Genomic DNA, 230,686 nt, shown 5'->3' with positions numbered 1-230,686 from the left:
TTGCGCCAAGGTACTTACCTGTTCCTGTCGCGTCATTTCAATGGTCTGTCGTTGCGAAATGGCTGAATGCAACTTCTTTCTCAAAGCCTCAAGCTGTTCCGACACGCACTGCTATCCTTTTTCGTTCTTATATTGTCCAGTGTACAACATAATTATCGTAAATACTGATTAAGTATCAGTATTTTGTCGAAAATTTGTGGGCGATTGGTTTTGTTTTTAATCGTTTTTGTGATTAACAGTGGCATTGTATCCATAAAGTTCGGACTCACAGTACGATGGGATCTGGTCGTTGACCGCAAAGGTTTGAGATGATGCCCGGTGCTTTGCTAGGCTGCCCGCAAAGTAATAAGACTTCAGGTGTGCAGTGAAAAAAATCCTAGTTGCCGCAGCCTTGCTGCTCGTCACCACAGTGGCAAAGGCCACCACATATTATCAACTTTCCATCGACCAGGGGGCTCATCACCTCGGTGATGTCAGCGTTAGCTTCGATAAGACTGGGCAAAGTTATATCGATGCCAAGTTCCCGGCCTGGCGAACCGGCCGTTATGACATTCTCAACCTGGCCAACGGGGTACGTTATTTTAAGGCCACCGATGCTCAAGGGGAGGCCCTCAAATGGCAAAAAATCGATAAAAGCACCTGGCGTATTTTTTTGCATGAGCCCACCAATGTAACCTTGAGCTACCAGGTTTATGCTAATGAACTGGGTCTGCGTGCCCGTCATATCGATGACACCCATGCCTTTATTGATGCCTCCGGCTTTTTTATGTATAGCGAGGCGGCTCGTAATGAACCGGTAAGCGTGCAGCTTGAGGTGCCAAAAGGCTGGCGTTCGGTTTCCGGGATGAACAAGGGCAAGAATCCACACCAGTTTGTGGCCCCTAATTATGATGTGTTAGTGGACTCACCGATTGAGACGGGTATTAACGAATTACACAGTTTTACGGTTGATAACCGCGACTATGAGCTGGTTATTTGGGGGGAAGGCAACTACGACAGCGAAAAGATGGTGGCCGACCTTAAAACCCTGGTGCAAACCGGCCATGTGGTCTGGGACGAGTATCCTTACGAGCGCTACGTGTTTATGGTGCATGCCACTTCGGGAGCACGGGGCGCCACCGAGCATCTAAATTCAACTATTATTCAGCGCCATCGAGATAAGTTTGCCAAGCGCGAAGACTATCTGGGCTTTATTGCCACCGCCGCTCATGAGTTTATCCATACCTGGAATGTTAAAGCTTATCGTCCCGAGGGCATGGTGCCTTACGACTATATAGCGCCAAATTACACGCGCTTACTGTGGTTGGCGGAAGGCTCCACCAGTTACTTGGAAGATCACCTGCTTTTGCGCTCGGGGTTAATGACCAACAAAGGTTCTTTAAAGACCTGGCTAAGCGTATTAACCGTCACCTATTGACGCCGGGCCGTGAGGTACAAAGCGCCGCCCATACCAGCTTTGACAAGTGGATCAATCAAGGTGGCGATCATGGCCGTAACTTCAGCACCAACATCTATTCGGAGGGCTCTTTGCTTTCCATGGCCTTGGATCTGAAGCTGCTTAGTGATTCTAACGGCCAGGTGAGCTATCGCGATGTGCACCGCCAGCTCTATAACAAGCATAAACTACCCAAAGGCTTTAATGAGCAGGACGTGATCGCCATCCTTAACGAACTGAGCGGTCAGGATTACGCTGCCTGGTGGGCTGAAAATGTGGAAGCGCCCATGAATTTGGACTTTGATGCCCTGTTAAATCAGGTCGGTCTAGAGCGCGTGTATCCCGAAGATGCCAAGCAGATTGCCTCGCTGGATGTAAGCACAAGCATGGAGAAAGGCTTGCTTAAACTTGACCATGTTCGTCGTGGCGGCGCAAGTTGGCAAGCAGGGCTGACCGCCGGCGATTTGATAGTCGCCATTGATGGTCGCCGAATCAGCACCGACTTGGCCACAACCCTAAGTGCCTATAGCGCCGGCGATAAGGTTTCGGTGAGTTTCTTTCGCCGCGATCGTCTCCAACAAGTGACGCTCACCCTAGGACAGACATATGACAAGGATGCCAAAGTTCAGCCCGTTCCAGCACCAACACCTGAGCAACAAGCCCTGTTCAAAGCCTGGATGGGAGTAGAGCTAAGCGACTAACCTTAGTCGCCTTGTCCTTGCAACCACAATCAGGTGTTGGTTGCAGGGATAGGGTACGTACTGTGGTTATGTTCTTTAAGGGCGGCGATCAGGTGGCGCCGAGCCGTAAAGGCTGACCTCCAGTTGCAGAGGGCCAGCCACTGTTTTTGCAGTGGATAGGCCTTGGGCTTTTGGCGCCCTTTACTGGCTATATCACTATCGAAATAGTTGTCTTGGGCAATAGGGTAGGGATGCAGGGCGCCAACATGCACTCCGGTCTCCCAGGTATGCTGAATATCCGTATCCACCGGACGATAAATCTTACTGGCATGGGCCAGCATACATTTTGCGCCGGAGCGACTGATCACATAGGCACAACAGCCGCTTAACGGCTTATCATGGATCACCAAATGATGATTCGCATCCAGCTCACGGCTGAACTTATTGGCACGTTCGCGGCCCTGATAGTTGCAAAGCTTGATAATGTCTACGGGTAATGGCTGATTTAATACCGACGCCAGACTGGACTTGAGGTTCCCCACCAGCGAGAAATCATCCTCAAGCACCAAGGCATACTCATTTTGGCTATCAAGCAGAGTTTGCCAACACTTCTTGTGACTCAGATAACAGCCGATTTCGCCATCACTCAAAGGGCGGTAAAACTTAGTCCGATTGGCTTTAGTATCAAGTATTGCGTTTTTTTGTGCTGCAGATAATTGCCGTCCGTTCACCGCGTCAATGCGTTCAAAAGCTAATCCTTGGCCTGTTAGTTGTTGCGCCGCTCGTTGTAACCTGTTGTCGCTGCCTTTGAGGTTAATCACATAGATGGGGATCATTACGCTCTCCGCTGATTGATTTGATGCCAGTATGAGATGGGAATAAGACACAGGGATGTAATTGGGATGACAGGTGGATTACCGGCCGGATTACCGAGCAGATTAGGTTTGCTTAGCTGCGTGGGGAGATATTATGAGCCTGCTAAGGATATAAATAGAAAATTTGTGATCTGGATAAAAAGTAGCCACGTATTGACCCCTGTAGTAAATGTGAATCTCCCTTTACCACCTAAGTTTAAGGACACAGACCATGACTATTTTAAGCCGTACCTTTAATACAGCACTCGTTGCTACTGCGCTTTGCGCTGCCTTGTCGGCGCCGGCTAAGGCTGAGAGCCCCAAATGGGCCAACAAATCTCAAGCGAGCATCGTTGAATTTGCCCTGGGTGCTTCGGGCGAGCCATTTGACTTTGACGATAATGGCAATGACTTCGATATTTTGGTCGCGGCGCTTATAGATACCAGCGCCATCAGTTTATTTGATGGCAGTGACTTCACGGTATTTGCTCCGAACGACCAAGCGTTTTATAACCTGACCAACACGGACAACGACGCCGATGCGTATAACGCGGTGGTCGGGCTATTAGGCGTTGAGGGGGTTGGTGGAGTGCTGGCTTATCATGTAACCGATGGGGTGCGTAATTCTCGCTCTGTGGTGCGAGCGAAACAGTTAACCATGCTTGACGGCAACACCATCATGTTTGACAGTGGCTTGATCATTGCCAATGGCTCTGAAGCGGCCTTATTGAATATAGATAACCGCGTGGCGGACGGCATGGTGCATATTATTGATACCGTACTCATTCCTTAGTGGTGTTAACCACTGACCTCAGGCAAAGCGCTCCCTTTTCAGGGGGCGCTTTTTTTAGTGCTGTTTACAACCCCATCTTATAAATGCCAAGGAGTTTCCTGATGACGGGCATTAAATGGGTATTTGCGCCTGATTTCACGGCGCTTGCCTGTGGACGATAATGGTGTAAATAGCGGCCGCAGACATAGGTAACAATCAAGGTGGCGACTATCAACTCTAGCTGTGCAACCGATGTCACCCAGTTTATTTCCCTTACTTGCCAACCATTAATCGTCATCCAATCCGCAAGTTTAAACAGGGCGGTGGCACCTATCACCAAGGGAAAGGTAAAGGCGGCATAGCCGGGGCTAAAGGGCAGGCGTAAAAGTCGAAAAAAAGCCAGATACACCACAGATGTCATTAACACGGCCAGGGTGAGCAGAATGCCTATCACCAGTGGCGAAGGGTTTTGAACCAAGGTCAGATAACCGGCCAGTGACAAACTCGCGGGCGCCGCCAGTACGGCCAAGGTAGGCCTGGCGTTGTCCGGTAGCTGGTCAACAAAAAGTAAGCGATAGAGCATCAGAGGCAACATTAACGCATACATGGCGATGCCAAAAATGAGTAGTGATTCGGCCAGCGGACGCAGCGCTTCCCCGGGAAAGGTGACGTCAGCCACAATAATACCTATGGGCGGTATAAACCAGCTTGGTGCCATGTGTTGTAGTTTGAAGTCGGCAAGGCGGTGATAAACAAATAGCGCGAAAAACCCGCTGTGCAAGAGTATGGCCAGTAGCCATAGGCCTTTGGCGAGCAGTGGCGTTATGACACTCAAAGCGCTTGATACAACCATGGTGGCCATGGCAAAGGTGGGCACCACACTGCCCGTAATCGGATGGCGTAAATCCTCCACTAAGGTGCGCGGGTGAGTAATAAATTTGGCCAGTACTAACAGCAATAACGCAGTTGCTATTAAGGCCCCCGTTGCTTGCGCCACGCCGTTCATACCAGCGATGTTTTCCCAGCACCAGCCTAGTGAGGCAATCCCGAGGGCTAATCCTGCTAAGGGAGTCGGCACCTTGGTTAATCGTGATTCTTGTTTACTCATGGTCATGGCTACACCCTTGTGGTTTAGTTCGCGCCGATTCGCGGCTCGGTTTTCGGTGTAGTGTAGAGCCAAAAAAACGTTTAATATATTTTAAAATATTGATTGTATATTTAAGTAAAATTGAACGGAGGCGTAATGAATATTGCCTTGCGACAACTACGGGTATTTGTGGCCGTGGCTCAGGAGCTCAGCATCACAACCGCCGCCAATAAATTATGCTTATCTAAGCCGGCCATCAGCATGGCGTTGAGCGAGCTGGAAAAACAACTGGGGCAGCAGCTTTTTGATCGCCACAATAACAGGTTACTGATCAATGAGCAGGGGCGTCGCTTGTTACCGCTCGCCGATGAACTACTGGCAAGGACTCGGGACATTGAGCACTTGTTTAATCAGCAGGGCGCCATCACCGGCAAGTTAAATATTGGCGCCAGCGACACCCTAGGCAATCAGGTTGCGCCGTTTTTATTGCGAGATTTTCGCGACACATCCGGCCATCGAGAGCAGGCCTTGTACATCTCTAATACCGCAAAGATATGCCAGAAATTGTGTGAATTTGAGCTCGATATCGGCATGGTTGAGGGCAGGGTTCAACATGATGAGCTCCACAGCATTCCCTGGCTTGGAGATGAGATGGTGGTGGCCTGCCATCCGCAGCATCCGCTGGCGCAGTTGTCGGCGCCCACGCTAGCGGATCTGGAGCAGCAGCACTGGCTGTTACGCGAGCCGGGCTCAGGTACCCGGGAATACTTTCTAAATCACCTTGGCGCCCGGTTAAGCCAGTGGCAACTGGCCTTTGAGCTCAATAGTACCTCGGCCATTATTAACAGCACCGCCGCCGGGCTCGGCATTACTTGTTTGTCACGCCGCGCCTTGAGCCAGGCCGAACAATTAGAGCGGGTGAGCATATTGGACTTGCCAATCACATTTACACGGGATTATTGGCTGTTATACCATAAAGAAAAATATCAAAGCCCGTTGCTTAAGCAGTTTATAGGCTTTTGCGAGAATTGGTCCGGTCAGTAAAAAACGGTTAAGTCGATAGCGAGCTAATCTGAGGCAAGCAAGCGGGTGAAATTATAACAACAGGAAACACCATGGATTATTTGCAAATCAATAAGGCCACCTGGGATAAAAGAACTCAGGTGCATGTAGCGTCTGAATTTTACGGCGTTGACGCCTTTAAAAATGGCCGCTGTTCCCTTAATCCCATTGAACGTGAACAGGTAGGCGATGTGACCGGTAAGTCCCTGCTTCACCTGCAATGTCACTTTGGTCAGGATACCTTGTCCTGGGCACGCCTAGGGGCAAAGGTGACCGGGGTCGATTTATCCTCGCAAGCCATTGCCCAGGCAAACGCCTTGAAACATGCCTTAGGGCTGGACGCTCAGTTTATCGAAGCGGATATCTATCGCTTTGGTCAGGAAAATACGCAGCAGTACGATCTGGTGTTTACCTCCTACGGCACTATCTGCTGGTTACCGGATTTAACTCGGTGGGCCCAGATCATAGCCGGTGCCTTGAAAGTAGGCGGGGAGTTTCACCTGATAGAGTTTCACCCCGTTAACGATGTGCTTAGCGGCTACGCCTATTTTCCCAGTGAGGAGCCCGATGTGGAGGAAGAAGGCACCTACACGGAAAATTGTGATGGCACTACCTCAACGACCGTATGCTGGTCGCATTCGCTCAGCGAGGTGCTGAGCGCATTAGTAGATGCGGGCCTATGCATCGAAGCCTTTAACGAATATCCCTACAGTCCCTACAATTGTTTTGAGGGGTTAGAGCCGGTGCCCGGTCTTGGTTATCAGAAATTACATAACGGCCAGCAAGTGCCTTTGGTGTATGGGGTCAAGGCTCGTAAAATCGCGGAATAAAACCTGGAGCACCTTAGTTGCTGGTGAACTTCAACAAAAAAGCCGAAGACTGACTTCGGCTTTTTATGCTTTGATTGTAATGGTTATTTCTTTACCTTGCCGATATCGTACGACGTCATCCAAGGGGTTTTGCGCGACAGCGATTTGCCGGTATGGATGGACACAGAGGGAGTCTCATCGTCCTTTACAAAGGTGGTGCGCAGCGAGTTTTCAGACTCTTTTTGTTGCTCATACCAGCCTTCGCCCAAGCATTGGCGAGTAAAATCCGATGCCTTTTGGTGGATTGCCAGGGCACCGTCTTTATCCGCATAGGTTTGCTGACAGCTATAGGCATAGGTGCGCTCGTGCAGGGCGCTGATCTGGCAGCTGTCGCCGACCAAGTGATAACGGGCCTGCCAGCTGTCGATAAATTTGGACTGGGTGCGTGCCATTTTCAAACCATCAAACTGATTGTCATAGGCCGACATCAAGGCTTGGATTTTGTCGCAGGATGAAAGGTTATCGACATAGGTTTGTTGCTGTTTTTGCGCTGGGCTGGCGCAGCCGGCGAGGAGAATAACGGCCGCTAATGCTGGGTAAATTGCTTTCATGGCAAACAGGTCCTTATTTGTAGTAGGAGAGGGTCTGTTTATCTTTGTGGTTTACTTTATGTTCAATCTAAACGCATTCTGATCGCGACGCGAGCTATGCGGCATAGTTATTCTATGCAAATAGTGAGCAACAAAGAGCTGAAGGCGTTTAGATGAACCCATAGGGCAGCGCTTGATGCGCATTTCTACGGTGTTATCGCATCCTTATGTAGAATAACTACATTGCGCATGCTCTGCCTTGTATAAATACCCAGCAAGCCGCTGCAGAAACAAACAACAAAGGTCAACAGACCCTAAGCATACAAAATCTCTGGGCGGTGTGGCAATGTAAAACACCCAGAGAGTGAATAATTGCCCACCTAAACAGCTATTTACTTACAAGTGCGGCCTTTTTGGGGCGCTGACCCGGCTAATGCCGAGACTGCAACCGCGCTACCACATCCCCTAAGGATAAGCCCTGGCGTTGCAGCAGCACAATCAAATGATACAGCAGATCGGCGGCCTCATCGGTCAGCTCGTTATTGTCGTTTTTCATCGCTGCCAATGCGACCTCCACCCCTTCTTCGCCAACCTTCTGGCAACTACGGCTGAGCTCCTTGGCAAACAGCGATGCTGTGTAGCTGCTGTGTGGATCCGCATCCTTTCGGTCGATGATGATCTGCTCCAGCTCGGCTAAAAAGCCCAAACTTGGTTTGGCGTCACCAAAGCAACTTTGGGTGCCCAGGTGGCAGGTGGGGCCTTGTGGGTAGGCCATGATCAGAATCGAGTCCTGATCGCAGTCGGTGTAGACGGCTTCAACCTGTAAAAAGTGACCGGAGCTTTCGCCCTTGGTCCACAGGCGCTGTTTTGAACGGGAGTAAAAGGTGACTTTCTTTTGCTCCAGGGTGTGGGTGAGTGCCGCCTGATCCATAAATCCCTGCATGAGAATTTGCCCGGTAATAAAGTCCTGTACCAGGGCTGGGATCAACGGGCACTTGGCAAAATTCACATCGCTTACATTGCTAATATCTATTCGCATAATCGAGTCGCTATCATGTTATCGGCTAGGTGTTGTTTTAATTCGTTAATATTTATCAGGTTCTTATGAAATACGCTGGCGGCGAGGGCGCCATCTACCTGGGCCTTTTTAAATACCTCACTGAAGTCGCTGATTTTTCCGGCGCCACCGGAGGCGATTAAGGGCACGTGGCAGATTTCCCGTACTTTAGCCAATTGTTCAATGTCATAGCCCTTGCGTACGCCGTCTTGGTTCATACAGTTTAGTACGATTTCACCGGCGCCGAGGGCCTGCACCTGCTCAACCCATTCCAGGGTATTGTAGCGGGTGCGCGACGAGCTGTTGGGATCGCCGGTAAGCTGATAGACCAGATACTCGCCTGTTTGGGCATCAAAAAAGCTGTCGATACCCACCACCACGCATTGTTTACCAAATTCGTCGTGTAACTCGCGAATAAGCTCGGGACGGGCAATGGCCGGGCTATTGATACTGATTTTATCGGCGCCACTTTCAAGCACCCGCGCCGCATCGGCGACGGACTTGATGCCACCGGCAACGCAAAACGGAATATCGATATGACGAGCTATGTGTTCGACCCAATTCACATCAAGCAGGCGTTTTTCCACGCTGGCGCTGATTTCATAAAACACCAGCTCATCGGCGCCGGCATCGCTGTAGGCCTTGGCCAACTCAAGAATATCGCCGACGATTTCATGGCCTTTAAACTGGACGCCTTTAACGACCTGGCCGTCTTTCACATCTAAACAGGGGATTATGCGCTTTGATAACATGCTAATGCCTCCTCAACCGTAAAGGCGCCATCAAGCAGGGATTTACCCAAGATCACTCCTTGGGTGCCAATTTCTTTTAAGCGACGAATATCCGCTAATGAGCTGACGCCACCGGAGGCCTGAATGCGCAGACTGGGGTTATGCGCCTGCAGTTGCTCGTACAAAGCAAAGGAAGGGCCGCTCATGGTGCCGTCCTTGCTGATGTCGGTGCATAAAAAGTCTTGCACCCCAATTTCGGTGTAAAAGTCGATAAGCTCAAACAAGGAGACATCACCACTTTCCAACCAGCCATGGGTGGCGGGCATCCAGCCCTTTTCGGTGTTATTCACATCCAGGGCAATGACAAATTTCGGAGCACCGTATTGGTTTATCCAGCTAGCCACTTGCTCTTGGTTGTTGACCGCTTTTGAGCCAATCACCACCTGTGCGGCGCCGGCTGTGAGCCACTGCTCGACATCCTTGCTGGTACGAATACCGCCACCGACCTGATAGCCGACGTTGAGCGCCTTGGTGGCTGCCTGAATTTGTCGCCATTGCTTTTTGCTTGGATCTCGCGCCCCTTCTAAATCAACCAGGTGCAGCTTTTGTGCGCCTTGTTGCTGGTATTCCATGAGCCGTTCGGCCAAGTCAAAGGGATAGAACTGGGCGGTGTCGTATTTGCCCTGAAATAAACGCACGATTTGTTGTTGTAATACATCTAATGCTGGAATAATCATAATGCGTCCTCAAAGCCGCCAGTCAATAAAGTTTTGCAGTAAGCGCGCGCCCACTTTGGCGCTGCGCTCCGGGTGAAATTGCATCCCGGCGTAGTTGTCCTGAGCGACCATGGCCGAAAACGTTTGGCCGTATTCGCTGGTGGCCAGGGTTGCCTGGTTACAGCCATGGGCGAAGCTGTGTACAAAGTACACCTGATCGTCATCCTTAACACCCTTGGTCAGTGGGTGCGTTTTGGTGATCTTTAGGGTATTCCAGCCCATGTGCGGGGCACTTAAATTCCCCACCTCAAGCTGGTCGACGGCGCCGGGAATGATGCCTAAACAGGGGGTGTCGCCCTCGGCCGTGTGCTCGCACTGCAACTGCATGCCCAAACAAATGCCCAGCAATGGCTTTTGGTATTCCTTAATGGCTTCTTGCCAGCCGCCGTTAATCAGGCGCGCCATGGCAACCTTGGCATGGCCCACTCCCGGTAATACAGCTCGTTCATAGCCCCTTAGTTGCTCGGCGTCGGTGATCACATCAACCTGAGTATGCAAACGCTCAAAGGCAAAGCGCACCGAATTGATATTGGCGCAGCCGGTGTTGATTATGGCTATCATAAAACCCCCTTGGAGCTGGCCATTTGTTGCGAGCTGTCTTTGCTGATGGCCATGCGCAGCGCCCTGGCGAAGGCCTTAAACAGGCCCTCAACCTGGTGGTGACAATTCCCGGGCGTGACACTTAAAATCAGCGACAGGGCGGCGTTATCGCTAAGGCTTTTGAAAAAGTGTTCGACCATTTGTACATCCATATCGCCGACTTTTTCACGGCTAAAATCGGCATTTAACACAAACGAAGCGCGTCCGGATAAGTCGATTTGCGCTTCGGCCTTGCATTCGTCCATCGGCAGGGCAAAGCCGTAGCGGGCAATTTGCGACTTGGTGCCAAGAGCCTGGCGTAGCGCCTGACCCAAGGCGATGCCGACATCTTCGACCAGGTGGTGCTCGTCTATGTGTAGATCGCCACTGGCCTTAATATCCAGGTAAATATTGGCGTGGGTGCGGATCTGATCCAGCATATGGTCGAAAAAGCCCAGCCCAGTGCTGATTTCGCCACTTTTATTGGCATCCAGGTTTAGCGCTACGGCAATTTGCGTTTCCTTGGTGTCGCGGCTGACGGCGCCTTGGCGGTCGGCGGTAGTCAAGCGAGTGACTATTTGCGCCCAGTTATCCTGATACAAGATGCCCTGCATACAGAGGTTTTCGGCCAATTGAATATCGGTCTGTCGGTCACCAATGACATAAGAATTGGCGATATCCACCTTGCCTGAGCGCATTAAGTCGACCAGCAAACCGGTTTTTGGTTTACGGCATTGGCAGTTGTCGCCATCGAAGTGCGGGCAGATCAGCACGTCTTCAAAGTGAATGCCTTGGGAGGTAAATAGCTCCATCATTTTGTTGTGCGGCGCGTCGAAGTCCGCCTGCGGGAAACTGTCCGTGCCCAGGCCATCTTGGTTAGACACCATCACCAGGCGATAGCCGGCCGCTTGCAGGGCGAGCATCGCTGGGATAACACCGGGTAACAAGGCTAATTTCTCTAGGCTGTCGACTTGCTTATCGCTGATAGGCTCTTCAATCAGGGTGCCGTCGCGGTCAATAAATAAATAGGGGTTGCTCATATTAGTTCCTAAAAAGTGCCTTGTTATTGGAGCCGGTTAGGGAGTCAAGCCAGGCTTTAACTTCCTTGAGCTCCTGCTCATTGCCGATGGAAATACGCAGCCAATCGTCCTCGCCATAAAGGGTAAAGGGGCGCATGACCAGGCCCTGCTGATAGGCAATGGCAATGGCGTTTTTGTCTTTTAGCTGCAAGGTGACAAAGTTGCCTTCCCCTGCGAGTACCCGAGTGACTGCATCGCTTTGCTCCAACCATTGTTGCAGGCGTGATTTAAGGGCGTTTAAAGTATCCACCTGGCGGCGCATTGAGGCTATGTTTGCGGTGCTCAGCGCTTGTGCGGCGATGTCGGCCACCACGGTGGATACCGGGTAGGGCGCCAACACCTTGCGAAGCGGTGCTAAGATGCTCTCGTTTGCCAGGGTAAAACCGGTGCGCAGACCCGCCAGGGCAAAGGCTTTGGACAGGGTGCGTAGCACCACTATATTGGCGTAGTCAGCCAGTAATGACACCGCGCTTTGCTCAGGGCAAAACTCGATGTAGGCTTCATCAACCACCACCAGGGCGCTGCCTGTTAGGCGCGCTGCAATGGCGGCGATTTTATCTTGGCCTACCAGGGCGCCGGTGGGGTTATTGGGGTTGCAGATAAACACCAGCTTGGCATCGCCAACCTGGGTGCAAATCTGATCCACCTCGCCTTGGAGCAATAACTCCTGGCTCAGGGTATTGAGCGCGACATTATGGGTGTCGGCGGTGACCTTATACATGCCATATGTGGGTGCAAAAATGGCTATGCTGTCCTTTGCGCTCTGGCAGAAGGTGCGTACCAGCAGCTCTATGCCTTCATCGGCGCCTCGGGTCATCACCACCTGCTCAGGCTTTACCCCAACATAATTGCTGTAGGCCTGGATCACCTGCTGCGGCTGTGGGTCCGGATAGCGGTTGAGAGCCTGACCACTGAGTTGATATTCGCGGTTATAAGGGCTTTCGTTGGCGTTCAGCCAGGTTGAGCCGCTGAGTTTTTCACTCTTTGCCGAACTGTAGGCGCTGAGGTTGGCAATATTTTTCGGTAACAAGTTTTGCGCTAACCCGTCTTGTGGTGAACCCAGCTGTTGTTGTGTTTTTACGTCGGTGCTCACTGTGTTTCTCCTAAACGGATGCGAACGGCATTGGCGTGAGCATCGAGCCCTTCTGCTGCAGCCATGGGAATAATTGCTTTTGCCAAATCGGCCAAACCACTTTTGGTAACGGTCTGCACCGTATAGGTGCGATAAAAATCGAGCAGGCTGAGGCTTGAATACACCTTTGAATACCCGTATGTGGGCAACACGTGATTGGTGCCCGAGGCATAATCACCGGCTGACTCCGGGGTGTAATCGCCCACAAAAATAGAGCCTACATTCTTTATCTTAGGCAAGTATTCGGCACTTTCACCAAGTTGCAGAATCAAGTGCTCTGGTCCGTACAGATTTGAGACCTCAACGGCCTGGGTGATGCTTTGCACCTTGATCAGCGCCGAGTTTTCAAGGGCTGCCTTGGCAATCTCGGCGCGTGGCAGGGTTTTTAATTGCTCTATGAGTGCCTTTTGCGTTGCCGCTATCACCTCATCGCTGTCGCTTAGCAGAATGACTTGCGAGTCCGGGCCGTGCTCGGCCTGAGAAAGCAGATCCGCGGCAATAAATTCACCGTTCGCTCTGCCATCGGCAATCACCAAAACCTCCGAAGGCCCGGCGGGCATATCAATGGCTAAACCGGGGACCTGCTGGGCGCATAATTGCTTGGCCATGGTCACATAGGCATTGCCCGGACCAAAAATTTTATTGACCTTGGGCACGGTGTCCGTGCCATAGGCCATGGCGGCAATGGCCGGGGCACCACCGACTTGCAGCACCTGTTTAATACCACAAAGGCGTGCAGCGTATAGGATAGCAGGAGCAACGGCGGCATCCCCCTTGACCGGGGTGGCCAACACTACAGTCTGCGCACCGCTAATTTGCGCCAGCACGCCTTGCATCAATACCGAAGAAGGCAGAGGGGCGCTGCCGCCGGGAACATAAATGCCTATGGCGTCGATGGCCTGGTAGCGCAGCTCACAGGCTACCCCGGGCTGCGTGCTTAAGCTGATGTTTTTAGGCACCTGAGCAAGGTGAAAACGGCGAATATTATTGTACGCCTGTTTTATCGCGTCCTTTAGCTCGGTATCGAGCAGCTGTTCGGCGTCGGCAAAGTCGTTATCGCTGCAAAGCAGTGGCGCCTTGATTGCTCGGCCGTCCAAACGGTTGGCGTAGTCGCGAAGTGCCTCATCGCCTTCGCTTTGCATGCGACCGAGTATCTCCTCACACACTGGGCGAACATTGTCGGCGGCGCTCACCGCCGGACGTTGCAACAGCATTTGCTGCTCTGTGGGGCTAAGAGTATTCCAATCAATCACGGTCCGTTACTCCATCATTTTCTCAATGGGCATCACCAGAATGGAATTGGCGCCGAGTGCTTTTAGCGACTCCATGGTTTCCCAAAACAGAGTTTCGCTGCTGACCATGTGTAAGGCCACATACTCTTCGCTGCCGGCTAAGGCCAGCAGGGTAGGTTGACCGGTGCCGGGTAACAGGGCACAGACCTCATCAAGCTTGGCCTTGGGGGCGTGCATCATGATGTACTTGCTTTCTTTTGCTTGTTTTACACCGCGCAGGCGGGGCATCAGCTTATCGATGAGCGCCAGTTTTTCGCTATCCTGGAGTGCTTCATTTTGGATTAGGCAAGCGTTGGACTCTAAAATGGTGTCGCCCTGCATCAGACCATTGGCCTCCAGGGTGGCGCCAGTAGAAACCAGATCGCAAATGGCATCGGCGAGACCGGCGCGCGGGGCGACTTCGACCGAGCCGGTCAACATCACCACGCTGGCATCAATGTTTTCACGCTCCAGGTACTTACTGAGGATCTCAGGGTAAGTGGTGGCAATGCGTTTACCGGCGAACCAGGATTTATCTTGTTGACCCAGCTCCTGGGGCCAGGCCAGGGCCAGACGGCAGTAACCAAAATCGAGCTTAGCCAGTTTTTTCACCGTGCCTTCGTTGCCACTACGGGCGCGTTCAGCCTGGACTTCTTCAAGGACGTTTTCGCCGACGATGCCCAAGTCACAGACACCATCCAGAACCAGTCCGGGAATATCGTCATCGCGCACGCGCAGTACATCGATAGGCATATTGGTGGCGTGGGCGATAAGACGTTGTTCGCGTAGGTTTAATTTAACGCCTAGTTGCTTAAGCAGGTTTTGGCAGTCTTTGGACAAGCGCCCTGATTTTTGGATTGCGATACGTAAACGGTTGGTGTTGCTCATAATTCATTTCCTAAGTTAAAAAACTAAAAACCCCGAGGGATCCTCGGGGCGAAAATGAATCTGGTTTTTTAGTCGCGCCGGAGGTTCCTTTTAGGAATAACCCCCCAGCGAAATACCTGACAGGCTATTCGTGGATGTGATGATGATGATGAATAGTTGTCAGTGTATAAGTCATGTTTGCGCTCGTGTTGTTGCTAAACTGAAATAAGATGATTAAGTTCGTTTATAGATAAACACAGAGTTTGCATTCATTGCAACCATTTTTTTTATTGCGTTAAAGTCTAGCCTATAACCGCCGATAATATAGTTATGAATTAAGGTGTCGCAGCGGATAATGAGGAGTGTGAATGTGGATATTATGATCCCCTTTATGGGTCGCATTACCCGTCTAGAGGTGCAACACAAGGGCGCCTTTCACGTTGCCGGGGTCAAGGATGATCAGATTGCCAAGGTGCGCAATGAGCGCAAACGACTCGGTACTAAGAGGGGCCAAGAAACCTTTGTAGATGATGGCGTTACGGGAGCGGAGCAAGGCAAGGACAGTCCTCCTCGCCTTGATGTATGGGCTTAGCTGGCGCCTAGAAGTACAGGTGCTCCTTGATTTCACCGGCCACTTTAATTTCACATTTGTCGCCAGATTTTTGCTGTGAGGCTTGGATCATGCCGGCTATCATACCAAACTTGCCGCCACGCTCTTGTAATACAGAGCCAAAGTAGCAATAGCTGCTGATATCTTCACCTTGATAATCCGTACTTAGGTTTAGCGTCGGAGTATAGGGAGCGAAGCGACCTTTCATTACCGGCTCACCATTAATGCTCAGTTCGAAATGATTTTTATCGACGTTGTAGATGCCGCCAAAGGTCATGTCGGTGCCGTTGATGGTGACGACTTTTTCTTGCGCTACACGCGGGGGCGTACTGCCACAACCGGCTAAAGTCATCACGGCCGCAAGGGTGCAGGTTAAGGTAACTTTGTTCATAGATAAATCCTTTTAGTTCATGCTTTTAGTTCTTAAAGAGAACGCGCGATAGACTACACAAAAATAGGTACAAAGCCAAGGCTTGATGTGCAAGTTGGAGTCGCTTTAATTTTCGGCTATGATCGGCGCCTATTTCCTGTCTTCTTTGGCGCCGTGATCCTAATCCTACTATGAGCATAGAGCAGCTTTTTTCACCCACCGGCCCGTTGGCATTGGCCTTTAAAGGCTATCGCCCCCGCCAAGCGCAAATTGATATGGCCAAGGTGTGCGACTTGGCCCTCAAAAATGCCGAGCAGGTCGTGGTGGAAGCCGAAACCGGCACCGGAAAAACCTTTGCTTATTTGTTGCCAGCGCTCACTAATAAGGGTAAGTACATTATTTCCACGGGCTCGAAGGCGCTGCAAGAGCAGTTGTATCACCGCGATTTACCCACTGTGTATAAGGCTCTCGGCAGTGCCAAGAAAAAAGCCCTGCTCAAGGGACGCAGCAACTATGTGTGTCACTATCGTCTTAACCAGCACGTGGCCCACGTACCCAGTGATGACACGGATATCATGCATCAACTGGCCATGGTGGCTAAATTCGCCGGCGAAACCCGCAGTGGCGATATTGCCGACTGCCCGGGAATAGAAGACGATGCCAAGGTGCTGCCCTACGTGACGTCCACGGCGGATAATTGCCTGGGTAAAGAATGCCCGGATTTTGATGCCTGTTTTATTCGCAAAGCCCGTTTACGTGCCGCCGAGGCCGATATTGTGGTAATTAACCACCACCTGTTTTTCGCCGATATGGCGGTGAAAGAAAGTGGCTTTGCCGAGTTGTTGCCCGGCGCCGATGGCTATATTTTTGACGAGGCGCATCAGTTGGCGGATATCGCCAGCGATTATTTTGGCGAGAGCGTCTCAAGTAAAAAGGTGTTTGCTTTTATCACCGACGCCCGCATGCTTTATCGCACCGAACTGCGCGATATGCTGCAACTGGGTAAAACCCTTGATAAGCTTGAAGCGGCGACCATGGATTTGCGCCTGCAACTGCCACATGAAGGCGGTCGCGGTGACTGGCGTCAGGCGCTGAGCAGCAAGCCCCTATGCGACGCCGTACATAGAGTTAGTAAAGATCTGCAGTTTTTAAACCAGGTACTTAAGCTCGGCTTGGAACGCAGCGAGCTGGTGGAGCCGCTGTTAGAGAGGCTGATGAGCCTAATAGCACAATTCGAGCGGGTGTTCGATGTTGCCCCGAGCGGCTATAGCTATTGGTATGAGGCCAGCCGCCGCCATGTCAGTATTCATATTACGCCTTTGAATATTGCCGCCAAGTTTAAAGCAATGCTGGCCGAACGTGAGGCCGGTTTTGTGTTTACTTCAGCAACGCTGTCGGTTAACAACAGCCTGTCGCACTTTAGCGATGCCTTGGGATTGTCCCCGGCGCGTCAGTTGATGCTGGCCAGCCCTTTCGACTATCAGCAACAGGCGCTATTTTGTTTACCGCGCTATCTACCGCCTGCGAATTCCCCGGAAATGCCACGGGCCTTGGTGGGGATTTGTCAGCAGGTTATTAAAGCGGCCCAGGGCCGTTGCTTCTTGCTTTTTACCTCGTATCGAGTGATGTACATGGTGGCCGAGGTGCTATGCCAGCAAATGGAGTATCCGGTGTTTGTTCAGGGGCAGATGTCGAAGCGTTTGTTGCTGGAGCGTTTTACCCGTCATGGCAATGCGGTATTAATGGGGACCGCCTCTTTTTGGGAGGGGGTGGACGTGCGCGGCAGTGCGTTGAGCTGTGTGGTGATAGACAAGCTGCCCTTTGTCGCGCCGGATGATCCACTGTTACAAGCGCGAATGCAAGAGTGCGAACATGGCGGCGGCGATCCCTTTGCACAGATCCAATTGCCGCGGGCGGTGATCGCCTTAAAACAAGGGGTTGGCCGCTTGATCCGTGATAGCCAAGATCGCGGTGTTTTAGTATTATGTGACAACCGCGTCGTGACCCGAGACTATGGTCAGGTGTTTTTGCAAAGCCTGCCCAATATGCGTCGTTGTCGCGACATGAACCAAGTGACCGCCTTTTTACAGACAATAGAGTAACTATGAGCCAAACCATCCTAGCCCTTGACGCCTCAACCGAAGCCTTATCGCTTGCCTTAATGCATCAGGATAAACTCTATCACTTTTTTGATGTCTGCCCGCAGCAGCACAGTCAGCGCATTCTCGATGAAATCGATGCGTTATTAACGCAGGCAAATTGCGATATTCAAGATGTGGATGTGATTGGTTATTGTCAGGGACCCGGCAGTTTTACCGGGGTTCGTATTAGCGTTTCCGTTGCTCAGGGCCTGGCTTTTGCCACTAACACTCCGGTGATTGGCGTTTCCTCTTTGGCCATGATGGCACAGCAGGCTATTAGCGAGCGCGGTGCCAGCACTGTCTTGGCCGCCATCGATGCGCGTATGGGTGAGGTGTATCTGGGTGCCTATGAGGCAAAGGAAGGTTTAGCTCAGTTAGTTGGCGAGCAGCAGGTGCTTGAACCTAGCGCCGTTACCAGCCCGTTTGGCGCCGCGGTGGCCGTGGGCACGGGGTGGCAAACCTACCCTGAGATGGCCGACGGGCTGAGCCAGGTTCAGGTGGATAAGGAGATTACCTTGCCGGACAGTCGCTACATGCTGCCGCTGTTGGCACGCGAATTTGCCCGGGGCAATGTGGCCGATGCGGCCTCGGCGCAGCCAGTGTATGTGCGCGATACGGTAACCTGGAAAAAACTACCGGGTCGGGAATAAACATTGCGCTTAGCGGTGCTTTGTATCACACTAAAACAGTGTCTTTTGTCATTAGCTAACCTATGTCTATTCGTCTAATTAGCCAAGCTCCAGCCGGTGCGCCTCAGGTTCATGCCCAGGCGCGCAGCGACAAGGTGGTGCGTGAAACCAGCGCCGAGCCTCGCGGCGGCAAGGTTAATCACTCGGAGCACGGACGCGAGCTCGCCGAGGCGCTGTATCGGCAAACCATCTATGACCAGCCAAGAGACAGTCGCACCAGTGCAGCCATTGCCACCTATCGAGAATATGCCTTCTTGCAACGCCGCGAAGAAGTTCAGGCCATGTTACATATAAGCCTGTACGCTTAATACCTAGACCCGAGACTCTCCGCCCACCTTTAAAGCTGCCAATAAGAAAGGTAGGCACTGGGCAAACTATTTATCTTCTGTTGACCAGGATGAACCACCCGCAGCCCGCCTTTTATGAATGTACCCCAATGACAGAATACGTTGTTAAAATGTGGACAATTTTGCCATTAAGCGATACTTTATGAATTAATAAAAATAATAATAAGTTATTAATATCGTGCATCATCGCGTTTTTGCAGTGTTTACCCGCGGAGCTGCCAAACTAGCCGCCAATACGGTAATTTTATCGTTGCGAGAGGGGTATATAGCCCTGATCCCGTTTTTTGTAATGGCTGCCTTGGTAACCTTGGTTACACACTGGTTGAATTATGAAAAGTTGGTCGCGTCCTATGCATTTTTGAGCTCGTTCAATGTGCTGGTCTGGACCTTGTTTCCGCTGACCACCTTGCTGTCCTTTAGCTATTACCTGGCCAAAAATCTTAAACTTAATACCATAGCAGTACCTATTTTGGTTCTTACCTGCTTTAGTGTCGCCTCAGGTTATATTTATGTGCTTGACGATGGCAGCATAGGTGTTAACAGCCGCGCCGGCGTGCTCTACACCATTTTAATCCCCATTTTCTGTTGCTATATGATGCGCGCCATTTTACGTGCCCGCTGGTTACGGATTATGCCCGTTGGCAACATCAGCTTATTTTTGGTCAAACACCTGAATTTGATATTGCCGTATATGTTGGTGGTGTCAGCCACCTTTACGCTATTTCCCCTCGTTGATTGGTTACTGGGTCAAGCATTGGCGGTATTTAATGAGCAGCATGCGCTTTTGAGCAGCGGCGAGAAGCTCACCATACAGCTCCTGGGCTCGCATCTATTATGGTTGTTCGGCATTCATGGCGATAATGCCTATCAAATTATAGCGACACCACAGATGAGCAACTTTCTATTGGGCTTTGGTATGGACAGCGAAAGTTATATCAATAGCTTTGTGCTGCTTGGTGGCTCCGGATGTATCTGGGGCTTAGTGATCGCCTGTCTACTGCAAGGGAAGGGCACCCATGAAGCCAGTATTGCCCGGCTTAGTTCGCCGCTGGCGCTGTTTAATCTCAGCGAGATCATGGTTTACGCCCTACCCATAGTGTTTAATCCTTATTTGCTGGTGCCCTTTATTATCACCCCTTTAATTAATGCCTTGCTTAGTAACCTTGTTATAAGTCAGGGCTGGATAAGTGTGGTCGCAGGGGCGGATATTCCCTGGTTTACTCCGGTGTTTATTAGTGGTTATGTGGCCACCGATAGTCTTATCGGTGTACTCTGGCAGGCGCTGCTTATCGGCCTAAGTACCCTGATGTATCTGCCCTTTGTAAAGGCCAACAGAGAACATAATATCAGTGGTCGCCAACTGGATATGCTGGTCAAACGGGTGAGTGCCGGACGCCAGTTAGAACGACAGGCAGAAGCGCAATTTGCCAAGCGAGACAGTCAAAAAATAGCGGAGCAAAAGCGCCTGAACGAGGTGATTGAAACCCTAAAAGAGGGCGCCTTATGCCTGTACTATCAACCCAAGGTTTGTAAAAAAACCAAGCGTATTCTCGGTTTTGAGGCGCTGCTACGTCATAAGCGCAGTGATGGTACCATTGTCAGCCCCTGGTTTATTGATGTATTGGAGCGGTTTCAAATGATGGATGTGGTCGATAGCTTTGTTATTGATCAGTTGGAGCTCGACCTGCAGCAATTTCATCGTCATCAACTGGTGCCGAAAATCAGTTTTAACATTTCTCCGCGTAATCTCATTAACCGCCGCTATAAGCGTGTGATCCGCGCTTTCAGTAAGTTTCCGGATCAGGTTGAAGTAGAGATTCTGGAGTCCTCATATGCCGACGATTTTAGCCGCACCCAGGAGATAGTTGCTAAGTTACGAAGTGAAGGGATCCGCTGTGCGGTGGATGATTTCGGTACCGGCTATTCCTGCTTGAGCCTTCTTAGTAAGCTTAACGTCGACACCATCAAATTCGATCGCAGCCTGTTACCCAGTGATGAACATGATCCGGCAACCATCTTGTATCAAAGCCTGACGCAAATGTGCCATCAGTTGGGTTTTGAGGTGGTGGCAGAAGGCATTGAGTCGGACTTTCATGCCGACTTTATTACGCCCTTACCGATTTCCCAGTTACAGGGCTATTACTTTGATCATCCTTTGACTCTTGAGCAGGCAATCCGTAAGTTTGCCGATCAGGGCCTAGATACCATAGTACAGATAAATCGGGATTTACCTGTTGCCAACAGTAAAAAAGCCGCTCAATGAGCGGCTTTTGAGTCTTCAGTTTTCAGTAGGGTTGTTAAACTATGTTAACAAGCAGGTTCAACAGTAACCCAATATTGCTGAGATATCAACTTTGTTATTGTTTGTTAATAAAAGATATTAACTTTGTGGCGATATCGACGTTATTTTGTGAGCCGATAAACTGCTCATGACCCATACCATGGGCAAACACCTGCACGTCTATGGCGGTGTGGCCGGAGGTTGTCCAGCCGGTGAAGCTGGCTTCATTGATGAGCTTTTTAACCGCTAAAACCAGGGCCTCTTCATCCACTTGTTTTGCCTGTGTAAGTAACACTTCACGCTCCTTGGTATAGGCCAGGCCGCTATTGCTTTGCCATTGCTCTTGCATGTTGTCACTGGCCATAAGACGCTCGGCAATCACTTCGGCGGTTGCCTGCACACCCTTAACCACATCCGCCTGCCATTTATACTGGCCTTGGGCGCCTATGGTTAAACCACCCGTGGAGTGATCCGCGGTGACCACGAGTAACGTGTCGGGATGCTTGGCGATAAAGTCCTTAGCGATCTTGATGGCCTCGGCAAAGTCATGCATCTCAGCCATAGCGCAGGCGATATCATTGGCGTGGCCACACCAGTCGATCTGGCTGCCTTCGATCATCACGAAAAATGGTTTTTCATTCTGCTCTAACAAAGAAAGTGCCTTGCGGGTCATCTTGGTCAGGCGTTCGGGATCGCTATCCAGGGCGAAGGGCAGGCCCTTGGCAGCGTATAAGCCAATGGCCGGAACCTGTTCAATTTGTTCAAGTTGGGCCAAGCTGTCACTGTACTGATAACCGGCGGCGATAAACTCGTTGACTAAGTTTCTATCTTCGCGGATAAAGTATTGGGTGCCGCCACCGAGCATAAGATCAACGGGTAGTTTGCCATTGATTTTATTATCGATATAGTCGTTGGCTATGTCGTCGTAGTTGCCGCGCGCTTCGTTATGGGCAGCAAAGCTTGCCGGAGTCGCATGGTTGATTTGCGAGGAGGCCACCAGGGCTGTGGTCATGCCCTTTTCTTTAGCGATCTCAAGCATGGTTTTTAATTTTTGTTTTTCGCCATCGACGGCAATGGCGCCGTTATAGCTTTTGGTCGCTGTCGCTAAGGCGGTGGCACCAGCGGCGGAGTCGGTAACTATGGTGTCATCATCCGGGTAGGTATGAGCCATGCCGGTGAGCATAGAATCAAAGACGGTGCTTTCAACTACGGCGGTGTTTGGATCGTCTTGGTAATAGCGATATGCAGAGGTATAGGCAGGTCCCATGCCATCGCCAATCATGTATATTATATTTTTGGGTGTTGGCGCATTCGCACTGGCAAAAAAGCTGGCGAAGGAGAGAGTAGCCAAAGTGAATGTACGTTTCATGTCAAAGTCCTGTTGTCAGTTGCCGCCATTCTATACCTTAGATTATGAAAATAAACCGCCTTGCGGTGAAATGGAGTTGCTTTGCATACATTTTCGATAAATAACCGTGCCTTAACTTTGTGTGGCCTAAGCAATAGTGAGCAGGCCATAAGTTTGCATCAAGACGATGTGGTGATCGCCTGTCATGGCTGGCAGGATAATAGCGCTAGTTTTGCCCCCCTGATGCGGGAATTATCACCCCAGTTGCCATTATATGCCTTTGACTGGCCGGGGCATGGCTTATCCCAATGGCGCCATCCTCAGGCGCACTATTACTTTATCGATTATGTAGATGATTTGCATCAGGTGATCACTCAGTGTCAGGCACAGCGTGTGCATCTTGTCGGCCATTCATTAGGGGCCATGGTGGCGTCCTTATATGTAGCCTGCTTTCCCGAGCACATTGCCAGTCTCACTCTGATCGAAGGCATAGGTTTGGTTTGTGCCGAGCCGGAAGAAGCCAAAGCCTTGTTGATGCGCGCATTGGCGCAACGGGCCCGGGGCGAAAAGATCCGCGAGTACCCTAGTAGCGATGACCTGGTTGCTCGGCGATTGGCGATCAGCGACTTTGATGAGCCGGTGGGTAAGGAACTGATGGCCCGCAATATTGAGCCCGGACCCGAGGGAGGAGTGCGACTGCGTACCGACCCGCGTATCAAGCATTATTCCGCTTTTCGCTACAGTGAGGCTCAGGCTCATGCCTTACTCGATACCATAGATGTGCCGACCCTGCTTATCAAAGGCACCGAAGGTTATTCCATGGTGCACCAAAATGAACATAAATTTGCTCATCATTACAGTCAGTTAAGTGCTAAAGTAGTAGCAGGCGGCCACCATTGTCATATGCAAAGCGCCTTAGAATGTGCGCAACTTATTGGTGCACATTTGCATCAAAGTGGCGCAAGATAATTGTAACTTTGCCGTAAATATGGGAATATCGCTGAAATTAGAGCTTTTGCTCAATTGTTAAAAATATCAACTTAGATTAAGGTTAGTAGTGCGATAAACCGGCCGCCCAGCAGCGAGCCATACGCACATTAGTTTGGCGTCGTGCCCTGATTACGCCGTGACTCATGACTTCTAAGATAAACCATTATAAGAACAAATTAATAGGAGCCTAGTGTGGAGAAAATCTGGCTTAAGCGTTATCCGAAGGGTTGCCCAGAAACCATCGATCCCGCTCATTACGACTCTTTACTGACACTGTTTGAAAAAAGTTTTAGTGATTTTGCACACCTGCCTGCATTTAAAAATATGGGTGTGACGCTGAGTTATCAGCAGCTTGACGAAGCCACCAAAAAGGTCGCGTCTTACATTAACAATGACCTTGGTCTTAAGCCCGGCTCTAAAGTCGCGGTGATGATGCCTAATCTTCTGCAAACGCCGGTAAGTATTTTAGGCGTATTACGTGCCGGCTGTGTGGTGGTTAACGTAAACCCCTTATACACGGCGCGTGAGCTCGAGCATCAATTGAATGACTCCGAGGCGGATGCCATCTTTATTCTCGCTAATTTTGCCCATACTCTGGAAAAAGCCATTGCCCATACTCAGGTTAAGCATGTGATCGTCACCGAAGTGGGCGATATGGTTGGCGGCCTGAAGAAGCATCTGGTCAACTTTGTGGTGAAATATATCAAGAAAATGGTGCCGGCCTATCAGCTAAAAAACACCATTCCCTTCACCGAGGTGATGAAAAAGGGCAATGTGGCCACCTATCAACGTCCCCAGGTAACCTTAGATGATCTGGCCTTTTTACAATATACAGGCGGTACTACCGGGGTGTCGAAAGGGGCCATGCTGACTCACGGCAACATGGTGGGCAACCTGGAGCAGGTGTCCGGCTGTTTGGATAATATTCTTGAGCGTGGCAAAGAAATCGTGGTGACGGCCTTGCCGCTTTATCATATCTTTGCATTGACCGCGAACTGTCTGACCTTCATGAAGTACGGCGGTATGAACCTGCTGATCACCAACCCCCGTGATATGAAGGGCTTTGTCAAAGAGCTTAAAAGCAACAAGTTCACCGTGGTCACTGGGGTGAACACCCTGTTTAACGGTTTATTGAATACCGACGGCTTCGCCGATATCGACTTTTCTAATTTGAAAATGTCACTCGGTGGCGGCATGGCGGTGCAACGCCCGGTGGCGGAGCGCTGGCAAAAGGTCACTGGTACGCGCCTGGTAGAAGGCTACGGTTTAACCGAGTGTTCTCCGCTGGTAACCGTCAGCCCTTACGATCTTGACGGTTACAATGGCTCAATCGGCCTGCCAGCACCGAGCACCGACATCAAGCTGATGCTGGATAATGGGGAAGAAGCGCCTAAGGGCGAGCCGGGTGAGCTGTGGGTGAAAGGCCCGCAGGTAATGAAAGGCTATTATAACCGCCCCGATGCCACTGCCGAATGCTTAAAAGATGGCTGGTTTGCCACCGGTGATATCGCCACCTACGATGACGAAGGCTTCTTCTATATTGTTGACCGTAAGAAAGACATGATCCTGGTTTCCGGTTTTAATGTCTTCCCTAATGAAATTGAAGAAGTGATTGCCGACCATGAAGGGGTGTTAGAAGTTGCCGCCATTGGCGTGCCCCACGAGATCAGCGGCGAGCAAGTAAAAGTATTTGTTGTTAAAAAGGACCCGTCTTTAACGGAAAAGGATATAATAAAGCATTGTCGTGATAACCTGACGAATTATAAGGTTCCTAAGTTGGTGGAATTTCGTGATGAATTGCCAAAAACCAACGTCGGGAAAATACTGCGACGTGCATTAAAAGACGAACAAAAATAGCGATGAACAGACCGGCAATAGCCGGTTTGTTTTTAAGGAGTACAAGTGGAATATCAGTTAATCACTGAGCAAGGGGCGTTGGATACATTTGTCGACGCGATCAGCAATGCAAAGGTGCTCGCCATCGACACCGAGTTTATGCGCCGCCGAACACTTTATCCAGAAATTGCCTTATTACAGGTTTTTGACGGCCAGCACCTGGCACTGATCGATCCGCTGGCAGAGTTAGATTTAGGCGCCCTTTGGGCATTATTGCAAAAGCCCGAGGTGTTAAAGGTATTACACTCGCCCTCGGAAGACATCGAAGTATTTCAAAACTTTGCCGGCTTTGTCCCGGCGCCACTGTTCGATACCCAGTTCGCCCTGCAGCTGTTAGGCTCGGGTAACTGCGTCGGTTTCGCCGCCATGGTGAATATGCGCTTGGGTATTGAGATCGACAAAAGCGAGTCACGTACCAACTGGCTGCAAAGACCACTGCGTGATAGCCAGCTTACCTATGCCGCTGCTGATGTTGCCCATTTACTGCCTTGTTTCGAGCAAATTGTGGAAGAAATCAATGCCAAGGGTTGGTTCGATATCGTTATTGCCGAGTCACAATTAATTTCTCAAAAGCGTGCATTTACTACCCCGGATGAGCTTTTATACCGAGATGTGAAAGGGGCCTGGCAACTTAACCCGAGGGACTTGGCGGCACTGCGTGAGTTGGCCATGTGGCGACGAGAAAAGGCACAACGTAAAAATCTGGCACTGAATTTTATCGTCAAAGAAGCAAACATGGTGGAAATCGCCAAACGTCGCCCAAGCTCTTTGAACAGCATGCGCAACATTCCCGGTGTTGATGCCATGGAGGTTAATCGCTCGGGTCGCGAAATGCTCGCCTGTATTGAGCGCGCCAGGGAGTTAAGCGAGGAACAGTTACCGGCTCGGGTCATGCGTTTGATGGATTATCGCGGTTACAAGCAGGCCGCCAAGGACATCAAGCAAAAGATCACCGCGGTGAGCAAAGACAGCGGTATCCCGGCTGATGTGTTTGCGAGTAAAAAGCAAATAAATCAGTTGATCAGTTGGAACTGGAAGTTAACCGATGAAGAGCGTCAAATACTTATGGCGCCGGATATTTTACAGCCATGGCGCAGTGGCTACCTTGTCGAGGTATTGAACAAGTGGGTGCCGGGCGCGCAGGAGTAGGGTGCAGAGTAAATGAAGTACCAAGGAAAAATCGAGCAATGGAATGATGAAAAAGGGTTTGGCTTTGTGCAACCCAATGGTGGGGGCGAGCGCTTATTTGTGCATATCAAGGCCTTTAAGAAAAGGACGCGCCGCCCTCAAAACGGTGATTTAATCGTTTATCAAGGTGCCCGAGACAAGCAAGGGCGTGCACAAGCGGTGGATATCAGTTTTGCGGCCGATCATAAACGCCGGGCAAAAAAAAGACCGGGACAGACAAGGACGCTAGGTAATCTCACCGTAGCAGCAGGTTGCCTTTTTATTGTCGCTGCGATTTTAGTTGGCAAGTTGCCACTGTGGTTTGTGCCGCTTTATTTATTGTTAAGCCTTATCACCTTTATTGCTTACGGGCGTGATAAAGCGAAGGCCCAGAACAACCAGTGGCGCACACCGGAAAGCACGCTGCAGGTGTTGGCTTTACTCGGTGGTTGGCCCGGTGCCTTTATGGCACAAAATAAATTTAGACATAAATCTAAGAAGGGCTCTTTTTTGTTCGTCTTTTGGCTCTGCGTATTGGTCAACCTGGCGGCCGTGGCCTGGTTGTGTGGCAGTGACGGTCAAGTCTTACTCGACAAGATTAGCGCTAGCTTGTACTAGCGCTTTTGCCGTCATTGGCAATTAAAAATGATATGAGTAACTCATTACTATACTCTCCGAGCCCGGATTGGTTTCGCCAAACCCGGCATTGGAAATATGGCCTATTTCCGCGCGAACTCGGTGCTCCTTGGTGAGTTTGTATTTAGTGAATAGATAACTATAGAATTCAAGGTCGTAGCCCAATGAGTCCAGGTTATGGGCATAACCCACATGACTGGCTATGCCCCAGCTCCAATCATCATTGATGGTAAAGGCTTTAGCCGCACCTAGGCCGTAATATTTTTGGTCATGCTCGGCAATTATCACCAGCATTCGTGGTTGCAGTCCCCACAAGTCCTGCACCGGCTTAAGTTCATAGTCGGCATGAAGGGCAAATTCATCGAATTCATCAAATATGGCCCAACCGGCAACACCAACACTCACCGACAAGCTTTCATCGGCGGCGTTCACGGGTAAGGTAAATAAAGCGAGTACTGCAACACAAGGAATAGTTCGTTTCATCAAAGCGGCATCCGTAAAATTTATTAGGTTCTAACTAATTGTCCTTTTGTCCGTGCGTTCCATACTGGCTAACACCGCCTTAGCCAGATTCGTCCCTTAATTTAGTGTTGTCGCAATCGGCGAACTTGTCCAGCGCGATAGCAAAGACCATTTTCTTGTTTGCTAATGCGTTGTCGATTTAATACTCGACTAGGTAATCCCGAATCTGTATGTTAAAACATCAAAAATTATAAATAACAGGGATATCAGATGATTAGGTTGTTGGTGTTGAGCATGTCACTATGTGTAGTGGTGAAAAGTTGGGCTTTGGATGTTGCTACCTTGACCCCTATCGAGAAAGTCAGTGTCGCGTATGCAGGCTTTAAAGAGCCGATGGACTTTAACGTTACCTTACCGGCCAGCTATGCTAATGAGCCCGATAAGCGTTATCTGGTGTTGTTTGATCCACACCCGCGTAGCCAACCTCACCTCAGTGGTTTACAGGATTGGCTCAGTCACAATGGCGAATGGCCCTGGCTGGAAACCCTGGTAGTAACGCCTGCTTCCTATCACAGCGAATATGCTGCTTTGTTTAATAAGACGGCGGAGAATCCAAGTGATGCCGAGTTGCTGACATTTCTTGAGACTCAGGTGTTGGCGCAAATAGACAAAAAGTACCGCACCCACGACTTTAGAATTTTTAGCGGCTTTATGGGTAATGGGGCGTTTGGTCTCTATGCCTTACTTAATCGTCCACAGTTATTCGACGCCTATATTATTGCCTCGCCTTCATTGGCCGATGACTTTTTGGCGATAAGTTCAAACGCCAAAACTCAGTTGCCTAAACTTAACGATAAAATGCGCTTTGTGTATTTGGCCATGGGTGAGCATAGGTATGAACAGGGTAACCGAGAAGACACAATGGCCTTTGCCGATGCGCTTGCGGAATATGCACCCGCAGAGCTCGAATGGCATACACATCTTAATGATAAGCGCCATTATATGAGTCGCCCCGTCTTGGCGGTCGTTGAGGCAATAGAATTGCTATTTGCAGATTATCATACCCCGCTGGCACCAGACTCGGCCATTTCACAACAGGGCGTTGACGCCATTATTGCGCATTATCAAGACTTGTCTACACGTAAATACGGCTTTGAGGTCTCGGCGCAAGGCTCCCTTAAAGCCCTGGCTAAATCTAAGCTTGATAGCAATCCTGATGAAGCGCTGGCCATCTACGAAAAGGTGATTGCCCTGTACCCAGATTCCGCTTATGCCTATGCGGATCTGGCCGCAGCCTACGAAGGGCTTGGGCAAATCGACAAGGCCATTGCGCTGCAAACAACGGCGGTTGAGAAATCCAAGAACATGGTGCCGTGGCATCAGAACAATCTGCAACAGCATCTTGCAGCCTATAAGTCGAAATTAGCCACTGAACGCTCGGAATAAGTCGACTTATGGCAAGCATGTGAAACTTGGCACAATAAAAAAGGAAGCACCTTGGCTTCCTTTTTTTGCACCCAAAAAAACGATTATCTTTCTTCGTCGGGTAGCGTTACGTTTAGCTCTAATACCGCTAAATCGTCTTCATTTTGTTCCAGCTGCACCTGCACGGCATCGGCATCGATGGCGACGTACTTGCGGATCACATCAAGAATATCTTGCTTAAGTTGCGGCAAGTAATCGGGTGTACCGCGCTGTGACCTTTCGTGAGCGACTATGATCTGCAGTCGCTCCTTGGCCATTGAGGCGCTGGTTTTCTTTTCTGAACGAAAATAATCGAGTAAAGACACATTATCCTCCAAAAATCCGTTTGAATAGGCCGCGTTTCTCTACATCCAAAAAGCGGAACTCAATTTGTTCACCAAGCAGGCGGTTAATGGCATCTAGATAAGCTTGGCCGGCATCCGACTCGTTGTCCAATACCACGGGCTGGCCCTGGTTCGATGCGTTGAGTACCGCTTGCGACTCTGGAATAACGCCTAGTAGGTCGATGGCAAGAATATCGTTAACGTCTTCTACCGACAGCATTTCTCCGCGCTGTACACGCTCTGGGTTATAACGGGTCAGGAGCAGGTGCTCTTTTACCGGCTCCAGGCCTTCTTCGGCGCGGCGTGATTTGCTCTGCAAAATGCCGAGGATGCGATCCGAGTCGCGAACCGATGACACTTCCGGGTTAGTGGTAACAATGGCTTCATCGGCGAAGTACAGGGCCATCATGGCACCGGCTTCAATACCGGCCGGTGAGTCACAAACGATAAAGTCAAAATCGTTCTTTAACTCGTTAAGGACCTTTTCAACGCCTTCTTTGGTTAGCGCGTCTTTGTCACGCGTTTGCGATGCCGGTAGGATATAGAGCTTATCGACGCGCTTATCCTTGATCAGTGCCTGGTTAAGATTGGCTTCGCCATTGATAACGTTGACGAAGTCATAAACCACACGGCGCTCACAGCCCATGATCAAATCCAGGTTACGCAGGCCAATATCGAAATCGATAATCGCCGTTTTAAAGCCCTTAAGAGCAAGGCCAGTACCAATTGCAGCGCTAGAGGTTGTTTTGCCTACGCCGCCTTTACCAGAAGTAACGACAATAATTTTTGCCATGAGTTTTATCCTTTAACCAAAGCTGATATATGAAGTGAGTCTTGGCGTTGGCGAATGCAGGCGGCTTGCCCCCATAGTTCACCTTGCAGTGAGTCACTGATCCAATAACTGCCGTTCACTGAAACCAATTCGGCCTCGAGTTTTTGACAGAAGATTGTGGCGTTTTTATCACCCTGCGCGCCGGCAATGGCACGACCACGCAAGGTGCCGTAAATATGAATATGGCCATCGGCGATCACCTCGGCGCCGTGACTGACCGCGCCAAGCACTATCAGATCCCGACCTTTGGCATACACCTGTTGCCCAGAGCGCACCGTGCCTTCCACAACCATGGTTGGTTCTGGCTCGGCTGTAACTGCGGGTGCAACTGCGGGTGCAACTGCGGGTGCAACTGCGGGTTTAGAAGGCGTCTTGACTGGTGCTTTGGCCTGCTGATTATCTTTGGCGTAGTTGAGCACAGAAAAACCGGCCGTTTTAGCCTGCTGATGTTGTTCATCCGAACCACTGCAGACGCCCACGGGATTAAAGGCTAAACGTTTTAGCAGTGCGTGCAGTTGAGAAAAGTCGAGTTCGGCGCCATCGAGCGCTTCAAGATTGACAACAATAGGGGCACCGGCGAAGAATTTAGGTGCTTGGGAAATTTTGGCATCAAGCTGTTCGCTCAATGCGCTCAAATCAGATGTTAGCAGGCGTAACACCGACAGCGTGAAGAGGTTCCCTTTTAATTCGAATAATTGTTCCGACATAAGCGCTCGTACTTGTGTGGCCTGTTATTAATTATCACCAAGAAAAGTCGGTACAAACTTGCAATGGGGCTGACTTTGGTTAGGCCTTGGTGTTGAGCTTTGGCCACTAAACTTACCACATGATTTAGCTCTCATGGTATAGTGTCAAGGTGTGTTTCGCAACAACTTAAAGGCCCTAACCATGCTGTGCGCAGTATATAAGAGTAAGAAAAAAGCAGATACCTACCTTTACTTGCCAAAAAGAGATGATTTTTCCGATGTTCCACAACCGCTTATGGACATGTTTGGCACACCGCAATTTGTTATGTTGATTAATCTGGCAACAAAAACACAGCTAGCCTTGGCGGATCTTGCTAAGGTTAAGGAACAATTAAGTGAGCAGGGGTTTTATTTACAGTTACCCCCGCCAACCGAAAACATGTTGGACGAATTTAGAAAGCAAAATGGAGTAGAGCGTGATTAAAAAAATCAGCAAGTATTTAGCCAGCGCCTTTAAACCCGCAACCCTGTCTAGCCTAAGCCTGGCAGTGGCGGCGACGCTATCCTATCCCACTCTGGCAAACTCGCAGATAAAAAGTGTTGAAGAGCAACAAGTCGCCTTTGACGCTTATGTTACCAAGCTAAAAGATGAAGCCTTGGAAAAGGGCTATAGTCAGGAGCTGCTTGATACCGCGTTTGCCACCATCAAGTTTAAGCCTAAGGTGATCAGCGCCGATAAAAACCAGCCCGAGGTAAAAGAAACCCTCGAGACCTATTTACCTAAGCGTGTACCCCAGTGGAAGATTGACAAGGCCCGTGAGCTGTATAAAAAGCACCAGGGGACCTTGGAAAAAATAGCCACAGAGTACGGCGTTCAGGCACGCTTTATCGTTGCCTTGTGGGGCTTAGAAAGTAACTTCGGGCGTATTCAGGGCGGTCATCCTGTTATTTCCAGTTTGGTGACTTTAGCCTATGACGGCCGCCGCGAGGCCTTGTATAAGCGCCAGCTCTGGGCCGCACTCGATATCCTTAAAGAAGGGCATATCGATCTGGAGCACTTTAAAGGTTCATGGGCCGGTGCCATGGGGCAGACGCAGTTTATGCCAACCTCCTTTAACGCCTATGCGGTGGACTATAACGGCGACGGTCGCAAGGATATCTGGACAACAGAAGAAGATGCGTTTGCCTCTATCGCTAATTACTTAAAGAGTGTGGGCTGGAATGACGAGCTAACCTGGGGCCGCCAGGTAAAACTCCCTGCAGATTTCGACACTCAGGCGATCTTGCAGCGTGGCACCCGCACCCACAAGCAATGGCTGGAGCACTGGTCTGATTCGGAGCGCTCCCTAAGTCAGTGGCAGGAACTGGGCCTTAGACGCATGGATGGCACGGATTTACCGCAGCGCGAAATCACCGCCGCCTTAGTGATGCCCGATGACATCAAGGGTCGCATGTACCTGGCCTATGATAATTACAAGGCGCTGATGAACTGGAACCGTTCATACTACTTTGCAACCAGTGTCGGTTATTTATCGGATCGCATCGCCTATCCGGCCATTAACTAAGGCTCTAGGTTTTGTTATACTACGCCCCGATTAATTGGGGCGTTTTTTATGGTAGATGATAAATTTTGGCAGACTAAAACCTTGGCGCAAATGAGCGATCAGGAATGGGAAGCCATTTGTGATGGTTGTGGCAAGTGTTGTCTGAACACCTTTATCGACAGTGAGGATGAAGATGACTTTAGTCCCACGGATCAGCTGCGTCCCGGCGAAGAGCTGATATTTACCAATATCGTATGCCAATATTTGGATAATAAAAGCTGCAGCTGTACGCAGTATGAGAAGCGTCAAACCCTAGTGCCCTCGTGCGTTAAGCTGACCAAGGACAATATTGCCGATATCTTTTTTATGCCTAAAAGCTGTAGTTACCGACGGTTACAAGAGGGGCGGGGACTGGCTAGTTGGCATCCGCTGTTAAATAAAGGCAAAAAGTCAAAAATGCATGCGGCGGGGATCAGCGTACGCAATAAAACGGTAAAAGACTCGGATGTTCCTCTTGAAGAGTTTGAAGACCATATTGCCGAATGGCCAACCTATGATTGCGATTAAGGTATCCCGGTAGCGTTTAAAGGGGCCTGCCCAAGGCAGGCCTTAGCTTAAGGGTTACTTCATAATGACTTCACGCATGCGGTATTGACCGGTCAGCGTTCTGATCTTGGGGTATTCTTTGGAAATTTTGCGGGAGTTCTCTTGGTTTTCCTCGCCCCACTTTTTCATAAAGGCCTGGTACTTTTCCTTGTTTGGTTCAAGGTCGGCGGCATTTTCAAACCACACCACTAACACTAAATTGAAATCGCCACTGATGGGTAAATCACTGGCATAGATTTTCCAATCTTTAATGTATCCAAGCTCTTTCTGCATTTTTACTGCTTTGACCCAGGTGTCACGCAGTCCTTCTAAGTAAACATCACCCATATTGGGATCAACTTTGACTGTGGTGACCTCAAGAATCGATGTGCCCAGATCGTAATCTTTATAGACTTCGAGTTCAGCATGTACATTGCTAGCGGCAAAGGTCAGCACTGCACTGAGTAACAAGGCATACCTGTTCATATCATGTCTCCTGTATTGTTTGTTGCACCGGTGCAAACAAACGCCTTTAGTATAGGGTGTTTGGCTATGGCTGCTTGTTTTTTATTCGATCGTACCTTCCGCATTGGCGATACTCGGGGTTAACCAAGGTGCAAGTATTGAACTATATAGCTGGAACGTTCCAGTTATTTTTTTGTGACCTTGTTAAATTGCTGTGTAGAATCAAAATCAACAAGTAGACGGAGAATGATTCGTGAGTGAGATAAACAACAATCAGGCCTACGTTGCAGCGACAGAAAAAAACAGTAACTACACTTTGCCGCTTGCAGCCATGACCACCCTGTTTTTTCTATGGGGTTTTATTACAGTTCTAAATGACCTTCTTATCCCGCGCCTTAAAGCGGTATTCGATCTCAGCTATACGGAAGCCATGCTGATCCAGTTTTGCTTCTTTGGCGCTTATTTTATTATGTCCTTGCCGGCCGGTTACCTGGTAAACGGTTCGGCTATAAAAATGGCGTGGTCAGCGGTTTGTTGATCGCTTCAACCGGCTGTTTATTGTTTTACCCTGCGGTAGCGGTACATGAATACTGGTTGTTCTTAACCGCCTTATTTGTTCTGGCGTCCGGTGTGACCATCTTGCAGGTGTCGGCAAACCCTTATGTTGCCGCACTTGGCCCCGCGAAAACCGCACCCAGTCGTTTAAACCTGGCACAAGCATTGAACTCGCTTGGTACCACGGTCGGCCCTATCGTTGGTAAGTTTTTACTCTTTGGTGGCAGTGCCGCACTGGCAGCCGAAGCCGCCACCGCCGACAGTGTGAAGGTGCCCTATCTAATGTTGGCAGCGGCACTGCTCACCATCGCCGTGGTGTTCGCCATTTTGAAATTGCCGGTCATTGAATCCCACAGTGAAGAGTATGATTGCAAAGCAAAAAACCACTCTTTGACCGAAGCGCCACACCTGGTGTTTGGGGTATTGGCTATCTTTTGTTATGTCGGTGGCGAGGTTGCCATAGGCAGCTTTTTGGTGAACTATTTCGGTGAGGCGCACATTGCCGGACTGCAAGAGCATGAAGCAGCGCACCTGATTGCCTATTACTGGGGCGGTGCCATGGTCGGGCGCTTTATCGGCTCGGCGGTATTGCAAAAAGTGGCGGCGAACAAGGCGCTGCTATTTAACGCCTGTGCCACCATATTATTATTGGTGATCAGTATTAACAGCAGCGGTAAGTTGGCCATGTGGTCTGTGCTGGCGATTGGTTTGTTTAATTCCATCATGTTCCCGACCATCTTTACCCTGGCTATCGACTCACTGAGCTCGTTAACCAGCCGTGGCTCGGGTTGGTTGTGTCTGGCCATAGTCGGTGGGGCACTGGTGCCCTTACTGCAAGGTTATATGGCCGATAGCATTGGTCTGCAAACCAGCTTCTACGTACCCCTGGTATGTTACGTATTTATCGCCTGGTACGCCATGAGCCTGCCGAAGCTACTCGGTCAGTGGCGTAAAAAACTAGATAACTAATTACTTTCGTTACGCCCGGCGTACTTGAATGCACGCCGCGGTGTTATCTAGGGCCGACAAGTTTTAACGCTTGTCGGCTTTTTTGTGCCCGCTTGTGAATACGTATTCATAAGCCGATGGGGCAACATTGACTTGGAACGTTCCGATTTTTGGGGTTGACGATACGCGGTAAGTCCGAATTAAAATGCCGACACTTTGGTATCGGCATGAGCATGTCATAGCAGCACTTTAAAGTTGCGCTCTAGGTAAATCGTATTATTGGCTAGCACCAACACACAGGGCATAGGTCGTCAGTGTGCGCTTGCCAGCGGAATTAAAGTCCCCGGTGATACGCCATCCGCCGTCGCTGATTGGGTAGCTAGCTAGCACGCTGCCTTGTCCTCCTGCCAATAAATGTCCGCCGCCGACAACACGGTCACCGCTAAGGCAATATCTATCGTCGGTTACACTGCGGAGATTGTTACTGGTCTCGATGACACCGCTACTGCGGTAGGTGTTCAAGGCCGTAACGCCAGCTGCATTGGTGGGTTCACAGGTTACATCGCCGTTTTCGAAGATCTCACGTATTGAGGAGCCTGGCTCGCAAATGCCTGTGACCCGAGCCTGTTTTGTTTGCAGCTCGGCACTAACTATAAGCAATTGTTGCTCTAATTCACTGGCGCGCTGCTGTAGCGCGGAGATATCCGTATCATTAGCATCGATACGGGCATTGATGGTGACTATCTCTCCTTGGATGGCCGTGATCAGCGCCTGCATGGCCGCATCCGCAAGGACCAAGGCGGCGATATCGTTTTCATTTTGCGCTACGCGTATTTCTAATGCCGTCAGATCTGTTCTCAGGGCATCGATCAACTGACCCTGCAAATCTTGAATCGCCGTTAAGGTGGCAATATGATTTTCATTGGTGGTTACGCGCATTTCCAATGCGGTCAGTGCGGTCATTAGAAAATCGATTCGTGCGTTCTGTTCCAACTGCTCCTGCTCTATGAGGTCGAGGCGGTTGTTAATAAGGGCGATGGCATCGCCTAACTCCATTTCAAGAATATCGATGCGCTCGTTGATGGTTTGAAAGGGTTGTCCATTGGTGCTACCTTGCTCACCGCCTCCAGGAGCGGCGTAGACTGAAGTTCCCATTGCGAGACAGAGCGCGGCACTCACCATAGTTAATTTATTCATTGCATGTCCTTTAGAAATTGTTTCTTTAACAACGAACAAAGGCGCAACAGCTAAAATGCTGCTCATAAAGAAATACGTCGATTATGTGTATACGTCTTAAGATGATTCAGCACTAGGGCTGAGTTAAGCCTCAGAGAATATAGTGGCAAGGGCAGCAGGGTGCAAATTACGGTGATGATATTAAATTAGAACTTAACCAGTTATTCTTTATAATTCATATCCTTGTAAAATAATGATATAAATTTGATTGTGATTATAAATGAAGAGAGACGATGAATATTAATTTAGTGCCGTTATTTGGTGGGGTTGTCTTTGCAGCTGTTGGTGCGTATATCCTTTTCGACTATTACCGTTTTAATAAAAGTGCTCTTAAAACACAGGGCAAAATAATTGCCTATGATGAGTATCTCAGCAAGAACTCGGATGGACACCAACGCATGCAATATCGGCCGCATTTTGAGTATTCGGTCAATGGCCAGCGTTTTGTGGTTATCTCAAAAACGTCCTTTAACAGCAAAGTGGTCCCCGTAGGGCGTACGGCCGAGGTGTTATACCAGCGTGGTGACGAAGCCAATGGCCGCCTGGCCAAGGGCAATGGCTATGTGCTGGGCCTTATCTTTGTTGGCCTTTCGGCTCCCGCCTTGTACTTTGGACTCGGTGGCTAAGCACAGCCGCCGTCTTATTAAAGCACCTTAATCCACTTCTGCCGCTCAGTGCCTGACTGCGGCAGTAACTCTGCCAAAGTCGTCCCCATACGGAAATAACCTGTCCTTTTGTCTGAGTAAATCCATATAAGACATTTGTATGACATTTGTAACTAAAGTGTATTATTTGCGCAACACGGCTGTCACTTTCGTTCTCTAGACTTTCGCTCATCTTACATTCGTGCCGGAAATCCGGTACAGCATTAAGCTCAAAATAAGGTGTATGCGATGAAAGGCGTTAAACCCCTGATATTGGCTTCACTGGTGGCTGCTAGCAGCTCACAGTTAATGGCCAATGAACTTCAGACAGTTAAACAAAAAAGTGGTGAGATCAACCAATTAGCCACGCAATCTCAAACAAAAATAGACACGATTGCCGACAACATGCAAACCCGTTTGCAAAAGTTTAAGGCACTCAATAAAGAGATCGATGGCCTTAGCGTGTACAACGCTCAGCTAACCAAGCAAGTGGCCAACCAGGTCGAAGAAATGGCCAATATCAATGCCTCTATGGATCAGGTATCGGTGATTGAGCGTCAAATCACGCCGCTGATGCTGCGTATGATCGAAGGCCTTGAGCAGTTTGTTGCCCTGGACGTGCCTTTCCTTACACAAGAGCGTAACGAGCGCATTGCCAAGCTGAGTGAAATGATGGACCGCGCCGATGTCACATCGAGCGAAAAATTCCGTCGTGTCCTGGAAGCCTACCAGGTGGAAGTGGACTATGGCCGCACGATCGAAGCCTACACCAGTTTACTGGATGTCAATGGCACCGAGCGCGAGGTGGACTTCCTACGCATCGGACGTCTTGAGCTTATTTACCTTACCCGCGATGGCAAGCAAGCCGGTGCCTGGGACAAAGAGCAAAAAGCCTTTGTTAGCCTGCCGGACTCAAGCATTAGCCAAATCAGCAAAGGCTTACGCATTGCCCGTAAGCAGTTAGCCCCAGACATGTTAACCCTGCCTGTTCAAGCTGCGGAATAAGAAGGTATTGACGATGAAATTAGTGAAAAAATTTACCCAAAGCGCCGCATTAGTGGCCACTCTGGCAATGTCGCACGCGGCGATGGCCAATGACGCCATGGACCTGGACGCGCTATTAAAGACCCTACAGCAGGGCAAGATTGCTCAGTCTCAAGAAAACCAGGAGCGTGAAAAGGCCTTCCTAGCCCGTCAAAGTGAACAACTACAAATGTTGCGCAGCGCCGAGCAAACACGTAACGCCAAGCTGCAAGAGTCTGAGCGTTTAGAAACCGCGTTTGAAGACAATGAAGTAAAGCTGGCACAGCTAAGCGACACCCTGCAAAACCGCATGGGTACGTTAAAAGAGCTATTCGGTGTGCTGCAACAGGTAGCCGGCGACAGCTCAAACAAGTTTGCCACTTCAGTGGTGTCTGCCGAGCTGCAAGGTCGTGATGTGTTTATGGACGAGCTGGCGCAGCAAATGGGCTCAACCTCTAAACTTGCTTCTATCGAAGACATCGAGCAGGTGTGGTTCGAACTACAGCGCGAAATGACAGAGCAGGGCAAGGTATCACGCTTTAACACTGAAGTGATCGTCGCCGGTGGCGCCAAAGAGAACAAAGAAGTATTGCGTGTCGGTGCCTTTAACCTGGTTGCCGATGGCAAATACCTTGAATACAACAATGTAACCAATACCTTGTCTGAGCTGACGCGTCAGCCGGTTGCCCGTTACACCTCAAGTGCCGCCGAGCTACAACAGTCAAAAGACGGTTTTGTGCAGTTCGCCCTGGACCCAACAGGTGGTTCTATCCTAGGCCTATTGGTACAAGCCCCTGATACCGAAGAGCGTGTACACCAAGGTGGCACGGTAGGTTATGTGATCCTTGCGGTAGGTGCCTTGGCACTGATCATCGCCCTTGAGCGCTTTATCTCACTTATGCTTATCGGCGGCAAAATCCGTCGTCAGCTTAAAGACAGCGTAGCTCGTGATGACAACCCGCTTGGCCGTGTGATGAAGGTTAAAGATCAGTATCCCGATGTAGCCCACGACACATTAGAGCTGAAGCTATCGGAAGCCATCCTGCGTGAAATGCCGAAGATCACCCGTAACCTGACGCTGATCAAGATCATCTCTGTGGTAGCCCCACTGCTGGGTCTACTGGGTACGGTAACCGGTATGATCAACACCTTCCAGGCCATCACCTTGTTTGGTACCGGTGACCCTAAACTCATGGCCGGCGGTATCTCGCAAGCTCTGGTAACTACGGTATTGGGTCTGGTTGTGGCCATCCCAACGGTATTCCTATACACGCTACTGAATACGCGCTCTAAGAACCTGCTGTTGATTCTACAAGAGCAAAGTGCCGGCCTGATTGCTGAGCGCAGCGAAAAAGGAGCGTAAATCATGGTGCTATTGATTGATTGGATCAATGCAATTCGTGATTTTCTCGACACAGGTGGCCAGGTTCTCCTGGTCATCGGCATCCTCATCTTCGCCATGTGGTTGCTAATACTTGAGCGCTTTATGTACTTCTTCGGTGGTTATGTGAAGTACAAAAAATCGGTGCGGTCCGATTGGTACAACCGTCCGGAGCGCAATAGCTGGAATGCCGAGCAAATTCGCCAAGCGATGATCTCAAGAGCTGGGATGAAACTAAACACCAACCTGGCTTTGATCAACGTGATGGTGGCTTTGTGTCCACTGCTTGGTTTGTTAGGTACGGTTACCGGCATGATCGAGGTATTCGATGTCATGGCGGTTACTGGCACCGGCAGTGCTCGCTCTATGGCCTCGGGGGTGTCCAAAGCGACCATCCCCACCATGGCTGGCATGGTTGGCGCGCTATCCGGGGTATTTGCCTCGACCTTTTTACAGCGCCGCGCCAAACGAGAAGTCGAATTGTTAGAAGACAAGATGGTCCTGGACCACTAAGTTGCGATGATTATCTGCCTGCGCTTTGGCGCAGGCAAGGAGAGTAAAATGAGAGCCCCATTAGGTAAATTTTTTCAAGAAGAAGAAGCCGAAGAAATCAACATGACGCCCATGCTCGACGTGGTCTTCATCATGCTTATCTTCTTTATCGTTACCGCCTCGTTCGTTAAAGAAGCGGGTATCGATGTAAACCGCCCTGAAGCCGCCACCGCGGTGAAAAAGGAACGTGCCAGCATATTGGTGGCCATTTCCGATGAAGGCGAGATTTGGATCAACAAGCGTCAGGTAGACGTACGTGCGGTACAGGCCAATATCGAGCGCCTAAAAGCGGAAAACCCACAGGGTAGTGTGGTGATCCAGGCCGATAAGAAGGCCACCACGGACACCTTGATCAAGGTAATGGACGCCGCCCGCGCCGCCGGTGTGTTTGATGTATCCATCGCCGCGCAAGAAGCCTAAGGAGCGATAGATGCGTTATTTAATCGCTTTAATTATCGCCGCGGTCGTGACCTTTATGCTGTTTTTGGGCATGCAGGCGCTGATCAACGGCGGTGAAGGTGCGATGACCGAACCGGCCAAAGGCAACGTGCTTGACTTCGTGCGCTTAAAGCAAGAAGAAACGGTGGAGAAGAAAGAGCGTAAGCCGCAAAAGCCACCGACACCCAAAGAGCCACCGCCGCCGTTGGAGTCACCGCAAACACAAAGCAGCGATGCCAATGCCAGCAATGCCAACTTCGACTTTAGCGCCGATATCAGCGCCGATGTTGACCTGGGTAATGGTTTGGCACTGGAAAGCAGCGACGGCGAATACCTGCCGATCGTTAAGGTGTCGCCCGTGTATCCGCGTCGCGCCTTATCCCGTGGTATCGAAGGCTATGTGATCGTTGAATTTACCGTGACCAAGCAAGGCACGGTGCGCGATCCCAAGGTGCTCAAGGCCGAGCCCGAGTCAATCTTTGACCGTGCCGCCATGGATGCCGCGCTGAAGTTTAAATATAAGCCGCGCATCGTCAATGGCGAAGCGGTGGAAGTAGGCGGCGTACAAAACCGCATCAGCTTCGAGATTAATGGTTAATAAACTGTGCCCTGCGGGGCACAGGTTGCGATTTTAGAGGTTTACTATGAACAAGTTGAACTCACTGTTTCTTTTTGCCGGCTTAACATCGGCAACCTTAGTGCTGCCGAGCATGGCCAGCATGATCCCGGGTGTGGCCCTGGCCTCTGCCCATGCCGAGCAAGGCGAGCAAAAGACCAAGCGCGTACCGGCGCTGCGCGATAAGGTGTACAGCCAACTGGCGCGGGCGCAAAAAATGGCCGATGACGGCGATGTGGCCGGCGGTCTGGCGGCATTGGATTCGGTGAAAGAGCGCTCATCAAGCATGAACGCCTATGAAAAAGCCATGATGTATAACTTCTACGGCTTTATCTATTACAACGAAAACCGTTTGCCCGAAGCCATTAAGGCGTTTGAGCAGGTGGTTGCCGAAGACGCCATTCCCGAGTCGTTGCAGTTGAGCACCTTGTTCTCGTTGGCGCAGTTGTCGATGGCCAATGAAGACTACCAGGGCTCGGTTGCCTATCTAAATAGATGGGATAAGGTCAATACCAAGCCCAAGCCGGACAGCTATTATGTGCTTAAGTCTCAGGCCTTCTATCAAATGAACAAGTATGATGACGCCCTAGGTGCCATCAACACGGCCATTACCCTGGCGGAAAAAGACGGCAAAACCCCGAAAGAAAACTGGCTGGTCTTGCAACGTGCCCTGTATTACTCGCTGCAGCAGCCGAAAATGGTGGTCAGCGTGCTGGAGAAGATGATTGCCTTATACAATAAACCGGAATACTGGGTACAGCTCAGCGGTATGTACGGCGAAGTAGGGCGTGAAAAGGATCAGTTGGACACCATAGAAGCCGCATACCAGCAGGGTTATCTCAAAACCAGAGGGGACCTTCGCAACCTGGCGCAAATCTATATGTTTAACGGCTTGCCTTATAAGGCTGCCAAGGTAATGAAACAAGCCCAGGCCAAGGGCATCATCGAAGACAATGTCAAAAACAATGCCTTTATCGCCGAAGCCTATGTGCAGGCTAAGGAAGAGCGTAAGGCCATCGGCTTCTTTGAAAAAGCCGCAGCGGCTGAGCAATCTGGCATTTATGATCAGCGCCTGGCCGAGGTGTATATCAACCTTGAGCAGTTCTCCGAGGCAGCCGATGCCGCCCGTGAGGCGCTGGATAAGGGTGGACTGGACTTTGAGTCGAACGCCTATGTGGCCCTGGGTATGGCGCAATTTAACCTGCAAAACTTCGATGCCTCTATTTTGGCATTCGAGCAGGCTGAAAAGCACAAGCGCTCGGAGCGTTTAGCCCAACAATGGATCAAATACGTGAAAAACGAGAAGTTACACGCAGAGACATTAAAACAAGCACTTTTATAATCTATAAATTGATTTTTATATTTTATTATTATTTCTTAATTTTAGAATAAAAATAAATTGTTCTTGAAATATAATCGCAACACCAAAGCCGCCTTAGGGTGGCTTTTTTCTTTTTTACAATAACTTATGAAATATTTACTTTGTCACCTTTTCTTTAAATTTATGTCACCCGAGTGTCATAAACCTTCCGTATCTTAACCGTCAGCTAAATAACTGCGCTAACAATATAAAATTTTTGAACTACGGAGTTTATGATGAAACTTTCAGACTTTTTCAAAGTCAGCCTTGTGGCTTCTGCTGTAACACTTGCTGCCTGTGGTGGCGATGTGAATATTACCCCTACTAACATAGATAACAGTGTGGACAATTCGGTAGACAATTCTGGTAATGGCGGTACTGGTGAAACGCTAAACTGTGCCAGCTATACCCTGGACGGTGCTGAATTCACCGGTGAAGCAGAAGGTGCAAACTGTCTGTACAGCCAGGCGTTCGCTAGCAACGCTAAAGAAATCACAAGCTCATTTGTTATTCCTGCTCTAGACAATAACGGTGCTCACATTTTTGAAGGCGCACTATTTATCGGTGATGATGTTGATACATCAACGGGTGCTGTTATCGATGGTGACGGCCCAACGCTAACGATTGAAGCGGGTGCAACCATTGCCTTCACCAAGCCTGAAAGCTTTATTCGTATCGCTCGTGGCGCAAACATCGAAGCAATTGGTGAAATAGACAAGCCAATCATCTTCACCAGTATTAAAGAAGTAGACGGTGATGACACCACTACGGCTCAAATCGGTGACTGGGGTGGTGTACAGATCAATGGTCGTGGCCATTCTATCCGTTGTTCTGCGGACGCTGCGGCGCAAGACATGTGTAACCACTCAGCTGAAGGTATCGTTTCATACTATGGCGGTAACGATCCAGCGGATAACAGCGGTGTCCTTAAGCACATCGTTATCAAATACGCAGGTTTCGGTGTTGAAGGTGACGAGCTAAACGGCCTAACACTTAACGCGGTAGGTTCTGGTACAACAATCGACTACGTACACGTACACAATGGTTTTGACGATGGTATCGAACTATTCGGTGGTAGCGTTGATCTTAAGCACATCGTTGTTACAGAAACTGGCGATGACGGTATCGACTGGGATGAAGGCTGGAAAGGTAACGGTCAGTTTATCCTAGTACGTTCTAACCAATACGGTAACCACGGTTTTGAAACAGATGGCGCTAAAGTTGACCCGCTATCAACAGACGGTCAAAACCTGGTAACAACCGTTTCTAACCCAATCATTTCTAACGCTACCGTGGTTACTACGGGTGACCAGGGTGCCGAAGGTCGTCGTACTGGCGCCGGTATGGAAATGAAAGAATGGGGTAAAGCGCAACTGGCTAACATGCTGTTCGTTAACTCTTCTTCTGTAGATGGCGCTGGCTGTTTTGACCTGTACAACGAAAAAGACCTATCAGGTGCAGCGGGCGTACACGCCAATGCAAACAATGGCGATATTGCTTTCATGAGCTCGGTATTTGCCTGTGGCAAGAACTTTGAAACTGTGAACACTGCGCTAACAGGTGACCTGGCGGGCTTTGATGCTCAGACATGGTTCACGTCTGGCGAAAACAACCAGCTTATCGGCTTTGCTGATTTTGCGAACGTAGTTGGTGCCGACGGCGTATCTACTAAAACGTCAATGACTGATGCCGATGGCAACGTAGTAGCCGTGACTGCAAAAGACATGAGTGCGGTAAATCCTTTCTTCACTAACGCTGGTTATGTTGGTGCGCTTCAAGAAGGCGAAACTAGCGAGTGGGCTCAGTTCGTAGCTGCATCACTTGCTCGTGCTGATAACTAATCTAGACCAGTTCTGATGTAAAAAAAGGCGCTTCGGCGCCTTTGTTCAAGGAATTTTCGGTTTAGAGGATGAAATTATGAAACATTATAAGCAGTTTAAAGCGAACTTAATTACTTTATCCATGCTCTCGCTTTTCTCTTCTTTTTCCTCTTACGCAGCTGATGCAGAAGATGTGATTAATGAAGATGCCATCGAGGAAGTTGTGGCCACTGGGACACGCTTGAAAGGGAGCGCCAGTGCGGTAATTGAGGAGCGTAAAAATCAGGCATTCGTTGCCGATATCATGGGCTCAGAGCAAATCTCCCGTACCGGCGACAGCGATGCGGCATCGGCGCTACGCCGTGTAACCGGCCTGTCTCTGGTAAATGATAAGTTTATTTACGTACGTGGTCTGGGTGAGCGTTATTCAAGTGTACGCTTAAATGGCGCGACGGTACCAAGTCCAGACTTGACCCGTAACGTTATCCCTTTGGATATCTTCCCATCGAGCATTATCGAATCACTGGCAGTGCAAAAGGCCTATTCACCGAATATGCCCGCCGCCTTTGGTGGTGGTGACGTAAATATCCGCACCAAGAGTATTCCCAGCGATATGGTGTTTAAATTCGAAATTGGTGCAGCCTATAAGGACACCAACGATGAGGGCTACACCTACAGCGGCGGTGATGATGATTGGTTAGGTACCGATGACGGTACACGTGCCATGCCGATCTCGGTTAAAGATGCGCTTAATACCTATGTGAACGGTTTGTCGGATATCTCAATTCGTAATATTCGCGAAATCGAGTCACAACGTCTGGGTTCCGATATTGGCCAGGACGCTGCCATTGCAATCAATAAGCAATTAACTAAAGCCCTGCCTCGTGATTTTGGCCTGGAAGAAGAAAGCCTGGATCCGGACTTCGATGTGAAGGCCGTCTATGGCGACCGCTTCGATGACCTGTTCGGCTTGGGCGGTTCATTCGGGTTTTTAACCTCGGTTGCTTACGAAAACGAATGGTCTAACTCAGAGCAATTCAGTGCGGTACTGTCTTCTGTCGATGCGTCAGAATTTACATGTTCACAAGACGATTTCACTTGTTACTCGGCCTCGGATAAAAAAGTATCAACCAAGCATAATGTTAAGTTGAATACCTCGGTGAACCTTGGTTATAAGCTTGACGGTCACGATCTTACCGCGACCTACATGAAGCTACGCGATAGCGAAGACGAAGCCTCGGTATCACTGTACCAGGAGCCGTCTAAGTCTTTGAGTATTGCCGATGGTCAGCTGCAGCGTAGCCATCTCACCTCGTTTGAAGAGCGTGAACTCGATATTCTTCAACTGCGCGGAATGCATAACCTGGATTGGGGCTTTTTATCGGGTATTGGCATTGATTGGCAATACACCGACTCAGAAGCAACCACGGAAATCCCAGGTGAGCTGGAAGTGACGGTTCGTGATGAGTATGAAAATGGCCAGTACAAGCGTACCTTCTATAACGGCAGTCTGGGTGGTAACCCTTATCTGTATCGCTTTGTCGATTTAGAAGACAAGGTTGAGAACTGGGGTGTGAATGTTAATAGGGCATTCTACTTTGAAGGCGGCAACCTTGAGTTGGCTGGTGGCGGTTACTTCATTGAGAAAACCCGTGATTATCGTACCGACTTCTTTAACTACCGTTTTGGTCAAACGCAGTCGTTAGAGTTGGCGCAATCGGAAGAAGAAGCACTGTCTATTGGTAGCTTTTTCAAGGATGACAGCGTAGTTGACAACACCGAAGTCGAGTTGTTGTTCCAAGAGCCAACTGCAGACGATTACCTCGCGGCGCAGATGATTGATGCTTACTATGGCTCATTCGATCTAACGTTCGCCGAAGACTGGCGTTTAAGTGGCGGTGTACGCTATGAAGACTTCCGTCAAGTGGCGTTGGCGTTCTCACGCTCGGCGTTTGACCCAGCCCTACTTGAAGACAAGCTAAGTGCTGAAGCCATTGAGCAGGCAACCGTGATGGAAGACGAGTACTTCTCGTCACTGTCTATGACTTACAGTCAAGAGGGTTACCAACTGCGCTTTGGTTATGGTCGTACTGTAGTTCGTCCAGACTTGCGTGAACTGAGTCCGGTACAGTTCCAGGACCCATTAACCGATTATCGTACATTGGGTAATCCGTTCTTGAAGTCGAGCCACCTGGACAACTTCGATGCCCGTGTTGAATTCTACATGGACAACGGCGATAACTACTCTGTGGGTGCCTTCTATAAGGATATAGATAAGCCGATTGAAGCCTTGTTGACCGAAAGCGATGGCCGCTTCACACTGCAATTTGATAACGCCGATAACGCCTATGTCTATGGTATTGAGGCGGAGTGGTTAACCGAATTGCACAGTGATTTGCTCGGTGGTGCCTTCTTCACCTCGGGTAACCTGACGGTGAGTGATTCAGAAGTAGAAATCTTGGAATCACAACGTGGCGACTTGACTAATCTTAAGCGCCGCATGACAGGTCACTCTGAGTATGTTGCTAACTTGCAGTTAAACTATGACTCGCACAACGGCATGCATCAAGCATCACTGATTTACAACGTATTCGGTGACCGTATTCTCGCCGCGGGCGTGAACAACTTTGATGATGCTTACGAGCAGCCAATGCACTCCCTCGATTTGGTATACAGCTACTACCCAACGTTTAACACCACGGTGACGTTCAAAGCCAAGAACATGCTTGGACAAGACTTTGAAGTGGAACAAAACGATGTGCTGATCCGCGAAAGTGAAAAGCCGATGGAGTTTAGCTTAGACTTCGCTTACGAATTCTAACCCTTAGCACCAAAATTAAAAACCCAGCAGTTGCTGGGTTTTTTTATGCCCGAAGCCTTGTCACAGGCGTAAAAACCCGCCCAATATATGAAATAAATTTAAGTTGTAGTCCTGCCACTAGAGTAAAGCGCCAAGCAGTGTTATTGTCAGCCCATACCTAGGTATACACTTAGGGGACTCACGCAATATGTTGAACTTATTTTTCAAAAGGAAAAAGTAATGAAAAAAGTAGGCCTAGTCGGCTGGCGCGGTATGGTTGGCTCCGTACTGCTTGAGCGCATGCAACAAGAGCAGGACTTTGCGCATATTGACGTGACCTTTTTTACCACCTCGCAAACCGGCCAGTTGGGCCCGGACATTGCTGGTACCCCTAAGCCGTTGCAAAGTGCCTATGATCTTGAGGCGCTGGCACAAATGGACATCATATTGACCTGTCAGGGTGGCGATTACACCCATGAAGTTTACCAAAGCCTGCGTGATAAGGGTTGGCAGGGCTATTGGATCGATGCCGCCTCGGCACTGCGCATGAGCGATGAAAGCATTATTGTGCTCGATCCGGTAAATAAGGACGTGATCGAGCAAGGCCTGGAGCAGGGCGTAAAAACCTTTGTCGGCGGTAACTGTACCGTTTCCTTAATGTTATTAGCCCTGGGCGGATTGTTTGAACGCGATTTGATCGAATGGGTCAGCCCCATGACCTACCAGGCGGCTTCCGGTGCCGGTGCCCGCAACATGAAAGAGCTGCTCGTGCAAATGGGGCAACTCCATGATGTGGTGGCCGACCAGGTGCAAGACCCAAGTGCCGCTATTCTCGATATAGATAAAAAGGTGGCGACTAAAATGCAAGATGGCTCCTTGGCCTGCGACCAGTTCGGTGTGCCGCTGGCTGGCAGCTTGATCCCCTGGATTGATGTACCCATGCCGTCGGGTCAGAGTAAGGAAGAATGGAAAGCCGAGGTTGAAGCCAATAAAATTCTGGGCTCCAGTAAACAGCCTATTCCCGTTGATGGTCTGTGTGTGCGCGTCGGCATGATGCGTTGTCATGCCCAAGCCTTAACCATCAAGTTACGCGAAGATATCAGCGTCAGCGAGATTGAAGAGATCCTTGGTGCCCATAACGACTGGGTTGAGGTGATCGCCAATGACAGAGAGGCTTCGAGCAAGGAGCTCACGCCGGTGAATGTGGCGGGAACCCTGCGTATCCCTGTTGGCCGTATTCGTAAATTGAGCATGGGGCCGAAGTACATCAGCGCCTTTACCGTGGGCGACCAACTCTTGTGGGGCGCCGCCGAGCCGCTGCGCCGCATGTTGCGGATCATCTGCGGATAAACCAATGAATCCTGAAAAGCGGCCTAAGCGCCGCTTTTTTTGTGCCTTATAATGCCCGATGGCGGTGGACAATCGCCCCATTCTCGCCTAGCATAAATCTAGGTAAGGGTCTGATAATTGGGGATATACTTTGTGCATGACCGGCACATTAACTCCCATTGTCGGTGGCAATCAGGAAAGGGTGACTAGGGTGTTGAGAGCGCTATTTTTGTGGTTAGTCTTACTGGGTACTGCTACCTGCTATGCCCATGAACTCAAGGGTGCCTACCCGGATCATTTTCCTCCCTTTAGCATCGCCGCTGAACCCATGCAGGGCATTATTCCAGATATGCTCAGGGCACTGAACCGCACCAGTGATCATGCCTATGTTGCCGCTCCCTATGCCCGCCAATCCATAAAACTCCTTGCCGAGGGGCAACTGGATTTTCTATTTGATTCGCAAAACTGGTGTAAAGACGAAGACAACTACTATTGGAGTCAGCCCATCGCCTACATCCATGATGTTTTAATACTGCGTGAGGACGCTGACCATCCATTTTCGAGCCTTGAAGAGCTTGTCGCCTTCTCGCAAGCCAAAGAGCGGCCGCTGGTGGTTGCGGGGCGCTATGAATATGTGTATCCGAGTCTCGATCCCCTGTTTGCCCAAGCGCAGCTGACCCGGAAAAACTTTTACAGCGACTTAAATATGATAAAAGCGCTGCAAGACGCTGAGCATGGTGGTGTTGAGGCTGTGGTGATGGCCGAGCGGGTATTTGATTATTTGGCTGCCAAGAATCCGCACATAGCAAAGAATTTAGTCAAGTCCAGTTTCAAGGTACACAGCACCCCTTATCAGTTTCGCTTTCCGCGCACCGATAGCGGCAAGATTAATATGATGTACACCAATCGGCTGCTTAGTCAGTTGCAAACGAGCGGCTCACTTGAGGATATTATCGACAAATACAGCGGCGCTGAGGATCCCGATAAAAAACCGTAAAATACCCAAGTAAGGCTCAGTAGGCTCTGATTTTACAGTAAAAATTGAAATATGTATTAAGCTTTACCTAGCACATTATAAACTGCGCGGAATGCTTAACCTCATGGACGTTATACCAAAAAGAACACGCTTTACCATACGTGTCACCCTGATCACCTCTTTTGTCGTGGCCTGCGCCTTTACCGCCTTGGTGGCCATTAGCCTGCAGTTTGTATTCAGTAATAACCTCGCTAAAAGCAGCGCCCAGGATAAGTTTCATGCCATTGCCGCAAGCAGCAGTGAGCAGGCGTTGCTACAAGAGCGTAGCGCCATTAGTCTCGCCCGAACACTTAAGCACAGTTTCGGCGATCGCCAGCTTAGCGCCGAGGTACCGTCAAAACAGCAATTGCTGGCATTGAGTTCTCTATTAGAGGGCAATCCCAAGGTGTTTTCCTTGTTTATCGGCTTTGCTAATGGTGATTATCTTGAGCTGTCCAATTTAGAGTCTGCACTGGGTCTGCGTCAGGTGTGGGGAGCGGCCCCAAGTGATCGCTGGGTGTTGTTACGGGTGACAGACGCCACCGCAGGGCGCGAGCAAACCATTAGCTATCTTAACAGCGACCTGAGTATCCGTCACAGTGAGGTTCAGAGCACCCAATATAATGCCACGGCTCGGCCTTGGTTTAAGGAGGCGGGCAGCGAATCTGTGCATAAAATGCCACCCTACATGTTTAGCTTTGTCGGTCAGCCCGGCAGCAGTTACTCGATTAAAAGTGAGCAAGGGGATGTATTTGGCACCACCATTATTTTATCCTCGTTGGCTCAATATATGGCCGTTGACGGTTACCAACAGGGCGCGCAGGCCTATATGTTCGATGGCAACGGGGTACTGCGAGCGCAACGTCTTGGCAGCGAAGAGCCGGTTATTGCCCCGAGTGAAAAAATCCCTCTGTCGGTCGACGAGCTGGCTGTAATGGATAGCATAGGCACGCTCAGAGTGGGGGTGATGGACGACTACCCGCCGTTTGAATATAACCTGTCAGGGCAACCGCGCGGATATGGTCTGGAACATATGCAGCTGATCGCCGCCATGCTCGGTCTTGAGCTGCAACTGATCAACGGCTATAGCTTTCCTGAGCTAATTACACAGCTACAGCAGGGACAAATTGATATGTTGCTGGGGCTGATGAAGACCGAACAGCGCCAGCAGTTTGGTGCCTTTGCCGGGCCTTATTATGCACCCGAAGTGGTGTTTGCCACCGATGATCCTAGCTTGGCAGCGACGCCGAAACTCTCGGCCTTGGCAAGCAAGCGCATTGCCGCGCAAAAAGGTTATGCTATTACTCGTTTTTTGCGCCAGCAACTGCCGCAGGCGGAGTTTATCGAATACGATGATACCCTCGCGGCCATGCGTGCCTTGGAGCGGGGAGAGGTTGATGTGGTGTTCGACCTCAAGGTGGTGCTGCAATACATAGAAAAGTACTTTTTTATCGATACCTTGCACCGCAGCGCCGAGGTAGAAGACTTCAAGGGACGAACCGAGTTTGGCCTACATCATTTTGTGCGCAAGGAGATAGCACCGCTTATTCCTCTAATCGATCGCGCCCAAAATGCACTCGAACCGCAACTGCTGAATACTTTAGAGCGTAAGTGGCTGCGTTTCGAAGGGCAGGGCGTGCGGGGCTCTAAAGCGCTCACTCAGGTGCCGTCACCCAAGATTTTAGCCTTAGCCAAAGATGGCAACAGTCATAACAGGTTACACAGCATCGCCATCGACGGTGAAGACTATCTTATTTATGTAACCGCCATCGCTGGCCTTATCAACGAGGACAGTCGCGAGTATTTGGCGTTTTTGGTCAGTGAGCAGGAGGCCTTTGCCCAGCTTAATAAATATGTACGTGATGCCATTGTGGTGACTTTGGCGGTACTGGCCCTGGTACTTTTGCTAATCACCCAATTGGCGCGCTCTATGGCCAGCCCCATCCAGCGTTTGATTGAAGAAAACCAAAAGATCAGCCACCGCAACTATAACGAGGTGCATTACGTGTCCTCACATATTGAGGAAATCCATCAGCTTTCAAAATCCCTGGTCAACATGTCTGAGTCCATTTGTGAATTTGAAGCGGGACAAAAAGAGCTGCTCGATTCCTTTATTCAGCTAATAGCGCAAGCCATAGATGAAAAATCACCTTACACCGGCGGTCACTGTGCCCGGGTGCCGGAGCTTGCCTTGATGCTGGCCCGACATGCCCATGATAGTCAAACCGAGGTCTTTGCCGATTTTCGTTTTCGCTCCGAGGAGCAATGGCGTGAATTTGAGGTGGCGGCCTGGCTACATGATTGCGGTAAGATAACCACCCCTGAGCATATCGTAGATAAAGGCTCCAAGCTGGAGTGCATCTATAACCGCATTCATGAATTACGAATGCGCTTTGAGGTGCTGTTGCGTGATGCCGAAATTGAATACCTTGAGGCGGTGCAGACATGCCCAGAGGACAAAGATAAACTGGCCGCCAGGTGGCAGCAGCAGCGCCAAGAGCTTATCGACGACTTCGAGTTTATCGCTCATTGCAACATTGGCGGTGAAGCCATGTCAGATGAAGACATTGACCGCTTGCACCGCATTAGCAAGCGTACCTGGTATCGTAATCTTAGCGATAGAGTGGGGTTGTCGCCGGCGGAGCAGCGCCATATGGAAGACTTTGACCCTTTTACACCGGGCTATGAGGCGGTGCTGTGTGATAAACCGGAACATATTTATAAACGACAACGTGATATTGCCGCCCGAGATAAGGGCTTTGGCTTTAATATGAAGGTGCCTGAGAACAAGCAAAACCTGGGTGAACTCACCAATTTAAGTATTACTCGCGGTACCTTGACCGATGAGGACAGGTACATTATTAATGAGCATATCACCACCACCATACGCATGCTCGAGACTTTGCCGTTACCCCAGGATCTGGCTCGGGTGCCGGAGTATGCCGGTGGTCATCATGAGAAACTCGATGGCAAGGGGTACCCAAGAGGATTAAGCGCTGAACAAATGTCATTGCCGGCAAAAATCATGGCTATTGCCGATATTTTCGAGGCGCTTACCGCCAACGACAGGCCCTACAAAGAGGCTAAGACGCTGTCACAGGCATTGCGGATCATGAAGTTTATGGTCGATGATGAGCACATCGATCGGGACTTGTTTAATTTATTTTTAACCGAGGGCGTGTATCTCGCCTACGCCAAGCAATTTCTTTTGGCCGAGCAAATCGACGACATAGATATTAACGATTACCTTTGTTGACTAGCGTAATGAACGCTGAGCATGGTGTTGGCTGTGAAAACCACCTAAATGCAATTTCCAGTTGCGTAGTTCGCCAATATTACCCGGTGCCTTGTCGATAATACGAAGTTTCCAGGCGCCATAGGCATTTTCGCCTTTAAAGGTCTCGATTTGGTAACGCTGATTAATGTCGCTGCCCGAGCCGCCGTCGCGGTTATGCAAGGTATGCACATTGCCACTGGGAGACACCAGCTGGATGGATAGGTCGCTGCGCCAGCTATGGCGAATAGCAAGGTCCACCTCCAAAGAGAAGGTGCTTAAATGATGGGGAACAAAAATCTCACTTTCCTGGGCCGTGGCACCATTGTCGGCGATGATCATCTCATCGTCATTGTTGAAACTATAGGTTTGTACACCCGGAGGCAGAATCTTCAGCGTCACCGACTGTTGTTTTAGTTGGCTATCCTTGTGGGCGGTGAGGGTAAAGACATAGTCACCCCATTGGGTTTTGTTTTTGGTCTGCACTTCAAGGGTAAAAGGCATACCCGCATTAATCTCGCGGTGTGATAGTTTAGCCCCAGGTAACGAAGAGGCTAAAGAAAGTCTAAGCGTGCCGTTAAAGCCATCAATGATGCGGCTATTACAGTTGAACTTGGCGGTATCGCCGGCGTTGATGGTGAGCACTGCACTGGCGCAATGCAAATTGAATTGGGGGTTTAACTTAACTTCTTTTTTGCTTGAGGTCGGTGACCCACCCGAGATGCTTTCACCAACCAGGGCATCGATACTTTTCGCAGCATAAGGGAGTTGGGTGCGAGAGGACGCACGTAACGGGTTGTTTGAAAAAAGTGGGTTGCTAAGTTGCCATTGTGAGCCGATTGACGCGCCTGTGGTGTGCAGTGCATAGCTGTCATTCATATCCATATTGTGTGCTGCATTTACACGGGCATCACTCACTAGCATGCAGACGAGCGCCGCGCTTGCCATCAGCGGATAGCGGATAAGAGTTGAAAGATTAGCCACAATAAAGCTCCCAAGTTTCTGTCAATAATATTAAAAAGCCCTTATTCACTTGCCGCATTTTGCCCAACTAATTGAGCGCGTTTGGTGCGAATTGGCAAGGAACTGAGGGCCCTTTGCAGGGCCCTCACGGGTTACTACTTACTTGCGTTTACCTTTTGTCTTTGGAGAAGCCACTATGGTTTCCTCGTAAGAACAATTGGATGTACCAGTTTCACATACCTGATAAGTGAAGCTTGTTGCGGTAGAGTTAAAGCGTTCGGAGTAGCTCTCTTTTCTCACACCACTGCTTACCAGGGCGCCATCGCGATAGACATCAACCGTCACCTTAGTCGGTGAAGTCCAAGTCAGACTGGCGACTACACGGTTACCATCGGTAGAGGCACTACCTTGGAGCACGATAGTCGGTTCTGTAACTGCTTCGGTCACTGTCACATCTTTAGTGATCGAGTGCTCGGCACCGTCATCATCGCTTACCGTTAGGGTTACAGCATAGGTACCCGCTGCTGCGTAGCTATGTGCTGGGTTTGGTAGAGTGGACGTACTAGCATCACCAAAATTCCATGACCATGTGCTAATGGCACCGTCGCTGTCGCTACTTAGGTCCGAGAACTGCACAGCCAGGTTAGACGTTGCGAAGCTGAAGTCTGCCATTGGTAGCTCGTTAGGCTCAGTAATGGTTATTACCTGACTGACACTGTGGCTTTGACCTTCGGCATCGGTCACGGTGAGCGTCGCGCTGTATACGCCAGCAATGCTATAGCTATGGCTAGGGTTTTGTACGCTCGAGGTATTGCCGTCACCAAAGTCCCAGTTCCAGCTAACAATGTTGTTGTCGCCGTCGCTTGAGGTATCGGTAAAACTTACGTCAAGGTCGCTGACCGCAAAGCTGAAACCGGCTACAGGAGCAGGACCTGGCTGAGGTGTCGAACCGCCGCCGTTGTCCAGGCCGGTGATGTCCATTGACCAGCTCTGCAATGTGCCCGTGTCATAGCCTGCGTTATCGGAAACGCTCAGCACCCAGTCACCCTGAGCAAGCTCGCCGTTAAAGGTACTTAGGGTGTACGTTTGGTTTATGTTGACCCCTGAGCCGCCTGCGCGGTTGTGCAGTATATGCTCTGTGCCCGACGGTGAGGTTAATGTCACCAGCAGGTCACTGATCCAGGTGTGGTTGATAGCAACAGTTACATTCATGTCAAAGGTGGTAAGGTCATCTGACACGTTGATAACGCTTTGTACGCCCACGGGATCATTATCTGGTACTGCAATCGCAGTGGTGTTTGCATAGGTGTAGTTGTTCAAGCCGCTAGGCTGGAGTTCCAGATTCGCCGCTTGCTGCTGAACCAGTTCGCCGTTGTCGGCGGTGCCGGTTACTGTGAATACATAATCACCCCACTGGGTTTCTGTGGTGGTCGGTACCGTCAAAGTGAAGGTGTCGCCCGGCATAATGGTGCTTGCAGACAGGCTGGCGCCGGGAAGTGATGATTCCAGGCTAAGGCTGATTTCACCCTGCCAGCCGCGAGTCGCTACGCTTGAGAAGGTGTAAGTTGCCGTGCCGCCCACGGTCATGCTTTGAGTGACTGGGTCAACCGACAGGTCGAAGCCGGGCAATGTTTCCATCAGCGCGCGGTGGATGTTAAGACGCTTACCGGATACGGTTTTACCAACCAGGGCTGGGATGGTGTCGCCCGAGTTTATCAGGAGGTCTTTAATTTCCGCCATGCTCAGGTTCGGGTTACGAGCTGCAATCAGGGCAGCAGCACCGGTGACATGAGGAGTCGCCATTGAGGTACCAGAAAAGCTCTCGTACTGGTTATTCAGCACGGTCGAGACTATATCTGAACCCGGTGCGCCCAGGTCAACGCTTTGCTGACCCCATTGTGAGAAGGTCGACATGGTGTCGTTGCGCGTGGTACTGGCCACGGCGATAACGTTTGGAACGTCATAGCTTGCTGGATAGCTAGGTTGGACATCGTTGTCTCGGCTGGAATTACCGGCCGCGGCAACGAAAAGAATATTTTCATTACTTAGCGCCTGGATACCATCTTTCATGATCTGCTGGAAGCCACCACCGCCCCAGCTGTTGTTAGTGGCAACGATATTGACGCCACGTTGCTTAAGGTCGATCATGTAATCGAAACACTGCAGCGCATCTTCGGTCAGGCCGCCATTTTCATTAATAAAGGCACAGCCGATCATTTTTACATTGGCGTTCACACCAGCAACACCTTGGGTGTTGTGCTCTGCACCTATGGTACCGGCTACGTGTGTACCGTGACCATGCCAGTCCGTTAGGGCACCGAGGTCGTGATAGGCATTAATACCATGCATATCATCGCGGTAGCCGTTGCCGTCGTTGTCTATGTTATCGCCCGGGATCTCGCCTGGGTTAGTCCATACGTTTGCCGCCAGGTCATTGTGGGGATGCCACATACCGGTGTCGATAATACCGATCACGACTTCGTCGCTGCCGGTGGTGATATCCCAGGCTTCATTGGCGCTGATATCGGCGCCAGCAACACCGCCTTGCTGACCGGTGTTGTGCATGCCCCATAGATCACCAAACATAGAGTCTGAGGGTAGGGCCGCAGGCTGGAATACCTGGTTGTATTCGACATAGTCGACGGAAGGGTGTTTGCTAAGCGCCTTGATTGCGGCGTCGGCTTTGATCTTGTCTAGTTTAACAGATGCCACTCGGCCATTAAGAATATGGCGGAAACGGCGGTCTTGTCCTTTTTCATTAAGGTGGTCGTTTTTACCACCGATAAGAGCGCGAGCAGAAGCACGTTGTGCTGCAGTAGCGCCTTCTTTATAGACAACCAATACTGAGTTGTCGTCGTACTTGCGTTCCTTGGCGTTGAACTCAATGGATGCTTGAGCCAGTACCGGCAGCATGGCCAAACTGAGTAGGGATAATTTTGTTTTCATTGTTTTTGCCTCAAAGTGTGAGCCTGACAAGTATTTGTTTACTGCGGGGAACGCGTTAAAAAATGTTTGCAGGATGTGAAATGAAAAAGGAAGGCTCTAGTGAGAGCCTTCCCAGGGGTTACAGCTTACTTACGTTTACCGCTGCCTTTTGACTTAGGAGAAGCCGCGATGGTTTCTTCTAAAGAACAGTTGGCAGTGCCAGTTTCACATACTTGGTAAGTGAAGCTAGTCGCAGTAGAGTTAAAGCGGTCTGTGTAGTCTGTTTTTCTCACAGCTGAGGCAACTAGCGCTCCGTCACGGTATACATCAAACTCAGTTGCAGCTTGTGCAGTCCAAGATAGATCCGTTGTTACTCGGTTACCGTCAGTTTCAGCAGTACCTTGTACAAAGATAGTTGGCTCTGGAACCGGCTCAGTCACAGTTACGTCTTTAGTGATTGAGTGCTGGGCACCGTCGTCATCGCTTACAGTCAGGGTTACAGTGTAAGTACCCGCAGCTGTGTAGCTGTGTGAAGGGTTAGCTAGAGTTGAGCCAGCGCCGTCACCGAAGTCCCAAGAGTGAGTTGTTACCGCACCGTCAGTGTCACCAGATAGGTCAGTGAACTGTACATCCAGGTCAGTAGCGGCGAACGTGAAGTCAGCTACAGGTGCTACGTTTGCTGGCGCGTCTACGATAGTGAAGCTTACTTGTGCCTGGTCGAACGCGTCTTGTGAGTCAGTCGCAATAGCAGTCACGATGTGGTCACCAGCGCCTAGTGTGTTGATGCTGAATAGAGCACCAGTACCGATTAGGCCGTTGAAGTTATCGTACCAGCTGATACCTGCGCTTAGGTCACCGTCTTCAGCGTCAGTTGCAGTACCGTCGAAGGTGATGCTGTCGCCTAGGTTGAAGCTAGTGCCGCCCGTAGGTGCATTGATAGTCATCACTGGGGCTTGGTTTTCAGCCGGAGGCGGAAGTACCGCGTTGCCGTTTGATACCGAGATGCTCCAGTTGTTCAGTACGCCGTTCATGGTGTAGCTTGACGTATCTTCTACGAACAGACGCCATGTACCCATGCTCGACTCGCCTGCGAACTCAACCGGTGTAAAGGTGTGTACCAGGTCTGCGTTCCAGAATTGACGCCAAGTTACCAGTTTAACCATGGTGCCAGACGGAGATTGCAGCCATGCGTTCAGGTATTGAACCGAGTTGAACGAGATATCAACGCTTACTTCGATTGCATCGATAGCAACACCGGTAGGCAGGTCGATTTCAGTGAAGACCTTGCCGCCCCACTCAGGCATAGCGATTGCTGTGTTGTTTGCACCGCTTACCGTGGTGTTGGCGTTAGCAACAGACAGTTCAACTGTTTCTGTGCTGGTTTGGCCCGCTGAGTCTGTAGAAGACGCAGTGATTACGTGGTCGCCTACCGACAGGTCAGACTTAGTGAATGAAGTGCCGTTACCGATTACACCGTCGATGCTTGACGTCCAAACGATGCCGGCAGTCAGGTCGCCGTCTTCGGTGTCGTTAGAGCTTGCGCTGAAGCTGATAGTTTCACCGTTCAAGAATGCGCCCTGGTTAGCAGGAGTCGCGATCTGTACGTTTGGCGCAAAGTCTGTGCCAGCTGAAGGTGCGCCAGTCAGTTTTAGTGACCAGCTGTTGATAGCACCCGTGTCGCCTGCAACTTCGTCAACGACTTTCAGTTTCCACTCACCAAATGCATTGTCCAACTCGTATTCGGTAGGAATAAAGTTACCAACAAGACCTGTGCCGTTGCCACCCGCACGATCGTGCAGAACTACTTCTTCGCCGGCTGGTGAAATGACAGACACTACCATGTCTGATGCCCAAGTGTGTGTGATGTCAACAAACACTTCAACCTGAGTTAGCGTCATGTCGTAAGGAACATTGATGCTGCTGGTCGCTGGGTTTGAAGGATCGTCATCGCTGATAGGCACGATTTCGTTGTTGGTCAGCATAGTAGAAACTGTACCTTGAGGCCATACTTTAAGCTCCAGGTTGATGTTCTTAGAAACGCTGCCATCAGTGGCGTTGACAGTCAAGTTGTACGTACCAGGCGCAGTTTGCGCTGTCGTATTGATAGTCATGGTGTTAGTGGTGTCGCCCGCAACCGGGTTTTGTGCGAATACCACGTCAGCGTTAAGCGCAGGAATGCTGGTCAGGCTCATAGTCGCTGTGCCGTTGAAACCACCGGCTGCAACTAGGTCGATTGAGTAAGCCTGGCTGTCGCCTTGGTTGATGGTTGATTTAGTTGGCGTTGCTTCCATGAAGAAAGAAGGACCCGCGCCGCCTGAATCGACCAGTGCATTGGCAACGTTCAAACGCTTACCAGAGATGGTTTTACCTGCCAAAGCCGCCAGCGTATCACCAGTGTTCATTAGTACACTTTTTAGCTGTGATGTAGTCAGGTTCGGGTTGCCCGCAAGGAGCAGGGCTGCAGCGCCGACTACGTGAGGTGTGGCCATTGACGTACCGCTGAACGTGTCATAGCTGCTGTTAGGCGTAGTTGACAGGATAAATGAACCAGGTGCAGCCAGGTGAACCAGCTGGTCACCGTAGTTTGAGAAACCAGACAGGTTGTCGGCGCTGTCGGTAGAGGCTACCGCTACTACGTTTGGTACATCGTAACCCGCAGGGTAGAAACCGCCGTTGTCGATGTCGGCTGAGTCGTTACCCGCTGCCGCTACGAATAGCATATCGGCGTTGTTCGCTGATGTGATTGCATCTTTAAGCGTTTGCGTGAAACCACCGCCACCCCAGCTGTTGTTTAGAACGCGAACGTTGTTACCGGCATTTTTAAGACCGATCATATAGTCGATACACTGTACGCCGTCGGCTAGAGTACCGCCGCCTGAGCCAAGGAAGCTACAACCAACCATGCTGGTTTGCCAGTTAACACCGACAACACCCAGGTTGTTGTTACCTTTGGCGCCGATAGTACCGGCTACGTGAGTACCGTGAGCACCTGTGTCAGACGGGTTACCATTGTCTAGGATGGCTGAGATACCATGGATGTCATCGATATAACCGTTACCGTCATCATCGATACCGTTGCCCGCGATTTCATTCGGGTTGGTCCAGATGTTGTCAGCCAAGTCTGGGTGGTTGAAATCGAAACCTGTATCGATAACACCAACAACAACAGAAGAATCACCGATTACATAGTCCCAGGCAGTTTCAGCTTGAATCTTCTGCATGCCGTAAAGGCTTGCATATGAAGTATCATTTGGAACTGCAGTAGTGTGTACGATGTAGTTAGGCTCTGCGTATTCTACAAGTGGGTGGTTTTGAAGGCTTGCAAGTACCGCATCAACTTTACGGCCTTGACCAAGCTCTAGCACCGCTAGACGACCGTTGGCAATGTTGCGTAAACGGTCATCAACACCGTCGTTGTTTTTATCTTTGAAAGATACGCCTAGATTACGAGTAAGCTCTTTACGATCTTTCTTATCTACTTTTTGTTTGAACTTAACGATAACTGATTGTTGATCGTAGTCAGGTGTTGCTTTGAACGGTGCTTTAGCAACCGCTAGGGCTACAGGGCTGATACCTGCTAGTAGTGTTGTACCTACTAGGGCGTTTATTAATTTGGAAGATGACTTCTTGGGCGTTTTCATCATCTGATCTCCTGTTGTGTGTAAATTTAACTTATGGTTGTTTTATTTGTACGCACCCACTTCATTTTCATTCTCCCTGTAAGTCGTCGCACGATCGCACTTATTGTATCCATATGTGTATAGTTATATGCCTTTATTTGTATCTTATCAATAAATAATACACAAAAAATTCACATTTATTTATAAATGGTGTGAAATGACATACTTTCGTATGATTTAAAAGGGGTTTTTATTACGGGGTGATGGCAAAATAATTTCAATTTTTGGAAGGTTTTCTTGTTTCTTATTTATTGATGTGCAATTTGCAATGGACTTGATGTCAGGTTAAATTATCGATAAAACCGATACTTATGCATGTTTGTGTGTTATTTATGCACTGATACCTGGGTGTCTTTCTTCGCTTTAGGAATGCCACTAAGAAGCTTAATTGTATATAGGTTATGTACGGGTAGCCCGAGTGTCGGCGGCCACACTACAAAGCTGTATACAAAGTATGTCGATAAAGTCAGCCCAGTGAGGGGAAAGCTATCCTTCTTCGTAGAGATTCACCATAACCGGCCGTTATGACTGGCTCTGACTTGCTCCCGATGTCAATATAAGGCATGTTAATCAGGATGTTATCGGTGCATCTGCCGTTTGCCTTGGGCGCACAGACCTTGAGTGCTGAGAACTGATATATAATCAAGGAACATATCACCACCATTGGCATGCTTAAAACCTTGCCCTTGCCCGGGCATTGAAGATCATCAAGAGTAGGGTGGCCGACGAACATATCCACTGAGATCTGTTTAACTTATTCCTGAGCGAACATCTTTACCTGGTCTATGCCGAGCAGCCTTACGGCCCGAGCAAATCGATGAGAGTGATATTAACGATTACCTAGCGCAGTGAGCGCTGGGCATGTTGGCGGTTGCTAAACCCACCTAGGTGCATTGACCACTGGCGCAGTTCGCCAATATTGCCCGGCGCCTTATCGATTATACGAAGCTTCCAGGGCCCGTAGGCGTTTTCGCCGTTAAAGGTCTCAATTTGGTAGTGCTGATTAATGTCATTACCCGAGCCACCATCGCGGTTATGCAGGGTGTGTACATTGCCACTGGGCGACACCAATTGGATGGAAAGATCGCTGCGCCAGCTATGGCGAACGGCCAGCTCCACCTCTAAAGAGAAGGTGCTTAGATGATGCGGCACAAAAATCTCGCTCTCTTGAGCGGTGGCACCATTATCGACTATGGTCATCTCGCTCGCATTGTTAAAGCTGTAGGTTTGTACGCCCGGGGGCAGAATCTTTAAGGTTACGGCCTGCTGTTTAAGCTGGCTATCCTTGTTGGCGGTGAGGGTAAAGACATAATCACCCCACTGAGTTTTGTTTTTGGTTGGCACTTCCAGGGTAAAAGGCATGCCGGCATTGATTTCGCGATGCGATAGTTTGGCCCCGGGTAACGAAGACGCGAGTGAGAGTCGCAATATGCCGCTAAAACCATCGACGATACGGCTGTTACAGTTGAAGGTGGCGGTCTCGCCGGCGTTGATGGTGAGTACCGAGCTGGCGCAATGCAAATTGAATTGTGGGTCTAATTTAGGTTCTTTGTTGGCTGGTGTCGGTGTACCACCTGAAATGCTCTCGCCAACCAAGGTATCTATGCTTTTGGCCGCATAAGGCAGTTGGGTACGAGATGCCAGGCGCAACGGGTTGTTCGGAAAAAGTGGGTTGCTGAGTTGCCATTGTGAGCCGATTGACGAGCCTGTGGTGTGTAGCGCATAGCTGTCATTCATATCCATATTGTGTGCCGCATTGACGTGAGCGTCGCTTGCTAGCATGCAGGCTAGGGTTGCCGTTGCTATCAGTGGATAGCGGATTAGGGTTGAAAGATTAGCCACAATAAAGCTCCCAGGTTTTCGAACATTAATAACAATCCCTATTTTCTCTTTTTGATTTACGCTCTTGTGTTAAACGTAAATTAAGAAGAAAAAGGAAGGCTCTAGTGAGCCTTCCCAGGGTTTACAACTTACTTACGTTTACCGTTGCCTTTTGACTTAGGAGAAGCCGCAATGGTCTCTTCTAAAGAACAGTTGGCAGTGCCAGTTTCACAAATTTGGTAAGTGAAGCTAGTAGCGGTTGAGTTAAAGCGGTCTGTATAGCTCGTTTTAGTCACACCAGTGTCTACTAGGGCACCGTCGCGGTATACATCAAACTCTGTTGCAGTTTGTGCAGTCCAAGACAGGCTGGCTACGATACGGCCGTTAGAGGCTTCAGCAGTACCTTGTAGTGTGATAGTAGGCTCTACTACAGGCTCAGTCACAGTTACGTCTTTAGTGATTGAGTGCTGGGCACCGTCATCATCGCTTACAGTTAGGGTTACAGTGTAAGTACCCGCAGCTGCATAGCTGTGTGAAGGGTTAGCTAGAGTTGAGCTAGCGCCGTCACCGAAGTCCCAAGACCAAGTGCTTACCGCACCGTCAGTGTCACCTGACATGTCAGTGAACTGTACGTTCAGGTCAGTAGCGGCGAAGCTGAAGTCAGCTACAGGTGCTACGTTAGCCGGAGCGTCTACCACAGTGAAGCTTACTTGTGCCTGGTCGAACGCGTCTTGCGAGTCAGTAGCCACTGCAGTCACGATGTGGTCACCAGCGCCAAGCGTGTCGATGCTGAATAGTGCACCAGTACCGATTAGGCCGTTGAAGTTATCGTACCACTTGATACCTGCGCTTAGGTCGCCATCTTCTGCGTCAATTGCAGTACCGTCGAAGGTGATGCTGTCGCCTAGGTTGAAGCTAGTGCCACCCATAGGTGCATTGATAGTCATTTCAGGCGCTTGGTTTTCAGCCGGTGGTGGTAGTACCGCGTCACCGTTAGATGCTGAGATGCTCCAGCTGTTAAGTACGCCGTTCATGGTGTAGCTTGACGTATCTTCTGCGTATAGACGCCATTTACCCTTGCTTGACTCACCTGCGAATTCTACTGGAGTAAAGGTATGGATAAGGTCTTTATTCCAGAAGTCACGCCAAGTTACTAGCTTCACTAGAGTACCAGCAGGAGACTGTAACCAAACGTTCAAGTATTGAACTGAATCGTAAGAGATGTTTACAGACACTTCTAGCGCATCGATAGCAACACCGGTAGGTAGGTCGATTTCAGTGTATACACGGCCGCCCCACTCAGGAAGTGCAATGGCTGTGTTGTTAGAACCGCTTACCGTAGTGTTGGCAGCTGCTACAGAGAACTCGATGCTCTGGTTAGTTGTTTGACCCGCAGAGTCGGTAACAGAAGCCGTTACTACGTGGTCGCCTACAGATAGGTCTGACTTAGTGAAGCTTGCACCGTTGCCGATAACACCATCAACATTTGACGTCCATACTACAGTTGAAGTTAGGTCGCCGTCTTCAGTGTCGCTTGCATTTGCAGAGAAACTTACTGTTTCGCCAACAAGGAAGGCACTGTTGTTTTCAGGAGTTGCGATAGACACGTTAGGAGCGAAGTCAGTAGCACTTAGAGGCGCGCCGCTTAGCTTCAATGTCCAGTCGTTAAGAATACCTGAGGCGTTGTTGCTGTGGTCTTCTACTCGTAGCGTCCAGTTACCTAGGGCGTTATCCAGCTCATTATCATAGCTAACAAAGTCCATCTCAAGACGGTTGGTGCCTTGGCCTTCGAATTCTCGAAGTACAGACTCTTTACCGTTAGGTGCTACTAGCTTGATCACTAGGTCAGCGATGTTGTCGTGAGTGATGTCAACGTGACCTGCAACCTCAGTGATGATCATCTCATGAGGTACGTTAATTACGCTCTCAGCTGGAGACTCAGGTGCATCGTCCTCAATCAATACCGCTTCGTTGTTGCTGAAGCTGGTAGACGTGCTGCCTTCAGGCCATACACGTAGCGTTAGAGGTAATGTCTTAGTGATATCACCGTCTACCGCAGTCACCGTCATTTGGTAAGTACCAGGAGCAGTTGCAGTTGTAGTGTTGATAGTCATAGTTGTGGCTGTGTCAGCAGCAACTGGGTTTTGACTAAATAGCACTTGTGCATCTAAAGCTGGAACAGTAGACAGGCTTAGAGTCGCATCGCCTGTGAAACCACCGGCAGCGGTCAGGTCGATAACGAAGTCTTGGCTTTCGTTTTGGTTAACCGTTGCAGACGAAGGCGTGGCATTCATAAAGAATGAAGGACCTGTACCGCCTGAATCAGCCAAGGCATTGAACACGTTCATGCGCTTGCCGTTGATGGTTTTGCCTTGTAATGCGGCTACGTCATCACCCGTGCTCATTAGGATGTTTTTAAGCTGCGCAGTAGTTAGATTTGGGTTACCAGATAATACAAGCGCTGCAGCACCGGCTACGTGAGGTGTGGCCATTGAAGTGCCGCTAAGCGAGTCATATGCACCGCCAGGTACAGTAGATACAATGAATGAACCCGGAGCGGCAATGTGTACCAGCTCGTCACCGAAGTTAGAGAAACCAGATAGGTTGTCTTGACTGTCGGTAGAGGCAACGGCCATTACGTTTGGTACATCATAACCTGCAGGGTAGAAACCACCGGCATCGATATCAGAAGCATCGTTACCTGCCGCCGCTACGAATAGCATATCGGCGTTGTTGGCTGCTGCGATTGCGTCTTTAAGCGTTTGCGTGAAACCACCGCCACCCCAGCTGTTGTTAAGAACGCGAACGTTGTTACCGGCATTTTTAAGACCGATCATATAGTCGATACACTGAACACCGTCGGCAAGGGTACCACCACCTGAACCCAGGAAGCTACAACCTACCATGCTGGTACGCCAGTTCACACCAACAACACCCAGGTTGTTGTCACCTTGAGCACCGATAGTACCGGCTACGTGAGTACCGTGAAGGCCAGTGTCTTGAGGGTTACCATTGTCTAGGATGGCTGAGATACCGTGGATGTCATCGATATAACCGTTACCGTCGTCATCGATACCGTTTCCAGGGATCTCGTTAGGGTTGCGCCAGATGTTATTTACAAGATCAGGGTGTTGGAAATCGAAACCTGTGTCGATAACACCCACGATTACTGATGCATCACCGATGGTGTAATCCCATGCCGCTTCGGCAGAGATTTTTTGCATGCCGTAAAGGTTTGCATAGCTAGGGTCGTTTGGAACAGCTTGGTGCTTAACGATGAAGTTAGGCTCAGCGTACTCTACAAGTGGGTGGTTTTTAAGGCTAGCCAATACAGCATCTACTGAACGGCCCTTACCAAGATCTAGTACCGCAAGACGACCGTTAGCAATGTTGCGTAGGCGGTCATCAACACCGTCGTTGTTTTTATCTTTGAAAGATACGCCAAGGTTACGAGAAAGCTCTTTACGCTCTTTCTTAGCTACTCTTTCTTTAAACTTAACGATAACAGTTTGTTGATCGTATTCTGGTGCTGCTTTGTGTGGCGCTTGCGCTACTGCTAAAGCAACAGGACTGATACCAGCTAGTAGTGTAGTACCTACTAGTGTTTTGATTAGTTTGGAAGATGACTTCTTGGGCGTTTTCATCATCTGATCTCCTGTTGTTTGTAAATTTAACTTATGGTTGGTTCATTTGTACGTACCCACTTCATTCTCCCTGTAAGTCGCACGCTCGCACTTCTTGTATGCGAATGTATATAGTTATATACCTTCGTTTGTATATGATCAATAAAAATGACGTAAAAAATTCACATTTATTTATAAAAAATGTATAGAAAGTATGCAGTGTTATGATTTGAAAGGGGTTTTTATTACAGGAAAATGACAAATTATTTTTTATTCATCGGAAGAATTTCGTGTTTTTGTCTATTGATGTGCAAATTGCAATAGAATTGTTAGCAGGACAAATGTCCTATAAAACCAGTATTTATGCAGTGTTGCGCGTTATTTATGCACGGGTGACAGAGAGCTTTGCTAGGTCTGAGAGGTGCCTGGAAATTGCTCAATTGTATATAAACTTGTATTTCAGCCTAATGCACTTAGAGCCAACCAAAGAAGATGTATACGCTGTATACAAAAAACTGAGTCTGGGCGACAGGCGCTCTGTCTTGCCTTAGGGACAATGAGACAGGGGATCGATGTGCTCAAAGCCCAGTCGCTCACTGTGGCAGCTGATGGGGCTGTAATTAAGGGCGGTATGACATTATAGACATGAGTCGTAGTATGCCCGCGCTGGCTTGCACTTTATTGCCGCGCCTGGAGTATCGCACTGAACTTGTGTGGCCCTTGGCCTGGGCGGGCCTTGTATGTATGGGGGCGTTAAATGGGAAAATAGTGGGGGCTAAAAAGAAAAAAGCAGCGGCTCAATGGGGATGAGCACACTGCTTTGGTTAAGGTCCAACTAGAAAAGGGTTTCTGCTTAGAAAGAGATTACTTGCTCAGCAGTACAGTCTGTGGTGTTTTGGTCACAGGCTTTATAGGTGAATGTGCCGCTTACCTTACGAGAGAAGGCATCGTTGTACTGTGTGCCATTAGCAACAGTAGCAATTTTGGCACCATCACGGTAGATATCGGCACTACCCGAAGACGCACCCAAGGCAACAAGCTCTACCTGATTTTTGCCTTTGGCAAATACATGCGTGGCACTAAGTGATAGCTCACCCGGAGTCGGCGTGTTACCACAACCATTTTGTGTTAGGTAATCGTGAGCGGCCTTGGCCTTAACGATACCGTAACCAAAGTAGACATCGTGGCCAGCTGCGCCTTGGTCTTCGGCGGTCATCTTCAATGCGTCACGGATTTGCTCACCACTACACCGGTGTGGTTTGACCAAACCAGTGCGGCAACGCCGGCTACCGCAGGTGAAGCCATAGAGGTACCGCTCATGTAACCGTAAGCAGAAGGAGTGACGCTTACTGAGATTGAGGCTGCATTCAAAAATGCATCACGGTCAGCAAGGTCTGCACCAATTGCAGGAATAGATGTGCTGTTCATATCACCCAGGGTGCCATACAGTACACCGTCTACGTTGTTAACGATAACCGCACCAACGCCGCCAGAGGCTTCACAGTTTGCTACTTTATCGTGGAAGCTGATGTTACCGCGGTCGATAACACAGATGCGGCCTTGTGCACCGGCATCTACGGCTTCAGCAGTGCCCATGAAATAGCCCGCAGCCGTCGCTTCACCGTCGTTTTCCATGCCTGCAGAAGCATAGAAAGTACCGTCTGCGCTTAGCGACGCAATATCCGCCATGCCCGCTGGGTAGGTAGAAAGCGTTTGAACACCGCCGGCCGTTGCTTCAACACAGATGGTTTCATCGAAGGTGGCACGTTTGCCGCGTCCGCTTGAACAGCTTGGAAACTGAGAAAAGGGTGCAATGTTGTTATCGGCATCGTTGGCGCCAACCATCATAACTGCAGGGTAGGCTGCAGGATATGAAGCAGCTGAGTTACCATCGTTACCCGCAGCGGCAACGATCAGACCACCATTGGCACTGAATTCGGCAAAGGCGTTGGCTTCAACGTTGTTGCTACCGCCGCCACCTAAGCTCATGTTGATGATATTGGCACCGGCTTGGCTACATAGGTTAGTAGCGTGGGCAAGATCTGATGAGTAAGCCCAACCGCGCTCGGTGAATACCTTGATAATGTGCATTTCAACGCCTGGGGCCATGCCGACTACGCCGAATTCGTTATCGCTGGCGCCAATGGTACCGGCTACGTGGGTGCCGTGTGGGCCACCGTTTACATTCCAATCGCCTGTACCTGGGTCATAATCACCCGTGATACCGGCCCAGTTAAAGTCAGGGTTTGATCTATCAAGACCTGAGTCGATAACACATACTTTCATGCCTGCGCCGGCAATAAAGGGTACCTGGTTAGCTTGTGACTGGTATACGGCGTAAGGCGTAAGCTGGCTGGTCATAGGATTACCAGCATCGTCGTTGTATAACGCGAATGGCTTACGGATTTGGTCTTTTTCGATTAGTTTTACATGTGGGTTATTAAGAACACCCTTAACCTGAGAAAGGTCCATGCCCGGGAAGCTGGCGGCAAAGAAACCTTCGCCATCAACCTTGATTTCGGCGCCAGACTGAACGGCTAATGCTTTGACAACACCTTTACTGTTGTTATCAACCTGGATTACGAAACGAGAATCGTCTGCTTGTGCGCATGCTGCTGCGCTAAGTGTTAATGCCGCTAAGGCGCTCGCTATTTTTGTTACTTTCATAACTTTGCTCCAATTTGTGTAGGGGTTGGCGTTACCTTGGTGTTGTCCGTACACCGCGAAAACGCGTGCTGCCTACAAGTTGGTGTTCAATGCTATTTATCTTTGCGGCTTCTGGTGCTCAGGCATAAATATTTGAACTTGCTAAAAAAACATAACGTGATCCCTTGCCTCGAAAGGTTTTGGGAATCAATTTCAATGACTCAACATATACATTTATATACATATAGACACTAAAGATCAAATAAATTTAACTTTTTGTACACAGTAATGACAAAAAACTGACTAAAATCTCCTGAAAATGGATGATAAGTTACCGAAAATAAAGAAAATTATTCGATAAGTTGCAGCGATAAAATTAACAAGTAAAAAACGGTTAACTTGTATACCAAAGAAAGCGTTGAGTTAAGAAAGTGGTTAATTGGGCCAGGGCGACTGACTTTTTTGTCGCCATGAAGGCGCCATGTATATGCTGCTCAGCAGAGGGCACTGTGTTAAAGAGCTAAAGCCGGCGCCAAAATGCGCCTAGCTGTTACTGGTTGGTGGCGGCTTTTTCGGACAGCGAATGGTGAGTTTGGCACCACCTAGGGTAGAAGACCCAACTATGAGTTTGCCACCATGAGCTTCACTTATTTTTTTCGCCAGTGCCAGACCCAGGCCGACACCGCCGGAATCGCGACAGCGACTGAGGTCGAGGCGAACAAAGGGCTCAATAACCCGCTGTCGTTCGGCAACGGGAATACCCGGGCCGTCGTCTTCAATACAGATCTCATAATGTTGCGACAGGTTATTTAAGGTAACCTGCACCTGTGTCTCGGCAAAGCGGGCGGCATTGCGAACGATATTGGAAACGGCGCGGTTTAGTTGGTGACTATCGGCCTGAACCACACAAGGCTGTGGCCCTTTCTCGGTCAATTCGAAATGAATATCGGGATACAGATCGACATGAGATTCAAGTAAGCGCGACAGCATGTTGCCAATTTTAAGCTCGCTGGTGTGCAGTGCCCGGGACTTATTTTCCAGCTGGATAAAGTCCAAGGCTTCTTTGATCAGCTTTTCCAGTTCGGTCAGGCCATCATTAATCTTAGTGCTCAGCAGCTTAGTGTTATCGGCAACCAGAGAGTCTTCCAACATATCGAAGGCCAATTGCACCCGTGCCAATGGCGCCCTGAATTCATGGGCAACCGCTTGAATTAATTCCCGTTGCGATTTGATGTTTTCATTCAACGAGCGGTTTATCTTGTTTTGATGCATGCGGTTAACAAACAACAGAATAAAGGCGAAGCTGGCACACAAGGAAGCAATCCAGACATTACGGGTGTATCTCTGCTGTTCAATCTCTTTGCGCTTTAGGCTTTGATCCGCCTGTAACAGTTTAATTTGCTGTTCTCGTTTTTCCGCTTCGAAGTGGCTTAGCAAGAAGGCAACCCGTTGATCGCTCTCGGAGTTAAACATCTCATCATTGACCTGTTTAAACAATTCCAGGTAATAAAGGGCTTGAGCCAGATCGCCCCTGTCCTTATAAATTTGATAAAGATACTGATAGGCATCGCGCACCATGCGCTTATCTTCAACATCCGTAGCCACCTCTATAGAGCGATTGGTTAAATGGATCGCTTGGGTGGTCTCACCTTTAAGCTTGGCTATTTTCGCACTGACCAATAACGCATTCGCCTGCAGGGGGATAATTTTTAGATTGATAATTTTTTGCAGTGCCGGCTCGGCGTACTCCTGAGCCAAATCCGCATCGCCTAACTCTATATAGGCGCTGGCGATATCAATTTTGATCCGTGACATCATGGCGACATCATCCAATTCCTGGGCAAGTGCCAGGGCGGATTGATATTGATGCAGTGCGGCATCGAATTGATGTTTACGTTGGTGCACGGCCCCCAAGTTAGTGAGCATTTCGGCAATGCCAAGCTTGTCCTGCAAGGTTTCGTAATAACCCAGTGCCCGCTGTAGGTAAGACAGCGCCATATCATAGTCTTCGAGATAGAAGTAGGTGAGGCCAATGTTGCCGAGCACTTGAGCGAGACCGGGAACATCGTTAATACGCTCGCGAATGGTCAGTGATTTTAATTGGTAATCAAGGGCTAAACTATAGTTACCACTGGTACCGTGAATATTGGCGAGGTTATTGAGAGACACGGCGATGCTTTTCTCTTCGCCTATTTGTTGCTGCATCTCAAAGGCACTTTGAAAATACTCGAGTGCTTTTTTTGGCTCGCCCAGGGTTTGGTGAATGATGGCGATATAATTAGTGGTATTGGCGATACCCCGGGTATCTTGCTGTTCCTTGGCTATTTCGAGGGCTTGTTCAAAGTTTTTCAATGCCGATTGGTAATCGGCGGTGCGCCAATAGATGATCCCCTGCATGGTAACAGACACATAAAGACCGCGTTTATAATCGACTTCTTTTGACAGGGCCTGGCTTTGATTGGTGCGAGCCTGTGCCTGTTCGTACTGCCCCAGGGTAATATGAGCCCAGGCCATATTATTGAGGACCGTTATATGGCGCTTTTCATCCGGGTACTTGGCAAAACTCGACAAGGCCTGCTGTGCATATTCCAAGCTAAGCGGAGGATTGTTATCCCGGTAGGCTTCCACCAGCTCGGTTAAAATCTCGCCTTTTTCTCTGCCCTTGGCCTGAGGCAGTTGCGCTTCGAGTTGGGCAACGCTGCTTTGTTCTTCGTTATCACTACCCTGCACCGAGGTACTAAGCCAAAGCCCGGTACCTAGAAGCAAACAGAGTAGTAATAACAGTTTAAAGCGCATCGTATTATCTATCTCCTACGAAGAGATAACCCTTACCGTGGATAGTTCTAATTCTAGTCGAAGGATTGTTGTCGTCGCCAAGCTTTTTGCGGATCCGTGACACGCGCAAGTCTATGGTTCTATTAGAGCTTTCATAACCTAGTTTGGCAAAATGCTCGGAAATAAACTCCCGGTCGCAGATCACTCCGGGGTTGCTGGCTAATAAGGCTAGCAATTCAAACTCCGCGGTGGTCAAATCCACGACCTTGCCGTCTTTTTCCGCGCTTTGATATTTTTTATCTATCACCAGATCATCGAATTTGATCAAGGCTTCGTCTTCTGTTTTTTCTTCCGGCTGTTGTTCTGTCCTTGGAAGCGATGCGGGTGCTTCATGGGGATTGCGGCGCAGCAGGGCTCGTACTCGTGCCAGCAGTACCCGCGAGCGCACCGGTTTTGCTAAATAATCGTCGGCACCGGTTTCCAGGCCTGCCACTTCATCAATGTCGTTGTCGAGGGCGGTAAGCATAAGAATAGGACCGTCGTAGGTGCCTTCCAAACCCGGGTAACCGTAGCGCGCCTGACGGCAAACCGACAAGCCGTCCATATCCGGTAGCATGACATCGAGCACGACCAATGCCGGCTGCTCGGTAATTATGGTTTGCACAGCTTTTAAGCCGTTGTTTTCAATTTTGGTTTTATAGCCGTTGGTTTCAAGAAAACCCGCCACCAGTTGCGCTAACTCGGTGTCGTCATCCACCACTAGGATCCAGTTATTATCTTTTCCGTTCATCATCTTGGCCTGGACAGTAACATTTAATTCATAACTTCGTAATCATACATGAGTTTGTATTGAGTTGTATATCGATGTTTTTTACTCGGGAACACCAGTCGCATATCCGCTCAATACCTGCAAAAACAGGCCGTTAATTGAAATTACGACAGACTTGCCTGGCAAGCACTTCGTTGTGCTGGCTTGGCTCTTGCTTATAAATAAGATAATACTTTTCACAGTGACTGCCCCTGGTGGCGATAAAATCAGGGCTTAGAATGTCGGAATTACCGAGCATCTGTGTCTGTGATGCAGGGAGTTGGGTCTCCGTGACAGCACTTGAACTCATAGGGCCTAGCTCGGCAGAAGGCTCGGCTGGAGGCTCGGCTGAAGGCTCGGCCGATGGCTCAGTATTGACGAGCAGCTTAATGAGCAAGAGCGCGATAGCGATAATAAGCAAGATGGCCGGAGCTAGGTATGCTTTATTGTTGTTTGACGACAGGATACCCAAGAACATATTTACGCCCTGTTTTTAAACATTTTTTTAATTGTTATGAGTATAGCCTATCGGGGCGCTCTGTATGCGACTGGGGCTAAAATGGTAGGCACGCCGCAGCGTGCCATGGGTTGAAGGGCTTAGGAGTGGGCTTCCTGCTTGAGTGTAACCACTCGCTGAGGAAAGGGGATTTCTATGTGTGCCTGTTTCAAGGCGCGGAATATCGCCTTATTGATTTCAAGTCGGGTGGCCACCTTGGCCTTGGTTGGTGCCCAATAGCGATATAAGAGCACAACGCTGCTGTCGGCAAATTCGTTGATCCCTACCTGTGGCTTTGGCGTTTGCGCAACATCGCTCTGCGACGCCAACACCTCGATGATGAGTGCTTCTGCCTGCTCATAATCGGCATCGTAGGCAATGCCAATGGTCCCTTCTTCAAGAGAGTAATCGAATGAATTATGAATGATTTCGCCAACAATGTGCTTGTTGGGAATGGTGATCTCCACCTCATCTTCGTCGCGTAAATGGGTCATACCGAGCTCAATGGCGCTTACCTGACCTGTGACGCCCTTTACCGTAATGGTGTCACCGACCACAAAGGGACGGGTTGCAATGATCGCAAGGCCGGCGCCATAGTTTGACAGCATGCCTTGCAATGCCAGGCCAGCACCTAGTGATGCGGCACCAATGGCGGCAACAAAGGGAGTCACACTTATTCCCACCTTGCCCAGGGCAATGACCACAAAGGTGACGATAAGTAGCACCCGCACCAGGTTACTGGTAAAGGTGGACAAGGTAATGTCGATTTTGTGGCTCTGCATCAGGGCAAAGATCCAGCGGCTAATGCGTTGTGCCAGCCACAGACCAAACACCAGTAATACCAAAGCCAGTACCAACTGTGCACTGTAGGCAACGAGGAAGTCTATGGCCATTTGGTAGTAACGTTCTACTTGGGCTATTTCTTGTTCGATCATCTAACGTTTTTACTCGAATAATGTGTTTGCTAAATAGTAACGACTTAGAACGGCTAATTCGAGAGAGAATTGGCAATTGAATCTATAATTATCAGAGTTTCGCTAAGTACAAGCGCCTGGGTTTGACCCTAGGCTTGAACCCTAGGCTTGAACCCGAGGCTTAAACCCGAGGCTTAAATCCATACCCTATACCCGGACGCCGGGCTGAAAATCAGATGTTGGAATTATGAAATACTGGACACTCATTACTGGCTTATTATTTTCATCTACCTTGTTTGCGGCCACCGAAGCAGGTGACGGCACCTTGGAACAAATGAGGCTGGACGCGCTCTCGCGAATTGATGTCCTCGCGTGCCTTGAAAAGGGCGGGGTGATCAAAAGTGTGTGTATGAATGCCATCCCTGCCTGTATCTACACCTACCCGGATGCGGGCAAGCAGTGTACCACGGGCTCAGATTGTCAGGGCCATTGCCTTGTCGTCGGTGACTTTGTGGCAGAAGGCAGCGTGGTGGTAGGGCAATGCAGTGTCGATAACGACCCCTGCGGCTGTTATCAACGAATTCGAGATGGTGTGGCCGAATACGCCATGTGCACGGATTAGTAAGGTTAGGCAGTTTAATTCACTGATCTGTACGTTCACGCTCAATAATGATTTGGGGACTGATATGTCAGCCAAGCCGGGCGATAAAGCCGCTCATAAAAGCATGTCGACACGTCAGTGGGTTGACCTGCTCCTGTTGTATCTTACTTTCCCCCTGATTCTATTTGTGTGCAGTTTTGACCTTCATTGGTGGCAGGCCTGGGTCTATTCGGCGGAGGTGTTCGCCTTTGGCGTCGGCGGCCATGTGCTAACAGAGCAAAGGAATCCCGGATTAATCGCCGAAAGACAAAATATCGACAGCATTAAAAAAGCCAAACCCTGGGATAAGGTACTTGCTCCTTTAATGGCGATAAGCATCGGCTTTCCCATGATCATAGTGGCCGGGCTTGACCACAGGTATCAGTGGTCCAGCGAATTTCCCCTGTGGCTAAATTGGCTGGGGTTTATTTTGGTTGCCCTCGGCTATGGCATTGCTACCTGGGCCCTGGTAGAAAACCGGTTTTTTATCAGTGTAGTGCGCATCCAAACCGAGCGCGGCCATGTGGTCTGTGATACCGGCCCCTATCTCTTTATTCGTCATCCCGGTTATGCCGGCAGTGTATTGGCCTTGTTTGGCATTGTCCTGGCGCTTGATTCGCTGTGGACCTTACTGCCCACGGCATTCGCCACTGTGATAACCCTGATACGAACCCAATTAGAAGATACAACTTTGCACAAGGAGTTACCGGGGTACAGGGATTATGCCCGACGGGTTAAATATCGCTTGCTTCCCGGGGTATTCTAATTAGCCCTGTGCGGATAGCGACGCATTGCCACCTTGCAGGTGAAACAGGCCATCAAGCTGAGTAAAAAAGGCGTTAAACTTTTTAATTTATTAAGTAACAAATCATCAAAGGCTATGGCAGAATAAGCAAACAACAATAAAGTGTGGCCACAGCGCCGCCGGTAAAAATAACTCCCTATGATAAAAAAACTTGTTCACCTGGGTTTTATAAACATAGGCACGGACCGCCTTGAACACGTTGAAGCAACTAAGGTACAAACCACCAACCTGGTGACCGTTGTGACCTGTGTGGTTGCCTTGTTGTACGCACTGTACTTTCTTCTGTCTTTAAACCAGACCGCCGTGGCCGCTATTAACTTGGCCTTTGTTGTCTGTTATGGCTTTGGTTTGTTGTTTTCCCATAAGCGCTACTACCGAGGGGCCAAGGTGTGGTTTTTTACCGTGCTGATGGCGCACGTTTACCTCTTTAGTGTTCACACTTTTGGGGTTGGTGCTGGTTTTCATTTTTATTATTTAATAATTACCCCTGGGGTTTTTCTGCTCTTTAACGAAAACGACCGAGTTGAAAAATTTGTCTTTAGTTTAGCCGGCGGCATTCTTTTTTATGTATGTTCCGAGGCGGCGGACACGGCGCCTATTATCTCCCTCGATGCCCAATCCGAACGCCTGCTGTTTTATTCGGTGATCTACGTGACCATGATTGAAACCTATTTCATCATGGCTTTACTCAGCCATAACATAGATCTCTACCAAAAAGAGTTAAAGGCCATCGCCGCAACCGATGCGCTGACGGGGATCAATAACCGCCGCATGTTTATGATGATAGGCGAAGAGCTGTTCGAAAATGCCAAGCGCTATGAGCACCCCTTGTCGTTGCTGCTGTTGGATATCGATTACTTTAAAAAGATTAATGATGTGTATGGTCACCTGGTTGGCGATGAAGCGTTAAAGCAAGTGGCCGCAACGCTAAAAGCGAACCTGAGAGCCAGCGACTCTCTGGCGCGCTATGGTGGTGAGGAATTTGTTGTGGTGCTGCCGGAAACCGATATTACCAGTGCCCTGGCGGTGGCGGAAAACCTGCGCCACGCCGTTAGTAAGATTCAAATCGAGCTCCCTGAGGAAGCGCCGCTGACCTTTACCGTGAGTATAGGCGCCGCGGAAAAAACAGCGGAGACACCCTGTCTGATGGGGTTGCTCACGTGCGCTGATAACGCTCTGTATCGCGCCAAAGAAACAGGGCGCAATAGGGTGATAAACCATGGGCAGGCTAAAGAAGAAGGGCTAGCGTTTAGCTAGCCCTATTCGACACTGCACTCACTGCCATCAAGTTTCAAGCACCAGCCGCTTGGTTCAAGCATGGGCTGGCCGTTCTTATCATGGCGGTAACGGGATACGCCGTTATACACCGCTTTGCGTAACCGGTTGATCCCACCGACCGGTTCCAGTTCTTTTACCGCATGCCAAGGGGTAAAGGACAGGTTTTCACAAAACTGGTTTTGTTCCTGGGTATCAAATTGCTGCTCGGGTATCTCAATGCGCGCGACTTTAATAAAAGGGGAGTCCTCGGGTTGCCATTTGACCGTGGTGTCTTCCACCGGCATGTACTTATCCGGGTTTTGTAGCTGGACCATAAAGTCAAAACAGGCGCCGGTTTGGCTTAGATTAGCGCTAAGCTCCTGGCGTAAAAAGTTGGCATTATCATGGCTTACCGCGACAGCCGTGTTGCTCGAACAGGCCTTGGCGCTGTATTTCATAAACTGCTCTGCACCCAGACGATATGCAGACAGGCTGTGGTATTGCTCGGTAAGCAGGCTGTCCGGTGCTGGTTTTAGGGTTTTGGCGCCAAGGTAGAGTGACCTCAGGTGCCACTTGAATATGTTCCAGTTAAAGTCATTGAAAAAATAACCAAATTTGCTGCCTTGTGCCTGGTATTGCATAAACTTAGCGTATTCGGCGACATCTTTTATAAAAAAGACGTCGCTGTTGATCATCACAAAGTCCTGGGTTTGCGCATCCTGCTCCAGCGGCAGCAGCTTTTTGCCGTCAACGCCCATGACCTTGATAGCCATGCCCCTGGCATCTTTGACGCCATCCGCTTGCGGCCGGGTATCGCCGCTGGAAAAGCGAACCCAGGCCTGATACTGACTGGGCTCGGCAAATATTCCGTGCCTTAAGCGCGCGTCACTGAGCGCCGGCACGCTAAAAGTAGCCTTAACACAGCCATGGGCCTTGGCATGGACATCCCGGCGATAAGGAGAGGGAGCCGTGGCCGCCTGGCTGCGATCCACCATTTGCACCGCCGATGAAATAATATCGGCGATGTGGGTTTGTTCATCGGCTGGAATGACAATCCCCAGGCTGCTTTGTTTTTTGTCCTGGTTAATGACAAATAACACCGCGACCAAAGCGAGCAAGCCGATGGTACAAAAGACAATGAGTTTTTTCATCTTGTTCCCTTATAGGCCATCGCACTGAGTTGATGGGTTTGCTGCTGACGTGCTTGGGTGCTCGGCATCAGGGGAGTCTTTATGTATTTTTAAATACTCGATAATGGCCAGGCGCTGTGCCGGCGTTAAGGCCGGGCCGATGACACCATATTGGGGCGGATTACTCGGCTGGTAGGGAATATAGCCATCCCTGAATTCATGTCCGATATTTTTATTGCCGTCTTTTTGGGTATCAAACAAGAAGGCATGGCCCGCTTCTTTTTCGGTCACATAACCCAGATGCACGGGATCGTACTCCCTTTGCCCAACCCAAAACTGGCTGTCGCGCTCTGACACAGGCGAGAGCAGCTGGTAGATATTGGGTACCGAACCATTATGTAAAAACGGCGGTGTGGCCCAAATGCCTTCTAAGGGTCTGGCCTTGTAGATCATTTTTTGTTGCGGCAAATCCAAGGCGCCAAAGCCGTCCATACAGGCTTGCTTTTCCGGCGAGAAGTTTTTGTCTTGATAGTACTTCTCTCTTAAATAGATGCCGGTAATGTTGAGTGCTTCACCCAGACTGAGCGTGTCCACACTGAGCTTGGCTAACGCATCGTCCAAGGAGCGCAGTTGTTGCTGGATAAGGGCGGTTTTGATGTCTTGCTGAACATCATTATCGCCTTGCTCGCGAATGAGCTTATCCAGATCCGCTAATTTGGCGTATTTGTTTTGCCAGTTGTTAAAGCGTTGCTCTATATCCTGGTATTGCTGCGGATGGTCGCTTATCCAGTTGGTAGTTAAGGTTAACGCCTCGGCTTGTGGCTGAGGTTGTTGCAAAAACTGCTCAAGGCGCGGCGATTTAAGAAGCACTTTGGCCAGTCGTTGTAACTGCCTGATATTCATTGCCCGGACTTTCTGCGCTATGTCGCTGTTAGTTAGGCCTGTTTTGCTCAGGTTAAAGCGGTAGTTTAGAAAGTTATAGGCGGCGTTGGGATCCGTGCCCACATCATTGACGGCCAGTTCGCTCATTATCCAAAGCGGTTGGTCTTTGCCTTTTAACGGCGTTTCGATTTGTTTAACCAAGTCGCTGGCAGGGTGTGGACCATGACAGCCGGCGCAATGGCGCTGAAACAGCTGTTGTCCCTCGGCCGCTTTTACTCTATCGACCGGGCCAAAAATATCTTCCGGCCACTGCGGTGGCGTGAGCTTTTGCAGGGTCGATTCTATGGTAAAGATTTGTTCGGGCAACACGGAGGAATCGAAGCGCTGCTCCGGGGGCAGCGGATTGCCATAGCTGTCGGTCAGTGCAATGTGCGCGCCGACACCCAGCGCTTCACCCATGTTACGCGCCATGGGCTGTTTTACCGAGGCGCCATATTGCACCCAGTTAAATTTCCAGATATTCCAAAGCGGCGGGTAGTTAACCGGGCCGGTGGCCTTATGATAATTCTCTGCCGACAGATTATCGCCAAAAACGGTATTTCCGATGCGCGCCAGGGCATCGGTGCGGCCAAAGCCCTCGGTCACCGGATACAGGCCTTTGCTGGCATCGTTAAAGCCCTGATTTAAAAAGCGCATTAACACCTTGCCGAATTTTTTCTTGAGGATGGCTTTATTGTGGTCGTTATATTGCTCGCCCAGTACCTGGGTAGCAAAGCGATCAAATTTAAGCGGGTTCAAGTAGGTACTGGTCATAGAAGCTACCAAGGTTGGCACAAAATGACCCAGTTTCATGGTGGTAAAGGCATGCATGGCCTGACCACCGTCGATGCGCAGCGCGTAGTGTTTGCCGTCCTTTTTATAGTTGAGCTGACCGTTATGACAGGCAGCGCAGCTCAAATCCAACAGTTCACTGCCCGATGCCTGGTCGAAGTGCTTGGTAAAGCCCAAGGGGTATTGATAGGGATTTTGAGGGCTTGGGTTGTCATCGACGATAAAGCCGTAGGCCTTTAAATGTCTTGGATCGGCAAATCGCGTCTCGCCCCAGGGCATTTCCAGGTGCGCCAGCCAGTCGTATTCCATGCCCTTTAAGCTGGTGCCCTGTGGTGTGTAGTAGTAGGTTTGACGCTCGGGCGAATGCGCTTCGAGCCCCCAGCCCTGATCCAGGTAGCGTGTTTTTTCTGTCGGCTCATAGTCTGGGATCTGCGAGGCGGGATAGTGCACCAAGGCAAATAGGCTAAGGCCTGCCAGTACTAATAAAGCCGTTACACAGACCAGGATCCGTTTTGTTATTTTAATTAATGTCATTGTATTAACCAAGGTTAAGAGGAAGAGGGGAGAGCCCCTCCACCGAGTTATTCCCGAACTAGCCGTTAAACGCCAATGTTAAGCCGGCATTTTTCATTTTTGCTTTTACCAGCATGCCGCTGGCACCTAAGGTGATATAGGCGGTTTTATTGTCTTCGCCACCAAAGCAGATATTAGAAGGCAAGGGGGCATACAAATCCTCGCCCAGATTGATCTCGATATACTCCAATATCTCTCCTTCGGGAGACACCACGGTAATTCCGCCATTGCTAAAGGGGTTGTTGCCCTGCGGTAGCATGGTGGCCAAATAGAGGTTACCCAGCTCATCGACTGCCATGGAGTCATATATGGCCTGGCCTTCAAAGCCTGTTAGCAGGTAGGTGCCGTCCAGTGACTGGGGGTTTGGGGCAATTTCACCGGGGGCCGACAGCTCCCAGTACAACAGTCGTCGTGTATAGGTTTCTATGCTGTACAGGCGCTTGCCATCGGGCGACAGGGCGATACCGTTTGGCGCATTGAGCGGGAAGACCATTTGCTTGATGCTGGTGCCGTCCGGTGCAGCATAATAAATCCCCGTAATATCCCGGGTACGGCCATCGTCTTTGCCCCAGTCGGTAAACCACATGCCGCCTTGGCTATCAAAAACCAGATCGTCCGGTCCGCGCAGCGCAAAGGCGGGCGACAGGGCTTGGTTCTGCCACTGCATGTTGGCCATATCCAATCGGCGGCCGGTGTCGCAATGGGTATACAGGGTTTCAACCGCGGAGGTGGATAAATTTACCTTATCTATGCTGCCGCCTTTATACTCAGCCGATTGGCCGGTGCCGATAAAGAGCGTTTGCTTTGGCAGGGGCACTGGTAGCCATTGAAAGCCGCCACTGTTACAGATATAGACCTGGCCATCCGGTCCTATGGCCGCACCGTTAGGGCCTCCGGGTATTTTGGCGACCACGGCTTTGTTACCCTTTGCTGAAACTCGGGTTAGTTGCTGATTTTTGATCTCTACCAGCAGCACACTGCCATCTTGCATATAGACGGGACCTTCGGGATAGCCGAGTTGATCACATACGATTTCAAAGTTTGAACATAAAAAGCTCGTCATTATTGCTCTCCGCTGGTGGCCGTGGTCGCTAAGTCGATGGACTTTAGCATTTGGTGGGCAAGTTGGAAGCCCAGTTCCCGGTAGGCTTCAAACTGCATTTCATCGAAAAATTGATTATTGGTGCTCTGATGCGGGAAATCCGGGTTCATTCTTTTATAACTTTTCAGGTCTTCGTTTAAGTGTTCGATCATGCAGGCCTTAATATAGATAAAGCGTCCATAGCTGCCGTCGTCATAGGATATTTTCCCCTCGGTCCAAGCTATATCTGAGGTCGCCTCCTGCTGGTTAATCTCGCTGACATCGATGGCGAGTTTGGCGCCAAAATCAACGCGCGCCAGCTCAATGAGCTTGGCCAGGTCCTTGTATTGGTATTTGGGATCGGCACCGGCATCACAACAGACAATGAGCTTGCACTTACGGCGTATCAATTCATAGCAGGCCAGGTTTTCAAAGTGGCCGCCATCGGAGAGGTGAATATAGGATTGTTGCTCGTTCAATCCCTGACCGAACATGTCCCTAAACATATATAGGTACCACCAAGGCTTATTGAAAAAGCTAGCCGGTTTGGCTGGCTTATTCGGGTTTTTCAGCCAACAGCCGAGCCTTAGATTCAACAGTGACATAATAAAATTCAGCTGCTTAGAACGGGTCATCGGGGTATTGGTGGCAATCGCCGCGCCCGAGATCGCACAGGCACTGGCAAGGTCCAACTTGCCGGCCATGTAATCCTTGGTCGCTCTGTATCCCGTGCTGTCGGAGCCCGAATATAAGGGGGTCAGGGTGAAACAGTCGCCGCCGCGATTCTTATATTTGGCCCTGCTTGAGCCCAGCAATTCAATATTGCAATTAATGATGGGAAAGGGCGCGTCCGTGGCTTTGAGCTCGCCAAGTAATAGTTGCTTATCATAGCTGGTCGTTTGTTCGCACTGCTCGTCATTAGTTTCCAGTTTGGATAAATGACAAGGCATAAAGGCATCTCTTAGCCTGTCTCTGTAATAGCCATGCATAGACACTGAGTTGATGTTACAGCCCAATACCAGGAACACCGACAAAAACAGCAAGGGATAAAAAATGGTGGGTAGCAGCTCCCATTGCACGGCAAAGTGATAGCTGATCATCACAAAACCGAAACAGGTCAGCAGCAGACCTAAGTCTATCAATAGACTGGTGAGCGAATATTTAATATCGGCGTTGCCATTCCTTCTCGCCGCATAACGGGTAATAGTGATACCTATTAAGGAGATACTGAAGCTGGTGTGCACCACCCACTCGGCAAAGTGTTCAAAAGACTTGTGTAAGACGGGAATATAGCCAACGGCCAGTAACGCAAGGCCAAGGGGAAACAGGTTACTGAGGTAATACCTGAGCGTTTCTGTACGGTGGTTTGCTCGCGCAGAATCAAAGCCGGTACTGATGGCGGTCAGCAACATAACACCGAAGCTGGCAATTAAGGTGAGAAACCCCACGCCCCGTAACAATGAAAAACCGTTAAAGGGAGCATGGATGGCAATAGCGGAAAGATCCGCAGAAAACTCATAGCTCAGTAAAAATAACAACAACAGCAATAAAGGCACCATGATCAACATATTAATCAGGGTGCCCGTTAAGATTGCCGTTAACAGCGAGCTTTTATCAACGCCAAACCCCGGCGTTAAAAAACTGCTGTGTGCCCTTAGCCAAGCGAGCGTGTCACTCGCATGCTTATCCCGACGACTGGTGCCAAAGGGGAAGCGACCGGGAAATCTGGATTTAAACCAGGTAAAGGAGGTGGCAATGTAACTGCCGCCAGACACCGATGACAGATAGTCAAACTGCGTGAGTTGATCATTTTTGGCTAATGCCTGCAACACCCCGAGATTAAAGGTGGCCGAGCGGATACCGCCGCCGGAAAAGGCCAGCGCTTTGGTGTCTTTGCTGCTATCACCACTTAGGTCGCAGGCGGCTCTGCGATCGCTCAGCCATTGCTGTTCTTGATTTTCAATATCCCGATTAAATGTTTCTTGGAAGGAACTCATTGTTAAGTTGTTGTTATTATTTTTGTTATATTATCTATGTTTCTACAATTAACTCAAACGATACCTGCGTTTATTGCTGTTACCCGTGCGGGAAAGGGCTGGAGTCGGAAAGGCCGACCCGGCAACTTAGCCACCAGGACTTAGGACGCTGGTGGCTATTTACTGATGATTCGGTCGTATGTGAGCAGTTAAAAGGCTTAATCTACCGCATTAACAGCAGATCAATACAACCTAGCTAGTCCATACAAGCGTCGATGGAAAGACCGAGTTCATCGGCGACGAATTGGCCCAAGGCTTCCATGGTGTCATCATCGATAATTCCGGCTTCATAGAGTAGCCGCGCCAAATTACGCAAACCCATTCTGGGTGTGGGTTGCTCACTGCTATGCTCACCCATAGCCCCGGTTTGTGCAAAGACCTTGGTTGCCTGTCCCCAGCACGCCTGTTGCGGGTTTTTTGCCTCCGCAGCGACAGCAAACGACGACGCTAAAAGTACTGCTGATACCATGGTGTAAGAAATTATCTTCATTGAATTGATCCTTATGATGGGGGAAGTATCTGTACGTACTGCGCGTGTACGAATAAAAGAATAGACCATCAGAGGAAGTCTGTTTAACCTGTAGAGTAGGCCGGGTGCTTGTGAGGTAAGTGTTTTTCGATTACTTTATGATTTAGTCAGATTTTTATTTAATAGCGCGTCTATATGGCCTTTTCTGCTCTGAAGGTTTGCTTGGCTTAGCTTCACAAATAAGCATATTAAATGCTTTAGGCGGTTTTTATAAATGAAGACATTTTATTATATTTTTTTGCCATATTAGTCGCGACGGTTCTTTCTCACGCTTACCTTTCGAGTGAATATGCTAGAAGTCAAGATATTGAAGAATATGAAGTAATTACTGGCACCCTCCATAAAAAAGGTGAAAAAGACACAACAAAGCACGATAGGGCGTTCTACGTGAAAATCCGCAACGCAAATGGTGACTATACCTTGGTCCTTCCAAAGTCGCGTGCAGATTGTGATTTCCTTAGGAAAGTTCGTTTTTCAGAAAATGCAGAAGCCCGCGTCCTTCGCACATTTAAAGGAATACATTTAATTGAGCTTAAGATAGATGGACGTTATGTGCTAAGGCAATCAAGCAATTAGCATTATTTTAAAGTTGCTTGAAATGCCGGCAACGTATTTTACTCTTTTTCCTGCTCTATCAATTTGTTGCGTACCAAAGTAACTTATTGATTATATACTTTGACTTGTTTCCGATTTTTAAGGTGAGGGTAGAAGGATCGTACTTGGGACTTCGCAGTAGTCTGGTTGGAGTGAAAAGCGGTCACTCAATACATAGTTCGGTGGACATCACCTTCTAAGATATCAGAATCGCTAACTATAATACGTCCTTTACTTACGTCATAACTTGAAAAGTTACTCAATGGTAATTTCCAGCTCTCAGATTTTCTATTAATTGGCACGACATAAAGGTATTCAGTATCGTTTTCAGCATTAACGTAATACAAGTTATTTGAATCGACCTTTACATGATAAAAATCAGTTGGTAAGGATATTTGTGTATTAATAAAACTTAATTTTTCCGTAGAAGTTTTGTCACCAAGAGATGAATAGCTTGCTTGGTACAAGACGTTACTGTGTTGTTCAATAAAATAAACAAGTTCAGGCTGTTCGCTATCTTTCAACCCATAAGCCCACGTTCCATCAAATTTAACCTTTTTATTGTTAGAAAGCTGGACTACTACCAATTCAGGGGTTCCATTAATAACGTGTGTAATAGCCGCACTCTGGCTTGTAAGCCAATCCAAAGAAATGATTGGATTTTTACTTTCATAGATCAAAAGTTCTTCTTTAAATGCAGTCAAAGGTTTATTCGGGTCTAGTTCACTTATGGGAACTAGATAAACTTTGTTATCAACATTTAATAAAACATTTTTATCTTCCTCTGAAATTGAAACGTATTTAAGCCAATGAGAGTTGGGTAAATTGGTGACTACTTTGGCCTGATTATATTGGTTGTTTACTAAATACAATTGCATGCGGCCACTTCGTTTTGAAACGAATAAATACTTATCGCTTTTGTGAAATAGCGCAGGATAAACATCAAACACTGATGAATTATCAATAGTCTCATTGTTGTTCAAAGGCATTAGCCAGCGATTGTTGTAGTTTTTGTTCTCTGTACTAAATAGTATGTTTTTACCATCCGCTATCCTTGACAGCTTTGGCAATATCTCTTCAGATATATTGATAACTTCAGTAGAGGTTTCGCCATTTATGTCACTTCTAATGATTCGCTGGGCAGGTGGAGGGGCAAAGTAATACACTTGCTCTGAGTCATGATGCCATATTGCTTCATACACAGGCTTTTCAAACTTCATACCCTTTGTAATTTTGTTATCTGACAGATTAAGAGAGAGTAATTGAGTCTTGTAATCACTATCTGTGCTCATTATTAAAAGTTTTTTTCCATTTGGGGATATATCGAGATTATGATGCCCCCAACCCTTCGGTTGCGATTGAGTAACAATCTTATGTTCACCAGTTTCAACATCAAAAGCATAAATTTGATTCGGCCAATGATTTTTAGGTTGAGCAGCATAATAAAATGCATTTTGTCCATCATGATAATCTATATCTTTGACTCTCTTATCACTGCAATCAAATAACTTTTTTTGTGCTGTACTTATCTGATTTAGCTCTTCTGGCGCTGACAAGAATTCTTGATAAAGCCCGCACTTATTTGTCGCCATGTCAAGATAAAACATGATAGTTTGATTCGCATTTAGGTCTTCAACAAGCGAAATAATTTTACTGATACTGCCTTTTACTTTTGCTTTTTTAGTAACGGAGGTGTTAATGTTTTTTATCCAAAGTTCACGACTTTCATGGTCATCATTTTCTTTCAAATAATATAAGTGTTTATTGTTTGGGTGCATTATAGGAGAAAGCTCAGCACCCTCGTCACGTGTCAATGCTACCGAGTAACTAATATTTGAAGAGTTGTTATTACTAGATTTGAATATCATTAAAGCGCTTAAAACAATGACCAAAATAACAATGAAATAAATCATTATATAAGCTTTTAATTTTTCACCCCAAAAACTAACTGGGGCTATTTCAGAGGGGGGGTCGTTAATTAAGTTTGAATCAGTTGGATTTGAAGCTTTGCTCCCTAGTGCTTCAACGCTACAAACTAGGCGGTATCCTTTCTTGGGGACAGTTTGAATGTAATTAGGCTTTTTGGCATCATCACCCAGTAACTTTCGAAGGTTACCTATTAATTTATTGATTGCATTGTCGGTAACAACAGAACCCGCCCACAATTCTTCAAGTATATCTTGCCTTGAGATAACAGCATTTGGACGCTCAATGAATAGCAGAAGTAACTCAAATAATTTAGGCTCTATAAGTATTTCAGAGTTATCGCTCGCATTCAGCAAACATGAATGTTCTGAATCGAGTATATAATCGCCAAATTTAATCATAACCTACAGTAACAAAGCCCAAATTAATTAATCCTCATTCAAACGATATCACACCGAAAGTTTTATTGGAAAATGAATTAGCCCTAAGCCTCTAATATACCTAATAATTTTTGGAATTCACCTTTTCATCACTTTTTTTCCCCACAACTTCATTACTTTTCTAAAGTTTAACGTCACATTAACTCTCTAATTTTAATAGAGTAATGGAAGTTTTTATGTTTAAAAAAATAGTAATTTTGCTTTTAGCATTTTTCCTTAGTTCTGAGGAAGTAAACGCCAATGTACGAGGCACTTCAATAACTGATAGCTTGTATTCAACCGTTTTGTCAGAGCAAAGAGACTTGTTGGTACACTTACCTAATAACTATAAAGAAAATAAAACACTTAATTATCCTGTTCTATATTTATTAGACGGACAAAGAAACTTTGCTCATACCATAGGTACTTTAGATTTACTGAATCAATCTAGCTTGGCGCAAGAGATGATTATCATCGCCATAAAGAATACACATCGTACAAGGGACTTTACTCCTACCTATGATCAAAGCTACAACGAATGGGGTATCTCAGGTGGTGCAGATGACTTTCTCGATTTTATTGAGAAGGAGCTTATTCCATACGTTAATAAAAAGTACCGTGCAAACAATTTCAAAATAGTATCAGGTCATTCTTTAGGAGGCTTGCTTTCTATCTATGCATTGCAATCGAGGCCAGAGCTATTTCAAGCGCATTTTGCATTTAGCCCTAGTCTATGGTGGCATAAACAGGTCATATTCAAAGAGGCAGAAAGCTTTTTAAATAATTCAAGTAAGTTAAATACGTATTTGTATGTAAATATGGGGAGTGAAGGTGGTCATATGTTAAGTTCATATGAGCGATATACAAAACTACTTAATTCTCATAACCGAAAAGGGTTCAAATTTAATTCAGATTTAGATACCTCTGAAACACACAACACAACAGCGCTTGCTGGACATTCATTAGCTTTCCAAAAGCTATATGCTTCTTTGCGTCCGGGTCATGAGACTATTGCCAAAGGCATTCCGGCAATCAAAGAGTTCTACAAAAAACAATCAGAAATCTACGGCTATGAAATAAAGCCAAGTTACGGGTCTATTAACAGAGTTGCTTATAACGCCCTTGAGGAAAAAGATTTTGCTACGGCAATCTCTATTTTTAAGGAGAATGCTAAGAATTACCCCTATAAAGCTGACGCTTATGATAGTTTGGCTGATGGATATGAGGCTAATGGAGAGCTAGAGAAAGCACTAGAAATGAGAAACTTAGTCATTAAAAAAAGTATTATTGAAAACATTGAAAACAACGCCTACAAAACTCGTCTAATTAATTTAAACAAATTGATTAAGGCTAACAACCCATAGCAAAAACCTTTTTATCCTTATGCGGACATGCCCAAAGTCCGCTTTTGGCATTGAGATGACTATCATGCAAACCATCAATTACCGTATCAGTATGAGACATCCATCGGAAATCAAAGTTATGGCGTTAATTTAAGGGGGGAAGGTCAGAACTAGTAGGGCAAACCTTATTTATGGCATTGCAGATAATAAAACAGTTATTCGTTGGTTTTATGAAGACATGCAGGTTGTTAAAAGAAGGGTAACGAACCTCCTGGGGAAAAGCGATGTGCTGTAATGAATGTTTGGTTGGGAGAAATGCATCCTTAATTCTGTGAGATAAAAGATAATTAGGAAGGATGAATTTCCCTTCATTTGGGTTTAGATAGAGGTAAGGCTAATTCTAAAAAGGAGAATCTCATTAAGCCCAAAAGTCTCAACCTGAGTGACCATGAGCACAACCAGCAGAAGCTTCAGTTTAATCAAAATATCCTATAAATTAGATTAGGTTTGTAACGGGGTTTTCGATGTGAAAGCCCCGTTTTTGTATGTACTTTTGTCTCAAAAAAAGGTTAATTATTAGTACATACCGAAATCATAAAATATTTCAAGATAACTTTATTATGAAGAATAAAATTATAAAAACGCAACATAATCTCTCATGGAAGAAGTCATTGAAGTTTTGCTCTGAGCAGTTCTTAATTTTTCCTGTGGTTGCTCACACAGATATGCTATCTGATCATGCAATAGAACATAATGACGAGGTGTTTGGAGATCTATATTCAGAACTTTTACAGGAAATTGGTGTAACAAAAACTCTTACAAAGCGTGAAAAGTTAGTGCTAGCAGTACAATGCGTTGTTTATCTAGATAAGTTAGGGTTCGTAAAGGGAGTCTATAAGAATAAAGGGGAGATTCTAGAGGATGTAGATGCTATAAAAATAGAAAGATTTGTTGGATACGAGTTAACAAAAGATGGGGTTGAAGCAATATTTAAGTTGAATCAACACGAAGAAACTTTAGATATACAGAAAATAATGAAAGCAAACAGCAGCAAGGCTTTATGCTTATCAGGAGCCGCTTTAGTGACAGCAATAACAATAGCCGGAACTAATATTTATCAGGTTTATGAAAGAGAAAATAGGATAAAACAAAATTGTTTTGAAAAAGTTGATGTAAACGCGGTTATAAAATCCATTCCTAATAAAAGCATTCAAAAATACGTATTCAATAGTTTAGAAAAAAAATGCTACGAAAAAAAATAGGCCTGAGATAGGCCTGGAAGATCTAATCATCTGTACCTGTTCGTCTTGCAATATCACCAACAAGTTTTACTAATTGTTCATTTAGAGATTGCATAAACTCGCGTTGGGTGTCGGTTTCTCTTTTCAAGTTGTCATACATGCGCTTGTGCTCAGTAGCAGACCATTTATAGCGGGGGTAAAAACAAAGCTGGCCTGCACTGATGGTGTACCAAGGGGTAACAAGCTCATGGGTTTGTGGGTCAATATAGCAATCTTTCCAACCACCAGTGTCGGGGAGGTAACCACGAGCCTTGATATTGAGTAGAATTTTGATGGGCTTTGGGGCATTGCCCTTTTTGAGATATTTATGAATGGTTACCTCGTGAACGCCAAGCTCTTTTGATGCTTTACGAGCTTGGTAGCCATACACCTTCCTAAAATTTTGCACAAATTGATGATCAAACATGTTTTTTCACTCCTTAAAAACATTTAATGTTGTTATCGGGGTGAAAGTCAAAAGAAAGTAAAATAGTCATTAAAAACAATGCGTTATAATTTGTTAGTGTTCACTAACGCTCAAATGTGACCGGGTATCAAAATTAAAAACGTGTCAAATTAGACATAAGTGTATGATTTAAATGTGAAAGTAAAGGTTTTCAAGGTGAGTGCGGTGTCTCAAAATGAGACAAAAGTGCAGTATTACTAAACCTTTTTGCCCTGTCGGGTAAGTCTAAGTCCGTGCACAGGGCTTTGTCATCCACTCCTAGAAAATCAATAAAAATAGCGGAACCCCCTACGGGCTTCCCCCGCGATTTTTTTTGACTGTCTATCCGTTCCTGACTTGGTGTTGGCATCACCAATATGCGGGCAACCCTCGCTAAAGCGAGGCCCACATATCGTTGATTTTTAAAAGCCCTTAGGGCGTCACCAGTGACAACAGTCAGAAATGGAGATTAAGAAATGAGCAGAAACAGTGAATACGAAGCAAGAAAACGCAATATGGGTTTTAAGAAAATTACAGTTTGGGTGCCAGTTGAAGCAGAGGATGATTTTAAACTTATGGCACAGTTTACATGCGAACACCCAGACCATACTCCAATGATGGTTAGGAACATTAAAACAGGCCGCATGGCTAAGGCGGTATGAGATGCTAATTAAGATTACCGATTTAGATGAGCGGATTGTAGAGCAGCTTAAACAGATGACTGGAGAAAAGACGGCTTCTAAGGCAGTAGCTAAAGCAGCAATGAAGATGCCCCAACTAAAGGAGCAGCTGGATAACTACAAGAACGCAAATGAAGTTCTTAGTAATCAACTCACCAGGAGAAAGGAAAAGATTAACCGAATCAAAGAAGCGGTTAAGGTGCTTAGTGAAATTTAGTACCAAAAAAAGCCCAGGTAATCCTGGGCCAGGTCAATTTGTGGTACCAAAATTTTAATCGAGCAGCTGAAGCCAGGTTAATTTTTGGTACTATTTTTTTGCAAGATTAGACTTTGATTTTGAAAGTTCATAATCAGAAAAACGAAATACATTTCTAATTCGCTGTTGGATCTGTTCGCTGGGGTAACTGGTGAATACAAGTCTTAGGCGTGAACCGTCCCTAACTAAATGAAACTCTATTTTACAACGCCTGGGTAGGCCCTTCCTAAATGCAGTGGAGGTAAAGAACTGGGACAGCTCATTACGGTGAAGATCTGAAATTAAACCTGAAAATTTAAGAGTTGGTTTAGGGTAAGAAACGTAAGAGACACTAAGTATTGAGGTTAGACGGTAATAAAGTGATTTCATATGCTTTCCCTAAAAGCCGCCGCTAGCTATCGGCCAACAGCTGAGCTGTTTGGCTCGCTAGCTATCAGCGTCTTGCGGTGCGGCTGTCCTATCGTATGTAAAAGATGGTACACGATATGGATTGCATGTGACATTGATTTTAGTGTTATCAAATGGGTCGATTAACTGAGCAGAGCAGGCTTTGATTTGATTAATAGCAAAGCCGGCATCGTTAGGATGGAAAGGTTTGCCATTCTTTTCAAAGCAATAATCAAAAACCCCTGTATTGATATTTTGAACGCTGCAAGTGATATAGATTTCAGGTTCAACGCTTGTGGCCGCTTGGGTGGAGTTCGGCACAAGGGCAGAAGCAACAGTGTTTAACGTGCTGGTTTGGGTTGTTGCTGTAGCTACTTGCTCAGCGGCTTCTGGGTCGTCAGAACCAAGGCCAAAATAGAGAAATACAGCAGAAATAGCACCTACAACATAGTGCCAAGGCTGGATAATTTTCTCTTTAGGCTGTTCGCGTTGAGGGAGTTGTTCTGTAGTTTCGGACACGGGCTTATCTCCTGTAGCATGATACCAAGGATAGAGGTAAGAATCAGGCAATACGCTGTAAATGGAGCGCATATCTACCAAGTCGCCTTTCTTGTTAACCACTAAATCAAGATTAAATTGCTGGCCTGTCTGGTAGCAGGAGTGAAGCTCATTAAGCCTGAAATATTCAACCCCATCGGATTTACGTTTGAGTTGTTGACCATCATAAAAACGGCAAACATGAAATTTAGGGATACCCTTGCCAAGGGTAAATAGCTTGGCTAGCAGCTGTATTATGGTGTTAGCCATACCGCGACCAAAGATAGCAGTAGAAGCCCTACAGGAATAAATTTCAGTAATAAGAGCTTGGCGAAGTTGCTTGTCTACGGCTTCAACGTCTTGCCCTATAAAAACCAAGTGCCAACCAAATTTTCGAGATTGAACGAACCAATCGACACAAGCCTGACGGTCTTTATCTTTCCAACCACGAGAGTTAAACGAGACAAGCATTTCATCAACGACAACTAGACCGAACTTGGATTCGTCATAGGTTTCAGGCTTATCAGGGTCAAGCTCAGGATAGGCCTTGCCAAGCGCTAAAAAATCCTCAGAACGTGGCCTATCTGGTAAACGTATAACTGGCGTTTTACCACCTGGCACCAATTTATCAAGATTAAGATTTAGGTTAGTGGCAACAGCGCGACCATTACGTAAACGACCACGAATCATGCGAACTGCGTATTTAGATTTACCACCACCTCGGCGGCCTTCAATGAACCAACAGCTCATGACTTGACCTTAATGTTAAGTAGCTTGTGCTTGTAGAGGTATGCCCACCTAAGCGCGTGAGAGGTAGCAATAGCGCCTATACAAGTTGATGCAAAGCTGGGAACCAAAGAAAAGCCAGCCTGTATAAAGCCTTGGGCTGGGGCAGATACCATAAGCGAAGTTAAAAGGCCGTTTATAGCAAGCGTAAAAGCGACGACGATAGCGGAATATACAGCGATATACACGGCGCTAAAGGCGAGCTTTTGGCCGAGCAAAGTTGTAATGAGACTGACAAAGCCAGTAATGGCAGAGCCAATCCAAGCAGCAATAGCACCCATAAAGCCCCCTTATGATGATGCAGTCATTAGTATGGTTTTATCCCACAAGTGGAATATGTATAGCGCGGTGATGATGCCCAAGAACCAGCTAACAAGCGTTCGACCCCAAGAGTCATAGGCGGGGCAATGCTTGTCATAGATGAGCGTGATAGTACCGTTCGATAAATTGGAGACATCGGTGTAGCCGATACAGGAGCCAGTACCAATTTGCCAAAGAGAGCTAATATCAAAAATTTCGGTAGGTACGTCTGTAGTTTCAACGGCCTGAACTGATGATGTGAAATCATCTTGGTGTTGAGTCCAATCCTGTTGGATTTCAGGTAAGCCGTTAGCCAGCTCGTTGTGCCATTTCTGGTTAGATTGTTCGTATTGTTGCTGGGTCAAACCCTCGAAAGGAGGAAATTCAACGTTAACGTTGATTTCAGGAGCAGGTTCAGGATTGGGGTCGGGCATAGGTTCAGCAACTGGATCTACAACGGTATCGGCATAAGGGTCATAGAAAGGTTGGTCATTAAATGCAGAATTGAGCGCAGCTTGCACTTGGGGAAGCATAGCAGGGTCAATATAGTGAGCAGCATTAGGGTCAGTTGTTTGATGTAAACCAGAAGCAAGAGAAGACAGAGCGCTTGAAAGAGCAGGAGAAAGTTCAGGCATAGGGCTGACTGATTCATAAAAGTCAGGATAAGCCTCGGTGGTACCAGGCTGAAGAAAAGCTTCAGGAGTAAGCACATCAGGACCAGAAGTAATACCCATGCGAGCAAGGTACAAATCAGCAGCGGCGAGGGTGTCAAAAACTTCTGTCTGCGTTTCTATTTCTTCAAACATCTGAATATTGAAAGTTAGGGAATTAGACAGAGTAATTACATCGTTATAAACGTTATAAGCCTCGATTGTGTAGTCATAATAAACAGTTTTTGGTGCGCTAGGGTTAGAATCAAAATTAGTGATATTTAATTGGTTGTTACCAGTCAGGGTGTAATTTTTAGCCATTTGGTTAACCCAATAATCCAATAAATAATCATGCACCTGGGTCTGAGTGCAGGGATAGAAAACAGTATCGGAGGGCGGCAGTAAGCTGCACCTTAATTGAGTATTAGCGTTTGAAGTTTGCTTTTTCCAAATGCCATCAGTATCCAGAAAGTAACCAGCGGCAAGCATGACAGCCAACCAGTACGGGTTACGACCAAGAACAGACTTTAAAACAGTCCGACCAACTGAAGCGCCAGAAGTACGCAAAGTAGCGATACCAAATTTTGGGTCGTTGGCTGCAAAACTACGATACTGAATAGCTTGCTTAGGGACTGGAGTTACACGAGGGTTACCAAGTGGGGTAATTATCTCGGCAGGGTTGGCAAATGAACCAAAAGAAAGGACTAAAAGAATAGTTAAAATAAAGGTTTTCATAGAATCACCTTAAAAAGGAGGCCGAAGCCTCCTACAGGAGAGGTTGGGAGGGTTAGCCGTTGGCACCTTTGTTGATGAAGCGGCTAAGTAGTGACATACCTACAGAGGTTGCAAGTACGGTTCCCAGTACCGTCATACCAGAACCGGCAGCGGTTGCTACGTCGGCCAGTACTTCGGTTTCAACAGCTGTTACCTTGACGGGGTCTAGGGCAGCGTGGGCGGCAGAGGTGGCTAACGCCATACCAGTAACTAAAACCGAAGTAATCGCAGTTTTTGCTTTGATTGCTTTAGTTTTAGCGAAAGTTGTCATCGCGACAGCTTGTGGCTTTTTCATAGTGATATACCTATGTTGGTGGTTGATTATGTGCGGGTTGCACGTTCTATAAATTGCCGGACCGCTAGGTGTACACGACCAGTGCAGTACCCAACGAACCAGCAAAATACGAGTGAGCCAATTACCTGAGCAAGAAAGCTATCTATCATCGTTGCGACCCCGCCTGATAGCCAAGAAAGGCCGCTATACAACAAGCGATTGCAACAATGATATAAACGAGAGTTTCAAACTCGGTAGTTGACATGATTACTGCGCCTTATCAGCTTTTTGCTTGGCGTTCTTGGTAGCCATGATATAACCAGCTACGAAACCAGCAGCACAAGATAGGGCGGCGATTAGTTCAATACTCATAAGTAGTTCCTCAATTATCGGGGTTATGGGGTACAGCATTAGTCTTTGGTGTCGTCGAAGCGCTCGGGGTGTGTAATGCGTTTACGAGCGCGAGCTTTTTCGATAAAGCGCTTAAAGGTGGCTGATTTTTCCAGCTTGCCAAGCAGGAAATAAGTTGAACCTAAAAGCAAATCGTAAACAGCTAGACCAACGAAGGTGCCGCCCATGACGACAATGAATAGCGTATCCGTTAACATTTTGATTTGCTCGGCGGTGATGATTACAGATTCCATATCAACTCCCCTTGTATACCTTGTTGGAATCGAAAAAGAGCATAACGGCGAATATGGTAAGAGCTGCGAAAGCAAAGCTAAAAAGCCCAAATGCACCGGACGATATATAAAAGAACTCTTTTAAGTACTCGTTTTCTAAGGCGCTAGCTAGGTAGGAAGAGCCGAAGGAAAAAAGGTAAAAAAGAGCTGCTACGGCAAGGAAAATAGCCCACATAACTAGCTAGCCTTCTGGTGAATAACAATATCCTTAGCTTCACTGGTGCCAAGGTAGGTGTTGGAATAAACCTTTTCTTTCCAAGAGCGGTGGCGCTGGAAGATAGGAACTGTAATCGTCTTACCTTGCGACTCAGCCAAAATGCCAGGTAGACCAGCGTCCTGTGCTTTTTTACCGATTTGGATATCGAAAATAGTTTCTTCACCCTCAAAGCCGTTTGCCTTAGGGATAGCGATACCGACAAAAATCTCGTTGTATTGTTCGCCTGTTTGCTTGTTGGTCTTAAGGTTCTGCTTAACACCTTTACAGATGCCAGTGAAGTTAGTGCCGAAACGTAGTTGGTTCATGGTTGTGACTCCCGTCTTAGTTAATTAAATATTGTTGGATTTCAGCGGTGCAGGCCGGACGAGCTTCTAAGACTCTGACCAGTGGGACGACTTGCGCCTTATGTTCTTCTGCGTTCGCTGGAGGTAAGCTGATATCGATACCGAACTCGGCCAATTCCTTTCTATGGCGGTAAAACGTTGGGCGCGAAATTATGTCTCGTACATTGTGGCCGGTGCGCCATAACTCATATGTGCCACGTACCTTGTTCGGTAGCTCTAGGGACTTTCGTCCAGTAATAGGGACTTGTGCATTCATATCGATTCTCGCTATGTAGCGGTTAAAAAGTGACTCGGGTGTCAAAATAAATTGGTTTCCATCGTCATCAGTGACGGGGGCATTAAAGAAGGATGCTTTGAACTCCTCTGCATCGAAAAACGCTAAGGCAAGTTTCCGGAGTTCCGCTTTCATGAGACGGAGTTCAAAGCGAAGTTTGGCGCGGCAAAAGTCCAATAGCGGACTATTTAATAGTTCAACTGGCAAACCGTGACCTTTGCCACCGCGCATCAATTCGTTGTATTTACTGTAGAGCTTTATAGCCCAACGGCGGGAGTGCTTACCCCAATATACTGTACCTTTGTCATTTAAAGCGCGGCCGTGGCGGGTGCGTGTTTTCTCCGAGCAAGCATCGATATACGCTTCTGCATCAGTCTGGTTTTCTAACTGATACATATAGTTAATATCTATTTTCTTTATTATAAAATTGCCGGATTTAATGCTGCGCTCTGTGAACTCATTAAGCACAATAACCTGACCATGAGCAAAGCGAATAGGGGTATATTCCCCATCTTCAAATTGGGTGTCGTATAGCTCGAACTGCTGGAAAATAGCGTTAACAGTTAAAAAGGCTAACAAGCAGACATCATCTGTGCCTGCTATGTTATGGCCTTGGAGGAACTTGGTTGGGTTCCCATCTATGAATAGAGTGTGCCCGAAGTTATGGCACTCGGTAATGTCATTGCTGCAAATCTGAATAGCTGACTCGTACGAACCACGACACGTATTGCGCTTGTGAGTGTGCCATTCTTCTTCACCAAAACGGTCAACACTAATAATGTGACCATTATTTATAAAGCGGTGACGAATTGGGAATACTGCGGTTAGCCAATCAATCACTTTTTGAGTCCTCTAAATAAGAATTATAAGAATCCTCAAGAACTACAAAAAAGATTATTCCGCAGGCACTACCGAAAAGAGTAAAAAAGACAGACAAAATTTCTTTATCTAAATCATGAAAGTATTGAGCTATGAAAGCGCTAAAAAAGCACAAAACGATAATTATTAAAGGGCGAATGTAATAATTCATAAAGCGCCCCCTGCATACTCAATGTTTGAGCAATGACGGGAATCACAAGCAGGGGGCTTAAGGCTGGCGTTTCTACGATTTAACCATTCTTGACCAAAGAACTCCAGTGCGCCGATAAGCGAGTGATAACCCGACATGTCGATAAAGCTAGGGTGTTGGTTTGTGAATTTTTCTAAGTCTGCATCCAACTGGATGATAGCGCTGTGCAATTCAGCATCGGCAATGTTAGGCAAGAAAAGCACACGTAACTTTTCAATAGTGGCGCGTTCTTTTTTGATAGAAAGCGCCAACATCTGATAGGCATTAGTGCCAATGGTATGACGGCGCAATATCCCTGCGTTAACCCAAATGTTAGTAAAGCTGTTTTGTGACTGCTTTAAAATATCTTGAACTGTCATAAGTGACTCCTGTGATTCCCTAAACATCAAAAGTGATGTCTGTGATATTCTAGACATCAAAATAGATGACCGTCAAGATATGAATCATCAAAAATGTGGACTAAAATAGAATCACCAATAAATTCAAGGGCTAGAGCCATGAACTACAGCTACGAACTGATTGAGATTTACAAGAAGTCGAAGGGGTATTCTCAAGATAAACAAGCTGCTATGGACATACCGAAATTATCTAAAGGCGTGTTGGCAAACATCAAGGCAGGAACTAGACACCTGACGGCAGAGCAGGCTTTGTTCATTGCGAGTGAAGCCAATCTCAATGAGCAGGAAGTAATAATTAACCTTGGTATTGAGAAATCGAAATCAGAAGAAGAAAAAACGGTTTACGAGGCCATTGCAAAAAAGATTAAAGCTGTAGGCAATTCTGCGGCAATGTTGTTGCTTACAGCGGGGTTGGTATTAGGTGTAGCACAAAATGAGCCTGAGGGCTCTGTCTGTACTTAATAGCCCATAAATTAGATTATGTTAAATAACGTATGATTCTATAAAGTGCCGGTAAAGTATCGAATGAGAAGCGCTAAGGCGCTGTATAGAAAGGGATAAAACAAAAAAAAGTGGCCTATTTAATCAAAAATAGACCACTTTCCAACCATAAGTCTTTAGAAATGTTAGTTTAGCTCATTATCTACCCAGAATTTAGTCCCTTTTAACACGGCTTGCAAGGCTAATCCTGTTTCGGTGAGAGAATAAACGGTAACATCATCGGCGATCGCTTCGGCGGTGACCGCACCACCTTTTTCTTTGTGTTTGGCCGCAGCGTCGGCATTACCGCCAAACGCCCAACCGTGATCAATAAATCGGTTCAATGCTGCTTCGGTATGAAACACCATGACCACATTAAAATCCTTAACACCCAGGCCAAGGCCTAAGCCCGCCTCGCCCATATTCATATAGGTCCATTTACCGGTGCGGTTATTTTTTACCACACCATAGCCGCCGCCGAAACTGGCAAATAGAACATTGACGTTGGCATTATCGAATACCGCATAGCCGGCGCTGGTGGCAATTTGGTTTTGCACATCGGGTTTGCGCACATACAAAGTTTTCAATGTCTGGCTGCGCATGCTTTGTACCATCTCTCTTTTCGCTTGCGGACTGGCATTGCTGGAGGTGGCGCAACCATTTAAGGTAAGTACGGCAACCGTAAGTAGCATGATGTGCACAAATGAAGCTCTGATTTTCATAAAGTACTCCTTCTTTAATGTCCAATACTAGACAGTATCGGACTTTGTGATAAGCTAAGACTATAAATATTATGGTTATTTATCTTATGCTTACCCCTTTAGTTGATACGTTTAAGCAACTGCGTTATCAAATAGCCCATCTTGAAGATGGCACGCTGAACAGCGAATATCCCGAACTAGCTTTATTTATAGACCATCAAAGCTTAAACCTTGCTGAAATTTCGAAAGATTTATCATTTATTTACCAATATTTGTACGTCTATGGCCGTAAATCCGACGCCACCTTTACCCGCTTTCGCAACGAAATTGAGCGTTTTGCCCTTTGGTCCTGGTTAATTAAAGGCGCCTCGGTATTGGCGTTAAAACGCGAAGATATTGAGCATTATATCGATTTTGTTGTTGAGCCCAGCGCCGAATGGTGTTCGGACTCGGTGCAGTGGCGATTTAAACAACATCTTGGTCAGCGTATTGCCAATCCAAAGTGGCGCCCCTTTATGGCCAAAGAAACCAAGCCGAGCCAGCAAAGTTTGAATTCGACCTTCACGGCGCTCAATGTGTTTTATAAGTTCGCTATTTTAGAAGAACGTTCATTCACTAACTTTGTTCCCGTGGTTAAGAAAAACTGCCCTTATTTGGTCGTTCAATCTCAAATAAATCAACCAGATACGTTAAGTGATCTGCAATGGGAATATGTTTTACGGGTAACCGAAGAAAATTGCGAAGACGATCCGCAGCTCGAACGTAACCTATTTACTCTCGCCTGTTTGAAGGGTTTGTATTTACGTATTTCTGAATTGTCGGAGCGGCCCAACTGGTCGCCGGTCATGTCGCACTTTTGGCAAGACGCCGACGGCTTTTGGTTTCTACGGGTCATGGGTAAAGGCAATAAATTACGGGACGTGACCCTTAGCGAAAGTTTTATTGCCTATCTAAAACGCTACCGTTTATATCGCGGACTCAGTGCCCTGCCCCGGGTTGATGAACCTTATCCACTCGTTCATAAACTACGCGGTAAAGGCGGCATGACGGTGAGACAAATTCGTCGTTTAGTACAACAAAGTTTTGACTTGGCTACCGCCGCACTTCATCAAGACGGTTTTATCGAAGAGGCGGAAAAACTTACGGCGGCAACCGCGCACTGGTTGCGCCACACCGGTGCGACCCATGATGCGCAAACCCGGCCGCTAAAACATTTATCGGAAGACCTGGGCCATGCTAAATTAGCAACCACAGATCAAATTTATATTCAGACTAATATAAAAGAACGAGCCAAGTCGGGCGTTAAACGTAAGCTTTAAGCATGCTTTAAGCAGGCTGTGAGGATAGGCCATGGAATATTACATCGCAATCTTATTGGCGTTGGCATTTTTTATCTACTCCATTTCATTTCGCCAGTTGGCACGGGCCGAACTCACCGGCCCCATGTACTTTGTGCTGACCGGCATGGTGGTTGCGGCTCTGTTCTTAGCGGAATTTCAAATCAGCCAACCCTTGGAAAAATTGCTGCCTTTAGTCGAACTAACCTTGGCGGTGGTGTTATTTTCCGACGCGGCAAAAACCAGACTGGCGATTTTAAAGCGCGCCTATAAATATCCCGTGCTGCTTTTGTTTGTCGCCCTGCCACTCACTTTCTGTGCCACCGTACTAACCGGTCACCTGCTATTTCCAGAAATGGGGTTATTGGCCTTGGCGTTATTGGCTATTATCTTAACGCCCACCGATGCCGCCCTGAGTAAAGGGATCTTAGAAGCCAAGGCGGTGCCTTTAAACTTCGTGAAGCCATCAATGTTGAAAGTGGATTAAACGATGGCCTGTGTGTGCCAGTCTTTTTATTCCTGTTTTTGTCCTGGCAATTGGGCAATTGGCAGCCGCCAATGAAGATGCTGGAATTTATGTTCCGTGAAGTGGGCATAGCCCTTGTGGTCGCCATCTTGATCACCTGGTCAGCAACTTACCTGATACGATACAGCGCCCGCCGTCATTTTTTTGAAAAGGCCTCCAGTCCATTTTTAATTTTGTCATTGGCTATCGTGAATTACAGTGTGGCTGAAGCCTTGGGCGGCAGCGGATTTGTAGCCGCTTTCGTGGCCGGTTTGCTGTTTGATTATTTGTATCGGCCTAGTAAGGATATGAGACTGATCGAGGAAAGCGAACACATTGCCGAGTTCTTTTCGTATTTGATTTGGTGTTTGTTCGGTGCCTACAGTTATTGGCAGTTGCAGAGCATGGACTTAAGTTGGAGCAAGCTGGTGTTTGCGCTGGTCGCCGCGATCTTGGTGCGGGTTATCCCCGTTCTATTTAGTTTAATTGTATTTAACGGATTAAATTTTAAAGAAAAGTTTACCTTGGCCTGGTTTGGTCCGCGGGGCTTGGCCTCCATCGTTTTTACCCTGATGGTGTTAGACTCCGCTGACGGTTTGCTAAATGAGTTGGCGACGCTGACCATTTTGACCAGCGTCTTTATTCACGGTATTACCACTCGCCCCATCGCTAACTCTTTCAGCAAAAAGGGCTTGGCCAAACGAGACTAGTGCAACACCTTGGCCAGCACCTCGATGGGGTGCTGAGGTTTAAATTGGGCAAAGCGTTTCACCTGGCTACGGCATGAAAAACCCGTGGCCAATAACTGAGCAGGTGCAGTGTTATCTACCTTGGCCTTCCAACTTAGGTTATATAAAGCAGCACTGTTTTCTTGGTTTTGCAGCTCGTGGCCATAGGTGCCAGCCATACCACAACAGCCGGTGGCTTGCGGATCCAGTTGTAACCCCAAGGCCGAGAAAATAGTTTGCCACACCTTGGCACTGTGCGGTAAGGCGGTGGTTTCACTGCAGTGACTCAATAACACATAGCTTTGTTGTGGCTCAAAAACCTGTTGTTTAAAAGTTTGCTCGCCCAGCCATTCATGGGCCAATAAAACTTCAAAGTCTCCTCTTTGCTCACCCAAGACGGTGTTGTACTCGTCACGATAACAAAGCACCAAGGAGGCATCGAGCCCAACCATGGGAATACCCAAGTCGCCAACCTGCTGTAAAAACGCGGCGCTGTTTTTGGCTGTGCGGGCAAATTTATCCAAAAAGCCTTTTACATGTTGTGGCTTACCATTGGGTTTAAATGGCAGGATAATTGGTTTTTTGCCAAGAGCCCGCACAACCTTGGCAAAGCTTTCAACCAGCTCGGCCTCATAAAAACTAGTGAAGGGGTCCTGCACTATAAGCACATAATCTCGGCGTTGATCTTCGCTTAGCCCTTCAAGTTTATTAAGGTGGAATTTTTCTAAAGTGGCGGTGCGCTGGGCCAGGTTTGGATGACTCGGCGTCGGTGTATCCACATAACCCAGGGTCTTTTTAATCGCCCATTGTACCGGTGACGATTTGACCACTGGGTTGGTAATGGCCGAAAACTTAGCCAACAGTGGTGCCGTGTTTTCTATGCCGGCAACCAGATAATCTTTTAATGGGCGGTTGTATTGGCTGTAGTAAAAGTTCAAAAAGCGAGCACGGAATGTCGGCACATCGACCTTAATCGGGCATGCCGTGGTACAGGCTTTACAGGCTAAGCACTCGTCCATGGACTCTTTCACTTCGTGTGAAAAGTCGTACTGACCCTTGCGTTTATTTTGGGTATTAAGGAAACGCTCCCACCAGGTGGGGCCATCTTTTTTGCTGATAACTTTTTCTTCTTCGAGCAGGTCAACGCCCTGCTCCGCCTGTAGTCGAAGCCACTCGCGCATTAATCCGGCGCGGCCTTTTGGTGAGTAACGGCGATCGCCAGTGGCCTTGTATGAAGGACACATGGGTGAGCTGACATCATAGTTAAAACACAAGCCGTTTCCGTTACAGTTCATGCTGTTGGCAAAACTATCTCGTACCTGAATATCAATTTGACGGTCGAACCAGCCACGCTTCTTATCATCAACGCTCACCAAGCGGTCGTTACTTTCAAGGGGGGTGCAGATTTTGCCCGGGTTAAGCTTGTTGTGCGGATCGAAGGCCGATTTAATACGGCGCAGCTCCTGGAATAGCTCGTCGCCAAAAAACTCCGGGCCGTATTCACTGCGATACCCTTTACCGTGTTCGCCCCACATCAGGCCACCGTACTTGGCGGTGAGTGCAACAACCTGATCGGAAATCTGGCGCAGGGTTTTTTCCTGCTCCGGATCGCACATATCCAGCGCCGGACGCACATGTAAAACGCCGGCATCGACATGGCCGAACATACCATAATCAAGTTGGTGACCGTCGAGTAATTCACGGAACTCGGCAATAAAGTCGGCGAGGTTTTCCGGCGGAACCGCGGTGTCTTCGGCAAAGGCAATAGGCTTTTTCGCGCCCTTGGTATTACCGAGCAGGCCAACGGACTTTTTGCGCATGGCATAGATTTTTTGTATATCGGCCACATTATTGGTGAGCTGATAACCAATTACCCCGGCTTCTTTATTCTCGATAAGGGCGTCAAGCTTGGCACACAGGGCGTCGATTTTGTCCTTCATGTCCCCTTCTTGCTCGGCATTAAACTCAACCATGTTTAAGCCTTGCATGTCTTGCCCAGGAACATCGGTAATTAAGTCCGATACTGAATGCCAGACTATGTCTTCGCGGGCAAGATTCAACACCTTGCTATCAACGGTTTCTACCGAGGTCGCCTCGGCCGCCACTAAAAACGGCGAATTGCGCAGGGCGGAATCGAAGCTGTCATATTTAATATTGATCAGGGTTTTAAATTTGGCGATGGGCGTGATATTGAGTTTCGCCTCGGTGACTATGGCCAAAGAGCCTTCGGAGCCGGTCAGGACACGGCCAATATCAAACTCGCTCATGTGCTCATCAAACACATGCTCTAAATCATAACCGGTCAAGAAGCGGTTTAGGCGTGGGAATTTTTCTAAAATTAAATCGCGCTTACTGCTGGCCACATCCAATACAGTTTTGTAAACCTTGCCGACGGCGGTGTCTTGTTCGGCAATCAATTTGGCTTTTTCGACACTCACCCCTTGAGTATTGAGCTCGCTGCCATCGGCCAGAAAGGCCTTGAGTGCCAGGGTGTGGTCCGAGGTTTTACCATAAACCAGACTACCCTGACCTGAGGCATCGGTATTGATCATCCCGCCCACGGTAGCGCGGTTACTGGTGGATAGGTCCGGTGCAAAGAAGTATCCATAGGGGCGCAAAAAGTCGTTTAGCTGGTCTTTGATCACCCCGGCTTGAACCCTCACCCAACCTTCTTGCTCGTTAATTTCCAAAATTTCGCGCATATAGCGGGAAAGATCGATAACAATACCCGGTGTCAACGACTGGCCATTGGTGCCGGTACCGCCACCGCGTGGGCCAAAGGTTAGAGACAGAAATGGGTCGCGCGAGGCAATGTTCAATGCCAGTTGCACGTCTTTATTGGTTTTAGGAAACACCACACCCTGAGGAATGGTCTGATAGACACTGTTGTCGGTGGCCGCTAACAGTCGCGTGCCATAGCTGGCATCGACATCGCCGCTGAAGCCTTCAGCTTTGATTGTTTTTAGGTAATGTAATACCAGTTCAGAACTGACTTGCTCGACACTTAACTTTGCTATCATGGCCTTAAACCTCAGGAACGGACAGCGCCATTATAGCATGCTGAGCGGGCTTAGAAATTGAAGAATATACAGATTGTTACAAATTGAAATCACTTTGTAGCTGTGAATGCGCTATGGTCAGTTAATAAGCAATTATGTAGGTGATGTATGAAGAAGTGGTTGATGAATGCCGCTGCGGCGCTGTGTTTTATACTCGGATTGATATTCGCCGTGGTGCCTGGGCCCTCGGTGATATTCTTTTTAATTGGATTGACCCTGCTCGCCGTGCATTACCCCATTGCCCGTAAATATGTACGGGTATGCCAAACTACCCTTACGCGGGGGTGCCGGTTGCTCGATAGCAAATTGGCGAAAAAATAAAAGGGCGAAGATTTCGCCCTTTTTCTTTGTCTTACTCGGTAATCGAACTTAGTTCGATTTAAGCTTTTCAGCCAGGTATAGCCAGGTTTCCAATACCGTATCCGGGTTCAATGACACAGAATCGATACCTTCTTGTACCAGCCATGCGGCGAAGTCTTCGTGATCCGAAGGACCTTGACCACAAATACCTACGTACTTACCTTTAGCCTTGGCTGTTTTAATGGCCATAGACAATAGCTTCTTAATCGCTGGGTTACGCTCATCGAACAGGTGAGCGATCAGACCCGAGTCACGGTCAAGACCTAAGGTTAGCTGAGTTAAATCGTTTGAACCGATTGAGAAACCGTCGAAGTACTCAAGGAATTCTTCGGCAAGTAGCGCGTTTGAAGGAAGCTCACACATCATGATCACTTTCAAACCGTTTTCGCCACGCTTAAGGCCGTGCTCTTCAAGTAGCTCGATAACCTTTTTACCTTCTTCAAGGGTACGTACGAACGGGATCATGATCTCAACGTTGTTCAAGTCCATGTCGTCACGAACACGCTTGATGGCTTCACACTCAAGGGCGAAACACTCGCGGAAGTCTTCACTGATATAACGTGAAGCACCACGGAAACCGATCATTGGGTTTTCTTCTTCCGGCTCGTATTGCTGACCGCCAACCAGGTTGGCATATTCGTTTGATTTGAAGTCAGACATACGGACGATTACGCGCTCAGGTGCAAAGGCACAACCAAGCGTGGCGATACCTTCAACCAGTTTGGCGATGTAGAATTCACGCGGCGACTCATAACCTGCGATGATGTCTTTGATTTCTGCCTGAAGTTCAGGAGATTGAGCATCGAAGTTAAGCAACGCTTTCGGGTGAACGCCAATCATACGGTTGATGATGAACTCAAGGCGAGCCAGGCCCACACCGGCGTGAGGTAAACGAGCGAAATCGAATGCACGATCCGGGTTACCCACGTTCATCATGATCTTCATTGGCAGGTCAGGCATTTCATCTACGCGTGAAGTCAGTACTTCATACTCAAGTTGGCCTTGGTAGATGTAACCCGTGTCACCTTCGGCACACGAAACGGTTACTTCCTGGTCCGCTTTGATTAGGTCGGTGGCGTTACCACAACCTACTACCGCAGGAATACCTAGTTCACGGGCGATGATGGCCGCGTGACAAGTACGACCGCCACGGTTGGTAACGATGGCAGCGGCACGCTTCATGATCGGTTCCCAATCCGGGTCGGTCATGTCGGTTACCAGGATATCGCCGTGTTGTACCTTGTCCATCTCGTCGATAGAATTAAGTACGCGAACAACGCCGGCACCGATTTTGTGACCTATGGCACGGCCTTCGGCAACAACGCTAGATGTTTGCTTAAGCTGGAAACGTTCCATTACGTTCGCATCTTCGTTTGAACGTACGGTTTCAGGGCGAGCCTGTACAATATAAAGCTTGCCGTCGTTACCGTCTTTTGCCCACTCGATGTCCATTGGACGACCGTAGTGTTTTTCGATGATAACTGCTTGCTTAGCAAGGTCCATTACTTCTTCGTCTGTAATAGAGAAGGTATTGGCTTGCTCTGGGGCTACGTCAACAATTTCAACTTGTTTGCCGTGTTCTTGGTCTTGTGAATAAACCATTTGAATGGCTTTAGAACCAATGTTACGGCGAACAACGGCTGGTTTACCTTTGGCTAGGGTACCTTTGTGAACGTAGAATTCATCCGGGTTAACCGCGCCTTGTACAACCATTTCACCAAGACCGAAGCTTGATGTTACGAATACAACGTCTTCGAAACCTGACTCGGTGTCGATGCTGAACATTACGCCTGAAGAAGCCATGTCAGAACGAACCATGCGCTGGATACCGGCTGAAAGTGCCACACCTTTGTGGTCGTAACCCTGGTGTACGCGATAAGATATAGCGCGGTCATTAAATAGAGAAGCAAAAACGTGTTTGATAGCAACCATTACGGCATCGATGCCGCGCACGTTTAAGAAGGTTTCTTGTTGTCCGGCGAATGATGCGTCTGGCATGTCTTCGGCGGTGGCAGAGGAACGTACTGCGAAGGATACGTCATGTGCTGGGTCAGCGTGTAGTTGGCCATAGGCCTCGCGGATAGCCTGGTCCAATGAATCCTGGAATGGCGTGTCGATGATCCACTGACGGATTTCGGCACCTACTTTGGCCAATTCATTGACATCTTCAACGTCTAGTTTGTCTAGCACGTCGTAGATGCGAGCATTCAATCCAGATTGCTCAAGAAACTCGTTAAATGCGTATGATGTCGTCGCAAAACCACCCGGTACTTGTACACCGGCGTTGGCTAGGTTTGAGATCATTTCACCGAGAGAGGCGTTTTTGCCTCCAACTCTCGGCACATCTTGCATACCAAGCTCTTGATACCAGAGAACGTATTCTTGCACGGAACTTTCTCCAAAAAACAAATTGTAAGTTTGGTCATTAAAACAATGACCTTTTAAATGAGGCGCTAACATTCTACACTGGCAAGCACTGATGCGTAAACCGTAGCCTTACGGTTTATCAGGTTATTACGAAAAAAAAGGATGATTATGCGCAACGCATTTTATATTTCTGACGGTACCGCAATTACCGCCGAGGTCTTTGGTAATGCGACTTTGTCGCTTTTTCCCATGGAATTTGAACACACGACTATCCCCTTTGTAGAAACCAAAGAAAAAGCCTTAGAAGTAAAGGCTCAAATTGAGCAGGCGGCGGCCACGAGCAAAGAAAAGCCTATCGTTTTCTTTACCTTTGTGAACCCTGAGCTCAGTGAAATCATCCTTGCAAGCAACGCCGTGTGCTACGACTTTATCAGCACCTTCAGCAATCAACTGCAGCTTGAGTTAGGTGTAGAGCCGGTACCTAAGGTGCATCGCACCCACAGTATCCATGAGCAAAGTTACGATTTCCGTATCGCGGCGGTAAACTATGCACTGGCAAATGACGATGGCGCCAATATCAAGGATTATCAGCAGGCCGATGTAATTTTGGTTGGGGTGAGTCGCAGTGGTAAAACGCCGACCAGTTTATATCTGGCGCTGCAATACGGCATAAAAGCGGCAAATTACCCCTTTACGCCGGACGATCTCGAATCCGGCACTTTGCCAAAATGCCTGCAACCCTATAAAAATAAACTCTTTGGCTTAACCATAGAGCCGGAGCGCTTAGCGGCTATTCGAAATGAGCGCATGGCCAATTCCCGCTATGCCTCCATGCGTCAATGTCGCATCGAAACCCGGGAAGTGGAAATGCTGTATAAGCGTTTTCGAATCCCGCACTTCAATTCAACCCATCACTCGGTGGAAGAAATCTCCGCCAAGATCATGGCTGAGTCGGGGTTACAGCGACGTAAGTATTAATACAGACATAAAAAAAGCGCCCTTGGGCGCTTTTTCTTTTGCTGAACCTTTACTTGCGGGCGTCTTTTAGCAGGTCCGCTACCAGGAAGCCGAGCTCCAATACCTGATCGGCATTGAGGCGAGGGTCGCACTGAGTGCGGTAGCGCTGGGCCAAGTCATCATCCGACAGACCGTAGGCACCGCCGGTGCATTCGGTCACATGCTGTCCGGTCATTTCTAAATGCACGCCGCCTGCGTGTGAGCCTTCGGCCTTATGCACCGCAAAAAATTGGCTGATTTCGCGCAGGATGTTATCGAAGCTGCGGGTTTTATAACCTGAGCTGGCCTTTTCGGTGTTGCCATGCATGGGGTCTGAGCTCCAGATCACCTTGCGCCCTTCTTGCTGCACGCGACGCACAAGTGCGGGCAGTTTTTCCGGCAGTACATCGGCACCCATACGAGTGATCAGCGTTAATCGCCCTGGAATATTATCCGGGTTCACCGCGTCAATTAATTCGATCAGCTCGTCCGGGCTCATACCCGGGCCAACCTTAACACCGATTGGGTTTTTAATGCCGCGGAAGAACTCGATATGGGCGTGATCAAGCTGCCGCGTACGCTCGCCGATCCACACAAAGTGCGCAGAGCAATCGTACCAGTCGCCGGACAAGTGGTCGCGTCGAGTTAGCGCCTGCTCATAGCCCAGTAACAGAGCTTCATGGGAGGTATACAAAGACGTTTCCGTTAATGACGGTGCATTGGTGGAGTTAATGCCACAGACTTCCATAAACTCGAGAGCGTCTTGAATGCGATCAGCAACCTCTTGATACTTATCTTTGAGCGGGTTGGCAGCGACGAAACTCATGTTCCACCGGTTCACCTGGTGCAAGTCGGCAAGACCACCTTGCGCAAATGCACGTAACAAGTTAAGCGTTGAGGCACTGTGGTGATACGCCTTCATTAATCGCTGTGGATCGGGTACACGGGCCTGCTCGGTAAATTCATAGCTGTTGATAATGTCGCCGCGATACGAAGGCAGGCTGACGCCGTCAATGGTTTCAAAATCGCTCGAACGCGGCTTGGCAAACTGACCGGCCATGCGTGCGATTTTAACCACAGGGCACTTGCCACCATAGGTTAATACCACCGCCATCTGCAGCAGCGTTTTAAAGGTATCGCGAATATTGGCGGCGCTAAAATCGGCGAAGGACTCGGCACAATCGCCGCCTTGTAATAAAAATGCACGGCCTTCACACACGTCTTCCAGTTGTTTAAACAGACTGCGTGTTTCTTCGGCGAACACCAAAGGGGGCGCACTGTTTAGCTCGCTTTCTACATTTGATAGAACGCTTTGATCCGGGTATGTGGGTTGCTGGACTATGGGGAAATCCCTCCAGCTATTTGGACTCCAGGGTTTCACTTTACAATTTTCCTCATTCCTAATTGTACCTCACTCACGAAAGTACCGAATGGCGCGCCCTAGCGCAAGGGTAAAAGGGAAAGAACGGGAAATAAAGTACCCTACTTTTGTCGCAGCTCGTAAATATCAAATTGAACACATCATACTTATGCTTGCTAAGGTAGTATCCTCAGCATTAGCGCTGCTTGTTATCTATCTGGTCAAGCATGGCATCAATGGCCGTTTCGCATATGGCGACCACGGTATCGAAACCTGCGTTGCCTCCATAGTAAGGGTCCGGGACCTGAGTTAACTCAGGGTCAGGATGATAATCGAGTAAACGCTTAACGATAGCCGTCGCATCGGCTGGTTTCATGGCTAATACATCCTGGTAGTTTTGGTCATCCATGGTCAATAGCAAATCTTGCTCGTAGAAATCGTCTTGTGTCAGTCTTTGTGCCGTTAACCGTGAGAGGTCGTAGCCATGTTGGGCGCCATGAGCGATGGCCCTTTTATCCGGGTGTTCGCCAACGTGGTACCCAGACGTACCAGAGCTGCTAAAGGAGATATAGGTTAAGCCCTGCTCTACTGCACGTTTTTGTGCGATGGCATGAGCAGTCGGCGAGCGGCAAATATTGCCTAAGCAGACGAACATGATCTTCATCGAAGAGGTTTCCTAATTTTATGCACTTAATTAACTTTAGTGATCTCTCATCCAGAGTAAAGCAAATATAATGAACACATCATACTTTCATGTGGTTAATGGCGACCGCAGCATGGGTATTTAAAATATATAATTGCTAAACAAAGGGGTTACCGGCTAGACTAGTGAATTAAAGTATGATGTGTTCTTTATTGTTATGAGCAGCATAAAATTACAGCTTCGTAGTATTTTCGACCTAACCCAGGAATATCTGCAGGACTTTACTCAGTTATTGGCACAAACCGAGTATCGCCAATCGAATTATTTTCAATTGCCCTTACCCACACCTGAGCAAGAACGTAACCCTTTGTCCGCCATTGCTGTGCAACGCCTTCAGGGTGATGCGGCGCTAACACATATTAAAAACAGCTTTTTAGATTTTCACAAAGACGGCGAACTCAGTGGTAAATTAGCAAAACGCCATCCAGGCATCATTTTGTTGCCTCGGAAGTCTTTCACTGATTTTGAGCCCTATCTACAAAAAATCAATGAACTAAAAACTGAGTTTAAACAAAAGGTGCTGACGCTGGATAATAATGACGCCCGTTTCGATGCCGTTCATAGTGCGGTGCCCGGGCTGATGACCCTGGCATTTTACCGACATATTCATTTTGAGGCTCATGCCCCCTACTCGGTACGCTTTACCTGGATGCAAAAACATTCAACTAAATCATTAACGCGTAAGTTAGCACTTACTATGTTAGAGCGAAGCAGCGCCTATTCCAATCCACGGATGATCGATCAGCACCAATGGCAGCAATTGGTTGAGATGGAAAAACGTAAGGTTGCGAGTTTAGGAGAAAATGAAAAATTACGCATTCGCCGGCCAATACGTGTAACGCCGGAAGTCAATGTGCGTTTTGCCGATAACCGCCGATACCATGTTAGCGGCGCTTTACCTTTTATAGTATTTGACGACAACCCGGATATAAAACTGGGCGAACTCAAGGATTATCAACCAAAAGAGGACCCACGAAAGCGTGAGTATGAATACTTGGTTGAGCGTTTATACATGGCACGAAGTGAGTGAGTGTTCACTTCCTTTTGCTGTTTTAAAAAAGCCCACTTATGTGGGCTATTCTACCTGATTCATTACCGGTTATTATTTTTCGACTATTTCTTCTAGTCTTTCTTCATCGATGATCTCGGCATTCTCGACGATACGTTTGCCACCTTGGATCTCAATGCGTTTATTTTGCTTATTCAAGGTAAGGATTTCTTCGCAGAACTCATCGGATGGATGCATTTCGTAAACATAATCGATGATTTTGCCGCTTGCCTCATCTTTCACATTAGAAATGCTGTAATCGGAAATAGCTCCTTTATCGATGAGATCTTTCATGGTTGTCGTCATGTCGCGACGCAAGGCTTTTAGCTTATTGTCGGTTATCTTGTCATCGGCATAGATAGAGCCGTATTTTTCCATAATAGATAGCAAACGGAAATGATAGGTCTTACCCGGTGCTGCATAACGCCATAAGTGATACAAACGCAACATCATCCAACGTGACAAACCACGTTTAAGTTCTTGTGCGCGGTTGAAGTAATAGCCTTTATATTCAAGGTTATCGATCATGTTATGAACGAAGGCATTAAGACAGGCTACACACTTAACATTACCGCCCTGCCCCTTCTTACCACTGAAGTGTAACGAGGATAAGAAGTTCATATTCGACTCATAAAATGAGTCGTCGATATTAGAATTCTTGGTATCGGTGGCCGTGTACTTAAATGATAGCTTGGAACCTTGTAAGGCTTCCAATGATTCTTTAATTTGCGGATACGGCATCGACTGACCCACGGCCTTAAGTTCCTGGGCTAGTTCATTCATCGAGAAAATAACCGCGTACTGAATACCCGATTTAAAGTTGATTTTGACAATCTTGCCCTTCGACGCCAAACGAATTAAAGCGCGCTCTACTTTTTCTTCCCTGTCCGATGGCCACACCAAACATTCAACTTCTTCACCGTCTTGACGTGTACTAACCACCGCAGGGGTAATTTTAATTTCACCGTCATAGAGGATACCATCTACTTTTTCCGAGATACGTCGGGTAATAATGGTCTTCTTGGGCGCATCTTCTAATGGCAGCTTTTTATGGCCGGAACGAACAAAACGCCCCCAAAGATCATAATGATTGAAGGTATTAGAGTAGGCTCTTAATCCATGCACAGAACTTTCGATTGAAATACGCACATCTTTATTGTCTGTGAACAACGCCAGATTTTCATTATCCGTTGCACTTTCAACGCCATTGATCTGGCCTCGCAAAGAGTCTGGTAAGTTTTCTACCGAGATATTAACCTTGCGGTTCATTGTTATTTTCCATTGCTATCGATGCTAAAGGTAATATCAACACATAATACGAAAAAAGTTAATCATCTATGTTAGTAAAAAACTGATCCGTAGCCGAGTTTCATCCTTGGGATCACATTTTTACTAACTTTAGGCGATTTAACGTTCAGTTCAATGCCTTCTTGGATCAGATTTTTATTAACTCATGCATTCCAGATCATATTTTTACCAAGTTAAACGTCATTGTTTTGCTATTTTCATCCTTAAAACGGCAAAGCAGCTGTTTTTTTACGCAATATCACCGCTTAATGCGGTAGCGTTGTGTATAACTGTCTCGGCGCTTGGTATAGATCTGATCTATAGCAGGTAAAGATCCGATCTTTATCTACATATCAGTGCCTTAATCACTCATCTGTGTGTATAACTAAGACCAAATAGTTAGTAAAAAAATGATCTCTCCCGCCATTTTTGTGAATAACCTCAGGGGTAAGCTGTGAATAACTTTAATTCGAGATTTTCACTTCATAAAATAGTGATCTACGACTTGGTAGGAATCAGATCTATACCAAGTAGAATACTGATCTAAAAAAACAAGACATCTCTTTATAAAACATGTAGTTAGGTGCCACTTTTATCAGCTTAGCCTTTATATACCTATATATTTAAACGAATCTAATCTAGTTATTACCTTATAGGAAGTTTGCAATCAAATTGTCTTTCTTGTTTTTTATGCAATGTCGCCTAAAATATATGTTTACAGCTAAAGAGGTGGACATTATACTCAAGGCTTAAACTTAGGGATGCAAGTATGACAATAAAACAAAGTGCGCTAAAAACCTACCAGTTGCTTAAGGCTACGGCCGATGTTGCTGAAAAGTCACTCGAAGGACGTATTCAACATTATCGAGCCCACCTTAAATCAGAAGAAAAAGAGTTAAGAACCTACACCCAAAAGGCTGCAGCCGATCTATTAGGCTGTAACAATCGCACCTTGAAACGACGCCATGATCAAGGGGACTTCGATCATATCGAAATCCGCCGTGGTGCCAATGGCCACTACGCTTATACTCTGGCTAATATCTACAGCATGGCCGAAGTCATGGGTATTCATGCCGATCATCGTCTACCCGATGACAAGCTTCAGGTTATTGTTATTAACTCCCTCAAAGGTGGCTGTGGTAAAACCACCAGTATGGTCAACATCGCTGCAGCCCTTGCCACCACAAATATCAAACGTTATCGCATTGGTATTATTGATTTGGATCCACAAGGATCTTCATCCAGCTTTTTCCCACCGGGTGAACCCGATCCCATTACCGTAGGCGATTTGATGCGAGATTGTATCGAACTGGATGATGGTGAGACCTGGGAAGGGATCGTTAGTGATGCGTTTTTAAAAACCCACATTCCTAATATTCGTATTTTGCCTTCTGGCATGGATGATTTTTACTTCGAACACGAGACGGCCACCGCACTGCGTGAAAGCGGTGATTATGACCGCACCCGTCATTATCATAAATTATTAGAAAAGGTCATTGAGCCGGTTCAAGACCAGTTCGATATTATTCTTATCGACACGGCACCATCACTTAATTTTATGTTTTATAACGCATTAATGGCCTCTACCGCGATGCTTATTCCGGTTCATCCAGAAGCGGTCGACTTCGATGCGAACAATAAATATCTCAAGCGCCTCGGCGAAATTTATCACACCGTTGCGGCTCTTGGTCACGATGGTTGGGACTTTATGCAATTCCTGGTTACCAACTATGTCAAAGGTAACCATTCTCAGCGTGACATAGTGAAAGACGTGCGCTCTGCGTTTGGGCGTCAGGTGATGAGCTATCCCATAAACCACAGCAGTGCGATCACTGCCAGTTCGTCATCCTTTAACACCATTTTCGATCAGAAAACGTCAGACAGTTTAGCTAGCCGTGAATCCCTGGTTAAGGCTCAGGAAAACATTAAAGATGTGGTTGATGAATTAGAAATGCTCATTCGTTCTAATTGGGCATCGACACAATCACAACTAAAGGCAGCACAATAAGGCATTATCATGGCAAAAAAACGTAAGAACGATACTCGTATTGACCCTTTTGCAACTGCGGTAGAAAGCAGCAGCCTAGATCAATTATTGGCGCAGGCTCAAGCCGGTGATGTGATAAGTATGCCAGCGCCCAGCGATCCTAATCGCACCATACGTCTCACTTGTCAGGTGATCCCTCATCAGGATATCGAGCAACGTACCAAGGTCTATGGTAAGAACCGTCGTGTGCAAGCTTTACTAACAGAAAAGTCGGTGGCCGATATTCTTCCCGCTATTCGTGATGATGGCCGTAACCAGCACCCGGCTCTGGCTTGGGAGCATAATGGTGATCTCCTGGTATTGGCTGGCTCCCGTCGTCGTAAGGCCTGTATTCTTGCGCCTGCGGATTATCTGGTATTAAGCTCCAGTGATTTTAACGACGAAGATGCGAAGATTCTCGCCGTTTCTTCGGATCAGTATATTGCCCCCAGTTTATGGGAGTTAGGTCAAGCCTATGCCTCCACTCGTGAAGAGCTAAAGCAACAGGGCAAAAAGGGCTCGTATCGTGAAATCGCTCAGTTAGAAGGCGTGTCACATACTGCCATTGCCGATGCCATTAAGGCCTTTGAATGCCTTCCTAAGGACGTGTTAGCGCTCTACCCTACTGCCAACCATGTTGGTCGTGAAGTGGCTAAGAAACTTATTCAGGCGCAAGACAAAGACGCCGTAGCGTTTAACGAGCGTGTAACCGATTGTCATGCTGAGTTTGCGCAAACTCACTTCGATAGCGATGATAAGGCGGCGTTAGCGGTAACCAAATATTTGTGCGAGGCTCCACAAGCACCCAAGCGCAATGAGGACATTAAACTGGCCAATGACTTTGTGCGCGTGCAAAAGCACAGTAAAAGTGGCGATCTAACCATCAAAATAGACAATAAGGTAATGACAGATAAGCGCTTTATGCAATTGGCTAAGGTGCTCGAAAGCTTCAACTAAGTCCCCTTGTCTTGTTGTTTTTAAGCCCGGATTTCCGCCCGGGCTTTTTTATGTCTCAAGAAGCCTAATCTCGGGGCTTTTTCGCCATGAGTAAAAACGATATACTGGCCTATTTCAGTAGTTGGGTTGGACCATGGCCGCATCGTTTACTAAAGAGGATTTGCTCGCAGTCTTTGCCGAGATAAAGGCCGAGCAAGCGCCGATGCCATTGTCCGAGCAGGCGCTTAAACAGCTATTTAGTAAAGGGGTGTATAGTCGCGCCCAACAAATGCTGCGGGACGAGCAGGTGCTGTGGGTTAAAAGCAATGAGGACTACAGTCGTATCGAGGCTCAGGTGCTAGACGATGATGGGACTACCTATGATCAGCATATCCAGCTTCACTTAGACCCTCAAACCGGAATAGAAGCCCATTGTAGTTGTCAGGCCAAGGTGCGCTGTAAGCATGTTGCCAGTGCCCTGCTACAACTTAAACTGCAAAGTCAGGGCGAGTTTGCCCATCAGTATCAAATTGATGACTGGTTTTCCGTATTAGCTCAGCATAACAATGAGCCAGCGCAGAGCCTGCAACAAGTGCTATTGTTCGAGCTGCATCTACATCAGGACGAGCTGCAACTGCATGCCAAGATGGCACCCAATACCGAGGCCGGGCTGCAATCCCAGGGTCGAGCCTTGAGCGAGCAGCAAAGCCATACTCAGGTCACCCCCAAAGGGCTTGATGAAGACGATTTTCGTTTATTTAGCTGGATACGCTCACAAAACCTTCCTGGTCAGGCTCTGCTTTATGGCCATTGGGGCGCTCGCGCCCTTTTGCAGTTACTGACACGCACCCGTTTATTTTTCGAAAAGCAACGCCAGCCATTAACCTTGGGCAAACCGCAGCAACTGCACTATCAATGGCAGCGCCATGAAGGCAAAGCGCACTTGGTTGCCAACATAGCCGATTTTAATGCCGATCTGGTGTTTAATACTGCCCCGCCCTATTACCTTGATCGGGCCAACAATCAGGTCGTGGCCTTGCATACTCATCTGTCCGGCAAGCAAATCAAGCAATTGGCGCGCTTTCCCGAAGTCAACGAAGAAGACACCGCCGCTTTGGCGCAACGCCTTGACGCTGAGCTCGCTCTTTCTTTGAGTAAGGGTGAAAAAAAAAAGCCTAAGCTAGGCTTTACACTGCGCTTTATACGTACCTCACCACCCTATGTTATCGCCGTTGAAGGACAAGCGCCGACCGCTGCCTGCCTGGCCAATTTAGGTCTCGAACCATGTAAAGGGCCTTTACAGCACCAATATCAAGTGCTTACTTCCGAACCCCTGCAAGAGCAACAATGGCTATTTGAACTTGAGCAGCATGTTCAGGGAGTCGGAGGACAGGTCATTGGTCTACCACGTCAGCGCTTGCGCTGCTCTTCTGTGCTCACCCCGCACCTGGTCATTGATAAGTTACAGGGGCACCGCTTCCTGGTGCGCTTTGAACTTCACCAGGGGAACAAGGCGTTAATATTAAGCGCCGAGCAACTAGCCAATAATGCTAACTACAGTGCCCACTATTGTTATTTAGACTGTGACGGCCAGCTGTGTGTGATAGATGCCGACGCTGCCGCGCAAATACACAGTTATCTGCAACGTTTTGTCAGTGGCAAAGACAAGAATACTTGCTCCATCCCGCGTAGCCTATATGCCCAGTTAACCGAACAACCTCATTGGCACCTGCAGGTCGCAAAATCCCTGGAGCCGCTTTTACAAAAGCCGACCCTCAGCTCTTTGCAACCGGCTAAACTCGCGCCAAATGTGCAATTACGAGAATATCAGCAAGCCGGCGTAAACTGGTTGCAACTGCTTTCTTTACAGGGCTTAGGCGGCGTGCTTGCCGACGATATGGGTCTGGGTAAAACCCTGCAGGTGATTGCTTATCTAAGCACCCTTAAACCTCGAGCGGGCCAACCTCACCTGATCATTTGCCCCACCAGTCTGATTGGCAATTGGTGTAATGAGATAAAGCGCTTTTGCCCCCAATTGTCGGTGCAGGTGGTAACTGGTAATAATCGCACCATCATGTTGCAGCAGTTGGCCAAGTATGAAGTGCTCATCACCACTTATACCCTGTTTAAACGGGACTTTGCCTTTTATCATGGGGTCGAATATCACACCTTGGTACTGGATGAGGCTCAGGCCATTAAAAATGCTCAGTCCCAGCTTAGTCACAAGGTTAAACAACTAAGGGGACAGTTTCGCCTGGCGCTAAGCGGCACTCCCTTTGAAAATAACTTGTTCGAACTCAAGTCGGTGTTTGATTTTGCGATGCCCGGGCTACTTGGCTCCGATAGTCAGTTTAAAGCGAACTTTTTAGAGCTGGAGGAAGTCGGCAAAAACGCCCTTAAAGAGGCGGTTCGGCCCTATTTACTGCGCCGTGCCAAGGCCGATGTGCTGAGCGAGCTGCCGAGCAAAACCGAGTTGGTTAAACAGCTTGATATGCTTGAGGAGCAAGCCGAGGTTTATCAGGGCTACCACAGTGCGTTGCACCAAAAACTGAGTCACCTGGTCTCTACTCAAGGCATTGGCAAAAGCAAGCTGCAGTTTCTCGATGCGCTGTTAAAACTAAGGCAAATTTGCTGCCACCCAGAGCTCGTAGACCCCGCTTATCAGGGCGGCAGTGCCAAGTTGCAATGGTTGCAAACCCATTTACCCCTAATGTTGTCACAGCAGCACCATGTGATTATTTTCAGCCAGTTTACCTCCATGCTTAGCCTGATTGGCAAGCAACTGCAGAGCATGGATATAGAGTATGCGTTATTGACCGGACAAACCCGAGATCGCCAGCGCCAGGTTGATGACTTCCAACTAGGGCGTAAGCGGGTATTTTTAATTAGCCTCAAGGCCGGTGGTAGCGGCTTAAACCTAACCCAAGCGGATACGGTGATCCATTTCGACCCTTGGTGGAACCCGGCGGTGGAACACCAGGCCACCGACCGCGCCTATCGTATGGGTCAAGACCGTTCGGTGTTTGTTTATAAACTGATCGTTGCCAATTCCGTCGAGCAGCAAGTGCAGGCCTTGGCCGAGAAGAAGCGACACCTGGTGGATGAGTTCCTCAACGGCAGTTTATTATCGGATAAAAAAATCGATGATAATCAGTTGCTTGAAATGCTGAATCTAGAAAAAGAAGAAAAAGTTTAAATTTTCATGAACTTTCTTCTGTGTCGGGACTCTACTATTATGCTTGTGATGCAAGCACCCTATGTTGATTTCCCTGATTATTATGATTCTAAGGCCAGCTTGATTCGCTGGCTTTTTTTTGCCTGAAATTTGCCGCCAGGGATGGCGGCAGTAGACAATGCAGGAGCACCTTGTCGAAAAGCCGCCAGGGACTTCGGTAGTAGAGCAATGCTGCAGCCCCTCGCCGACAGGCCGTAATTAACCGCCACTATAATTGATTACTTTCCTGATACAATTGGTATTATCACTCTATCCATAATAATAACTATCGCGAGATCAATATGTTTGCCTTATTTTCCCAAAGCCCGCCGGTGCTGTTAAGCGTGCTCGCGGTGTTTACCTTATCTACGCTTACCCTCGCCATGGTATGGTTGCGCAGTCAAGGCCGTTTACGCTGTGCCCTGGCCCACAATAATGAGCTTCAACAGCTATTACACAGTGCTAAGGCGCGCAGCGATGAGTTAAGCCTGCAGGCGACGAGCGAGCGCGACAAGGTCGAGCAACTGCAGCAGAAAGTGACCTTGTTACATGGTCGTTATGAATCCTTAAAGGCGACGCTGGAACAAAAGGAAACCCATTTTCAGCAGCAGCTCACCTTGTTGCAAGACTCTAAGGAAAGCCTAAAGAAAGAATTTGCCCTGCTCGCCAATCAGGTGTTTGAAGATAAGTCACAACAGTTTAAGCACCTTAACCAGGAAAATATGGAGCAGTTGCTTAAGCCGGTGCAAGGCGAGCTCAAAGGTTTTCGCGATAAGATGGAGCATATTCATGCCCAGGAATTGCAGCAACGAGCGGCGCTTAAAACCGAGCTGCAACATCTGCAGAAGCTGAATCAATCGATCACTGAGCAGGCTCAGAAGCTCTCTACGGCGCTACAGGGACAAAAGAAGACGCAGGGTAACTGGGGCGAGCTTATGCTGGAGAACGTTCTTGACAGCGCGGGTCTGCGCCTTAATCAGGATTATCGCCGTGAGGTAAGCTTTGACTCCCCGCTTGGTCGTCTGCGCCCCGATGTGGTGGTGTATCTGCCGCAACAACGTCATATAGTTATCGATGCGAAAACCTCGCTCAATGCCTACACTCGCTATGTGAACGCGCAAACCGAGCTCGAAGCGCAGCAGGCCCTCGGTGAGCATGTGCAAGCGGTGAATGAACGCATCAACGAGTTGGCCGCTAAGGACTACCACCGTCTTGAGCAGTTGAATTCGCCCGAGGTGGTGATCATGTTTATGCCCATCGAAAGCGCTTTTGTGGAGGCCCTTAAGTTTCAACCCGACCTCTATCAGCGTGCCATTGAAAAGAATATTCTGGTCGCCACCCCCACGACCTTGTTGACCAGTTTGAATATAGTGAAGCAGTTATGGCGCTTTGAAGATCAATCTAAGCACACTCAGGAGCTGGCTAAACGGGCAGAGCGTTTCTACAACAAGCTCAACGCCTTTTTGGTGTCCATGGAAGGGGTCGGGAAGCAGCTTGATAAAGCCCGAGAAACGTACGATAAAGCCTTTTCGCAGCTCTACAGTGGCAAGGGCAATTTGATCAAACAGGCCAATGAGTTTAAAGAGCTGGGTGTAGCGGTTCAAAAAGAGTTGCCGGAGGCGCTGCGTGATAAAGCCGAGCTTGAGCTAAAGCATTGTGACTAATTTTTTTACCCGCCCTACCCGTTTTGGTCAGGGCGGCGTAACTGCCTGATGCCAAGGAGCAGGCAGACTCCGGTGACAAGATACAAAAACTACGTCGCTGAGATAGCCGGCGGCGGCGAATGCCAGGGCGGTGCCATTAAATAAGCCCCCGATATTTTCACCATCTTCTTTCCTTGAAATGTACATGTATTGGGTAAATAATTGATAATCAATAAAAAGATATAAACGTAAACCCCCTTTACGTTTCATAAAACTGTCATTTTTCTGTTTTATTCTTAGCCCAAAATTGAACATGGGCTTAACACATGACATCAGCACATCAACAGAACTTCATTGCACAGCTAAAGCAGTTGCAAAATTTGGCACAAAGTAAATTTGGCATTGATATCGCTACGGAAAAATTCATCAATGATGATAATTACCGTGATCTGGTACTTAACGAGCTGGGTTTGCTCGGCGACAGCGAACTAAATACAGTAATCAGCGCTCTGAAACAGCCCGCCGCTGCAGCCACCCAGGCCGAGTCAAAGGTGGACGGTAAGAAGCCACTGGCTTTAATTTTTACTTCAATCACAGCGGCCATAGCGCTTGGTGTGGCTAGTTACACCATGTTCGCGGGCAAGCCCGAGGTGGTGGTGACCCAGGTGCCTGTGCCGGTGCAAAGCACCGAGCAAGCCCCAGTACAAACACAAACCGAGGCTACGCCAACCCCAGCACCCGCTGCTCAGGTGCCGGCAGAGCAGCAAGCGCAATTGGCATTTCGTATCCATGGTTCTAACACCATAGGTGAAAAGCTGGCTCCGGCGCTAATAGAAGGCTACTTAACAGAGCAAGGTGCTAGCGACTTTGAGTGGCAACAGGGTGATGTGGCGGTAGAGCGCGAGCTTCACTACCGCTTGGCCGATAAACCTTACTATATTGAACTGCATGCGCATGGTTCGAGCACCGGTTTCGCCGATGTGAAGGCGGCCAAAGCCGATGTGGCCATGGCATCGCGCAAGGTAAAAGACAAAGAAGTGGCCAGCCTAAAAGAACAATATGGTGACTTCAGTCAGGTGGGTAATGAGCACATTATCGGCCTTGATGGTCTGGCGGTGATCGTTAACCAAAACAACCCCATTAGCCATTTAACTACGCAACAATTGGCGGATATTTTTTCCGGCAAAATCACCAACTGGCGAGAGCTCGGAGGTGCTTCGGCGGCGATTAACCTGTACGCGCGTGATGCCAAATCAGGCACTTGGGATACCTTTAAAAACCTGGTACTGAAAAAGCACAGTGCTCAATTAAGTAATAACGCTCAGCGCTTTGAATCGAGCTCCGAGCTATCGCAATTGGTGTCGCAAGATGAGTACAGTATCGGCTTTATCGGTCTTAACTACATAGTGCACAATAAAGCGGTGGCGATATCTGAGGGTGAGCAAACTGCGCCTATCTACCCTACTCGCTTTACCATAGGTACCGAGGACTACGCCCTGTCACGTCGCTTGTATTTGTATACACCGACCACGGCCAATATGTTCGTTAAGAACTTTGCCCATTACGCCATTTCTTACCCAGGTCAGGAAATTGTCGCCGATACCGGTCTAATTTCGCAGAACATTCATGTTGAGCAGGTGCAGGCACCGCTAACTGCGCCAGCCTTGTATAAGCAATATGCCAGCCAGGGCCAACGTTTGTCTCTGACGTTCCGTTTCGAGTTCGGCAGTGGTCAGCTTGATAACAAGGGTAAGCGCGACTTACAACGTCTATTGGGCTTCCTGGAAGAGCATCCGCAAAAGCGCGTTGTACTCATGGGCTTCTCGGATAATTCCGGCGACGATGTGAAGAATAAAACACTCTCAACACAACGTGCCCGCTCGGTAGCCACCGAACTGAATGCACGTGGTATCCAGGTATTCGATACCCAGGGCTTTGGTGAAGCATTGCCGGTTGCCAATAACAGCACAGTACAAGGTCGGGAACGCAACCGCCGTGTAGAAGTGTGGGTTTTGTAATAAAAGTTTAACAGTCGTCTGCTAGACTGGCGACTCACAACAGGAGGGCTTATGTTTGCAATACTAACGGATCATCATAATCTTAGTCGTGCCTTTGCGCGCCTAAGCATGCTTGAAGCTATTCGCGTTAAGCGTAATGTGGATCAGGTTTTTACCGACCTCAACATGCCCTCCGCAGCACTGATTGAAAAAATGCGTGAAGAAGGCTTGCTGGGCGCACTCTCTGCGCCACTGTCGAAGCCGGATCACCTTACTTCACAGTCGATAATACAAAATCATCTCAGTCAGTTGTTTCTTGACTACTCTAAGCTTAAACAGGCGCTTGAGCAGTTGAGCCTGGCAGAGAAAATCAGCTGTAAAGAAACATTGGATATCGCCATGATGGCGCTTAATCTACCCTCTGATTCTTTGGCCGATATGATGGCTCAAGAAGGGGTGTCGGTAGACCATATCGCCCCGCAAGACCCTCAGCAGCAAAAGCTTGATTCTGTTCGCGCCCGTTTAAACCAAGCGGCGCAAAAGACCGCGGCGCAAGAAGCTCAGAGTGTGCGTGAGCGCCTTAATGCGCTAGCCCAGGGGAGCGATAGCCCAAAGTCTGAGGACTCTGACGATAACTCAGTGGTGCCCCTGCGCCGACACCAAGCCTAAATTAAACACTTGCACTGAACCAAAAGGTCGTCACTCGTACGGCCTTTTTTAATACCTGGCGTTTGGGTTAGTAAAAAAATGTTCCGGGATCTTCTGAGCAGTTAGTAAAAACTTGGTTTGTTACCAAAAATTATATCAAGACACTTGGTAAAATTTTGCTTTATGCCCCATTAAATGGGTCATTTAGTCTTTGTAGCCCCCCTTGGCTGTTGGCGTTGCCCGACCTGGTTAAAAGCTGATCCCAATAAAAAAGGGCCATTCGGCCCTTTTGCTTGCAACACACAGTGGTTAGAACTGATTCATGGTATTGGCTTCACCGCCTGCCTTTAGCGCATTTTCACCGGAGAAGTACTCCTTATGGGTATCACCGATATTCGAACCGGCCAGGTCCTGGTGTTTAACCGAGGCCTGCTCGCGGCGGATCTCCTGACGTTGGACGTCACGCACATAGGCCAGCATGCCCAGATCTCCGAAGTAGCCTTCGGCAAGAATGTCGGTGCTTAGTGCCGCCGTATGGTAAGTCGGCAAGGTGATCAAGTGATGGAAGATACCGGCTTCGCGGGCACCGTCACGCTGAAAGTTGCGTACAAGCTCATCGGCTGCAACCGCCAGCTCCGAGCTATCCAGGCTCGCATCCATCAACACCTTGGCGTCGTTTGTTGGGTCAGGGTAAGTGCTTAGATCGCGGCCTTCAGCCTGCCATTGCGCGTATACCTGCTCACGGAACTTCAATGTCCAGTTAAAACTCGGAGAATTGTTATACACCAATTTAGCGTTTGGCACTTGCTCGCGAACACGGTTTACCAGTTCGGCAATTTGCTGCACATTCGGCTTTTCGGTTTCAATCCACAGCAGGTCGGCGCCATGCTGCAAGCTGGTGACACAGTCCAGTACCACGCGGTCTTTCTCGGTACCGGCACGGAACTGGTAGAGGCCGTTGTCTAAACGAACCGGCTTGCACAGCTGGCCGTTAAGCTTAATTGCCATTTCGTTGTCTTCCAGGTCATCGGCGCCGCTAATAGGTTGTGCATCGAGGAAGTTGATGTACTGACTGGCGAGATCGCCCGGCTCTTTGCTGACCGGAATTTTTTGCGTCAGGCTGGCCCCTAATGAATCGGTACGGGCGACGATAATACCGTCTTCCACGCCCAGTTCTAAGAAGGCATAACGCACGGCATTGATTTTCGCCAGGAAGTCCTCGTGTGGCACGGTCACCTTACCGGCCTGGTGACCACATTGTTTGGCATCGGATACCTGGTTTTCGATTTGAATGGCACAGGCGCCCGCTTCAATCATCTTCTTGGCCAATAAATAGGTGGCTTCTTCGTTACCAAAACCGGCATCGATATCGGCGATAATGGGCACCACATGGGTTTCAAAGTTATCGATTTGAGCCTCGATTGCAGAGGTGTCTGCGCCACTTTGCTGCGCCGCATCCAGGGCTTTATAGAGGTGATCCAGTTCACGGGCATCGGCCTGTTTTAAGAAGGTGTAGATCTCTTCAATCAGCGCCGGAACAGAGGTTTTCTCGTGCATACTTTGATCGGGAAGTGGACCGAACTCGGAGCGCAGTGCCGCAACCATCCAGCCGCTCAGATACACATAACTGCGTTTGGTGGTTTTTTGATGACGCTTAATGGCCATCATCATTTGCTGCGCCGTGAAACCATGCCAGCAACCCAGAGACTGGGTGTATTGGCTCGAATCCGCATCATAAGCGGCCATGTCTTCACGCATAATTTTGGCGGTGTATTTAGCGATATCCAAACCGGTGTTAAAGCGGTTTTGAAGCTGCATACGCGCCGCATACACAGGGCTGATGCTGTTCCAGCGTTGACCATTGTGTTGGCATAGCGTTGCTAGGCTGTCGATCTGTGCGTTGTACTGTTTCATTGTCGGTATCCTTTGAACGAGTAGGTAGTTAGGTTTAACGACAACATGTGAGAGGTTGCCGCGTTGTATTTTTACCCTAGGCCGTTTTTTAAGGATTTATTAAATTTATAGTTATTATTACCGCTATATTCTGAGTGAATAGGTTTAGTGTTCACATTCACCTATTTTCGTTTACAGTGAAATAACACTTGTTCGTTTAAAGGAATTGCTCATGACTCAGCGCATCTCGCACAGCGGCCTGTCTATTGACGCCACGCTCTATGAGTTTATTACTCAAGAGGTACTGCCCCAGACCCACATTGACGGCGACACTTTATTCGCCGGTGTTGCCGATATTATCAAGCGACTGACGCCCATCAACCGAGCCTTGCTGGCCAAACGTGAGACGCTGCAGCAGCAGATAGATGCCTACTATCAGGGCAATACCGAGCATAATCTTGATGAATACATGGCGTTTTTGCGCGAGATAGGTTACTTGGTTGATAGCCCCGAGTCCGTGAGTATAGAAACCACCAAGGTGGACGCCGAAATTGCCACCATGGCCGGACCGCAATTGGTGGTGCCGGTGAGCAATGCCCGCTTTGCCCTTAATGCCGCCAATGCCCGCTGGGGATCCCTGTATGATGCCCTCTACGGCAGCGACGTGATTGCCGAGCAGGAGGGGGCCGAGCAAGGCGGCGGCTATAACCCGGTACGTGGTTTTAAGGTGATGGCCTATGCCCGCCAATTTCTCGATCAGGCGCTGCCGCTCAGCAGTGGCTCCCATATCGAAAGCACCGAATACGCTATCAACAACGGTGAATTAGTGGTGACCTTAGGAGATTCTCAGCAGGTTACGTTGCAAAACCCGGCCCAGTTGCTTGGCTATCAGGGTCAGCCCCAACGGCCTTCGGCTTTGCTATTTTGCCATCATGGTTTGCATTTTATTATTGCCATCGACCCACATCATCGCATTGGTCGTGATGATAAGGCCGGTATTAAAGACATCATTATGGAAGCGGCGCTCACCACCATTATGGATTGTGAGGACTCGGTCGCGGCGGTGGATGGTGAAGATAAAACCAATGTCTATCGCAATTGGTTTGGACTCATGATGGGGCAGCTTAGCTGCACTTTCAACAAAGGCGGTGAGCAGCTTGAGCGCTCGCTAAACGCGGATCAACAATTTACCAAGCTGGATGGCTCGCAGTTGACCCTGCATGGGCGCAGCCTGATGTTCGTCCGCAATGTTGGCCACCTGATGACCAACCCGGCGATACTCGATAGCGACGGCAACGAGGTGTTTGAAGGTATCATGGACGCCATCTTCACAACTTTGTGTGCGCTACCCGAATATCATGGCCGCGGTCAATTAGCGAACTCCCGCACTAAGAGCATTTATATTGTTAAGCCCAAGATGCATGGCCCCGAAGAAGTGGCCTTTACCGAGCAACTGTTCACCGAGGTAGAGCGTTTATTGGGGCTGGAGCAATACACCATTAAAATGGGCATTATGGATGAAGAACGCCGTACCTCGGTTAACTTAAAAGCCTGTATCGCCAACGCCAAACACAGGGTGGTGTTTATTAACACCGGCTTTTTGGATAGAACCGGCGATGAAATTCACACGGCAATGGAAGGCGGTATCGTCTTACCTAAGGCCAAGATCAAAGAGCAACCCTGGATTGATGCTTATGAAAAGCGTAACGTCAGCATCGGTTTAGAATGCGGTCTGAGCGGCAAGGCGCAAATCGGTAAGGGCATGTGGCCAATCCCTGACAAGCTCGCCTTAATGATGGAACAAAAAGTGGGTCATGTGCAATCTGGTGCCAATACCGCCTGGGTGCCCTCCCCTACCGCGGCAACCCTACATGCTCTGCACTATCATGCGGTCGATGTGTTCGCGGTGCAAAAATCCTTACCCACACTTGGTGAGGACTCGTTAGCAGCCTTGTTGACGCCGCCGATAGACAACGCCCAGCAGCTGAGCCCGGAGGATATCCAACTGGAGCTCGACAACAATGCTCAGGGCATTCTCGGCTATGTGGTGCGTTGGGTCGAGCAAGGCATTGGCTGCTCTAAGGTGCCGGATATTAATAATGTCGGCCTGATGGAAGACAGAGCGACGTTACGTATCTCCAGCCAACATATTGCCAACTGGTTACATCACGGCGTGTGTTCTGAAGAGCAAGTGCGAAACACAATGGCGCGCATGGCTAAGGTGGTTGATGAGCAAAATGCCGGTGATCCTAACTATATCCCTATGGTCGGTGATGAGCAGTCGCTCAATGCAAGCCTGGCTTATCAAGCCGCACTGGATCTGGTATTTAAAGGCTGCGATCAACCCAGTGGCTATACCGAGCCGCTTTTGCACCATTATCGTCGTCTGTTCAAGGAGCAAGGCAAAGAGTCGTAAGAAGTGTAAAGCCCCTTTACACAAAAAGCCGGATATTAATCCGGCTTTTCTTTTTGGCGTATTTGACGCTCTTACTTGTTCACAATGGCATTGTGATAGATGTTTTGTACGTCATCGCAGTCTTCAAGCATGGTCATAAACTTTTCGAAGTTAGCGATATCGTCTTCATCGGTGATCTCAATGTGTGTTTGTGGCACAAAGGTGATCTCGTCGATTTCGAAGTTAATACCATCGAATGCTTCGGTTAGTGCGGTTTTCGCCTTGAAGTATTCTGTGTGAGGTGCAAATACAGAGACCTTACCGTCTTCTACTTCTACGTCGGTTACGTCCACGTCGGCCATCATTAGCGCTTCAAGCACAGCTTCGTCGTCATCGCCTTCAAAACCTAGGATGGCAAGGTGATCGAACATGTGTGCAACACAGCCCGGGCTGCCAATCTTTGAATCGGTTTTGGTGAAAGGTAGACGAACATCTTTGATGGTACGGTTCGGGTTGTCGGTTAAACAGTCAACGATAACCATGCAGTTACCCGGGCCATAGCCTTCGTAACGAGCCGGTGAATAATCTTCGCCAGCGCCGCCAGCGGCCTTTTCAATGGCTTTATCGATTACGTGTGCCGGTACTTGATCTTTTTTCGCTTTATCGATCAAGCGACGAAGAGAAAGGTTGGTCTCTGGGTCAGCACCGCCGTTTTTTGCCACGACGTAGATTTCTTTACCGTATTTTGAGTTTACTTTTGTTTTTGCCGCAGCGGTTTTCGCCATGGCGTTTTTACGAACTTCAAACGCTCTGCCCATTTTCAATCTCTCAAGTTTGAATTTAATGCTTTGCTCGATTTTAACAACTCGTAGCACATTGGGCTAGTGCCATGTTTTTATTAAAGCCAGGGTGATACCGTAAAACCTAAAATATTTGGCTATTTAACATAACTTAACCAAGGCCGGTAATTCACTAAAGCAGCGGATCACATAATCCGCCTGAGTTGCATAGTCGGGAATGGTGTGTGGTGCGTACAAACAGGCACGCATGTTGGCATTATGGGCCGCTTCGATATCGTATTTATAGTCGCCCACATACAGCAAGTGTTGTGCGCTCATCTGCCAGCGCTCGGCAATGTGCAATAAAGCACTGGGATCGGGTTTGGCGGGTGCATCATCACGAGTCAGTACCAGCTCTATGGGAATGGGGTTGCGGCTCATTTTTATGCCCGTAGCCTGCTCCGAGTTGCGCGTGACTATGGCCATGGGTATCTGGGCTTCATGTAAGCGGGCAAGTGATTGCGCTACCTGCGGCAAAAGCACCGCTTGCTCGGCATCGGCCAGTTCATGGTTCAGAATCACTTGTTCGGCATGGCGTTGTCCATCGCGGTCAAGACGCGTGATAAATTCGAGTATATCGTCGCCATGGGCACAATTTATTTGCTCTCGGATCAGGGCAAAATCCAACTGCGAACTAAATAAGGTGCCATCCATATCAAAAATAACACCATGTAATGGTTCATTGAGGTATTTAGCCATGCCCTACTCCTTCTTTCGCTTATATGGGCAATGTAGCAGCAAAGGCTATTGATGGCGACCCCGATTTATCCCTAGCTCCAAATTCCCCCTTTATATTTTAATAATCGAAAATAAATACATAAATAACAATTGGTTGTGCTTTTTATTCTGAGTGTGTGCCAGGTTTATTTGAAAGAGCTGTAAAGGGGGTTTACAGGTAATTAGTAAAATATTGGCGGCGGGGGTTGCAATTGGTATTTAATTAATTTTAGAATCCCCCACTTTTTTAATTCGTGAACAATAAAAAGGGACATCGGTGGCCTGAATAATCCGGGTTAGTCGATATATAAAGTAAGCGAAGGGATGTTCACTTGATTCGCACATAGCAAGGTGTATGTGGTGGTGCTATGGATTTTTACGTCCTTAAAAAGAAAAACGAGTTAATTGCCATTCCTGCCGATGAGCAGCATTGTAAACAGTATCTGGATAATGGCTATTTCTATATTGATAAGGTAGCGGCTTGTGACGAGCGCACGGCTATTCGCCATTTGCAGAGCAAATATCAGCGTAGCATGCGTCTGCCCTTGCTTATATTGGCCATTGCCATCCCCGTTTTGGTGATCACCTGGTGGCAATTTACCCACTAAAGGAATGGCCGCGGTAACAAGTTTTCCATGATATAGTGAGGGCATTATAAGTCTAATCACTTTATTTCATGCGCTTACTTCACACCTCAGATTGGCACCTTGGGCAGCTATTTTACGAACATGAACGCATTGATGAGCATCAGGCGTTTCTCTCCTGGCTACTAACGCAACTGTGTGAGCAGGCCGTCGATGTTCTGCTGATCAGTGGTGATATCTATCATACCGCAACGCCCTCTAGTCGTGCCGAAAAACAGTTTTACCAGTTTATTGAATCAGCTAAGTCAGCTAACCCCGAACTGAAAATAGTGGTGATTGCCGGTAATCACGACTCCGCCAAACGAATCACCACGGCCCAACCCCTGCTGGCGCAGTTTGATACCCAGGTGATTGGTCATTATCAGCATCAAGCGCCCGAGCTTAGTGTGGTAAATATCACCAAGGGCGAGCAACATTGTCTCATACTGGCGCTTCCCTATTTACGAGCCTGCGATATCCCCAGTTCCGGCCAAAGCTACAGTGTCTCGGTGCAACAGGCCTATAACGCCATGCTTGATAACAGCGAGTTTGATGCCAGTACTAATATTATCGCCATGGGTCACTTGCATGCCCGCGGCGCTGCGGTCAGTGAAGATTCCGAACGTGCGTTGGTGATCGGCGGTGAAGATGCCATAGGTGCCGATGTCTTTCCCGAGCAAGCCAGTTATGTTGCCCTTGGCCACTTGCATAAGGCACAGTGTGTAAATGGTAAAGAACATATTCGTTATAGCGGTACCCCGTTTGCCATGTCCTTCAGCGAGCGCAACTATCGCCATCAATGTTTGCTGGTTGAGGTAGCCGATGGCGCCTTGCACAGTGTCAACCCCCTTTACATTCCGACGTTTCGGAAGCTACACCTGGTTCCCGAAGGCGAGGTTGTACCCCTTACTGAACTGTGTGAACAGCTTAGCGCCCTTCCCGAAGATGAGCATGAGCAGGGTTATATTCGGGTACGCCTGTCGAGCCGAGAGCTGAGCCCGGACTTTCGCGAACAAATAGACTCCGCGCTAACGGGGAAAAACCTGCTTTTTTGCGGCATAGAGCGCGTACGAACGCAGCAGCAATCAAGGCAGAATGACATCGAATTTCAGGACCTAACGCAACTTGAGCGGCTCGATGCAGAGCACCTGTTATCCGTGGCCCTGGAAGAGCACGCCGAGCTTACCCAGCAGGATATCAATGATGACATTAAAGGCCTGTTTACCCAGCTGGTTGCCGATGTTGAGCAGGAGCTAAGCCATGAAGATTAACCGCCTGCAGATTCATAACCTTGCCTCCTTGGTGGATGCGGATATCGACTTTACCAAGGCGCCCCTAAGCGACACAGGCTTATTTGCCATCACGGGTGATACCGGCGCCGGTAAAAGCACCCTACTCGATGCGCTGTGCCTGGCGTTGTACGACAAAACCGCCCGCTTGAGCAATGAAAACACTCAGAAGGTCGATTTTAACGGTGATAATGTCCGTCTTAACGACCCGCGTCACCTGCTTCGTCGTGGCACCGGCGTGGGCTGGGTGAAGGTGGACTTTAATGCCATAGACGGGCAGCAATATCGAGCCGTATGGCAAGTGACGAGAGCGCGGAAAAAGCCGCAAGGGCGGCTACAAACCCCAACTCATGCGCTTTATCAATTGCCTAGTGAGCAATTGCTAAGCGATGGCAAGTCGGAAACTAAAAAGCAAATTGAACGCCTGGTCGGCCTCAACTTCGAGCAGTTTTCCCGTGCCGTGATGTTGGCACAAAACGAATTTGCCGCCTTTTTGCGGGCACAGGGAGACGAGCGTGCGGCGCTGCTGGAGCGTTTAAGTGGCACACAAAAATACTCTCTCGTAGGTCAGCGGGTTTTTGAGGGCTATAAGGCCAAACTCAATGAGGTGACCCTGTTCCAAGCCAATATGAACGCGGTGCATCTGCTGAGCGACGACGAACTGGCTAGTTTTCAGCAACAACAGCAGGAGCAAACGCAGGGGCTACAACACCGTAAACAACAAAGCAGTGTATATCAGCAGCAGTTGCAATGGTTTACCAATGAGCAAAGCATGCAGAGCGAGCTGCTTACCCTGCAAGGAAAATTAACTGAGGTGGGCGAACAATTGCACCTTCGCCGGGGGGAATTTAAACAAGCCGAACTCAGTGCTCGATGTCGGCAAATTAGCGACAATATGAGCAACACAGCGCGATTGACGCAGCGTTTGCAGCAAGATGAACAGCGCTTAGAGACATTAAAGCGCTCCGATGCACAGGCGCAAACCGAGCTGGCACAGCAACAGCTAAAGCAGGCCGAGTCCGATTACCGTCAGGTACAGGCGCGTTTAAATGAGCAAAAGCCGGTTCTGCAGCAGGCCATCACCTTGGATATTCAGGTGCAGCAACTGCGCCAAGGCGAAACCGAGCGTCAACAGCAGCTCACGGTGCAAAACCGTGAGCTGCACCAGTTGCAAGCGCAAGCTGAACATTTACAACGCCGCGCAGAGCAATGGCAAGCACAGTTACAGCAGAGTCAGGAACAATTGAGCACACAGCCCTGGCTCGTGGAGTTAGTAAAAAATTGCTCTCACTATCAGCATCTATGGCAGCCGATCACCCTTTATTATCAGTCTCGAGAGCAAAAAAATAAGCTGTTACAGGAGCATAGTGACGAACGCATCAGGCTCGATAACGAGCTGAAAAATCTGGCCGGGCAGTTGGCACAGACTCGTGAAGCGAACTTGCAGCATGAGCAGCGTATAGTGCAACTCGAGCAGCAATTGCAGCAACAATCCCCAGCTCTTTTGCAACAAGCTATCAATGGCTGGCAACAGGGGTTAGAACATTATCGTCAGTGGCAATCTCTGGGGCTTAAAATAGCCCAGTGGCACCAGCAGCAAGCGCAATACAAGCAACAACTTACGCAGTACCAAGAGCAGCTTGGGCCGCGCGAAAGGCAAACGGAATTATTGCAGCAAGACGTAACAAACGCAGAGCAGGCCTATAACCGGGTGCAATTGCGGGCCAGTGAAGAGATCAGTGTTTTACGTACTCAATTAACGGATGGCGAGCCTTGTATGGTGTGCGGCTCCTGCGAGCACCCCTTTGTTAATAAGCAGAGCCAAAACAGTGCGTTTGATGCCCTATTGGCGGATTTTGCCGCCCAGCGTCAGCAGGCTAAACAGGCTTTGGATCAGTATTTAACCGACAGTCATGAGCTGCAAACCTCGACCCGGCTGGTCGAGCAACATCTTGGCACTCTGGCCTCAAGCCTTGAGGAAGCAAAGCAACAACAAGAAAAGTTGCGCGCGCAATTGGCGAATCTGCGCCCTGAGCACACCCCGGAGCAATTGGACGAGCAGTATTTTAAAGCGCAGTTGCAAGCCCTGGAGGAGCAATACCAGGCGGCCTTGGCACTTGAGCAAGAGTTAGTAAAATTACGATCTGTATTGCAACAAGGACGAGCTCAAGAGCAACATCAACAGCAGCAACAGCGCCAATTTGAGCAACTTAGCCAGCAAAAGCAATTGCAATATCAACGTCTTGACGATGAGATTAATGCCGAGCTAGCGCGCTGCCAGCAAAGTATTAGTCAATTACAAGCCGTGTTTGCCGAGGCTCCCTGGTGGCGCGATGAACCTGAATATTTGGCCTTATACTGGCCGCAGCTGCAACGTCAGCGACAAGAATATGAACGGGTTAAGCTAAAAATATCCGAGCTGGAACAGAGGGTTAGTGATAATAAACAGGCGCTGGATCAGAATTTTACCAAGTTGTCTTCCTGTAACGCACAGCAACAGCAACTGGTACAGCAGCAGCAAAACGCCGAGGAAGAGATCAGGAATTTACTAACTCAGCGTCATGCCCTGCTCGCTCAAAGCAGCAGCCCCAGCAATTGCTGCACGAGTTGGAGCAAGCCCTTGAGCACAGCGCAACCGCTCAGCAAGCGGCGCAGCATAGGCTACAGCAGGAGTTAAGCAGACTCGAGCGTGAGCGCAATGAGTACCAGCACTTGGTAAAAAATTGCTCTCAGTTACAGCAGGATTTAACGGACTTGGAAGCGACCTTTACTCGCTGGTGCAGTGAAAACTTTGCGCCCGAGGGTGAAATTGGTCGCGAGCAGATCCGAGTTTTACTAAGTCGTGACCGCGTCGAAGTCGATGCCTTGCTTGCTCAGCAACAGTCATTGCAGCAACAACAGGTGCGCCTCGAAGCGCAATTGGCACAGGCGCAGCAACGCCATAGTGAGCATCAGCAACAGCGTCCGGAGCAGGCGCAGAGCGAAATTGAGGCGCTTAAAACGGCGGTTGATAATGAATATGAGCAGATACAGCAAGCGTTGACGCTGATCGCCGCCAAGCTCGAAAATCACCGCCAGAACGTCGCTAAGCTGGCGGAGCAGGCCGAGCAATTGCGTCAGTTACAAGCCGAACTCCATACCTGGGCTACCCTTAATAGTGCCCTTGGCGATGCCCAGGGTAAGCGATTACGTAATCTGGTACAAAGCCAGACTCTGGCCATTTTGCTCGCTTATGCAAATCAACATTTGCAAACTTTGTCAAAACGTTATCGTCTTACCCGTATCCCTGGCACCTTGGATATCGCCATTATCGATCAGGATATGGCCGATGAGCAGCGCAGCGTCAATACGCTTTCAGGTGGCGAGTCCTTTTTGGTGTCTTTGGCGCTGGCATTGGGTCTGGCCTCTTTGTCTTCCAACAAGGTGAAGATTGAGTCCTTGTTTATTGACGAGGGCTTTGGCACATTGGATGCTCAGACCCTGAGCGTTGCCATGGATGCGCTCGATAACCTGCAGGCGCAGGGGCGCAAGGTAGGGGTGATCTCCCATGTCGCCGAGCTCACGGAGCGGGTGGCCACGCAAATCAAGGTGGTTAAACGCCCGGGTGGATACTCGCAGATACGCTGCGAATGAGCTATAAGCTAAAAATAGCCAAATTAAGGAACCATTATGCCCAGTTTTCTAGGTGAAGAAGCCAGTAACTACGACCAGCGTATTCGTCGTCTGGTGCCCGGTTACGACCTATTACAGCAATTGACCCAGGCTCAGTGCCAGGCGGCTCTCGAGGAAGACGCGCAGGTGCTTGTGGTTGGCGCCGGAACCGGCACCGAGGTTATCGCCTTGGCAATGGCCAACCCCAAGATGCGCTTTGTGGCCCAGGATATTTCCGCCGATATGCTGAATATTGCCAAGCAGGGTTTTGAGGAGGCGGGGATCAGCGATAGGGTGCAATGTCATTGCGGCAGCGTGGACGAGCTTGAAGGCAGCTTCGATGCGGCGCTGTGTTTGCTGGTGTTGCACTTTGTTGAGGATAATGGTGATAAGGCGGATTTACTAAGCGCCGTGCGTCAGCGTTTAAAATCCGGCGCCTGGCTTTGGCTGGCAGATCTGATGAAGCCACAAACGCCGTTTGAGCGCGATGCTCAGTTTATCGTCTGTCAGCAGCTAGGACTTACCGATATCGGCGTAGAGCGCACTCGACATAGTTTTGAGCATGAGTTTTATGCTCTCGACCGGATGCGCCTTGCCGAGTTATTGAATCAGACCGGTTTTGGCACCGCTCAATGTTATTTTAAGGCCCTAAGCTTTACTGGCTATGTGGTGCGCTGCCAATAAATGATGGGGTAGGGGCTGTGCTCTAGCATAACGCAAAGCCTTCTGTATACTCTGTGGCGTGAGCTGAGGTTGAATCTCGGGCGGAAGCTCACGTGAAATCTTAGATGAAAGCCGGCACCAGTTCCCGGATCAGCTGGCACAGCTTATCAATTTTTACATTGCTAAGCTGACGATAGTCAAAATAGGGGCAAACCAGCACATGGTTTGCCTGGTCTACGGCAAACTCCTTATCCAGCCAGATCAGATTTATACCAAGTGAAGGCTGTGCCGCTAGCTCCTGCGCATAGGTGCGACCGGCAATCACATGCAGCGCTTGGTTATCGAATTGTGGAGGACTAAACAGCAATGCCGTATTACTGTGCCGGCGCAGCAGCAGCTGATCGCGTAGCTGTTGCCAGCTGCTGAACTCTCCAAGCGTATTTCGTTCGCCATGTAGCGCAAACAGCCACTTGGCGTACACATTAAACACCTTGCGCCAGCCATTACCTGCCTCGGCATTAATCTTTTCTATGGCTGCTTTATCCAAAGCCAACAGGGTGTTTAGTTGTTGAAACTCAATCAGTGGAGGGCGATTTTTTACATAAACACGAATGGCCGCATCGGCGGCGCCAAACCCTATAGCCTGCGACATAATTTTCGCTTTTCCCTTAGTAAAATATCGATCCAATTATACTTATTACTACGTATACAGCTACATTGATTAGATTAATAAACATAAGGAATATCATAACAATGGCCATATTCAACAAGATCATAATTTTACTAACTCTGTTGCTCAGCGCCTGTACCTCTATGCCCGAGCAGGTAACGCCGGTCAGCCCGTTTGAGCTTTCCCGTTATACCGGTACCTGGTATGAAATTGCCCGCATGCCACACTCCTTCGAAGAAGGCCTGTCCAAGGTGACAGCCACTTACAGCATCAACGAAGACGGCTCGGTGAAGGTTCTCAACAAGGGTTTTAATGCCGAGGCAGGGCAATGGAGCAGTGCCGAAGGCAAGGCTAAATTTGTGGACGGGAGCGATGTAGGGCATTTAAAAGTGTCGTTTTTTGGCCCTTTCTACTCTTCATACGTGGTGTTTAAGCTGGACCAGGAAGCATATCAGTATGCCTACATCAGCGGCTTTAACACGGATTACGCCTGGTTACTAGCCAGAACACCGCAAGTTGACCCGGCGCGTGTCGAAGACTTTAAAAGAGAACTGGCAGAGCGAGGTTTCGCCGTGGATAAACTCATCATGGTGACTCATTAACTAACGGCACGGAAGGTGAAAGGAGTCATCATAAAGTTGTAAAGGGGGTTTACAGATCATTATTTTACCAAGTGAGAGAGGTGGAGTTAGTAAAATGATGATCTGGCTCTGGGGGTAAAACTCATTTGATAAAAAAGTTGGTAAAAATTAGTTTTATTGCATGGCGGATTTTTAGAGGGGCAATTAACGGCCCCTTTGTTTCTGGCATCCCTAAAGAGCGTCTCAGCATGTAAGTAGCCTAGCGTAGCTTCCCAACCCCCGAGGCCATCCAGGCGTTGACGGTGTTAGTTGGTAAAATCCTGATCCCGTTTAGATCACTATCTTACCAACTAATGCTAAGGTAAGAGGTAGACCGGCTGTAAGTTAGTAAAAATCTGATCTCTAAGTGCCGGTGAGGGATATTTTGGTTGCCGGCCCACCACCTCATCATCTAGTCTTTCATAAAGCCTACTAGTATCAAACACCATGGAATTACTCGAAAAAATCCGCGCCTGCACCTTGTGCCAAGAGTATCTGCCCTTGCCGCCCAAACCCGTATTACAATTGCATGGTGATGCGAAAATACTCATAGCCGGGCAGGCGCCGGGGATCCATGCACATAACGCAGGGAGACCTTTCGACGATGCCAGTGGTGTGCGTCTAAGGCAATGGCTGGGGGTGACGGAGCAAGACTTTTACAATCCGCGTCTTTTTGCCATTGTACCCATGGGCTTTTGCTATCCCGGCAGCGGTAAACAAGGTGATTTGCCGCCACGTCCAGAGTGCGCCGCCACCTGGCGAGCGCAGATACTAGCGGCCTTGCCACAGCGACAATTGACCCTGGTGCTTGGCCAGTATGCCATGACCTATCATCTGCAAAAGCGCTATAAAACCGTGACCGAAGCGGTATTAGACTGGCGTAGCCAATGGCCAGAAACGGTCGCGCTGCCCCACCCAAGCCCGCGCAATAATATCTGGTTAAAGCGCAACCCCTGGTTTGAGCATGAAGTTATTCCCAATTTACAGGCCCGTGTGGCGAGCCTACTCTTGCCCTAATCGCATAAATAATTGTATTCGATGAAATAAAACCTTGTTCTCTCGGGTCACCTAAGAAGTCTTTTATTACCTTCCTTAAGCATGATGTGGAGCGCTTACAGTTATGGATAAATCATCATGAAACAGTATCTTATTCTGTTATTTTCACTAATTACTCTTCCTGCTTTTGCCGATGTGCCCAGGGTCAGTGCACAGCAGTTTGTCGATTTACAACAAGGGGAGAGCACCTACCCGGGGTATCGCCGAGCACACGCAAAAGGAATGTGCATTAGCGGTGAATTCGTCTCTAACGGCAATTTATCCCGTTACAGCACAGCAAGTGTATTTAAGTCGTCCAAAACGCCGTTTATAGGGCGCTTGTCTATTGCTGGCAACAACCCGTATGCTCCTGACTTAAAAGCCCCGGTGCGCAGCCTGGCGCTGAGTTTTGCGACCAGCCAAACTAAGCAGTGGCGCGTTGCCATGAATACGCCTCCCGTTATGGCGGTCGCCAATCCACATGATTTCTACCAACAAATTGTCGCGATAAAAAAAGGGCCCGAGGCGATTGGGGCATTTTTTGAAGCGCATCCTGAGAGTGCTGACTTTCTGCAGTGGAAGGCGAACTATCAACCCAGCAGCAGCTTTGCTTTGGAAACCTATCATAGTATCAATGCGTTTTATTTAGTTGATGAACAGAACCAGCGTCAGGCCGTACGCTGGGAGGTTAAGCCGCATGCCAGTACATCGAGCTTAAAAAACAGTTTTACCGGGGACAATGCATTATTTAACGAGTTTAAACAGCAGTTATCTGATGGCCCGGTTATGTTTGATTGGGTTTTCACCTTGGCCACCGAGCAAGACGATGAGCATAACCCTGCAAAACGTTGGCCTCAGACACGTGAGAAAATGATTGCCGGGCAGATAAAGATCACACAGTGGCAAGCTCAGCAAGGTGGACGTTGCGATGGGATTAATTACGATCCCTTGGTGCTGCCTCAGGGCATTGAAGCAACAAAAGATCCAATATTAAGGGCGCGCTCAGCCGCCTACGCCGAGTCATATCGCCGTCGTGCCGTTGAAGTGCTTGCGGGTGACGTGGAGGAGGGGCGAGATGAATAAAAAAATAACCCGTTTTAGCGCTTCTATGCGCATACTCCATTGGGCAATGGCGGCATTGATCATTTCCCTTCTCAGTGCCGGTATGACCATGGTTAAAAGCTTAGAGGTCTGGCAGCTAGAGCTACTAACACTTCACAAGGCCGCTGGCCTATTGGTTGCCGTGTTAGTGGTTGTTCGGTTAGTCAATCGCTGGTGCGCCACCGTGCCTGCGCTCCCAGACAGCCTCCCCCGGTGGCAAAAAACGATGGCTCTTGGCTCTCATTATGCCCTGTACAGTTTGATGATCTTGATGCCCTTGACCGGGTTTCTTATGCAATATTATGGCGCACGGCCAATTGCAGTGTTTAGCTGGTTTACTTTGCCCAGTGCGCTGTACCCTGATATTGAATTGTATGCCCTGTATCGTCAGCTCCATGGCTTTATCGGCTACACCTTGGCGGTGCTTATCCTGGTGCATGTACTGGCGGCGTTGCAGCATCACTTTATTCGTAAGGATGGCGTGCTAAAGAGTATGCTCTAGTCCTCCACCAAGTGAAAAAAGGGGGTGTAAACCCCCTTGCCAAAATTAGCTTTACTGGTGCTTGTTGATGTATTTTTCGTTAACCACTAACGCCGCCATAATGATGCCGCCGCCTAAGGTTAAGCGCAGAATATCGGCATCGCGATTCCAAATCAGCACATTGACCAGGATGCCCGCAGGAATAAGCAGGTTATTCATCACCGCCAAGGTGCCCACGTTGACCTGGGTTGCGCCCTTATTCCAGGCGAAATAGCCCAGACCCGAGGCAATCAGACCTAGATAAATCAACACCCCCCATTGCGTCGGCGTTGTGGGTAGCTGGCTGTAGTCACTAAAGACGCCGTAGCAAATAAGCGCAACGACAAGCGCGCCGATAAAGAAGCAGCCAAACACCTGGTGCTGGGTAAGATGGTCATGCTTTGCCATCAGGCGCTTATACAGTACCTGACCACTGGCAAAGCACAGGTTTGCCGCCTGTACTATGGCAAAGCCGACAATAAAGCCCTGATTGATGCCATCGTAGCGAATAGCAACGGCGCCAATAATGGCCAGCAGTGCCGCCATAAAAAAGCCCCGGTTAAAGCGCCCTTCGAGCGCATCGTTAAGCAAGGTGACATACAAGGGTGTCATCACGGTAAATAACAGCACTTCCGGCACACTTAAATATAAAAACGAGTGATAGTAAAATGCGTACATCAGGCCTAACTGAACCCCGCCAATGGCCATCAGCTTAAGCGCTATATGGGGGTTTAATTGTGAAATCCGTAAAAAGGGCAAAAATACCAAGGTAGCTAGGGCGATACGGGTAAGCACGGAAAACCAGGGATCAACCTGACCGGCGAGATACACACCGATTAAGCTAAATGAAAATGCCCACAACAGGGTGGTGGCGAGAAGGTAAGTCATAGAGAGTTGTTATTATTGCCATTGTCATGGCGCTATTATGACGCGTTAGGGCGAGGCTGCGAAGAGCTCGGTGGTGTTTATAAAGAATAAGCGAAAATGAAGCGCAGGAAAGAATGTCCTGCGCCGATAAAGAGCGACTTTTATTGCACAAAGGCGCTAAATAGTTGCTGAAGTTGCGGCATGTATTCACTGACAACCGACAGGTTATTATCGCTTATCTCTTCTTCGCTGGTCTCGTTGGCTTTACCCAAGGCACCGAACAGTGAATTGCTGTTGCTGTTTTTGCTGCCGGAAAGGCTTTGTAAACCCCCCATTACCTGGTCGACCGTTTGCTGGTTTTCAGCGGAGAGGTTGCCTTTCATATTCGCAAGGTAGGCGCTGCTGATCTCGCTGCCAACGCTGACCAGTTGCTCAGGAGTAAAGCCGTAGGCGCTTAGTAGAGTCGCAAATTCCTGATACATGGCGTTGTCTTTAAGCATGCCAATGGCGCTGTCCATCATGGCATTATCGGCCGTGGTATTGTCTCCTTGTTGCTCCTGCTGAGCGCCAAGCAGGGTACTTGCATCAATATCCGTCTGGCTATCCGCCCAATTGGTAACCGCAGGGGCTGCTTTAATAAACTTCTCGACGTCTGTTGCGCTAAGCTCCAGCGCCCATGCTTGTGCCGAGCTAAATGCCGCGGAGGCAGCCAGGGTGAATGCGAATAGCATTTTTTTCATTGTTTTCTCCATGTCATAAATCTTGATTTGCGCCGTCCTCGTCACCATCTAAGCAAAAGCAAATTTGGGTGACGCCAGAGCCTAATGTTAGACTCTAAAGGTGTCGATAATAGGCTAAGTCCTTTAAGCTAAGATGAATATGTGATGCTACAGATATCCAATACCGTAACCATAGATGATTGGGAAGTCGAGCTCAGTGCGATCCGCTCGCAAGGAGCCGGCGGACAAAACGTCAATAAGGTGGCCACCGCCATCCATTTGCGTTTCGATATCAAGCGCTCAAAATTACCCGACTTCTACAAAGAGCGGTTATTGGCCTATCGCGACAGCCGTATCACCAAGGACGGCGTTATCGTGATTAAGGCGCAAAGCCATCGCACCCAGGAGCAAAACCGTGAAGAAGCGCTGGCAAGGCTTAAAGAGCTTATCTTAGCTGCGACCAAGGTCGAGAAAGCGCGTCGCGCCACCAAGCCCACTCGTAGCTCTCAGCGCAAGCGGGTCGACCAAAAAGTGCAGCGTGGGCGTACCAAGGAATTAAGGAAACTGCCTAAGATCTAAAAACACAAAGATCTTAGTCGATTATCTCAGCGTTTGGCATAGTGCGTCGGATATAGGCCTTTAACTCTTCGCTGTAGCGGTCATCGAAAACCCACTGTATTTGCCCGCCGCCATTGTAGGGCAGTTGCAATAAGCCCTTCCCATCGCTGCGATCAATTGCCACCTTACGTACTTCATGAACAGGAAATCTGGCCTCACCGATTATTAGCTCCTGCTGTTCAACCTTGATATGGGCAAAGGGGTTGGCGCTGTTAATCTCTGGCGAACAAAAAAAGAGGCGCCAAATGATCACCAGGTTGGTGAGCATGCCTAGGCCAAACAACAGATTGCTCTTGCTGAAAAAACTCCCAATCAAAGCGCATACAGCCAAGATTGCGATCGCGTACACCCACCTGGGGGTGTTGTCTCTTTTTAAAGTCAGCCTGTGCATAATCGTCCCTGTTTAGTTCTTTTGCGTTATTGTAACGCCGATATTGTAACTAAAAAAGGACCTAAAAATAGGTGTGATGGCGCGTCGCACTAAAGCGGTTGAGCATGTGATGTATTAAATAGACCAGACATAGGCTCACGGCGATGGCCACGCAGACCGAGCTAAAGCGATACAGGGCGCTGTAGATTAAATCCTGATCCGGTGCCAGTGACTGTCCGAACAAAATACCAAAGGTGGTGATCACGCCAAAGCCAATTCCCGGCAGCCCACCGCCAAGCACATGGTAGCGACTGAACACAAAGGTCAAGATCCACAGCACCAAGATCGGAAATAATAGAATCTGGCTGTAGTTAAACAACAGAATTTGCGCCCCCAATGCCAGGTTACAGCCTATCAAGGTGCCAATGATACGCTGCCAGCCCGCCATGCCCGCCGCCTTCCAACACAGCGGCAGGAGGATCAGGATAGAGGCGGCCTGAGCCGATACCGAGTCTTGTAAGTCCAAAACCTGAAACGTTATAAAAGATATTGTGGTGACGCTGGCACACAGAAGCACTTCATGACGCACGCTGGCATTGTCTTTCGCTGGACGCTGAGGCAGGGTGCGTGGTGTCACGTCCGGGAACAGCCAGTGCATCAAATAGGCGCTGCCCAAACTGACACTTACGGCCAGGATATTGCTAAAAATAAGCTCATACAGATCCATGCCCGCGGGGCTATAACTGGCGAAATGCCACTGAATCGACAATCCCACCACGCTGAGCGCACCGAATAAGAAGTTCACGCCACGACTCATCTGGTAAAACAAAAAGGCAAAGACCAAAAATGCCGCCAACGCCATAAGCACAGGGTGAAACCCCAGCAGACCTTGCACTATCAGAACCGCAAAGGCACAAAAGAGCGCGCTGGCGACAAACTGGCGGGCAATATGGGCATTGATCACAGGTACCATTCCCAGCAGCAGCATGGGGTAAACGGTAAAAAAGATGCCCATGGGCCAGTTGAACAGCTTACTTAGGGTAAAACCCAGGGTCGCACCGCTGGCGATACGCAGCATTTGTCGAACATCGTTGGCAGTCAGCATCATAATTCCACCTCGCCCATCAATAGATGTAGTGCATCAGGCTAACGAATTTAATTTGCACCTTGGCGAGGGCGGCACGAATACCGCCGTCGGGAATAATCTGCACCGTAGCGCGGGAGCCGCTTGGTAAGTAGGTTAATTTAGCGTTCGATTGCGGCTCAAGTTGCAAATGGATGCGCTGGCGCTGTGCGTCGCGTACCCAGCGATTTGACGTTTCTACCTGAGCCAGGGCGCCGTTGGCATTAAGCTGACCATCGCTGGAGCCGGCGGCAAATTCGCTGACATGGGCGCTAAAAACCTGGCCCGGCAGGGCATCAAAGCTCACCAGGGCGGCCTTACCGATACTCACATGGTAGAGCGACTTTTCGCGAAAATCGGCGGCCAGATCCAGGCTGTTGGCAACCAGGCCTGTCATGGCCATGCCGGCCTTGGCATAGGTACCTGTGGTCACCTGCAGGTTGCTGATGACGCCATCATGGGGCGCCAGTACCTGGGTATAGCTTAGGTTCAATTGGGCCTGGGCCAGAGCGTTTTTAGCCTGTTGCAAGGCAACATTATTGTCGCCGTGCTCGCCGCGCTTAATCTTGGCAGCCTGGATTTTCGCTTTGATGGCGCTGACCTGCGCCTTGGCGGTGGCCAGGCTGGCGGTGATTTCATCGCTTTGCTGCTCGGAAATCGCCTTGCTTGCGAGCAGGGCGGCGCTGCGCTTGTGTAAGCGTTGCTGTTCATTGAGCCTGGCCTCAGCGGCGCTTAAATCTGCGTTTAGGGCGCTGATGTCGGCATCGAGCTGTTGGTTTTGCAATTGTACCTGTGCCAAGGCTAACTCGGCCTGCTGTACCGCTAACTCGTAAGGTCGGGGATTGATGCGCATCAACAACTGGCCGGCTTTTACCTGCTCGTTATTACTTACTTCCACCATGACGATATCGCCGTTTACCTGGGGTGTGATCTGGGTTACCTGATGGTACACCCGGGCCTGTGGGGTCATCGGCATATAAAGGTCAGCGACGATAAAATAGCCAAAGCACACAATAAAGAAGGTAATGGCCACCTTTATGTAACGGGCAAATTGTTGGTCAGGGGTGCGTGGCTGGCTCACTCTCGTTCCTCCTGCATCAGGTTTAGTGCATTTTCTTCAAGTTGGAGCAATCCAAGGGCGAGGCCGTTGAGTTGCTCATCGCTGAGATCCCGGTAGAGGTGAGTTTTGATCTCGGCTATACGGGCGCGCAGGAGCGCCATTTGCTGGTGTCCTTGCTCGGTAAAATACAGGCGCCGACAACGTTTATCCTGGCTATCGACTCGGCGTTCGATAATCTCGCTTTGCTCCAACTGCTTTAAGGTGCGCGTCAGGCTTGGCATTTCGATAGCCAAGCTGGTTGCTAGTTCGTGCTGGGTGCAGCCCTCACCAAGGTGCTGCATATACATCATGGCCGTCCACCTTGGCTGGGTAAAACCCAAGGGCTCCACCGCCACCGTGATCGCCTGCCGGCAGATACGGTGAACGCGACCCAGTTGCCCACACAGGCTTAAATCCAGGGTTTCATGAAAAGGGGTATCGGACATGATCAATAACCTCAACTTAGTTAGCATGCTAAGTATTTTAATTTAGTTAGCAAGCTAAGTAAATGTTGTTTGCTGCTTAAATCTATGTGCTAAGGCTAGCGTGTTGATAGGGAAATAAAAAAAGGGCTCACAGAAACGCTGTAAAGCCCGTTTACATAGCCAGTTATTGCTGCTTAAAGGGGAAGCACCTCGAATACGGCTACATAACTGCCCTGGCGAATGGTCGCCGGAGCCTTGCCTTGGTGGTCTTGATATTCGGCTTCAAGCCAGTACATGCCCGGCTCGGCGAATTCCAGGGTGACTTTACCGTTTTTGTCGGCGCTGAGCTCGGTGGCCACCTGCTGGTCGCGATAGCGCTCGTCCTGGCGTACCAGGGTGACGCTTGTGCCCGATGCGGCTTCGCCATCAATAAGAAATTGCATGGCGGCCGCTTCTCCCACGTATAAATCATTGGGGTGGGTGAGGGCATTCAATTCCAGGCCTTGCCCGCTGGGTGCAATGGCGTTGGCATTGGGTGCACCTAAGGTGACGAAGGTTTCCAGTCGACGAGCGACTTCACTGACTTGCAAATCCTTGGCGTTTTTCGGCACCTGCCGGGCGAATTGCTCCGCCGTGCCTGTTTTTCCTCTTCCAGGCCAGCTCTGGCGTTTTCCGTGCTCGTCTACCCAACGCGCCACGATAGAGCGGCTGGCGTTGAATACCCGATAGGTACCGGGCTCTGTGAGGTGCAGGTCGAACACGCTGCGATAACGCAGTTCGGCGCTGTTTTGCATGGCCACCGCCTTGCCATCGGGTCCCACGGCCAAGAGGCGTTGCAGTGGATAGGCATGATGATCCGGGTTGAAAATGCTATTGGCTATGGCCGCATCGAAGGTGATCCAGGCCTCATCTCCGGACACCACAGTGGTGTTCGGTTTTAACCACACCCGGTGGGCGTGGGCGTTGTGGCCGAATAAGACGCCGGCGCTTAGGCTGGCGCAAACAAGGGCGGGGAGTAATTTAGCTAGCTTCACTGGTTGGGCTCCATGGTTAGGGTGATAGTGCCGAGCTCGTGCTTTCCTTGCTCGGTGAGAGTGATCGATTCGCCGATGGGCAAGGTGATTGGCATACGCAGCAGCTCACGCCCACCCAACTCGCGGGCAGCTTCGATATTCAGGCTGTAACTGCCCGCAGGCAGTGCCGCTATATCCGCCTTAAATGGGCTTAAATCGAGCGTGACCTGACCCGGGCGGCGAGTGGCGCCGGTTACACCATCTACCGGTAGGTTTAAGCTGCGGCCGCTGCGACGCCACCATAGGCGTAAGTCTTTAAGCCATTTTTCGCCTTCGCGTTCGGCCATTTTGGTGTCGTACCAGAGCGCCAGGTTCATTACCGCCTTACCTTGCTCGTCGGCCAGCCAGATGGCGACATAGGGCGGGTGATACTCGGCCACCGTCAGTCTGGGGATCTCCACCTCTAGCTGACTTCTTTGTGCCGCGTGCGCGGGTATGGCCAGTACCAAAGCGGGAATACCAAGCCCCGCCAACACCAGGGGCCAGGTTGACTTGCGGCCCTTGGCATAGCGTTTAAGCAGCAAGAGGCCGGTCAGCGAAAAGACGATACAGGCAATGGAGAAGAGATCGAGAAACAGGCTCCACCAGATGCCGGTGTTGCGGCCCTTATGCAGGTCGTTAAAATAGGCGACCACGCCGCGATGAGTCGCTTCCTGGTAAAACTCGCCCGTGTCCAGGGCCACGGTAAACCAGGAATCACTGCCCGCCTTAGGCATGGCGACGTAGAGCTCAAAGTCGCTCCACTGTATTTGCGCATTGGCCGCTAACCTTTGCTTGGTTTGCCCTGTATACCAGGTGGCAAAACTATGCGGCAGTTGCTCGCGCTGATTGGTATTTACAAGCTGGGTTAGTATCGCATCGGGTACCCGGGCTTCGAGTTGCGTTACTTGTGCCTGGCTTTCAATGCTGCCGGCGTGATTGAGGGTGATGCCGGTGATGGCGAACAACAACATGCCGATAAGGCATACCGCCGAGCTTATCCAATGCCAGGCTTTGAGATCCCAAAGCTTACTGCGTTTAGTCACGTATTTACTCCAGTTCGACGTGGCAATTTTTACGTCCAAATAAAAGAAATGATATTCATTATCATTTAATGGTATGCTGGCACCATCTTTGGAGCAATTGGCTTTTGCTTAAAGCTGATATAAGAAATGCTTAATCTATGAATTCTAAAATAACTCGCGCCTTGCAAGTGTTTGTAAAAACGGTGGAGGCGGGCAATATGAGCCGTGCGGCGGAGCAGTTGAATATGACCGCCTCGGCGGTGAGTCAGCAGATCACCAAATTAGAACAGGATATCGCACTGGGGCTGTTTAACCGCAACACCCGTAAACTGACGCTAACCGAGGCGGGGGAAATCTATTACGCCTCGGCGGTGCAATTACTGGCCACCGCCGAATTGGCACAACAGCAGTTGGAGCAGTTACAGCACACGCCTTCGGGGCGGCTGAAAATTGTTGCGCCCATTGGCTTTGGCGGCGGCCTGTTAAGCCAGCCCATTAAGCAGCTCACCGAGTGTTTTCCAAAAGTTGAGCTGCAATTAACTCTGACCGATGAACCCTTCGACATTATCGCTGCAGGGGTTGATCTTGCTATCTGTATAGGCCCTTTACACGACTCAACATTAATTGCCCGACACCTGGCCGACTGGCAATTGATCCCCTGTGTAAGCAGTGCCCACCCGCTCGCAGAAGTGGCGCCAACACAGCCCGATGCCTTAACCGGACACACTCACATTGGCCATATCAATAGCAAACGTTTTGCCCATACCTTAACGCATGAGCAAAACGCTGCCGCCTACGCACTGGATGAGCCGCGTTTGCTGGTTAACAATATGCAGGCGGTCATTCAGTTGACCTTGGACGGCATAGGCTATGGCATGCTGCCGGAGCCAGAGGTGCGTCATTTGCTTGCCGCCGGCAGGCTAAAACGTCTCTGCCCGCAGTGGCATTTACCCCATTACAGCGTGTACGCGGTCACCCCTCACCGCGATGCGGTGGCGGCCAAAACCCGCGCCGCTATCGACAGTCTGCGCAGCTGGTTTGAACAGGTCTCGGCTGATCCCCACTTGTGTGTGGGTGAAAACTAAAGTGATAACAAGGCGCCATTACTCTTGTAGCAGGGTGTTACGAATGCCCTGCTCATAGGGAGTCACCTTAAAATCGGGAAAGCGTGCCTTAAACTTGTTTGAGACAAAAATATTGTCAGTGGTGTAGCGCGGCAGCAGCTCTTTGGTTTCCCTGAGCTGTTTGTTAAACAGGCTGACAAGTGCATGTTGCCAGCCTTTGAGCACCTTGTAGCGGCACGGTTTGCCAAGCACCCGCGCGGCGGTGGCGATGAGTTGTTTATAGGTCAGGCGATTATCATCGCAGGGCAGGTGCCAGGTTTGGCCATAGGCATCCTCGGTATTTCCTAACAGCGCCATGGCACGGCTGGCGTCGGGCGTGTAAATTAGGGTACGCAAGGTATCATCACGTAAGAATACCAAGGCCTGTTGGTTGGCGCGTAACTTATCTAAGACGGTCGCATTGGTAATACTTTGCGTTTTCCCCGGCCCATAGAACTCAGGCGCTCGACAGATCATGGCCTTAACTTCACCTTTTTGCATCGCTTCTAACAGCATGGTGGTGATCTGCGCCCGCACGCGGCCTTTGGCTCCATAAGGTTTAAACGGCGCGTCTTCCGTTTGTGGCACATTGTTTTGCTCATACATATAGGTGTTGTCGAAATACACCAGCTTAGCGCTGTGAGTCGCACAGGCCTTGATGACATTGGCCATCATAATCGGCCATTGTTGCACCCAAATAGCAGAGTCGATGGGCAGCCCCGCAGTGAAATAAACGATGCTGGAGCCCGCAATCGCGTCATGCGTTTGCTGGGCGTCTAACAAGTCGGCACTGAGCAGCTCATCCGTCGGGTTTATCTTGCTTGGATTGCGGCTAACAAGGCGTAGAGCATGGATATGCTCTTGGTATAAGGCCTTTGCCAGTTCAGTGCCAATTTGCCCGCTCGCTCCGAGTATGGTTTGCATAAGATGCTCCGCGATTGTGTGAATATGGCTATCACTCTAACCTTAAAGTTAACTTTAATGTCAAACGTAAATATCAAGAAGGTATGGAGGGGGAGCAAAAATTAACTGGGACGCCGAGAAAGGAGAGGTTAGTTATGGTGAATATGGTTTTGTCTCTCGGGCCGTTTTGAGCGACATATCGTCTTTCATTCTTCCACCGAAATTACTGTTTATACATCCATAATTCTTGAGTTTCTCCCATAGTCAGGAAAACGACCCAATGGGTCGTTTTTGTCGTGTCCACGTTTATACCAACGTAGCGTAACTTCAATGCTGGTAAGTACTTTCTAAATTTGCTATCAATGGTCATAGGACAAAAACGAGACAGATTGCGGCAGAAAAACGACCCAATCGCTCGATATTAAATTGCTAGGGCTATAGGTAAATATTAATTATGGATGCAGTATTACCAAGAGAGCGCAATTACATTCAGATCTTCATGGCATCCTTAGCACCTCTTCCAGTCGTATTGTTTATGGCAGCTCAAGCTGAAGGCTTAGGGGCATTTATGCTCATTGTTATCCTAGTAGTTATGTTGGCTTCATTTGTTTTTTGGTTTAAAAATGGTACGAAGCCTTCTGCCTGGATTAAAGCCGGTACTTTGTATATTCGTGATGGCGCTTTCAGTGAGATCAGAATTCCGCGTAATAAAGTCCAATCTATGCGTTACGAGTCTCACCACTCTCAGTACATATCAAAAGGGCGCACCGGTGAAACTGTTGCGATGCATAAGCTATTCGTCAAAATGGAAGGGTTCCAAGAGTGGGAAGTTGCTATCAAGGACATGGTTGAGCTAGGTGCTGAATTAAGGCTGTATAAGTTTATTAAAGACAATTTTTACGATGTTGTTTTGGCTAAAAAGCCCTAACAAACGCATCAAGTCGCGCCCCTGAAAAGCGCGGCGCTGGGACATCAAAACTACGCGGCGATTAGTTTTGGTGCTTCGCCCAAGTTTAACCAATCGCCGTCTAAGTTTTGCTGCCCCTTATGCGGGCGTTATGTGTTCGTAGAGATTCGAGATGACTCGTAGGTATTTGACAATAGATGAAGCTGTATCAGCTTTAAATCGAGGCAAGGAAGTTGAAGCTTTCCTTGGGGGTTTTATAGATGGTGAAAACGCGAGTATTAAGTGGGTCTCATTTGAAAAAAACTGTACTGGCTTTATTGCTAAAGTATGGCAGTCCTTAGATGAAGGTTCAGTTGATTACTTAGATATTTATGGTTTTACTCCTTCTAATGGGGAGTGGGATGAGCCACTTGAGAGCCACATTGCAGAAAATTTATCTGACTTAATAGCAAAACTATCAGCTTTCGAAATAAAGCTTGTTAACTATGGCATTGTCCAAGATGAATACGGTGACTATAAAGCACAAAACTCATAACAAGTGTCTAGGCCAAAGGACGCAAAACACCTGGCTTGCGCTCCTTCGTCGATAATTTTAGCCAAGCATTTTTTGCCGGTTGGGCAAGCGTCACCACCGTCCGCTTCTGGCACAAAACCGCCATTCAAACCTCTCCAGCATCCGTGAAAGGGCTTGGTTCACCAACTACAGCTCGAGCTAAAACTTTGATGAGTTTACTGACGTAAGCACAGCAAATAGCAGTGTGCGATATACTGTGTAGGACGAGTGTGAGGAGGGCGCAATGCGTTATAAGGTGCTAATGAATAGATTTGAATGTAAGTGCTTGCAAACTTTTTGGGCCAGTTATGAAAATAGGTGAGCTTGCAAAACGCACTGGCTTGGCCGCATCCAAGATTCGCTTTTATGAGGACATCGGCCTGTTGCAGTTGGTTGAGCGCAAGGCCAATGGGTATCGCAGCTATCCCCCCGAAGCGGAAGTGGTGCTCAAGCTGATCGTTGATGGCCAAAAGGCCGGCTTTAGCCTGGACGAGCTGCGTCAGTTGCTGCCCGCTGATATGGAGAACTGGCAACACGACTCCCTGCTTGGGGCAATTAGGCAAAAACTAGCGGACATAGAGGCCTTACAGGTAACTTTGGCCGAAAATAAAAAGCAGTTAATGCACATCCTTTCTGAAATCGAATCCAAACCCGAGGACATGGACTGTGCAGACAACGCCAAGCGGGTGCTGGCACAAATAGGCTTGGGCTTAAAGGGTGGGGGAAAGGCGCCATCTTAGTCTGGTGACACCAGACAAGACCGGCAGTGTGGTGCAAAAGTGCGCCGTCGCAACGGCGACGGCTGCAAGGGGGTGATTAACGCGATGTCCGTTCAGATAGCCCCCAATATTGTGCCTTGCGCTCTCCTATGGCTGCCTAGGTGGCGTTTGGGTAGTCGGTATAGCCTTGCTCGGCGCCACCAAATAATGTATCGGGGTTGTGCTCGCTCAGGGCTATGCCTTGTGCTAAGCGAGCCGGCAAGTCGGGGTTGGCCACAAATGGGCGGCCAAAGCCCACCATGTCCGCCCAACCTTGTTTTAGCGCCTGATCTGCGCGTTCAAGGTTGTATTTGCCGGCGTAAATCAACACACCATCAAAGGCATCGCGAATGGCTTGTTTAAAGCTCAGTGGCATCTCGGGGGCGTCGTCCCAATCCGCTTCGGCAATGTGTACATAACCTACTTTAAGCTCGTTAAGCGCACGCACGGCTTCTACATAGGTATGCTCAGGGTGTTCGTCCACGGCACCGTTGAGTGTGGTCAAGGGGGCGAGGCGCACACCTACGGCAGTGCTATCAAACACGGTGTTCACCGCAGCAACCACTTCGCGTAAAAAGCGCAAACGGTTCACTATACTACCGCCATATTCGTCGCTACGGTTGTTCGCTTTTGAATCAAGAAACTGATTAATAAGATAGCCATTCGCTGCGTGCAGTTCGATGCCGTCGAAGCCAGCCTCTTTGGCACATTGGGCCGCGTGGCGATACTGTTCAACCACAGCTTTAATTTCGTCAACGCTGAGCGCCCGAGGCAACGATGCCTGTACAAAACCTGGGGCGTTATTGTCATCGATAAATACTTTTACGCCCTCGGCCTGCAATGCCGAAGATGACACAGGCTGTTTGCCGCCGGTGTTGCTCTCGTGCGAGACCCGTCCCACATGCCACAGCTGAGCGTAAATCACCCCGTCTTTATGATGCACCGCGTCGGTTACCTTTTTCCAACCAATAACCTGTGCTTGGGTGTAAATTCCGGGCGTCCAGGCGTAGCCTTTACCCAGTTCACTAATTTGGGTGCCTTCACTAATAATCAGCCCCGCCGATGCGCGCTGTGCGTAGTAGGTGGCCATTAAATCGTTGGCTAAGTCGCCCGGTTGAGTGGAACGCGAGCGCGTCATAGGTGGCATCACAATACGGTTTTTAAGTACCTTGCCAGCCAGAGTGATGGGAGTAAATAGTGGGTTCATGGGACCTCCTAAGTTATGCTGCGCACAGCCTAACCCAGAATATTCCCACTATTAACCGCAATAAATGAAAAACACTTTTGTTGAATTTGCAATTATAGCCGAAGGCGTGGCTCTATAAAGTCTAAAAATGCGGAAATACGAGACGACACCGCGCTATTGCGATAGTACACCGCCTGCACTACTTCTCGGCGGTTAGGGCTTAAAATGTGGTCGTTGAGCACACTCACCAAGCGGCCTTCGTTAATGTCATCGTTGATCATAAAATGCGACAGCATGGCTAAGCCTTGGCCTGCAATGCACAACTGGCGCACGGTTTCGCCGCTTGAGGCGCTAATGGCAAAGCGTAGCTGTTGGGGACTTTTAAGCGGCCAATTATTTAGATGCGGAGCGTCGCTAAAGCCAATAAGACGCTGATTGCTTAAGCTTAAAATAGTGTCTTCTAGTGGGTTTTGGGCCAAATAACCTGGGCTGGCAACAATGTGCAGTTTGCTATAACCAAGGCGCCGGGCGTGCAAGTTGGAGTCGCTTAGCTCGCCAATGCGAATGGCTATGTCGGTTTTGTGCTCAAGCAGGTCAATAATGCTGTCGTGGCTGGTTAACTCTAACGTAATTTCTGGATAAGCGCGGCAAAACTCACCGATAAGCGGTGTTAGTTGGTGAAAGACAAAGGGACTGGCCGCATCCACTCGTAGTTTTCCCGATGGAGTGCGGCGTAGCAAGCGCAGAGCTTCTTCACCTTGCTCGAGCACATTGAGGCCATCGCGAGCAAAGCTTAAAAACAGCTCTCCTTCTTCGGTGAGCTCCAATCGTCGGGTGGTACGATTAAGTAAAGTGACGTTTAAGGTGCGCTCCAGGCGCGTTACCGCGCGCGACACCTTGGCCACCTGCTGATCGAGCAAGGAGGCCGCTGTAGAGAAGCTGCCGGTATCTACCACGGTGATAAAGGCTTCTAAATCTTCGGTTTTGGCGTTAACAGGCATACGCTTACCTTTTCATTTATTGCAAAAGTATTTTGTCACTACTGCTATTTTTTGCAAATTATTTTCCTCCCACAATAGCCCCTCGTTTTGATATGAACTCAACAGAGGAACCACAATGCCTATCGCATTACTCGCTTTAACCCTGAGTGCCTTTGCCATTGGTACCACGGAATTTGTGATTGTTGGCTTGGTCCCAACCATAGCCCAAGACTTAAACGTTAGCCTGCCAAGTGCCGGTTTATTGGTGAGCCTGTATGCCATAGGTGTGGCGGTTGGTGCACCTGTGCTCACCGCGTTAACTGGGCGTTGGAATCGTAAAAGCTTACTGCTCAGCCTAATGGCGTTGTTTGTTTTTGGTAATGTGTTGGCGTGGCAAGCGCCAAGCTATGAGAGTCTGATCATGGCTCGCATTCTCACGGGTCTGGCTCACGGGGTGTTTTTTTCCATTGGCTCCACCATAGCTACCGGTTTAGTGAGCAAAGAAAAGGAAGCCAGCGCGATCGCCATTATGTTTACCGGCTTGACCGTGGCCTTGGTCACCGGTGTCCCGCTAGGCACCTGGATTGGTCAAAACTTTGGCTGGCGTGCAACCTTCCTGGTGGTCTCAGCCCTTGGATTAATTGCCTTGTTCGGCAGTGCCATTTTAGTTCCCAGTAACCTAAAGCAAAGCCGACCTGCGCAGCTTAAAGAGCAGTTTCAGGTACTGGTGCAACCGCGTTTGCTGCTGGTTTATTTAATGACCATATTAGGATATGGCGGCACCTTTACTGCGTTTACCTACCTTGCCCCCATTTTGCAGCAAGAGACGGGGTTTGCGCCCTCAGCCATTAGCCTGATCATGCTTGTCTATGGTGTGTCGGTTGCCATTGGCAACGTGTTTGGTGGCAAGTTGGCCGATAAAAAAGGCCCCATTAACGCCTTAACCATCATTTTTACCGCACTGTCGGTGGTGCTCTTTATATTGACCTTCACCATGGGCTCAAAAGTGGGGGCGGTGATCACCGTATTAGTCTGGGGAGCCTTTGCCTTCGGTAACGTGCCGGGTTTGCAGGTGTATGTGGTCAAGCTGGCAAAAAAGTATACTCCGAATGCGGTGGACGTGGCGTCCGGCTTAAACATCGCGGCATTCAATATAGGTATTGCGCTCGGCTCGGTGCTCGGTGGCGCCATTGTTGAGGGCATGACCTTAAAAGACACCGCCTGGGTGGGTGGGCTGATTTCTATTTTCGCGCTGCTGGCTACTCGTTACAGCGGTTATCTGGATAACCGCACCGCAGCTTAGGCCGTTAGCATCAGGTGATATTCGTTAAAGTGGCGCACAAGGTGTGGGGTTAGGGGGAAGCTAGTTGCTTCTTACGCTCCGCTTGTCTGCGCCACTATCAGCTCGATTAAGGCTGATTAATCACCTTTAAAATCGGGAACTTACTAAAGCCGAAGTTAAGCGTCAGTGTGACGATTTCTTTGCCGTTAAACTTGCGTTCGAACTTCATCGGGTTGATATGCTCGCAGTTGCCGAGAATGGCCACAAAATGTGTGTGATTAAGAGAGCGGCCGCCGCTTGAGCTGTTTTCTACGGTAACGATAACCTGGCGCTCGCCCTCGTCTGAGCTCATTGAGTAATAATCCAAAAGTTCAAACTCGTTTTGAAACGGGTGCAATTCTTTATCGTTCTCGCAATAGATTTCGCTGTTTTTAAACGGCGTATTATCCAGCCTTAGGGTCTTATCGGCGTCCTCGGTTTGCCCATAAGTCGATGCCATAAGCAGCGACACAGCAAAAGCTTTTGTCGTTATGTTCTTCATAGATTCTTCCTTTTATTTAGCGTCTGTGAGCGACTGGGCTCGCGCTCGCTCTTTGCCGTTGCTGTGAATCACATATTGAAGTGACCTGCTCTTATCTTGGGGCATCTTCACTCTTTTATTACCTGTATTGATAACAAAGCATACGCACTTTTGCCAGCTTCGATTTTTATCGCAACACAGCTTCCTATTTGCACGCCCGGTGAGCTCTTTTCGTTTGCGCACAGTTACTTTCGATTAAAAATGCCTTTACAATTCAACTGGCTAGATTCAGGATTCATGGTATGAACATAAGGTTGAAACAAGATATCAGCCTGACGAGGTTACATCATTATCGCTAATTGGGTTAAGGACAACGCATGGGTCTTCGTATCACCATCACACTTCTGAGTAGCGCTTTGTTTTTGCTTAGCCCTAGCGGCTATAGCCTGGCCGACACAACACACAGTAAAGCCCCTTTACAGCCCGCCCAGGCGAGTGTGAAATCTCAAATGAAGTCACAAGATCTAAGTGCCCTAAGTACCACCATCAAAGCGCTGATTGATGATGCATCACAGCCATTTAGCGGCAGCGTGATTTTGCTTGAAGATGGCAAGGCGCAATTAGCACTGCAAAAAGGCGAGGGGATTGACCAAAATTCCAGTTTCGTTGTGGCGTCCCTTTCGAAACAAATCACCGCCACCTTGGTATTGCGGGCGGTTGATGCCGGTAAGCTGGATTTAACGCGCTCACTCAATAGTTATCTTTTTGCAGATGAAACCAACGACGGCGCTAAGCATAATGCCGACAGATACGATGAGCGAATTACCCTGCATCATCTGCTCAGCCACACATCAGGCGTTGATGCTTTGGGTAAAGCCAATCGCTTTGCGCCCGGGAGCCAGTTTCAATATTCCAACCATGGTTATGCCCTTTTAGGTCAACTACTTGAAAAGGTAAACAAGCAAGCATTCGCTGAGCAGGTGGCGCAATTCGCCAAGGACAATCAGCTTAATGCGCTGTACGCCAAAACAGGGAGTATTGAGCATATTCGTCGCAACCTGCCGACACTCGCCGTTGGCTTCGATGAAGCCGAGACGCTAATTCCTGCGAACATAGATATCGACGGGTCATTACTTCCGGGTGGAGGCTTGATAGCCTCGGCACCGACTTTTGCCTCGTTTGCGCATCAATTGCATTCCGGCGAATTGCTCAGCCCCAAGAGCTATGAACTGATGACGCGCGCGCATACCAAGATGGAGTTTTTCTGGCCGAACATGAGCTATGGCTATGGCCTAAGGCTCAACAGTGACGACGACCTTACAGAATACAGTCACACCGGATATTTACCCGGGTATATGTCCATGTCGCTTCACTATCCGGAATTTAACCTGAATCTTGTGATGCTGGAAAACATCTCCCTCAATCTAGTCGATATTAACCGGGTTATGGAGTTACATACTCAGATACGCGAGGCCGTTCGCGCTCATTTACTGCATAAAAAAGGCTAATTTTGGTCATCAGCTTGGAAGGGCATGTGCATTGAATTTGGCATCAATAGTGCCCATTGGGTGTGAAATAAGTGAAAAAGTGTGGGTTATCTTTGTAATTGTGGCCAGAGTCCTTTAATCTTCGCATCCGAAACCTTTTCTGGTGAAATAACCGTCAGCCGTATTTTGCCACCCATACCGAGTTTATATGACCAACAAACAATCAGCGCCAGTGACCACTTCTATTCAATCCGACGATAATATTCAATTTAGCGACCTAGGCCTGCAGCCACAACTACTGCAAGCGGTGGAGCAGCAGGGCTATAAGCACCCATCGCCTATTCAGGCCAAAGGCATACCCGCGGTATTATCCGGTAAAGATGTGATGGCGGCAGCGCAAACCGGCACGGGTAAAACGGCTGGATTCACCTTACCCATGCTGGAAATACTCAGTAAAGGCCAGCGTGCGCAAAATAATAATGTTCGCGCCCTGGTGCTAACACCCACGAGAGAGCTCGCGGCGCAGGTCGGCGAGAGCGTTGCAACCTATGGTAAGCAGTTAGCACTGAGTTACTCCGTGGTATTCGGTGGGGTGAAGATTAACCCACAGATGATGCAGTTGCGCCGCGGTGCAGATATCTTGGTTGCCACCCCAGGACGACTACTCGATTTGTATCAGCAGAACGCCATCAAGTTTAATCAGCTCGAAATGCTGGTGCTGGATGAAGCCGATCGCATGCTGGACATGGGCTTTATTCACGATATTCGCAAGATAATTAAATTGCTACCGGCAAAGCGTCAGAACTTACTTTACTCGGCGACCTTTTCTGATGAAATTCGCGATTTAGCCAAGACCATAGTGACTGATCCGCTCGAGATTTCAGTCGTACCGCCCAATACAACGGCGAAAACCGTTGAGCAGTGGGTGTATCCGGTCGATAAATCCCGTAAAACGGCCTTGTTGAGCCATCTGATAAAAGAAAATGATTGGCAGCAGGTACTGATATTTAGCCGCACCAAGCACGGTGCCAACCGTATTGCCCGTAATCTAGAAAATCGTGGCATCCCGTCGACGGCAATTCACGGCAATAAGAGCCAGGGCACCCGAACCAAGGCCTTGGCCGGGTTTAAAGACGGCAGCATACAGGCGCTCGTTGCCACGGATATAGCCGCGCGAGGCATAGATATAGATCAATTGCCCTGTGTGATTAACTACGATCTTCCCAACATTGCAGAAGACTATGTGCACCGTATTGGTCGAACAGGCCGAGCTGGGGCTTCTGGTTTGGCTATTTCTTTTGTGATTGCCGATGATGCCAAAGATCTAAATGACATCGAAAACCTAATCCAGCAATTGTTACCAAGAAAAGTAATTGCCGGATTTGAGCCAACGAATGAGTTGCCTGAAAGTACCCTCAAACCGCTTAAGCCAAAGAAACCGAAGAAGCCGAAAAAACCTAAAGTGAGTGCTGACGGTCAAGCTCAGGCTTCAGAAAGTAACGCACAAAATGCGCCGGCTAAAAGCAAAGAACAAACCGATAGACGAGGTCACTCCCACCACGCTAACAAAGCGCGTCGTCGTCCTGCGAACTCAAACAACCAACGTAAGCAAAGTGGCGCAGGGAAGGGACAAGGCCAAGGGAAGGGACAAGGTCAGGGTCAAGGCCAGGGTGAAGGTCAAGGCAGAAGAAGTAATCAGTCTCGAAATAGACGCCCTGCAGGCAGGTAATGACTTAATTGATTGACGTGTTTGTCGGAGGGCATTTCAGATCATATTTTTACTAACTCCATACAGCCGATAATGTTAAAAAAAGCGTGGTCACTTTGGTGAGCCACGCTTTTTTTTATGCCGATGTCAGGTTATTCGGCGTCTTTCTCGCCATGCTTTTCGAACCACCAAAGAATATACGCAACCTTGGCCATCAGGTTAGACGGGCGCGCGGTGATGCCGTGGGAGGCATCGGGAATACGTACCATGGCGGTGTCCACCCCTTGCAGCTTAAGGGCCTGATAAAACTGCTCGGTTTCCGAAATCGGCGTGCGGTAGTCGGCTTCGCCGGTAAGCAGCATGGTCGGTGTTTTTACGTTACCCACATAGCTAATGGGTGAACGCTCCATATAATGCTGCATATGATCCCAAGGTTTTCCCGGGAACCAATAATCGGTAAAGAAGGGATAGAAGTCAGCAGTGAGTACAAAGCTAAACCAGTTGATCACCGGTTTGGCAACCACGGCCGCGGCGAAGCGATCGGTATGGCCGACGGTCCAGGCCGTTAACACCCCACCGCCGGAGCCGCCGGTGACGAAGAGTTTATCTGTGTCGATAAAGCCTTTGTCGATCAGGGCATCCACTCCGGTCATCAGGTCATCGAAATCATTGCTGGGGTAGTTGTGGTGTATGGTTTGCGCAAATTGCTTACCGTAGGAGTCGCTGCCTCGTGGGTTCATATACAGTACCACATTGCCTTTGGCGGCAAAGAGTTGGGCTTCGGCGCTAAAATGCGGGCCATAGTTGGCCACCGGGCCGCCGTGGATTTCCAAAATAAGCGGGTAGCGCTTTTCGGCATCAAATTCCGGCGGGTAGACCACCCAGCCCTGAATGCCCAGACCATCGTGCTTGGACTTTACCCACAGCTCTTCTACCTTACCCAGGGTTTTATCGCCCAACGCATCCTCGTTTAATTGTGTTAGGCGCCGGGTACTGCCGCGCTTATTAACGGCCACATCCGCAGGGCGCTGGGTGTCGGCCAGGGTAAAGGCCACATCACCGTTAGCGCTTACGTCAAAGTCGCCGCCGGAGTAGGGGCGGCCAAAAGAGACGCTGCCGATTTGCTCGGTGAGCACCTTACGCTTACCGCGCAGCGGCTGATAAGCCAGGGTGGTTTGGCCCTGATCGTCATAGCTAAAGTACAGGCCGCGGCCATTGTCCGCCCATTGGATCTGCTCTACCGAGCGGTCCAGATCGGCGGTGAGGCTTTGGGTGTCGGCGTTGCTTAAATCGCGAATATACAGCTGGGCGTTTTCATAGTTGGTGCCCTTATCGTCGTAACCCACGTAGGCAAGGTAGCGGCCATTAGGAGACACACTTGGGCTTCTATCCGGGCCATTACGGTCGGTTATTGCGTTGATTTCCTTGCTCTTTAAATCAAGGCTGTAGATTTCCGTGTTAATGGGTTTAAGGTCGTGCTCGCGGTGGCGGTTGGCGGCAAAATACAAGGTGTCGCCATCCTCGCTAAAGCTGAGGGCACCCCCGTGGTCAAAATCCCCCGAGCTTAACTGGGTGGCGTTGCCGCCGTCGGCAGGAATGCTGAACAAGTGGCTGTAGCCCGCCTTGCTGTAACCGGCGCCGTCGGCGCGGTAGTACACATCATCGATAAACACGGCCGGATCTGCCCATTGGGCGCCCTCGGGTTTACCCGGCAAGTTGACCGGATTTTTGGCTTTGGCGGGCACGAACATGCTGAACACCAGGGATTTACCATCCGGCGTCCAGGTCGGTTGCGATGGACTTTGGGTGAGATTACTGATTTTGCTGAGCGCACCCGTGCTTAACCATTTCACATAGAGCTGCGGGCTGCCGTCGCGGGTCGAGATAAAGGCCAGGCGATCCCCGCTCGGTGAAAGCACCGGAGCAAAGTCCTGATGCACGCCGCTGGTCACGGGCTGAAGCTGCTTAGAGCCGCTATCAACCTGCCAAATATTGCTGAACTTGCGGTCGGTTTTTATATCCATGCGGTTGCGCACAAAGTACACCGTTTCACCATCGTCACTGATGTCGATTTGATTGGCATATTCGAGATTAAATACGTCTTCCAGTTGCAGTGGGGATAGGTCGTTTGCCATCACACCCGGCGACAACGCGAGGCTTAAGGCACAAGCCATTTTGGTGATCTTCATACTCAATCCTTAGCGGTTATGTGAACCCTAGTTTTAGAATGGCTAATGATTGATTGCAACTTAATACGTTGAATTAATGCAGATAATCTGCATGCTTTAATCGTTTTATCTATTACCTATTACCTATTACCTAAAGTAAGTGATTGAGCCTACGCTAGCACTGAAATATCGCTGGCTCTTTGTGTGATTCCATTGCTAAAAGTGGGTAGCTACTGAAAGGGTCGATATACACCTTTTGCTTACATAATTGTTCGTACTTCTTGTGGTAACTTAACTGAGCACACTGGTTCCAAACGCTATTTCGAGACTTCGAATACGCTGGGACTTTACCGTTATATTCTGGGAGGGAAGGGCGAATGCAGTGCCCGTTATAACTATGACGCAACTTTTACTGATACTGTTTACCGTGCTGTGTTCGTTTTCGACTCAGGCTGGCGAATCAAATTTTGCTGCGCTGAACCTTACTCAATCTGGGGTTGGCTATGCAGCCCTCGTTATTTTCACCATTGCCTATATCCTAGTCATGGCTGAAGAAAAGATTCATATGCGCAAGTCTAAGCCTGTGCTTGTTGCCGCGGGCCTTGTCTGGATTTTAATCGCGAGCGTCTATCCGAGTGAGCATGCCGGTATTGTTGAATCAGCGTTTCGTCATAACCTTCTCGAATTTGCCGAGCTGATGCTGTTTTTATTAGTGGCGATGACCTACATCAACGCCATGGAAGAGCGGCGACTGTTTGATGCCTTACGCGGTTGGTTGCTTAAAAAAGGCTTCACTTACAGACAACTATTCTGGATAACCGGTGGCTTAGCATTTTTTATATCGCCCATTGCAGACAACTTAACCACGGCGTTGCTGATGTGTGCGGTGGTGATGAAAGTCGCTGAAAACGATAAAAAGTTTGTCGCCCTATGTTGCGTGAGTATTGTAACTGCAGCGAACGCTGGCGGCGCATTTAGCCCTTTCGGCGACATCACTACGCTCATGGTGTGGCAAGCAGGGCAAGTAACCTTCACCGAGTTCCTACGACTCTTTGTGCCCTCGGTGGTTAACTATTTGGTGCCCGCGTTAGTGATGAGTATGTTCATTGAGAACCGCACACCGACCCGAGTTGATACAGACGTAGAATTAAAGCGTGGTGCGCTCCGTATCACCTTCTTATTCCTGCTGACCGTTGCCACGGCGGTGGCGTGCCACATTGTTTTACATTTGCCACCCGTACTGGGCATGATGATGGGGTTGGGTTATCTACAGTTCTTTGGCTACTTCTTGCGCATGACCTTGCCTGGCTCTTTGGCGCGCAAACGTGCAAAGGCCGAGCTGCAAGGTGACAACAAACGGTTGGAGCAACTTGGGAGCGTGGTGCCATTTGATGTATTCAGCAAAGTATCTCGAGCCGAATGGGACACCTTGTTGTTCTTCTACGGCATTGTGTTGTGCGTCGGTGGTCTTGGCTTTATGGGGTATTTGAGTCTGATATCTGAGTCACTTTATGGCAATATGAGTGCAACGGTCGCTAACACAGTGCTAGGTGTGGTCTCGGCTGTGATAGATAACATTCCTGTGATGTATGCCGTACTCTCGATGGAGCCAGAGATGTCCCATGGCCAATGGTTGCTTATCACGTTAACAGCAGGAACAGGCGGTAGCTTATTGTCGATAGGTTCTGCGGCGGGTGTGGCCTTAATGGGGCAAGCCCGCGGTTATTATTCATTCGCTTCGCACCTTAAATGGACACCGGTCATTGCCCTAGGTTATGGCGCAAGTATTGTGACTCATCTGTGGCTGAATAAAGCGGTGTTTTAAGTTCAATGAGCCTAGTACTAGGCTCATTGTTAAATTGAGTTTCTAGGCGAGATTAACCAAGGTTAATCCCATTGATAACGAAGCGTGAACAACACCGTTCTGGGTCTGCCTGGGAAGTAACGATCGCCACTGAAAGAGGTGTAGTCGGCGCGCTCCGCATAGGCTTCATCGGTCAGGTTTTCTATACGGGCAATGGCTTGCCAGCCTTTATCGAACTGCCAGCTGGCCCGTAGGCTAAGCAGATCATGGCCTGCATAGCTGTGCAGGTTTTCGGCATCGGTAAAGTAGTCGTCCAGATGGTGCCACTGTAGCGACACTAACAGGTCAGCGCTTGGCCGCCAATTGAGACGGCTGTCGGCGATAAGACGTGGCGCTGTGTCGATAATATTGCCGCGAATATCCACCTCGCCCTGGGGTTGGCTATGGGTATAGGTGTGCAGGGCGTTGGCTATCGCCAATTGCAGACTCCAGGCGTTGTTAAACTGGTAATCGAGTTCGAGCTCAATCCCTCTGTGCTTGGTTTGACCCTGACTCACGTTAAAAAAGTCGCTGTTACGATAAATCACATTGTCCTTGTGCATCAGATAACCGGACAGGGTAAATTGCCAGTGCTTGTAATCCCCCTTTACACCCAGCTCCAGGCTGTCCAAGGTTTCGCTATCGAGTTCGGCAAGGCTTTGCTGACGTTGCAACTGATACAACTCGGCAGTATGGGGCGCACGATAGCCCTTGGCAAGATTGGCAAAGGTCAACAGTGTGGCGTTAACGCGATAACTGAGCGCCAGTTTCGGTGAGAGATCATCAAAATAACTCACGTCGCTGCCGGGGCGAGAATAACGACACCCGCCCATGGCGCAGGGCGTGCCGTCGTCCTTGGTGCGCCCATCTAGCATGCGGTTATGGTAGTCGTAGCGCTGCCATTCGTAGCGGGCTCCCAGGTTGGCTTGCCAACCCTTGTGGCGATACTGCAAGGCCACAAAGGGGGCATAGCCGGTGGCATATACGTCGTAATCGTAGTGCTTACCCTGGGGTATGGTGGCCTGTAAAAATGCTGAGCCCGAGGTCGGGTTTTCCTGAAACTGCCACAGGCTGCCCTGGGTGTATTCGGCATCGAGTCCAGCCTGTAGTCGCCAGCGTTCGTTCAACCGGTGTTGAAGCAGGGTCTGCACGCCGACACCATGCTGGGCATTGTGCTCAAGCGGTTTGCCGGGCAAAAAATGCTTGCGAAAGGTCATGCGTTGATCGCGGGCGTAGGGGATGATGGCTAGGTCGGTGAGATCACTGTATTGCCACCGCAGCTTTGACCATAAGCGCATGGCGCGATTATCGCGAAAGGCCTCGGGGTTGAGGTTTTGCTGCGTCAGTTCCGGGTTTTTATAGCTTTCAAAACCCTCGATATAACCCGCGGTTTGTTGCTTTAGGTTGGTGTAGCTAAAGCCACTTTGCAGCGTCAGGCTATCGCCGTCATAACGGTGTCTTAGGTTAAACTTTTCCTGATCCACGCTCTCGTCATCGCGATAGCCGGAATCGCGAGTGACGCTGGCGTTAAAGCCTATTCCTTGGGCGCCATAATCCTGGCCGGCGCGCAGTTTTGCGCGTTTATAGCCGTAGGAGCCCATATCAAAGGCGCCGAAACCACCACCCAGGGTTGGGTCCTGGGTGATCACATTAATCACCCCATGCACGGCGTTGCTGCCATACAGCACCGAGCCCGGCCCCTTAAGTACCTCAATGCGCTGGGCCATTTCGCTATGGGCCTCAAACAGTTCGTTGACGTTACAAAAGCCCGGCGCGCGCAACGCAATGCCGTCCTCTAGGGTTAAAATGGCGGCACAGGCGCCGGCGCCGGTATAGACGGGTGAACGTAGCGCCGGTAAATATTCCTGACCATTGCCATGTTGGATATTGGCCCCTGCGATGGTTTGCAGTGCTTTTTCTATATGCGTAGCGCCTAGCTGCGATAACAGGGCATTATTGACCGTACTGATGGACAGGGCATTAATATCATCATCGAAGGCAAAGCGCGAGGCCGTGGTTGTGATACGCTCAACATCCTGCAGTGTATTGTGTTGAGTTGTTGCCTCGGCCTTAAAAGCAAGCTGGCTGGCGAAAATGATGGTGGTGACTGTGACTAAGCGCATGTTAAGACAGAAAAATTTTTTACCAATGTTACTGTCTTAATGGCGCAGGTGCAAAACTATACGTTTGTTGGAGGCAGAGGGGCTCAAAGCCCCTTGGGCTTATAGGTATTGATAAGGAATAATCTCAACCTGTTCGCCCGCCTTCACACCCGAGCTTTGTTCTGTGAGCAGTACATGGCAATTAGCGCGGCTCAAGGCCGACAATATCCCTGAGCCCTGCTTTCCTGCAGACTCAACATACCATTGTCCCTGCGCATCCTGCGTGGTAAAGCCGCGCTGAAACTCTGTGCGCCCAGGTTTTTTACCAAAATCGACTCGAGCGACCGCCGACAATTTTGTATTAACGCCCGGTGGTTGATGAGCCATGGCTTTGAGAAAAGGAATCGCCAGTTGGTCAAACGTAACCGCCGCAGACACCGGGTTGCCTGGTAGACCGATAAAGGCGGCATCGCCGAGTTTGCCAAAGGCAAACGGTTTTCCTGGTTTTATGGCTATTTTCCAAAAATCAATGCTGCCAAGCTCGCTGAGGATTTGTTTGACATAATCTGCATCGCCAACGGAAACGCCTCCTGATGTGATAATAACGTCGGCCGATTCGCTGGCGCACAGGAAGCACTCCCTAATGGTTTGCGGGTTGTCCGCGATAATTCCCATATCAATAACTTGCACGCCTAAATTTACGAGCATGGCATGCAACAGATGGCGGTTTGAGTCGTAAATCTGTCCTTGCCCTAAGCTAGCGCCAGGCTCAACCAACTCGTCTCCCGTGGATATAAGTGCCACGGTAAGAGTTTGAAAGACTAGGGCCGTACCTATGCCTACCGCACTCAAAAGCGCTATATCACGCGTACTTACAAGATGTCCTGCGGGTAATAATTGCTGACCACTGCTAATGTCTTCGCCTTGTTTTCGAATATTGGCGTCTATCGGCGGTGGCGTACAGCATTGAATATGGTCGCCGATACGCTCTACTTTTTCCTGCATGATAACGGCAGAGGTTCCGGCTGGGATTTGTGCCCCGGTCATGATGCGGACTGCTTGCCCCGGCAGTAAGGAAACCTTTGCCGGATGGCCTGCCAGTGAGGTTCCCACAACCTCATAGTTTGTGCCTGGCTGCTGCTCATCAAGGCAGACAGCGTATCCATCCATGGCTGAATTATCATAAGGGGGAATATCATGACTGGAATAGATGGGCTCGGCCAACACCTTGCCTGGCAAGTCTTTCAGTGGCACATGTTCCGTTTTTTGTATGGGCTGGGCGCTCGCCAGCAGCTCAGCAAGCGCTTGCTCGAAAGGCTTTAGTTTCGCAGGGAGCGAATCACAATCACAATGCATAACTACCTCTAACTATTTTGGTCGACCATCCATACGGCGGCTTCAACGCGTGAGCGAAAACTCAGTTTTTTCAGCACATGTTTTACGTGCACTTTGACGGTGCCGTCCGAGATATCTAACTCCCGGGCGATCAGCTTATTACTCATGCCCTTAGCGATCAGCTTAAGTATTTCCAGCTCGCGGCTGGTGAGGCCATCGAGCGGGTTTTCCGATTTCTTATTCGGACGACGCAGTGCTGTTGCGAGTGTTTCTGTGAGGCGTTCAGATATGGCCATGCGCCCGGTAACGGCTTGCTTGATATTAACCACAATATCTTCCGGTTCCATGTCTTTGAGCAGGTAACCGTCGGCGCCATTGGTAATGGCAGCAATGACATCTTCATCATTATCAGAGACAGTCAACATGATAATGCGGGCAGTGACCCCTTGCAGACGCATTTGTTTCACCGTTTCTAAGCCATCGATCCCCTGCATATTGAGGTCGAGGATAATCAAGTCAGGATCATCTTTTAATGCGCCAGAGATAGCGTCTGTGCCGTTGCTGTATTGGCTTATTACCGCTAAATCATCTTCCATTTCGATCAGCTGTTGAAGCCCTTTGCGAAATAATGGGTGGTCGTCCACAAGCATTATGGTTGCTGGGGTATTGCTCACTTGCTGCTCCTGCTTCTGTTGTTCTTGAGTCATGATGGCGAAAAGCCTTCACTAAAAATTTGATTTAAATCATGGTTACTCTACTTTAAATTTTCACTCCTTTGGATGTTATTTATTGAACTACCCACAAAGAGGTAGTTGGGTGTCATGGTCGACTGGAGGTGAGCCCAGTAAATACGCTGGGGTCGTGCGGGCGGCATGTTTTGACCTGAAGATAAGTCTGGTCCTATCAGTCATTGTGGGTAGTAATACCTACCGCTTGATATTTATGTCTGCCTCCTCTTGGCAACGGATAGTGAGCACACTGTTCAAAAACCAAGAGATCTGATTATGAGTGATCTGAAAACGTGGGACCCGGAAAACGAACGTTTTTGGGAGTCCGAAGGTAAAAAAGTCGCGAGTAGAAACCTATGGATTTCTATTCCGAGTCTATTATGTGGCTTCGCTGTTTGGTTATATTGGGGCATCATTACTGTACAAATGCTCAATTTGGGCTTTCCATTTGCGAAGTCGGACTTATTTAGCTTGATGGCGATTGCCGGGTTAACCGGTGCCACATTGCGTATTCCAAGTAGTTTCTTTATTCGCTTATGTGGTGGGCGTTACACCATCTTTTTTACCACCGCCTTGTTAATGATCCCGGCGATAGGCACAGGCTTTGCGCTGCAAGATAAAGATACGCCTCTGTGGGTGTTTCAGGTGCTAGCCTTGCTATCGGGTCTTGGTGGCGGAAACTTTGCTTCCAGTATGTCTAATATCAGTTTCTTTTTCCCGAAGAAGAAGCAGGGCTTAGCGTTGGGACTTAATGCCGGGTTGGGTAACTTTGGCGTTACGACCATGCAAATCCTGGTGCCCTTGTTTATGACTTACAGTTTCTTTGGTGGCGACCCAATGACGCTGGTTAATACCTCGGGCACGCTCATCGGTAAAATACCTGCTGGCAGTGATACCTATATTCATAATGCGGGTTATGTGTGGCTGCTATTTTTAGTACCGCTGTTCTTCCTCGGCTGGCTGGGTATGAATAACATAACCACCGAAGAAGTGTCTCCCAACATTGATGGTCCTTTGACTAGTTTTGGCCTGATGACGGTGATGCTGTTAATCGGCTTTGCAACTGCAATATTTGGTTTATGGTTACTCTTGCCTGAAGCGGCAAATGGATCTGGGTTTGATGTTCCGAAAGAAATTGTCTTGGTGCTGGTTGTGGCTTCAACGGTATTTTTACTCAAGGCGCTGCCGGGTCAAATTAGGCAATCTCTGGATCGCCAATACAAAATTTTTAATAACAAACACACCTGGGTGATGAGCGTTATTTACACCATGACCTTTGGTTCATTTATCGGTTTTGCGGCTTCTTTCCCGTTGGCCATTAAAGTGATTTTTGGTTATCAACACGTCATGGTTGATGGCGTAATGACGCATGATACGGTGAACCCTAATGGACCGAGTGCGTTGATGTATGCGTGGATGGGACCTTTTATTGGCGCGCTTATACGTCCTGTTGGTGGCTGGATCTCGGATAAGTTTGGCGGCGCTTTGGTGACTCAAGTGTGTTCAGCTGTCATGGTGGCAAGTGCGTTAGGTGTTGCTTATTACATGAAGCAAGCTTACCAATCTGGAGCGCCTGAAGAGTTCTTTGTGCCTTTCTTTGTCCTGTTTCTTATCTTATTTGCTGCAACGGGTATTGGTAATGGTTCTACCTTCCGCACCATTGCGATGGTTTTCCCGAAAGAGCAGGCAGGTCCTGTACTGGGCTGGACTTCCGCTGTGGCAGCTTATGGCGCTTTCTATATTCCTAAAGTGTTGGGGGAGCAAATTAAAGCAACGACCCCTGAGGTTGCGCTGATTGGATTTGCCGTATTCTACGCGGTTTGCCTGTTGATTAACTGGTGGTTCTATCTGCGCAAAAACGGTGAGTTTTATAACCCTTAGACAGTTTCATCCGCAAGGTGGCAACAGCAGGCCACCGTCATCAAGAGTCCAAGTAGCCTAACAGCACTTGGACTCTTTTTTATGGGCAGTGGTGAGCTAGCTAGAAGTGGAGTCTTTCGACCATTGTTGAGGCTGCTGTGATTTACGCAGATACTCTGGGGTGAATACAAATTTAACCAGTACCCCGCCAGCGATGCCATTACTGATGGTGAGCTCACCATGCAGCGAGTGGCTTCGCTCCATCATTATCGCTGTACCATAATGGTTAAGCTGACTTTGCGCATTGCCCAAGCCGACCCCATTGTCGGTGATGGTCAGTGACACCTGTTTGTCGTCACCTTCCACAAGTTGCAATTCGACGTCGGTGCCTTTGGAGTGATTGAGGGCATTTTGCAGTGCCTCTTTGGCGATCTGCAGTATGTGTATTTCCTCATTGGCACTGAAGGGCACATTGACGCAGTCATAATGTAGTCGAATAGTCATCTCACTGCGCTCTGAGAGCTTCTCTATGGTGCTGACGAGTGCTGAACGCAGTCCGCCGTTGTCAATTTGTAGTCTGAACGTGGTGAGAAGCTCACGCAGTTGCCGATAGGCCGAGCTCAGGCCCTCTTTTAGCTCTGCTATTGGCGCTTCCACTTTTTTGTCTGTTGGCACTTGTGCAAGGCCTTTCTCCAAGCGCGTAACCTGGATTTTCAAGTAGGACAGTGATTGGGCTAACGAGTCGTGCAGTTCTCGGGCAATGATAGAGCGCTCATTCAGTAACGCTATCCGTCTTTGCTGGTCTGCTTGGGTGCTGATGCTTAATGCCAATGCCAATTGATCGGCAAACGTTTGCAGCAGATCGCGTTGCCAATCGGCAATGCTATCGTTTTTGGGCAAACTGACCACTAATACACCGAAGTTAATGTCATTACGCTCTATTGGGTAACGATGCTGCACGGCTTCAATATTATCGTCATAGTGAATACCGCCTTTGAAACAATCGTTACATTTTTTTACTTCACAGGAACTCGGAGTTGTCCTGCTGGGTTGGGTAATTATGTGTTGAAAAGGGGTATTGCCGTCGGCTGTCGCTAAACATAAATCGATATTTTTTAATTCACTCACGGTGCTGAGCTGCTTAGTGACTTCGGCATAGTTGAGCTCGCCACTATGGGACTCGTTAATTTGTTGTGCCACATCATACAGGAGCGCCAAGATATTGTTGTTACGCTTGAGCTGCAGTGTTTTTGATTCAATACGCTTTTCCAAATCGCGGTACATTGCGGCCACGCGATCATTTGCCGCATTGAGTGTTTGCGATAACAGACCGAGTTCATCCTCACGCTCGACCTTGGAGCGTTGGGTTAGGTCGCCACGGGATGAGCTACGAGCCACCAGTGTCAGTTCTTTAAGTGGTTGCGCAATATGTTGGTGAATAGAGTACAGAGAAAGGCAAATTAGCGCCAAGGTGGCGAATAGGGTGATGGTTTGAATGACTCGCAGTAAAGAGAGGCGCTGCTCTAACACACTTTGGTAGCCATTCACTAAGGTGTCTATGGCTTCTACGAAATGTTCTAATTTTGGTAAAAATGGTGCGAGAGTAAAGTTATCCCCGGCATTCAATAGCCTGGGTTTAATTTCCTGTTGCCACTGGCTACTAATGGCCAAATAGTCTTGTTCAAGCTGCTCCTGTTCAAAGCGCGCAAAATCTTTCTTTAATACCGGGTCATTCAATAGCTGTTCGAAGTTCTCTATAAGCACAGCCACTTTTTCACGGCTTTGAGCATCTCCGGTTTGTTGCGCAGTCGCCACCTGTGTGGTGATGCGATAACTCATCATTCGCAAAGAACCAGACAGGTTAATGGCCTTGCCGTCAAACTCACTGAGTTCTGAGGTATACATGGAGGAAAAAATACTCACAAAGGCCATTAAGATGACGCTCACCATCATGGATGTGATTCTAAAAACGACCGAGCGGCTGGCTTTTTTAAACATAAACTTACTCAAAATATGTAACTACCCCATAATATCCAAAAACGCGTATTTTTCGACATATTTTACGCGGACCTCATTGCAGGCGCCCAGTATAGGGGGGTGGGTAAAAAGTGACATACCACCTTGTAGGTAGCGCCCTTTGCCCCGCTTCTCTGGCGCCTAAATGAAATTGATCCATATCAAATTCACTTCCCTTACAGTGCTTAATATTCGCCATAACAAATGCCGTTTTGGGGCCTAGTCACTGCTTCCAAAATATAAGCGCACCATAATGTAGGAGTGAAAAATGAGTCACTTTTTAGATAAGTTGCAGTTTTTTAAAACGCAAAAAACTGCCTTTGCCGGTCAACATGGTGTTACTACCAATGAAGACCGAGAGTGGGAAGATGGATACCGCCGTCGCTGGCAGCACGATAAAATTGTGCGCTCGACACATGGGGTAAACTGTACCGGAAGTTGTAGCTGGAAAATCTATGTCAAAGATGGTTTGGTTACCTGGGAGACACAACAAACAGACTATCCCCGTACTCGTCCTGATTTGCCAAATCATGAACCGCGCGGCTGCCCGCGTGGTGCCAGTTATTCTTGGTATATCTACAGTGCTAACCGTCTTAAACACCCGAAAGTACGTAAGCGTCTGATAAAGTTATGGCGTGCTGCAAGACTGCAACACCAAGATCCGGTTGATGCCTGGGCCTCTATCGTCGAAGACCCAGTAAAAGCGAAAGAATACAAACAACAACGCGGGCTCGGTGGCTTTATCCGTGCCGACTGGCAAGAAGTAAATGATATTATTGCTGCGGCCAATATCTATACCACAAAGAAATATGGTCCCGACCGTGTGGTTGGTTTCTCGCCCATTCCGGCCATGTCGATGGTGTCTTATGCTGCGGGTGCGCGTTACTTATCTCTGCTTGGTGGTCACTGTCTCAGCTTCTATGATTGGTACTGCGATTTACCGCCGGCTTCACCGCAAATTTGGGGGGAGCAGACCGACGTTCCTGAATCTGCTGACTGGTATAACTCAAACTATATTCTGGCCTGGGGCTCGAACGTGCCGCAAACCCGTACTCCCGATGCCCACTTCCTCACCGAAGTGCGTTATAAGGGTACCAAGGTGGTGTCTATCACCTCCGATTACTCGGAGCTGTCAAAGTTAACCGATCACTGGCTAGCACCAAAACAAGGCACTGACTCGGCACTAGCCATGGCCTTCGCCCATGTCATTTTGAAAGAGTTTCATGTCGATGGTCACAGCGACTACTTTGACGATTATGTGCGTCGCTATACCGATTTCCCCATGCTGGTCCTGCTTGACAAAACCGACGGGAACGATTTTGGACGCGACAGCGAAGCGAAAGCGGCCCGCGAAGCGGGTGAGTCCCAGGGAAGGGGCGAGCAGCAAGGCGCAACGCTTTATAACCAGGGCCGCTTCCTGCGAGCCTCGGATCTGGCCGATGACTTGGGTCAGGACAATAACCCGGAATGGAAAACCATTGCCGTGAATCAAAACAGCGGCGAACTGGTTTCACCAACCGGCTCCGTGGGATATCGCTGGGGCGAAAAGGGCAAGTGGAACATTAAGCAGCTTGATGGCGCCACGGGTGAAGAAGTGAAACTGCAAACCAGCCTTAAGCATGGTCACGATGAAGTTGTTGCGGTGAATTTTCCTTACTTCGGTGGCGGTGAACATGAGTTCGGTTACTTCCAACACACCGACCATGACGACATTATTGCCCGTAAGGTGCCGGCTAAGCGTATTCAACTCAAAGACGGCAGCTCGGTATTGGTGACCACGGTATTCGATTTAACCGTGGCCAACTACGGTGTTGATAACGGCTATGATGATGCCAACGTGGCGCATAGTTACGACGATGACATCCCTTACACGCCGGCCTGGCAGGAGCAAATTACCGGGGTACCGCGCGCCGATGTGATTCAGATCGCTCGCGAGTTTGCGCAAAATGCTGACAAGACCCGAGGTCGTTCGATGATCATCGTGGGGGCGGCGTTGAACCACTGGTATCACATGGATATGAACTACCGTGGCCTGATCAACATGCTGATGCTATGCGGTTGTGTCGGTCAATCAGGTGGTGGCTGGGCCCACTATGTCGGTCAGGAAAAGCTCCGTCCGCAAACTGGTTGGCAGCCGCTGGCGTTTGGCCTGGATTGGCAAAAGCCACCACGCCATATGAACGGGACCTCCTTCTTCTATAACCACTCGAACCAATGGCGCTACGAAAAACTGCGCATGGACGAAGTGATTTCACCGGTCGCCAACAAGGAAAAATGGCAGGGTTCGATCATCGATTACAACGTCCGTGCTGAAAAGATGGGTTGGCTGCCCTCGGCTCCACAACTGAGCATGAACCCGCTTGAGCTGTGTAAAGCCGCCAAAGAAAAGGGGGTCAGCGCTAAGGACTACGCGATTGAGGGGCTTAAATCGGGTGAGCTGAAATTTGCCTGTGAAGATCCGGATAACCCGCAAAACTTCCCACGTAATATGTTTATCTGGCGCTCTAACCTGCTGGGTTCATCCGGTAAGGGCCACGAATACATGTTGCGTCACCTACTGGGCACCAAGCATGGCCTGATGAGCAAAGACTTAGGCGAAAGCGGTGAAGTGAAACCTGAAGACGTGGTGTGGAATGATGAGGCGGCCGAAGGCAAGCTAGACTTACTTGTGACCTTAGATTTCCGTATGTCTACCACCTGTTTGTATTCGGACATCGTGTTACCGACCGCAACCTGGTATGAAAAAGACGATATGAATACCTCAGACATGCACCCCTTTATCCACCCCTTGTCGAAAGCCATCGACCCGGTGTGGGAAGCGCGTTCAGACTGGGATATCTTCAAAGGGATCGCCAAGAATGTATCTAAATTAGCGGTAGGTCACCTGGGCAAAGAAGAAGATCTGGTTACTGTGCCAATTCTGCACGATACACCGGCTGAAATTGCCCAGCCGTTTGGAGTTAAACAATGGTGGAAGGGCGAGTGTGACCTAATACCAGGCAAAACGGCGCCGAATATGGTCACTGTCATACGTGATTACCCTAATTTATATGATCGCTTTACCAGCCTAGGTCCATTGCTCGAAGAGCAAGGCAACGGCGGTAAAGGCATTAGCTGGGATACCAAGGATGAGGTGAAATTCCTCGGCCAGTTGAACCGCTTATCGCGCTCGACTGGTGATGCCAGCGGTCGTCCGCGGATTGAATCCGCTATCGATGCCGCCGAGGTGATCCTGTCACTGGCGCCGGAAACCAATGGTCAGGTTGCAGTCAAGGCTTGGGAGGCGCTCGGTGAGTTTACCGGTATCGACCATACCCATCTGGCCAAGCCGAAGGAAGAAGAGAAAATCCGCTTCCGCGACATTCAGGCCCAGCCTCGTAAGATCATCTCCTCTCCAACCTGGTCGGGTCTTGAAGACGAGCACGTATCTTACAACGCCGGTTACACCAATGTGCACGAGCTGATCCCATGGCGCACCGTGACCGGTCGTCAGCAGTTCTACCAGGATCACGAGTGGATGCGCGATTTCGGTGAAACCATGTGCGTGTATAAGCCGCCCATTAACCTGAAAACCGTTAAGCCGATCATGAATAAGAAGCCGAACGGTAATAAGGAAATCGCCCTGAACTGGATCACGCCGCACCAGAAGTGGGGTATCCACAGCACCTATTCGGATAACTTGTTAATGCTGACCTTGTCGCGAGGCGGTCCAATTGTGTGGATGTCTGAGATAGACGCCGAGAAGGCGGGCATCGTCGATAACGACTGGATCGAGGTGTTCAACGTCAATGGCGCAATAGCTGCTCGCGCGGTGGTATCGCAACGTGTCCCAGAGGGCATGAGCATGATGTATCACGCCCAAGAGCGCATTGTTAACGTGCCGGGAGCGGAAACCACGCAAACCCGTGGCGGTATCCATAACTCGGTGACCAGAGCGGTGATGAAGCCAACCCATATGATCGGTGGCTACGCGCAACAATCTTACGGCTTTAACTACTACGGCACAGTCGGTTGCAACCGTGATGAATTTGTCGTGGTAAGAAAAATGAACAAAGTCGATTGGCTAGACACCGAATAAGGGGCGTAGAGATGAAAGTAAGAGCACAAATAGGCATGGTGTTAAACCTCGACAAATGTATCGGTTGTCACACCTGCTCAATCACTTGTAAAAACGTATGGACCTCACGTGAAGGGGTGGAATACGCATGGTTTAACAATGTTGAAAGTAAACCAGGCGTTGGTTACCCCAAAGAATGGGAGAACCAAGAAAAGTGGAATGGCGGTTGGCAGCGTCATAAAAATGGCAAAATCACGCCCAAGCAAGGGTCAAAACACCGGGTGCTGGCGAACATTTTCGCCAACCCGGACTTGCCGGAAATTGACGACTACTACGAGCCGTTCGACTTCGACTATCAACACCTTCATAAGGCAGGAGAAAGCAAGCATCAACCGGTTGCCCGTCCACGCAGCCTGATCTCGGGCCAACGCATGGAGAAGATCAACTGGGGTCCAAACTGGGAAGAAATCCTGGGTACCGAGTTTAAGAATCGTCGTAAAGATAAAAACTTCGATCAAATTCAGGCGGACATTTATGGCCAGTTCGAAAAGACCTTCATGATGTATCTGCCGCGCCTGTGTGAGCACTGCTTAAATCCAGCTTGTGTGGCCTCGTGTCCAAGCGGCGCTATCTATAAGCGTGAAGAAGATGGCATTGTGCTAATCGACCAGGATAAGTGTCGCGGTTGGCGTATGTGCGTCAGTGGCTGTCCGTACAAGAAGATCTACTACAACTGGAAAACCGGCAAATCGGAAAAGTGTATCTTCTGTTACCCACGTATTGAGAGCGGCCAACCCACCGTATGTGCAGAGACCTGTGTTGGTCGTATCCGTTACCTCGGTGTGATGCTTTACGATGCTGAGCGCATTGAAGAGGCGGCCAGTGTCGAGAATGAGCAAGACTTGTATCAGGCTCAGTGCGATATCTTCCTTGATCCGAACGACCCTGAGGTTCAGGAAGCGGCCCGTAAGGAAGGCATTCCCCAGGCCTGGTTGGATGCGGCTATCGACTCACCGGTTTATAAAATGGCAATGGATTGGAAAGTGGCACTGCCACTGCACCCAGAATACCGTACCTTGCCTATGGTTTGGTATATCCCGCCATTGAGTCCAATTCAAAGTGCTGCACAACAGGGCAGTGTGGGCATGAACGGGGTGATTCCCGACCTCAAGTCGCTGCGTATACCGGTTAAATACCTGGCTAACCTATTAACGGCAGGTGACGAACAGCCGGTGATACATGCGCTTGAACGCATGCTTGCAATGCGCGCTTACAAGCGTTCGGAGCAGGTGGATGGAGAACTTGATCTCGAGGTGCTCAAACAAGTTGGCTTGTCCCAGGCTCAGGTAGAAGACATGTACCACATTATGGCGCTTGCAAACTATGAGGATCGCTTTGTGATCCCCACCAGTCATAAGGCTTATGCCGAAGATGCTTATGATATGAAGAGCAGTTGTGGTTTTAGTTTTGGTAACGGCTGTAGTGGCGGTAGTTCAGGTGTGAACTTATTTGGTGGCCAAAAGCAGGGTGAGCGCCAAATCATCCCAATCGAAGTACAGGATTAACATCATGATATTAAAAATTCTTTCTCGATTAATCGATTACCCAAATGGTGCGCTCAACGCGCACCAAGAGGAGCTGTTAGCTGAGGTTGCAGCGCAAGAGGGCTTTGATAATGAATTCAAAACCGCCTTGAGTGCCTTTATCGAACGGCGTCTAACCATGGACCTGCTTGATTGGCAGGCCGAGTATGATGGTTTATTCGAACGTGGCCGCTCTTTGTCACTGTTGTTGTTCGAGCATGTTCATGGTGAGTCCCGTGACCGAGGTCAAGCCATGGTTGAACTTATGGAGCAATATAAAGCCGCTGGCTTGAATATTTCTGTAAGAGAGCTGCCCGATTATATCCCCTTGTATTTGGAGTTTGTCGCGACTCAGCCGGTTCAGGAACAGGCCCATTGGTTGGCCGACGTGGCTCATATACTGGCGCTTCTGGCAGCCCGCTTGAAAAAACGTGATAACGATTATCACCTTGTTTTTTTAGCCTTGTTGAAGTTAGCCCAGGCCGATGTGTCTATCGATGATGTATTAGCTCAAATTGATAACGAAAAGCGTGATGACAGCCGCGAAGCCATCGACAAAGTATGGGAAGAAGAGGCTGTTAGCTTTGGGGGCGATGCCGTCAATGGGGGGTGTCCTACCAATCAGCACAAACCATCTTCGCTGCAAGACCGCAGCAGTGAATTACCTATTAACTTTGTCGATGCGGCGGCGTCTGGTGCGCAGTCCAAGTCGGTTGGGAGTCCATTATGAGTTACTTAAACACTTTACTCTTTGGTATTTATCCTTATCTTGCCTTAGCCATTTTCTTGCTCGGGTGTTTAGTTCGCTATGACCGTGAGCAATACACGTGGAAAACGAGCTCGAGTCAATTATTGGAAAGCAAGCAGCTGAAAAAAGGCTCTAAAGCGTTCCACATTGGCGTCATTATGATCTTGCTGGGTCACTTTGTGGGCTTATTAACACCGCATCAGGTGTGGGATTTTCTGGGCGTGACCGCCGCATTTAAGCAAAAAGTAGCCATGACCCTAGGGGGAGTATTCGGCATTATTTGTTTTTATGGGTTGACCATTCTACTTAAGCGTCGTTTAACGAATCCACGGATTCGTGCAACCAGCTCAAATATGGATATTTTGATTTTAGTCTCCTTATATATCCAGTTGATCCTGGGTTTGGTGAGCATCTTGTTTTCTTTTGCCCACCTCGATGGCTCGGAGATGCTGAAAATGATGGCCTGGGCGCAAAATATAGTGACCTTTGACCTGACCGCAGCCAGTGCAGCCATTGCCAGTGTTGGCTTTATCTATAAGGCACACATCTTCTTTGGTTTAACCTTACTGGTGTTATTCCCATTCAGTCGTTTGGTGCATATTTGGAGTCTTCCTGGGCGTTATTTGCGTCGAAACTACCAAGTTGTAAGACAAAAAGGTTAACAGCATTGAACCGGGGTTACCCCGGTTCCACACCCGGAGGAAGTAGAGATGAGTCTTACCAACACCCCTGACGTCTACGTCAACGATATTAAAATTCCCGCCAGTGACATTGACGGTGAGGTACAGTACCACCCCGCAGCTTCACGTCGAGATGCGATGATTAAGGCGACCGAAGCATTAGTGATCAGCGAACTGTTGCGCCAGCGCGCAATGACCTTAGAGCTGATCGATAAAGAGCAAAAAGTTTGTCCCGATGCCGTCATAGAGCAGTTGATTGATATCGAAGTCGTGACTCCAAAGGCCGGAGAACAAGAGTGTGAACGCTACTTTGAGGTCAACCGCGACAAGTTTTGCACTTCGCCTCTTGTGGAAGTGAAGCACATTCTCATTAGTTCAGATCCAGAAGACTTACAGCAACGGGAGCAGTCTAAAGAGCTGGCGCAGACTCTTATTGCGCAATTAGCAGAAAGTGACAACGGATTTGCAGATCTGGCACGGCAGCACTCAGATTGCCCATCCAAAGAGCAAGGCGGTAACTTAGGCCAGGTGAGTTCGGGGCAAACGGTCCCTGAGTTTGAAAAGGCCTTGTTTAAAGCCAGCGAAGGTTTGATCCATTACCCGGTGGAGTCGCGCTATGGTCATCACGTGGTGTTTGTCGCCCGTAAAGTGGAAGGCAAGGCATTGCCCTATAGCATGGTCAAAGATGAAATTGCGGCTTACCTGGATGAAAAGGTGCAGCACAAAGCCATTGCTCAATACATTCAGCACCTGGCCGATGAAGCTCAAATCAAAGGGTTTAACTTTGTCGCCAACGACAGTCCGTTGATGCAGTAACAGGGGGAGGGGGTATGTGTCATTTGGCTGACTTATATGATAACAATCGTCTTTGGGCTGCTGATAAAAAGGCTCAGGACCCCCTGTTTTTCGAACGCTTAGCGGCGCAACAAACTCCTAAATACCTGTGGATAGGTTGTGCTGATTCACGGGTGCCAGCCAATGAAATTGTCGGCTTAGCTCCGGGTGAACTCTTTGTGCATCGCAACATCGCTAATCTGGTGCATCCCATGGACTATAACTGTATGTCGGTGGTGCAATATGCCGTAGAGGTGCTGAAAGTTGAGCACATTATTGTTACGGGCCATTATGGTTGTGGTGGAGTGCAAGCGGCGATGGACACCAAAGAGCATGGTTTGGTCGACAGCTGGTTAAGATCAATCAAGGATATCTACTATACGCATGATCAAGAATTAAAGGCGCTGCGCTTTCGTGATCAGAGGCTTAACCGGTTGTGCGAACTCAATGTTATGACCCAAGTGGTCAACCTAGCAAAAAGCAAATCCATACTTCATGCCTGGCAGCGCGGTCAAAAAGTGAGTATACACGGCGCCATCTATAGTATTTGTGATGGCTTGCTCAAGGACTTAAATGTGACCATTGCCAATGCCACTACGCTGTCAGAATTGTATAACTTGCAGCCCACAGAGCGAGGGCAGCGACCGGATATTCGTCCATCCCTTTGCTGTTCTTTAGAAGCCAATGACTAACCCATTTTCGGCACGATGGACTGCGCAAGGGCATACTTTGTGTCTAGGGCATTGGCAAATCAGCTATCAAGGTTTGCCATTAACACTCGCCGACATACAAGGGGAACGGGATATGGGCACATGGGGAGTCTATGATCCCATTTTTGACGATGATCCCGAGTTTAGCGAGGGTTTACAGGAAGATGACTGGATTTTGGCCAATATAGACTGGCTCAGTGAGCTCTTTATTACCCATCATATCCCCATCGATGAGCAGCATATGCGTTGGTTCTACCAAGCCGTCGACGCCGAGGATTGGCGTTGCGGCAGCTGTGGTGGTTGTATGTAGTTACTACCCACTTTCCATCTTCGTTTCTACCCACTAAGAGGAATAGCTTAGAGCGAGTCAGGAGTTACACTGGCTTAAATAAAATCATTCGAGAACCAACATGATTAGTCAGTTTAGTGATCTACTTAGCTATGCCAAGGAACAGCCCGATCCGCAGCGGCTGTTATTCTTATTTGCCAAAGCGGAGCAAAGTAACAAAAGCAAAAAAAATGCCCGAGGAACCCTCACGCCAACCATGTGTGTCGATAAACTGCCGAGTGAAATCGAGGATTTTTCGTCATTATGCCAAGAGGCTGATGGTATTTCTGCGCAGTGGGACTTTATGCTCATCGCCAGCCTCAGCGGCGTATTAGGAAAAGCCCCGAGCAGTGAAGATGCCGAGCCTTATTTAAATAAAATGACCAATGATCTGGTCAGTGGACAAAATATTGCTAATTATGTGATTTTTGATCGCCAGCAAAATCCCATCGAAATGCATGCTAACTAGCCCGTAAATCATCTCTCCTAAGTCCCTAGTAGCAAAACCGTGTGATGCTGGTTTTGCTCACCGTTAAGCCAGCTCTTGCTGGCTTTTTATTTACTGGCGGTGTGTCTTCAGTAAAGCGCTTTTTTGCATCCCTCTGAGCTCGCGTCTTTCAGCGATATCTGCGTTTTCTCTGTAAGACGCTGTCCAAGTATAAAGCCTTCTCATAGTTCAGAGGACGCTTGCCGCTTTTTTAAGCCGCTAACGACAGAAGGAATAGTGCGCTCTTACAGCCTTTAGCTTGCCGGCAGCCTTAATGCAGTTGCTGGGATTACACCCATCCGGTGATGTTTGTACCCGGTCTGCCCGGCGTAGGGTTTCTTCATAGGGTGGGTTCATCGTCGTCCTAAAAGCCCAATTGTATCAAGAACATAAAATTGAAGTGTGAACCTAAGTTGTATCTAAATTGAACACTGACAAAATGCTTGCTTGCGCTAGGCTTTTTAATGGGCAGAAAATTTCAAAGAGAGATGCAAAATGAACAAGATCATTCATACCTTAGCCGTCTGGGGAGTGTTCATCATTACACTCAGCCTGACAAGTACCGCGGCCAAGGCCGCAAATGAAGAGCAAGCGGCGACACTTTACCAACGCCTTGGGGGACTGGCGCCTATTTCTGTGGTAGTCAGTGATTTTATCGATGCCTTAATGCCTGATCAGGTGCTTAATGCCAACCCGGCCATAGATGAAGCGAGAAATCGCGTGCCGGCGCCTTATCTTAAGTATCACGTCACCGCCATGGTATGCGAGGTTACCGGTGGGCCTTGCAAATACCAGGGGCGTAGTATGAAAACAGCCCATGCCCATTTGAATATTACCGACAAGGAATGGGCACGCATGGTTGAGGTTTTTAAGGAGATTCTTGCCAAACATAAGGTGCCTGAGGCAGAGGGAAATGAACTGTTGGCGATCATTGGCACCACTAAGGCGGATATAGTCGCTGCAGTGCCCTAAGCGACAGAGGCTCGACTCCAATAGATGGGGTCGTTCATTAACCACAGGAATAAAAGGGGGAAGTGAGGCTTCCCCCTTTTTAGTATGTTTTGTTCCTAACTACAGTGGAACCTCGTTCGTTTAGTTCTTCACTTCTCATAATTTCAGCACCAGCCTACCCCCTATTGAGTATTGTTTAATCGCCGCGCGAGACTATATATTGTGTTAAATAAAATAAAAAACACAATATATAGTATGTTTAACGTATTTTATCCCCAGGTGGTCTTTCAAGAGGTGCCAGATGAAGTGTCTTTGGCCTTCACCGTTAGTGGATGCCCAATAGGGTGCAAGGGTTGTCACAGTAAAGCGACGTGGAATGCAGACGATGGCACGCCACTGAGTGAAGATCGCTTTAACGAACTGCTATTAAAGTATCAGGGGCTGATTACCTGCGTACTGTTTTTTGGTGGCGAATGGCATCCGCAAACACTCTTTCGCATGTTAAAAATTGCGCGTGCTCAGGGCCTTAAAACCTGTCTCTATACCGGGGCTGATAATATTGGTGAGCAGCTTAAGTCGGTACTTACTTACCTTAAAACGGGTCCCTGGAAAGCGGCGCTAGGGGGACTAGATAGCCCAACAACCAACCAACGCTTTATTGATTTGCGTTCACATCAATCTCTCAACTATAGATTTATAAGGACCTGATAATGAAAAAGTTACCCGCAGAGTTAATTGACGAAAAACTGGCCTTTATCGCGCGTTATTGCAGCGCAGCCAACGCCGCCGATGGCTCGGCCCTCGATAGTAATGCCAATGTGACCAGTAAAAATATTGCTACCTTAGAGGCGGAAACCTGCAAAGATTACGTTATTCAGATAAATCGAGCCGCTATCACACACAAAATCGCGAACTTGTTTGATGCACAATTGGCTAAGGAATATGTCAGGCAGATAGAAGAGCATGAAATTTATGTCCATGACGAAACCAGTCTTAAACCCTACTGTGCATCCATTACGTTATACCCGTTTCTGCTCGATGGTTTAACCAAGCTCGGTGGTGAGTCTCGGGCACCTAAACATCTCGCTTCTTTTTGTGGTTCCTTTATAAACCTGGTATTTGCGGTCAGCGCTCAGTTTGCTGGTGCCATAGCGACGGTCGAGTTTTTAACTTATTTCGACTATTTCGCCCGTAAGGATCTGGGCGATGAATATCTACAAACGCATACCAAGGAGATAGCCAACCATTTACAGCATGTCGTTTATGCACTAAACCAGCCAGCTGCGGCACGGGGCTATCAAAGTGTATTTTGGAATATCTCCTTATATGATGAGGGTTATTTTAATGCCCTGTTTGCCCATTTTGTTTTTCCTGATGGCAGCGCCCCTGTTTGGCAGTCAGTTGAAAAGTTACAGCGTTATTTCATGAGTTGGTTCAATCAGGAGCGTGAGAAAGCCATTTTGACCTTTCCGGTGATCACCGCGGCGATGCTAACGCACGAAGGGCAAGTCAGAGATCAAGCGTTTAAAGTATTTTGTGCCGAGCAGCTGGCGGCTGGTAATGGCTTCTTTATTTATCAATCCGATAACCCAGATTCTCTTGCTTCATGTTGTCGTTTACGCAATGAAATCAACGATAATACGTTTTCCTACACCTTAGGCGCCGGTGGTATTTCTACGGGCTCTATCAATGTTATTACCCTTAATATGAACCGACTGATACAAGATGGGCGAGAATTGTCCGTTGAGGTAGAAAAAATTCATAAGTATCAGGTGGCTTATCGTAGCGTGATGCAAGACTACCTTGAGAGCCATATGCTAAGTGTCTATGACGCTGGTTTCATTAGTATGGATAAGCAATATTTGACCATAGGGATAAATGGCATGGTTGAAGCGGCAGAAGCCCAGGGCTTGCAAGTGGGTAACAATGAGCAATATAAGTCCTTTGTTCGCCAGCAATTGCAGGTGATTTACGAGGCTAATCGCGCGGCCAGTAAAGAGTATGGTTATTTATTCAATACCGAGTTTGTGCCAGCAGAAAACTTGGGAGTGAAAAATGCAAAATGGGACCGTAACGATGGTTATAGCGTTCCCCGTGATTGCTATAACTCGTATTTCTATGTGGTCGAAGATGATGAGCTTAATCATTTGGATAAGTTTATTTTGCATGGCCAAGAAATGGTGCAATATCTTGACGGTGGTTCGGCATTGCACCTAAATCTAGCGGAGCGTCTGAGTATTGAGCAGTACGCCAAGCTGCTCGATATCTCTGCACGCACAGGCTGTAACTACTTCTGTGTGAATGTGAAATGCACTATTTGCAACAGCTGCGAATATATAGATAAAGACACGCGTTATAGCTGTAAACAATGCGGCAGTCAGGACATTGATCATGGCACTCGGGTTATCGGTTATTTAAAGCGTGTTTCAGCCTTTTCTAAAGGAAGGCGTGAAGAGCACAGCCGCCGTCATTATCATCTTGGCTAGCTCCTCATTCGTAACAGGGGCCTAGCCCCTGTTCATAGCTGGGTGATCTGTAGAAACAAAGCGGCTTTTTCTTCCTCACTACTGCGTTGGTCCAGCATTGGATACAGTACCTGTTCTTCTTTGTCGTTATGTTCACTTAATAACGACTCGAGGCGGTGCAACAGTGGCGCTATGGGTTGTTGATGCTCCAGTTGCTCACTTATCTGGCTATTAAGCGCAACGATTTCTTGATGCTCTATGGTCATTACCCTTGTTGGTCCTTGATTCATCCCTGTTTTTTGTTCAAAAAATGGAAATAACACGCTTTCTTCCCAGCGAATATGCTGCTCTAAGCCTTGTCTAAAGGCATGAAAATATGCGCTAGCCTGCCTTGTGCCCTGTTGAGCTATAAACTGGTTGTACAGCGCATCAAGACGTTTGTGATCTGCTTCGAAATAAAAGCTAATTAACTGTGTCATAGGTCAAATCCATATTTTTCTAATAGATTGCAATGGCTCTGGCTCAGCCAATGCAGCGGTTTAGGTAAGTTTTGCGGGTCTAGGTTTTCCAGGCAGGACTTAATTTCTAAGCCAAGCTCGGTATCACCGGCGATAGCCAAACGACGATTAAAGAACAATTGGTCCGGGTCGGCTCTGCCTGCACTTAATCGGATAAAGTCATTAAGTTGGCCTTTAAATTCAACGTCGAAGTGTGGCCCTTCAATGATTTTTAACGACCCTTGAATCAAGCCTATGTACCAACAATGGTGTAAATCCGTGACTTCTAACTTCAAAATGCGCCCGGCAAGAAACTCAAGCTCGCCGGTGCCCAACTCCTCTCGGAAAACATAGTTAAGCACTTGTTGTAAAGGGGCTTTTTGCACCACATTTGGCATGGCTGCCAGTAGTTTACTGCCCATAATAGGTAGTATGGCTAAGCCATTTTTAATACTGCTTTCTAGGTAGTTTTTCATTGGTTAACCTCTTATAAATCAATGTCTTATTTTATTTTTTTTATTCTAAAAGGTGTTAATCCAAATCAACATAAGGGCAGTTTCTTGGTTGATAATTAGGTTTGCCGTTATGGGTTGGGATCCGGGGCGTAAAAAGTGGCATTAAAGGGGATGCAGGACCATCTAGGTGTGCTGCATGATAAGGGAGTGCGCCTATAGCTAATACACAATGGGTAAGCTAAACATGGGCATTGGCGATGAATAGGTAGAGACCGCGCAAGCTTAATCTAGATCAAGCTTTGACAGGGTCAGGCCTTTATTCTGGGCGTTACTTTATGTTGATAAGCACGGAGTTAAGACATGGAATTATTGTGTCCTGCCGGCAGCTATAAATCATTGCAAGCGGCGGTCGATAATGGCGCCGATGCGGTTTATATTGGTTTCAAAGATCAAACCAACGCACGCCATTTTGCGGGCCTTAATTTTTCGCCCAAGCAATTAGAGATGGGGGTTGAATATATTCGTCGTCATCAACGACGATTACACATTGCGATTAATACGTTCGCTCATCCTGATAAAACACGGTTATGGCAAGCCGCGATTGATCGCGCCGTAGAGCTCGGTGCCGATGTGCTCATCGTGGCCGACTTGGCCATGTTGGAATACTGCTCCACTCGTTACCCGGAAGTGGAACTGCATGCCTCTGTGCAGGTTTCGGCGACCAACCTGGGGGCGATAGCATTACTTAAAGATAGTTTTAATGTGTCGCGAGTGGTGTTGCCCCGGGTGTTGTCCATTCACCAAATTAGACAGCTATCGCGGCACTGTCCCGTCGAGCTGGAAGTTTTTGCCTACGGTAGCCTCTGTATTATGGCCGAAGGGCGCTGTTATCTATCATCCTACCTGACCGGCGAGTCCCCTAATACCGCGGGTGCCTGTTCTCCGGCACGCTTCGTTGAATACAGGGACAGTGAATCCGTTCTGGAAACCCGCTTGAACGACATTGTTATTGACCGTTTTTCGCCACAGGAGAAGGCGGGGTATCCAACCCTTTGTAAAGGTCGCTTTGCTGTTGCTGGTAATCAATATCATGTGCTCGAAGAACCCACGAGTTTGAACAGTATGGAATTGCTGCCCGAGCTTATGGCGTTAGGGATTAGTGCCATCAAAATAGAGGGTCGTCAACGCAGTCCAACCTATGTCGCAGATGTAACCAGAACCTGGCGTCAAGCTATTGATGCTTGCCGTAGCGATGCAAAACATTTTTCACCCAGCGAGCAAGCACAACGGTGTTTGCAAAAATACTCTGAAGGCAGCCAAACAACCTTGGGTGCATATCATAAAAAATGGAAATAGGAGCCACACAGATGAAATATGCACTTGGTCCTCTCCTTTACTACTGGCCTAAGGAAAAAGTAGAAGCTTTCTACGAGCAAGCAGCTGAAAGCAGCGCTGACATCATTTACCTTGGTGAAACCGTGTGTTCAAAACGCCGTGAAATGAAACTCCGGGATTGGTTACGCATTGCCAATAACCTCAAGGCTGCGGGAAAAGAAGTCTGTTTGTCGTCACTGGCTTTGCTGGAGACACCGTCAGATCTCTTTATGTTAAGGCGGTACTGCGATGAATCAGGCTTTACGGTTGAGGCCAATGATCTCGCAGCGGTCAATCAACTGGAGCAAAACCGGGTTCCCTTTGTGATTGGTCCGGCAATCAACTGCTATAACGCTGAGACCGTCAGACTGTTATTTAAAAAAGGCATGCGGCGTTGGGTGATGCCCGTGGAAATGTCACGTACATGGTTGAAAGAAATACGCACCTCACCCCTGTTAAGTGATATCAATGGGCAACTGGAGGTGGAGGTTTTCGCCTATGGCCACTTGCCGTTGGCTTACAGCTCACGTTGTTTTACCGCGCGTTCTGAGAATCGCCATAAGGATCAATGTAATCTGTGTTGTATTGAATACCCTAACGGCCGGGTGGTTAATACTCAGGATAATAAAGAAATCTTTGTTCTTAACGGCTTACAGACTCAGTCCGGACTTAAATATAACCTGATAAACGAGCAGGTAACTATGGGGGGGCTGGTTGATATTGTGCGCTTAAGCCCCGAGTCCGAGCAGACTTTGGTGATGCTAGATAGGTTCCGAACTAATGAGGATGGTACTTATCCGATGGCGCTTAATACCGACAAAGAATGCAATGGCTATTGGTTTAAAATCGCCGGTATGGATATATCAAGCTAGGCTAAACAGGGCGACCAAGATAAGGCTTACCAGTAACCAAAAGCCAGAGACAAGCTGCCAAAAACGCAGTTTGCTTTGGCTTTCATTTATTTTCGGATGCTCGTCAAAAAAGGCTGGGTTAGGCTCAAGCAAATCCGCCATTAAATCATCAAGACGTTGATAGCGCTCTTCAAGGTTGATTTTTACGCCTTTCTCTAGCGCCTTGTCGAACCAAAATGGAATCACGGGATTATAGCGGTTGGCGGGAATATAATGGAGGCGATCAAACTCAAAGCGCGAGTTACATTGTTCTATGCGGCTGCCATAGGGGAGTTTACCGGTGAAGGCTTCATAGACTATGGTAGCTAGCGCATAGATATCTCCCTGGATGGTTGAATTTTTACCAAAAAGATACTGCGGATCCGAGTAACTGGCTGTGCCCAGTACCCCATGATGTTGCAGGGGGGTGGCTATTTCAGCAATACCGGCGATGAAAACAGAGCCAAAATCAACGATCTTGGCGCTGCCGTCATGGCTAACCATGATATTCCCGGGTTTTAAGTCCTGGTGAATGGTTTCTTTACCATGAAACGCCTTGAGTCCTTCGGCGATTTGGCTGATCACCGCCATAATTTGCTTTGGGGTGGGCTTGGTTTGCGCCAGCCATTGGTCAAGTGAGCAGCCATCGATGTATTCCATGAGATAATACAAGCAGGTGCGAGGGCGTGGCTGGCAGATCACTTTAACCACGTGTGGACTATCAATGCGCTTGCCAATCCACTCTTCTTGAATAAAACGCTCTATATAGTTGCTGTCGTCACAGTAATTTACCGAGGGGGTTTTCATTACATAGCGGCGCTGGCTTTGCTCGTCACTGACCAAATATATCTGGCTGCGACTTGACGCGAACAATTCTTTATCGATGCGATAGCCATCCAGCTTCATGCCCACTTCTAGCTCAGGTGGGAAGGGCAGTTGCGTGAGCTCTTGATTGTAATCATTGAGGCTTTTATCCGGCAGTAAATCGATACGGACCGCAACCGCACTGAGGTTATCATCACTGTTATGTTCTTTGGCTAAGGTAACCAGGCGTTGCGCAGCGTCATCAAAGGTTACTTTGCTGAGTTCGTGTATCAGCATGGGTTCTGGCACAAAATCATGGACCCCATCCGAGGTTAACAACAAGATGTCGCCTTGCTTCAGTGTGTGTGTCGTAAAGTCGATATGCAGGTTGTTATCCATACCCACGGCACGTGCTAAGGTTGCTTTATCGCCCGTTTGGGCGATGTGATCGCGGCTCAGTTGCTGCAAGTGTTTATCGCGCAGAAGATAAACACGCGAGTCTCCAACATGAAAGAGGTGCAGCGTGTGCGACTTAATGACGATACCACTGAAGGTCGTCAAGAAGCCTTTCAGCTCGGTATGATACGCGTGGCTTTTTTTAAAAAGCTGAAGGTTAATCGTGGTCAGTACTTTTTGCACACTGTGTGCCACTGACCAGGTCTCGGGGGTTTGGGAATATTCTTCAATAAAGTGCTTACAAGCATAATGGCTGGCTTCCTTGCCGGCCTCGGCACTACTGACGCCGTCAGCTACACAGGCAATGACGCCCTTGTGAGTCAGGGTATGGCCATCTGGAACATAGGCAGCAATGGCATCTTCGTTAAGAGCCTTAACGCCTTGCTCAGTATGTTGGCTGATGGTGACCTGTAGTTGTGTTAGTGACATTGTGCCTTTCTCATGCCTTCATTGTGTTAAATTGTCGACTTTATAGGAGCCTATTCAACATTGATCAGGTGAACAGTTCCATCAGGCATGGTTTCTGCCATTTGTCCCTTAGGTTCATCTAACATCATCGCGATAAAGAAGCCAAACACTGCCGATGCCGCAATGACCAAGAAGAAGGTGCTGTAGTCAACAAAAGACAAAATGGTCAGGTAGGTGACCCCTCCAACATTACCATAAGCCCCTGCCATTCCAGCAATTTGTCCGGTCATCCGGCGTTTAATCAAGGGCACAATAGCAAATACCGCACCCTCACCGGCTTGAACGAAGAACGAACAGGCCATGGTTGCGAGCACCGCTAGTGGAATGGCCCAAGAACTATCAACGGTACTGAGAATGTAGTAACCCAGCGCTAACCCTGCGATCAGGAACATTAAGCTCTTACGGCGACCTAGCTTGTCTGAGAACCAACCTCCGGTCGGGCGTGATACTAAGTTCATAAATGCAAAACCAGAGGCAAGCAGGCCCGCTTTCACCGGATCAAGGCCCTCGAAGGTCTCGATAAAGAATAGCGGCAACATTGATACCACTGCCAACTCTGAACCAAAGGTAATAAAGTAAGAGACATCTAATATAGCGACCTGCTTGAAGCTGTACTTTTCAAGTTCTGGAACGCCGGCTTGGAGGTGTTCCTTGTTGACCTGCCAAATCGCTCTAAATTGAATGAAAAATAGCACGGCTAACACCGCCCACAACATGTACATTGTTTCGCTTGATAACAACTTCACACCCGCAGGTGAGAGCTTCCAGCTTAGTACGGCAAGCGCAATGTACATGGGCACGTTCATCAAAATATAAAAGTAGAAATCTTTCCAGCTTGTGACTTCTAAGCCGCCCGCTTTTTTTGGTTTAAAATAAGTGGAGCCTTTAGGAGTGTTCTGAGCAACAAAGAAATAAAACACCCCATACAGACCCGCAATAGTGCCTATGCTTGCTAATGCATAACGCCAGCCGTTATCACCACCGTAAAGCAGTGCGAGTGTGGGCAGCGTCATTGCGGCAGCGGCGGAGCCAAAGTTACCCCAGCCGCCGTAGATGCCTTCGGCGACACCCACTTGCTTTGCTGGGAACCATTCACCGACCATACGAATGCCAATAACAAAGCCTGCGCCGACAAAGCCTAGCAGGAAGCGAAACAGAGCCAGTTGTTCGAAGTTATCCGCAAAGGCAAAGCCAAAGCTAATGAACGAGGAAATGAGCAATAAACTAGAGAAGGTTTTTCGTGGTCCATACTTATCGACTAATATCCCGATGACAATCCGTGCGGGAATGGTCAGGGCCACATTGAGAATTAATAAGGCTTTAATTTGCGCCGAACTTAAGTCCAATGCTTCTTTAATAGAAACCAGCAGCGGGGCATGGGAAAACCACAGCGCAAAGGTCAAAAAGAATGCAAACCAAGTTATATGTAATGTTTTTATTTTAGGGTCGCTAAAATTAAGTAAGTTTATTCCGGTACTCATAATTTACCTCTAAACGGTATTTAACTGACATCAAGTGTGACCGTTACGGGCTTTAGTTATTTGATGTAGGTCAAGATGGAGAGTTTATAAACTTCTTATAAAACATATAGATACCTACAATTAGGTAGTTCGTTTTTGTTTAGTGTTATGAAAAATAAGGTTATTTTTATTTCACGGTGTTTTGTTTGCCGCGGCAGCTATTTGGGGGTAAAGACAAAACCGAGCTGCCTTGCTCAAATAGGCAATATCAGCTGCAAACACTAACCAGGAGAAACTATGAGCTTGTATCAAGCGAATCGTGCTCTGAGCATAGCGACATTGGTCTTTGCTTGTAACTTTGCCGTGTGGGTGGTGTTTGCTGCATTGGGAAACGAACTGCGCCAAGCGTTAGCGTTGAGTGCAACCGAGTTTGGTCTGTTACTTGCGGCGCCATTGATAAGTGGCTCCGTATTGCGTTGGCCCGTAGGTTACTTGCTTGAACGGTTCAGTGCCCGGCGCCTGTGGTTAGTGCAAATGGCGCTACTGCTACCGGCGCTTATTGCACTCGATATGGTGAGCAGTTATGGCGGTTATCTCGCCGTGGGTTTATGGCTTGGCCTCGCAGGTTGCTCCTTTACCATAGGTCTCAGTTATGTGTCTCCGTGGTATGACAGTGCAAAACAAGGTACCGCGATGGGCGTGTTTGGTGCTGGCAACGCGGGGGCGGCCGTTCCCTTGTTACTTTTTCCCTGGCTTTATGATTGGAGTCATGGCCAGTATCTAGGTTGGCTGATGCTGGTTATCATGTTGGTTGTTATGGTGCTCTTTAAATTTGCAGCACCTAAGTTGCCAGAGGCAATGAAGCTGCCCGCTATGGCACCATTAAAACCTTGGCGGGAGCGACGTCTTTGGCTGCACGGCCTGTATTACTACTTTGTGTTTGGCAGTTATCTGGCGCTGATAAACTGGCTGCCTCAGTATTTGATGAATGCCTACGGGCACAGCGACAATACGGCGATGTTGATCACCGCCTTGTTTATTTTGAGCTCTTCAATGATGCGAGCATTGGGCGGCTGGTTTGCCGACTTGTACGGAGCCAAGGCGGTCAATTGGGGCGTGTTTTGGGTATGCTTAGTTTGTCTTTTCTTCCTTAGCTACCCACCAACTTCAATGACTATTCATGGTATCGATAAAGAAGTGAGTTTTCATATCGAGCTGCCATTTATCTTCTTTATTGCCTTGGTATTTATCATGGGTATAGCGCAAGGTTTTGGCCGCACCGCCATCTTTAAAGATATTCGCCAGCATTATCCCCGTCAGCTTCCCAGTGCCAGTGGTTTCGTTGCTGCTATTGGTGCCTTGGGGGGGTCAAGCTTACTCATCCTATTCGGCATTGTCGAAGACCTGGTTGGAATCTACAGTGCCAGCTTTATGTTGCTCTACGGCGTGCTCGCGGCTTGCATGGTCGCCATGTATTTAGCGCAAGCGGGAGAGCTCAAGGCGCAAGCCTATAAGCAAGCCGTACAGGACAACTTTTTAAGGTAGCCGGCATTTGATAACCCCTTGTTAGTAAGGGGTTATCCGTTGCACACTGGGCATTGTTGTTGAGCTGGGTATGAAAACTCACGACAGTCGCCGCTTAGACCATCAAACATCAATAAGCGACCGACGTAAGGTCGACCTATGCCGATGAGAATTTTGATTGCTTCGAGTGCCTGGTAGGAGCCGATAATCCCTACTAAGGGGGCGATCACACCCGATTCAACACAGCTCAGGTTTTGTTCGCTGAACCTGTCGCTAAAACATTGATAGCAAGGGGTGCCGGGGGCATAGGTAAAGCTCGTCACTTGACCTTCGAAGCGGATAGCCGCGCCCGATACAAGGGGGGTTCTGCTTTTATAGCATGCGTGATTAATGGCTTGGCGAGTGGCTAGGTTATCGGTGCAATCTAGTACCAAATCATGTTCGGCAATACAGTGTGTAAGTTGTTCTTCGGTTAACTTCTCTGCTATTACATCGACGTGACAGGCACTGTTTTGCTGGGCGACAAAGCGGGCCGCACAGTGCGCCTTGCTCTGACCTACTTCATTTTCGGCGTAAATCACTTGTCGCTGCAGATTGGTGACTTCGATGGTATCGAAATCGACTAACGTCAGAGTGCCAATACCGGCGCTCGCAAGATAGGGAACACAGGCGCTGCCAAGCCCTCCTAAACCAATGACTAACACCTTACTGGCGAGCAGTTTTTCTTGTCCCTCATAGTCGACCTGCGGCAACAAAATATGGCGACAGTAACGTAATGCCTGTGCATCGTTGAGTTCTTGCATCTTGGTTAACCCGGTACCTCTTAACATTCGCTTCTTTATATTATGTACGAGGTAGCGGGGCAATACCTCGCAGTGAGTAGCCGTAAAGCAGAGTCGGTATGTGCCTGAAAATATTGATATTGATCAAGTTAGCTTCGTTGTATGAGCGTAAGGTTCTGTCAGAACCAAAACAGGGGAACTAATGATGAAAGCAAGCTACTGGACGACTTTAGGTATACTTGGGTTACTGACAACACCGATGGCGATGGCAGATGAGGCCGGCGGTATGGTGCAAGCGCTCAAAGAAGGGCAGGGCAGCCTGGATTTGCGTTACCGTTATGAGTTCGTTGATCAAGACGGCAAAGATAAACAGGCCAATGCCTCGACACTCAGAACACGGTTGGGTTATCAATCTGGCGTTTGGCAAGGGTTTCAATTGCTGCTCGAAGTGGATGATGTGACAGCCTTAGGAAATGATAATTACAACAGTACGTTTAATCAGAAGTCGCAATACCCTGTTGTCGCTGATCCCCAAGGAACGGAAATCAACCGTGCACAACTTGCCTTTGCTCACGGAGGCTTTAAGAGCACATTAGGTCGTCAACGTATTATCCGTGGCAACAGCCGATTCATTGGCAATGTTGGCTGGCGTCAAAATGAACAGACCTATGACGCCTTGAGTATGAGCTATCAAGCCAGCGATAACCTGACTACCAGTTATGCCTATATATACAATGTTAATCGTATTTTTGGTCCCGATGGCGCTAAGGCCGACCTCGGTGGCGATTTACACCTTTTAGATGTTAACTATGCGATTAATAAACAGCACAGTGTTCAGGGCTTTTACTATGACTTAGGCTTTGATAAGTCACAGATGGCCAGCCGTACCCTAGGCATTGACTATAGCGGCCAATTCGAGCAATTCGCACTTCACCTTGCGTATGCTTATCAAAGTGATGGCAGTGACAACCTTGATGACTTCAGTAATGACTATATTGCCGCTGATGCAAGTTATCAGCTGGATAACATTAAGTTCACTGTCGGTGGGGAGCGTTTAAGCAGTGACAATGGGCTCGCTTTCCAAACGCCTCTGGCAACCCTGCATAAATTTAATGGTTTTGCCGATGTGTTTTTAACGACGCCCGCCGATGGTTTGGAAGATCTCTATGTGACCCTTGCCGGTAAAGTCGCGAACATCAAGCTTAGTGCCAGTTATCATGATTATAGCGCCAGCGAAACAAGCCAAAGCTATGGCAGTGAATTGAATGTGACGGCGGTTAAAGCGCTCGATAAGACCTTTAAAGTGATAGGTAAATTGGCCACCTATGATGAAGATGGATACCAGAGCGATCGCACCAAAGTGTGGTTGATGATTCACGCTCAATTTTAATCCCCAGACCGCCCGTCCTACCCCTAAGGGAGTAGGACGGGCGTATATCCCTACTCATCCAGTTGTATGGTTTATGTCCACGCTCTGCAATACCATGAGAACATAAATTAGAACAACTCCGAAGCCTTAAAAGCCTTAGCCTTTAGGTATGGTTTTTTGGCCGTGACGCGAAGTTGATATTCGCGCACCGGGTTTAAAAAGAAATTTTTAAGCCTCCCGTATTTGGAAAGGTGTTGCACATGCTACAAGACCCACAAGGGCGCACGTTTAGTTACTTGCGCCTATCGATCACTGACCTTTGTAATTACCGTTGTAATTACTGTTTGCCCGATGGCTTTGAATGCGAGGGTAAAGCGCATAGTTTATCCCTTGATAATATTGCGATCTTAGCCGAATCCTTTGCTCGTAACGGTATTCGAAAAATCCGCCTGACCGGTGGAGAACCCGCTTTACGAAGAGATTTAAGTGACATTATTGCTGTTCTTAAGCAAACCCCGGGAATCGAAAAAGTAGCGTTAACAACCAATGGCTATCAGCTCAGTCGTCATCTCTCTGCCTGGCAGCAAGCAGGATTGGATGCCATTAACATTAGCTGCGACAGCCTTGATCCACGTATGCTTAAAGCCATCATCGGCCGCGATGCTCTGGATGACCTGCTTAGTGGTATCGACCAGGCAATAGAGTCGGGGATCGCCAGCGTTAAAGTAAACACCGTGTTGTTGCGCCAGTATAACTATGCGCAACTTGATGAACTTGTTGCCTGGGCCGCAGAGAAGCCGTTAACGTTACGTTTTATTGAGTTGATGCAAACGGCTGATAATGGTGATTACTTTCGTGCCAACCATGTCAGTGCCGAGCATGTTGCTCATCACCTTCACAGCAAAGGCTGGGTGGAAACCCTGCGCGAACGAAGCGCGGGCCCCGCGCGCGAATTTAGCCACCCTAATAAAGTCGGAAAGGTTGGGTTTATTGCCCCTTATAGCAAAGACTTTTGCAAAAGCTGCAATCGTTTGCGCATTTCATCACAAGCTAAACTACACCTGTGCTTATTTGGCGATGCGGGTTATGACCTAAGGCCTTATTTGCATGCCGACAAGCAAGCGTTACTTGATCAACAGGTCGCTGCACTGCTCACCCATAAGCCCGATGCGCATCGTCTGCATGGGGGCAATTCGGGGGCGACCAAACACCTTGCCATGATCGGAGGCTAGCCAGATGAAACACATTGGTATGGTACTGGCGGGGGGACAATCGTCGCGGATGGGCCGTGATAAAGCAGAATTGACGTGGCGCGGCGGCAGCTTATTAAACCACAGTCTAAAAACTCTCGCTCTCAGTCGTGCGCAAGAGTTGTGGGTGAGTCGTAATAAGGGCAAGGGTATTGTGGATGTCTATCCCAAACGAGGCCCTTTAGGCGGTATCCATGCCGTGAGTCGCGAAATACAGGGCAATGCTTGGCTGACAATTATTCCCGTCGATATGCCGTTACTCAACGATCGACTTATCAGTAAATTACAGGCGTACAGTGAAGAACATGGCCGAGCTGTGTGTTATGAACAATGCAATTTACCTTGTGTTATCCCGTTAACTCAAGACACCCGAGATTACCTCAATAAGCAATTGATGACCGGCCAAAACTGTTCCATCAAAGCCCTGCTTAATTATTTACAGGCGGCGCGTCTGCCGCTGCGAAACAAAGAATTTTTAATCAATACCAACACGCCGCAGCAATGGGCGCGGCTCAGCGAGAAGGAAGTAAGTTATGTCGCATTTGGCTGAAAAAGTATTTCAAGCTCTAAATATTGCCGTGCTCACCGTTTCAGATACACGTGATGAGGCAACAGACACCTCTGGGCAGGCATTAGTTGATGGTTTGCTGGAAAGTGGCCACCACCTTGCCGATAAGGCCATTGTGAAGGATGACATCTATCAGATCCGAGCCTGTGTTTCTCAGTGGATTGCCAGCGATGATGTACAGGCTATTTTGGTGACTGGCGGTACCGGATTTACTGCTCGTGATAATACCCCTGAGGCTTTAACGCCGCTATTTGATAAACAAGTGCCAGGCTTTGGTGAGGTCTTTCGCAGTATTTCTGAAAAGCATATTGGTACCTCAACGATTCAATCTCGTGCTGTGGCAGGCATGGCTAATGGCGTTGTTATGTTTGCCATGCCAGGCTCCACCAATGCATGTAAAACAGCCTGGTATGAAGTGATTAAAGAACAATTGGATGCTCGTCATGGCCCCTGTAATTTTGTGCCTCACTTGAAAAAGAGTGCTGTGTTGCAATGCGTAAGTCGGGGGTAGGTAATGCTTACTCATTTAGATGACAAGGGTAAGGCGCAAATGGTCGATGTCAGTGCTAAGCAAGCCACCATTCGCCAAGCTTTTGCGCAGGCGCGGATCAGTATGAGTCGAGAAGCCTTTGATCTTGTTTGCAGTCACGGCCATAAAAAGGGCGATGTTATTCAGGTCGCCCGCATTGCCGGTATACAAGCAACAAAAAAATGTGCCGATTTGATCCCTTTGTGTCACCCACTGGCTCTTACGCAAGTGACTTTAGACTTTGAATTTGAACCCGAGCACGCCAGCATTCGCATCATAGCTTCAGCGAAACTCTGTGGTCAGACCGGGGTGGAAATGGAGGCCTTGACCGGGGCAAGTGTTGCTGCGCTGACTATTTTTGATATGTGTAAGGCCGTTGATCCTGCCATGCGTATTGGTGATCTTTACGTTTTGGAAAAAAGCGGTGGTAAGTCTGGTCATTATCATGTTGAGGAGAAGCTATGATTAGTGTTTTGTTTTTTGGTCGTTTACGTGACCTTTTAAAATGTGAACGCCTTGAATTGCACCATCGGGATTTAACCTGTTTAGCCGATGTTCGCGCTGCGCTGGTACAGCGAGAGCAAAGCTGGGAGGAGTTTTTACAAAGTAAACAGACCTTAGGTGCAGTAAACCAAAGCATGGCCGATGAATACACGCCAGTAAACGATGGTGATGAAGTTGCTTTTTTCCCACCGGTGACCGGGGGATAAAATGATCCGAGTTTGCCAAGAGGACTTTGACGTTGGGGCATTGATAACGGAGTTGCAAAGCCGTGACAGCAGTTGTGGTGCCGTCGTCAGTTTTGTCGGATTAGTGCGTGATATCAATCAGGGTGAGGCCGTTAGCGGCCTCACCTTGGAGCACTATCCGGGAATGACGCAAAAAAGCCTTGAAGCGATTTGCACTCGTGCTAAAGCGCGCTTTGAAGTGCCGCACATTGATGTTGTGCATCGAGTGGGGAGTTTAGCTCTCAATGAACAAATTGTTTTTGTTGGTGTTGCTGCAAGACACCGGGAAAAAGCTTTTTTGGCGTGTGAATATGTGATGGATCATTTGAAAAGTGAAGCGCCTTTTTGGAAAAAGGAGCAGCGCCAAGAGGGAGAGCTTTGGTTGGCGCAAAATGACAAAGATACTTTGGCATTAGCGCGTTGGGGTGAGTCCGAATGAGACTCTGGGCATTGTCTCTGTTAGTCATGATGCCGCTGATGGTAAAGGCTGAAGCGGACCCCGTACGTTTGGCCGTAGCCAGTAACTTTAAGTTACCGCTACAGCAACTTGTTGCCGCATACCAAGCTGAGCATGGCGGTCAGTTTAGTATTTCGAGCGCGTCAACGGGGGTTCTGTACCAGCAAATAAGACGCGGCGCCCCTTTCGATATCTTCTTCGCTGCGGACACTCAGCGACCTGCGCTATTATTGCAACAGGGGTATGCGCGTGATACCCGCCACTATGCCCAGGGGCAATTGGCACTTTATAGTGCACAAAGGCCTATTGCAGAGGTGCTGAATGTCTTACCTGGTGACTGTCGTCTGGCTTATGCGAACCCAAAATTTGCGCCCTATGGCATCGCCGCGCAGAACATACTCGCTGACATGCCGCGTCTCCAAGCGTGTAAGGCCATTATAGCCGCTAATGTCAGCCAGGCTTTTCAGTTTACCGCTTTGAAAAACACCGATGTAGGCTTGGTTGCCTACAGTTTGGTGCTTGCCCAGAAAATACCAAAAACAGCGTATCAATTGCTGCCTCGTCAGCAAGCCCTGGTGCAGTCTCTAGCGTTATTGGGAGAGCAGCCGAATCCAGCCGCAGAGCAGTTTATCGAGTTCTTAACGACCCCCATTGCCAAGCAGATTCTGCGCCAAACAGGTTATGAACAGGTGGATGATTATGCTCAGTAACCTCGTCTATGACGCGCTCTGGGTGACCGTAAAGTTGGCGACTTTGACGACCTTGATTCTAATGTTAGTCGGCTTGCCTCTTGCTTGGTGGCTCAATGCCAGTCGCAGCATAATGGCCAGGGTTGTCGAGTCTGTGATCACTCTTCCTCTTATTTTACCTCCCACCGTGTTGGGCTTTTATCTGTTGGTGGCCTTTTCTCCTGACTCCTTTATCGGCTCACAATTTAGTGCACTTACGTCGCGACCTTTAGCCTTTTCTTTTACTGGGATCTTATTGGGCTCGTTGTTGTATTCGCTGCCTTTTGTTATCGGCCCACTGCAAAGTGCTTTTGCCCAGTATGATCATCGCTTAAGCGAAATGGGCCGCTCTCTGGGTTATGGTCGCTTGCAAACCTTTATCAGGGTTACCTTACCCGTATGTAAACACGGCATTATGAGCGCGACGCTATTGTGCTTTGCTCACACCGTGGGTGAATTCGGTGTGATTTTGATGATAGGTGGTAACATCCCAGGGGAAACGCAAGTGCTCTCAATCGCGATTTTTGATGCTGTAGAAGCCATGGATTATGACGCGGCTCACCGTATGTCATTGGGTCTCTTTGTATTTGCCATTATTACCCTCACCTTTATTAATATCTTAAAAGGAGGCGGGCAAAAACATGCTGGTCATTAACTGTATGCTCGCTCGGGGGGAGCAACGCCAACGCTATGAGATCAATACGGGGAAGGTGCACAGTGTGGGGATCACCGGCGCGTCAGGTTGCGGAAAAACGTCATTGATACGAATCCTGGCGGGTTTTGAGCCCCGCGCGGTTGGACGTGTGGAAGTGGCAGGACGGTGTTTACAGGACTCACAACAGGGTGTCTTTGTGCCGCCTGAGGACCGCCGGGCTGGGGTGGTCTGTCAGGATTCATGTTTATTCCCTCATCTTAATGTGCTGAAGAACATATCTTTTGGCAATAAGCAGGCAAACCCGGCTTTGTTGTCAGAGCTAATATCGGTGTTGGAGTTGGAAAATTTATTAACACGTAAGCCGCACCTTCTTTCTGGCGGTGAACAACGGCGTGTTGCCATCGCGCGGGCTATCTATAGTGAGCCCGATTTTTTATTGTTTGATGAGCCGCTGACGGGTATCGACATGCGTTTGAAGAAAAAGATATTGGATTATTTACGCAGGTTGCAACAGAGTGGGGTATCACTGGTTTATGTATCGCATATTAGCGACGAGTTAAACATCTTGTGTGAAACACAAGTGTGCGTTGAACAAACCAGTATTTCAGCGTCCACATCGGCCTTGCTAGAGTGTGGTATTAGTTAGCATCGCCATAAAAAAAGTACGAACTCACCGCGATGTGTTCGTACTTATCTTTATTGCGTGCGCTTCTTCGCGCAGGTCAGGTGTGCAGCGGGGGAGTTATTCAGACGCTTCCACCCACATCACACCCACTTCTTTTTTCACCACCTTGACCAAGGTGCCAGCACTAAGAGGCTGCCTACTTTTAAGTTTCCAGGTGATACCAGAGTAGACGTAATGGGCTAAGCCCTCATCGTTTACATCTTCCGTTAGCGTAAAGGTTAACTCGGCAAAGTCAGAGTGCACTTCGGTGCTGTCGCGTTGCTCCTGCATGCGCTGAAGTGGTTTCCAGAGCAAGAGGGCTAAGGCAGCAGTGACCAGGGTGTTACTCCACAGTGCCGTGGTTAACGAGCTATCCAGTAATGAAAAGTTCATCATGAGCCCGGTGGCCAACAACGACAGACCCAGCAACAGCAAAATAATGGTCGACATGCCCAGCACCGCGACCTCCACGATAAGAGCAAGCACGCCCAAAATCATTAAGGCTTCGGCAAGGTTGTTGGTGATGAACTCCATGGCTTACTCCTAAAAGTTAACTGACTTTTTGTTTGTTATTAAGGGAGTTAATGATGGACATCCCTGGGCTACCAAAGAGCTTGCATCGGTGCCGCTTTCAGGGAGTAACACCACTGATGATTCGCGGGCGATGGCTTCTTTGGCGGCGATGGCTTTGGTGGCCAGATCAAGCTGGATGGCTTTTTGACCCTGTTCGGTATCGGCAGCAGCACCGACCTTAAGCAGGGCGTCGGCTTGGGCTTCGGCCACGGCGATAATAGCCTGGGCTTCACCCTCGGCTCTAAGAATTTGCTCGGCCTTTTCCGCTTCAGCGGCCAGTACCTGTGATTGTTTTTTACCTTCGGCCACATTGATAGCGGCTTGACGATCACCCTCGGATTCAAGGATTTGCGCACGTTTTACACGCTCGGCCTTCATCTGTGCTTCCATCGCTTCCATCACAGAATTTGGCGGCACTATGTCTTTAATTTCATAACGCAGAACCTGAATACCCCAGGGCTCTGAGGCCTGGTTGATTGCCGCGACGATATTGGTATTGAGCAAGTCACGTTCTTCAAAGGTTTTATCTAGCTCCATTTTACCCAGCTCGGAACGCATCGTGGTTTGCGCCAATTGGGTCACGGCGAATACATAGTCATCAACCCCATAGGTTGCTTTGTACGGATCAAGCACTCGGAAGTACAACACGCCGTCTACGATAAGCGAGATATTGTCTTTGGTGATTGCAGACTGCGACGGAACGTCTTGTGCTTGCTCTTTTAGGCTGCGATCGGCGGCGATGCGGTCGATAAAAGGAACGATAAAGTTAAGACCGGCTTCTTTGGTGGATTGATACTTACCAAAGCGCTCAATAAGCCAGGCGCGGTTTTGTGGAACGAACTTCACGCTGCTTTTAAGTAGCACAATCACGAAGATAAGTAGAAATGCCTCAACGGTGAATAGCATGTTGAGGATCTGCGAAACGGGGTCCATATTACTCTCCTTAGAAAAGACCGAAATTAGGGCGCCAGCTAGTTGTTGATTAATAAAGCGCCGCTTAGAGCCTATCACTGTGTCCCAAATAGCGCCATAAAAATATAAACTTTACCCTAATAATTAGAGGCTTAAGTCTTTTTGGCCGTCAGCTGAAATGGCATTAACCGGTCTATTTAGATATTTATGTTGGTGTGTACTTACTTTTAATATTCTTTAATTCTCATCTGCTGCAAGCAGACAATTAGCGTAATAGGTGGTGGTGGCCGGCCAGTCGCTAAAGACGGCGCTCACGCCCACTTCTTGCGCCAGCACATCCAGTACCTGCATTAGCACGCCGTCATTGTTTACCGCCTCGGTGACTGACTGATAGTACCATCCGCCGCCGTTTTCCAACGGACCGGAGCGCTCCAGCGACCAGGCAATGATCTTTAATCCCGCATTCTTGGCGGCCTTGGCATAGGCCGAGGGTACTATGTTGTTGTCTTTATCTAAATCAAGCAACATCCAGATTGGCGGCGCGAGCACTTCTATATTCTGGTTAGCCAACTCTTTCATGTTGGGCGACCAGCTGTGCGGCTTGCGATGATCGAAATGTACGCCATTTTCACGGCCATCCAGGTATACCGCCTGACTTGCAAAATCCGGGTGGTGGTTGAGCCAATAAATCACATCATCGCGGTTAAAAGACTGCGGCCACACCAGGCTAGGAGGTACCTGAGCCTGGCGATATTCCTCGATCATTTTGGCGGCGTAATCCCCTTGCGACATGCCTTTAAATGGCATCTTGACCTTGGGTGCTTTAAGCTCTGGCGTCATTTGCACGCCCAGCGCTTTAAATAAGGCAATGCTCTCTCTATGAGTCATGAGTGTGCCCTGGATGGCATAGAGGTCGGTGCGCCAGTCGGCGGTGCCGCGCAGATAGTCCTCGACGTTCGTGGCGTGTTCGTTGGCGCCATCCATTTTCCCCTTTAAGGTTTTAAACTCCGCCAGGGTGATATCGCTGTTACAGCATCTGGCGCTGGCCGGTTTGAGCGTGGAAGCTGGTGTAAAAGGCTCAGAGCATTTGGCCGCCAACTCCGTTTGCAAAATATTGGTGGTGGTATGCAAGTCGCATTGAGAGTGGCGACAGACCAGCTCCTTGTCGGCGGTGAAGGTGACATCGCATTCGAGTGTACCGGCACCCATGCGTGCCGCAGCCAGGTAGCTTTCGCGGGTATGTTCGGGAAATTGCAGCGGCGCCCCGCGATGACCGATGGAAAACGCATGGGCCTTAAATTCTTTGTCACCACAGGCGAGTAGTTTGTCTTTGAGCGCACTGGGCGCCATGGCATCGACGAGCGCATAGGGGCGGGGGCCGAGCTGAATGTGAGTATCTGCTGCGATAACTGCTGATGAGGCGTTAGCGCTTGGGAGAACGTACGCCAAAGCCAACAAGGCGAAAAGTGTAGTGATGAATGCGACGCGCATGAGCTTGTTCCCATCGTAAATAGTCCCGATCATAGCCCCTGACCTTGTTAATTTTATGACACTTCTATCTTAGCCTAAGCCTAGGGAGAGCGTTGTGGCATTGATGTTGAAGATTGATGCCGATTTAGCCACAAAGATGTGTTTGTAGCTGTCTAAATGTGAGCGAACAAAGCTGTTACTCTACCCTTCTGACAACTTTCAACGGCAGTGAATACATGATGGCAAAATTACCCCCTTTAAGCGTGCTTGACCTGGCTCCCGTGGTTCAGGGGAGCTCGACCCGCGATGCGTTCATGCGCGCAAAAGAGCTGGCGCAACATGTTGAACGCCTGGGCTATCAGCGTTTTTGGATGGCAGAGCATCATAATATGCCCGATATCGCCAGCGCCGCCACCTCAACCTTGTTGGCCTATATTGGTGCTCATACCGACAAGATACGCATAGGATCCGGCGGCGTGATGCTGCCCAACCATGCGCCCATGGTGGTGGCGGAGCAGTTTGGTACGCTGGCGACCTTATTTCCGGATCGCGTCGACCTTGGTATAGGTCGCGCTCCGGGTAGCGATGGCGCCACTACCCATGCGCTGCGTCGCGATCCGAGCGCGGCGGAAGATTTAGAGCCGCAAGTCGATGAATTGGCGTATTTCCTTGGGAATGCCAAGCCCGGGCAAAGGGTACGCGCCTATCCCGGAGTCGGTACCCAGGTGCCCTTATGGTTATTGGGCTCGAGCACCTACAGTGCCCTGTTGGCAGCTAAAAAGGGGCTGCCCTTTGCATTTGCCTCGCATTTTGCCCCTGATTTTATGATGCGTGCCATTGAATTGTATCGCCAGCAGTTTCAACCGAGTCAACAACTGGCCGAGCCTTATGTCATGGTGGCGGTGAACGTGATAGCCGCCGATAGCAATGAGGAAGCCGAGTTTCTGGCTACCACTGGGCAACAAAAGTTTGTCAGCATGCTGCGAGGGCAAGAGGGGCTAATTCCGCCACCAACCGAGAATATGGATATGATTTGGACCGCGGCGGAGCGCCAGCAGGTAACCCATATGTTGCGCGAGTCCATCGTTGGCCATCAGGACAAGGTACATGCCGGGCTACGTGGCTTACAGGCACGTACCGGCGCCGATGAAATCATGATTAACGCCATTCTTCATGATCAACACGCACGTTTGCGCTCCTACGAGCTGATAGCTCAGGGTAACTGAACAATCCCAAAGCCAGGGGAGCATCGCTCACACGCGCTTACATATTTCCCTGCCAATAATGGCCAATTAAAAACAACCACTTGATTAATTGGCCATTTGTTCCATAACTCACACTGCAGTTCAGCTAGCTTTCCGGTCTATTTATAATCACTTTTAGATATTTTCTATGTTAAAAAAACATTTACTTTGTTGACGTTTTAACAACCTTACAATACTCTATGAAAGCGCTTACATTCTCAGTGCTTTTTATTTGCTTGATTTTGTAAGCGCTTACAAATTAGCTGGTTTCAATAAAAACTAATATATATCAGCTAGATACTAACAAACACATGATGTTAGGGTTCAACGCAATGAACAAAGTAAAAACACACATAACGCAACTAGCCATGGCACTCTCGGTAGTCGCATTGGCAGGGTGCGGTGGCTCAGCCACAGATACCAAGATTGATACCATTGACCCAAGTGAACCCGTTTCAGATTGGGTCATGGTATGGGAAGATGATTTCAACGGCGATACGATCGACGAGGGTAAATGGAACTTCGAAGTAGACTGTGCTGGCGGCGGTAACAACGAGAAACAGTGTTACACCGACAGTGCCGAAAATGCTTTCGTTGCCGATGGCATTCTGAATATCGTTGCGTTGCCCGCAGATGAAGGTGCCGCAAAACCCTATACCTCGGCACGTCTTAACACGCGCTATAAAGCAGATTTCAAATATGGCCGTTTTGAAATGCGCGCGAAACTGCCAAGCGGTCAGGGCTCATGGCCAGCATTTTGGATGCTGCCAACCGATGAAGTATATGGCGGCTGGCCACGTTCAGGCGAAATCGACGTAGTCGAGTCGGTTAACCTCAAAGTACCTACCGATGATGGTGTAGAATCCAATATCTACGGCACATTGCATTATGGTCGCGAATGGCCAAACAATGATCAAAGCGGTAAGGCCTATACCTTCCCTCAAGATTCTAATCCAGCGGATGGTTTCCACACCTATGCAATTGAATGGCAAGAGGGTGAAATCCGCTGGTATGTAGATAACTACCTCTACGCGACGCAGCGCCAGTCTGAATTACTATACAACTCAAAAGGCGAAGCGCTGGCGCTTAAACACCGGGGTTGGTATTCAGAGTATTACGATCAGACAACCGGTGAGTTGCAAACCCACTGGGATTCGAGTCCTTACGATCAAACCTTCTATATGATCTTGAACTTCGCCGTGGGGGGCGATTGGCCGGAGAATGTAAACCAAACGGGTATCGACGCGACTGCGTTCGAAAATGGTCAAACATTCGAAGTCGACTATGTTCGCGTCTATGAATGTGCGCAAGACCCGGATACAGGCAAAGGCTGCGAAACGGTTCGTCCAGGTTACGATGACTTGAACGACGCACTGGTTGAAGGTAAAGCACCTGCACCAACCCCGCCAAGTGATGGCACAGTAACACCCTTAACTATCTTCGACGGTAGCTTCAACCCAGATTGGCCGGCATGGGATTGCTGCGGTGGTTCAACGCCGGGTCTTGTTGCAGATGCCAACCGGGGTGACGTTGTTGAGTTTAATGTGGGTGCAAGCCCGACGGTGAATGGTTTTATCAGCCGCGATGCCTTTATCACAGATGAAAACGGTGAAGCGGCGCCATTTGATGCCAGTGGCATGCTAGAAGACGGTTATGTGCGTTTTGACATGCAAGTCACTTCGTTGTCAAGCACGCCAGATGCGCCTTGGCTGTTCAAAATTGAAAGCGATGGTGGTGCAACCGCAGTTGAAGTGAATCTAAACACCAGCACCGAAGGCCTTGATCCAGTCGCCGGTGAGTGGCAAACCTACACCTTCCCACTGCAAGCGCTATCGGATGCAGGTTTGAATGTATCGCTTATCGATGTGGTAATGATCTTCCCAGCCTGGGGTCAAGGTGAAGGTGCGGTTTATCGTGTTGATAATGTCGAGATCACCAATGGCGGTGGCACTCTTCCTTCACTCACCTTATTCACGGATGAAACCAACACCGATTGGCCGTTGTGGGACTGCTGTGGTGGTTCAACGCCGGGTGAAGTGGTCGATGATGAGGCCCATGGGGTCACGGCCGAGTTCTCTATTGGTGCCAGTCCTACTGTTATGGGCTTTATCAACCGCACCGAATTTGGCGGCAGCGGAACACAATTCGATGCAACACCGCTTGTGGACGACGGCATGTTGCAGTTCGAAATGAAAGTCACATCGCTGTCAACGACGCCTGATGCACCCTGGTTGCTTAAACTGGAATCAAATAACGGTGAAACAGCGGTTGAAATGAACCTTAATACCAGTGTTGAAGGTGCAGACCCAGTTGCGGGTGAATGGCAAACCTACACCTTCCCGATTAATACCTTGCTGCAAGCCGGCTTAGATGTAAGCGCCATTGATGTGGTGATGATCTTCCCAGCCTGGGGTCAAGGTGAGGGAGCCATTTACCGTGTGGATAACGCCCGTATCTTTGCGCCAGAGCCGCAAACTGACCTGACCTTATTTGCCGATAATGTGGCCGAGCAATGGAGTATTTGGGACTGTTGTGCCGGCAGTACGCCAACCGTGGAGACGGACGACGAGGCACATGGTGCTGTCGCCGAGTTCCAAATTGGTGCGACGCCAACTGTCATGGGTTTCCTCGCTGCCGATGGTGTGTCTTTTGATGCATCACACTTGTTGTCCGCTGGTGTGATACGTTTTGAAATGAAGATCGTATCAAACGCAAGTAACCCAGATGCGCAGTGGTTGTTCAAAATTGAATCCAACGATGCCGGTCAAGCGGTCGAGCTTCCATTGAGCGCAAGCCAAGAAGGTGTTGCGCCAGTAGCGGGTGAGTGGCAAACCTATACCTTTGCGCTCGCCGACTTACTCAGCGCAGGTCTTGATATCAGTGCAATCGACGTTGTTATGGTATTCCCTTCATGGGGCATGGGTGAAGGTGCGGTGTACCGCATCGATAACGCAGTGATTGCGAACCCATAACCGAGTGCGACAACAGGCCATGGGTGCCGATGAGCGGCACCCTCTTTACATGACATTAAATTGCAAAAGCAGGTAATCATGAGAAGCACACAATTTATAAAAACACCTCTTGCAGCGTCGGTAGCGATGATCCTGACTGCGGGAGTGGGCAGCATCTCAAATGCACAGGCATTTGAAGAGCAGCAAAGTGCCGAAGATAAAATCGAAGTCATCGAAGTAAAAGGTATTCTTGGCAGTATGATACGTGCCATGGATATGAAGCGTCAGGCAACTGGCGTGGTGGATGCCATCTCTGCGGAAGAAATGGGTAAGTTCCCGGACACCAACCTAGCCGAGTCTTTGCAGCGTATCACCGGGGTATCGGTAAGTCGCTCAAATGGTGAAGGCAGTGAAATCACCGTACGTGGTTTTGGTCCCGAGTTTAACCTGATCACCCTCAACGGCCGCCAAATGCCGGGCACGGGTTATACCCGTTCATTTGCATTGGAAAATATCGCAGCGGACGGTATTAGTGCCCTTGAGGTGGCCAAATCTGGGCAGGCCGATGTGCCAAGTGGTGGTTTGGGAGCAACGGTTAATATCATAACAACGCGCCCATTGCAGCGCCCGGGCGAGCAGTTCAGCGCGTCCCTTAAGGCCAATCACGACACCTCGAACGAGGAAGGCGATGATGTAACCCCTGAATTCTCGGCGATGTACAGCAACACCTATGCGGATAATTCGCTGGGTTTCGCCGTGTCGTTTTCACACCAGGAGCGTGATTTCCAGCAACAGGCAGCCAATATCCAGGGCTGGCAAGCGAATGTCGATTTACCAACACTCGCAGAAGGTGAGTTCATCGATCCACGTGCGGTAGACGGCGAAGGCAACCGCATCGGTAATCATTTCTTTCCGAAAGACATGAACTACAGCATTGCCAATGTTGAACGTGAACGAACTAACGGCCAGGTCACGCTGCAGTACTCACCGGTTGACAGCTTGGTTGCGACGCTCGATTACACCGCAAGCAGAGCAATCACTGGAACTAACACGGTTGGTTGGGGTATTTGGAACGAGTTCGGTGGCAATATCAACAGTTATGAACTGGATGAAAACGGTACCGCCTTGTATGCCGATATCAGCGGTAACGACGGTTCATTCACCGCCAGCCGTAACACCACCGAAGTGGAAGCGCGCTCAATTGGTCTCAACCTTGAGTGGCAAGTTAACGACCAGTGGCAGGTTGAATTTGACTACCACGACTCAAAAAATGAAACCGACAATGGTGCAGACGATGGTTTAGGAGCTGATGGCCAGATCATTCTGGGCTCTGATCAACTACGCAGTAAAGTGTACGACTACCGCAGCGGTGAAATTCCGCATGCTTACGTTAATTGGAACAATGGCACGACCGTGCTTAACCCCAGCGAGATAGACTCAAACTTCAGTCAGTTTATCTATTCACCAGGTGAGTCCAAGGTTGAGCAAGCTCAACTGCACGCCGATTGGTTAAACGACAGCTTTGAAATTCCGTTGGTGAAAGTGAAGTTTGGTGCCGCCCACACGAAACAAACCATGGGTGGTTTCACCGCCTGGAGTGGTCTGCGTGGCGGCCCTGGCTTTAACCCGTCCTTCACAGAAATCTTCCCGGACGGCATGTTCACCTACAACGAAACCGGCGATCTGCTGGATGAATTTGCGGGTGGCGGCAGTGCCTTACAGCCAAACTATTACTACACCTTCAGCTTTGAAGAAGCTCTGGCGCGTCAGCTGGCGTTTTTAACCGAAGATCTTTTAGGTGATAACTACTACTCCATTGACCCCTTCTTCGATGGCATCGACAGTGAGAGTGAAGTGGAAGAGAAAACCCAAAGTTTTTACGTTAATACCCTGTGGGAATTTGATGTTGCCGATTACTTTGTGCAAATCAACGCGGGCTTACGCTATGAGGAAACAGATGTCACCAGCATCGTTCGTCAGCGCGTTGAACAGCAGGTTAATTGGGTCAGTGCGTCTGAGTGGATCATGCAATACGAAGCCGGTGGTACCGACAACTTCTACACCGAAGAGGGTAATTATGACATCTGGTTGCCCAATATTGATGTCAAAGTTGAGCTAACAGATGAGGTGGTTGCCCGTGCGTCTTGGGGCAAAACCATGGCCCGTGCGCCCTTGGGTGACTTGGCGGGTGGACGCAGCCTGACGGGCAGTCCTAAACCAGGTTCACGAACCGGCGCTCAGGGTAACACCAACCTATTGCCATTTGAGTCAACAAACCTCGATTTGTCGCTTGAGTATTACTACGGCGAAGGTAGTTACGCCTCTGTTGGTTACTTCAAAAAAGACGTGGATAACTTTATTCAAAGACAGATCACCGAAACCACCATTGATGGTCTGTATGACATCCTCAATGGCCCGCGCTATCAAGAGGCTGTTGCTGCACTGGAAGCGCGCGGTGAGCAAGCAACGAGTGATGCTATTTTCAATGAATTACTGGCGCTTGGTTACGGTAACGCCGATGGTGCCATTGAGCCCAACAGCTCGGATCCCTTAATGGTGTGGAATATCACCCAACCACAGAATAGCGACAGCAAGTCAGTTGATGGTTTTGAGCTTGCCCTACAGCATGTGTTTGGTGAGACGGGGTTTGGCCTGGGTGTGAACGCAACCTTTGTTGATGGTGACGTTGAGTTTGATGTTGACAGCCTGACGCAACAAGCGCCGCTTTATGGTTTAAGTGACTCTGCTAACCTGCAGGCTTTTTATGATAAGAATGGCTTGTCGGTCAAAGTGACGTACGCATGGCGTGACTCGTACTTGATTGGTGTGGGTCAGTCACAAGGCTCAGCGGATGCACCTCCTCAGTTTGGTGATACCTACGGCCAGTGGGACTTGAGCGTGAATTATGACATCAACGAGCAAGTCACCGTGTTCTTCGAAGGCATTAACCTCAATAACGAAACAGAGCGAGGCTATGGTCGTTATGAAGAGCAGTTCTTATTTGCTCGCCAGTATGGCCCACGTTACAGCATTGGTGCGCGTTATAGCTTCTAGGCTCTATACAGCTCAACGATGAGAGAACCAAAGCCGCTCAATTGAGCGGCTTTTTTTGGCTGCGCAACTCACACGGAATCATCCTCAAAAATCTCTTCAATTTGCAGCTCAAACAGCCGTGCGCACTTAAAGGCCAGGGGAAGGCTTGGGTCAAACTTGCCTTTTTCTATGGCGTTTACGGTTTGCCGGGAGACACCCAGGGCATTCGCTAGGTCGGCCTGAGTCCAATTGCGCTCGGCACGCAGTACCTTTAAGCGATTTTTCATCTGTATCTCCACATGCCGATAATAATGGCGGCAATGTAGGCCAGGGCCATAATAACGATGAGTACGCTAATATCCGCCTCCTGCTGGATCACCCCAAAACTCGACAAGTAACTGTAACTGCTGCCCGCCACTATGCCAGTGCCAGCGGTGATCGCCGCTGCCTCAATCTGTACCTTTTGCTGCAGCTCGTCGAGGGCCTTCAGGTGCTTGATATAGGCGCGGATCATCTGCACCCCAAGGAGCAGGTTGATCACTATGGCAATCAGCGACAGGGTGATGTTATCTGTCCATAACAATTGGTGACCCAGGGTCGCCAGTGCCGCCGAGCCAACCCAGGCTCCCGTCCATATTGCCAGTTTCTTGGTGGTGTTGATCACCGCTGGTCTTGAGTCGAGTTGATCACAGGTCATAAGTCTAACTCCTTTGTCTAAAAGTCATGTTTGCTTTACATTTAAGTTAGGCTTGGATTGTTTTTATGTCAAGGGTGTTTTACAAAAAGTCATCAATAGATGTCTTTGGAAGGGACCGTATTGGCGATAAAAAAGGGTAATTGTTGCCAATTACCCCTTGGGTGTCGTTGCACTAATCTGCGCTAACTTACCGAGGTATCCAGCTCGGCCTCAACCGCATTGGCCTTATGAAAGGCGGGGTGTGTGGCCAGTTGCTCGCTATAGCGTTGAAGGTTGGTGTATTGCTCGATTAGGCCAAACTTGTGCAGTATCTCAACGATAAAGGACATCATGATATCGGCGCCGGTCAATCGCTCTTCCACCAGGTAGGTTTTGCCTGCCAGGCTGGCGTCAAAGTAACTCATTACCTTATGAGTTTCGATATCGGCATAGCCGTCGAGAAAATTCATCTTGGCGCCGTCTTTATTGACAAACATCTTAAGCAACAGGGGTAAAATCGCCGAGCTTTCGGCGAAATGCAGCCACTGCTGGTATTGGGTGTACGCCACAGTGCCGCGCTCGGGTGCCAGCTGTTGGGCGCCATATTTGTCAATCAGGTAATCGGTGATGGCACCGGATTCGGTGATCACCTGGTTATCATCTTCAAGCACCGGGGATTTGCCCAGCGGATGGATGCTCTTTAGCTCCGGTGGGGCCAAAAATGTCACGCTATCGCGCTGATAGGGCACAACCTCATACGCCAACCCCAGCTCTTCAAGCAACCAGATAATGCGCTTAGAGCGAGACTGGTTAAGGTGATGTAGTTTAATCATATTTTCTTCCTTATTGCGCAATATTAAAGAGGATCGTTCACTTTAATGACCAGCTTGCCGAAGTTTTTCCCTTCAAGTAAGCCCATAAAAGCCTCGGGTGCATTATCCAGCCCGTTAACGATCTGCTCCTTATACTGGATGTGGCCTTGCGCCAGCCATTGGCTCATATCATTCGCAAATTCATCGTAGCGATGGCCGTAGTCATCAAAGATAATAAAGCCCTGCATCTTGATGCGTTTGATCAGCAGTTGCCCCATCAATAATGACAGGCGATCCTGGCCTTGTGGCAGCTCGGTGGCATTGTATTGAGAGACCAAACCGCACAGTGGCACGCGGGCGCCGGTGTTCAGTAGCGGCATTACCGCATCGAATACCTTGCCGCCAACGTTTTCGAAGTAGATATCGATGCCCTGGTCGCAGGTTGCTGCCAGTTGCTCGGCAAAATCGTCGGCATAGTGATCGAGACATTTATCAAAACCCAATACCTCTTCGGCATAACGGCATTTTTCGGCGCCGCCGGCAACGCCGATAACGCGACAACCCTTAAGCTTGCCGATTTGCCCTACGGTGGCGCCCACCGGGCCGGTTGCTGCGGCCACGACTAAGGTGTCACCGGTTTTAGGTTGACCTATATCCAACAACCCCATATAAGCGGTAAAGCCCGGCATGCCCATAACGCCTAGCGCGTAAGAAGGGTGAGTGGGGTTTTTACCCAATTTGATCAGATCCTTGCCATCGGAGATGCCATAGTCCTGCCAGCCGGTGTAGGCCAGCACCCATTCACCCGGTTCAAAATCGCTGTTGTGTGATTGCTCAACCTGACATACGGTACCGCCGACCATAACGTCATTGACGGCCACCGGCTCGGCGTACGATTTGGCGTCGCTCATGCGCCCGCGCATATAAGGGTCGAGCGATAAATACACGCTGCGCAGCAGAATTTCGCCTGCTTGCGGCTCGGGTTTTGCACTTGTTTCTAAGCGAAAGTTAGCCGCCGTCGGGGCGCCATGAGGGCGTGATGCCAATACGATGCGGCGGTTTTGGGTTGAAGCTGACATAGGTGTTCTCCTAAATTTAAATATTGATTAGACCGGTCGTCTAGTGTTCGTTGCAAAAAAACCGCCAAACACATGGCGGTGTAATTTCATCGCCGGGCTAGTTACCCTGCAATAGCTGTTTGGTGTTTTCCAGGCACTGTTTTAGCCCGGCTTGGTCCTGATATAGCTTGTTCAACAAGCTGGCACCAATCCATAGAAAATAGATTTGCTGTGCACTTTGCTTGGCATTGGTGGCCTTAATTGAGCCATCGGCCACGCCGCGTTCAATGCATTGGGCTATGGTATCAACGATTCTATCGGCACCGTTTTTCAAGGCTACACGCATGGGTTCGGACAGATCCGATACCTCCGCACCTAATTTAACGATCAGGCATTTATTGGCATTGCAACTGCCCTTATCCTGAGCCAGCCACAGCTCAAAATACTGGATCAGTGCCTGATAGCCGCTGAGCGCCGGGTTGCCAAGCAGCGCGGTGATGGCTCCGAGGTATTGGCTAAAATAATCCTGGATCAGCGCCTCGCCAAAATGCTCCTTCGATTTGAAGTAGTGATAGAAAGAGCCCTTGGGCACATTGGCGGTTTTTAACAGCTCTGAAAGGCCAACGGATGTAAAGCCCTTGCTGACGATAAGCTCGTAGCCGACCTCTAAAATATGCTGGCGTGTGTCATTGGTTTTTGCGTTCATGGCGTGCATTTTAAACCCGATTAGACCAGTCGTCTAGTTTTTTTGGTATACTGCATAATTCTGCCCTTCGTCACACCGACTTCCCCGCTTAAACTTGGTGAAAACGGCTTTGCCCTCTATCGCATCGACTTACAGCTAACCTACCACGGCCAGTGCTTATGTTGGCCTTGAATGTCACATGTGTTTAATTCTTCCAACCTAACCGCTACTCACCCCTAAACTTCATGGCTTGTAGCGGCATACTGTAACAGCTGCTCCATACGGATATGTTTAGATGGGTGTCCAGGTTGTTTATTCTGTTTGGCGCAGAAACCCCAGGCGTCGGGTTATGATGTACTCCGACCAAGGGAGTCAGTATACGAACCACGACTGATAAGCATTCTTCAAGGTCAACAACTTAGAAGGGAGTATGAGCCACCGTGGAAACCGCCAGGACAACTCGGTCGCGGAGAGCTTCTTCCAGCTGCTAAAGCGTGAACGTGTTAAGAAGAAAATCTATTCGAGCAGTAATGATGCGCGCAGCGATATATTTGATTATGTAGAGATGTTTTATAACGACAAACGAAAACATGGTTCCAATAATCTGCTATCACCAGTAGAGTATGAATATCGTTACCAAGAACGGCTGGATCGTGCATAGATTAGCGGTGGCGATTCACCCACTACTCCTTTTTGTAGTTGGTTTTGAGATAACTAGGCTTGAAAATTATATTCAGTCTGAGGCTGTAAAATATGAGTGCTAGATTTGAAAACTGAAAGTAAAGCCTGTTTATACATCGCAATTATTATTTCGATTGTTTTAGCTGTCGAGAACTTGTCGATATTCTCTCCCCCTGTTTATGGTGAGGTGATTTATAAAAGAGAAATTGAAAACAACAGGCTCATTCAAAATGAGAGGGTGGTAAAGCTTCGTACTGAATCCAGCTCCAGCGACAAGTACAGTGTTGGCATTCTTATATTCGAAAATATGGAATATGGTGATTTTTATTTTGTTAACAAGGGAGTGATAACAAGGAAGGTTGAGTTTGCCAATGAAAAGAAGTTTGCTGGGTTCATTTCTGTATTTCTTTTTTTCTTGGTACCCATCTATTGCTTTTTTGTATTGAGGCTTAATTTGTCTGAAACCAAGTATGAAGATACTGCATCCGGGTTACCGCTATTGTATTTGTTCATCATATGTCATTTGGTTTATTTATAGAGAAAGTGCAACTAATTTTTAAACAGATAATAAACAAGAAACCCATCTGAAATATCTGCTGTTGCTAATTTGAGACGTCAGCATGTTATAGAGGACGGGCTCTTTGATGAATCTGGCGGTGGCAGGGAGCTAAGCAAATAAAGCTTTACTGTTACTCACGCTACTTCGTCTTTTTCGTTCTGTGTGATTTGCATATAGGGTGAGAGACGACTCTTTTCCACAATAATTAACACACCCACCTCAAAAGATCAGCCTCTTTAGGACAGCTATTATCTTTATAAGACCTCTCAGTGTGAAATAGCTAGATTCGTTTAGAGGTTTTGGGCCACAACTTTAATAATTAACTGTGGCCTCATCTGGCACCTTAAACTAAGTTGTCACTTTACTCACCCATAAACTTCATGGCTTGCAACAGGTTGCTGTAGTCGTCGCGCCACACAAAGGGGGCTGTATGGCTGGGCCAGGGTGATTCGCTGGCACGGTATGGCTCGAGTGGGGCCTTGTCTCGGCTTAGCAGCACCCAGCGTACATCATGGCCGTGGCTGTGTTCGGCCTTGGCCTCGCCATAGAGGATGGTTAAATCGAATTGTTGCGCCAAGCCGCGCATCAGGGGAGTTAAGTCCAAATGGGTATTGGAGATATGCACCGCCAGAATGCCGTCTTCTTTAAGCTGGGTTAGGTACAAGGCCATGGCTTCTTGAGTCAGCAAATGCATAGGAATGGCGTCGCCGCTAAAGGCATCGAGCACCAGGGCATTAAACACCTGTTCCTGCCCTTGCGCCTGTTGTGCGCTTAACGTGATGCGGCCATCACCGAGCACATAATCCAGCTTGGCCTGAGAGTTATCAAGGTAGCTAAACTGGGCCAGGGCCGTGGCCAGCACATTGGGGTTGAGCTCGTAAAAGCGGTAATGATCGCCGGGCTTGCCATAGGCCGCCAAGGTGCCAGCACCCAGGCCAATAAAACCAACATGAGAACCATTGGGTAAGTTTTGCAATAGGTGGCCGACTAGGGTTTCTGGGCGGTAATAGCTTTGTGGCTTGCCTTGGCCTTCACCTTTGAGTACTTCCACGCCATGGGTGGTGGTGCCGTCGATCAGGCGACGCTCGGTGCGCCCTTCAATGTTTACTTCGGTAACGGTTAGTAGGCCATAGAAGTTACGCAGGCGTTCTATGTCGTTACTTTTAAACTGGCCATCGAGCCAAAAGAACAAGAGTCCCGCCAGAGCCACAGTGCCCAGTGCGCTGCCACCTAGCAGGGGAGCTCTGCGTATGCCTTTATCACTGACAACTCCCCAGGCAAACAATATCAAGGCGGCGCCTATGGCTAAGGGATATTCGTAATACAGGGTGAATACCTGCGGTGCGATAAAGGTGATGACTGCGGTGCCCAGCGCGCCACCTAGGGCCATCACCAGATAAAATTGCGTAAGGTACTCTGTGCTGGGTTTGGCATGCACCAGCTCGCCATGACAGATCATACAGGCGGCAAACAGCACCAAGGAGTAGAGAATCACCTGGCTGACAATGTCAAACTGGCTGCCGATAAAGAATAAGAAGCAGGAGATAAAGGCACAGACCGCCAGCGCCGCCAGCCAGAAAATACGATGATAGGCTTTGGGCGAGTGGAAGCACAGCACAAAGGTCAGCAGATACAGTGCCAGCGGTAACAACCATAAGAAGGGCACTGGCGCTACGTTTTGGGTCATGGCATTGGTGCTAGCTGTGAGCACCATCACGCCGCAGGCGCTAAGCAGCAACCACAACAGCCATTTACCGTGAATACCGCCGCGAAAGGCGCTCTGTTCTGTGCTGCCAAGGCGCTTGGCCTGATTATAAAAGCGTGCCATATAGGCATAGAAGGTGGCGGCAAAGGCCACAAATAAACCGCTCCACAGCCAGGACTGATCCCCTAACCCGAGCCAGGGCTCCACCGCGAAAGGGTACGAGAGCAGGGCCAAAAAGGAGCCAATATTGGAATAACTATAGAGCTTGTAGGCATGCTCATAATCCACCTTGGCCTGCCAGCTTTGCATCAAGGGCGCCGTGGCAGCCAGGGCAAAATAAGGCAAACCCACGGCCATCGCCAACTGGGCTAACACGCCCAAGGCGGGGGCGTCGCTGGGGACGCCGAGCGCCTGCGTGCCTATGGGCAGGGCAATGGCTCCGGCTAGTAAAACGCCACCATGGACGAAAAACTGCTTTTTCAGCGCCAAGCGGCTCGAGATAAGGTGCGCATAACCATAGCTTGCGAGCAGAAATGTTTGGAAAAACAACAAGCACGCCGTCCAAACCTGAGTGCCGCCGCCAAAGCTGGGCAACAGCATCTTGGCCATGATCGGCTGGACTTGGAAAAGTAAAAATGCGCTTAAAAATACAAGAATAATCGCAAGCATGGCGATAGCCGCCTCAATAGGGTGAAAAACGCGGCAAATGTAGCACAAATAATGTTTCTGGCGCAGAGGTTTGCCATGCCGAAGTAAAATTAACTGCTAAAAACACAGGCCTGATCGTTATTTTCAATCACTTGATGTATAACAAGGGGTACGACACCCAAAGACCGGTTACGGCCTTTACCTTAAAAGTTAGGTAAAACAAGCGACTGGTCAATCAATGCGCGAGTCTTTATGAATATTGAAAACAATCGTCTTCACCAGCACACTCAGGTTGCTCAGTTGCAACCGCTGTTTGAAGCGCAGTTGAGGGCCTTTAACAACAATAAATACCCGGCCGTCGACGAGCGAAAAGCCCAGTTACAGGCGCTCAAAAAAGTGATGCTGGCCAAGCAGGATGAGCTGGTTGCGGCCATTAGCAAAGACTTCGGTCATCGCAGTGAAGATGAAACCCGCCTGTGCGAGGTGCTGACCCTGGTGGAGGCTATCGACTCCACCATTAAACACCTTGCTCGCTGGTGCAAGCCCTCGGCTCGTTCAACCGCGCTGATTTTCCAGCCGGCAAGCAACAAGGTGGTGTATCAACCCCTTGGGGTGGTGGGCATTATGGTGCCGTGGAATTACCCTCTATATTTAAGTTTAAGCCCGTTAATTACCGCCATCGCCGCGGGAAATCGCGTGATGCTTAAGCTGTCAGAGCATACCCCTTACTTTAACCAATGCTTAGCGGCATTGTTGGGAGAGGTATTTAGCGAGGAGCAGGTGGCGGTGACTACCGGCGTTGCCGATGTGTCTACGGCGTTCTCGCAATTGCCCTTTAATCATTTGTTTTTTACCGGCTCAACCGCCGTGGGCAGGTTGGTGATGCGCGCCGCGGCGACCAACCTCACCCCGGTGACGCTGGAACTGGGCGGTAAATCCCCGGTGATTATCGGCGATACTATCGACCTGGATATGGCCGCCGAGCGCATTTGTTTTGGTAAATCCCTGAACGCCGGCCAGACCTGCGTGGCACCGGATTATATTCTCTGCCCCGAGCATAAAAAGCAGGCCTTTATTAGCGCCTATCAAAACGCCTTTGTTCGCATGTACCCCAGCGTTAAAGACAATCCGGATTACACCGCCATTATCAATGACGGCCAATACCAAAGATTGCAGGCACTGTTGGAAGAGGCCAAAGCCGCGGGGGCGAGCTGCACCACTATTAACCCAGCCAAGGAGGACTTTAATGGCAGCAGGAAAATGCCGCCGGTGCTGATTGACAACGCCCGGCAGGACACCCGGGTGATGACGGAAGAGATTTTTGGTCCCTTGCTGCCCATTGTGAGCTATGAGTCCTTGCATCAGGCCGTGGACTATATCAACGCGCGTCCGCGACCCTTGGCGCTGTATTTATTCAGCCTGGATAAGAATGAACACGCCCGGGTTATTCATGAGACCCACTCCGGCGGAGTCTGTATCAACAACACCATGACCCATTTGGCTCAGGTGGATTTGCCCTTTGGTGGCATCGGCGAGTCGGGCATGGGGCACTATCATGGTTTTGAGGGCTTTCAGACCTTTTCCAAGGCCAAGGCGGTACACATCCTGGGTAAGCTCAATGGCGGTAAGCTGCTTTACCCGCCTTATGGTCGCAGCATTCACCGACTGTTTTACAAGCTCTTTGTTAAATAGGCGCTCAATTAGGCCAGTGCGCGGATCTCCGCCAACGCCCGCTCTATCTCCTGCTCATTGTTCAGCAGTGAAGGGGCAAAGCGGGCATGGCTCTGCCGATACGGGGTGTTGCTCATAATAATGCCGCGCTGATGCAGGGTCTCGACCACCTTTTCCGGTGCCATTCCCGCCACATCAAAGCATACCAGGCCGGAAGAAAGCTCTGAGCTCACCGGGGTGTGGAGAGTGACATGCCTCATCGCCGCCAGCCCTTCCTTGGTCTGGCGATTGAGCTGATGGATACGACTTTGAACCCGAGCCTTGCCGAGCTGCAAATGCAGCTTAAAGGCTTCGGGCAGCGCCCAACGATGCTCAAATGAATGGAACCCGCCCGGTGTCATATGCTCACCAAAGGGCACCTGATCTTGGGTCATATTCCCTAACCACACCTCGTAGGAGGCGCTGAAACTGGGGATCACTGGGGCTATCTGTTGCCAAGCTCGGTCCGTGCCCCAAACCACGCCGGTGCCGCGCGGGCCGAAGATCCACTTATGGGTGCCGGCAATAAAAAAGTCGCAGCCAAGCTGGCTCACATCCTGATCTTCAATGCCAAAGCCATGCACGCCATCGACACAAAACAATATCTCCGGATTGACCTTACGAATCGCTGCCGCCATGGCTTTAATCGGCAGTTTTACCCCGGTAGAGGAGTGCACCCAGGTCACCGCCACGACCTTGGTTTTTTTGCTCAGCGCCTTGCTGAGTCGGGCAACAATCTCATCGACATGGGCATTGGCGGGGTTGTCATACAGGCTGACTCGTTTCACCACGGCGCCGCAGCGCTGCGCCTTATGGGCTAAGGACAAATCGGTGGAGTAGTGATCATGAGTGGTTTGTACTATTTCATCGCCGGCGGCCAGCTTTAAGCCGTTGTAGACCATGCCCAGCCCCATGGTAGTGCTGTCGGTCAGAGCGATATTGGCGGCCTGGCCGCCCATGTAGGCAGCTGCGGCCTCGGCAATTTCTTTGTCTATGGTCATAAAATGGGCGTGCCAGTAGTCCGCGGGGTTTTCATCAAAACGCTGCCTATGGTGGGCGATGGCATCGCTGACCGGTTTGGGGTGCGAGGCCAGTAAAAAGGTGGCAAGCTGAATATAGTCATGGGTGAGCGGGAACAGCTTGCGCAGGGCCACCCAGTCGCCGGGCGCGATGGGAGCCGAGGCATTTGTTGTCGGTTGCTCGGCAAACGCCGTTTTTGGTGCCAACAGGCTAATGGTTAACAGGCTGGAAAGTGAGGATAAGAATTGCCGTCTTAACATGGGTGAGCTCCCAAGTGGCGGTCTGCGAGCGTAGCCCGGGTAGCAATAACCGCGTGTAGTAAGGCTGAAGTCTAGTTCAAAAGGCCTGGGCTGGCTATTTAATGAATTGTTTAAGCGGCGGGACACGATGCAGAATAAGGGAGATAGGTTTTGCTTTCTCTGCAGGGGGTAACTATTTTATTTTTATGTGTTTAAATCGCGATCCGCTGGCGAGCCACTGGCGAACCAATGACTCGCTTTGTGTTTACTTTAACTTAAACACACCCACGGCGACACAGATGGCACCGCCGACCATGCCCAGCCAGGCTTCAATGGGTGTTTCGCCGTTAAGAGAGCGGGTTAGCTGTGCTTCTACCGCGTCATACACGTTATAGCCCCAGGCAACCAGCGCCACGCCGATCACAATAAGAATAATGCCGATAATTTTTCCGTTCATAATGACCTCTGTTTGTTTTTATTCAGAATAAGGACTTTTCCACCTTACACCGAAAAATCGCCAATTGCATGTTTTCGTTCCTAAAGTAATACATTTATAGGCACTTATCCGACATTGTGCGAACTTAAACGTAATAAAGCACAAGTGAGCTCCGCTTGCTTCAAGTACTAAAAAAGCGGCCAGAGGCCGCTTTGGGGAGGTTCTATGAGTATGTCAACTAGTTACAGCTTAACAGCCCCGATTGCTCAGACTTCTTTTCTAAGCTGATGTCAGCAATGCTCACGGTTAACTGACCTTGGGTGCTCAGTTCAAACGGCACCACGGTATTGTGTAACTTAAAGCCTTGAGTGGTGAAGCAATGTAAGTCAACAGTCAGCGGTTGCCAGGTATTCAATGGCATGGCCTTTAGCTGTTCACTGATATCGACTTGGGCGCCACAGGAGCCCGGCGCATCACCCTCGCTTTCACAGTTCATACCCAGGTACACCGCACCATTGGGTGCTTGCTCAAGATTAAGGTTAAATTTAACCACGACATCGCTACCTAGCTTGGCTCGTAAGTCTTCTCTAAAGAAGCTTTTGCTGGCCAGGCGGATCCCGGCGTTTGCACTGCCGTTAAAGCGCAGCTTACGCGCATCTTCCTGCACCACTTTATCTATGGTGCGATAAAACAGTGCACCTACTTCGTGGGTATTGGCACTGACCCTGATACTTTCATCGCCGGAATAGAGCCAGAGCTGCCAGGGCTTTTGTACCGTGCCGGTAAACAGCGGCACGCTTGACTGTTGCTGGTGTGCGCTAGACACTTGCTCATCCAGTTCGTCATTTAATACGTTTTTATCGCCGTAGCTTAAGCCAAAACCATAAGGCAATAATGGTGCGTAGTTCTGATCTCCCCGGTTTACTAGCTGAGTCGGGGTTTTTGGCCAGGAGTAACTCAGGCGCCCGGTAAAGTCATGTTGCACCTGGCCGTCGGCGTCACTAAATAAGACATCGGCCACCGCCAAACCTTCGGAGCCAGGCAACCAGGCGGCAACGAAGGCGTCAGAAGCGTTCAGTTCCGGGTTGACCCACATAGGTCGACCGCTGATGAATACCGAAACAACAGGTATACCTTGTTCTTTAAGGCGTTTGAGCAGCGCTAGATCTCGTTTATCGCCGGCTTGATATTCGAGGTTGGCACGATCACCATGCCCTTCTGCGTAAGGCTCTTCTCCGAATATCACGATAGCAACATCTGGTTTTTGCTCAAAGCTGCCATCTTCACTCAATTGTGCGCTTCCGCCAGCGGCTTCAACCTGTGCTGAAATACCATCCCAAATTGAGGTACCGCCGGGGAAGTCTGTATTTTCATTGTTGGTGCCTTGCCAGGTGATGGTCCAGCCCCCCGACTGCTTGCCAATGTTGTCAGCCGCATCCCCGGCAACCAACACCTTGGTGTTTGGTTTGAGTGGCAGGAGCTGTTCATTGTTTTTAAGCAAAACCAAAGACTCGCGAACCGCTTGGCGGGCCACTTCACGGTGCGCTTCGCTGCCAATAAGCTCGCTTTTTCCGGCATAGATGCGTTGTGCCGGGCTGGGTTTTTCGAACAAGCCGGCACGTACCTTGACACGCAAGATTCGGCGCACAGCGTCATCGATACGGCTTTGCGAAATTTCGCCGCTCTGCACTTGAGCCAGGGTGTTGTCGTAAAGGGCTTTCCAATCCCCAGGGACCATAAAGATGTCTAAACCGGCATTAATGGATTGTGGGCAACTGGCATTGCTACAACCGGCTACCTGACCATGACCGTTCCAGTCACCGACCACAAAACCATCAAAACCCATGCGCTCTTTCAGGACATCGTTAAGCAGGTATTTATTGCCGTGAATTTTCTCGCCATGCCAGCTGTTGAATGAGGCCATCACCGATTGTGCACCGGCATTAAGGCCCCCCACATAACCCTGAGCATGAATCTTGTAGAGTTCTTCTTCAGAACTAATGTTGTCGCCTTGATCGTCACCGCCTAGGGTACCGCCATCGCCGACGAAATGCTTGACCGTGCTGATCACATTACCTTGGCCAAGGAAACCCTCACCGGGCTCGCCTTGAAGACCTGTTACAATCGCATGTGAATAGGCCTTGATGATGTCAGGGTCTTCTGAATAACCTTCGTAGGTGCGGCCCCAGCGGTCGTCGCGCACCGCGGCAACCGTGGGCGCAAAAATCCAATCAATGCCAGTGGCGAGTACTTCAGTCGCGGTTACTTCGGCAATTTTTTCGATCAACTCGGGGTTATTCGCCGCACCTAAGCCAATGTTGTGCGGAAACAGTGTGGCACCGATAACATTGTTATGGCCATGTACCGCATCGGTACCCCACATGGTTGGGATGGTGCTGCCATCAAGCGAATCATCGACGGAGGCTTGATACATTTTTTCCGCAAGGGCAACCCAGTCCTCTACCTTGGCATGCTTATCATTATTAGGAAACGCACCGCCACCATTGAGGTAAGAACCAAAACCGTATTTACGCATATCTTCCACGGAAATATCGCGGATTTCAGGTTGGATCATTTGCGCGATTTTTTGCTCAAGGGTCATGGTCGCCATGATCTCGGTGACGCGGCTTTCAACATCGTTCAGCTTTGCCACTTGGTTATCAATCTTTGGCCACAGTTGCTGCGGTGCCTGCTTTGGCGTTGCTTGCACTTGTTGAGCGCCAGACTGTTGTTCTTTAGAGCAGCCCGCGCTCACTATCACTGCAAGACTCACTGCAATTGAGCTTAAAGTAGGTTTCATTGTTATTTTCCTGATTCAATAGCGTGTGGAATAGCACCCTTGATGCCATAGAAAGCGATATAAACATAACACAGGGCGGGGAGAAGGAATGACCACTGCAGGCCTATACTATCGGCGAGCATGCCTTGTAACAGAGGTACAATTGCACCGCCTACAATCGCCAGGCAAAGTATGCCCGAGCCTTGCGCCGTGTGTTTACCTAGGCCATGGAGTGCCAAACTGAAGATGGTCGGGAACATCACAGAGTTACATAAACCAACTAACAAAATGGCCCACATGGCGAGCATGCCGTCAAAAAATACGGCGATAAACACTAACGCAAATGCACTCATGGCATTGAATGCAAGCACGGTACGACCAGAAATTTTCTGCATGACCGCAGCGCCGATAAAGCGGCCGACCATGGCACCGCCCCAGTAATAGGTAAGGTATTTAGCCGCTTCACCTTCATGCATTGAGGCAATGCTATCAAGGGTGAAGAAGTTTACGATAGTACTGCCGATAGCAACTTCAGCGCCGACATACATAAAGATGCCGAGTGCCCCAAGAGTTAAGTGACTGTATTGCCAAGCAGAGCCTTTGGCGTCGGTATCTCCGCCTGTTTGGCTGGTGATTCTAGGTAGGGTCAGTTTTGCAAAAATACCAGCCAATATCAGCAAGGCACCCGCGAGCATCAGGTAAGGCCCTTGTGTTGCTGATGCATCGCCTTTTATCACCTCTGCCCCTTCGGTGAAAATAAGAATTGAGCCGAAAAACGGAGCAACGGTTGTACCAAAAGAGTTAAACGCTTGGGTCATGGTTAAACGTGAAGGAGCCGTTTCCGCCGGACCTAATGCACTTACATAGGGGTTCGCAGCTACTTGTAAGATGGTAATGCCCGATGCCAATACAAAAAGCGCAATCAGGAATAGGGCGTAGATACCGGCACTTGCCGCGGGGTAAAACAGCAAACAACCCACACAGGCAACCACAAGCCCGACAACAATCCCGCGCTGATAGCCTATCTGGCCGACGAGTTTACCCGCAGGCAAAGAGACCATAAAGTAAGCAATGAAGAAGCAGAACTGCACCAGCATAGCTTGCGTGTAATTAAGCTCAAATGCCCCTTTGAGGTAGGGAATAAGTATATCGTTCAGGCAGGTAATAAACCCCCACATGAAAAAAAGTGAGGTCAGTGCCACGAGCGCAAACCGATAGGGTTGATTTGTGCTTGGCGACTGCTCCTGCGCTGACTGCTGCATTGATAAAGCCACTGCGTTCTCCTGTTGATCTTTTTCCGGAAAGCGCTTACATTTAACCATGAAAGCGCTTACATTTGCATTTGATAATTGCAGAAAGTGCGTACGAATTCAAATAAAAAAATCCCGCTGAGGGGATATAAAATGGATCTGTTACCTTGATGTCTACAATCAGCTTGCCAGACGAGTCGCCTATGCTACGCCGAGAGTTCACCTATGGTGTGGCCACTTCTTCTTTCCAGATCGAAGGAGCAACAGAGTCTCGAATACCCTGTATTTGGGATACATTTTGCGCACAGCCCAACACCATTGCCGACAGCTCTAATGGCGACCTGGCCTGTGAGCATGTGAAGTATTGGCAACAAGACGTCGCTATGATTGCCGATTTAGGCGTTGACGCCTATCGTCTTTCTATTGCCTGGGGCCGAGTTATGAATGAAGATGGCTCGGCTAATGTACAAGGTCTGCAGTTCTACAAAGATCTAGTCACCGCGCTTAGGCAAAAGAATATTAAAGTATTCGTTACCCTTTATCACTGGGACTTGCCGCAGTACCTTGAAGCTCAGGGGGGGTGGTTAAATCGAGATACGGCCTACGCATTCGCCTTGTATGCTGATGTTGTCTCTAATGCGCTGGGTGAACAGGTGTATTCTTATGCCACCCTCAACGAACCTTTTTGCTCTGCCTATTTGGGCTATGAAGAGGGCATCCACGCTCCCGGTAAGGTCGGTCAAGCCTATGGGCGACAAGCCGCACACCACCTGTTGCTGGCACATGGTTTAGCGATGCAAGCGTTAAGGCATAACGTCCCAAATAGCTTATGTGGCATCGTCCTCAACTTCTCAACGGCTTACAGTGCCACGGATTCGCAAGCAGATATCGATGCCGCACGTATGGGGGATGAGTATCATAACCATTGGTATATTCAACCCTTATTGGAAGGCACTTACCCAGACGTTATGTCACAGATTGGTGTCGATGCGCAGCCACATATCGCCCCCGGTGATATGGATATCATCGCCCAGAAGAACGACTTTATCGGAGTGAACTATTACACCCGTGCGGTGTATAGAAGTGACGGCGAAGGCTGGTTTGAGCAGGTGGTGCCTCAGGGCCATGCGTTGACGGCCATGGGCTGGGAGATAGTGCCTGATGCGTTCACCAAGCTTTTAGTTGAGCTTGATCAACGCTATGACCTCCCCCCCATTTACATAACTGAAAATGGCGCCGCATTTGATGATCGGCTTGTCGCCGGTGAGGTGGTGGATCAGCAACGAATCGATTATTTTAACAGCCACCTACGCGCGGTCGATAATGCCATCAAACAAGGAGTGGACATTCGCGGTTATTTTGCCTGGAGCTTGATGGATAACTTTGAGTGGGCCCTCGGTTACAGTAAACGTTTTGGCATAGTTTATGTTGACTATGCAACGCAACAGCGCACATTAAAACACAGTGCCCTGGCGTACAAAGCCATGCTTAGCAATAGACTCTAGCGGCGTATTGTATTAGCGTTGGCCCATTAGGAAATTTATAAACACAATCATGGCAACCATCTACGAAGTATCAAAAGCTGCAGGCGTGTCATTAGCGACCGTTTCCCGCGTGATGAACGGCAATGTTAAGGTCAGCGACCGTACCCGAGAAAAAGTACTCAAGGCAATGGCAGAGCTGGGTTATAAGCCCAACTCCATCGCCCAGTCTTTGGCCTCTAATCGCAGTAACAGTGTGGGCTTATTAGTGTCGGCATTGCATGGTTCTTTCTTCGGTAACATGATGAGCACGGTGGAAGACGTATTGCGAAAGGCCGGTAAACACGTCGTGATCACCGCGGGTCATAGTGATGAGCAACAAGAGAAAAATGCCATTGAGTTTTTACTGGACCGTCGCTGTGATGCCTTGATCCTTCACGCTGAAGCGGTCAGCGATGAATATTTACTCGAGCTTAGTCAGCGCGATGTCGAAGTGGTGCTGATTAACCGCCGTATTGAGCAAATGGCCGAGCGCTGCTTTTACACCGACAACGAGCTCGGTGGTTATCTGGCAACCAAGGCGGCCATTGATAAAGGGCACAGTGACATTGCCTACATCAGCGGACCCTTGTTCAAGCAAGATGCGAAAGAGCGTTTAGAAGGTCACAAGCGCGCGTTACGCGAGGCGAATATCGCCTTTGACTCTGAGCTGTTAATTGAAGGCGGCTTCCACGAAGCGGAAGGGGCGCAGGGCTATTTACAGTTAACCGCGGTAAACAAACCCTTTACGGCCTTAATATGTGCCAACGATGAAATGGCCTCGGGCGCCATGACCGCGGCCCGTGAGCGTGGCGTGCGCATTCCAGAGCAGTTGTCGGTCGTTGGCTTCGACGATGTGCTTTTTGCCCGCTATTTATACCCAAAACTGACAACCATAGATAACCCGATTCAGAAAATGGGTAACGGTGCGGCCCATTGGGTACTTGAGCACGTATACAAACAAAAGAAACCGCATCAACACATAAATTTATTCGTCCCCAAATTAATTATGCGTGATTCCCTGGTAGCACCTGCATGAAGAACATGATCCCTCCCGCTTTGTTTTACACCCTAGTCGTTTCGCTGGGGGGATTTATATTTGGTTTTGATGCGTCGGTGATCTCCGGCGCCATCGGTTTTATCTCCGACCAATACCAACTCACGAGCTGGCAACAAGGTTTTGTGGTCAGTTCACCCACCTTAGGGGGGCTATTTGCCACCTTGTTTGCAGGCATTGTTAGCGACGCCATCGGCCGCAGAAAAACCTTGATCCTCATCGCTGCCTTATTTGTTATTTCTGCAGCGGCATCGGCGTTAGCTCAGGGCTATTGGATGCTGGTTATTGCACGCTTCATCGGCGGCATGGCCTTTTGCTCATTGATGGTTGCGCCCATGTATATTGCGGAGATTAGCCTCCCTGAACATCGCGGCAAATTGGTGTCCATCAATCAGCTGAATATCGTCCTGGGCTTTTCTGTCTCTTACTTTAGTAACTACTGCTTATTGCAGTGGGCGCAAAGTGATGCTGTTTGGGTTGATACCCTGGCGCTAAATGAGCATTTGTGGCGTTGGATGTTGGGCTTGGAGCTGATACCGGCAGTGTGCTGGTTGGTGCTGTTGTTTGTTATCCCTCGCAGTCCACGTTGGTTGCTTATGCAGCGTCTGGAAGATGAGGCCGAATTTGTGGCCACAAAGTTATTTTCCGCCCAGCAAATGGAGCAGCAATTACGCAGCATGCGTGCATCACTGCAACAGCAAGTGCCGCCATTAAAGGTACGTATTAAAAAGGTGTTTGGTCGCAAGTTACGATTTGCGTTAATGATAGGTCTTCTGGTGGCGGTAGCGCAGCAGATCACCGGCATTAATGTTATCTTTTTTTATGCGCCAACCATCTTCGAGCAAAGCGGGGTGGGAACCAATACCGCATTTGCACAAGCGGTGTGGATAGGCGTGGTGAATGTTATTTTTACCATTGTCGCCATGTTGAGCATTGATCGCTATGGACGCAAGCCTTTGCTGTTGTTCGGCCTCAGCGGTATTGCAGTGAGTATGGCCATGTGTACTTGGGGCTTTAATCAGGCGACTTACCAACTTGAGCAAAAGGCGCTGACGCAGTTAAGCACTGTGGTGCCCGCGGAGGTGATAACAAACCTAGAACCTATGGCCAGCATATCCTTTGATAATGACGTGGCTTTTAAGGAGGCATTGGCAAAACACTTAAGTGAACAACAGCTGCAAAGTCATCAGAGTGTGATTATGGCTCAATCGATTACCATGAATGCGACCCTGGTGCTGGTGGGGATCACATTATTTGTGGCCGCCTTTGCCGTTTCATTGGGGCCGGTAATGTGGGTGATGTTCTCAGAAATTTTCCCCAACGAGGTGCGGGCGGTGGCGATTTCCGTGGTGACCGTGATTAATAACGGTGTGAGCTTCCTAGTACAACTGGTGTTTCCCTGGGAGTTGGCGAAATATGGTGCGGCGATGACCTTCGCCATCTACGGTGTTTTTGCGCTGCTCTCGCTGTTGCTGGTATGGCGATATTTACCCGAAACCAAGGGCAAGTCTTTAGAGCAATTGGAGCTGGATTTGAGCTGTAATCGCAACCAGGCCTAACGATTTTTGCAATTTTCATCAACAGGTAAAAGCCAAAACGCCATTGTGCAGTTCGCCCGGTCGTTGACGCCTGTGTGTATGAAAGCAGGGCATTTTTAATGCTTGCCTATCGGCCCTTTTGTTATGCCACCTCCCTTTTACCCCAACTTTATCGCCGAAAAGCCTCGCTGTCGGTTTCTAAAAGCGGCATATTCCGTTACACTGCGCGTCCTTTTTTTGACCAAGCTAAGGTAGCACTCCCTTTGATCGCAACAGCAAATATCGCCATGCAGTTTGGCGCTAAGCCTCTTTTTGAAAACGTTTCCGTTAAGTTCAACAATGGCAACCGTTATGGCCTGATCGGCGCCAACGGCTGCGGTAAATCGACCTTTATGAAAATTCTGGGTGGCGATCTTGAGCCCTCGGCGGGGAACGTGATGCTCGGCGAAGGCGTGCGTCTGGGTAAATTGCGTCAGGATCAGTTTGCGTTTGAAGAATACTCGGTCATGGACACGGTACTAATGGGTAATACCGAGCTGTGGGCGGTGAAAGAGCGACGCGATTTCATTTACAGCCAAGCCGAGATGAGTGAAGAAGAAGGCATGGAAGTAGCCGACCTGGAAGTGCGCTTTGCGGAAATGGATGGTTATACCGCGGAAAGCCGCGCCGGTGAACTCTTGCTTGGCTTGGAAATTCCTATTGAACAACACTTTGGCCCCATGAGCGAAGTGGCGCCGGGCTGGAAGCTACGCGTGTTGCTGGCGCAAGCCTTGTTCTCCGATCCGGATGTACTGTTGCTCGACGAACCGACCAACAACCTGGATATCAACACCATTCGCTGGTTAGAGCAGGTGCTGGTTGAGCGAAAGTCGACCATGGTGATCATTTCCCACGACCGTCACTTCTTAAATACCGTGTGTACCCATATGGCCGATTTGGATTATGGTGAGGTGCGCCTATTTCCGGGTAACTACGACGAGTATATGACCGCGGCCACTCAGGCCCGTGAGAAAATGCTCAATGAAAATGCCAAGAAAAAGGCACAGATTGCCGAGCTGCAAAGCTTTGTTAGCCGCTTCTCTGCCAACGCTTCTAAGGCCAAGCAGGCCACCTCGCGTGCCAAGCAAATCGATAAAATTCAGCTTGAAGAAGTGAAGCCCTCAAGTCGCGTAAGCCCCTATATTCGCTTTGAGCAAGAGAAAAAGCTGCATCGTCAGGCTATAACCATCGAAGGCTTGTCAAAAGCGTTTGAAACGCCCTTGTTCAGCGACTTTGACTTACAGGTTGAGGCCGGTCAGCGTGTTGCCATTATCGGCCAAAACGGCGCAGGTAAAACCACCTTACTGCGTTGTTTACTGGGTGAAGTCGAGGCCGATCAGGGCTCGGTGAAATGGGCCGAACAAGCAAAAATCGGTTATATCGCCCAGGATCATGCCGCCGATTTTGTTGAAGACGATAACCTGTTCGACTGGATGAAACAGTGGACCACGGGTGATGACCAGGTGGTGCGCGGTGCCCTAGGACGCATGCTGTTTTCCAATGACGATGTCAAAAAACGCGTTAAAGTGCTTTCCGGTGGTGAAAAGGGTCGCATGCTGTTTGGCAAAATGAGCCTGATCAATCCTAACGTGTTGGTACTGGATGAGCCAACCAATCACCTGGATATGGAATCTATCGAGGCTCTGAACCTGGCCTTGGAAAACTACGAAGGTACCTTGTTCTTTGTCAGCCATGACCGTGAGTTTGTGTCATCCCTAGCGACGCAAATAATTGATATTCGCCCCGAGGGCATAGTGCACTTCCAGGGCACCTATGAGGAATACCTCAAAAGTCAGGGAATCTAATCTCCCTTTACTTCCGGTCGGCGCCTTCGCCGGCCGGGAATAGTGCAAGCCGCGCCACTTATTCGGCTACTGATGATTATGCCCCTCATCCCGATACTCCTTGACTATACTTATTGCTCTTACTCTTAACGGAGATGAAGCATGCCTAAGTACGTAATTGAAAGAGAAATAGAGGGCGCGGGCGGGCTGTCCGCCGATGAATTGCAAGGGATTTCACAGCGTTCCTGTGATGTACTCGAGCAACTCGGCCCGCAGATTCAGTGGGTGGAGAGCTATGTGACCGGCAATAAGATTTTCTGTGTGTATATTGCCCCGGATGAAAGCCTGATCAAACAGCATGCCAGCATGGGCGAGTTTCCAATCAGTGCCATTCATGAAGTGAAAACCATTATTGATCCCACCTCCGCCGAATAACGCCCAACCAGGCTTGGCACTTATTGTTGTGGCCGCCAAGCCTAATTAAAATGAATCCACTATCAAAATAATCGATTACTCCAATCTGTTTTTATCGCTGCAATAGATTAAAACCATGAACTATATTTATTCCCGTTAATCACTTAACTCCAAACGGGGAGAGAGTTTCATGGGTAAAAGAACACGTCCTTTCATCAGCGCTGCCGCTCTGGCTGTAACCTCTGTGCTCACGCTGGGTGCGCAGGCCGCATCCGTTGAGCCGAAATCAAATCAGTTCTGGTGGCCGGAGCAGCTAGACCTTAGTCCGCTGCGCGCACACGGAGTGGAATCACATCCTTATGGTGACAACTTTGATTATGCCAAGGGCTTTGAAAGCCTGGATCTTAAAGCCGTTAAAGAAGACATTCGCGCCGTTCTGACCGAGTCTCAGGACTGGTGGCCGGCGGACTATGGTCACTATGGCCCCTTCTTTATCCGTATGGCCTGGCATGCCGCCGGTACCTACCGGGTATTTGACGGTCGCGGCGGTGCCGGCGGTGGGCAACAACGTTTTGATCCGCTCAACAGCTGGCCCGACAATGCCAACCTGGATAAAGCGCGCCGCTTACTGTGGCCGGTCAAACAAAAATATGGCCGCAATATTTCCTGGGCCGACCTAATGGCGTTAACCGGTAACGTGGCCTTGGAAGACATGGGCTTTAAAACCTTCGGCTATGCCGGTGGCCGAGAAGATGACTGGGAACCGGATCTGGTTTACTGGGGCCCGGAAGGTAAGATGCTTACCGATGAGCGCCGTGATAAAAAAGGCAAGCTGAAAGGGCCTTTGGCGGCGGTGGAAATGGGCTTAATTTATGTCAACCCACAAGGCCCTCATGGCAAACCCGATCCTTTATTGGCGGCCAACGATATCCGCATGTCCTTCGGTCGCATGGCCATGAACGATGAAGAAATTGTGGCCCTGATCGCCGGTGGTCACACCTTTGGTAAGGCTCACGGTGCCAAAAAAGGCGACTGTGTCGGCAAAGAGCCGGCGGCTGCTGCCATCGAAGACCAGGGCTTTGGTTGGAAAAACAAGTGCGGCAAGGGTAACGCGGAAGATGCCATGACCAGTGGTTTTGAAGGCGCCTGGACGGTCACGCCCACGCAGTGGACCACCAACTATTTAGATAACCTATTTAACTTTACCTGGCAGCAGACCACGAGTCCGGCCGGCGCCATTCAGTGGATCCCGACCGATGAGGCGGCGAAAAATCTGGTTCCCGATGCTCATATCAAAGGCAAGCGCCATGCACCGATCATGTTCACCACGGATATTGCACTGAAAAAAGACCCTGAATTTCGCAAGATTGCCGAGTCGTTCCGTGCCGATCCCGATAAGTTTGAGCTCGCCTTCGCCAAGGCTTGGTTTAAGCTAAATCACCGTGACTTGGGCCCGCGAGCCCGTTACCTGGGTGAGGAAGTACCGAGCGAAGTATTAATCTGGCAAGACTATATTCCCGAGGTGAATCACACCCTGGTGAATGATAAGCAAATTGCCGATTTAAAAGCCAAGATCCTCGACTCTAAGTTGACCGTCCCCGAGTTGGTGCGTGTGGCCTGGGCCTCGGCTTCGAGCTTCCGTGCCAGCGATATGCGCGGTGGCGCCAATGGTGCCCGTCTGGCCATAGCGCCGCAAAAAGACTGGCCGGTAAATAACCCGAAAGAGGTGGCTAAGGTTCTTAAGGTATTGAAGAAAATCCAAAAAGACTTCAATAAAAAAGGCGGTGACACCCAGGTTTCGCTTGCCGATTTGATTGTCCTTGGCGGTGCCGCGGCGATTGAAAAGGGCGCCAAGGATGCGGGCTTTAGCATTCGCGTGCCGTTTAAGCCGGGTCGTATGGATGCCTCGCTGGAGTACACAGATGTGGAATCCTTTGCGGTACTTGAACCGACCGCCGATGCCTTCCGTAACTATTACAGCAGTGCGTGGAAATCGCCCACGGGTATGCTGGTTGAGCGTGCCAACCTGCTTGGTTTAAGCGTGCCGGAAATGACGGCATTGCTGGGCGGTATGCGTACCTTGGATGCTAACTACAAGGGGATGGATCACGGGGTATTGACCGATAATCCGGGAACATTGAGCAATGATTTCTTTGTAAACCTGCTTGATATGTCGACTAAATGGAGCAAATCAAGCAAGGAAGAGGGTGTGTACGAAGGTTTCGATCGTCAAAGCGGTAACAAAAAATGGACCGCGACCTCGGTCGACCTGATCTTCGGTTCCAACTCGGAGTTGCGTGCGATTGCCGAGGTGTATGCATCCGATGATGCTAAACAAAAGTTCGTAGACGACTTTGTTGCGGCATGGACCAAGGTGATGACAGCAGATCGTTTCGATCTAAAATAAACAGACGTTGTGATGTTACAAGGGTCTGTTGACCTTTGTTGTTTGTTTCTGCAGCAGTTTGTAGTGTATTTATACAAGGCGGCACATGTGTGGTGTAGTTATTCTACATAAACATGTAACAACACAGTAGAAATGCGCTACAAGCGCTGCCCTGCGG

At 49.0% G+C, this 230,686-nt stretch carries 192 protein-coding genes, 5 pseudogenes and 1 riboswitch (1 of these 198 cut by a window edge); of the genes and pseudogenes, 107 read left to right on the top strand and 90 right to left on the bottom strand.

Annotated elements, in window-relative coordinates; genetic code table 11:
• Positions 1-105, bottom strand: the 5' end (the start) of a protein-coding gene (locus C2M29_RS06425; RefSeq protein ID WP_105188966.1) for a GGDEF domain-containing protein. It extends 1,431 nt beyond the left edge of the window; the window shows 105 of its 1,536 coding nt (coding positions 1-105); the start codon lies at positions 103-105; the stop codon falls past the left edge of the window.
• A gap of 259 nt (positions 106-364) precedes the next feature.
• Between C2M29_RS06425 and C2M29_RS16885 the strand changes: the two are divergent.
• Together C2M29_RS16885 and C2M29_RS16880 are read left to right on the top strand one after the other, a co-directional pair.
• Positions 365-1,473 (top strand): annotated as a pseudogene (locus C2M29_RS16885) (M61 family metallopeptidase); the annotation flags it as partial.
• Positions 1,474-1,536: 63 nt separating this feature from the next.
• Positions 1,537-2,136 (top strand): PDZ domain-containing protein, encoded by a 600-nt coding sequence (locus C2M29_RS16880; RefSeq protein ID WP_442792543.1) that lies wholly within the window; start codon positions 1,537-1,539, stop codon positions 2,134-2,136.
• 29 nt (positions 2,137-2,165) lie between these two features.
• Here the strand turns inward: C2M29_RS16880 and C2M29_RS06415 are convergent, their stop codons facing one another.
• Entirely contained in the window at positions 2,166-2,951 is a 786-nt protein-coding gene (locus C2M29_RS06415) for a glycosyltransferase family 25 protein (RefSeq protein WP_105188965.1), read from the bottom strand.
• Positions 2,952-3,201: 250 nt separating this feature from the next.
• On the opposite strand from C2M29_RS06415, the gene C2M29_RS06410 reads away from it, so the two are divergent.
• Positions 3,202-3,762, top strand: coding sequence for a fasciclin domain-containing protein (locus tag C2M29_RS06410; RefSeq protein WP_105188964.1), 561 nt, complete (start codon positions 3,202-3,204; stop codon positions 3,760-3,762).
• 64 nt (positions 3,763-3,826) lie between these two features.
• On the opposite strand, the gene C2M29_RS06405 is transcribed toward C2M29_RS06410, so the two are convergent.
• The gene (locus C2M29_RS06405; protein WP_199774863.1) at positions 3,827-4,855 is read right to left on the bottom strand and encodes a TDT family transporter; all 1,029 of its coding nucleotides are present in this window, start codon (positions 4,853-4,855) and stop codon (positions 3,827-3,829) included.
• Between the two features lie 129 nt (positions 4,856-4,984).
• Between C2M29_RS06405 and C2M29_RS06400 the strand changes: the two genes are divergently transcribed.
• Together C2M29_RS06400 and C2M29_RS06395 are read left to right on the top strand one after the other, a co-directional pair.
• Entirely contained in the window at positions 4,985-5,872 is an 888-nt protein-coding gene (locus C2M29_RS06400) for a LysR substrate-binding domain-containing protein (protein ID WP_105188963.1), read from the top strand.
• A gap of 71 nt (positions 5,873-5,943) precedes the next feature.
• Positions 5,944-6,720 carry a class I SAM-dependent methyltransferase gene (locus C2M29_RS06395; protein ID WP_105188962.1) on the top strand — a complete coding sequence of 259 codons (777 nt, stop codon included), beginning with the start codon at positions 5,944-5,946 and terminating at the stop codon, positions 6,718-6,720.
• Between the two features lie 83 nt (positions 6,721-6,803).
• Here C2M29_RS06395 and C2M29_RS06390 read toward each other — a convergent pair whose 3' ends face one another.
• From C2M29_RS06390 to hisG, 9 genes are all read right to left on the bottom strand, one after another.
• Positions 6,804-7,310, bottom strand: a complete 507-nt coding sequence (locus tag C2M29_RS06390; RefSeq protein ID WP_105188961.1) for a hypothetical protein — start codon at positions 7,308-7,310, stop codon at positions 6,804-6,806.
• Between the two features lie 409 nt (positions 7,311-7,719).
• Entirely contained in the window at positions 7,720-8,328 is a 609-nt protein-coding gene (gene hisIE, locus C2M29_RS06380; RefSeq protein ID WP_105188960.1) for a bifunctional phosphoribosyl-AMP cyclohydrolase/phosphoribosyl-ATP diphosphatase HisIE, read from the bottom strand.
• A complete protein-coding gene (gene hisF, locus C2M29_RS06375) occupies positions 8,319-9,098 on the bottom strand; it encodes an imidazole glycerol phosphate synthase subunit HisF (RefSeq protein ID WP_105188959.1) in 780 nt (259 codons plus the stop codon). Before hisF ends, hisIE begins: the two co-directional genes overlap by 10 nt.
• Positions 9,080-9,814 (bottom strand): 1-(5-phosphoribosyl)-5-[(5-phosphoribosylamino)methylideneamino] imidazole-4-carboxamide isomerase, encoded by a 735-nt coding sequence (locus tag C2M29_RS06370; protein WP_105188958.1) that lies wholly within the window; start codon positions 9,812-9,814, stop codon positions 9,080-9,082. The genes hisF and C2M29_RS06370 overlap by 19 nt, the downstream gene beginning before the upstream one ends.
• A gap of 9 nt (positions 9,815-9,823) precedes the next feature.
• A complete protein-coding gene (gene hisH / locus C2M29_RS06365) occupies positions 9,824-10,414 on the bottom strand; it encodes an imidazole glycerol phosphate synthase subunit HisH (protein WP_105188957.1) in 591 nt (196 codons plus the stop codon).
• Positions 10,411-11,472, bottom strand: coding sequence for a bifunctional histidinol-phosphatase/imidazoleglycerol-phosphate dehydratase HisB (gene hisB / locus C2M29_RS06360; RefSeq protein WP_105188956.1), 1,062 nt, complete (start codon positions 11,470-11,472; stop codon positions 10,411-10,413). Before hisB ends, hisH begins: the two co-directional genes overlap by 4 nt.
• A gap of 1 nt (position 11,473) precedes the next feature.
• Complete coding sequence (hisC, locus tag C2M29_RS06355) at positions 11,474-12,574, bottom strand: histidinol-phosphate transaminase (RefSeq protein WP_105189322.1); 1,101 nt, start codon at positions 12,572-12,574, stop codon at positions 11,474-11,476.
• A gap of 26 nt (positions 12,575-12,600) precedes the next feature.
• Positions 12,601-13,896 (bottom strand): histidinol dehydrogenase, encoded by a 1,296-nt coding sequence (gene hisD, locus C2M29_RS06350; RefSeq protein ID WP_442792537.1) that lies wholly within the window; start codon positions 13,894-13,896, stop codon positions 12,601-12,603.
• Between the two features lie 6 nt (positions 13,897-13,902).
• Positions 13,903-14,802, bottom strand: a complete 900-nt coding sequence (hisG, locus tag C2M29_RS06345; protein ID WP_105188954.1) for an ATP phosphoribosyltransferase — start codon at positions 14,800-14,802, stop codon at positions 13,903-13,905.
• A gap of 358 nt (positions 14,803-15,160) precedes the next feature.
• Between hisG and C2M29_RS06340 the strand changes: the two genes are divergently transcribed.
• Positions 15,161-15,373 carry a hypothetical protein gene (locus tag C2M29_RS06340; RefSeq protein ID WP_442792542.1) on the top strand — a complete coding sequence of 71 codons (213 nt, stop codon included), beginning with the start codon at positions 15,161-15,163 and terminating at the stop codon, positions 15,371-15,373.
• Between the two features lie 7 nt (positions 15,374-15,380).
• On the opposite strand, the gene C2M29_RS06335 is transcribed toward C2M29_RS06340, so the two are convergent.
• Entirely contained in the window at positions 15,381-15,782 is a 402-nt protein-coding gene (locus tag C2M29_RS06335; protein WP_105188952.1) for a hypothetical protein, read from the bottom strand.
• 170 nt (positions 15,783-15,952) lie between these two features.
• Between C2M29_RS06335 and C2M29_RS06330 the strand changes: the two genes are divergently transcribed.
• The 4 genes from C2M29_RS06330 to C2M29_RS06315 all read left to right on the top strand — a co-directional run bounded on the left by C2M29_RS06330 (position 15,953) and on the right by C2M29_RS06315 (position 21,201).
• Complete coding sequence (locus C2M29_RS06330; RefSeq protein ID WP_105188951.1) at positions 15,953-17,863, top strand: ATP-dependent DNA helicase; 1,911 nt, start codon at positions 15,953-15,955, stop codon at positions 17,861-17,863.
• 2 nt (positions 17,864-17,865) lie between these two features.
• A complete protein-coding gene (gene tsaB / locus C2M29_RS06325; RefSeq protein ID WP_105188950.1) occupies positions 17,866-18,552 on the top strand; it encodes a tRNA (adenosine(37)-N6)-threonylcarbamoyltransferase complex dimerization subunit type 1 TsaB in 687 nt (228 codons plus the stop codon).
• A gap of 62 nt (positions 18,553-18,614) precedes the next feature.
• Positions 18,615-18,899 carry a hypothetical protein gene (locus C2M29_RS06320; protein ID WP_105188949.1) on the top strand — a complete coding sequence of 95 codons (285 nt, stop codon included), beginning with the start codon at positions 18,615-18,617 and terminating at the stop codon, positions 18,897-18,899.
• 217 nt (positions 18,900-19,116) lie between these two features.
• Positions 19,117-21,201, top strand: coding sequence for an EAL domain-containing protein (locus C2M29_RS06315; protein ID WP_233998369.1), 2,085 nt, complete (start codon positions 19,117-19,119; stop codon positions 21,199-21,201).
• A gap of 94 nt (positions 21,202-21,295) precedes the next feature.
• Here the strand turns inward: C2M29_RS06315 and C2M29_RS06310 are convergent, their stop codons facing one another.
• Positions 21,296-22,588, bottom strand: coding sequence for an alkaline phosphatase (locus tag C2M29_RS06310; protein ID WP_105188948.1), 1,293 nt, complete (start codon positions 22,586-22,588; stop codon positions 21,296-21,298).
• An 81-nt stretch (positions 22,589-22,669) separates the two neighbouring features.
• Between C2M29_RS06310 and C2M29_RS06305 the strand changes: the two genes are divergently transcribed.
• The 4 genes from C2M29_RS06305 (at position 22,670) to C2M29_RS06290 (ending at position 27,238) form a co-directional block, all read left to right on the top strand.
• Positions 22,670-23,536: an alpha/beta fold hydrolase gene (locus C2M29_RS06305; RefSeq protein WP_105188947.1), complete on the top strand. Its 867-nt coding sequence runs from the start codon at positions 22,670-22,672 to the stop codon at positions 23,534-23,536.
• Between the two features lie 213 nt (positions 23,537-23,749).
• Entirely contained in the window at positions 23,750-25,414 is a 1,665-nt protein-coding gene (gene fadD / locus C2M29_RS06300) for a long-chain-fatty-acid--CoA ligase FadD (protein WP_105188946.1), read from the top strand.
• 45 nt (positions 25,415-25,459) lie between these two features.
• Complete coding sequence (rnd, locus tag C2M29_RS06295) at positions 25,460-26,602, top strand: ribonuclease D (protein WP_105188945.1); 1,143 nt, start codon at positions 25,460-25,462, stop codon at positions 26,600-26,602.
• 12 nt (positions 26,603-26,614) lie between these two features.
• The gene (locus C2M29_RS06290) at positions 26,615-27,238 is read left to right on the top strand and encodes a DUF1294 domain-containing protein (protein ID WP_105188944.1); all 624 of its coding nucleotides are present in this window, start codon (positions 26,615-26,617) and stop codon (positions 27,236-27,238) included.
• Between the two features lie 21 nt (positions 27,239-27,259).
• Here C2M29_RS06290 and C2M29_RS06285 read toward each other — a convergent pair whose 3' ends face one another.
• Positions 27,260-27,739 carry an acyloxyacyl hydrolase gene (locus tag C2M29_RS06285; protein ID WP_105188943.1) on the bottom strand — a complete coding sequence of 160 codons (480 nt, stop codon included), beginning with the start codon at positions 27,737-27,739 and terminating at the stop codon, positions 27,260-27,262.
• A gap of 273 nt (positions 27,740-28,012) precedes the next feature.
• On the opposite strand from C2M29_RS06285, the gene C2M29_RS06280 reads away from it, so the two are divergent.
• Positions 28,013-29,164, top strand: coding sequence for a tetratricopeptide repeat protein (locus C2M29_RS06280; protein ID WP_105189320.1), 1,152 nt, complete (start codon positions 28,013-28,015; stop codon positions 29,162-29,164).
• An 83-nt stretch (positions 29,165-29,247) separates the two neighbouring features.
• Here C2M29_RS06280 and minE read toward each other — a convergent pair whose 3' ends face one another.
• From minE to minC, 3 genes are read right to left on the bottom strand one after another with little or no spacing between them, the layout of a single operon-like run.
• The gene (minE, locus tag C2M29_RS06275) at positions 29,248-29,508 is read right to left on the bottom strand and encodes a cell division topological specificity factor MinE (protein ID WP_105188942.1); all 261 of its coding nucleotides are present in this window, start codon (positions 29,506-29,508) and stop codon (positions 29,248-29,250) included.
• A 1-nt stretch (position 29,509) separates the two neighbouring features.
• On the bottom strand, positions 29,510-30,319 hold the full coding sequence (gene minD / locus C2M29_RS06270) for a septum site-determining protein MinD (RefSeq protein ID WP_105188941.1): 810 nt from the start codon (positions 30,317-30,319) through the stop codon (positions 29,510-29,512).
• Positions 30,320-30,324: 5 nt separating this feature from the next.
• The gene (minC, locus tag C2M29_RS06265; RefSeq protein WP_105188940.1) at positions 30,325-31,065 is read right to left on the bottom strand and encodes a septum site-determining protein MinC; all 741 of its coding nucleotides are present in this window, start codon (positions 31,063-31,065) and stop codon (positions 30,325-30,327) included.
• A 181-nt stretch (positions 31,066-31,246) separates the two neighbouring features.
• Between minC and C2M29_RS06260 the strand changes: the two genes are divergently transcribed.
• The 3 genes from C2M29_RS06260 (at position 31,247) to C2M29_RS06250 (ending at position 33,155) form a co-directional block, all read left to right on the top strand.
• Positions 31,247-31,528 (top strand): YcgL domain-containing protein, encoded by a 282-nt coding sequence (locus tag C2M29_RS06260; RefSeq protein ID WP_105189319.1) that lies wholly within the window; start codon positions 31,247-31,249, stop codon positions 31,526-31,528.
• Positions 31,529-31,619: 91 nt separating this feature from the next.
• The gene (locus C2M29_RS06255) at positions 31,620-32,609 is read left to right on the top strand and encodes a lytic murein transglycosylase (RefSeq protein ID WP_233998386.1); all 990 of its coding nucleotides are present in this window, start codon (positions 31,620-31,622) and stop codon (positions 32,607-32,609) included.
• A 48-nt stretch (positions 32,610-32,657) separates the two neighbouring features.
• A complete protein-coding gene (locus tag C2M29_RS06250) occupies positions 32,658-33,155 on the top strand; it encodes a YcgN family cysteine cluster protein (RefSeq protein ID WP_105188939.1) in 498 nt (165 codons plus the stop codon).
• Between the two features lie 54 nt (positions 33,156-33,209).
• Here C2M29_RS06250 and C2M29_RS06245 read toward each other — a convergent pair whose 3' ends face one another.
• The gene (locus tag C2M29_RS06245) at positions 33,210-33,659 is read right to left on the bottom strand and encodes a hypothetical protein (RefSeq protein ID WP_105188938.1); all 450 of its coding nucleotides are present in this window, start codon (positions 33,657-33,659) and stop codon (positions 33,210-33,212) included.
• Positions 33,660-33,891: 232 nt separating this feature from the next.
• Here C2M29_RS06245 and C2M29_RS06240 point away from each other — a divergent pair.
• Positions 33,892-35,162: pseudogene (locus tag C2M29_RS06240) on the top strand (sugar MFS transporter).
• A 255-nt stretch (positions 35,163-35,417) separates the two neighbouring features.
• Here C2M29_RS06240 and C2M29_RS06235 read toward each other — a convergent pair.
• Positions 35,418-36,338, bottom strand: a complete 921-nt coding sequence (locus tag C2M29_RS06235; RefSeq protein ID WP_105188937.1) for a hypothetical protein — start codon at positions 36,336-36,338, stop codon at positions 35,418-35,420.
• A gap of 272 nt (positions 36,339-36,610) precedes the next feature.
• Here C2M29_RS06235 and C2M29_RS06230 point away from each other — a divergent pair, with 272 nt between their 5' ends.
• The 12 genes from C2M29_RS06230 (at position 36,611) to C2M29_RS06175 (ending at position 52,611) form a co-directional block, all read left to right on the top strand.
• Complete coding sequence (locus tag C2M29_RS06230; RefSeq protein WP_233998368.1) at positions 36,611-37,003, top strand: DUF3592 domain-containing protein; 393 nt, start codon at positions 36,611-36,613, stop codon at positions 37,001-37,003.
• Positions 37,004-37,270: 267 nt separating this feature from the next.
• On the top strand, positions 37,271-38,026 hold the full coding sequence (locus tag C2M29_RS06225; protein WP_105188936.1) for a DUF3450 domain-containing protein: 756 nt from the start codon (positions 37,271-37,273) through the stop codon (positions 38,024-38,026).
• A gap of 13 nt (positions 38,027-38,039) precedes the next feature.
• Positions 38,040-39,407 (top strand): MotA/TolQ/ExbB proton channel family protein, encoded by a 1,368-nt coding sequence (locus C2M29_RS06220; protein WP_105188935.1) that lies wholly within the window; start codon positions 38,040-38,042, stop codon positions 39,405-39,407.
• A 3-nt stretch (positions 39,408-39,410) separates the two neighbouring features.
• Positions 39,411-39,938 carry a MotA/TolQ/ExbB proton channel family protein gene (locus C2M29_RS06215; RefSeq protein WP_105188934.1) on the top strand — a complete coding sequence of 176 codons (528 nt, stop codon included), beginning with the start codon at positions 39,411-39,413 and terminating at the stop codon, positions 39,936-39,938.
• A 48-nt stretch (positions 39,939-39,986) separates the two neighbouring features.
• The gene (locus C2M29_RS06210) at positions 39,987-40,397 is read left to right on the top strand and encodes an ExbD/TolR family protein (protein ID WP_105188933.1); all 411 of its coding nucleotides are present in this window, start codon (positions 39,987-39,989) and stop codon (positions 40,395-40,397) included.
• A gap of 10 nt (positions 40,398-40,407) precedes the next feature.
• Positions 40,408-41,013, top strand: coding sequence for an energy transducer TonB (locus C2M29_RS06205; protein ID WP_105188932.1), 606 nt, complete (start codon positions 40,408-40,410; stop codon positions 41,011-41,013).
• Between the two features lie 46 nt (positions 41,014-41,059).
• The gene (locus C2M29_RS06200) at positions 41,060-42,373 is read left to right on the top strand and encodes a tetratricopeptide repeat protein (RefSeq protein WP_105188931.1); all 1,314 of its coding nucleotides are present in this window, start codon (positions 41,060-41,062) and stop codon (positions 42,371-42,373) included.
• Positions 42,374-42,624: 251 nt separating this feature from the next.
• A complete protein-coding gene (locus C2M29_RS06195) occupies positions 42,625-44,232 on the top strand; it encodes a hypothetical protein (RefSeq protein WP_233998367.1) in 1,608 nt (535 codons plus the stop codon).
• 76 nt (positions 44,233-44,308) lie between these two features.
• Positions 44,309-47,032: a TonB-dependent receptor domain-containing protein gene (locus tag C2M29_RS06190; RefSeq protein WP_105188929.1), complete on the top strand. Its 2,724-nt coding sequence runs from the start codon at positions 44,309-44,311 to the stop codon at positions 47,030-47,032.
• 219 nt (positions 47,033-47,251) lie between these two features.
• Complete coding sequence (asd, locus tag C2M29_RS06185; RefSeq protein WP_105188928.1) at positions 47,252-48,361, top strand: aspartate-semialdehyde dehydrogenase; 1,110 nt, start codon at positions 47,252-47,254, stop codon at positions 48,359-48,361.
• 136 nt (positions 48,362-48,497) lie between these two features.
• A complete protein-coding gene (locus C2M29_RS06180) occupies positions 48,498-49,337 on the top strand; it encodes a substrate-binding periplasmic protein (protein ID WP_105188927.1) in 840 nt (279 codons plus the stop codon).
• Positions 49,338-49,440: 103 nt separating this feature from the next.
• On the top strand, positions 49,441-52,611 hold the full coding sequence (locus C2M29_RS06175; protein ID WP_158684654.1) for an HD domain-containing phosphohydrolase: 3,171 nt from the start codon (positions 49,441-49,443) through the stop codon (positions 52,609-52,611).
• Here the strand turns inward: C2M29_RS06175 and C2M29_RS06170 are convergent, their stop codons facing one another.
• The 10 genes and pseudogenes from C2M29_RS06170 to C2M29_RS06115 form a co-directional block, all read right to left on the bottom strand.
• A complete protein-coding gene (locus C2M29_RS06170; RefSeq protein ID WP_158684653.1) occupies positions 52,612-53,613 on the bottom strand; it encodes a proprotein convertase P-domain-containing protein in 1,002 nt (333 codons plus the stop codon).
• 138 nt (positions 53,614-53,751) lie between these two features.
• Entirely contained in the window at positions 53,752-56,538 is a 2,787-nt protein-coding gene (locus C2M29_RS06165) for a S8 family serine peptidase (protein ID WP_105188924.1), read from the bottom strand.
• Positions 56,539-56,663: 125 nt separating this feature from the next.
• A complete protein-coding gene (locus C2M29_RS06160) occupies positions 56,664-60,161 on the bottom strand; it encodes a S8 family serine peptidase (protein ID WP_105188923.1) in 3,498 nt (1,165 codons plus the stop codon).
• Positions 60,162-61,037: 876 nt separating this feature from the next.
• Entirely contained in the window at positions 61,038-62,039 is a 1,002-nt protein-coding gene (locus C2M29_RS06150; RefSeq protein ID WP_158684652.1) for a proprotein convertase P-domain-containing protein, read from the bottom strand.
• 128 nt (positions 62,040-62,167) lie between these two features.
• Positions 62,168-65,665 (bottom strand): S8 family serine peptidase, encoded by a 3,498-nt coding sequence (locus C2M29_RS06145; protein ID WP_105188920.1) that lies wholly within the window; start codon positions 65,663-65,665, stop codon positions 62,168-62,170.
• 829 nt (positions 65,666-66,494) lie between these two features.
• A pseudogene (locus C2M29_RS06135) lies at positions 66,495-68,308 on the bottom strand (S8 family serine peptidase).
• 522 nt (positions 68,309-68,830) lie between these two features.
• Positions 68,831-71,083, bottom strand: a complete 2,253-nt coding sequence (locus C2M29_RS06130; RefSeq protein WP_105188918.1) for a tetratricopeptide repeat protein — start codon at positions 71,081-71,083, stop codon at positions 68,831-68,833.
• A 4-nt stretch (positions 71,084-71,087) separates the two neighbouring features.
• Positions 71,088-71,855, bottom strand: a complete 768-nt coding sequence (locus C2M29_RS06125) for a response regulator transcription factor (RefSeq protein WP_105188917.1) — start codon at positions 71,853-71,855, stop codon at positions 71,088-71,090.
• Between the two features lie 130 nt (positions 71,856-71,985).
• Positions 71,986-72,348, bottom strand: coding sequence for a hypothetical protein (locus C2M29_RS06120; protein ID WP_105188916.1), 363 nt, complete (start codon positions 72,346-72,348; stop codon positions 71,986-71,988).
• 119 nt (positions 72,349-72,467) lie between these two features.
• Complete coding sequence (locus tag C2M29_RS06115; protein ID WP_105188915.1) at positions 72,468-73,301, bottom strand: mechanosensitive ion channel family protein; 834 nt, start codon at positions 73,299-73,301, stop codon at positions 72,468-72,470.
• Positions 73,302-73,527: 226 nt separating this feature from the next.
• Here C2M29_RS06115 and C2M29_RS06110 point away from each other — a divergent pair, with 226 nt between their 5' ends.
• The 3 genes from C2M29_RS06110 to C2M29_RS06100 all read left to right on the top strand — a co-directional run bounded on the left by C2M29_RS06110 (position 73,528) and on the right by C2M29_RS06100 (position 75,982).
• On the top strand, positions 73,528-73,902 hold the full coding sequence (locus tag C2M29_RS06110) for a hypothetical protein (RefSeq protein ID WP_105188914.1): 375 nt from the start codon (positions 73,528-73,530) through the stop codon (positions 73,900-73,902).
• 64 nt (positions 73,903-73,966) lie between these two features.
• Entirely contained in the window at positions 73,967-74,686 is a 720-nt protein-coding gene (locus C2M29_RS06105) for a methyltransferase family protein (RefSeq protein WP_105188913.1), read from the top strand.
• Between the two features lie 177 nt (positions 74,687-74,863).
• On the top strand, positions 74,864-75,982 hold the full coding sequence (locus C2M29_RS06100) for a GGDEF domain-containing protein (RefSeq protein ID WP_105188912.1): 1,119 nt from the start codon (positions 74,864-74,866) through the stop codon (positions 75,980-75,982).
• 2 nt (positions 75,983-75,984) lie between these two features.
• On the opposite strand, the gene C2M29_RS06095 is transcribed toward C2M29_RS06100, so the two are convergent.
• From C2M29_RS06095 to C2M29_RS06070, 6 genes are all read right to left on the bottom strand, one after another.
• Positions 75,985-77,133: a catalase family protein gene (locus C2M29_RS06095; RefSeq protein WP_105188911.1), complete on the bottom strand. Its 1,149-nt coding sequence runs from the start codon at positions 77,131-77,133 to the stop codon at positions 75,985-75,987.
• Positions 77,134-77,142: 9 nt separating this feature from the next.
• A complete protein-coding gene (locus tag C2M29_RS06090; RefSeq protein WP_105188910.1) occupies positions 77,143-79,359 on the bottom strand; it encodes a di-heme-cytochrome C peroxidase in 2,217 nt (738 codons plus the stop codon).
• Positions 79,360-79,417: 58 nt separating this feature from the next.
• Complete coding sequence (locus tag C2M29_RS06085) at positions 79,418-80,461, bottom strand: SMP-30/gluconolactonase/LRE family protein (RefSeq protein WP_105188909.1); 1,044 nt, start codon at positions 80,459-80,461, stop codon at positions 79,418-79,420.
• Positions 80,461-82,476, bottom strand: coding sequence for a patatin-like phospholipase family protein (locus C2M29_RS06080; RefSeq protein WP_105188908.1), 2,016 nt, complete (start codon positions 82,474-82,476; stop codon positions 80,461-80,463). Before C2M29_RS06080 ends, C2M29_RS06085 begins: the two co-directional genes overlap by 1 nt.
• 235 nt (positions 82,477-82,711) lie before the next feature.
• Positions 82,712-83,005 carry a hypothetical protein gene (locus C2M29_RS06075; RefSeq protein ID WP_105188907.1) on the bottom strand — a complete coding sequence of 98 codons (294 nt, stop codon included), beginning with the start codon at positions 83,003-83,005 and terminating at the stop codon, positions 82,712-82,714.
• 800 nt (positions 83,006-83,805) lie between these two features.
• Entirely contained in the window at positions 83,806-85,965 is a 2,160-nt protein-coding gene (locus tag C2M29_RS06070) for a winged helix-turn-helix domain-containing protein (RefSeq protein ID WP_105188906.1), read from the bottom strand.
• A gap of 215 nt (positions 85,966-86,180) precedes the next feature.
• On the opposite strand from C2M29_RS06070, the gene C2M29_RS06065 reads away from it, so the two are divergent.
• Together C2M29_RS06065 and C2M29_RS06060 are read left to right on the top strand one after the other, a co-directional pair.
• Positions 86,181-87,347 (top strand): alpha/beta hydrolase-fold protein, encoded by a 1,167-nt coding sequence (locus tag C2M29_RS06065; RefSeq protein ID WP_105188905.1) that lies wholly within the window; start codon positions 86,181-86,183, stop codon positions 87,345-87,347.
• A 599-nt stretch (positions 87,348-87,946) separates the two neighbouring features.
• On the top strand, positions 87,947-88,588 hold the full coding sequence (locus C2M29_RS06060; RefSeq protein WP_158684651.1) for a hypothetical protein: 642 nt from the start codon (positions 87,947-87,949) through the stop codon (positions 88,586-88,588).
• 22 nt (positions 88,589-88,610) lie between these two features.
• Here the strand turns inward: C2M29_RS06060 and C2M29_RS06055 are convergent, their stop codons facing one another.
• The gene (locus C2M29_RS06055) at positions 88,611-89,033 is read right to left on the bottom strand and encodes a hypothetical protein (RefSeq protein WP_105188903.1); all 423 of its coding nucleotides are present in this window, start codon (positions 89,031-89,033) and stop codon (positions 88,611-88,613) included.
• A gap of 494 nt (positions 89,034-89,527) precedes the next feature.
• On the opposite strand from C2M29_RS06055, the gene C2M29_RS06050 reads away from it, so the two are divergent.
• A complete protein-coding gene (locus tag C2M29_RS06050; RefSeq protein ID WP_105188902.1) occupies positions 89,528-89,713 on the top strand; it encodes a hypothetical protein in 186 nt (61 codons plus the stop codon).
• A gap of 1 nt (position 89,714) precedes the next feature.
• Positions 89,715-89,948 (top strand): hypothetical protein, encoded by a 234-nt coding sequence (locus C2M29_RS06045; protein ID WP_105188901.1) that lies wholly within the window; start codon positions 89,715-89,717, stop codon positions 89,946-89,948.
• A 465-nt stretch (positions 89,949-90,413) separates the two neighbouring features.
• Here the strand turns inward: C2M29_RS06045 and C2M29_RS06040 are convergent, their stop codons facing one another.
• The 7 genes from C2M29_RS06040 to C2M29_RS05995 form a co-directional block, all read right to left on the bottom strand.
• On the bottom strand, positions 90,414-91,661 hold the full coding sequence (locus tag C2M29_RS06040) for a zonular occludens toxin domain-containing protein (protein WP_105188900.1): 1,248 nt from the start codon (positions 91,659-91,661) through the stop codon (positions 90,414-90,416).
• Positions 91,662-91,987: 326 nt separating this feature from the next.
• The gene (locus C2M29_RS06030) at positions 91,988-93,382 is read right to left on the bottom strand and encodes a hypothetical protein (RefSeq protein ID WP_105188898.1); all 1,395 of its coding nucleotides are present in this window, start codon (positions 93,380-93,382) and stop codon (positions 91,988-91,990) included.
• A 52-nt stretch (positions 93,383-93,434) separates the two neighbouring features.
• Entirely contained in the window at positions 93,435-93,716 is a 282-nt protein-coding gene (locus C2M29_RS06025; protein ID WP_105188897.1) for a hypothetical protein, read from the bottom strand.
• Between the two features lie 389 nt (positions 93,717-94,105).
• On the bottom strand, positions 94,106-94,339 hold the full coding sequence (locus tag C2M29_RS06020) for a hypothetical protein (RefSeq protein WP_105188896.1): 234 nt from the start codon (positions 94,337-94,339) through the stop codon (positions 94,106-94,108).
• Between the two features lie 216 nt (positions 94,340-94,555).
• A complete protein-coding gene (locus C2M29_RS06010; RefSeq protein ID WP_105188894.1) occupies positions 94,556-94,900 on the bottom strand; it encodes a DNA-binding protein in 345 nt (114 codons plus the stop codon).
• Positions 94,901-94,916: 16 nt separating this feature from the next.
• Positions 94,917-96,053, bottom strand: a complete 1,137-nt coding sequence (locus C2M29_RS06005; RefSeq protein ID WP_105188893.1) for a phage/plasmid replication protein, II/X family — start codon at positions 96,051-96,053, stop codon at positions 94,917-94,919.
• Positions 96,054-96,239: 186 nt separating this feature from the next.
• Positions 96,240-96,641, bottom strand: coding sequence for a hypothetical protein (locus C2M29_RS05995; RefSeq protein ID WP_105188891.1), 402 nt, complete (start codon positions 96,639-96,641; stop codon positions 96,240-96,242).
• 138 nt (positions 96,642-96,779) lie between these two features.
• Between C2M29_RS05995 and C2M29_RS05990 the strand changes: the two genes are divergently transcribed.
• The gene (locus tag C2M29_RS05990) at positions 96,780-97,142 is read left to right on the top strand and encodes a hypothetical protein (protein ID WP_105188890.1); all 363 of its coding nucleotides are present in this window, start codon (positions 96,780-96,782) and stop codon (positions 97,140-97,142) included.
• Positions 97,143-97,306: 164 nt separating this feature from the next.
• On the opposite strand, the gene C2M29_RS05985 is transcribed toward C2M29_RS05990, so the two are convergent.
• Positions 97,307-97,882, bottom strand: coding sequence for a YSC84-related protein (locus tag C2M29_RS05985; RefSeq protein WP_105188889.1), 576 nt, complete (start codon positions 97,880-97,882; stop codon positions 97,307-97,309).
• Between the two features lie 86 nt (positions 97,883-97,968).
• Between C2M29_RS05985 and C2M29_RS05980 the strand changes: the two genes are divergently transcribed.
• The 3 genes from C2M29_RS05980 to C2M29_RS16795 are packed head-to-tail and all read left to right on the top strand — an operon-like array spanning position 97,969 to position 100,413.
• Positions 97,969-99,180 (top strand): tyrosine-type recombinase/integrase, encoded by a 1,212-nt coding sequence (locus C2M29_RS05980; protein WP_105189316.1) that lies wholly within the window; start codon positions 97,969-97,971, stop codon positions 99,178-99,180.
• Between the two features lie 31 nt (positions 99,181-99,211).
• Entirely contained in the window at positions 99,212-99,685 is a 474-nt protein-coding gene (locus tag C2M29_RS16800) for a cation:proton antiporter domain-containing protein (protein WP_267894148.1), read from the top strand.
• Between the two features lie 14 nt (positions 99,686-99,699).
• Positions 99,700-100,413, top strand: a complete 714-nt coding sequence (locus C2M29_RS16795; protein WP_267894147.1) for a cation:proton antiporter domain-containing protein — start codon at positions 99,700-99,702, stop codon at positions 100,411-100,413.
• On the opposite strand, the gene ydiJ is transcribed toward C2M29_RS16795, so the two are convergent.
• Positions 100,410-103,451 carry a D-2-hydroxyglutarate dehydrogenase YdiJ gene (ydiJ, locus tag C2M29_RS05970; protein WP_105188888.1) on the bottom strand — a complete coding sequence of 1,014 codons (3,042 nt, stop codon included), beginning with the start codon at positions 103,449-103,451 and terminating at the stop codon, positions 100,410-100,412. The two genes, C2M29_RS16795 and ydiJ, sit on opposite strands and share 4 nt — an antisense overlap.
• A 147-nt stretch (positions 103,452-103,598) precedes the next feature.
• Between ydiJ and C2M29_RS05965 the strand changes: the two genes are divergently transcribed.
• Complete coding sequence (locus C2M29_RS05965; RefSeq protein WP_105188887.1) at positions 103,599-103,811, top strand: PGPGW domain-containing protein; 213 nt, start codon at positions 103,599-103,601, stop codon at positions 103,809-103,811.
• 48 nt (positions 103,812-103,859) lie between these two features.
• Here C2M29_RS05965 and ppsA read toward each other — a convergent pair whose 3' ends face one another.
• Positions 103,860-106,238: a phosphoenolpyruvate synthase gene (ppsA, locus tag C2M29_RS05960; RefSeq protein WP_105189315.1), complete on the bottom strand. Its 2,379-nt coding sequence runs from the start codon at positions 106,236-106,238 to the stop codon at positions 103,860-103,862.
• A 147-nt stretch (positions 106,239-106,385) separates the two neighbouring features.
• Between ppsA and ppsR the strand changes: the two genes are divergently transcribed.
• Positions 106,386-107,195 (top strand): posphoenolpyruvate synthetase regulatory kinase/phosphorylase PpsR, encoded by an 810-nt coding sequence (ppsR, locus tag C2M29_RS05955; RefSeq protein ID WP_105188886.1) that lies wholly within the window; start codon positions 106,386-106,388, stop codon positions 107,193-107,195.
• 49 nt (positions 107,196-107,244) lie between these two features.
• On the opposite strand, the gene C2M29_RS05950 is transcribed toward ppsR, so the two are convergent.
• Together C2M29_RS05950 and C2M29_RS05945 are read right to left on the bottom strand one after the other, a co-directional pair.
• The gene (locus C2M29_RS05950; RefSeq protein ID WP_105188885.1) at positions 107,245-108,594 is read right to left on the bottom strand and encodes a class II 3-deoxy-7-phosphoheptulonate synthase; all 1,350 of its coding nucleotides are present in this window, start codon (positions 108,592-108,594) and stop codon (positions 107,245-107,247) included.
• 175 nt (positions 108,595-108,769) lie between these two features.
• Complete coding sequence (locus C2M29_RS05945) at positions 108,770-109,237, bottom strand: low molecular weight protein-tyrosine-phosphatase (protein ID WP_105188884.1); 468 nt, start codon at positions 109,235-109,237, stop codon at positions 108,770-108,772.
• Between the two features lie 196 nt (positions 109,238-109,433).
• On the opposite strand from C2M29_RS05945, the gene C2M29_RS05940 reads away from it, so the two are divergent.
• Entirely contained in the window at positions 109,434-110,306 is an 873-nt protein-coding gene (locus C2M29_RS05940) for a DNA replication terminus site-binding protein (protein WP_105189314.1), read from the top strand.
• 72 nt (positions 110,307-110,378) lie between these two features.
• Here C2M29_RS05940 and C2M29_RS05935 read toward each other — a convergent pair whose 3' ends face one another.
• Complete coding sequence (locus C2M29_RS05935) at positions 110,379-111,593, bottom strand: replication protein A (RefSeq protein WP_105188883.1); 1,215 nt, start codon at positions 111,591-111,593, stop codon at positions 110,379-110,381.
• 787 nt (positions 111,594-112,380) lie between these two features.
• Here C2M29_RS05935 and C2M29_RS05930 point away from each other — a divergent pair.
• From C2M29_RS05930 to C2M29_RS05915, 4 genes are all read left to right on the top strand, one after another.
• Entirely contained in the window at positions 112,381-113,619 is a 1,239-nt protein-coding gene (locus C2M29_RS05930; RefSeq protein WP_105188882.1) for an AAA family ATPase, read from the top strand.
• 9 nt (positions 113,620-113,628) lie between these two features.
• Positions 113,629-114,594 (top strand): transcriptional regulator, encoded by a 966-nt coding sequence (locus C2M29_RS05925; protein WP_105188881.1) that lies wholly within the window; start codon positions 113,629-113,631, stop codon positions 114,592-114,594.
• Between the two features lie 133 nt (positions 114,595-114,727).
• The gene (locus tag C2M29_RS05920; RefSeq protein ID WP_105188880.1) at positions 114,728-117,769 is read left to right on the top strand and encodes a DEAD/DEAH box helicase; all 3,042 of its coding nucleotides are present in this window, start codon (positions 114,728-114,730) and stop codon (positions 117,767-117,769) included.
• A gap of 320 nt (positions 117,770-118,089) precedes the next feature.
• Positions 118,090-119,451, top strand: a complete 1,362-nt coding sequence (locus tag C2M29_RS05915) for a DNA recombination protein RmuC (protein WP_105188879.1) — start codon at positions 118,090-118,092, stop codon at positions 119,449-119,451.
• 27 nt (positions 119,452-119,478) lie between these two features.
• Here the strand turns inward: C2M29_RS05915 and C2M29_RS05910 are convergent, their stop codons facing one another.
• Positions 119,479-119,700 carry a hypothetical protein gene (locus tag C2M29_RS05910; RefSeq protein ID WP_105188878.1) on the bottom strand — a complete coding sequence of 74 codons (222 nt, stop codon included), beginning with the start codon at positions 119,698-119,700 and terminating at the stop codon, positions 119,479-119,481.
• Positions 119,701-119,756: 56 nt separating this feature from the next.
• Here C2M29_RS05910 and C2M29_RS05905 point away from each other — a divergent pair, with 56 nt between their 5' ends.
• Together C2M29_RS05905 and C2M29_RS05900 are read left to right on the top strand one after the other, a co-directional pair.
• Complete coding sequence (locus C2M29_RS05905; RefSeq protein WP_105188877.1) at positions 119,757-121,448, top strand: substrate-binding domain-containing protein; 1,692 nt, start codon at positions 119,757-119,759, stop codon at positions 121,446-121,448.
• A gap of 51 nt (positions 121,449-121,499) precedes the next feature.
• Positions 121,500-122,096 (top strand): hypothetical protein, encoded by a 597-nt coding sequence (locus C2M29_RS05900; RefSeq protein WP_105188876.1) that lies wholly within the window; start codon positions 121,500-121,502, stop codon positions 122,094-122,096.
• 288 nt (positions 122,097-122,384) lie between these two features.
• On the opposite strand, the gene C2M29_RS05895 is transcribed toward C2M29_RS05900, so the two are convergent.
• A complete protein-coding gene (locus C2M29_RS05895) occupies positions 122,385-123,989 on the bottom strand; it encodes an isocitrate lyase (RefSeq protein ID WP_105188875.1) in 1,605 nt (534 codons plus the stop codon).
• A 211-nt stretch (positions 123,990-124,200) separates the two neighbouring features.
• On the opposite strand from C2M29_RS05895, the gene C2M29_RS05890 reads away from it, so the two are divergent.
• A complete protein-coding gene (locus C2M29_RS05890; protein WP_105188874.1) occupies positions 124,201-126,384 on the top strand; it encodes a malate synthase G in 2,184 nt (727 codons plus the stop codon).
• A 71-nt stretch (positions 126,385-126,455) separates the two neighbouring features.
• Here C2M29_RS05890 and C2M29_RS05885 read toward each other — a convergent pair whose 3' ends face one another.
• Complete coding sequence (locus C2M29_RS05885) at positions 126,456-127,181, bottom strand: YebC/PmpR family DNA-binding transcriptional regulator (protein ID WP_105188873.1); 726 nt, start codon at positions 127,179-127,181, stop codon at positions 126,456-126,458.
• Between the two features lie 123 nt (positions 127,182-127,304).
• A complete protein-coding gene (locus C2M29_RS05880; protein ID WP_105188872.1) occupies positions 127,305-127,901 on the bottom strand; it encodes an HAD family hydrolase in 597 nt (198 codons plus the stop codon).
• Positions 127,902-128,287: 386 nt separating this feature from the next.
• Between C2M29_RS05880 and C2M29_RS05875 the strand changes: the two genes are divergently transcribed.
• The 5 genes from C2M29_RS05875 to C2M29_RS05855 all read left to right on the top strand — a co-directional run bounded on the left by C2M29_RS05875 (position 128,288) and on the right by C2M29_RS05855 (position 134,166).
• Entirely contained in the window at positions 128,288-128,527 is a 240-nt protein-coding gene (locus C2M29_RS05875; protein WP_105188871.1) for a hypothetical protein, read from the top strand.
• A gap of 68 nt (positions 128,528-128,595) precedes the next feature.
• Positions 128,596-129,813, top strand: coding sequence for an exonuclease SbcCD subunit D C-terminal domain-containing protein (locus C2M29_RS05870; protein WP_105188870.1), 1,218 nt, complete (start codon positions 128,596-128,598; stop codon positions 129,811-129,813).
• Complete coding sequence (locus C2M29_RS05865) at positions 129,803-132,508, top strand: AAA family ATPase (protein ID WP_105188869.1); 2,706 nt, start codon at positions 129,803-129,805, stop codon at positions 132,506-132,508. The genes C2M29_RS05870 and C2M29_RS05865 overlap by 11 nt, the downstream gene beginning before the upstream one ends.
• A complete protein-coding gene (locus C2M29_RS05860; RefSeq protein ID WP_105188868.1) occupies positions 132,427-133,464 on the top strand; it encodes an SbcC/MukB-like Walker B domain-containing protein in 1,038 nt (345 codons plus the stop codon). Before C2M29_RS05865 ends, C2M29_RS05860 begins: the two co-directional genes overlap by 82 nt.
• Positions 133,465-133,500: 36 nt before the next feature.
• Positions 133,501-134,166 (top strand): class I SAM-dependent methyltransferase, encoded by a 666-nt coding sequence (locus C2M29_RS05855; protein ID WP_105188867.1) that lies wholly within the window; start codon positions 133,501-133,503, stop codon positions 134,164-134,166.
• A 100-nt stretch (positions 134,167-134,266) separates the two neighbouring features.
• On the opposite strand, the gene C2M29_RS05850 is transcribed toward C2M29_RS05855, so the two are convergent.
• The gene (locus C2M29_RS05850) at positions 134,267-134,797 is read right to left on the bottom strand and encodes a DUF6942 family protein (RefSeq protein ID WP_105188866.1); all 531 of its coding nucleotides are present in this window, start codon (positions 134,795-134,797) and stop codon (positions 134,267-134,269) included.
• A 101-nt stretch (positions 134,798-134,898) separates the two neighbouring features.
• Between C2M29_RS05850 and C2M29_RS05845 the strand changes: the two genes are divergently transcribed.
• From C2M29_RS05845 to C2M29_RS05830, 4 genes are all read left to right on the top strand, one after another.
• The gene (locus C2M29_RS05845) at positions 134,899-135,417 is read left to right on the top strand and encodes a lipocalin family protein (protein ID WP_199774862.1); all 519 of its coding nucleotides are present in this window, start codon (positions 134,899-134,901) and stop codon (positions 135,415-135,417) included.
• 465 nt (positions 135,418-135,882) lie between these two features.
• Positions 135,883-136,452, top strand: a complete 570-nt coding sequence (locus tag C2M29_RS05840) for a uracil-DNA glycosylase family protein (RefSeq protein ID WP_105188865.1) — start codon at positions 135,883-135,885, stop codon at positions 136,450-136,452.
• A 117-nt stretch (positions 136,453-136,569) separates the two neighbouring features.
• On the top strand, positions 136,570-137,553 hold the full coding sequence (locus tag C2M29_RS05835) for a catalase family peroxidase (protein WP_105188864.1): 984 nt from the start codon (positions 136,570-136,572) through the stop codon (positions 137,551-137,553).
• Positions 137,546-138,073, top strand: a complete 528-nt coding sequence (locus C2M29_RS05830) for a cytochrome b (RefSeq protein WP_105188863.1) — start codon at positions 137,546-137,548, stop codon at positions 138,071-138,073. The genes C2M29_RS05835 and C2M29_RS05830 overlap by 8 nt, the downstream gene beginning before the upstream one ends.
• Before the next feature lie 51 nt (positions 138,074-138,124).
• Here the strand turns inward: C2M29_RS05830 and C2M29_RS05825 are convergent, their stop codons facing one another.
• Complete coding sequence (locus C2M29_RS05825) at positions 138,125-138,979, bottom strand: carboxylate/amino acid/amine transporter (RefSeq protein WP_105188862.1); 855 nt, start codon at positions 138,977-138,979, stop codon at positions 138,125-138,127.
• 140 nt (positions 138,980-139,119) lie between these two features.
• Positions 139,120-139,698, bottom strand: coding sequence for a short-chain dehydrogenase (locus C2M29_RS05820; protein WP_105188861.1), 579 nt, complete (start codon positions 139,696-139,698; stop codon positions 139,120-139,122).
• Positions 139,699-139,842: 144 nt separating this feature from the next.
• Here C2M29_RS05820 and arfB point away from each other — a divergent pair, with 144 nt between their 5' ends.
• On the top strand, positions 139,843-140,256 hold the full coding sequence (gene arfB, locus C2M29_RS05815) for an alternative ribosome rescue aminoacyl-tRNA hydrolase ArfB (protein WP_105188860.1): 414 nt from the start codon (positions 139,843-139,845) through the stop codon (positions 140,254-140,256).
• Positions 140,257-140,269: 13 nt separating this feature from the next.
• Here the strand turns inward: arfB and C2M29_RS05810 are convergent, their stop codons facing one another.
• The 6 genes from C2M29_RS05810 to C2M29_RS05785 form a co-directional block, all read right to left on the bottom strand.
• Positions 140,270-140,578, bottom strand: coding sequence for a hypothetical protein (locus C2M29_RS05810; RefSeq protein WP_105188859.1), 309 nt, complete (start codon positions 140,576-140,578; stop codon positions 140,270-140,272).
• Between the two features lie 169 nt (positions 140,579-140,747).
• Complete coding sequence (locus C2M29_RS05805) at positions 140,748-141,773, bottom strand: DUF2955 domain-containing protein (protein WP_105188858.1); 1,026 nt, start codon at positions 141,771-141,773, stop codon at positions 140,748-140,750.
• Positions 141,774-141,789: 16 nt separating this feature from the next.
• Positions 141,790-142,869 carry an HlyD family secretion protein gene (locus C2M29_RS05800; RefSeq protein WP_233998366.1) on the bottom strand — a complete coding sequence of 360 codons (1,080 nt, stop codon included), beginning with the start codon at positions 142,867-142,869 and terminating at the stop codon, positions 141,790-141,792.
• Positions 142,866-143,333, bottom strand: a complete 468-nt coding sequence (locus C2M29_RS05795; RefSeq protein WP_105188857.1) for a MarR family winged helix-turn-helix transcriptional regulator — start codon at positions 143,331-143,333, stop codon at positions 142,866-142,868. The genes C2M29_RS05800 and C2M29_RS05795 overlap by 4 nt, the downstream gene beginning before the upstream one ends.
• Before the next feature lie 173 nt (positions 143,334-143,506).
• Positions 143,507-144,346, bottom strand: coding sequence for a DUF4198 domain-containing protein (locus C2M29_RS05790; protein ID WP_105188856.1), 840 nt, complete (start codon positions 144,344-144,346; stop codon positions 143,507-143,509).
• On the bottom strand, positions 144,343-145,410 hold the full coding sequence (locus C2M29_RS05785; RefSeq protein WP_105188855.1) for a PepSY-associated TM helix domain-containing protein: 1,068 nt from the start codon (positions 145,408-145,410) through the stop codon (positions 144,343-144,345). The genes C2M29_RS05790 and C2M29_RS05785 overlap by 4 nt, the downstream gene beginning before the upstream one ends.
• Before the next feature lie 137 nt (positions 145,411-145,547).
• On the opposite strand from C2M29_RS05785, the gene C2M29_RS05780 reads away from it, so the two are divergent.
• Positions 145,548-146,474 (top strand): LysR family transcriptional regulator, encoded by a 927-nt coding sequence (locus C2M29_RS05780; protein ID WP_105188854.1) that lies wholly within the window; start codon positions 145,548-145,550, stop codon positions 146,472-146,474.
• Between the two features lie 18 nt (positions 146,475-146,492).
• Here the strand turns inward: C2M29_RS05780 and C2M29_RS05775 are convergent, their stop codons facing one another.
• Positions 146,493-147,416 carry an NAD-dependent epimerase/dehydratase family protein gene (locus C2M29_RS05775; protein WP_105188853.1) on the bottom strand — a complete coding sequence of 308 codons (924 nt, stop codon included), beginning with the start codon at positions 147,414-147,416 and terminating at the stop codon, positions 146,493-146,495.
• Between the two features lie 433 nt (positions 147,417-147,849).
• Here C2M29_RS05775 and C2M29_RS05770 point away from each other — a divergent pair, with 433 nt between their 5' ends.
• From C2M29_RS05770 to C2M29_RS05760, 3 genes are all read left to right on the top strand, one after another.
• Complete coding sequence (locus C2M29_RS05770) at positions 147,850-148,323, top strand: hypothetical protein (protein ID WP_105188852.1); 474 nt, start codon at positions 147,850-147,852, stop codon at positions 148,321-148,323.
• A gap of 151 nt (positions 148,324-148,474) precedes the next feature.
• Positions 148,475-148,837: a hypothetical protein gene (locus C2M29_RS05765; protein WP_105188851.1), complete on the top strand. Its 363-nt coding sequence runs from the start codon at positions 148,475-148,477 to the stop codon at positions 148,835-148,837.
• A 326-nt stretch (positions 148,838-149,163) separates the two neighbouring features.
• Positions 149,164-149,595 (top strand): MerR family transcriptional regulator, encoded by a 432-nt coding sequence (locus C2M29_RS05760; protein WP_105188850.1) that lies wholly within the window; start codon positions 149,164-149,166, stop codon positions 149,593-149,595.
• Between the two features lie 136 nt (positions 149,596-149,731).
• Here C2M29_RS05760 and C2M29_RS05755 read toward each other — a convergent pair whose 3' ends face one another.
• Positions 149,732-150,820, bottom strand: a complete 1,089-nt coding sequence (locus C2M29_RS05755) for an alkene reductase (RefSeq protein ID WP_105188849.1) — start codon at positions 150,818-150,820, stop codon at positions 149,732-149,734.
• A gap of 92 nt (positions 150,821-150,912) precedes the next feature.
• Positions 150,913-151,800 carry a LysR family transcriptional regulator gene (locus C2M29_RS05750; RefSeq protein WP_105188848.1) on the bottom strand — a complete coding sequence of 296 codons (888 nt, stop codon included), beginning with the start codon at positions 151,798-151,800 and terminating at the stop codon, positions 150,913-150,915.
• 115 nt (positions 151,801-151,915) lie between these two features.
• On the opposite strand from C2M29_RS05750, the gene C2M29_RS05745 reads away from it, so the two are divergent.
• Entirely contained in the window at positions 151,916-153,082 is a 1,167-nt protein-coding gene (locus C2M29_RS05745; RefSeq protein ID WP_105188847.1) for an MFS transporter, read from the top strand.
• A 106-nt stretch (positions 153,083-153,188) separates the two neighbouring features.
• Here the strand turns inward: C2M29_RS05745 and C2M29_RS05740 are convergent, their stop codons facing one another.
• Positions 153,189-153,602: a hypothetical protein gene (locus C2M29_RS05740; protein ID WP_105188846.1), complete on the bottom strand. Its 414-nt coding sequence runs from the start codon at positions 153,600-153,602 to the stop codon at positions 153,189-153,191.
• A gap of 356 nt (positions 153,603-153,958) precedes the next feature.
• Between C2M29_RS05740 and C2M29_RS05735 the strand changes: the two genes are divergently transcribed.
• Both C2M29_RS05735 and C2M29_RS05730 read left to right on the top strand, forming a co-directional pair.
• The gene (locus C2M29_RS05735; protein ID WP_105188845.1) at positions 153,959-155,089 is read left to right on the top strand and encodes a serine hydrolase domain-containing protein; all 1,131 of its coding nucleotides are present in this window, start codon (positions 153,959-153,961) and stop codon (positions 155,087-155,089) included.
• Positions 155,090-155,330: 241 nt separating this feature from the next.
• Entirely contained in the window at positions 155,331-156,797 is a 1,467-nt protein-coding gene (locus tag C2M29_RS05730) for a DEAD/DEAH box helicase (RefSeq protein ID WP_105189311.1), read from the top strand.
• A 131-nt stretch (positions 156,798-156,928) separates the two neighbouring features.
• Here C2M29_RS05730 and C2M29_RS05725 read toward each other — a convergent pair whose 3' ends face one another.
• Positions 156,929-158,950: a S9 family peptidase gene (locus tag C2M29_RS05725; protein WP_233998385.1), complete on the bottom strand. Its 2,022-nt coding sequence runs from the start codon at positions 158,948-158,950 to the stop codon at positions 156,929-156,931.
• A 391-nt stretch (positions 158,951-159,341) separates the two neighbouring features.
• On the opposite strand from C2M29_RS05725, the gene nhaD reads away from it, so the two are divergent.
• Positions 159,342-160,769 (top strand): sodium:proton antiporter NhaD, encoded by a 1,428-nt coding sequence (nhaD, locus tag C2M29_RS05720; RefSeq protein ID WP_105188843.1) that lies wholly within the window; start codon positions 159,342-159,344, stop codon positions 160,767-160,769.
• Between the two features lie 62 nt (positions 160,770-160,831).
• On the opposite strand, the gene C2M29_RS05715 is transcribed toward nhaD, so the two are convergent.
• From C2M29_RS05715 to narL, 3 genes are all read right to left on the bottom strand, one after another.
• Entirely contained in the window at positions 160,832-162,910 is a 2,079-nt protein-coding gene (locus C2M29_RS05715) for a TonB-dependent receptor (RefSeq protein ID WP_105188842.1), read from the bottom strand.
• Between the two features lie 99 nt (positions 162,911-163,009).
• Entirely contained in the window at positions 163,010-164,245 is a 1,236-nt protein-coding gene (gene moeA / locus C2M29_RS05710) for a molybdopterin molybdotransferase MoeA (RefSeq protein WP_105188841.1), read from the bottom strand.
• A gap of 8 nt (positions 164,246-164,253) precedes the next feature.
• Positions 164,254-164,931 (bottom strand): two-component system response regulator NarL, encoded by a 678-nt coding sequence (gene narL, locus C2M29_RS05705; RefSeq protein WP_325050581.1) that lies wholly within the window; start codon positions 164,929-164,931, stop codon positions 164,254-164,256.
• Positions 164,932-165,228: 297 nt separating this feature from the next.
• Here narL and C2M29_RS05700 point away from each other — a divergent pair, with 297 nt between their 5' ends.
• The gene (locus tag C2M29_RS05700) at positions 165,229-166,833 is read left to right on the top strand and encodes an MFS transporter (protein WP_233998365.1); all 1,605 of its coding nucleotides are present in this window, start codon (positions 165,229-165,231) and stop codon (positions 166,831-166,833) included.
• 96 nt (positions 166,834-166,929) lie between these two features.
• Here C2M29_RS05700 and C2M29_RS05695 read toward each other — a convergent pair whose 3' ends face one another.
• Positions 166,930-168,810, bottom strand: coding sequence for a histidine kinase (locus C2M29_RS05695; protein ID WP_105188839.1), 1,881 nt, complete (start codon positions 168,808-168,810; stop codon positions 166,930-166,932).
• A 286-nt stretch (positions 168,811-169,096) separates the two neighbouring features.
• Between C2M29_RS05695 and C2M29_RS05690 the strand changes: the two genes are divergently transcribed.
• From C2M29_RS05690 to nrdD, 11 genes are all read left to right on the top strand, one after another.
• The gene (locus tag C2M29_RS05690; RefSeq protein WP_105188838.1) at positions 169,097-172,906 is read left to right on the top strand and encodes a nitrate reductase subunit alpha; all 3,810 of its coding nucleotides are present in this window, start codon (positions 169,097-169,099) and stop codon (positions 172,904-172,906) included.
• Between the two features lie 11 nt (positions 172,907-172,917).
• Positions 172,918-174,450, top strand: coding sequence for a nitrate reductase subunit beta (gene narH, locus C2M29_RS05685; protein ID WP_105188837.1), 1,533 nt, complete (start codon positions 172,918-172,920; stop codon positions 174,448-174,450).
• A gap of 4 nt (positions 174,451-174,454) precedes the next feature.
• Complete coding sequence (gene narJ, locus C2M29_RS05680; protein WP_105188836.1) at positions 174,455-175,198, top strand: nitrate reductase molybdenum cofactor assembly chaperone; 744 nt, start codon at positions 174,455-174,457, stop codon at positions 175,196-175,198.
• Positions 175,195-175,878: a respiratory nitrate reductase subunit gamma gene (narI, locus tag C2M29_RS05675; protein ID WP_105188835.1), complete on the top strand. Its 684-nt coding sequence runs from the start codon at positions 175,195-175,197 to the stop codon at positions 175,876-175,878. Before narJ ends, narI begins: the two co-directional genes overlap by 4 nt.
• 48 nt (positions 175,879-175,926) lie before the next feature.
• The gene (locus tag C2M29_RS05670) at positions 175,927-176,712 is read left to right on the top strand and encodes a peptidylprolyl isomerase (RefSeq protein ID WP_105188834.1); all 786 of its coding nucleotides are present in this window, start codon (positions 175,927-175,929) and stop codon (positions 176,710-176,712) included.
• A 14-nt stretch (positions 176,713-176,726) separates the two neighbouring features.
• Entirely contained in the window at positions 176,727-177,422 is a 696-nt protein-coding gene (gene can / locus C2M29_RS05665) for a carbonate dehydratase (RefSeq protein ID WP_105188833.1), read from the top strand.
• A complete protein-coding gene (locus C2M29_RS05660) occupies positions 177,415-177,750 on the top strand; it encodes a hypothetical protein (protein WP_105188832.1) in 336 nt (111 codons plus the stop codon). The genes can and C2M29_RS05660 overlap by 8 nt, the downstream gene beginning before the upstream one ends.
• Before the next feature lie 100 nt (positions 177,751-177,850).
• The gene (locus C2M29_RS05655; RefSeq protein ID WP_105188831.1) at positions 177,851-178,237 is read left to right on the top strand and encodes a ribonucleotide reductase subunit alpha; all 387 of its coding nucleotides are present in this window, start codon (positions 177,851-177,853) and stop codon (positions 178,235-178,237) included.
• 513 nt (positions 178,238-178,750) lie between these two features.
• The gene (locus tag C2M29_RS05650; protein WP_105188830.1) at positions 178,751-179,227 is read left to right on the top strand and encodes a group I truncated hemoglobin; all 477 of its coding nucleotides are present in this window, start codon (positions 178,751-178,753) and stop codon (positions 179,225-179,227) included.
• A gap of 234 nt (positions 179,228-179,461) precedes the next feature.
• The gene (gene nrdG / locus C2M29_RS05645) at positions 179,462-179,914 is read left to right on the top strand and encodes an anaerobic ribonucleoside-triphosphate reductase activating protein (RefSeq protein WP_105188829.1); all 453 of its coding nucleotides are present in this window, start codon (positions 179,462-179,464) and stop codon (positions 179,912-179,914) included.
• A gap of 2 nt (positions 179,915-179,916) precedes the next feature.
• The gene (gene nrdD, locus C2M29_RS05640; RefSeq protein WP_105188828.1) at positions 179,917-181,692 is read left to right on the top strand and encodes an anaerobic ribonucleoside-triphosphate reductase; all 1,776 of its coding nucleotides are present in this window, start codon (positions 179,917-179,919) and stop codon (positions 181,690-181,692) included.
• 32 nt (positions 181,693-181,724) lie between these two features.
• Here nrdD and C2M29_RS05635 read toward each other — a convergent pair whose 3' ends face one another.
• Both C2M29_RS05635 and ubiT read right to left on the bottom strand, forming a co-directional pair.
• A complete protein-coding gene (locus C2M29_RS05635; RefSeq protein ID WP_105188827.1) occupies positions 181,725-182,150 on the bottom strand; it encodes a hemerythrin domain-containing protein in 426 nt (141 codons plus the stop codon).
• Positions 182,147-182,644: a ubiquinone anaerobic biosynthesis accessory factor UbiT gene (gene ubiT / locus C2M29_RS05630; RefSeq protein WP_105188826.1), complete on the bottom strand. Its 498-nt coding sequence runs from the start codon at positions 182,642-182,644 to the stop codon at positions 182,147-182,149. Before ubiT ends, C2M29_RS05635 begins: the two co-directional genes overlap by 4 nt.
• A gap of 339 nt (positions 182,645-182,983) precedes the next feature.
• Between ubiT and ubiU the strand changes: the two genes are divergently transcribed.
• Together ubiU and C2M29_RS05620 are read left to right on the top strand one after the other, a co-directional pair.
• Positions 182,984-183,979, top strand: a complete 996-nt coding sequence (gene ubiU, locus C2M29_RS05625; RefSeq protein ID WP_105188825.1) for a ubiquinone anaerobic biosynthesis protein UbiU — start codon at positions 182,984-182,986, stop codon at positions 183,977-183,979.
• An 11-nt stretch (positions 183,980-183,990) separates the two neighbouring features.
• On the top strand, positions 183,991-184,869 hold the full coding sequence (locus C2M29_RS05620; protein ID WP_105188824.1) for a U32 family peptidase: 879 nt from the start codon (positions 183,991-183,993) through the stop codon (positions 184,867-184,869).
• On the opposite strand, the gene C2M29_RS05615 is transcribed toward C2M29_RS05620, so the two are convergent.
• Together C2M29_RS05615 and C2M29_RS05610 are read right to left on the bottom strand one after the other, a co-directional pair.
• A complete protein-coding gene (locus C2M29_RS05615) occupies positions 184,861-186,576 on the bottom strand; it encodes a bifunctional protein-serine/threonine kinase/phosphatase (RefSeq protein ID WP_105188823.1) in 1,716 nt (571 codons plus the stop codon). The two genes, C2M29_RS05620 and C2M29_RS05615, sit on opposite strands and share 9 nt — an antisense overlap.
• A gap of 50 nt (positions 186,577-186,626) precedes the next feature.
• Positions 186,627-188,096: a NarK family nitrate/nitrite MFS transporter gene (locus C2M29_RS05610; protein ID WP_105188822.1), complete on the bottom strand. Its 1,470-nt coding sequence runs from the start codon at positions 188,094-188,096 to the stop codon at positions 186,627-186,629.
• 276 nt (positions 188,097-188,372) lie between these two features.
• On the opposite strand from C2M29_RS05610, the gene C2M29_RS05605 reads away from it, so the two are divergent.
• Complete coding sequence (locus C2M29_RS05605; RefSeq protein WP_105188821.1) at positions 188,373-189,620, top strand: MFS transporter; 1,248 nt, start codon at positions 188,373-188,375, stop codon at positions 189,618-189,620.
• Positions 189,621-189,652: 32 nt separating this feature from the next.
• Here C2M29_RS05605 and moeB read toward each other — a convergent pair whose 3' ends face one another.
• Entirely contained in the window at positions 189,653-190,429 is a 777-nt protein-coding gene (gene moeB, locus C2M29_RS05600; protein WP_233998364.1) for a molybdopterin-synthase adenylyltransferase MoeB, read from the bottom strand.
• Between the two features lie 154 nt (positions 190,430-190,583).
• On the opposite strand from moeB, the gene C2M29_RS05595 reads away from it, so the two are divergent.
• From C2M29_RS05595 to C2M29_RS05550, 10 genes are all read left to right on the top strand, one after another.
• Positions 190,584-191,771, top strand: a complete 1,188-nt coding sequence (locus C2M29_RS05595; RefSeq protein ID WP_158678871.1) for a hypothetical protein — start codon at positions 190,584-190,586, stop codon at positions 191,769-191,771.
• 104 nt (positions 191,772-191,875) lie between these two features.
• Positions 191,876-192,020, top strand: a riboswitch (molybdenum cofactor riboswitch).
• A complete protein-coding gene (gene moaA, locus C2M29_RS05590) occupies positions 192,011-192,982 on the top strand; it encodes a GTP 3',8-cyclase MoaA (RefSeq protein ID WP_105188819.1) in 972 nt (323 codons plus the stop codon). Its footprint overlaps the riboswitch before it by 10 nt.
• Positions 192,983-192,986: 4 nt before the next feature.
• A complete protein-coding gene (mobA, locus tag C2M29_RS05585) occupies positions 192,987-193,550 on the top strand; it encodes a molybdenum cofactor guanylyltransferase (protein WP_105188818.1) in 564 nt (187 codons plus the stop codon).
• Positions 193,534-194,079: a molybdenum cofactor biosynthesis protein B gene (gene moaB / locus C2M29_RS05580; RefSeq protein ID WP_105188817.1), complete on the top strand. Its 546-nt coding sequence runs from the start codon at positions 193,534-193,536 to the stop codon at positions 194,077-194,079. The genes mobA and moaB overlap by 17 nt, the downstream gene beginning before the upstream one ends.
• A gap of 3 nt (positions 194,080-194,082) precedes the next feature.
• The gene (gene moaC, locus C2M29_RS05575; RefSeq protein WP_105188816.1) at positions 194,083-194,562 is read left to right on the top strand and encodes a cyclic pyranopterin monophosphate synthase MoaC; all 480 of its coding nucleotides are present in this window, start codon (positions 194,083-194,085) and stop codon (positions 194,560-194,562) included.
• Positions 194,559-194,807 (top strand): MoaD/ThiS family protein, encoded by a 249-nt coding sequence (locus C2M29_RS05570; RefSeq protein WP_105188815.1) that lies wholly within the window; start codon positions 194,559-194,561, stop codon positions 194,805-194,807. Before moaC ends, C2M29_RS05570 begins: the two co-directional genes overlap by 4 nt.
• Position 194,808: 1 nt before the next feature.
• Positions 194,809-195,264, top strand: coding sequence for a molybdenum cofactor biosynthesis protein MoaE (locus C2M29_RS05565; RefSeq protein ID WP_105188814.1), 456 nt, complete (start codon positions 194,809-194,811; stop codon positions 195,262-195,264).
• Positions 195,261-195,992, top strand: a complete 732-nt coding sequence (gene modA, locus C2M29_RS05560) for a molybdate ABC transporter substrate-binding protein (RefSeq protein ID WP_105188813.1) — start codon at positions 195,261-195,263, stop codon at positions 195,990-195,992. The genes C2M29_RS05565 and modA overlap by 4 nt, the downstream gene beginning before the upstream one ends.
• Positions 195,982-196,665 (top strand): molybdate ABC transporter permease subunit, encoded by a 684-nt coding sequence (gene modB, locus C2M29_RS05555; RefSeq protein ID WP_199774861.1) that lies wholly within the window; start codon positions 195,982-195,984, stop codon positions 196,663-196,665. Before modA ends, modB begins: the two co-directional genes overlap by 11 nt.
• Positions 196,652-197,311, top strand: a complete 660-nt coding sequence (locus tag C2M29_RS05550) for an ATP-binding cassette domain-containing protein (protein ID WP_105188812.1) — start codon at positions 196,652-196,654, stop codon at positions 197,309-197,311. The genes modB and C2M29_RS05550 overlap by 14 nt, the downstream gene beginning before the upstream one ends.
• A 96-nt stretch (positions 197,312-197,407) precedes the next feature.
• Here the strand turns inward: C2M29_RS05550 and C2M29_RS05545 are convergent, their stop codons facing one another.
• The 3 genes and pseudogenes from C2M29_RS05545 to C2M29_RS05535 form a co-directional block, all read right to left on the bottom strand.
• The gene (locus C2M29_RS05545; protein WP_105188811.1) at positions 197,408-197,863 is read right to left on the bottom strand and encodes an NfeD family protein; all 456 of its coding nucleotides are present in this window, start codon (positions 197,861-197,863) and stop codon (positions 197,408-197,410) included.
• 16 nt (positions 197,864-197,879) lie between these two features.
• Positions 197,880-198,835 (bottom strand): annotated as a pseudogene (locus C2M29_RS05540) (SPFH domain-containing protein).
• A 216-nt stretch (positions 198,836-199,051) separates the two neighbouring features.
• Positions 199,052-200,305, bottom strand: coding sequence for a glycerophosphodiester phosphodiesterase family protein (locus C2M29_RS05535; RefSeq protein WP_105188809.1), 1,254 nt, complete (start codon positions 200,303-200,305; stop codon positions 199,052-199,054).
• A gap of 215 nt (positions 200,306-200,520) precedes the next feature.
• On the opposite strand from C2M29_RS05535, the gene C2M29_RS05530 reads away from it, so the two are divergent.
• The 3 genes from C2M29_RS05530 (at position 200,521) to C2M29_RS05520 (ending at position 207,533) form a co-directional block, all read left to right on the top strand.
• Positions 200,521-201,510, top strand: a complete 990-nt coding sequence (locus tag C2M29_RS05530) for an LLM class flavin-dependent oxidoreductase (protein WP_233998363.1) — start codon at positions 200,521-200,523, stop codon at positions 201,508-201,510.
• A 350-nt stretch (positions 201,511-201,860) separates the two neighbouring features.
• The gene (locus C2M29_RS05525; protein ID WP_105188808.1) at positions 201,861-204,500 is read left to right on the top strand and encodes a glycoside hydrolase family 16 protein; all 2,640 of its coding nucleotides are present in this window, start codon (positions 201,861-201,863) and stop codon (positions 204,498-204,500) included.
• A gap of 78 nt (positions 204,501-204,578) precedes the next feature.
• On the top strand, positions 204,579-207,533 hold the full coding sequence (locus C2M29_RS05520; protein ID WP_105188807.1) for a TonB-dependent receptor: 2,955 nt from the start codon (positions 204,579-204,581) through the stop codon (positions 207,531-207,533).
• Between the two features lie 68 nt (positions 207,534-207,601).
• On the opposite strand, the gene C2M29_RS05515 is transcribed toward C2M29_RS05520, so the two are convergent.
• The 5 genes from C2M29_RS05515 to C2M29_RS05495 all read right to left on the bottom strand — a co-directional run bounded on the left by C2M29_RS05515 (position 207,602) and on the right by C2M29_RS05495 (position 210,764).
• A complete protein-coding gene (locus C2M29_RS05515) occupies positions 207,602-207,799 on the bottom strand; it encodes a helix-turn-helix transcriptional regulator (protein WP_105188806.1) in 198 nt (65 codons plus the stop codon).
• On the bottom strand, positions 207,796-208,209 hold the full coding sequence (locus tag C2M29_RS05510; RefSeq protein WP_105188805.1) for a hypothetical protein: 414 nt from the start codon (positions 208,207-208,209) through the stop codon (positions 207,796-207,798). The genes C2M29_RS05515 and C2M29_RS05510 overlap by 4 nt, the downstream gene beginning before the upstream one ends.
• Positions 208,210-208,391: 182 nt before the next feature.
• Positions 208,392-209,021, bottom strand: coding sequence for a glutathione S-transferase family protein (locus C2M29_RS05505; RefSeq protein ID WP_105188804.1), 630 nt, complete (start codon positions 209,019-209,021; stop codon positions 208,392-208,394).
• 23 nt (positions 209,022-209,044) lie between these two features.
• Positions 209,045-210,079, bottom strand: coding sequence for an NADP-dependent oxidoreductase (locus C2M29_RS05500; RefSeq protein ID WP_105188803.1), 1,035 nt, complete (start codon positions 210,077-210,079; stop codon positions 209,045-209,047).
• A 97-nt stretch (positions 210,080-210,176) separates the two neighbouring features.
• Positions 210,177-210,764: a TetR/AcrR family transcriptional regulator gene (locus C2M29_RS05495; protein WP_105189306.1), complete on the bottom strand. Its 588-nt coding sequence runs from the start codon at positions 210,762-210,764 to the stop codon at positions 210,177-210,179.
• Between the two features lie 286 nt (positions 210,765-211,050).
• Between C2M29_RS05495 and C2M29_RS05490 the strand changes: the two are divergent.
• Positions 211,051-211,404 (top strand): annotated as a pseudogene (locus C2M29_RS05490) (IS3 family transposase); the annotation flags it as partial.
• Between the two features lie 105 nt (positions 211,405-211,509).
• The gene (locus C2M29_RS05485; RefSeq protein ID WP_158684650.1) at positions 211,510-211,962 is read left to right on the top strand and encodes a hypothetical protein; all 453 of its coding nucleotides are present in this window, start codon (positions 211,510-211,512) and stop codon (positions 211,960-211,962) included.
• 382 nt (positions 211,963-212,344) lie between these two features.
• On the opposite strand, the gene C2M29_RS05480 is transcribed toward C2M29_RS05485, so the two are convergent.
• The gene (locus C2M29_RS05480) at positions 212,345-214,357 is read right to left on the bottom strand and encodes a spermidine synthase (RefSeq protein WP_105188800.1); all 2,013 of its coding nucleotides are present in this window, start codon (positions 214,355-214,357) and stop codon (positions 212,345-212,347) included.
• A gap of 231 nt (positions 214,358-214,588) precedes the next feature.
• On the opposite strand from C2M29_RS05480, the gene C2M29_RS05475 reads away from it, so the two are divergent.
• Positions 214,589-216,028: a coniferyl aldehyde dehydrogenase gene (locus C2M29_RS05475; protein ID WP_105188799.1), complete on the top strand. Its 1,440-nt coding sequence runs from the start codon at positions 214,589-214,591 to the stop codon at positions 216,026-216,028.
• A gap of 8 nt (positions 216,029-216,036) precedes the next feature.
• Here the strand turns inward: C2M29_RS05475 and C2M29_RS05470 are convergent, their stop codons facing one another.
• From C2M29_RS05470 to C2M29_RS05455, 4 genes are all read right to left on the bottom strand, one after another.
• A complete protein-coding gene (locus C2M29_RS05470) occupies positions 216,037-217,326 on the bottom strand; it encodes an aminotransferase class V-fold PLP-dependent enzyme (RefSeq protein ID WP_105188798.1) in 1,290 nt (429 codons plus the stop codon).
• A gap of 244 nt (positions 217,327-217,570) precedes the next feature.
• Positions 217,571-217,762, bottom strand: coding sequence for a DUF3185 family protein (locus C2M29_RS05465; protein ID WP_105188797.1), 192 nt, complete (start codon positions 217,760-217,762; stop codon positions 217,571-217,573).
• Between the two features lie 217 nt (positions 217,763-217,979).
• Positions 217,980-220,541: a glycoside hydrolase family 3 protein gene (locus tag C2M29_RS05460; RefSeq protein ID WP_105188796.1), complete on the bottom strand. Its 2,562-nt coding sequence runs from the start codon at positions 220,539-220,541 to the stop codon at positions 217,980-217,982.
• A gap of 2 nt (positions 220,542-220,543) precedes the next feature.
• Positions 220,544-221,782 (bottom strand): sugar MFS transporter, encoded by a 1,239-nt coding sequence (locus C2M29_RS05455; protein ID WP_105189305.1) that lies wholly within the window; start codon positions 221,780-221,782, stop codon positions 220,544-220,546.
• A gap of 158 nt (positions 221,783-221,940) precedes the next feature.
• On the opposite strand from C2M29_RS05455, the gene C2M29_RS05450 reads away from it, so the two are divergent.
• The 6 genes from C2M29_RS05450 (at position 221,941) to katG (ending at position 230,529) form a co-directional block, all read left to right on the top strand.
• Complete coding sequence (locus C2M29_RS05450; protein ID WP_105188795.1) at positions 221,941-223,275, top strand: GH1 family beta-glucosidase; 1,335 nt, start codon at positions 221,941-221,943, stop codon at positions 223,273-223,275.
• A 49-nt stretch (positions 223,276-223,324) separates the two neighbouring features.
• Positions 223,325-224,329 (top strand): LacI family DNA-binding transcriptional regulator, encoded by a 1,005-nt coding sequence (locus C2M29_RS05445; protein ID WP_105188794.1) that lies wholly within the window; start codon positions 223,325-223,327, stop codon positions 224,327-224,329.
• A complete protein-coding gene (locus tag C2M29_RS05440) occupies positions 224,326-225,906 on the top strand; it encodes a sugar porter family MFS transporter (protein WP_105188793.1) in 1,581 nt (526 codons plus the stop codon). The genes C2M29_RS05445 and C2M29_RS05440 overlap by 4 nt, the downstream gene beginning before the upstream one ends.
• Positions 225,907-226,148: 242 nt before the next feature.
• Entirely contained in the window at positions 226,149-227,729 is a 1,581-nt protein-coding gene (locus tag C2M29_RS05435) for an ABC-F family ATPase (protein WP_105189304.1), read from the top strand.
• Positions 227,730-227,870: 141 nt separating this feature from the next.
• Complete coding sequence (locus C2M29_RS05430) at positions 227,871-228,143, top strand: DUF4242 domain-containing protein (protein WP_105188792.1); 273 nt, start codon at positions 227,871-227,873, stop codon at positions 228,141-228,143.
• A 169-nt stretch (positions 228,144-228,312) separates the two neighbouring features.
• On the top strand, positions 228,313-230,529 hold the full coding sequence (katG, locus tag C2M29_RS05425; RefSeq protein ID WP_105188791.1) for a catalase/peroxidase HPI: 2,217 nt from the start codon (positions 228,313-228,315) through the stop codon (positions 230,527-230,529).
• Positions 230,530-230,686: the final 157 nt, after the last annotated feature.

The sequence above is a fragment of the Pseudoalteromonas sp. T1lg48 genome (genome assembly GCF_002964785.1).
Classification (GTDB): domain Bacteria; phylum Pseudomonadota; class Gammaproteobacteria; order Enterobacterales; family Alteromonadaceae; genus Pseudoalteromonas.
The sequence above is the reverse complement of the archived record's forward strand: the minus strand, read 5'-3'. Positions and strand labels throughout refer to the sequence as shown.

Excerpts from the sequence above, each read along its gene's own strand:
- C2M29_RS06245 (WP_105188938.1), bottom strand. The coding sequence starts at position 33,659 with ATGAACAGGTATGCCTTGTTACTCAGTGCAGTGCTGACCTTTGCCGCT.
- C2M29_RS06260 (WP_105189319.1), top strand. The coding sequence starts at position 31,247 with ATGCTGTGCGCAGTATATAAGAGTAAGAAAAAAGCAGATACCTACCTT.
- C2M29_RS05865 (WP_105188869.1), top strand. The coding sequence starts at position 129,803 with ATGAAGATTAACCGCCTGCAGATTCATAACCTTGCCTCCTTGGTGGAT.
- C2M29_RS05840 (WP_105188865.1), top strand. The coding sequence starts at position 135,883 with ATGGAATTACTCGAAAAAATCCGCGCCTGCACCTTGTGCCAAGAGTAT.
- C2M29_RS06415 (WP_105188965.1), bottom strand. The coding sequence starts at position 2,951 with ATGATCCCCATCTATGTGATTAACCTCAAAGGCAGCGACAACAGGTTA.
- C2M29_RS05615 (WP_105188823.1), bottom strand. The coding sequence starts at position 186,576 with ATGTCACTAACACAACTACAGGTCACCATCAGCCAACATACTGAGCAA.
- C2M29_RS06180 (WP_105188927.1), top strand. The coding sequence starts at position 48,498 with ATGACCGGCACATTAACTCCCATTGTCGGTGGCAATCAGGAAAGGGTG.
- C2M29_RS05900 (WP_105188876.1), top strand. The coding sequence starts at position 121,500 with ATGTTTGCAATACTAACGGATCATCATAATCTTAGTCGTGCCTTTGCG.
- C2M29_RS05745 (WP_105188847.1), top strand. The coding sequence starts at position 151,916 with ATGCCTATCGCATTACTCGCTTTAACCCTGAGTGCCTTTGCCATTGGT.
- narL (WP_325050581.1), bottom strand. The coding sequence starts at position 164,931 with ATGACTCAAGAACAACAGAAGCAGGAGCAGCAAGTGAGCAATACCCCA.
- C2M29_RS06395 (WP_105188962.1), top strand. The coding sequence starts at position 5,944 with ATGGATTATTTGCAAATCAATAAGGCCACCTGGGATAAAAGAACTCAG.
- C2M29_RS05760 (WP_105188850.1), top strand. The coding sequence starts at position 149,164 with ATGAAAATAGGTGAGCTTGCAAAACGCACTGGCTTGGCCGCATCCAAG.
- arfB (WP_105188860.1), top strand. The coding sequence starts at position 139,843 with ATGCTACAGATATCCAATACCGTAACCATAGATGATTGGGAAGTCGAG.
- C2M29_RS06400 (WP_105188963.1), top strand. The coding sequence starts at position 4,985 with ATGAATATTGCCTTGCGACAACTACGGGTATTTGTGGCCGTGGCTCAG.
- C2M29_RS05440 (WP_105188793.1), top strand. The coding sequence starts at position 224,326 with ATGAAGAACATGATCCCTCCCGCTTTGTTTTACACCCTAGTCGTTTCG.
- C2M29_RS05725 (WP_233998385.1), bottom strand. The coding sequence starts at position 158,950 with ATGGCTTGTGCCTTAAGCCTCGCGTTGTCGCCGGGTGTGATGGCAAAC.
- C2M29_RS06190 (WP_105188929.1), top strand. The coding sequence starts at position 44,309 with ATGAAACATTATAAGCAGTTTAAAGCGAACTTAATTACTTTATCCATG.
- C2M29_RS05715 (WP_105188842.1), bottom strand. The coding sequence starts at position 162,910 with ATGCGCTTAGTCACAGTCACCACCATCATTTTCGCCAGCCAGCTTGCT.
- C2M29_RS06250 (WP_105188939.1), top strand. The coding sequence starts at position 32,658 with ATGGTAGATGATAAATTTTGGCAGACTAAAACCTTGGCGCAAATGAGC.
- moaB (WP_105188817.1), top strand. The coding sequence starts at position 193,534 with ATGTCGCATTTGGCTGAAAAAGTATTTCAAGCTCTAAATATTGCCGTG.
- C2M29_RS05545 (WP_105188811.1), bottom strand. The coding sequence starts at position 197,863 with ATGGAGTTCATCACCAACAACCTTGCCGAAGCCTTAATGATTTTGGGC.
- C2M29_RS05515 (WP_105188806.1), bottom strand. The coding sequence starts at position 207,799 with ATGAAAAATCGCTTAAAGGTACTGCGTGCCGAGCGCAATTGGACTCAG.
- C2M29_RS05775 (WP_105188853.1), bottom strand. The coding sequence starts at position 147,416 with ATGCAAACCATACTCGGAGCGAGCGGGCAAATTGGCACTGAACTGGCA.
- C2M29_RS06045 (WP_105188901.1), top strand. The coding sequence starts at position 89,715 with ATGCTAATTAAGATTACCGATTTAGATGAGCGGATTGTAGAGCAGCTT.
- C2M29_RS05830 (WP_105188863.1), top strand. The coding sequence starts at position 137,546 with ATGAATAAAAAAATAACCCGTTTTAGCGCTTCTATGCGCATACTCCAT.
- C2M29_RS06405 (WP_199774863.1), bottom strand. The coding sequence starts at position 4,855 with ATGACCATGAGTAAACAAGAATCACGATTAACCAAGGTGCCGACTCCC.
- hisH (WP_105188957.1), bottom strand. The coding sequence starts at position 10,414 with ATGATAGCCATAATCAACACCGGCTGCGCCAATATCAATTCGGTGCGC.
- asd (WP_105188928.1), top strand. The coding sequence starts at position 47,252 with ATGAAAAAAGTAGGCCTAGTCGGCTGGCGCGGTATGGTTGGCTCCGTA.
- C2M29_RS05925 (WP_105188881.1), top strand. The coding sequence starts at position 113,629 with ATGGCAAAAAAACGTAAGAACGATACTCGTATTGACCCTTTTGCAACT.
- C2M29_RS06080 (WP_105188908.1), bottom strand. The coding sequence starts at position 82,476 with ATGAGTTCCTTCCAAGAAACATTTAATCGGGATATTGAAAATCAAGAA.
- hisB (WP_105188956.1), bottom strand. The coding sequence starts at position 11,472 with ATGAGCAACCCCTATTTATTTATTGACCGCGACGGCACCCTGATTGAA.
- C2M29_RS06070 (WP_105188906.1), bottom strand. The coding sequence starts at position 85,965 with ATGATTAAATTTGGCGATTATATACTCGATTCAGAACATTCATGTTTG.
- C2M29_RS05495 (WP_105189306.1), bottom strand. The coding sequence starts at position 210,764 with ATGAACGCAAAAACCAATGACACACGCCAGCATATTTTAGAGGTCGGC.
- C2M29_RS05695 (WP_105188839.1), bottom strand. The coding sequence starts at position 168,810 with ATGTTTAAAAAAGCCAGCCGCTCGGTCGTTTTTAGAATCACATCCATG.
- C2M29_RS06115 (WP_105188915.1), bottom strand. The coding sequence starts at position 73,301 with ATGATCGAACAAGAAATAGCCCAAGTAGAACGTTACTACCAAATGGCC.
- C2M29_RS05915 (WP_105188879.1), top strand. The coding sequence starts at position 118,090 with ATGTTTGCCTTATTTTCCCAAAGCCCGCCGGTGCTGTTAAGCGTGCTC.
- ydiJ (WP_105188888.1), bottom strand. The coding sequence starts at position 103,451 with ATGATAGCAAAGTTAAGTGTCGAGCAAGTCAGTTCTGAACTGGTATTA.
- C2M29_RS06040 (WP_105188900.1), bottom strand. The coding sequence starts at position 91,661 with ATGAGCTGTTGGTTCATTGAAGGCCGCCGAGGTGGTGGTAAATCTAAA.
- tsaB (WP_105188950.1), top strand. The coding sequence starts at position 17,866 with ATGAGCCAAACCATCCTAGCCCTTGACGCCTCAACCGAAGCCTTATCG.
- C2M29_RS06235 (WP_105188937.1), bottom strand. The coding sequence starts at position 36,338 with ATGAATAAATTAACTATGGTGAGTGCCGCGCTCTGTCTCGCAATGGGA.
- C2M29_RS16880 (WP_442792543.1), top strand. The coding sequence starts at position 1,537 with ATGGCCTTGGATCTGAAGCTGCTTAGTGATTCTAACGGCCAGGTGAGC.
- katG (WP_105188791.1), top strand. The coding sequence starts at position 228,313 with ATGGGTAAAAGAACACGTCCTTTCATCAGCGCTGCCGCTCTGGCTGTA.
- C2M29_RS05845 (WP_199774862.1), top strand. The coding sequence starts at position 134,899 with ATGGCCATATTCAACAAGATCATAATTTTACTAACTCTGTTGCTCAGC.
- C2M29_RS05505 (WP_105188804.1), bottom strand. The coding sequence starts at position 209,021 with ATGATTAAACTACATCACCTTAACCAGTCTCGCTCTAAGCGCATTATC.
- C2M29_RS05475 (WP_105188799.1), top strand. The coding sequence starts at position 214,589 with ATGAATATTGAAAACAATCGTCTTCACCAGCACACTCAGGTTGCTCAG.
- C2M29_RS06195 (WP_233998367.1), top strand. The coding sequence starts at position 42,625 with ATGATGAAACTTTCAGACTTTTTCAAAGTCAGCCTTGTGGCTTCTGCT.
- C2M29_RS05935 (WP_105188883.1), bottom strand. The coding sequence starts at position 111,593 with ATGAACCGCAAGGTTAATATCTCGGTAGAAAACTTACCAGACTCTTTG.
- C2M29_RS05690 (WP_105188838.1), top strand. The coding sequence starts at position 169,097 with ATGAGTCACTTTTTAGATAAGTTGCAGTTTTTTAAAACGCAAAAAACT.
- C2M29_RS06320 (WP_105188949.1), top strand. The coding sequence starts at position 18,615 with ATGTCTATTCGTCTAATTAGCCAAGCTCCAGCCGGTGCGCCTCAGGTT.
- C2M29_RS05460 (WP_105188796.1), bottom strand. The coding sequence starts at position 220,541 with ATGAAACCTACTTTAAGCTCAATTGCAGTGAGTCTTGCAGTGATAGTG.
- C2M29_RS06290 (WP_105188944.1), top strand. The coding sequence starts at position 26,615 with ATGAAGTACCAAGGAAAAATCGAGCAATGGAATGATGAAAAAGGGTTT.
- C2M29_RS05510 (WP_105188805.1), bottom strand. The coding sequence starts at position 208,209 with ATGACCTGTGATCAACTCGACTCAAGACCAGCGGTGATCAACACCACC.
- C2M29_RS06230 (WP_233998368.1), top strand. The coding sequence starts at position 36,611 with ATGAATATTAATTTAGTGCCGTTATTTGGTGGGGTTGTCTTTGCAGCT.
- C2M29_RS06095 (WP_105188911.1), bottom strand. The coding sequence starts at position 77,133 with ATGAAAAAACTCATTGTCTTTTGTACCATCGGCTTGCTCGCTTTGGTC.
- minD (WP_105188941.1), bottom strand. The coding sequence starts at position 30,319 with ATGGCAAAAATTATTGTCGTTACTTCTGGTAAAGGCGGCGTAGGCAAA.
- C2M29_RS05570 (WP_105188815.1), top strand. The coding sequence starts at position 194,559 with ATGATTAGTGTTTTGTTTTTTGGTCGTTTACGTGACCTTTTAAAATGT.
- can (WP_105188833.1), top strand. The coding sequence starts at position 176,727 with ATGTGTCATTTGGCTGACTTATATGATAACAATCGTCTTTGGGCTGCT.
- C2M29_RS05895 (WP_105188875.1), bottom strand. The coding sequence starts at position 123,989 with ATGAAACAGTACAACGCACAGATCGACAGCCTAGCAACGCTATGCCAA.
- C2M29_RS05740 (WP_105188846.1), bottom strand. The coding sequence starts at position 153,602 with ATGAAGAACATAACGACAAAAGCTTTTGCTGTGTCGCTGCTTATGGCA.
- C2M29_RS06075 (WP_105188907.1), bottom strand. The coding sequence starts at position 83,005 with ATGAAGATAATTTCTTACACCATGGTATCAGCAGTACTTTTAGCGTCG.
- C2M29_RS06145 (WP_105188920.1), bottom strand. The coding sequence starts at position 65,665 with ATGATGAAAACGCCCAAGAAGTCATCTTCCAAACTAATCAAAACACTA.
- C2M29_RS05750 (WP_105188848.1), bottom strand. The coding sequence starts at position 151,800 with ATGCCTGTTAACGCCAAAACCGAAGATTTAGAAGCCTTTATCACCGTG.
- modB (WP_199774861.1), top strand. The coding sequence starts at position 195,982 with ATGCTCAGTAACCTCGTCTATGACGCGCTCTGGGTGACCGTAAAGTTG.
- ubiT (WP_105188826.1), bottom strand. The coding sequence starts at position 182,644 with ATGAAAAACTACCTAGAAAGCAGTATTAAAAATGGCTTAGCCATACTA.
- C2M29_RS05930 (WP_105188882.1), top strand. The coding sequence starts at position 112,381 with ATGACAATAAAACAAAGTGCGCTAAAAACCTACCAGTTGCTTAAGGCT.
- C2M29_RS06065 (WP_105188905.1), top strand. The coding sequence starts at position 86,181 with ATGTTTAAAAAAATAGTAATTTTGCTTTTAGCATTTTTCCTTAGTTCT.
- hisF (WP_105188959.1), bottom strand. The coding sequence starts at position 9,098 with ATGTTATCAAAGCGCATAATCCCCTGTTTAGATGTGAAAGACGGCCAG.
- C2M29_RS05755 (WP_105188849.1), bottom strand. The coding sequence starts at position 150,820 with ATGAACCCACTATTTACTCCCATCACTCTGGCTGGCAAGGTACTTAAA.
- C2M29_RS06210 (WP_105188933.1), top strand. The coding sequence starts at position 39,987 with ATGAGAGCCCCATTAGGTAAATTTTTTCAAGAAGAAGAAGCCGAAGAA.
- C2M29_RS06085 (WP_105188909.1), bottom strand. The coding sequence starts at position 80,461 with ATGACGAGCTTTTTATGTTCAAACTTTGAAATCGTATGTGATCAACTC.
- C2M29_RS05795 (WP_105188857.1), bottom strand. The coding sequence starts at position 143,333 with ATGTCCGATACCCCTTTTCATGAAACCCTGGATTTAAGCCTGTGTGGG.
- C2M29_RS05470 (WP_105188798.1), bottom strand. The coding sequence starts at position 217,326 with ATGTTAAGACGGCAATTCTTATCCTCACTTTCCAGCCTGTTAACCATT.
- C2M29_RS05940 (WP_105189314.1), top strand. The coding sequence starts at position 109,434 with ATGAGCAGCATAAAATTACAGCTTCGTAGTATTTTCGACCTAACCCAG.
- moaC (WP_105188816.1), top strand. The coding sequence starts at position 194,083 with ATGCTTACTCATTTAGATGACAAGGGTAAGGCGCAAATGGTCGATGTC.
- C2M29_RS05660 (WP_105188832.1), top strand. The coding sequence starts at position 177,415 with ATGACTAACCCATTTTCGGCACGATGGACTGCGCAAGGGCATACTTTG.
- C2M29_RS05465 (WP_105188797.1), bottom strand. The coding sequence starts at position 217,762 with ATGAACGGAAAAATTATCGGCATTATTCTTATTGTGATCGGCGTGGCG.
- C2M29_RS05990 (WP_105188890.1), top strand. The coding sequence starts at position 96,780 with ATGAACTACAGCTACGAACTGATTGAGATTTACAAGAAGTCGAAGGGG.
- C2M29_RS05635 (WP_105188827.1), bottom strand. The coding sequence starts at position 182,150 with ATGACACAGTTAATTAGCTTTTATTTCGAAGCAGATCACAAACGTCTT.
- C2M29_RS05500 (WP_105188803.1), bottom strand. The coding sequence starts at position 210,079 with ATGTCAGCTTCAACCCAAAACCGCCGCATCGTATTGGCATCACGCCCT.
- C2M29_RS05535 (WP_105188809.1), bottom strand. The coding sequence starts at position 200,305 with ATGCGCGTCGCATTCATCACTACACTTTTCGCCTTGTTGGCTTTGGCG.
- C2M29_RS05965 (WP_105188887.1), top strand. The coding sequence starts at position 103,599 with ATGAAGAAGTGGTTGATGAATGCCGCTGCGGCGCTGTGTTTTATACTC.
- C2M29_RS06050 (WP_105188902.1), top strand. The coding sequence starts at position 89,528 with ATGAGCAGAAACAGTGAATACGAAGCAAGAAAACGCAATATGGGTTTT.
- C2M29_RS06410 (WP_105188964.1), top strand. The coding sequence starts at position 3,202 with ATGACTATTTTAAGCCGTACCTTTAATACAGCACTCGTTGCTACTGCG.
- C2M29_RS06160 (WP_105188923.1), bottom strand. The coding sequence starts at position 60,161 with ATGATGAAAACGCCCAAGAAGTCATCTTCCAAATTAATAAACGCCCTA.
- C2M29_RS05480 (WP_105188800.1), bottom strand. The coding sequence starts at position 214,357 with ATGCTTGCGATTATTCTTGTATTTTTAAGCGCATTTTTACTTTTCCAA.
- C2M29_RS05445 (WP_105188794.1), top strand. The coding sequence starts at position 223,325 with ATGGCAACCATCTACGAAGTATCAAAAGCTGCAGGCGTGTCATTAGCG.
- C2M29_RS06125 (WP_105188917.1), bottom strand. The coding sequence starts at position 71,855 with ATGATGAACGGAAAAGATAATAACTGGATCCTAGTGGTGGATGACGAC.
- C2M29_RS05605 (WP_105188821.1), top strand. The coding sequence starts at position 188,373 with ATGAGCTTGTATCAAGCGAATCGTGCTCTGAGCATAGCGACATTGGTC.
- C2M29_RS06340 (WP_442792542.1), top strand. The coding sequence starts at position 15,161 with ATGATCCCCTTTATGGGTCGCATTACCCGTCTAGAGGTGCAACACAAG.
- C2M29_RS06175 (WP_158684654.1), top strand. The coding sequence starts at position 49,441 with ATGGACGTTATACCAAAAAGAACACGCTTTACCATACGTGTCACCCTG.
- C2M29_RS06110 (WP_105188914.1), top strand. The coding sequence starts at position 73,528 with ATGAAATACTGGACACTCATTACTGGCTTATTATTTTCATCTACCTTG.
- C2M29_RS06060 (WP_158684651.1), top strand. The coding sequence starts at position 87,947 with ATGAAGAATAAAATTATAAAAACGCAACATAATCTCTCATGGAAGAAG.
- C2M29_RS06310 (WP_105188948.1), bottom strand. The coding sequence starts at position 22,588 with ATGAAACGTACATTCACTTTGGCTACTCTCTCCTTCGCCAGCTTTTTT.
- C2M29_RS05920 (WP_105188880.1), top strand. The coding sequence starts at position 114,728 with ATGGCCGCATCGTTTACTAAAGAGGATTTGCTCGCAGTCTTTGCCGAG.
- ppsR (WP_105188886.1), top strand. The coding sequence starts at position 106,386 with ATGCGCAACGCATTTTATATTTCTGACGGTACCGCAATTACCGCCGAG.
- C2M29_RS05805 (WP_105188858.1), bottom strand. The coding sequence starts at position 141,773 with ATGATGCTGACTGCCAACGATGTTCGACAAATGCTGCGTATCGCCAGC.
- C2M29_RS06330 (WP_105188951.1), top strand. The coding sequence starts at position 15,953 with ATGAGCATAGAGCAGCTTTTTTCACCCACCGGCCCGTTGGCATTGGCC.
- narH (WP_105188837.1), top strand. The coding sequence starts at position 172,918 with ATGAAAGTAAGAGCACAAATAGGCATGGTGTTAAACCTCGACAAATGT.
- C2M29_RS06225 (WP_105188936.1), top strand. The coding sequence starts at position 37,271 with ATGAAAGGCGTTAAACCCCTGATATTGGCTTCACTGGTGGCTGCTAGC.
- minC (WP_105188940.1), bottom strand. The coding sequence starts at position 31,065 with ATGTCGGAACAATTATTCGAATTAAAAGGGAACCTCTTCACGCTGTCG.
- C2M29_RS05655 (WP_105188831.1), top strand. The coding sequence starts at position 177,851 with ATGATTAGTCAGTTTAGTGATCTACTTAGCTATGCCAAGGAACAGCCC.
- C2M29_RS06370 (WP_105188958.1), bottom strand. The coding sequence starts at position 9,814 with ATGATTATTCCAGCATTAGATGTATTACAACAACAAATCGTGCGTTTA.
- C2M29_RS06335 (WP_105188952.1), bottom strand. The coding sequence starts at position 15,782 with ATGAACAAAGTTACCTTAACCTGCACCCTTGCGGCCGTGATGACTTTA.
- C2M29_RS06390 (WP_105188961.1), bottom strand. The coding sequence starts at position 7,310 with ATGAAAGCAATTTACCCAGCATTAGCGGCCGTTATTCTCCTCGCCGGC.
- C2M29_RS06120 (WP_105188916.1), bottom strand. The coding sequence starts at position 72,348 with ATGTTCTTGGGTATCCTGTCGTCAAACAACAATAAAGCATACCTAGCT.
- C2M29_RS05835 (WP_105188864.1), top strand. The coding sequence starts at position 136,570 with ATGAAACAGTATCTTATTCTGTTATTTTCACTAATTACTCTTCCTGCT.
- C2M29_RS06215 (WP_105188934.1), top strand. The coding sequence starts at position 39,411 with ATGGTGCTATTGATTGATTGGATCAATGCAATTCGTGATTTTCTCGAC.
- C2M29_RS05980 (WP_105189316.1), top strand. The coding sequence starts at position 97,969 with ATGCTTACCCCTTTAGTTGATACGTTTAAGCAACTGCGTTATCAAATA.
- C2M29_RS05520 (WP_105188807.1), top strand. The coding sequence starts at position 204,579 with ATGAGAAGCACACAATTTATAAAAACACCTCTTGCAGCGTCGGTAGCG.
- C2M29_RS05455 (WP_105189305.1), bottom strand. The coding sequence starts at position 221,782 with ATGCAGCAGTCAGCGCAGGAGCAGTCGCCAAGCACAAATCAACCCTAT.
- C2M29_RS06025 (WP_105188897.1), bottom strand. The coding sequence starts at position 93,716 with ATGAAAAAGCCACAAGCTGTCGCGATGACAACTTTCGCTAAAACTAAA.
- C2M29_RS05735 (WP_105188845.1), top strand. The coding sequence starts at position 153,959 with ATGGGTCTTCGTATCACCATCACACTTCTGAGTAGCGCTTTGTTTTTG.
- C2M29_RS05890 (WP_105188874.1), top strand. The coding sequence starts at position 124,201 with ATGACTCAGCGCATCTCGCACAGCGGCCTGTCTATTGACGCCACGCTC.
- C2M29_RS05670 (WP_105188834.1), top strand. The coding sequence starts at position 175,927 with ATGAGTCTTACCAACACCCCTGACGTCTACGTCAACGATATTAAAATT.
- C2M29_RS05875 (WP_105188871.1), top strand. The coding sequence starts at position 128,288 with ATGGATTTTTACGTCCTTAAAAAGAAAAACGAGTTAATTGCCATTCCT.
- C2M29_RS05700 (WP_233998365.1), top strand. The coding sequence starts at position 165,229 with ATGAGTGATCTGAAAACGTGGGACCCGGAAAACGAACGTTTTTGGGAG.
- C2M29_RS05995 (WP_105188891.1), bottom strand. The coding sequence starts at position 96,641 with ATGACAGTTCAAGATATTTTAAAGCAGTCACAAAACAGCTTTACTAAC.
- C2M29_RS06090 (WP_105188910.1), bottom strand. The coding sequence starts at position 79,359 with ATGACATTAATTAAAATAACAAAACGGATCCTGGTCTGTGTAACGGCT.
- C2M29_RS06010 (WP_105188894.1), bottom strand. The coding sequence starts at position 94,900 with ATGAACCAACTACGTTTCGGCACTAACTTCACTGGCATCTGTAAAGGT.
- C2M29_RS06200 (WP_105188931.1), top strand. The coding sequence starts at position 41,060 with ATGAACAAGTTGAACTCACTGTTTCTTTTTGCCGGCTTAACATCGGCA.
- C2M29_RS05905 (WP_105188877.1), top strand. The coding sequence starts at position 119,757 with ATGACATCAGCACATCAACAGAACTTCATTGCACAGCTAAAGCAGTTG.
- C2M29_RS06105 (WP_105188913.1), top strand. The coding sequence starts at position 73,967 with ATGTCAGCCAAGCCGGGCGATAAAGCCGCTCATAAAAGCATGTCGACA.
- C2M29_RS06205 (WP_105188932.1), top strand. The coding sequence starts at position 40,408 with ATGCGTTATTTAATCGCTTTAATTATCGCCGCGGTCGTGACCTTTATG.
- C2M29_RS05550 (WP_105188812.1), top strand. The coding sequence starts at position 196,652 with ATGCTGGTCATTAACTGTATGCTCGCTCGGGGGGAGCAACGCCAACGC.
- C2M29_RS06220 (WP_105188935.1), top strand. The coding sequence starts at position 38,040 with ATGAAATTAGTGAAAAAATTTACCCAAAGCGCCGCATTAGTGGCCACT.
- C2M29_RS05650 (WP_105188830.1), top strand. The coding sequence starts at position 178,751 with ATGAACAAGATCATTCATACCTTAGCCGTCTGGGGAGTGTTCATCATT.
- nhaD (WP_105188843.1), top strand. The coding sequence starts at position 159,342 with ATGACGCAACTTTTACTGATACTGTTTACCGTGCTGTGTTCGTTTTCG.
- C2M29_RS05825 (WP_105188862.1), bottom strand. The coding sequence starts at position 138,979 with ATGACTTACCTTCTCGCCACCACCCTGTTGTGGGCATTTTCATTTAGC.
- C2M29_RS05530 (WP_233998363.1), top strand. The coding sequence starts at position 200,521 with ATGATGGCAAAATTACCCCCTTTAAGCGTGCTTGACCTGGCTCCCGTG.
- C2M29_RS05565 (WP_105188814.1), top strand. The coding sequence starts at position 194,809 with ATGATCCGAGTTTGCCAAGAGGACTTTGACGTTGGGGCATTGATAACG.
- mobA (WP_105188818.1), top strand. The coding sequence starts at position 192,987 with ATGAAACACATTGGTATGGTACTGGCGGGGGGACAATCGTCGCGGATG.
- C2M29_RS05450 (WP_105188795.1), top strand. The coding sequence starts at position 221,941 with ATGTCTACAATCAGCTTGCCAGACGAGTCGCCTATGCTACGCCGAGAG.
- C2M29_RS06020 (WP_105188896.1), bottom strand. The coding sequence starts at position 94,339 with ATGGAATCTGTAATCATCACCGCCGAGCAAATCAAAATGTTAACGGAT.
- C2M29_RS06280 (WP_105189320.1), top strand. The coding sequence starts at position 28,013 with ATGTCACTATGTGTAGTGGTGAAAAGTTGGGCTTTGGATGTTGCTACC.
- C2M29_RS05610 (WP_105188822.1), bottom strand. The coding sequence starts at position 188,096 with ATGAGTACCGGAATAAACTTACTTAATTTTAGCGACCCTAAAATAAAA.
- C2M29_RS05910 (WP_105188878.1), bottom strand. The coding sequence starts at position 119,700 with ATGAAACGTAAAGGGGGTTTACGTTTATATCTTTTTATTGATTATCAA.
- C2M29_RS05770 (WP_105188852.1), top strand. The coding sequence starts at position 147,850 with ATGGATGCAGTATTACCAAGAGAGCGCAATTACATTCAGATCTTCATG.
- C2M29_RS05850 (WP_105188866.1), bottom strand. The coding sequence starts at position 134,797 with ATGTCGCAGGCTATAGGGTTTGGCGCCGCCGATGCGGCCATTCGTGTT.
- C2M29_RS06130 (WP_105188918.1), bottom strand. The coding sequence starts at position 71,083 with ATGCGCTTTAAACTGTTATTACTACTCTGTTTGCTTCTAGGTACCGGG.
- C2M29_RS05765 (WP_105188851.1), top strand. The coding sequence starts at position 148,475 with ATGACTCGTAGGTATTTGACAATAGATGAAGCTGTATCAGCTTTAAAT.
- C2M29_RS06100 (WP_105188912.1), top strand. The coding sequence starts at position 74,864 with ATGATAAAAAAACTTGTTCACCTGGGTTTTATAAACATAGGCACGGAC.
- C2M29_RS05880 (WP_105188872.1), bottom strand. The coding sequence starts at position 127,901 with ATGGCTAAATACCTCAATGAACCATTACATGGTGTTATTTTTGATATG.
- moaA (WP_105188819.1), top strand. The coding sequence starts at position 192,011 with ATGCTACAAGACCCACAAGGGCGCACGTTTAGTTACTTGCGCCTATCG.
- C2M29_RS06285 (WP_105188943.1), bottom strand. The coding sequence starts at position 27,739 with ATGAAACGAACTATTCCTTGTGTTGCAGTACTCGCTTTATTTACCTTA.
- C2M29_RS06055 (WP_105188903.1), bottom strand. The coding sequence starts at position 89,033 with ATGTTTGATCATCAATTTGTGCAAAATTTTAGGAAGGTGTATGGCTAC.
- C2M29_RS05870 (WP_105188870.1), top strand. The coding sequence starts at position 128,596 with ATGCGCTTACTTCACACCTCAGATTGGCACCTTGGGCAGCTATTTTAC.
- C2M29_RS05780 (WP_105188854.1), top strand. The coding sequence starts at position 145,548 with ATGAATTCTAAAATAACTCGCGCCTTGCAAGTGTTTGTAAAAACGGTG.
- nrdD (WP_105188828.1), top strand. The coding sequence starts at position 179,917 with ATGAAAAAGTTACCCGCAGAGTTAATTGACGAAAAACTGGCCTTTATC.
- C2M29_RS05525 (WP_105188808.1), top strand. The coding sequence starts at position 201,861 with ATGAACAAAGTAAAAACACACATAACGCAACTAGCCATGGCACTCTCG.
- moeB (WP_233998364.1), bottom strand. The coding sequence starts at position 190,429 with ATGTTAAGAGGTACCGGGTTAACCAAGATGCAAGAACTCAACGATGCA.
- ubiU (WP_105188825.1), top strand. The coding sequence starts at position 182,984 with ATGGAATTATTGTGTCCTGCCGGCAGCTATAAATCATTGCAAGCGGCG.
- C2M29_RS05855 (WP_105188867.1), top strand. The coding sequence starts at position 133,501 with ATGCCCAGTTTTCTAGGTGAAGAAGCCAGTAACTACGACCAGCGTATT.
- hisG (WP_105188954.1), bottom strand. The coding sequence starts at position 14,802 with ATGAGCAACACCAACCGTTTACGTATCGCAATCCAAAAATCAGGGCGC.
- C2M29_RS05945 (WP_105188884.1), bottom strand. The coding sequence starts at position 109,237 with ATGAAGATCATGTTCGTCTGCTTAGGCAATATTTGCCGCTCGCCGACT.
- C2M29_RS16800 (WP_267894148.1), top strand. The coding sequence starts at position 99,212 with ATGGAATATTACATCGCAATCTTATTGGCGTTGGCATTTTTTATCTAC.
- C2M29_RS05430 (WP_105188792.1), top strand. The coding sequence starts at position 227,871 with ATGCCTAAGTACGTAATTGAAAGAGAAATAGAGGGCGCGGGCGGGCTG.
- C2M29_RS06165 (WP_105188924.1), bottom strand. The coding sequence starts at position 56,538 with ATGAAAACAAAATTATCCCTACTCAGTTTGGCCATGCTGCCGGTACTG.
- modA (WP_105188813.1), top strand. The coding sequence starts at position 195,261 with ATGAGACTCTGGGCATTGTCTCTGTTAGTCATGATGCCGCTGATGGTA.
- C2M29_RS05620 (WP_105188824.1), top strand. The coding sequence starts at position 183,991 with ATGAAATATGCACTTGGTCCTCTCCTTTACTACTGGCCTAAGGAAAAA.
- C2M29_RS06030 (WP_105188898.1), bottom strand. The coding sequence starts at position 93,382 with ATGAAAACCTTTATTTTAACTATTCTTTTAGTCCTTTCTTTTGGTTCA.
- C2M29_RS05985 (WP_105188889.1), bottom strand. The coding sequence starts at position 97,882 with ATGAAAATCAGAGCTTCATTTGTGCACATCATGCTACTTACGGTTGCC.
- hisIE (WP_105188960.1), bottom strand. The coding sequence starts at position 8,328 with ATGCGAATAGATATTAGCAATGTAAGCGATGTGAATTTTGCCAAGTGC.
- C2M29_RS05595 (WP_158678871.1), top strand. The coding sequence starts at position 190,584 with ATGATGAAAGCAAGCTACTGGACGACTTTAGGTATACTTGGGTTACTG.
- narJ (WP_105188836.1), top strand. The coding sequence starts at position 174,455 with ATGATATTAAAAATTCTTTCTCGATTAATCGATTACCCAAATGGTGCG.
- nrdG (WP_105188829.1), top strand. The coding sequence starts at position 179,462 with ATGTTTAACGTATTTTATCCCCAGGTGGTCTTTCAAGAGGTGCCAGAT.
- moeA (WP_105188841.1), bottom strand. The coding sequence starts at position 164,245 with ATGCATTGTGATTGTGATTCGCTCCCTGCGAAACTAAAGCCTTTCGAG.
- narI (WP_105188835.1), top strand. The coding sequence starts at position 175,195 with ATGAGTTACTTAAACACTTTACTCTTTGGTATTTATCCTTATCTTGCC.
- C2M29_RS05820 (WP_105188861.1), bottom strand. The coding sequence starts at position 139,698 with ATGAAAAAAATGCTATTCGCATTCACCCTGGCTGCCTCCGCGGCATTT.
- C2M29_RS05885 (WP_105188873.1), bottom strand. The coding sequence starts at position 127,181 with ATGGGCAGAGCGTTTGAAGTTCGTAAAAACGCCATGGCGAAAACCGCT.